The following is a 222,714-nucleotide window of genomic DNA, read 5'->3' on the forward strand; positions in this document are numbered from 1 at the left end:
TCAGTAGGATGCCCCTGAAAATGGGGATTGAAAGGTGAATTTTTTGTTTACTACGTCATAAATTCCTGCCGTTTCAGTAGGATGCCCCTGAAAATGGGGATTGAAAGAAAACGGGCAACTATATGCCGCCAGTTTTGTAGGTGTTTCAGTAGGATGCCCCTGAAAATGGGGATTGAAAGAGCTGGAAAAGAACGGTAAAGTGGTAAGAAGTCAAGTTTCAGTAGGATGCCCCTGAAAATGGGGATTGAAAGCGCTGTTCTTCGTCGGGGAATGGGCCCCGCGCTTCGGTTTCAGTAGGATGCCCCTGAAAATGGGGATTGAAAGCTAGCTTTATTTTCTGCTCCGGCCGTATGAACACACCGTTTCAGTAGGATGCCCCTGAAAATGGGGATTGAAAGTCATTACCGGATCCGGCTCCAGATCCCTCATTTCGTTTCAGTAGGATGCCCCTGAAAATGGGGATTGAAAGTCTGACTCCTTATCACCAATTTTTTCGCTTGTTATGTTTCAGTAGGATGCCCCTGAAAATGGGGATTGAAAGGGACAATAGGGCTAGACAACATTCTGGCAACGGCAAGTTTCAGTAGGATGCCCCTGAAAATGGGGATTGAAAGAGGAGTGGTACCAGTACTCATATGATTTCTCATACCGGTTTCAGTAGGATGCCCCTGAAAATGGGGATTGAAAGTTCACTCTATCGATTGTCCATTCTTTTTCCCTGGCTGTTTCAGTAGGATGCCCCTGAAAATGGGGATTGAAAGCACGCATAACCTTCCCCCAAACCACCCGGGGGCCGTGTTTCAGTAGGATGCCCCTGAAAATGGGGATTGAAAGATACGCCCAATAACGCAGTTCAGCGCAACGTATCCGTTTCAGTAGGATGCCCCTGAAAATGGGGATTGAAAGGTTTTCTCCTTCCCGGGGGGAGATTTCCGGGTCTTGTTTCAGTAGGATGCCCCTGAAAATGGGGATTGAAAGTGCACACCGTTCCCTTGGGGTCGTAGGGCACGGAGGGTTTCAGTAGGATGCCCCTGAAAATGGGGATTGAAAGCCGCCGGCGGGGGCGATAAAAGCCCACGGTTTATGCGTTTCAGTAGGATGCCCCTGAAAATGGGGATTGAAAGTCAGCTCCGAATCGATGTCCAAGTTCGTGTATCAAGGTTTCAGTAGGATGCCCCTGAAAATGGGGATTGAAAGAACCTGGAAGCCTCGATACTATTGTCCCAATTGTCGGTGTTTCAGTAGGATGCCCCTGAAAATGGGGATTGAAAGTTCTTTCCGAAAATCGCTTCACCTTCACTCCCAACGTTTCAGTAGGATGCCCCTGAAAATGGGGATTGAAAGTCATTTCGTGATTTAAGAAGCTTTTCAAATATTTCGTTTCAGTAGGATGCCCCTGAAAATGGGGATTGAAAGACTTCCACCAGCTTTCTTGTTCCATAACGGGTTTCGTTTCAGTAGGATGCCCCTGAAAATGGGGATTGAAAAAAAAGAGGATCACTGGCTCGGAAGTGAAAGCAAGAGTTTCAGCCTCTCCCAAAGTTATATAAATACCTCTTCACGACCCTGCGTACCTCAACACTCACCGTTGCTCCCAATCCTATCCCTCGCTTTCTGAGCCCTAGGTTTCCTCTTTGTGAGCTCCTTTGATGTGATATACTCAGATGCCTTTTAGCTCCTCCGAGGCAGCCTTCAGAAAATGTGAAGATATGTGAATGGAACAATGAGAATACCGGACTTTCAAGCCCACACGGGTGAAAGACCCTACACTTGAATTTCCGCTTAAATTCCCGAAAATCACGTGCCAGGATTCAGCCAATTTATAAAATTGTCTAAGTCCAGCTTCTCTCCAGTGAAAGGATCGGCCAGCTTTGCCCCGTCATCTCCCCGCAAGTCGGCAATCCAAAATTCACCACTCCTCAGCTCCAACTCACCCATCCCCACGCTTTTCCTCGCCCCAAGTGAAAGCCCCACCGACTTAATTAAACTAAGCGTTTCCGCGAGAAGTTTCGCCTCCAAACTACCGGGCTCAAGATTGTCTACTATGAACCATAGTCCCAGCTTGGAAGGCTTGACTGATTCCAAAAAGTATAAGTGGTGCTCGCTCGCCCTCCCACTCTTTCTGTCAATCCCGACTCCCGGTTTGTCCTGGATGCTCGCCTCCAAAGGAATATCCAGAAATCTGAGCTTCGAGGCAATCTTCTGCCCTCCCATCAGCCTGTACAGGGGGTGCCTTACCGTCGCGTACTCCACCGCAATTTTCTTTAATGTTTCCCTGTTTTCCGGTAGCAGCTCTAGCTTTGCCCAGTCCTCCTCACTCTTCACCCCCAGCCGCTCCAACTCGTCCTCCAAGCCAAGCGAGCGAAGCAGGGGGAGGATTCCCCTTTGTTGCAGCACCCACTGGACTGCCTGATCAACCTGCTCCTTCAGGCATTCGAGCTTCCCCTCCCCTATTTCGAACGCGTCCGGAAGACCCGGAACGCTCACGGTCCTCGCAACCTGCTCCACAAGCTTTCGAATGGCACCCTTGACGGAAGATGCTGGAATCAGAACCTTCTCCCCGATTTTAAGGATCTCCCTCCTGACCTCCTCCCCCCCGGCCCCAATGTGCAAAAGCGACCTACCTTCGAATTCTAGCCTTCCAATCACCCTATTCTTCAACGGCAGGAGATGGCTCATGTTCCCTCCACCGGATGCCCAGCCAGCGGGAGGAGCTGGTTCACGCAGCACAATGTCTCGCCTCCCCATTTCTCCACGGTCCCCAGGATTCCCAGGGAGGCAATGGCCTCCCAACTCACATTCCCAACCACTCTTGCCCTCAAGATACTCCCTTGATAACATACACTGTAAAAGGTCGGCCTGCTCCTCCCCCTGAGCATGTCCCATCCCGCCTCATATGGCCCAGCCCTTCCATAAACTTTTTCTATCACAAGGGAGCCCTCAGCAGGTCTACCGATTCTATTCCCTATCGGTTCCAGCTCAATCATGGTCGGGAAGGGAGTAACCCTCTGGCCGCCTCCCAGAAGGGGGGAGAGAGCGTACAACACAAGAATCCCATCGATGGAAGCCTTTCTGCAGTATTCTTCGAGCTTTTTCACGTCCAGCTCCCGCAGACTCAGCCTGGCTTCCCCGAATCCTCTAGTCACCCCTCTTCCGATCCAGATTTCCAGCGGATTAGGAATTTCGTACGGAGTGGCAAGATAGGCCCAGAACATTTGCCCACTTTCAAGCGCGTCGTACTCGTAGAGCATGCCTCCCTCAACCGAGGCCCTGTCCTTGTTTACACCAGCACATACGGAGGAGGTGAAACTGACCTTCACTCTCTCACCGTTTGGAAGAGCTGGTCCCGGATGCAGGCTTTCGAGGCTCACATGACCATACCTGCAGCTTGTCGGAATGGTTGGTTCTTTCCCTTTCTCGATCTCCATGCGAGCCTCCCTTCCCCGATTCTCGCAAGGATTCTTCTCCGGTTTGCATAGTTTACACTTGAAGAAGAAGGGATGAGCAGGCCAGCTCCGCTGCCCGTCGACGAGTGGATAGGCAGGCGTGCAGATGAGGGAGGGATCATCCGCCTCCTTTTCGAGCTCGCTCCGCGAGATTTTGTCATGATAGTAGAGGGAGGATAGAATTGCCCCCCTCAAGGTTGTTCCGGGTATAAACTCGAGAGCTGCCTTGAATCCGCGCTCGGTTCTGCGGGAAGTTATAAGTGCCGGAGATCTCAGTTCAATCCGGACCTCGTAAAACTTCATATTTTCCCCTCCCACAAAAATTTCTCGAGTTCTTCCACGAGTTTAAGCCACCTTCCCTCCACTCTTCCCCGAAGCCCAGCCGTCCCGCCTATCTTCAGGTCGAGGAGGGATTTTCTCCCGGCCCTTCCCGTTCTGAGTTCCGCAAGCGCGAGGAGCAGAAGCCCGAGAAGCCCAGCCCCATCCTCCATGACCCTTATCGTCCCCCTGAAGCTTCCACCATATGAGTGCTCCTGGGTAAAAAGGCCTCCCTCTTCGGCCTTATTGCTTTTGTCGTCAATCCTGACCCTCGTGAACCAGAGGAGTTCATGTTTTCCGACAGCCTCCAGGTTCCCTACGATGAGTTTTCCCTGCGATCTCACGGATCCGAAAAGTTTACAGACGTCACAGGAGCCACAGAGTTCTTCGGGCCTTATCTTGCTGCAAGAGGAAAACCCATACGTTTCAGCTACTCTCGATGCAGCCGACCTCAGAAGGCCCTTGAAGGTCGAACCCGGAATGAAAATCTTTCCCCTCTCCTTTATGAAGGGAACGTCTGGCCCAAAAACCTCGACCGTCCCCCCACCAACCGTGAAGAGCCCGACGGGTCTGGCCTCGACCTCGAATTCTATCATGCAATTCCCCCCAGTGCAAATTTTATCAGCAGTTCAACGTCACCGAACGCCGCCTTTCCCCACCCCTCCGCGCACGCGTCCACGGCCATCCTCCATTCTTCCCTATTTTTCAACCTAATCTGCTGCCTCCTCATGTAGAGTTTTGAGACCTCGTTTAGCAGCTCCTCGTCCGCCCCCCCACCCAGAATTCTCTTCGCAGCCTCGACAGCCTCCTTGATGCAACGCCTAACCCTCTTCGCAAGCTTCTTAACCTTATTATCTTCCCTATCTTCCCTCGAGGTATCCAGCGCCCACCTATACCAGTCCCCGTGCGAGCCCCCACCGGAAAGCTTTTGAAGGATCTCGCCCAGCCTTCCCCCATTTTCAACCACGAAAGGCTGAAGAGTCATCTTCTTCCCTTCCAGCTCTTTTCTCCGGTAACGAACGGCGGTAGAGGAGAGAGGAACCTCGCAAACATCGTAGCAAATGGCCCCCCGACTCACCTTTTCCCTCGTCCTGCTCTTCGCTTCCCTTTCCAGCTCATCCGCAGCATCTATCAGGGACCAAACCGGCGCCTTCGCACCCCCTGCTGCCAACCCAGCCGAAAGTCCCCTCACCTCCCCCATGTAGGTCCTGAACCTGGAGACGAGCGAGTGGGTGAAGATGGGTGCATACCAGGAGCTCATGAGCGCGAGGGAGTCGTCCCCTCCCATATACAGCAGTCCGAGCTCGAGTCTCGCGATGGCCTTTCTCGCCTCCTGCCCATCCTTCCCGCTCAAGGCGGTGTAAAGTTCGCGGGCCGAATCCTCGAAGGCCCTCTTGAGAGAAATATCTATCCTCGCACTCCTTTCACAGGCATCCGTTATGGAGATGGCGGAGGCCATGAAAGCCCCCATGCAGACCCCATCCACCTTCAGAACAGCGTAATTCCTCTGCTCGACACCCCTTCGAATTTCCTCCAGATCGTGACCGGCGATGATTTCCATCAGTTTGACCGAGGCATCCTTCCACTCACTTTTAAAGATCTCCTTGGGCGAACCTAACCCCTCTCCTGGGAGGAAGATCTTCGTTTCCCATCTCTCCTTGAAATGGAATTCGTCCCCGAGTTTTATCAAATCGTTACAAACCTTACAGTAGTCCTCCACCTCCGCAATCCTTGTGAAGCAGCACTTGCACTTTTTCGCATCGCCCCTCTCCACCCGCGCCTCTTCACGCGAGGAGATCTTCTGGAGGCCCATCTCCCTCGCCATACTTTCGAGCAGGTCTGGGAAGAAGGCTAAGAACTGGGCGGTTACCATCCTGAGCTCAAGGGGGATTTTTTCCCTCGCAAGAACGCCGGTATACTTCTTAACTGCCCCCTCGATCTCCCCCTTCAGTACCTCCGGGAAGACGAAGTACAGGTTGCCCCCGCCGGAATAAAGGAACGCCTCCATCGGGAACCAGGCCCTCCGCTGAAGCTCCTGCTGGATGAAGGCCGGAACGTGAACCAGGACCGCCGTCTCGATCACATAGCTGGCGGCCGCGACCGCCTTCAGCTCGGTTGGAGTTCGGATGAATCTCTGGATCCCTCCGAGGTCGACACATCCAAACCAAATCCCCTCCACCGGGGCGTAATAGTAACCGGGCGGGAGCGGGAGGGTTCTGACGAAAAGATTGCCCCCCTCCCCCGTATCCCTCCGAACCTTCTCGACGAATTCCTCGCTAAGCGACCTTATGGAGCCGGGAGAACTTCTTTCTAGCTCCACCCAGAAGTCCCAACCCTCAAGCTCCTGAACCTCCGGTTTTCTCCCGAGCCTTCCCGAGACGATTTCCTGAAGATATCCGCTTATCCGGTCGGTCGCCGAGGACAATCTGTCCGCCTCCCTGATTATCCTTCCCCCCTCCTTCTCGCCCCTGTGGTGATCCCTCACCAACCTCACAATTTCCTCCCTCTCCTCCGGGTCCAGGAAGTCGGTGAACCACTCCGCGATTTCGGCCGAACGCGCGACATGCTCCTTCGGGGCGAAGGGCTTGCCGACATCGTGGAGGAGAGCCGAAAGCCTTACCAGCGCCGCCTCCCTCCTCCCCAAACCCCGCTGGACGGCTAGGGCCCAGGAGAGCGCGGAGGTCGTGAGCAGGTGTGGAATGAGGCCCGCGCAGTTTGCCACGGGGCGGGTGTCCGCAGGCAAGTGGAACCAGCATCTCTCAACCCTTTCCCTTGCCCCCTCGACGATCTTCAGCAATTCCTCAAGCTGCGGCCTGAACTCCCTGTAAATCATGTACAGGTGGCTGGCAAATTCAATGGGGTTGTCTCTGAACTCCTTGAGTCTTGTTTCTGACACGAGCCTCCAAGCGAGGTAGGCTTTAAGCGGGCTCGGCAGGAGCGAGATCGGCTCGCGGAGAAGGGGAACTTTAAGGAAAAGAACCAGCAAATCCGCAACGAGTTCGAGCCTCGCTTCTCCCCTTACCTCCAGCGCGTTGACCGCCCGCGTGATGAAGTCCTTCGCAAGCTTTAGGGTCTTCCCCCATTCCTCGACATCTTTTTCGCTCAATTCCCTGACCGACAGAGTGCCATTTTCCCAGTAGGGGACGATGAAGGACTTGTAAACCGGATACGGCCACTCGGCTTTCCGAAAAACGTTCGCGGTCATCTTTTTGGACTCACCTCCTCTATATCCTTAAGCTCTCCCTCATATGCGCGCCTCGCCAACTCCACGAGCTCCTTCACGAGCCGGTCGTCGGCCTGCACCTCGTCGCCTGCTTTGATCTCAGTCGAATCCAACTTCAGTTGCTCCGAGAACTGGGATAATTTAAGTGCGTCAAGTCTGTATCTTATTTTTCCAATCGGCCCCACATACTTCAGCCTTCCCATGAGGACCTCCCTCCCGATTCTCCCATCCCTGAGACCCATTCCCCACAGAACCAGTCCCAATTCTTCCGGCTTCAGGTTCATGAACCGCACCTTCCCAGTAAAAACGGAACCGACCTTCGCAATCAACAATTTCAACCCGTACTGAAATTGCTGTGGGGAGAGCCTGCCCTCACTAAGGGTAAAGTCGCTGAACTCGAGCAGACCGATCAGACCGGTCGTCCCAAAGAGATCGCAGAGAAGGCATACCTTCTCCTGCTCCCCCCTCACGAAATCGCACTGCGACCCTTTTCCTTTCCTAGGAACGATTCTATTCTGTTTCACCGAGGACTCCCATATCTTGAAATGCCTCCAGGACCCGTCCTTCGAGGGGCCTTTCTGAAACCTTCCCGTCTCCGTGAAACAAGATCTGAACCGGCCATCCTTTTCCTTAAAGGAAAGCTCCAGCCTTGCCCTAACGTTCCCCTTTACGCTTGAGCCCGGTATGACAGCCCTTCCCTCGATCGAGGGGAAGGGCCAGTAGTCAAGTTCTATGGTCTGGGCTAGCTCCCTTGCCGCCGCTAGAAAGTCCGCCTTCTTCGGCAGCTCCTGCAGTTCCTCCTCATCTGCTTTTATTGGAAGTTGACCCGAGCCCACATGAAGACCGCTCACAACTTCGATGGAAACGCGTAGCTCCCCGCAAAGTCCTATAAACCTTCCCCTCGTCCTAGGCTCTTCTTGGATTACGTTGAACTCCCTCATATAGTTTAACCACCTCCCATAATTGAGCCAGCTTCCGTAGGACCCTCCAAGCTGCGTCTCCTCTCGCCACCAACCAATCGTTCTCCACCTCCATTTCCTCGACCTCCACATCTCTATCCAGCGGATCGAGAGCAGTCATTTTCTTCCCGGTTCCCCTAACATCTCGATTTCTGATCTCGATCTCCTCCAACCTCACTTCTCCAAAGCCCCTCGTCTTGAACCCTCCAATCTTCACCTCTCCCTCGTGCAGGCAAAGAAGGACTCTCGAGAGCAAACCGAGCGCGAAGTTAGGTAGGTTGAGGCAACGAATGCTCGACTTAAACTTTGCCCTCGGCTCAACATATTCTATATCGAAAAGGTTCTCCGCTTTCCCGGATTTCCTGCCGATTCGAATTCCCCTCCTAACACCCAGCCTGAATGGATAAAGCTGCTGACCGTCCCAGGGGAAAGCATCCAAAAAACTCACAAGTCCCTTGTACCCCTGTGTTCCAAAAATTTTGCACAAAAGACAAGCCTGCTTCGCAAACTTTTCGATATCTTTCTCCCGCCCAACCTCGCATCTATTTCCGGACAGCTCGCAGACTCTCAGCCCCTTCCACGCAAGGAGTTTTGCGCAAAAACTTCTGAAGACTCCCTTCAGGCTGGATCCCGGAATATATGGCACTTCCCCGAACTCGGAAGGAATTCTAAGAACAGCGAGATCGGATAGTGCTTCGAGTGGAGGTTCTCCGCCGCATCCGATTCTTAAAGGAGCTTCGTTTGTCAGAATAAAGTTGAAGGAAGTTTCCCTAAGAATGTTGGCATGTGAAATCCATTGCATGTTATTGTACTCTACCCTCTTTTTTCAAAACGAACCCTTTTTCGGTCAAGGTATACGTGGCGTAATTCAAGTCCTCCAAAACTGTTAGGCCGGACCCTACTGTGCTCCTCGCCCCGACATGCAGTCCCGTAGTTCTGAACATACGGAAGAGTGTCTCCAAGATTTTTCCTCTCTTGTCCGTATTCTCCTCGAAAACCGGGATGTTTATGATATCGACCCGAAAATCCCACCTGCAACCCGGGACCACCAACTCCTCGAAGAAAGGCCCGTGTGCTACGCTTCCGAAGTTTCTATCAATCGCGACTCCAGGCTTGACGAAGATTGGTGCTTCACCCTGAGGATATGCGTCATAGACCTTTATATGGCTCATTAACTCCTGATTCCCAAAAATCCCGCAAATCTCGCAAAAGTCACCCTCCTTCTCAGCTTTCGGAAGATCCCAGGGAGGATGGGGGGTAATTCCGAAGGAGGGTGCGAGGATTTCCGCCGTGGCTCGTAAAACCCCTTTCAGGCTTGATCCCGGTATACAGGCTACTTCCCCCACTCTGAAAACGGCTATGTCAACCGCTGCCTCGAGAGACGCCTCCCTTCCCGTCCCCACGCGGAGCGGAGTATGGTTTATAAGGATCCCCCTGATTTTGGTAAGACTCTTAAGTTTGTCGAAGTCTCTATAATCTGGCATCTACATCCCTAAAGACAGAGCTGGCGAATTCTTTAAGAGTTGATCTGATCTGCTCCTCTGTCTGCTCCTCTGTAGAAGCCTCCAGAATCCACTTTGCAAACACAAGCATTTTGCGGGCTTCTGTTCTGCTTCCGTTGGCTTTGTAAATTTGGTGAAGAATAGATGCCACCCGCTTCGCGAATTCCTCCGTGAGAAGAGCCTTCCCTCGCTCCTTTCGGTGGGACTGCCTTAAAGCAAACACAGCTGTTACATACAGAGCGAGACGAGGATCCCCTACGCTTTCAAGTGAAGCAATCAGCCTTTCGAGCTGGTTCTTTTCTATCTTCTCAGAGAGAGCTAAAGTTCCTATTTCGGTACCCCAGTTTATCAAATCCTCCTCTGTGGGAGGCATCGTTTATATTTGGTACTGCCTTTAAAAAATCTTACGTTTTAAGTTTCAAATTTTCTCAAAGCTCTGAAACCCAATCCTGATGGTGATTTTTTACTTTCAGGGTCTTTACTAATAACGCTTGGTGAACAGGACGAAGTTATAATCTCGCTTCATCATCGACTCTGCTGATAACCCTCCCTCCTAACTCTTTCGAGACTTAAAAGGTTAGAAACGACTCCCTCCAGAGATGACTACTGTGAGGTCAGAAAGTAGTGTTTGTGATATTACTTGATTTGGCTAAGTTCAAAAAAACCCATTCCAAAAGAGAACTTAGACCCGGCCCCCAGAACCCTTCCAACCGAAAGCAACCAGCGCCCGACCTCATCGATTTTCTCGAAGTGATATTCTGCGGTTCCCATCCACCCCTGCAATTCCCTCTTTCCCGATCTCATCGACCTGCCAGGAAGCCTCACGAGTTTGCTCTCAACAATCCTCCCGCTTCCCTCGCAAGAAAAATCCGGGACCTTCCTTCCATCCCCGTACTCGTTCACGAGAAGGATTAGCCGATGCCTAATCAGCTCCAAGAAATCGAAGGGTGAGGAGGGAAGCCCCTTTGGGAGCTCGATAGGAACCTTAAACTCAACCCTCACCCCATTCCCCTTAAAGGGCTCAAGCTCCCGAACCTCCACAGACTTAAGGTTCTTCACGTATATTATCCCATCCCCGAAAACCTTTTGCCCGCTGAACCAGCATCTTCCCTCCGTTATCCTGAAGCGGTTGAAGCCAAGCCTTCTGAGGTTCCCGAGCCCGTCTACCCCCAGCCACTGGAGGGTGAGAATCAGGTGGGGAAAAAATCTTATGTAATCTCCAAGCAGAACAAGATCGACCTCCATTTTTATCCTCCCTTTCATGGGTCTGCCAAAGGGTGGGATCACGGCAATGGGCCGGGGGGGAGGGGTCCTTCCCCTTTTAGCAAAGGGACGCATGAAAGCAATGTAGAACGGGCATTCGTCCGAAAGGTTGCATTTTTCGCATTCTTTGCTGGGACAATAGCAGACGAGGGGGCGGAGGTGCTGTCCTAGTCCTCCCCTGAAGGTTGACCCAAGCCAACCGGGAAGCCTGACAGGGGAAGAGAAAAGGAGGCTGAGTCTGGCCCTTGCTACATTCAGCATCATATATATTGGTAACAAGTACGTATTTAGCCGACCGCCCTGATAAAGACCTTGAAAATACTCTGATATTGCACGATCGTGGTGAATGCGAGAAAGTTTTTAGTTTAAATTATAAGAACTCAGAGCCATACAGAAGAAACTGATCCTCCCAGCGAATATTGAGGGATATTTTTTCAGAGAATCACTCAAGACCAAATTCGCTGTTGCAAAGGAGTACCCGGACTAGCGCGGAGGAAGGGGGAAAGGTAGTCTATAGAGGAACATCTCTCACACCAAGAGTTCCACCGAAGGAGATCGTCGGGGCTCTGAAGGGAGTGAAAAAGTCTGGCTCAACCGAAGCTCCGCCTTTTTTGTTCAGTGGAGCAATCCTTCCAGATGGTTCGCTATTTCTTTCCGTTGATTTTTTCTGTATCGAAGCTCCAGCTTCCCTGAGTACCGCAGTTCCGTGACATTATACTCCAACCCAGCATGTGCCAAAAAGTTGCGCCGATCGAAAGAAGGAGAGATTCGTTCACCAGAAAAGAGAGTTCTGAGCAACTTCCATTTGTTGAGTTCTTTTTTCCTAGCTTCCGCTTCCTCCTTTATCTTCGCCAGTTCATGAGAGATCAATGCCTCCTTCGAACGCTCATACCCAAATATCTTTCTCATCTTCTCTTCCAGCTCCTCCAGAACTACAGCTCCTTTCCTCTCGATGTTAAAGGACTTGGCAGCGAGCCAAAGCTTAACGCAATTCGTGAAATCAGGAGTGAAGCTTACCTTCCTCTCAACTTCTCCGGATCTTATTTCCACGTTTTTCCTCCACTCTTTCACGGCCAAAGACAACTTTTTCTCCAGCCGTTGAGGGTTGGGACAAAAAGTGTAAAGGCAAAGCGGAAGGCCGTTCACTATTCCACTGAGAAAGGCATTGAGTTCTTTGCTATTAGAAACTTTGGCGGCTTTTGAAACCTTTTTACAAAATTCTGTATCCTTCTTATGTTCCTCTCTGACCGCGAGAAGGCGGGCTTCTCCCTTCCCACCTAACCTATTAGGGCTTAAGCTGGGATACACATCCCCATATTCAATACGGTGTATTGTCAAGGATGATTTTTCCTTGGTTTCGGGGATAAAAGGTTCGGCATTGTAGATGGAAAACTTAATGTTTTTGGTGTACGCCAGAATACCAAGGACATGCTCCAAAGCTTCATGAAGAAGAACTGGGGCGAAATTCAACCCGTGCGTGATGTCAAGATGAACTTCACATTGTTTTTCCAGTCCTATTAACTCTCTCGAGAGCTCAAAGAAGACATAGTGGTAGAAATCTGTCATCTCTCCCTTAAATTTCAGCTCGAAGCTCCCCACACCAGGGGCAACAATTATCTTTACTTCTTCCAAAATTTCGAGCTCCTTTTGTATGAAGTCGCGGTAACGTTCCTCTATCATTCTGCAGAGTTCCTGGTAATCTGAGCATACTTTTTCTGCAACAGTGTCTAAAACCACTATCACTATCCTCTCTGGTTTGATGTGTTCGACGAGGACAGGGAGAGAACTTCTAGAGGTTCTTGAGGTTTCCTTTAGCCTATATTCCACCTTCTTCCAACTGAATTCTCCTCCCGTTCTCCAAGGCTTTCCCCAGCTGGACACTAGAATGGATCGCATCGTTTAAACTCAATCTTTATAACCTCGGTGGATATTAAAAAAAAGTTTGACGATAAACGCCCACATAGTGACTACGGGAACTTCCACGCTGACCAATGCGAGGAAGGAAATGGGGAAGGAGCCCACGGAGGAAGAACTCCTTTCCTTTGTCAAGCGTGATCCCAGGAGGGCCAGTGCGGAATTGAACACACTCCTCCCCCTTCTAGAGGAGAGAAAAGACATGCAGCACTACGTGTATCTGTTACATTCCGACACGGAGGAAGGGAGGCTCTGCGCAAGGGTGCTCCAAAGTTTTTTGTCCCAGCTCAAGCTGAGGATTTGCGCCAAATCTGTGGAAATAGCTGGGCTTGGAGATCCAAAGAAATTTCGGAATGGACTGGCCAATCTTTTGGAAAAGGTTGTGAGATTGATAAAAAGTCACTATCTCCAAAAAGACATGGTTTACGTTCACGCGACCGGAGGATTCAAACCAGAAACCGCTATAGCGCTTCTGGCCTCCAATTTACCAGGAGTCGGGGCTCCCGTCCTGTATATCCATGAGTCCTTTAGAGAGGTGGTGAGGCTTCCGGCCATGCCGGTTTGGCTGAGGGGGAAAGAGAAGTTCAGAAAGCTGATGGATCGTATGTGCAGGAGTAGGAAAGTACACCAGCTACAATTGGAAAGGGAATTCATGAAGGAAACGGTTTCGGAAGCGGAAAGACTTGGGTGGATAGAAAGGAGGGGAGATGAACTCGAGATAACCCCAATGGGTCACTTGCTTTGGGAGAGGTTTGTTCATTTGGGCTTGTATGGACCGAAAAAGAGAACCCGCCATAGAAAAGTTAAGAATGATTCGGCTAAGAATGCCACGGTTTAAACGAGTTCTAAAATATCACCGATCCAGTATCGTTCTCCACGCGCCTTCGGGATTCTGTTACTACAGAAAGTCACGTATCCGATTTTTCCCCTTCGCGGTTATCCCCCTTTCCAAAGTTTCGTGAAACTAACCTTATTTAAGCAAACCTTGAGAATCACGAAATACTGCGGTGGGATGGTAACATTTGAACCAGACTGGGAACTTTCAACCTAGGAACTTCTATTATAACTTCTTCTCGATGGGATCCTTGAGATAGTTTGTGAATAGAACCCGCATTCCATCAGCCGAGGAAAAGCATCGGCTCTTTGGATGATCTTTCCGCATTTTACCTGATGGTGATCGAGTCGTTTTCTGATGTCATGTAGAAGCGAGGCAAGTCCCAGAAGAGGTCATCCCTTTTCTACCCAAGTTTTCCTCTTTTTTAGAGCCCAAGCGAGCGAGGAGATACTTTGATCAACTTTCCATCTTTCATTTCCCACAGGATATTCAACTCAGTTGCCCACCTTTTCCATTTAGAAAAATTCTTAACTTCTTTATGGATTTTGTTCCCCAAATTCGCTATGCTTTCTAAAAAGGGTCCGCGTGAAACCCTGTCCCCTTCTATGGTTATAAGCCTCCCGCGAAGTTTAGCGATGAACTGCTTGGGAAGATCCAATCTCTCGAGCATTTGCTCTAACTCACCCATACCCATATCGCCTTTGGCGAGCCTGCTGTTCAACTCGTTTATAAGCTCTCCAATGGCCAGCTGAAAAAGGGGAAATTCCCGCCACTTTCTCATAGCATTTTCGACATATTCCCTAGGGTCTCGCATGTTGGGCCTCTCAGTTTCCGGATGTAGAAGTAATACATCGTTCTGAAAAATGTAGTAGTACCGTGCGGATATGGCGTGGAAAGTCCCTCCCAGTAGCAAGGCCATATTTATTGGATTAGTTCCTCCAATCATGTTAATCCAAACTTCTTTCTCGCGAAGCGCGTAGAGAGTTGTACCTATTTTTTCAAAACAATCCTCAAAATCTTCGTGATTAACTTCTACGAAGTAGATGTCTTTAATCCATTCGCCGTCGTAAAAAGGACGAAACTTTTCATCCTCAAGTTCTTTCCATAGATTTCGGAGATATTTCCACATAGATTGCGGGAACACTCTTCCGCTTCCAAACCACTTATCTTCGATTTCTATTTTTGCGGTCCCCGTAATAACGGATCGTGAAGTGAATATGATGATACACTCAGGGGCTCCTCTGCTCCCTTGTTTAAGCTCTCCCGAGGTTTCAAAAAACCTTTTGGCATTTTCGTTTCCAAGAACCGCCGATTTCAAAAAGAGGTAGATGTAAGTAAGAGGAACAGTCACAACTCCAGGACGCAACCCCATTCCGCTAAGATGGTAGACTCCCATCAAAGGGGTTTAAGTTTTCGATATAAAATCCCTCTCTGAGTTAGCCTGAAGAGCACCTCAAGAGGAAAGGTTAGTTAGAGGCGCGAATAGAGTTTGAAAGAATGCTCAAACTCGTAAGCCTTTTCCGCTGGTCTCAAATATTCCCTTACTCGATTGAAGTTTGGATCAACTAGAACTTTCAATCCCCATTTTCAGGGGCATCCTACTGAAACCCCTTTCTTTTGTTTTTCGTCCCCCCATCTTTAAAGGTTTCGGGCCCCGGTTTGTGAACTTCGGTTCCTGCGGGGGGGATTTATAAAGAAGTTCACAACCTTTCGCCTTTTACCGAAACTATACCCTCTTGCAAAACTTCGCCACCTCACAGTACCCGCAATACTCTGGACTGGCAGCCCTGGGAACCTGATCGGAAGCTATCATCTCTCGTATCTTCTCCAAATCCCTCTTCAAAGCCTCCTTCTCCTCGGGTAGAATGTTCAACCAAAAGGTCCGGTGGGAGGGCAGGAGGTAAATGAGGCCCCTCCTGATTCTCACCCCCAGCGACCTTTCAAGCAGCACGGCATAAGCCAGCATCTGCTTCCTCCACGCCCTCGAAACGTAGGGCAAATCCGAATACTTCACATCGACCGGCACCATCTCCCCGCTCTTTAGTCTCACCACCGTGTCCGCCTTCCCGAAAAGCCCCATCTCCCGATCCTCCAGGGGGAGGTCGTGCAGGATCCGATCCACCTCTTCTGGGGAAAACCCGTAGATCCTCTTCCTGCGTCCGGTCCTCCCCGGCTCCCTACCGTGCTGCTCACCCCCAAGCTCCACCTTCTTCCTCTCCGGTGGATACAACCCCAGCTTCCTGATGAAGTAGAGCTTCCTCGGGCAGTAAAAGTACTGGTATACTTCCCAGGCACTTATCTCACCAGCGCTGCCAAAACCCTTCATACCTCTCCAGCTCACCCCTCAGGAACCTCGCCAGCTTCCTGGCCTGGTGGAGGAAGAGCCCACCCCAAGTGAGCCTAAGGTCCTCGAACCTCACCTCTTCTTCCAGCCTCCTGAGAAGCTCCTGAAGGTAGAACCTCCTGACCTCCTCCCCCATCTGGCACACCCCATCCACCACCTCAAAACCCTCCTTGGAGACCATCCTCTTGCTCACCATTCCCACCACCATCCTGTCCACCACATGGGGCCTGAACTCCTCCATCAAATCCAAAACCAAGCTCGGCCTGCCCGGTCTATCGGCGTGCAGGAAACCCCCGTAGGGATCCAGCCCTGCGTAATGCACCGCCCTCCATACCTCCCCCAGCAAAATCCCGTAGCCGTAGTTCAGCATGGCGTTCACGGGATCTGTGGCGTATCTCCCGCTCCTCCCTCCAAAGCCCCACCCCTCGAAGATTCCCGCCAAGGCTTCCCAGTAGAGCTGGGCCCCCCTCCCCTCCAGGTTCATTATTCTCTCCCTCACTTCATCCACCTTCTTCCCCTCCACCTCCTCCAGCTCAGGCAGGAGCTTCACCATCTCCTCCGCCGCGGTTCGCAACCTCTCCGCCAGGGAAGGAACCGTTTCCACCCTCTTCTTGGCCAGTGTCTGGAGGACGGCGACCTGGTTCTTCAGCTTCGCCCTTATCACGGCCTTGGCCACCCCCACCCCCCTCTCATCCCCGTAGGCCAGATACTGTTCCCTCCTCGTGCTCACCGTCCTCATCTCGGGGGAGGAGAGCCTGGCCTTAACCTCACCCCGAAAGTCCACGATGAGCACGTCCACCCCGTGTTCCGCTAGCAGCCTCAGGGCGTCCGTGCTCACCACTCCCTTTCCCGAGATGATCACCTGCTCCAGCTCCTGGGGCTGGAGGCGCGCCACGGTCTTCCCGCCCTCCCTCACCACTATGGTCTCCCCCTTCCTTCCCACGAACTTCCCGAAGCCGTCCACCACCAGCCTCACGCGCACACCTCCGAGAAGGGGCATGCCTGCCTGCACTCCGCCGGCCTGCCCGGATCCTTCTTCTGGGCCACCAGCTCCAGCTTCCTGTCCCTCTCCTCCAACCACCAGTTCCTCAGGTCATCGTTGATGAAGAAGAGGTCCCGATTCACCACCACCCTGCCGTTCCTGAAGCCCACGTGGACGGAGCACCCCACGTCCACGGGCACCTCGTAAAGGCTCTCGAAGACCAGGGCATAACCCGTTGGGTAGAGGCGGTAGAAATCCCTGGGGGATCCTCCCACCTTCACGTCGAAGATGAGGTGCCTTAGGTAGTCGTAGCAGTCCACGCTGAGCGTACCGCTCAGGCCCAGCAGCCTCCCGTCCAGCTTGTGCTCCACCAGGAAGGGGAGGGCCACCGCCAGCACGTGGGGCTCGTCCGCGTACGGGTGGGCGGCCCTCGTTTCCAGGTAGGCGGCCCTGGCTTGGCTCAGCACCAGCTCCCAGAGGGGCTCCAGGCAGGAGCGGAGGGCCCTGGCGTTCTCCACCTCTCCCCTCCTCCCCAGCTCCCCCTCCCACCACTCCTCGAAGCTCAGGTCGAACCTCCCCTGCCTGCAGGACCCGAAGAGGTGCTCCAGCAGGTTGTGGGCCATGGCCCCAAGCAGGATCTCCTGCGTGGGCTTCCCCTGCTTTTTCTCCACGTACATCAGGTAGACGTCCCTGCCCGTGGGGCAGAACTTCCCGCAGACGGAGAACATGGAAATGCGCTCCGGGTAGTATGGCTTCAGCGGTTCCCTCCACCAGTTCCATCCCCTCAGCTCGGGGGTCACCCCCACCTCCCTCGCCAGGGGGAGAACGCGGTTGAGGAGGAACTTGTGCTCCTGGGCGGAGAGGAAGAACACCACTGGCCTCCCTTAAAGCTCGCCCTCCGTACCTTTTTCCCTTTCCCTCACACGAGCTTTACCCTGTCCTCCTCCACCAAGGAGGGGACTGGCCTTTCGGAGACTATCCTGCACAGCCTGGCACAGCGCTCGCACAGGGGTATGACGTAGATCGAGTCCCTCTCCCCTCCTATGAACTTCGGAAGCTCCTTCACCAGGACTTCCCTGTCGTGGGCATTCAGCTCCCCCTTGAAGGCGCTGTACTGGATCCTCTGCAGGCCGTAGTCGAAGAGACGGTCGGCCAGCTTGGTGCGGATGTCGTCAGAGCTTATGTCGTAGATGACAAGGGTCAGCATCAATGCATCCTCACCAGCCCGACTTGAAATACCCTCCGTATGATCGGGTCTACGATGGAGTAGACCTCCCCTTTTTTCTCAAGGAAACCGCCTTTACGAGTTCCTGAAGTTCGAGAGGATGTTGTCGGCCACTTTTTCCCTCCTCCATTTCCAAGCTTCTCTTGAGGTTTACCCAGGAAGCCTCCTCCATCCAGGCAGCGGCCCGCATGATCGCGAAGTACCTCCTGCTCCCACGCCTCCTTACCCTGAGGAAGTTGGAGAACTCTAGCCCCAAGTTCGGAAGCTGTTTTAATCGTGGGATCTAGACCTCATCGGACACCCTCCGGTCTCCGCTTTAGCCCCGAAAAGGGTAAGCCAGCCAACGATCCCTCCCAATTCCCGGAACGGCTGAATCGATCACCGCATGATTGGCCTCAAGGCTACCTAAGAACTTCCCGCTGGATCGCGGCATAAGAAGTCTTTTTCTTCGGCTTAAAGGTGTCCGGGCATCCAAAACCAGTCAAGCCCGCCTTGCCCCCTTCCTCCTCCTCGTACGGGCACGCCCCTTCCGGTATCCACCCCAGGGGAGCGCCCTGGGCGGTGGAACCTCTGAGGGAAGGAACCTGGGTCCATCCCGGAGCTCCCTGAGCTTCTCGTCCACGATCCTGGCTATGTCCCCGAAACCCACCAACACGCATGGTACCCCCTTTAGTTTGGCCAACTCCGAAACTCTCTGCTCCTGTGTCACCAGCACCAGTCCCTTCTTCACGGCATGCTCCACCACCCTCTCATCCTCCGCCCCCCTTAACCCTTCCTCCTCCACCGTGTACACTTCCCAGCCTAGGAGCTTGAGGAAGGGTTTGAGTCCGCTGTACATTTCATCCAGAAGGACCCTCATTCCCCTCCCTTTGGTCGCTTGGGTAAAAATTTTCTCTCGGAGACACAAAGTGGAGTAACACATATAAAAGGATGAAGGAAAAAAGGGTAGGGGGTTTGGGGTGCCCTTTGCTGAGGTGGGCGGAATAAAAATCTTCTACGAGAAGGTGGGAAACGGCTTCCCCGTTTACCTTCTCCACGGGGCCGTCCTCACGCACTCCCTCTGGAAACCACAGCTGGAGGTCCTCAAGGAAAGATACACGGCGATCGCCCCAGACCTGCCAGGACACGGAAAATCCAACCCCATATCCTCAGACGAGCCCTCCATCAGGGGTTACTCGGAAGTGGTGGCTGGACTGATGGACTACCTGGGGACGAAGGAAGCGGTGGTGGTGGGCCACTCGATGGGTGGAGCCGTGGCCCTACAGTTCACCCTGGACCATCCGGAAAAGGTCAGGGCTCTCATCCTCGCCAACACCGGTGCCAAGCTGGGAGTTTCACCCCTCCTCCTTCAGGTACTCAGGGAAAACTTCAGGGGGGCCATGGAAGCCGGATGGAAAAGCATGCTGGGTGGAAAGGGGAGGAGGATGGAAAGGGAGCTGGAAGGGCTCAGGAGGGAAATGGAGGACACGGAACCCAAGGTTGGGGTGGCGGACTTCGAGGCCTGCAATGCCTTCGATTGCAGGAGCAGGCTCCACGAGATCAAGAAGCCCACCCTCATCATAGGAGGCTACGACGATACCCTCACCCCTCCCTGGTACCACGAGTACCTCCACAAGAATATCCAGGGTTCTTCCCTCGCCCTCCTAAGGGACGTGGGACATCTCTCCATGGTGGAGGACCCGTCCTCCTTCAACTCCCTCCTCCTAGACTTCCTGGGGAGGACGGTGGGATAGGTCCTTCTCCATTCCCGCGAGGAGGTTGGCGAGACGGGCCAATTCTTCGGGGGGAAGATCCCTCACCCTGGCCTCCGCCAGCTCTGCGGGAAGGAAGGAATCCAGCGCTTCCCTCCTCTCCTTCTTCTCCAGCCTAAGCCTTGGGAAGAGTTCCGTGAAGGAGTGATAGAGGGCATTCCTCACCTTCTGCCTGGGATGGTGGAAGAGCACCCTCAGCACCCTCCGAAAACCCTCTTCGCTCTCCACCTCGAAGGGAGGAGTTTTTCTGGGCCTGAGCCTCACCACCGCCGACCTCACCTTGGGACGGGGGAAGAAGGCGGAGGGGGGAACTTCTTCGAGGATCTCCACCTGTGCCCGATAGAAGACGCTCACGGTCAGACGTCCGTAATCTTCCGATCCCGGTCTGGCCACGAGTCTCTTCGCGAACTCCAGCTGGTACATGAGCACCGCCACCTCGAAATCCTCCTCCAAAAGTCTGAAGGTGAGTTCCGAGGAGAGCGAATACGGCAGGTTCGAAACCACCTTGTTGAAAGGGGGGAGGGGGAGTTTCAGCACGTCCCCCACAAGGATCCTCACGTTCCCAAGGCCCTTCTCCCTGAGCACTTCCCTCAGGATGGAGACCAGGCGGGGATCCCTCTCTACCGCTATCACCTCTCCGGCCCTCTCTGCTAGGAGGAGGGTGAGACCCCCCGTCCCGGCGCCCACCTCCAGCACCGTATCCTCCCTATCAACCTCCGCGTATTCCACCATCCTCCGCAACAGATCCCAGTCCAGCACCAGGTGCTGGCCGTATCTCCTGCTGAGCCTTATCCCTTCCCTCTCCAGCCTTTCCCTCATCTCCATGAAACACCGCCTACTGCTGTCCGAAAATCTCTTTGGCCGCTTCCTCGTAAACCCTCAGATCGCTCTCCGTGAAGAGCACGAACCTTACCTCCTCCAACTTGTCCTCCCTCTCGAGGAACTCCTTCACCGCCTGCAGGGCCACCCTGCTGGCCTTCTCCACCGGATACCCGTAAGCACCCGTGCTTATGGAAGGAAAGGAAATCCTCTTTATACCCTTGGAGACCGCCAGGCTCAGGCTGCTTCTGTAGGCCTTCGCCAGCAACTGGGGCTCCCTCTTGTTCCCTCCCCTCCAGATGGGTCCAACCGTGTGGATGACGTATTTGGCCTTGAGGCGTCCGCCGGAGGTGATCACCGCCTCACCCACGGGCAGGCCATCAGGCCACTCCCTTTCCCTTATCCTGGCGCATTCCTCCCTGATGGTGGGTCCTCCCTTCCTGTGGATGGCCCCGTCCACCCCTCCTCCTCCCATCAGGCTGGGATTGGCCGCATTCACGATTGCCTCCGTTTCCTGCTCCGTGATGTCTCCCTGCACCAGCCTGACGACGGCCTTTCCCACCTTGAACTCCAAGCTCTCTTCCTCTTTACTCCCTCCGCCTCAAAAAACCTGAGGTTAGAGGAGGGGGAGGATGGCGGGGGAGAAGACCAGAGCGCTCACGGCCATCAGTTTGAGAAAGATGTTGATGGAGGGACCCGAAGCATCCTTCATGGGATCCCCCACCGTATCACCCGTCACCGCCGCCGCGTGCGTGGGGCTTCCCTTTCCGCCGAAGTGGCCCTCCTCCACGTACTTCTTGGCGTTGTCCCAGGTGTTTCCCACGTTCCCCTGGAACATGCCCAGCAGGAGTCCGGAACCTATGGCACCAGCAAGGAAACCCACCAGCCCCTCGGGTCCCAGCAGGAAGAGTATCAGTGGGGGAAAGAGGATGGCCAGAAGACCGGGGAGGAGGAGGTTCCTCAGGGCATTCCCCGTTGCCATGGAAACGCACCTCGCATAATCCGGTTTGGCCCTTCCTTCCATCAGCCCGGGAATTTCCCTGAACTGCCTCCTTATCTCATCCACCAGCCTGAAGGCTCCCCCGCTCACCGCCAGCACCACCAGGGCGGTGAAGAGGGCGGGAACGGCCACCCCTATCAGGAGGCCCGCGAACGTGTGGGCGTTGATCAGGCTCAGGACCTTGTCCAACCCCCCTACCCGCGAGGCGTATTCCTGGAACTCCGGAAGCTGGGTGAGGGTGAAGAAGAAGGCGATGGCCGTGAGGGCAGCCGACCCTATGGCGAACCCCTTACAGATGGACTTCATCGTGTTTCCCACCGAATCCAGCCTGTCCGTGATCTTCCTCACCTTCCCAGGCAGACCTGCCTGCTCCGCGATTCCGGCTGCATTGTCGGTGATGGGTCCGTAGGCATCCGCCGCCACGATCACCCCCGCGACCGAAAGCATGCCCACGGCGGAGAGGGCCACTCCGTAGAAGCCTGCCGCCAGGTAGGAGACCAAACCAGCGACCGCTATCGAGAGCACGGGAACGAAGGTGCTGAACCAGCCCATGGAAAAGCCTTCCAGGATGTCCAGTGCCGCCCCCGCCCTGGCCGCCTCCGCCACCCTCCTGGCCGGTGGTCTGTCCTTGGAGGTGAAGTAGTCCGAAGTCTCCCCCACCACTATCCCCACCAGGAGGCCGCTCACCACGGCCGTGAAGGGTCCCCTCCATCCTTCCCCGAGCAACCAGCGGATGGCGAGGAAGGAAGAGAGGATGGTGAGGGAGGTGGCTAGGAGGGAGGAACGGGTGAGGGCCTTAGCGGGATCTCCCCTCACCGAGAAACAGGCCAGGAGGGAAGAGAGGATGCCGAGGGCGGAAACGAGGAGGGGGAGGAGTACCCTTTCCTCCTCGATGTAAAGGAGGGCTCCCAGGGCCATGGCGGAGATCAGGGAACCCACGTAGGACTCGAAGAGGTCGGCGCCCATTCCAGCCACGTCCCCGACGTTGTCCCCGACGTTGTCCGCAATCACCCCTGGATTCCTGGGATCGTCTTCGGGAATCTTCTCCTCGACCTTTCCCACCAGATCGGCACCTATATCCGCCGACTTCGTGTAGATTCCCCCTCCCACCCTAGCGAAGAGGGCCACGGTACTGGCCCCGAAACTGAACCCTATCACATCCTTCATGGCCTCTTCCATCCTGGAAGGATCCGTACCCCCATAGGCCAGGGAGAGGAGGGAAACCCCCAGCAAACCCACCGCCACCACACCCATGCCCAGAACGCTCCCTCCCCTGAAGGCTAAGGAGAGGGCCTTTCCCATTCCCTCCTTCCTGGCGGCGTTGGCGGTCCTGGCATTGCTCCTTATGGCCGTGTGGAGGCCCACGAAGCCCGTGAGGGCCGAGCATCCCGCACCCACCAGGTAAGAAAGGGCCATCCTCCAGCCCAGGAAGAAGAGGAGGACCAGCACGAGGGCCAGGACCACGCCCGCGATGATGGTGTACTGCCTTTTCATGTAGGCCCTTGCACCCTCCCTGATGTACTCGGCAATCTCCACCATCCTCTCCGTTCCTTCTTCCTCCCTCAGAACCTTCCAAACCGCGTAGAGGACGTAGAGGAAGGCGACCAGCACCGAAAGGAAGACCAAGGAGAGGACGGGCTCCACGTCTCCAATTCACATGTGAATAATAAGCCTTTTTCGGAAACCGGAAGAAGCCTTCGTGGGAACATGCGCCTCCTGAGGGTTAGGACGGAATCGGCGGGAGTGGTGGAGGTGGAGCTCACAGGGGAGAATCCCCTCACCGAGGAAGCCCTCTGGAAGGCCCTGCCCTTCGAGGGGAGGGCCAAGAAGTGGGGGGAGGAAATTTACTTCGAAGTGCCCGTGAAGATGGGGGAGGAAAAGGCTAGGAGGGAGGTGGAGGTGGGGGAGGTGGCTTACTGGCCGGAGGGTGGATGTCTTTGCTTTTTCTTCGGGCCCACCCCTGCCAGCGAGGACGAGAAACCCGTGGCATACAGCCCGGTGAACGTGATAGGGAGGGTGAGGGGGGATCCGAAGGTGCTCGGGAAGATCGGGGTGGGTGAAAGGGTGAGGGTGGAGAGGGGAGGAACCGAAGAGGAGTGGAGGGAAAGGAGGGACTCCCTCTTCTCCAGGCTGAGGGAGGAGGGAAGGCTCACCCCCGAGCTGGAGGAGGAAGTGGTAAGGGTGTACGGTAAGAGGGGAAAGCATGCCCTCCAGGCGGTGAAGGAGGGGAGGGTGGTGAGGAGGGGGGGAAGATGGTTCGTGAAGGGGGAAACGGACGAATACGAGGTGGTGCGCTCGATGTGTAGCTGTAAGGACTACGTGCTCAACGTGGTGACGGGAAAGGCGGGGGTGGACATGTGCTACCACGCTCTGGCCAAAAGGATATGCGAACTCTTGAGGTGAGGGGGAGGCTCCTCAAACTGTTGGAGGAGAGGTACGGAAGGGAGATCGGGAAAAGATGGTACTCCGATCCCTTCCACGTGCTGGTCTCCTGCATCCTCTCCCAGCGGACGAGGGAGGAGAACACCGAAAAGGCCTCGCGCTCCCTCCTCTCCGTCGCTTCCACCCCCTCCCAGCTCTCCTCCCTTCCCCTCCGGCAGCTCAAGAGGCTGATCAGGGGGGTGGGACTGGCGGACCAGAAAGCCAGGCGCCTGAAGGAGACCTCCAGGATCCTCCTCGAGAGGTACGGGGGGAAGGTTCCGGAGACGAGGGAGGCCCTGATGGAACTCCCCGGGGTGGGGCCCAAAACAGCCGATGTGGTCCTCTGCTACGGTCTGGGAAAGCCAGCCATACCCGTGGACACGCACGTGAACCGCATAAGCAAGAGGCTGGGGTTGGTCAGGAAGGGGGCCAAGCCTGAAGAGGTGAGGGAGACTCTGGAGAGACTCTTTCCCGTGGAGAAGTGGCACCTGCTCAACAGGGGGATGGTGCTCTTCGGAAGGGAGATCTGCCTGCCTAGGTACCCCAGGTGTGGGAAGTGCCCGCTGGCCGAAGTCTGTCCCTCGGAGGGAAGGGGATGAACTCCTTCCACCTGCTCCTCTTCCTCGGCTCCCCCTTCCTGGGACTGGAAGCGGTGATGATGGGTATGGGGGGAAGGGCGCTCACCTACTACCGATATTCCAGGAACAGGGCTTTGCTCCTCTTCACGATGGCCGGATGGACGGTCTCCTGCGCTTCCCTCGCCACCTCTAGGATGCTGGGGATTTCGGACCTCGGAACGGTTTTCCTCCTCTTCCTCTATCTTCCCCTCACGGGGAAACTCTTCTCCCTCCTCCCCCTCCGTCCCCCCTCCAAGGTTCTTCCCCATCCTCCTTCGGAGGGAATGGAGGAGTTCCTGGAGAAGTATCGGAAACTCTTCGGGACTCCATCCAGGAAAGGAGGTAGGAAAACTCGGGGAGGTCGCGGAGGAGGTTCCTGATCCTCCTCCCCACTTCCTCCCAGAGGTCCCTCAACCCCTCCGGCACCTTCCCCCCTCCATACCTGACGCATTGGAGAAGAACGGAGAGTCCATCCGCCAACTGGACGACCTTCGCCTCCAGGGTCTTCCCTTCCCTGTACTCCCTCCAGAGTTCCCCTATCCTCCTTCCCCACTCCCTGTCCCCCACCATCTCCTCCAGCGCCCTCTCCTCCCTTTCCCTTTTCTCTGGGGAGGAGGGAAGCAGGTCTCCGGTGAGGGCTTCTGGCCAGTCGTGGAGGACGGCCATCGTCAGGACCTTCTCCAAGTTCACCCTTCCCTTCAGCTCAAGGGAGAGGAGGAGGGAAAGGGAACATACCTCGAAGGAATGCTGGGCCACATCTTCCGCCGGGGAGAAACCCCTGAGCACCCATCCCTTTCTCTCCACACCCTTCAGCCTTCCCAGCCTCTCCATCAGCTCGAGGAGCTCCAAGTACCTCCCTCCTCCTGGGAAAGAAGGGTAAAAAGGCGGTAGGATTAAAAGGTATGCGACCGAAGGGGAATGGGAGAAATGGAGAAGAAACTCGTGGGAAGGGTGACCCACTACTTCACAAAAATAGGCGTGGCCGTGGTGGACCTCTCGGATGAACTGAAGGTGGGGGACAGGATCTCGATCGAGGGACCCACCACCAATTTCCAGCAGGTGGTGGAATCCATGCAGATCGAGCACCAGAACGTTCAGTCGGCCAAGGCGGGGCAATCGATAGGGTTGAAGGTGGTCCAGAGGGCTAGGGAAAAGGACCTGGTCTACAAACTCCTCTAGGTACCGGCTTCCCAGGACTGCAGGTATCTTCGCTGCTCTTCCGTCTGCCTCTCTAGTTTGATCCCCATGAGCCTCAGCTTTAGTTCTGCCACCCTCCTGTCTATTTCCCTGGGCACCTCATGCACACCCGGCCTCAGTTCTTTCCCATGCTTCGCCAGGTAAGCCAGGCTCAGGGCCTGGAGAGAAAAGCTTAGGTCCATGATCTCCATCGGATGTCCCAGTGAAAGCTTCCCAGCCAGGTTCACCAGTCTTCCCTCCGCCAGCAAGTAGAGACGCCTTCCATCCTCCAGCTTGAATTCCTCCACATCCTCCACCACTTCCCTCCTGCGCACCGCCAGCCTCTCCAGAGCCTCCAAGTCTATCTCCACATTGAAATGCCCGGCATTGCAAAGGAGGGCTCCATCCTTCATCTCCCTGAAATGCTCTTCCCTGAGCACGTGGAAGCTCCCCGTGGCCGTGATGAAGATGTCCCCTTCCGGACAGGCCTCCTCCAGGTTCTTGACCGAAAAACCATCCATGACGGCCTCCAGCGCTCTTACGGGATCCGTCTCCACCACCGTCACCAGCGCTCCCAACCCCTTGGCCCTCGAGGCTATCCCCCTACCCACATGTCCGTAACCCACCACCACTACCTTCTTCCCTCCCACCTGCATGTTGGTGATGGACATCAGGGCCTGAAGGGTGGATTCCGCCGTGCCGAAGCGATTGTCGAAGAGCCTCTTGGTGGGGGTATCGTTCACGGCGATGACGGGAAACCTCAACTTCCCCTGGGCCTCCATCGCCTTCAACCTCAGGACCCCAGTCGTGGTTTCCTCGCATCCTCCTATCACCCCTTCCACCCCAGCCGAGTGAATCTCGGAAACCAGGTCCCCTCCGTCGTCTATCAGCAGCTGGGGACGGTCGGCGATCACCCTCCTGAGATTCTGGTAGTAATCCCTCCTGCTCTCACCCCTCCAAGCGTAGACACTCACACCCTCTTTGACGAGGGCAGCCGCCACTTCATCCTTCGTGGAGAGGGGATTGCAACCGGCGAGGGAGACCTCGGCCCCGCCTTCCTTCAACGTCTGGACCAGAACGGCGGTTTTGGCCTCCACATGAAGGGCTGCCCCCACCCTCAGTCCCCTAAGGGGTCTGGTGCGGGAGAATTCCTTCCTTATCTCCGCCAGCACGGGCATGTGCTCCCTCGCCCACTCCACCCTCTTCCTCCCGTTGGAGGCCAGCCTGAGGCTTCTCACCTTGTACCTCAACCTCTCCCTCCCGTCATTCTCACGATCTCCTCATGAAGTTTTCTGAGGCGCTCGAGCGCGGGATGGGTGGGTCCCAGTTCCCGCTTGAACCTCTCGAGGATCTCTTCGAACCCCACCTCGTCCTCCCCCTCTATTAGTTTGTCAGCATATGTCACGAGCTTCTCCTCCACCGTGAGGGGTAGGAAATCCCTCTCGGGCAACCCCAGTTCCCCCGCCTCTTCTTTCGGTATTCCAGCTCCCAGATGGTTCTCCGCGAAACGGGAGAGTTCGGGAAAGCCCTTTTCCCTCAGAATTCTCCCACCTTCCACCCCGTGTCTTATCCCGTGCGTCACGGACCTTCCTATGTCGTGGAGAAGGGCACCTATCCCCACCAGCTCCCTATCCACCTTCACCCCGTTCCTGCTCACCAATTCGGCCAGCTCAAGGGCCTTCCTTTCCACCGCCAAACAGTGCCTTATCACCCCCTCCCCGCAACCCACTTCCCTCAAGAGGGAGAGGGCCTCCTCACGAGTTGGTTTGAAGTTTTTCACCCCACTGACGCTTGAGTTCCTCCACTTGGGCTTCCAAACTGGCTATGATCTGCTTGTTATCCATGAACTCCATAGTCTCCCCGCAGTGGGGACACTTGAACTCATGCTCCGAAGCCTCTTCGAAGGTCATGCGGGGGCAGTTGTTTTTGCAGGAGAAGAACATATGCCCCCTCTCGTATTCCAGCCTCTCCTCCAGTTTCCTAAGGAGCTCCTGCCTGATGGACTGGAGGTTCTCCAGTGCTCCTTCCATCTCCACATACCAGCGATAGATGTACCAGCCGTTGTCCTCATTCCTGAAGCGGTGGTAGTTGACCACCCTGTTCTCGTACAGGTCGTACAGGATCTTCCTTACCAAGTTGACCCTGAGGCGGGTGAGCTTCGCCAATTCCTCATCCGTCAGCTGTTTTCCCCAAAGCTTGGAAAGGATGAGCAGTCCATTCTCTCCTGCCACTCTTTTGATAAACTCCCGCAAAACGGGATTCTTACTGAAAGGATTTTCTTTCTTCCCCCCCTTTTTCGTGCCCATCTTTATAAAGTTGCGACCTCTTTCCTTATATCAATTGTTAGAAACACGGCACCTTTTTGGGACCTCGGAAGACTGAAGGATGACTCCGTGATTCACACTGGCTAGAAATCGAATCACTTGAATTCAACTCCGGAACCCATGGTGAAGACCCGTCTCGCGGTCGCGAAAAGACTTTTATGAACCCTCATCGAGGGAGAAGGATACCGGTGTGGTGGTTCCTGGCACCCAAGGTGGCTTTTGGCGAGGATGCCTTGGACGCCTTGGAAACGGTGAAAGGAAACAGGGCCATGTTGGTGACGGATCAAAACATCAAAAAGCTGGGCTTCGTGGAAGAAATTGTCCAACGCCTGAAGAAAAACGGCATGGAGGTTCTGGTCTTCGACGAAGTGGAACCCGAGCCTTCCAAGGAAACCGTGATGAAGGGTGCTGAGCTGGCCAAGGAATTCTCTCCCGACTGGTTCGTGGGGCTGGGGGGAGGTTCCTGCATGGATGCCGCCAAAGCCATCTGGGTCATGTACGAAAGACCGGATCTCAGGATAGAGGACATTACCCCAATGACGGAACTTGGACTCAGGAAGAAGGCCAGACTCGTGTGTATCCCCACGACCAGCGGTACGGGATCGGATGCCACCTGGGCAGCCGTCATCACCAGCAGAGAGGAGGAGTTCAAGGTGGAGCTGGCCTCGAGGGAGATCCTTCCCGATCTCTCCATCGTGGATCCCAAACTGGCCTCCAAGATGCCTCCTTCCCTCACCGCCAGCACGGGGATGGACGTGCTGGCCCACGCCTTCGAAGCCTATCTCTCCCAGTGGAGCAATCCCTTTTCCGATGCCCTGGCCTTCAAGGCCATCCAGCTGGCCTTCACCTACCTCCCCAGGGCCCACGCCAACGGTAACGACATGGAGGCCAGGGACAAAATGCACGTGGCAGCCACGATGGCCGGCATGGCCTTCTCCAACTCCCAGATAGGCCTCATCCACGCCATGGGACATTCCCTTGGAGCGGTGTTCCACATACCCCATGGAAGAACGGTGGGACTCTTCCTTCCCTACGGGCTGGAGTACGCCTTTGGGACCGTGAAGGGGAGGCTGGCGGAGCTGGCTTGGGCGGCGGGAATAAGGGCGGGAACGGAGGAGGAAGCGGCGGAGAAGTTGCTTGAGGAAGTGAGGAACCTGATCAGGAGATTGGGAGAACCCCTCTCGATCAGGGAACTGGGGATAAAGAGGGAAGAATTCGAAAGCAGGCTGGAGGAGCTGGTGAGGAAAGCCATGCAGAGCACGGGGATCTTCACTAGCCCCAGGGTACCGGATGAGGCGGACTGCAGGAAGCTCTTCCTCTACGCCTACGAGGGAAAGAGGGTGGACTTTTAGCCAAGGGATAAGAAGGGAAAAACCCAGTTCGTCTTGGGAAAATGAGGTTGAAGGGAAAGGTGGCCCTCATCGCGGGAGCAGGCTCCAGTGGACCGGGAATAGGGATAGGAAGGGCAACCTCCATCCTCTTCGCACAGGAAGGGGCCAAGGTGGTCTGCGCCGATATCAACGAGAACGCCGCCAAGGAAACCCTGAAGATGCTCGAGGAGAGGGGAGGCGAAGGCATCGTGGTCCAAGGGGACTTCACCAAGAGCGAGGATGCCAAAAGGATCGTGGAAACCGCTGTCTCCACCTACGGGAAGCTCGACATCCTCCACAACGTGGTGGGAATAGCCACACCCTTCGGGCTCCTCGACACCACGGAAGAGGACTGGGACGCGGTAGTCACCACCAATCTGAAGAGCATCTTCCTCATGTCCAAGTACGCCGTTCCCCATATGATCAAGGGTGGAGGAGGGGTGATCATCAACACCTCCTCGGCAGCCGGGTTGACTGGACATCCCAGCCTCACCTACGCCACCACGAAGGCCGCCATCATCAACATGACGAGGAGCATGGCCATAGATCTGGCGGAATATAACATCAGGGTGAACTGCATAGCCCCCGGTTTCCTGGACACACCCATGGTGGCACCCATCATGACGGAGGAACGCAGGAAGGTGCTCGAATGGATGATACCGTTGAAGAGGATAGGAACGGCCTGGGACGCCGCTTACGGTGCCCTCTACCTCGCTTCCGATGAGGCTTCTTACGTGACCGGCATCACACTGGTGATAGACGGTGGCATCCTGGCGGGGAGGGGGATAGGGCCAGCGAAACCTCCGGGTGGGATGGTTTGATCTACGAACTCAGGAGCTACACGGTGAGACAGGGAAAGCTGCGGGACTTCCTCCTCTTCTACAGGGACAAGGCCATGCCGCTGGGGGCGGAAAAACTCAGGGGAAGGGGAGAACCCGTGGGACACTGGATCACGAAGTACAGGGAAGTGGTGGACCTGGATGGGGAGGCCAAGGTGGTGGAGGAGGAAGAGGTCACCTACATGTTGGCCTTCGAGAGCAGGGAAAAGAGGGAGGAATTCTGGGAGGACTTCCTGGGCTCGGAGGAATGGCAGAGACTGATGCCCGAATGGCTCACGCTCGTGCGCAGGATGGACAACCGGCTGCTGGAGCCCACCGAGCTCCCCTGAACCTCAGCAGATCCGCGGTACCGGATCCCCGTACGGGGGAGGCAGGATTCTCTTCCCTCCGGGAGAGGTCTCCATCACCACTTCCCTGAACTCATCCGTGACCTCTCCTATCAGCTCCGCCTCCTTTCCCAGCCTCGTGGATCTGAGGGCCTCCAGTACCTCCTCCGCCTTCTGGGGCACCACCCCTATCACGACCTTCCCTTCGTTGGCCATCTCCAGAGGATCCACCCCCAGCATCTCGCAGGCCGCCCTCACCCCTTCCCTTATCGGTATCCTCTCCTCCCAGAGGAGGATCCCCACCCCGGACTTCTCGCTCCACTCGTTGAGGGCATTCGAAAGACCCCCGCGGGTGGGATCCTTCATGGCCACTATCCCGCCCACCTCCAGGATCTCCCTTATCATGTGGTTGAGGGGTGCGACATCCGACTTCACCTCCGTCTCGAACCCATAGCCCTCCCTGGCGGAGAGAATGGCCACCCCATGATCCCCCACCGTTCCCGACACCAGGATCTTGTCCCCCGGTCTGAGGTTCGAATCCAACAACCACCTGCTCTCCATCTTCCTGTACTTCCTCACCTCCCTGAGGTTGTGCTCCAGTTCTTCCCCCCTTATCCCTATCCCGGAGGTGTTGATCACCAGCTGGTCCAGGGCCCCCTTCTCCATTACCTTCGTGTCACCCGCTATGATGTGGACCCCTGCTTCCTTACAGGTCTCGGAGGCGCTCCTCAGGATCCTGCGCAGATCCTCCAGCGGAAAACCTTCCTCCACGATGAGACCGCAGGTCAGGGCCAAAGGCCTAGCCCCTATCACGGCCAGATCGTTCACCGTTCCCGAGACAGCAAGCCTCCCTATGTCCCCACCCGGAAAGAAGAGGGGCTTGACCGTGGAAGAGTCCGAATGGAGAGCGATGTCGTTCACCACGGAGGAATCGTCCAGCGCCTCCAGCGGAACCTCCACCCCGCTTCCACCCAGCTCCCCTACGATGAGCTGCTTGATGAGCTCCCTCATGGCCGTACCACCCGCCCCGTGAGCCATCGTTATTCTCTCCACCAAGCACCTCCCTCTCACCACCCGGGAAAAAAAGGTTTTAGCCTTCTTCCCTCCCTCCTTAATCAATGCACGAGTGGGCAATAGCGGAGGGAATAGTGGAGGCCCTGCTGGAGAGGGGAAAGAAGGAAGGGGCGAGGAGGATCACGGGCTTTAGGGTCGTCCTGGGGGAAATTCAGGGAGTGGAGGAGGGACTCCTCAGGTTCGCCCTGGAGGAACTCTCAAGGGGAACCATCCTCGAGGGAGCGGAGATAACCTTCGAGAGGGAGAAGGGAAGGGTGGGCTGCAGGTCCTGCGGGTTCGAGTGGTCACCGGAAAGGGGAAGCATGGAGGAGGAGGCCCTACATTTCCTCCCGGATCTCCTTCCCCTCTTCCTCAGATGTCCGAGGTGTGGGGGCTTGGATTTGGAAATCAAAGGAGGAAGGGGAGTATGGGTGAACTCGTTAGAGATAGAAAAATAGATCCGAGGGAGGCCGCCCTGAGGAAAAGGCTTCCCGAACTGGGAGTCGTTCTTCCCGTGGTCAGTTCCAAAGGGGGAGTGGGGAAGAGCCTCCTCTCCACCACCATGGCCCTCCTCCTGTCGAGGAGGGGATATTCGACGGGACTCCTAGATTTGGACTTCCACAATCCCTCCGTGCACCTCATCTTGGGCAAAAGGGGAGAGCCCCTCGAGGAAAGGGGTCTGATACCCCCCGACGTGGAGGGGGTGAAGTTCCTCTCGGTGGTCCACTTCTCAGGCGACCTCCCCCTCCTCCTCAGAAAGGGGGGGATAACCTCCTCCCTCCTCGACCTCCTTTCCCTCACCCGCTGGGGAAGGCTGGATTACCTCCTGATCGACATGCCACCGGGGAGTGGGGACGAGCTCTTGGAAGTCCTCAGACTCCTGAAGGGGGCGGAGTTCCTAGTGGTCACCACGCCTTCCAAGCTCTCCAGGAAGAGCGTGGAGAGGATGATAGAGGGCCTTAAGGGGGCGGGTGGAAGGATTGCCGGAATAGTGGAGAACTTCTCCTCTTCCCCTTCCCAATGGGAAGGCGTGCGACTGCTCGGATGGATAAGGTATGACCCCGAGGTGGAGGAGGCCCTGGGCAACGTGGAAAGACTTCTCGCGACCTCCTTCGCCTCCGATGTCGGAAAGGTGGTGGAGGAGTACCTGAAGGGATGAGGATGGCATCCAGGGCGGAAATAGGGGTCACGGGAGTGGTCCAGGGAGTGGGTTTCAGACCCTTCGTCTACAGGCTGGCGCAGAGATACGGTCTGCTGGGCTTCGTGAGGAACATGGGGGATGCGGGGGTACAGATCGTGGTGGAGGGGGGGAGGGAAGAAATAGAGGAGTTCCTCTCCTCCCTGAGAAGGGAAGCCCCACCCCTCTCCAGGATAGAGGAGGTGAGGGTGAAATGGACCTCCCCCACGGGTGAGTTCCGGAGTTTCAAGGTGGAGGAAAGCAGAATAGAGGGCCTGGGCGGTCCCTCCGTGATCCCTCCCGATCTGGCGGTCTGTAAGGAGTGCACAAGGGAGATGTTGAATCCCATGGACAGAAGATACGCCTATCCCTTCACCACCTGTGTCGACTGCGGTCCACGTTTCACGGTGATCCTCGATCTCCCCTACGACAGGGAAAGGACCTCGATGGTGGACTTCCCCCTCTGTCCCGCCTGCCTCCGAGAATACACGAATCCTTCCGATAGACGCTACCATGCCGAAACCACTTGCTGTCCTTCCTGTGGTCCCAGCCTGGAACTCCATGAACTCCACGAAGGGGGAGGGAGAAGGCTGGAGGTGAGGGACCCGTTAAGGGAAACCGCCAGACTGCTGGACGAGGGCTTCATCGTGGGAATAAAGGGAATAGGGGGAACCCACTTGGCCTGCAGAACGGTGGAGGACGAACCCCTCAGGAGGCTGAGGGCGACCTTTCGTCGTCCCCAGCAACCCTTTGCGGTTATGTCCAGGGACCTGGAAACCGTGCGCACGTTCGCACAGGTGAGCGAGGAGGAGGCGAGGGAACTCACCTCTCATCGCCGCCCCATCGTGATCCTCAAACGCTCCAGGGATTTCCCCCTCTCCGAGCTTGTCTCCCCCGGCCTGGATTCCGTGGGGGTGATGCTCCCCTACTCCGGCATCCATCTCCTCCTCCTCCACCACGGAAGGGAACCGGCCTACGTGATGACGAGTGCCAACCCACCCGGCCTTCCCATGATCGTGGAGAACGAGAAAGCCTTCAGGGAGCTCAGGGGGAAGGTGGATTACCTCCTCCTCCACAACCGAAGGATCGTGAACAGGTGTGACGACTCCGTGCTCAAGGTGGTGGAGGGAGAAGCCATCTTCCTCAGGCGCTCGAGGGGGTACGTTCCCGAACCCATCGTCCTCCCCTTCTCCTCAGAGAAGGCAGTGCTGGGGGTGGGTGCGGAGGAAAATGTAACCGCATCCTTCCTCCTGGGAAACAGGTGCTTCCCAAGCCAGCACATTGGGGATACCGGAAAGCTGGAGACGCTCGCCTACCTCAGGGAAGCCGTGGCTTCCCTCGGGAAGCTCCTTAGAGTGGAAAGGGTGGAGGCGGTGGCACATGACCTCAACCCCCTCTATCCCACGACCAGGCTGGCGGGAGAGTGGGCGGAGGAATGGGGGGCGGAGAGGGTGGGGGTCCAGCATCATCACGCACACCTTTGTTCCCTCATGGCGGAGGGAGGGGTGGAAGAAATGGTGGGAATAGCGTGCGATGGAGCGGGTTACGGAACGGATGGAACGGTCTGGGGAGGGGAGGTGATGGTCGCTGACTTCTCCACCTTCGAGAGGGTGGGAGGACTCCAGCCCCAACCCATGCCCGGAGGAGACGCTGCTACGAAGTTCCCGGCGAGGATGGTGGCGGGCATCCTCTGGAGGAGGTTGGGAAGGGAGGAAACCGAGAGGATTCTGGCCGAACTCTGTCCCGCGGGTTTCCCAAAGGGGGAAAGGGAGAGGGAAGTGGTGCTGAGACAGCTGGAGAGGGGTCACCTCCCCCTCACGAGCAGCTGCGGGAGGGTGCTGGATGCCATTTCCTGTCTCCTGGGCCTCTGCTGGGAGAGGACCTACGAGGGGGAACCTGCTATGAAACTTGAGGCTGCAGCGGGGGAAGGTGATCCCGACACCCTCCGCCTCCCATGCGAACGCTCCGGGAAGGTGGTAGACACTTCTTCCCTGCTCGAAGGGGTGGTAGAAGCCATGAGGAAGAGAGTACCGAGGAAACACGTGGCGGCTTCCGCCCATAAAGCCCTGGCCCTAGCCCTGGCAGAGGTGGCCTGCGAAACGGCGGAAGAGAAGGGAATAGAGGTGGTGGGAGTTTCGGGAGGGGTCTTCTGCAATAGGTACTTCACGGTGGAGGTGAGGAGGGAAGTGGAGAGGAGGGGACTGAGCTTCCTAAGGCATAAACTCCTCCCGCCGGGAGATGGGGGAATTTCCGTAGGTCAAGCCGTCTCCGCTGCCCAGAGACTCAGGACTTCCTGAGGGGGCTGGGACCCAGCTGCTTCAGCTGCTGGGTCATCTCCTCCACCACCTTCGCGAATTTCTCCCCCTCGGAGGCCGAGATCCATTCCAGCCTCAGACGCTCCGGCTCTATGCCCATCTGTTCCAGAACTTTTTTCAGGAGAAGGACCCTGCGCTCGGCCTTGAAGTTCCCTGAGGTGTAATGGCAGTCCGTGGGGGTATGACATCCAGCTACCAGCACCCCGTCGGCCCCGTATTTGAAGGCCTCCAGCACGAAGACGGGATCCAACCTCCCACTACACATGAGCCTCACGATCCTCACCGTGGGTGGATACTGCAGCCTCCTGAGACCCGCCTGATCCGCCCCCGCATAGGAACACCAATTGCAGCAGAAGGCCACTATCTTCGGCTGGAACTCGCTCATACTCCCACCAAGATGCCCCTCACCTGGGCCCTTATCTGCTCATCCGTGAAGTGCTGGGTGGTGATGGCTGCCGTCGGACAGGAAGCTGCACAGAGCCCACAACCCTTGCAAAGCACCTCCTCCACCTTAGCCACGAACTTACCCTCTCCCCTGTCCTCCATCTTGATGGCATCAAAGGGGCATACCGAAACGCAAACCCTACACCCGCTACAAAGGTCCTCGTTCACCTTGGCTACGATGGGTTCCTTCACAATTTCTCCTGCCGCCAGGAAGCCCATGATCTTCGAAGCCGCGGCCATGGCCTCAGAGGTGGCATCGTGGATGTCCATGGGACCCAGACAGCTGCCGGCCACGAAAATGCCCTCGGTGAGGGTCTCCACCGGCCTCAACTTCTCGTGGGCCTCGAGCAGGAAACCGTCATGACCCCTGGAGAGTTTCAGGAGCTTCGCCATCTTTTCTATATCTGGGGTTGGTGTCAGCCCTATGGCCAAGACCACGAGATCGGCGTTGACCTCGTAAAGGGTCTCGGTGGTGGTATCGAAAACGTTGAAGGTAAGGGATCCGTCGGGTTTCTGCTTCACCTCGGAGGGGAGGCCTCTGATGAACTTTACCCCAAGGTCCCTAACCCTCCTGTAAAACTCCTCAAAACCTTTCCCCACCGTGCGCATGTCGTTATAGCAAATGTAGACATCTATGTCCTTGCTCACGTACTCCTTCAAGAGAACGGCATGCTTCAAAGAGGCCGTACATCCTATCCTGCAGCAATAGGGATTATACTTCTCATCCCTACTCCCCACGCACTGTATGAAGGCCACCACCTTTGGGGTTTCCCCGGTAACGGGGTTTATCACCTTCCCACCGGTGGGACCGTCGGAGTTGATCATGCGTTCGAACTCCATGCTGGTGATGACATTTTTGTAGAGACCATATCCGAGCTGTGGAACCTTCTTGGCATCGAAGACCTCGCTACCGATCGTGAGCAGGATGGCCCCCGCCTCCACCTCCACCACTTCGGGCTTCATCTCGAAGTTTATCGCCTTGGCCTTACAGACTTCCACGCACTTCCCACATACCGGCTTTCCGGGTTTGCTGTACTTCAAGTAAAGACAGTTGGCCTCATCCACGGTCGCGATCCTGGGAACGGCCTCGGGGAAGGGTATGTAGATGGCAGTCCTCTTATCCATCCCCATGTTCCACTCGTTGGGCACCTTCACCGGACAAACCGTGGTGCAATCCCTACAGCCCGTACAAAGGGCGGCGTCCACATACCTGGGCTTCCTGAGGATCTTCACCTTGAAGTTACCGGCGGAGCCGCTCACCTCCAGGATCTCGGAATAGGTGAGAAGGGTGATGTTTTTGTGGGACTCCACCTCCGCCATTCTGGGGGTGAGGATGCAAGAAGCACAGTCTAGGGAGGGGAAGACCTTGGAGAACTTGGCCATCCTCCCACCGATGGTGGGAGACTTTTCCACCAGGTACACGCGGTGGCCCCCATAGGCCAGCTCGAGGGAGGCGATGATCCCCGCCACTCCTCCCCCCACCACCACCACGTTCTTGTTCACCTTCTCCACGATGGGGGAGAGCTCCGAGAGGTACCTGGCCCTAGCGATTCCTCCCCTCACGAGGTCGATGACCTTCTGGGTGGCCTCCTTGGGATTGTCCTTGTGAACCCAAGAGCACTGCTCCCTGGCGTTCACCCTCTCCAGGAGATAGGGATTGAGACCAGCCTCCTGCAGCACTTCCATGAAGTGGGGTTGATGCATGTTGAGGGTGCAGGCTACGATGACCACCCTGTCAAGGTTCTTCTCCTTTATCACTTCCTTTATCCTCTTCCCGGCAGGCGAAGAACACCAGTGCTCATCCACTTCTACCGCCACTACTCCATCGATCTTCTCCACGGCCTTCTTCACTTCCTCCAAGTCCACGAAGTCGGAGATGTTTCCCCCGCATTTGCAAAGAAAAACGCCTATCCTACGAGCACTTGCCGGCATAACGAATAAGATACCTGAAGAGCTATTTAAAAATTATGGTAAAGGAGAGAAGAAAGAGGTTTTCATGAAAAGGATTGTCCTGGCTTCTGGAAAAGGGGGTGTTGGCCGCACCACCATCACCGCCAACTTGGGTTTGGCTCTGGCAAAAAAAGGAAGGTCCACCCTCCTCGTGGATGCCTGTCTCTCCTCCCCAAACCTCGGCCTGCTCTTCAAGTTGGAGAGGGCACCCTACACCCTCAACGATGTCCTGAGGGGAGAGATCCCTCCCTCCGACGCCATATATGAGGGTCCGCACGGACTGAAGATCGTCCCCTCGAGCCCTTCGGGGGATCTTAGGGGCGTGGACTGGAACAGGCTCCCCCCCACCCTGGACTCCCTCGGGGAAAGGGTGGAGTTCATGCTCATCGATACTCCCGGAGGCCTGAGGAAGGAAACGGTGGCCACCCTCAGAACGGGACAGGAAATCCTGCTGCTCACCCTCCCCGAAATAACTTCCCTCTCCGACACCCTGAGGACCAAGGTCCTGCTCGAGTTCCTGGGCCTTCGCCCCCAGGGAATTTTGCTCAACAGGGTAAGGGGAAAAGACTATGAATTTCCTGCCGGGGAAATAAAACGCCTGCTGGATCTTCCCATCCTAGGGGAGATACCCGAGGATCTAAACGTGAGAAGGGCCTGGAGGAAGGGGGAACCTTTTCTGGAACTCTATCCGCGCTCTCCTGCTTCCAAATCCCTAACCGAGCTGGCGGAGAAACTGAGCAGAAGGCTCAGCTAGCCTCCTCAAAGTGTTCTAGAAGGGCCTTCCTGTACCTGGAAAGGAGCAATTCCCTACTCCGCTCCAACCTCTTGACCCTTCCCTCCAACCTCCCCACGAAGTAGAGAGTCGCCAGAAGGGGAGCAGCGGCGGCGAGCGCGAGGAGGGGAAGGGCCTCCGGAAGCTCTTGGAGGAGGGAGGGCTCGTAGGCATATACCAACAAGAAGAAGAAAGATACCCCTACAAACCAAGAGAAGAGGCTAAACCTCCAGAGTCTCTTGGTGTAATCCCACTCGAACTTGGAAAGACGACGAAGTTCCTTCTCAGCCACCTCTAGACGGCGACGCAATTCCAGAACTTCCTTTTTCATATCCCCCTTTAAAAAATGGTCAAAACCTCTATAAAGAGGTACATTTTTCAACCGCCCTTCAGGATAACCTCGGCTATCCTTTCCAGGGCCTTGGAGGAGGGTGCTTTTGGGGCCTGAAGGACCACTGGCCTACCGCTGGCTAATGACCTGGCCACCTCCTCATCCTCCGGTATCGTCCCCAGCAGTGGAAGTTCCAACAACCCCTCTATCTCCCTCAAGGGAAGGTCCGTGTCCTTCCCCACCACCCTGTTCACCACCAAACCGAGAGGCCTGACCTTGAACTTTTCCGCCATCCTCTTCACCTTCATGGCCTCCGCTACGGAGAGGGGATCGGGGTTGATCACCAAAACCATCTGGGAGGAAACCGTAAGGGCGGTGATGAAGTCCTGCTCGAAACCAGAGGGACAATCTATCAACACGTAATCCGCTCTTTTCGCGAGCTTCCTCACCACTATTTTCAAACGCTCTAACCTAATCTGTCCTATGTCCTTCAGGGAGAGACCTCCCTGCAGGACTTCCAGCTTGGGGAAGACCTCGTGGAGGGCCTCCTCCGTTTCCGCCTTTCCCGCAAGGACATCGTGAAGGGTGAACCTTTCTTCCAGGCCAAAAAGAAGACCGAGATTGGCCATGGTGAGGTCCGCATCCAGTGCGACCACTTTCCTCCCCCTCTTCGCCAAACATATCCCAAGATTAGCCACCACCATGGTCTTGCCCGTCCCACCTTTACCAGAAGCAAAGGAAATCACGTGCATCATCAATTTTCTTTCCCTCCCAAGCTAAAAACTCGGTGAAAAAGAGCTCTCGGAAACTTTATAATGTCCATTTAAAAAACCTTAAAATGGTGTTAAAATGTGGGGAAGAAAGGGCCAAGGCGCTATTGAGTACCTGTTGATCCTGGCCGCAGTGCTCATCGTGGTGGCTGGAGCTGTTTACTACGTCACAAGAATGGGAGGTTTTCCCGCCATGACTTTTAGAGCCACCCTCTCCGATAACACCATCACGTTAGAAGTAGACGTCGGGAGCGGCACCATTAAACAGGTGGACTGGCAGTATCGTATCGTGCCCCGCACGGGTACGGCAGGGAGTTGGAGAGACGGCGTAGGGGATTTGAGCCCAGGTGAATCGGTCACTCTAACGGACTTTGGAGGTGCAACACCAACCTCCGGGGACGAGCTCCAGATCAAGCACACACCCTCAGGACATATTTATAAGGTAAAAATCTACTGAGCGAAATAAACTTTCTTTTTTTCTTTCCAACTCTTCTTCTGTGAACTTTTTAATCCTCCCGTGGAAGGAGTAAGAAGGTGGCAGGATGTCCCTCTTGGGCAAACGCATAAGGCTGGAGCGTATTATCGACCGCAAGACCAAGCGAACGGTCATCGTGCCCATGGACCATGGACTCAGCATGGGACCCCTTCAGGGACTCGAAAACATGGAGGAGACCATAGACAAGGTGGCTAGGGGAGGAGCCAACGCGGTGGTCTTGCACAAGGGGATAGTGAGGGCGGGACACAGGGGATATGGAAGGGACATAGGACTCATCGTTCATCTTTCGGGAAGCACTTCCCTCGGACCCAATCCCAACTGCAAGGTCCCTGTGGCCACGGTGGAGGAGGCGATAAGGCTGGGAGCGGATGGTGTTTCCGTCCACATCAACGTGGGGGCGGAAAACGAAGGGGAACAGCTCACCCACCTCGGGGAGGTGGCGAAGACCTGCGAACTATGGGGCATGCCCCTTTTCGCCATGATGTACCCGAGGGGACCCAAGGTCAAGAGCGAGCACGATCCCGTCGCCGTGGCCCATGCAGCCAGAGTGGGGGCGGAGCTGGGGGCCGACATCGTGAAAACCGTCTACACGGGGGATATCGATTCCTTCAGGAAGGTGGTCAGGGGATGCCCCGTCCCGGTGGTGATAGCCGGAGGACCCAAACTGGAAACGGAGGCCGATGTGCTCAGACTCGCCAAAGACGCCATCGAAGCCGGTGCCATAGGGGTTTCCATAGGAAGAAACGTGTTCCAGCACCCAGACCCCGAAAAGATGGTGAGGGCCCTCTGCAGGATCGTGCACGAGAACTGGTCCGTGGAAGAGGCGTTGGAAGAACTCAAGCGGTGAAGGGTTTGAAACGTAAGCTCTTTTGGGTCAGGGCGGAGAAGGAGGGAAGCCTAGATGGCTCCATCCTCTCCGCGGCCCTTGAGGCCGGAGCGGAGGCCCTTCTCGTCCCCAGCAGGGAGGCTGAAAGGGCAAGGGAGAAGGGGGTGATCAAAATCATCACGGAAGAACTGGTGCCACAGACGGATATCCTCCTGTGCAGGGTCCCCTCCCCCACGGAGCTGGGAAAGGCGGAGGGCCTGGTGGAAGAGGCCAGGAAAAGGGGGAAGGAAACCGCCCTCCTGGTGGAAATCAGGGACAAGGAAACCGAAGGGATGGCGGTCAAGGCTGCGAGGGGGGTGGACTACTTGGTGGTGTGGGGGAAAGACTGGAAGATCATACCGCTCGAGAACCTCATCGCCGCCCTCCACGGGAGGGGAAGGCTACTGGCCCTCGTGAAGAGCGCCGAGGAAGCCAAGATCGCGCTGGAGACCCTGGAGTTGGGAGCCGACGGAATCCTGCTGGACCCGGAGGTACCCCTGGAGGTGAAGAAGACGGGAGAGGTGATCCGGGGCATGGGGTTGGGGAGGGTGGAACTCATTCCCGCGAAGGTGATCGGGGTAAAGGCCGTGGGCTCGGGTGACAGGGCATGTGTGGATACCTGTTCCATCCTGAGGGAGGGAGAGGGAATGCTCGTGGGAAGCCAGGCGGAAGGAATGTTCCTCGTCCATTCCGAGACCCTCAAAAGCGAATTCGTGGAAACCCGTCCCTTCAGGGTGAACGCCGGTGCGGTGCACGGTTACATCATGGTACCGGGGGGGAAGACCAAATACCTCTCCGAACTCTCCTCGGGGGAGGAGGTGTTGGTGGTGGATACGTCGGGAAGGGCTAGGGCGGAGGTGGTGGGAAGGGTCAAGATAGAGAGGAGACCGCTGGTGCTCGTGGAGGCAGAAGTGGGTGGAAGGAACTTGAAAGTGGTGCTACAGAATGCCGAGACCATAAACCTTGTGGGCAAGGACGGGAAACCCATCTCCGTGACCAAGCTCAGAGAGGGAGACGAGGTCCTCGTTCACCTCTCCGGAAAGGGGAGACACTTCGGCATGGCCGTGGAAGAATTCGTGATCGAGAGGTGAGGGACCTGACCGGAGTCCTGCGGCTGGGTGGAAAGGAACTGAAAACACCCGCCGTTTGTGGCTCCGTGATGGGATCCACGGTAGAAGAAATGGTGAGGGGAAGGAGGAGGGCTGAGAGGATGGGGGCGGATTTGGTGGAGCTCAGGTTGGATGGACTGAAGGAGGAGCCGGACTGGGAGAGGTTGCTGGGGGGAGGTCTTCCCATCATCCTCACCTGCCGTTCTAGGAGGGAAGGGGGTCTCTTCCGTGGGAGGGAAGAGGAGAGGGTGGAAAGGCTGCTGGAGGGGATGGAACGGGACGTCCCCTGCCTCGACTTGGAATTCTCCACCCCCTCCCCGCTGCTCGGTGAGGTCGTCTCCCAAGCCAAGAAGAAGGGAACCTCTATCCTCCTCTCCCATCACGAACTCTCCGGTACCCCTCCCCTCCCATCTCTCTTGAGGATGGCCAGGAGGATGGAAAAGGTGGGGGATCTGGTGAAGGTAGTTACCTTCGCCAGGGAAACGGAGGAGGTCATTAGAGTGCTGGAGTTCCTCCACAGGGCAAGGCTCTCCGTTCCCCTCATCTCCTTCGCCATGGGGGAAGTGGGCACCTTGAGCAGGATTCTCTCCGCCCTCCTCGGCTCACCTCTGGTCTATGCTTCGGTGGGGAGACCCACCGCCCCGGGACAGCTGGATGTGAAGACCACCAAGCGCCTTCTGGAGATGATGGTATGATTTCCTCCAAAACGAAGGTCTTCGCCCTCATAGGAGATCCCGTCGAAGGGAGCCTCTCCCCACCCATGCACAACGCCGCCTTTCGCCATCTCGGGCTCGACTGCGTCTACGTGGCCCTCAGGGTTCCCTCCTCCATGCTGAAGGAGGCCCTTCTGGGGGTGAGGGCGATGGGCATAGGTGGCCTGAACGTGACCTTCCCTCACAAGACCGCCATCCTTCCCCTCCTGGACGAACTGGATCCTTCCGCGGAAGAGGTGGGGGCGGTCAACACCGTGAAGAACGAGGGAGGAAAGCTGAAGGGCTTCAACACGGATGGGGAGGGGGCGGTGAGGTTCCTCAGGGAAAGGCTCGGATCCCTGAAGGGAAGGAGGGTGGTCCTGCTGGGGGCGGGGGGAGCGGCCAGGGCCCTCGCCTTTTCCCTCTTGAAGGAGGGAGTGGAGCTCACCCTCCTCAACAGGACCGTCTCCAAGGCCGAGGGACTAGCCTCCGAACTCCGAAAGAAGGGTGGTGAGGTAAAATGGGGGGGATTGGAGAGGGCCGAGTTGCGTGAAGCCCTCCGCTCGGCGGATGTGCTGATCAACGCCACGCCCGTCGGGATGGACCAAAGGGGCGGAACGCTGGTGACCCATGAGCTGATGCATCCCGAGCTCTTCGTGATGGACCTGGTGTACCATCCGCCCGAGACCGAGCTCATGAAGGAAGCCAAGAGGGCTGGGGCCAAAGCCGAGAACGGTTTGGGAATGCTGCTTTACCAAGCTGCCCTCTCCTTCAGGATCTTCACGGGGAAAAGGGCACCCCTAGAGGTCATGAGGAGGGCCCTGCGGAGGGGGATGGGATCCTGAAGCTGGGCATAGCTGGAGCCGGGGCGATGGGGGGTTGGTTCGCCTCGCTCGCGGGGAGGGAAGGATGGGAGGTATACCTCTTCGACCTCCTCCCCAAGAGGGCGGAGGAACTCGCCAGAAAAATTGGTGGATGCAGGGTGGCCACCCTCAAAGAGCTTGGGGAAAAGGCGGAAATCCTGCTGGTGGCAGTCCCCATCTCCAAGACTCCTCAGGTGGTGGAGGAGCTGGCGGGAATGGTGGGGGAGGAGAAGCTTCTGATGGACATAGCTTCGGTGAAGGGAGAGGTGGTACGCACCATGAAAGGGGTGAAGGGGAGAATGGAACTGGCCTCCCTCCATCCCCTCTTCGGGCCAGGTGCGAAGGATTTGAAAAACAAAACGGTGATTTCCGTTCCCGTAAAGGTTGGGAGGAGATATGAGGAGTTCACCCGTTTCCTTTCCTCGAAGGGTGCCAGGGTGGTGGAGATGGGGGCGGAGGAACACGACAGGTTCATGGCCGTCACCCAGGCCCTCACCCACTTCCTCCTCCTCTCCTGCGCCGAGGCCCTAGGGGAGCTCGGGTTCGAGGAGAAACTATCCACCCCCCTCTTTTCCTCCCTCCTCCAGCTGGTTAGGGCCTCCCTAGCCTCCGATCCCCTCCTCTGCGGGGAAATCCAGCTCCTCAATCCCCATTCGAAGGAGGCAAGGAGGAAGCTCGTCGGGATAATGGAGGAGCTGGACAGGGAACTTTCCTCCGGAAGGATGGAGAAACTCCGCAGGATCCTCGAGCACTGGGGGAGGAAGTGGAGGAGGGAAGTGGAAAGGGCGTACGAGGAACTCTACGAGGAGTGGGAAGGGCGAACACCCTCTGGCTCCAACCCGTAAAGTTCCTTCCTCCTGGCTTCGAGGGGTTCGGGTTCCCTCCCCACCAGCTCCGCCGCCGTGCAAACCCTGTTTCCCCTCTCCTCGGCCTCCTTCCTAAGCCTCTGGAGGTATTCCGGGTAGTCAAGGGAACGTAGAAGGTGATGATCCACCACCAGGAGCGGAACCTTTCTGGCCAACCTCCTAAGGCTCGCGAGGGCCTCCTCCAGCTTCTCCTCCCCCACTATTCCACGGAGGTAAAGGGGAGGACCTCCCACCACCACCAGCTGCGGTTCACCCCTCAGGATGAAGGAGAGGGAGGGAGGGGAGAGAAAACCCTGTATATCGGGGGCATGCACCACCCGGCACCTCCCCACCTTCACGGAGAGCATGAGCACATAACCCATCCTGGAGCTTTCCTTCCCATGGGGAACGGGGTCGGAGAACTCCAACTCCGTTTCCCCGAACCTGAACCTTTTCCCGTCCGCCACCTCCATTTCCCTGACCAAATCGGAGCAGAACTTACGCAGGAGATAACCCCTCTTCCTCTGGGAGGGAGTGACCTTTGAAGAAAAATCCTTCATCAGGAGAACCTTTCCCCTGTAAAGCCTCTCGGCCAGGGAAGGGGAGCTCCAGAGCCAGAGCCAGTTCTCGAAGGGGGGAAGGTAGTGATCGTAATGGAAGTGGCTCACCGTCAGGACTTCCGCCCTCCTGGCCATCCTCTGGATGAGTTCCCTGGAGGAGGAAAGGGCAAGATACTCCCTCCTGTGCGGGGTCAAGCCAAACCTAGGACCCAAACAGGACCCTGGATCCACCACCATCTCCAGATCCTCCGTTTTCAGGTAGAGGGACATTCCCCTCACTCCCAAGCTCTCGAAGGCGAGGGGCATTACCGAAATCTCGCCTCCACCCACGGGAACGGGCCTCACACATACTCCAAGGCCCTTCCCTTCATATCCCTATCCACCACCCTTCCGGTATAAATCCCCACAGACGAAGAAGGTTGATGCTCTTAGTGAAAAGGATAGATCGCCGGAACTTTCGGGCCCCTCTCCTCATAGCGGGCTTCCCCGGCATAGCCAACGTGGGCAGGGTGTCGGCGGAGTTCTTGATCCAGGAGCTGAAGGCCAAACCCTTCATGGAAATCTACTCCTCCTACCTTCCCGAGTGGGTGCTCAGGGAAGGAAGCGGCATAAGTGCCTTCAAGATAAGGCTCTATCGAACGAAGGCCAAGGGAAAAAACTTGATCCTGGCCACTTCGGATGCCCAGGCCATCTCCCCCTTCGGACAGTACAAGCTCTCGGACCAGCTCCTGGATGCGGTAAAGGACTACGGTGTGAACACGGTAATAACCATGGCGGCCTACGTCCTTCCCCCCCACGAGAGGAAGAAGGGTGTCTTCGCCGCCGCCACGAACCCGGCTGCCTTCAAGAAGTTCTGGGAAAAGGGGGCCGTGGCCTTGGATGGGGGAATGATCGTGGGGATGAACGGACTGCTGATAGGCCTGGCAGGACTGAGGGGCTGGGAGGGGATCTGCCTGATGGGGGCCACCCATGGGGGGCTGCTGGATTTGGAAGCTTCCTCCCACATCCTAAGGCTTCTCTCCGAGGTCTATGAACTGAACCTGAAAGTGGAGAACTTGGAAAAGTACGTCACGGGTCTTCCCGATCTCAGGGCGCCCTCGGGCCTAGAACCCACCTCCGAGGAAAGTCCCTACATCTGAGGTCTGGGGATGATAAGGGAGCCCACCCCTAGGGAGCTGTTGAAGCTCAAAGCCGTGGCGAACTATCAGTTCGGAAAAGGGGTGGGGGATCACCTCTTTCCCCCGGGCCTGAAGGTGGTGGTGAGCAAGGGGAGGATCAGGCAGGTCTGGAGGGGGGAGAAACCCATCTGTGCGGTAAGGGCCACGGATGGTTTCATCCTACCCCACAGGGAAGGTGCCAGGATCCTCCACGGGATTCTGCCCCCCGGAAGGTTGAGGGTGACGGTGGTGGAAGAGGCCGTACCGGCGGTGGAGAAAGGGAGAACGGTTTTCGCCAAGCATGTAAAGGATGCCGACCCCCTGATAAGACCCAAACAAGAAGTCCTGGTGGTGAGTCCCTCCAACAAACTGCTCGCGACGGGCACCGCCCTCCTGAGCGGGGAGGAAATGAAAGTGTTTAAGCAGGGAAAGGCGGTGAAGGTGAGGTGGGGGATGGGTGTTCCCTAGAAAGCTGGATCGAAGACAACTGGACAAACTCATGCGACAGATGGGAATGAAGACCACCGAACTGGAGGAGGTGGAGGAGGTCAGGATAAGGACCAAGAAGGAGGAAATCGTCCTCACCCATCCCACCGTCCTCCTCACCGAGATAGGGGGGATGCGCACCTATCAAGTCTCGGGAGAGGAAAGGAGGGAAATGGTCTTTCCGGAGGAGGATGTGAGGCTGGTCATAGAACAGACCGGAGCAAGCGAGCAGGAGGTCAGGGAGGAACTGAAGAGGACGGGGGGAAACTTGGCGGAAGCCATCCTCAGGCTGAAGAAATAATGGAACTCCTGAGACTGGGAGGGGTTCTGGAGTGCCAAGTGTGGAGGAGGGTCAACCGCTTCACGGTAGAAGTCTTTGTGGGGAGGAGGAAGAGCAGGGCCTACCTCAACAACACGGGAAGGTTGGAGGAGTTTTTAATCCGAGGGAGGAAGGGATACTGCCTGCCGGGCTCGGGCAGGCTTCCCTACAGGCTCTTCGCGATGGAGGAGGGAACCCACGGGAGTGTGGTGGACACGGCCCTCCAGGCTAGGGCCTTCGAGGAGGCCCTGAAGCGGGACTCGCTCCCCTCCCTCAAGGGATATCGGGTGAGGAGGAGGAATCTCAGGACGGACGGAGCCCTGTTGGACTACGAGCTGGTCAGGAACGGGAAAGAGTTGGTGGTGGAGCTCAAGAGCGCCGTCCTGCGCTTGGGAGAGTTCGCTTCCTATCCGGACTGTCCCACCCAAAGGGGAAGGAAACACCTTAAGGAACTGATCAGGCTTTCCGGGGAGGGAAGAAAGGTTGCCCTCTTCTTCATGACGAGCCTGGAGGGGATTAGGGGAATCCTTCCCAACGGGAGGGCGGATCCCGCCCTCTATCACCTGATGGTGAAGGCCAGAAAAGCGGGAGTCCTCATGCTTGGGGCGAACATCCTCTTCCAACCTGAAAGCTCCAGCGTGATCCTCCTCCAGCCGGATTTACCCGTTTTCCTCTATCCCAGAACTTCCGTTTTTTCCACGTGGCCCCCACAGTACCTGCGGGCGTAGGTGGCGACAGCTTTCAGGACCTCCTCCACCTTCTGGCGTGGGATCCCGGGGGCATTCCAGGCTACAAAGATCACGCCCGAGGTCTCGAAACCCACCCTGGCCACCGTTCCTTCTCCCCTGCTGTAGGAGGAGAGGATCCTCTCCTGATCCCTGAGGATCACCTCTCCCGCGGGGGGAACCACCTTCGAACCGTCCTGAAGGATGAGGGGCCTATCCCCGGCCGAAAGGGTCACCTCCACCTCCCCCTTCAACTTCAGGAGATCAAACGGGCTGAGGGGGACTAGGTGTTCTAGGGAAGCCAGGACGCAGGAATCGAGCACGTTGTTGTTCCTTCCCGGAAACTCTCCCTTCAGTATCCTCTCCATCCAGAGCCTGAGGGGAAAGGAGGTCTCCTCCACCCCCATACGTTTGAGGAATTCCATGTAAGGTAGAAGACCCTCCAGCGCCCCCTCCCTTCCCCTGTAGTTCTCCACCAACTCCCTGACCTTTCCCTCGAGGGCCTCCACGGAGGTCTCTACGGTCAAACCCGTTACGAGGGCGTAACCGCAGAAGAAGCCGGGATAAAGAGAGGTCACCTTCGGATCGAGCTTCAGCTTCCCACCTCAGACCAAGGTTATTCCTACCACCTGCACGCTCCCCACGCCGGGAAGGGACTGGAGGGCCCTCTCCAAGGGCTCGGTGCCTCCGGCCGCATCGGGAACGACGGCCACGAGGAGGAGGGCCTCCAACCCGAAGGCTATGGGTTCCCTAGAGAGGGAGACTACTTCCGCCAGCTCCCTTATCTTCCTCTCCAACTCTTCCAGGTTCACTTCCGTTCCCTCAGGCATTACCCTCACGGTCACGGCCACTTTCCCCATTCCCTCACCTCAAGGACCGACGAAACCGCATTTCGAACATCTGTAGGGGTTGCTCAGCTTCCTGCACTTCCTGCACCTCCAAATCTCCTCCTCCCCACACTGGGGACAGAGGAAGTGCACCGCCACTTCAGCCACGATGGGCCGAAGGCAGGAACTGCACACCTTCAGCATCCTCCCTCTCCTCCGCTCCAGCCTTTAAAAGTTGCTCCTGGGCCCTATCCTCGCATCCACCACCACATGCACCACTCCGGGAGCGTACCCCTTGACCTTCCTCACCCCCAAGATCTCCACCTCCCTGTCCGGAAAGGCCTCCCTCACCCTCCGCACCGGACGGACCCGATGGAGGGAAACGGGAACGCTCTCGTGGTAGTGTATGGTACCTCCGGATGGTTTCAGGACCTGGCCCGCTAGGGGGAGATACCGATGGGTCACGTGGAGAATGCCCAGGATCACCCTATCCGCCACCCCCCTAGGAGCCACCTGTTCGCAGTCTCCAAGGATGGGCACCACCACTCCCCCCAATCCGTTCAACCTGATGTTCTCACAGAGGTAGCCATAGGCCACGGGATTGAGCTCCACCGCATAAACCCTAGAGGGTCTGGCCAGCTTGGCGATGGGTAAGGAGAACTGTCCCACCCCGGCGAAAAGGTCCACGACTACCTCCCCAGGTTGTACCAGTCTCGGAATCCTTCCCCTCTCGTACAGGTTTCCGGGGGAGAACATCACCTTCAGGGGATCCAGTTTGAAGAAACAGCCATGCTCCCTGTGAAGGGTGACCGTTTCCCGATCCCCAGCGACTACCTCCAGCCTCGGTCTCCTCTCCCTTCCCTCCATTCCACCGACCTTGACGGCGACCGTCCTTATCCCGTTCTTTCCCAGCGGGGCCTCTCCTATCTCCCTCCTCCTCTCCCAGAGCTCGGGGGGAAGGGAGAGAATGGCCACATGCCCTATCCTCTGGAAACCCCTGGGGAGCCTCTCGAGTTCCTCCCCATCCAGTTTCCCTTCCAGGATTTTCCGGAGATATCCCCCACTCACTTCCCCTTTCTCCTTCTGGGGCCTATGCCCAAGCGCTTGAGGAAGGGTTCTGCCACGGCCCTGTCGAGCTGTCTGCGGAAGGTCCTTTCATGAGGGCTGACCTTCACGAGCTGTCCCACGGGGATGGAACCCGCCGCCATGCTGGCATGCCCACCCGCGAATCCGGGAAAGAGTTCCCTGAAGATCTGCCCCAAATGAACACTCTTGTCCCTGGTCCTGGCGGAGATCCTCACCATCCCCTCGTGCAGGCCGTAGACTAGGGAGTGGGAAATCCCCTCTCTCTGGAGCAGGAAATCCGCGATCTGCGGAACTGCCTCCGAATCCTCTATCTCTCCCAGGTTCACGAGGAAGCAGTTTTCCACGATTTTGGCCCTCTTCAGGGCGGAGGCCAGGGAATCGAAGGCGCTCTTGGAAAGGAGGGGAGAATGGAGACTCCTGAGAAGGTCCAAGTCCGCCTTCTCCAGGAGCTGCTGGAAGACCTCAAGGTCCAGGCGGGTCACCCCCCTCGTGAAGTACAGGGTATCCGTGACTATTCCCATCGCGAGTGCCGCCGCCAAGGTAGGGTCCACCTCCACCCCTCCGCACCACAGGTACTTGGCAAGCAAGGTGGAGGTGGCCCCCGTAATCCTTATGTCCTTGAACTTTCCCTGCACCTCGCTGGCCGGGACCGAATGGTGGTCTATCACAACGGTGGGGAAGATCTCCTTGGGAAGGGCCGATCCGGAGTGGGTGGAAACATCCACCAAGGCTATGATGGAATATTTTTCGAAATCCACTGCCCTGAGGTTCAGGAGCTCCAGCTCCAGCAGATTCCTCATCACCCTGTTTTGGTAGTATCCGCCCACCTCTCCAGCGCAGGAAAGGTCAGCCTCCATCCCAAAGGCCCTAGCGTACTTCTTGAGGGCTGCCGCGCTGGCCAGGGCATCGGGATCGGGATTGACCTGCATAACCACCAACATCCTCCCCTTCCTGGAGAGGAGGAGCCTCCTGAGTTCCCTTTCCTTCCTCATACACTCCAAGTCCTCCAGGGCACCGAGCAATCTATCCGCCAGGAGCTGGGAGAGGGGAAGGACCATGTCCGCCCCTTTCTCCTTGAAATCCAGCTCGAAGAGTTCGTCCGGGACGAGCGCCAACACGGGAGGAAGATCCTTCTTCCTTTCTCCTATCACCTTCAGCATCTCCTCCGCCGAGGGGAGATCCTGGGAGGCCACCACCAGTGCCTCGGCTTCCCTGAAGACCTGTGGAAGTTCACCCGCCGGATCCCATCTCTCCACCTTGAAAGCCCTACCCGAAAGGAGGCTGGCCTGCCTGGAATCGGTGACTGCGAAACCCACTTCCCTCCCCTGCCTCCTCAGACGTTCCGCCACCTCCAACCCCACATCGCCCACTCCCAGAATCAAGTACATATCCTCAAGCCCCAAACTTCTTCGATTTTCCCATTAGGTTCACTAGGATGGGCAAAAGCTCTACTCCCCTTATCCTGCCCAGTCCCCCCCTCGCACAGGCCCTTTCCCCGAACCTCTCCACCTCATCCGTCCGCACTCCAGGACCCACTATCACGAGGGGCACGGGATCGGCCGTGTGTTCCCTAACTTCAACGGGGGTGGTGTGATCGGCCGTGAGGATGAGGAAATCCGCCAGTTCCTTCAAGCGGGAAAGGTGCTCATCGAAGCGCTCCGTGAACTCCACCTTCTTCTCCACCTGACCGTCGTGGCTTACCTCGTCGAATCCCTTTACGGAGTAGAGCACGAAATCGTTTTTTTCCAACATTTCTTCCACCTTCTTTTCTTCGGCCTTTAGGTCGGTATCGATTCCCGTGGTGGAGGTGGGGATTTCTACCGTCTGCATACCCAACAGCCTGCAGACCCCCCTCACGAGGGCGGCGGCGGCCACGCATCCTCCCTTCAAAGAGAATTTCTTTTCCAGGGGTTCAAGTGCGGAAAAAGTTCCTCCTCCCCTTATGAGAAGATAGTTGGCGGGTGGAAGGCCCCTTTCCTCCCTCTCCAGGTTCAGGGGAGCCTTCTTCAGGAGCTCGTGGGCCTTCTTTATGAACTCGTTGAGTATCCTCGCCGTCTTCTTCGCCCTCTCATTCAGGGGCTCGATGGCCTTCACCTTGACCCCCGTGAGATGGGGGTCGTTGCTGGAGACCTCATGGGAAAGGCCCTTTCCCCTCAAGACCAAAACGGCCCTGTGGGAGGAGGTACTCTTGAAGATGATCTCCACCCCATCCACCTTGATCTCCCTGAGCAACTTCTCCAGCTCTCCACCGTCACGAAGACGACCCGCCCTCCTGTCCTTCAGTAGAAGGTCTTTGTCCACGGTGGCGAAGTTCACCCTGAAGGCCACATCTCCTTTCTTCAGTGAAATTCCTGCACCGGCGGCCTCGAAGGGTCCCCTTCCCAAATAGGTCTTGAAGGGATCATAGCCCAAGAGGGAGAGGTGGGCCGTGTCGCTTCCGGGGGTAATACCTGGTGCAATGGGGTCCATCATACCGCATATGCCCTTTCTCGCCAATTCATCCATGTTTGGAGTCCTGGCTTTCTCCAAAGGAGTTAATCCCCATCCCTTGATGGGACGGTCCGCCAACCCATCACAGACTATCATAAGAGCCTTCAAAGCCCTCAAAAAAAATGGTCCGGGAGATAAAAAGGTCTGCGGGAAAAAGTCAAAATGAAAAGGAAGAGAAGTTAAAAAGGGCCCGTGGCGCAGCCAGGAAAGCGCGGCAGGCTTCGGATCCCCGAGAAGAAACCTGTAGGTCGCGGGTTCGAATCCCGCCGGGCCCGTCCGTAAATTCCTGCCCCTGAAGTCAAAAGCTGGACCATGGAGCTCTGTTCCGATAGGCGATGAAGCCCTACGTAAACCTTTCCTTTATTTTCTCCTCATTTTCTCTGGGCCGGTGGTCCAGCCAGGATAAGACACAGGCCTCCGGAGCCTGTAACACGGGTTCGAATCCCGTCCGGCCCGCTCTAAAAGGGAATGAACCCGTTTAATGTGAAAGCTGAGAAAATATTTGGAATGAAAGCCAGAAAAACCTCCAATCAGTTAAAGTTTGCCGTGGCTTTCCTCTTGGGGCTGGTATGCGGTGTCCTAGGCTACCACCTTTTCCAACTCCCCCGATCACATGGCGGAGAATTTCAAGTGGATGTGGGGAAGTGGCTGGAAAATTCCGGCTCAACCATTCCCATCGTGGCCGTGAGCTCGGGGGAGAATCCTGTGGGGGTGATGTGTACCCTAGCCGTCAAGATCAAAGCTGGGGAGGGCTACGTGTACGTGAGCGTGGACCCCACGTTGGTGGGTTTCGACTTCCAAGATTCCGAGAGGAAGGCCATAAAGGTGGCCGGAACCTTGGCAGGCTATCCGCTGGATGAAGATGGGATAGGACTGAAGGGATACGACATCTACTTCCTAGTGGCCGGACCAGGGGAGGAAAAGGAGATCAGGGTGGAAGCCATAGACGGGCCTAGTGCGGGGGCGGCTATCACCGTGGCCCTCCTCTCCGTGCTGGAGAATAGAAGGATAAGGGAAGGTTATGTGATCACGGGAACGATAGAGGAAGACGGGAAGATAGGTCAAGTGGGGGGAATCTTTTACAAAGCCCTGGCGGCGGCGAAAAAAGGCGCCACGCATTTCCTCGTACCCAAAGGTCAGAGCAAGGTCACCATCTACGAACAGGTGACCTATGAACCCCTTCCGGGATGGCGATGGATTACTTATCGTCCCAAACTCGTGGACTTGAGCTCCTATCTTCGTGAAAAGGGTTGGAATCTTCAAGTACTGGAGGTTTCCAGGATAGAGGAGGCGGTGGCCCTCATGCTGGAGTGATCCCTTTTTTCTTCGGAAACCTGAAGAAAGAGAGCAGATGTTCTAAAAGGTCTGGTGGAAACACCCCATTTCCCAGTCCCATCTCATCCAGATAGTAGAGCTTTCCACCCTTGATCCCGAAATTGGGCATTTTCACATCCAGCACATAGCCCTTCTCGGCCACCTCCATGATGAAGTTCAGAACCTTCCTGAATTCCTGGATGGAGCGATATTTGAGGGGTTTCACGTATTCGTGGAAGGTGAGGGGGGTCACCTGCTTTTTGCCCCCCCTTTCCACGTATCCCACCACCATTCCGTAGTAACGGGGAAAGAAAGAGAACTTTTCATGGGCTTCCCTTATTCTGGCATCCAATTGTTTGGGCTCCACCAAGGGATTTTTCCCCGCATACCTTCCTTTGTATGCCTTCACCACCATTGGGCCCACCCTAAAAACACTCTTGAAAAGACCCTCCCCGACGAAAACCATCCTTCCCCTTATGCATGGGATTTTGGCTTTCTTGTTGAGGCTAAATTTCATTCTTCCCCCTTTTAGCCACAAGGGTTAAAATCCCATCCACCTTCTTCCGAAAGGGGCGAGGAAGAGGCTTTCGAGGACTGAGCCGAGGCGATGAAGAAAGGCACTGAGCCCCTCACCCCACATAAGTAGGTTTGTCTTCCCTTTCCTCTAGGGGCTTGGAAAGGAGAGGGAGGGGGAGAGGAGGGGGAAGCTGAAGGGAACGAGACAGGATGGTAGCCTCCACCAGCACGGCCCCCATGAGGGGCTGGAGGAGCTCGAGCGGAGGGGCCTTTCTCTTCTCGTAGTTTTCCAAGATCTTGTTTAGCTCCTCCTTTTCTCCCTTCACGAGGACCTTTCCTTTCAAGTTCACCTGAGCCACCGAGGGAGAATAGTGGATGGAGGCGGTATAGGAGATGACCATCCTTTCTCCCTCGTATTTCACTTCCGTCAGGCTCAGGTTGGTGGAAAGATGCATCTCCCTAGGGAAGGGCTTCTCATGGTCCCAAAGCCTTTCGGCAGAAAGGTATTCCAATCTTATCGTAATCTCCATCAATCCTTCTCCTCCCTTTCCCCAATTTAACTAGGGGGTTGGGAATAATCTTTAAGGGAGGGTGGAGGAAAAAGAGAAGGGGCCGTGGTGTAGCTTGGCAGCACGGCAGGCTCCAGTGAAACCGCAGGTCTACTGACGAAAGGATGATGTATCACTGGAGCTGGGGAGACCTGCAAACCCGGGTTCAAATCCTGGCGGCCCCACCATCCAAAAACAAAAGTTTTTTATATAAAGAGAAAGCAAAAGGGCGATGCGTGTAGTAGTTTGCATCAAGCAGGTTTTTGATCCTGCGGAACTCAAAGTGGACCCGAGCACCCGTCTCCTGATCACGGATGGAGTTTCAAAAAAGATCAGCGATTTCGACAAGAACGCCATAGAGGAGGCCGTAAGGCTCAAGGAGAAGTATCAGGCCGAAACCTTTGTAATAACCATGGGGCCAGCGGATGCCATGAGGGCCCTGAGGGAAGCCCTCGCGATGGGAATAGATAACGCCTATCTCCTCAGCGACCCTGCCTTCGAGAATTCCGATACCCTAGCCACCGCCAAGGTGCTGGCGGCGGCAATAAAGAAGATAGGAAACGTTGACCTCGTCCTCTTGGCCGAAGCCAGCATGGATGGCTATTCCGGGATGGTGGGTCCCCGTCTGGCCGCCCTCCTCAACCTCCCCCAGCTCACTTACGTGAGGAGCATCGTCTCGATAGGCGATGGGAAGATAGTGGTGGAAAGGGACCTGGAGGAAGGATATGAAGTGGTGGAAGCCAAGCTTCCCGCACTGGTCACCGTTACGAAGGAAATAAACGAACCCAGGTTTGCCACCCTACCCAAGATCATGGCCGCTTCCAAGAAAAAGGTAGACACGTGGGGTGCCGCGGAGCTGGGACTGGCAAAGGAAGAGGTGGGGCTCGCGGGCTCGGCCATCCAAGTCATGAAAGCGGAAGCGCCGGTGATGGGTAGAAAAAACATCATCTTCCAGGGTGAACTCCAGCAGCAGGTTGAAGAGCTGGTGAAAGCCCTCGTGAAGGAGGGAGTGCTGAAGGTGTGAGGATGACCGTGCTGGTCTTCTCCGAAAATATGGAAGTTGCTGCCGAGCTCCTGGGTAAGGGGAAGGAGCTCGCTGGAGAACTGGGAACCAAGCTTGCCGCCGCCCTCTTGGGAACTGGGGTAAAAGGCAAGGAAGGGGAACTCTTCGCTTATGGAGCGGACGTGGTCTATGTGGTGGATCACCCCGCCCTGACCCCCTTCTTCCCAGAGACCTACGCCGACGCCCTAGCGAAGGTGGTGGAGGAGGCCAAGCCCGAGGTGATCCTGATAGGCGCCACGAAGAGGGGAAAGGAGACTGCACCCAGACTGGCCACCAAACTCAACGCGGGCTGTGCGGCGGGGGCTACCAACCTGAGGATAGACAAGGAAAAGAGGCTCCTCATAGCGGAGCGTCCGGCCATTTCCGCCATGGTGGTGGCTACGGAATATTCAAAGACCAAGCCCCAGATAGCCACGGTGGCTCCGAGGACCTTCGAGAAGCCTCCAAGGGATGACTCCAGAAAGGGAGAAGTGGTGGAAGTGAAAGTGGACCTGACCGTTCCGGAAAAGAAAGTTTTGGAGCTGAAGAAGAAAGAAGTGAAAGGAATAAAGATCGAAGACGCCGAACTCATCACTTCCTGCGGAAGGGGTTTCAGGAAGAAGGAAGATCTGAAGATGCTGGAGGAGCTGGCGAGCCTGATAGGGGCCACGCTGGGATGCTCCAGACCGATAGCCGCCGATCTCAAGTGGCTTCCCGAAGATCACTGGGTGGGTCTGTCCGGGCACAAGGTGAAACCCAAGATGTACATGGCCGTAGGTATTTCGGGGCAGGTACAGCACCTGGCCGGAATGAGGGACTCGAAGATCATCGTGGCCATCAACAAGGACCCCGAGGCCCCCATCTTCAAAGTGGCCGATTATGGAATCGTGGGAGACCTCTACCAGGTCCTACCCGCCCTCATCAATTACTTGAAGAGCAGGAAGGGCTAACTTTCTTGGACCTTTTCTCCCAATAATCCACGAACCTCCTCAGAGCCCTGGCTGCCCTTTCCGTTGAGGGAAAGACGGGTATTCCACCCTCCACCATCTTTTTCCTCATCTCTCCGATGGCCCCCCACCTCCATTTCTTCATTTCCTTGGCATCCAACCCTGCATATGGAACCACTGCGAGCAGGGGTTTTCCCTTCTTTCTAAACTTCAGGAGATCGTTCACCTGCTCTTCCATCCAAAACCTCCAGATATCCTCTGGAAGGGGATCGTCTTCCGTTAGGTTGAAAACGAAAAAGTCGAAGATCCCACTTTCTTCCATCAGCTCCAGCCACTCCTGCGGCATGACAGGACGCTCCTGGAGGATGGAGAAGTCAACGGGATTCCCCACCCAATCCCATTCCCCAGGACACAGTTCTTTTAACCTCTCCCTCAAAGAGGGGGGCAGATCTGGAAGCTCGAAACCTTCCCTTTCCCAAAGGTCGGCGGAAAGAACGCTCTTTCCTCCCCCACCTCCCAAAACCGCTACCCTTCTTCCCACCGAAGGGGGAAGAAAGACAAAAGCCACGAGTTGATCCAGCAATTCTTCGAAGGTGTTTACTTCCACGGCTCCACTCGCCCTCAGGATCGCGCTCCAAACTTCCTCCCTTCCAGCCACCGATGCCGTGTGGGAGCGAATGGCCCTAGCTCCGGTTCTTCCCTTCCCCCCCTTCAGGACCACCACGGGTTTCTTCTCCGCCGTCTCCTTCAAAGCCTCGACGAATTTTCTTCCGTCCCTCACACCTTCCAAATACATCGCTATCACCTTGGTGGAGGGATGCCAACAGAAGTAGCGTAAAAGTTCCGCTTCATCCAAGTCCCTCCCGTTCCCATAGCTCACCACCCTGCTAAACCTCAGTCCCCTCAGGGCCCCATAATGAATGAAATCTGTGGAAAGACCTCCGCTCTGGAAAATTCCTCCCACCGGTCCTGGTTCATCCGGGAAATAATAACCGTAGGTGAGACCCACTTCTGGATTATACAATCCCATGCAGTTGGGTCCCAACAATCTTATTCCCAGTCTCCGGGCCTTCTCCACGATCTCCCTTTCCAGCCTTTCCCCTTCCCCTCTTCCCGTTTCGGACATCCTTGCCGTGAAGAGATGGATTATCTTCACTCCTTTCCTGCCACAGTCCTCTAGGAGGGAGGGAACTTTTTCCGAAGAGATACAACATATCACGTAGTCCACCTCTTCGGGGATGTCCAATAGGCTGGGGTAAGTCCTTACCCCCAGAACCTCTCCCACCTTGGGATTCACGAAAAAGAACTTCCCCTTAAAATCCTGCAGGAGATGAACGGCATAAGCATGGCCTCCCGAGTAAGGATTGGGAGAGGCTCCTACCAAAGCCACACTTTTGGGATTGAAGAGTTCGTCAAGGAGCTGGGGATCCGTGCTCTCCCTCAGATCCTCAGCCAATTTTTTCCAAAAGGTTTTTCACTGGACTGCGGTTCAACTGCAGACCCAACTTCTCGGGCGCCAGTCCCATCGCCAAACCCAAGAGCTGGGTATAGTAGACTACGGGAAGGTTCAGGGCTTTTCCTATCGTGGTGGCTGCGGCATCCTGCCTGCCGTCCAACATGCGGTGCCCACTCGAACAGACCGTAACCAAACCATCGAAGCCCCAGTTCTGAACCGCCTCCACCTTTTCCCCAGCCAAAGTGAGAGAGGCATCCTTCCTCGTGTAGAAGAGATAGGCCCCACAGCAATCGAGGGCCTCGGGATAGTGGGGACTCTGGGCCCCCAGGGCTTCGATCAAGCTCGGGAGTTTCTTTGGATATTCTGGATCATCAATGGACCTGAGCTTCCTAGGACGGATGGCCTGACATCCCGTGTGGGCTGCCAGCTTCAGCCCCTTCAGGGGTTTCTTGATCCTCTTCTTTATCTCTTCCACCCCTATCCTATCGTGGAAAAGTTCCAGCGGGTGGAGGATTTCCACCCCGTCCAAGGGTCCCCTCCCTTCCTCCTTGAGGAGGGAGGAGATCTTTTCCCTTAGCTCGGAATTGGTCGTCAGGAGGAACTTGGCTTCGTAGAACATACGATTGCATACGTTGCAGAGGGTGATGAGGGGCACACCCTTTTCGGCCGCCAATGCCATGTTCCTAGCAGCCAAATAGACCCAGCCCACCGTCCCCACGTTCTGGAGGGGCCAGCCACAACAGGAGAAGCCGGGAACTTCCACCACTTCCACTCCTAGTTCACGCAGGACCTCACGGGTTGACAGCTCACACGCGTATTGTTCCGTTGCCGCAATGCACCCGGGGAAAATCGCGACCTTCATTCTATCTGCTCCTCCATGGCCTTCATGAGAACCGAGCTGAACTTTTCCAGGTTGGGAAGGGTTATCGGTGGGAGGCCTAGTTGTTCCCTGTCCACCGAAGTCTCACCCACCTTCACCTTCTGGATACCCTGGATGAACCCGGTTTCGGTTACGTTCATGATGATTTTGGAGAGGTCCTCGGGAATTTCCGCACCGGAACTAACCGTCATCCTCCTCAAGAGGAAGATCACATCCACAGGGGCCACATCCTGGGGACACCTCTCCTTGCATTTCAAACACTGGCAACAAGCCCAGAGGAGCTCGGATCTCATCATGTCCTCCACGAATCCTAGTCTGACGAAATTCACGAAGGAATGGGGCATGATTTCCGTGAGCCTGAAGGAAGTACAGCCACTCGTACATTTGAAGCACTGATAGCAGTGGAAGGGGTTCTCCAGCTTGAGTTTCTCCACTACCTTGTAGAACCTATCCACCAAATCCGGTTGGGGTTTGGTGGCCCTCAACTGATCCGTTATACCTACCATTTTGGACCGACTTATTACTCCCGACCTATATTTAACTTTATCGTGTTGGCTTTTACTCCAGGCTGAAGACGGGGCTAACCCTCTCTCCTGCCGAGTACTTGTCCGACCAAACGTGTACCCCCGAAAGTCTGACCCTTTTTCCCAGGATCTCCTGTCCTGCTCCTTCCGGAACTTCCAACCTTCCCATCACCCACGGTCCCTCTTCCGTCTTCACCAAACAGACGGCATATGGACCCTCCATTCCCTCTGGTGGTACCCTTATGATGGTGAAAGTCATCAATTCACCCCTCCCACTCAGCTCAGTCTCCTCCAACCTCCTGCTCCCGCATTTGCGACATGTCGCTAGGGGAGGACAGGTAATGGCTCCGCAGTCCAAGCATCTCAGCCCGAGCAATTTTCCCTTCTTCAATCCTTCCTCGTAATCCTTGGAAGAGAGCCTCATCCTTTCCTCCCCAGGATGATATGGCAAAGGGTACCGTAGGCTCCACCCATGGTATCAACCATTCCCCTTTCGGGTATGGGATCCACCTGATTTCCCTTGGGTGCCTCTCCCCTCAACTGCTGCACGATCATGCAGACCTGTGAGGCCCCCGTGGCCCCTATCGGATGTCCCTTCCCTATCAGACCTCCAGACATATTGGTCGGGAGCTTTCCACCGCTTTCCGTTTGTCCCTCCTCCACCGCCTCTCCAGCTTTTCCCTCAGGGAAGAACCCCATCGCCTCGAGGGCAACGATTTCAGCAATGGTGAAGCAGTCATGAAGCTCGAGCACCTGTATGTCCTTGGGTTCCAAACCTGCCTGCTTGAAAGCCATTCTGGCCGAGAAAACCCTGGAAGGTGGTTTCACCAGTTCCTCCTCATAGAGGGCCATGGGACCTCCGGTCCCTTGACCTGTCCCTAGGATGTAAACAGGCGTGTCCGTGTATTCTCTGGCCCTTTCCCCCGCACAGAGGATGAGGGCGGCTGCCCCATCGGTAAAGGGACAACAATCCAAAAGGGTAAGGGGATCGCAGACCATCCTGGAATTGAGTACCTCTTCCACCCTCAGGTTCTCATACTTTCCATAGAACTGTGCCAGGGGATTCCGGGCTCCATGTCTGTGGTTCTGGATCGAAACGCATGCCATCTGCTCCCTCAACCTCTCCAAGGGCACTCCGTAGATCCTGGAGTAGAGTCTTGCCACTAGGGCGAAAACCCCCGGAAAGGTGAGACCGGCTGGGACCTCATAAACCGAGTGCATGGCCATGGCAAAGGTCCTGGTGGCCAGGGGAGTACCCATCGGAAGAACCCTCTCCGTTCCCCCCACCAGCACCAAATCGTAGACCCCGGAAGCCACCCACATCCAGGCATCCCTCACCGCCACGGTGGAAGAAGCACAGGCCCCTTCGAAGCGGGTGGAGGGGATGGGGCCCAGCCCTAGGTTTGCACGGCAGTGGACCGGCACCATGGCCTGACCCTCCTCGAAGTCCCCCAGGGCCGAACCCACGAAGAGGGCCTCTATTTCCTTTCCCTCCACGCCGGCATCCTCCATGGCCTGCTGAGCGGCTTCCGAAAAGAGTTCGACCGCCGTCTTGTTCTCCCATTTGCCGAACTTGGTGTGTCCTATCCCTATTACCGCCACCTCACGCATTTTTTACCCCTCCCATCCCACGGTAAAAACCTTTACTGTAATCCCAGCTTTCTCAAGAGGGACTCACAGGAAACGGCGTGGGCATCCATCCCCAACTCAGAGGGACTCATCCCCATCGCCAAACCCAAGAGCTGGGAATAGTGTACCACCGGGATACCGAAGACCTTCCCGAAGAGATTCTCGATTTCCTTCTGACCCCTATCGAACTGGAGATGGCAGAAGGAACAAACATCCACGATACAGTCCACCCCTATTTCCTTCAACTCCTTCAGTTTCCTCAGGGTGAACTCCAGCGAGTATTTCAAGAAAGCAGACCTCACCCCCCCTCCAGCACCACAGCACATCAGTTTGCTGGGATAGTCCACGCTCTTACATCCCAACACTTCCACCAATTCGTCCACCAGCCTCGGTGCTAGGGGATTATCTATGCCCTTGTGCTCCGAGGGGCGGAGGAGATGACAGCCATAATGAACCGCCACCCTAAGGTCCAGGGTTCTTTTGATCCGTTGTTTCAATCTCTCTAGCCCATAATCGCGAAGTACCTCGGTGAAGTGATGGACCCCTATCGTACCGGAATACTTCCTCCCCACGCTGGCGAGTATCTCGTTGACTTTTTCCCTTATCCCCACATCTTCTCTCAACACCCTGTTCACCTCGAAGAGGGTATCGAAACACCCGTTGCATACGGTGAGGATATCCAGTCCCATCCCCTCGGCGATGGAAAGGTTCCTAGCCCCCAGCAAGAGCCAGGTTAAGGCATCGAAAGATCCCACCACACCAGGAGCCGGACAACAGGAGGCCCCCTCCATATCCCTCAGTTTTATTCCCAAGCGCTCGAAGACCTTCCTAGTGGCTGCTTCTATTCCTGGGTAACGGTTAGGGGTGATGCAACCTAAGTAAAACGCGTATTCTTCTTTAACCATCCTTTCCCTCCCCGAGCAATTTCTTGAAACCAGAGCGTTTCACCAACTCCCCCACCTCCTCAAGGGCCCTCGGGAAGGAATGGGTAGTGGGAGGATCCCCCGGGAGCCCCAGTTTTCTCCTGAGTTCCCTCACGGCATCGTTGACCGGAACCAAGTGTCCGGTCTTTATCAAATAACCCGCTATCTTGCGATGATCCTCTATTGCCCTTCCCTCCTTCACGGCCAGCCTTCTGGCCGCCTTCACCACGTCCACAGGCGCCACGCGCTGTGGACATACTTCCTTGCAGTACGAACAGGTTGTGCAGTTCCATATCACCTCCGAACCCACTATCCTCTCCTTCAATCCCAACCTAGCAAAGCCCACGAGCTGATGGGGCTTGTACCCAGGCTGGAACTTGAAAGCATCGCATCCACTGGTGCACTTCATGCACTGAAAGCAGAGATCGGGCTCCTGGTCCCCAACTTCCCCCTTCAAACCCTTGAGGAACTCTGGATCTTCCCCCTGCATGGAAAAGAGATCGAGGAGTCCCCTCTTGGGTCTCAACCTTCCACCTCCTTTTCATAGGTCTGTACCCACATTCCCTTCTCCTGTTCCCAGAGTCCCCCCCTCTTCCTGAAACCGAGCTGATCCACGCATTTCTTGCTTGGTAGCTGGTCGGGGAGGATGTTCACAACCACTTTCTTGAAACCCTTCTCCCTAGCAAACTCCAGCAAATGACGATACATGGCAATGGCCAATCCCTTCCCCCTCCACTCCGGGTCCACCGTCTGATGCTCCCCCAGCACTTCTTCGCCCAGGGGTACTGCCTTGTACATTCCCACGAGCTTTCCCTCCTTCCGGACACCGAAATAATAAATTCCTTTTTCCATCTCCTCTAAAATCTTTTCCCTAGGCAAGGTCCTCTTCCTTCTCCATGCCTCCGGGTATTCAAGAGCCCAAGGCCACACCTTTTTCAAAAGTTCTTCTATTTCTGGAGCATCTTGGGGAAGGAGGCGTTCAACCTTTATCTCCTCTCCCATCCCGAAAGAATAGAGGATAGATAAAAAAAGGTGGAGGTTTGCTCCTCTTCTACGACATAAAACCGGAAGAAGACAGGCACGGAGCCAGAATACGTCTGGTCAGACTCCTCCGCAAAAAGGGTGGCATCCCCATCCAGCGCTCCACCTGGCTCCTCCCCGCCCTGGACGAAGAACTCATGCACCTCCTCGAAGAAATCAGGGAAAAAGGCGGAGTGATTTTCCTCTCCGAATGGAAACCCATCCCCCTGCGCGAGATAAAAAAGTCAGGACCCATCCGCGTGGGTGTGGTGATCCAAGGGACAAGAACCATAGAGGAGGGAATAGCGGAGAGGATCTTGAGGTTGTTGGAAGGGTGGGGCATCAAAACGGAAATCAAGATCAGTGGCACGATGGGGAGGATGGCCGCCCTGAGTCAGGGATGGGAAGGCGACGGGAAGGAGTTTTCTCTCCCAAGCCAAGCCTTGGAGGAACTGAGCAAAAAGAATCCCGACTTCCTTCTCCTCCTCACGGGATGCAAGTCCTTGGAAAACGGGGTGTACATGGGGAGGAAAATCGTGGAGAACGCCAAACTGGTAAGACTCTTGAGGATTCCCTTAACGCAGGTGGAGACGGCCGAAGGTGGGACGGTCATCCACTGGTCGGGCGATCCCTTTTTGAGCGAAAAGCTTGCCAAATCCCTCTCCCTCGAGCTGAGGTCCCCCCCACCCTTCACCTCCAGAATTGAAAGAAAGGGGGGAAGGGTCTACCGGAAACTGATGGGGGTGAGGCCTGGAGAAAAGATCTTGGTGAACGGATACGTGGTGGGTGAGAGCCTCTCCTCTAACGTTACGCTGATAGCTAAGGATGGAAGACTGGAGGAAATCCTGGGGGGAAAGAAGTATCCCCGCGGTATCCAAAAGGTGGGGAAAATAGATCTCGCCAAAGCAACCGTCAAAACCCTTCGTACCTTGAGGATCCTTGGTCCCAAGGAAGCGAGAGGGGAAGAAAGAAGGGGGAATAGACTGGTTCTGATAGAAAGGGCCGATACCTCCTTGGAAAAGGCTCAGGGGGCGAGGATGGTGATCACGGTGGGTGACGACACTACCTTCATCACCCACGAAATCCTCTCCAAGTTGGGCATACCCGTTCTGGGGCTGATAGATGGTGATGCCGATGGATTGTTGGAGAAATCGGGGGGGAAGGAAGCCGGGTCGAATCTCTACCTCGTGAGGGTGAGTGCGGGAAAGGATGACGAAGCGGGGAGGATCCTAAAGAAGAGGCTTTTCAAAGAGAAACCCTGGATAAGGATGAGGGGAACCCCGGAGGAGGTGAGGAGGAAGGTGGTGAGGATCCTAGGAGAACTGGTCAGGGAGGTAGTGACCCTTTAAACTCGATTTTCCTCAAAGTGAAACAGACAAACCTTTTTAGGCAAAAGGACGAAGGAAGGCGGATGAAATCCGGAGAACTTCTCCGGGAACTCTACCACTGCCTCCACTGTCATTTATGTAACTTCGCCGACTGGCATGCCCTCGACGAGTGGCTACCCCTCTGTCCCTCCTATTCCTACTTCGGCTTCGAATCCTTTTCCGCCTCCGGTAAGATGGAGATCGCCAGGGCCCTTCTCTCTGGAGAGCTGAAGCCCTCCGCCCGCACCCTCCAAATCCTCTTCAGCGATCTGGGGTGCGGTGCCTGCCACAGCCAATGCCATGGCCTCACAGGATTGAAGGTGGATCACGTCGAACTCTTTGAAGAGTTGAAGGCCATGCTAGTGGAGCGGGGTTACGGTCCCATGCCCAAACAAAAATCCTACGCGGAAAGCATCCGAAAGAACCATAACCCCTATGGAGAAAAACACGAAAAGAGGACGGCTTGGTTGGAGAAGGAGCTTCCCTCTCAGGCCAAGACGGTCTATTTCGTGGGTTGCACCTCCTCCTATCGTCAGAAAGAGATAGCGAGAAACACCATCGAGATCTTGCTGCGTTCGGGAGAGGAGTTTGCCTTACTCGGGGGGGAAGAATGGTGCTGTGGCTCTCCCCTCCTGCGCACCGGACAGAGGAAGCTGGCCAAGGAGCTGGCGGAACACAACTTGGAGGCCCTCAGGAAGGCCGGTGCCAAAACCGTGGTCTTTTCCTGTGCCGGCTGCTATAAAACCTTCTCCAAAGACTATCCACGCCTGCTGGGGAGGGAATTGGGGATGGAACTCCTCCACACCAGCCAATATTTCCTGAGGATCCTCTCCGGAAGAAAGCTGAAGGGGAACGGCAGGAAGGTCACCTACCACGATCCATGTCACCTGGGAAGGGGAATGGGGGTCTACGAACCTCCCAGGGAACTCCTGAGGCTCGTCTCCGGAAGTCTAATAGAGATGAAGAGGTCTAGGGAGAATTCCTGGTGCTGTGGGGCAGGAAGCGGGGTGAAATCGGCCTTTCCCGACTTCGCCCTTTGGTCCGCCTCCAAACGCTTGGAAGAAGCCGAGAAAACGGGTGCGGAAGTGCTGGTTTCCTCCTGTCCTTTCTGCAAAAGAAACCTTGAAGATGCTGGGAGGAAAAGGGGAGGGATGGAAGTAAAGGATTTGAGCGAACTACTGGCGGAGGCCCTCGCATGAGTCCCAAAAGTCTTGAGAAGGAGCTGGCCAAACTCGTGGGGGAAGAAAATGTCTCCTCCGATCCCACCGACCTCATCCCCTTCGAGAGGGATGATCAGTTCTTCCTGGTTCCTCCCCATCGACCGGATGTGGTCGTGAGGCCTGGTTCCACCAAGGAGGTGCAGGCCGTTCTTAGACTGGCCCACCGCCTGAAAATTCCCGTGGTACCCCTGGCCTCTGGGATCAACCGCAAGGGGCTCTGCATCCCCTCAAAGGGAGGAATCCTACTGGACCTCAGAAGAATGAACCGCATCCTCGAAATCAACGAGGAGATGATGACGGCCACGATAGAACCAGGAGTGAGCTTCGGACAGCTGGTAAACGAGGTGAAGGGGACTGGACTCAGGGTGATCACCCCTTGGGCTCCCTCCACGGCTTCGGTTCTAGCCAACTACATGCTCAGGGGAATCTACGGACCGGCCACCCGCTACGGAACCGACCACCTCATCTCCATAGAGGTGGTGCTTCCCGATGGAAGGCTCCTCAGGACGGGCTCCCTCAACACTCCCACCTCCCGTCCCCTCCCCTACTGCAACATCGTGAACGGACCCGACCTCTGCAAACTCTTCCAAGCCAACCCCGGAACGATGGGGGTGATCACGAAGGGAACGATAAGACTCTACCCCATGCCGGAGGTGATAAAACCCTTCATGGCTTCCTTCCCCAATTACGAAGCCATGGTGAAACCCGCCATCGAGCTCACCGTCAGGGACGTGGTGGAGGCCTGCTGGACGATGACCTTCACTCCCTCTTCCCTGCGCACCCTCACCAGCGGGGGAAGGCTGGAGGGTCTGGCCGATCTCTTCGAGCAGGATTTCTTCAGCATGTGGCTCTACGTGGCGGGGGATAGGGAGAGGGTGGAAAGGGATGAGGAAAAGATGAGGAAGATCGTGGAGGAAAACGGTGGGACCTTCCTCCCCTTGCCCCCCGAAACGGAAGAGGAGATGATCAAGGATGAAATCTGGGAAAGGACGAGCGTGAGGGGCTGGAAGAAGGGGAACCTCTACGGATGCTCCTTCTACGGCGTGATGAAGCTGGCCCCGGAATATTACAGGGTATGCAGGGAAATCAGCTTCAAGTACGGTTTCGACGAGTTCCATTATGAAGCCGTTCCCGTGGCCCCCTTCCACGGCCAGCTGGCCTACAACGATCCCTGCATCCTCTGGGATGCAGGAGATCCCGAACAGGTGAGGAAGATGAGGAGGCTCCACAGGGAAATCATGAGGGCCCTCCTGAAAGTGGGAATTTATGGCTGGTTCAGGCCTTTCCCAGGCGTGGTGGAGAGTAGAAAGCTAGGAGAATACGGGAGGCTGTGGAGGGCCCTGAAAGACCTCATCGACCCCCATCACATCATGAATCCTGGAAAGCCTCCCCTTTAGCCCTCTTTTCCCTGACCTCCCTCAGGAAAGCTAGGTGGGAAAGGGCCCTTGCCGCCCTGGCCGTGGTGGGAAAAACGCACATCCCACTCTTCACGAGTCTTTCCCTCACTTCCACCTTTTTCTTTTGAACCTCGAAATCCGATTCCACTGCAAGTACGACGGCTAGGGGTTTTTCTGGGAACTCCTCCATATCTTTCTTTATCCTTGCCAAAACCCTGAGCACTTCCTCCTCGGGAGTGGGGAGGGCCTTCATCATCATGTCCAAGTGGCTCACATGTGCTATCAACATGTCAATTCCGGGATCGGCGGCGAGGATCTTCACACACTCCTCCATGAGGGAGAAGTTGAAGAGCACGAAGTAGGAGAGGTCGACCGGATTCTTCACAGAGGTGCCCAGAGGTGGAACTACCCTCTCCAGTTTTCTCATCGTCTCCTCTTGAAGGGGGGCCACCCTCAGACCGTTTTTCTCACACGCGTCGGTAGAAGCCACCCCTGCTCCCCCTCCCGCCCCCACCACTGCCACCCTCCTCCCCTTGGGCAGGGGAAGGAGCCTGAGGGCGGAAATGACATCCGCCATTTCCTCGAAATCCTCCACTTGGATGGCCCCTGCCTGTCTGATGGCCGCCCTCCACACCTGGGCTGAGCCCGCCAGCGAACCGGTATGGGAGGCCACCGCCCTTGCTCCCGCCTCCGTTTCTCCCCCCTTCCAAACCACCACGGGCTTCTTCGCCGCCGTCCTCTTCAGCACTTCGAAGAACTTCCTTCCGTTCTTTGCCCCTTCCACGTACATTCCTATGATCTTGGTATCCGGATCCTCCTCCAAGTATTCGAGGAGTTCTTCGCAGGTAACATCACAAGAATTCCCGAAACTCACGATCTTGCTGAAGCCTATTCCCCAGTTTTCCGCCTTATAGGCGAATTCCTCGGCATGTCCTCCGCTTTGGGAAAGAAAAGCCACATCACCTTCCCAGAGGGGGAGACCGGCGAAGAAGGAGAGCCTGCCCTTGGGACAGTAAACCCCTATGCAATTCGGTCCTATCACCCTCACCCCGCTCCTCCTAGCCGTCTCCGCCAGCTCCCTTTCCCTCCTCCTCCCCTCCTCCGTCCCCTCCTCCCCATAACCGGCCGTGTAAATGCTGACGGCCTTCACACCCTTCCTGCCGCAATCCTCTATCACCTTGGGCACGGAGGCCGCGGGGATGGAAATCACTGCATAGTCCACGGGATGGGGAATGGCATCCACCGTGGGATAGGCCTTGTCCCCCAGCACCTCCTCCTCTTTGGGGTTGACGGGATAGACGGTGGCACCGGAATTCTTCAGACCATAGTAGAAGATGAAACCGAACTTGGAAGGGTTGTTGGAGGCCCCAACCACCGCCACCCCCCTGGGACGGAAAACGAGGTCGAAGTCCCCTCTTTCCATCCTCTCACCCAAAACTCAATGCCTTCTCCAAATCACTTATTATATCTTCCGCATCCTCCACCCCCACCGACATCCTCACCAATCCCTCCCCTATCCCTATCCTCTCCCTCTCCTCTTGGGGAAGGGAGCGGTGGGTCATGGAGGCCGGATGCTCTATGAGGGAAGAAACATCACCCAGACTGACCGCGCACCTCACCAGTTCAAGCTTGCCCATCATCCTGTAAACCTCCTCCATTCCCTCCAGCTCGAAGGCCAGCATTCCACCAAAACCTTTCATCTGCCTCCTGGCCAGCTCATGCTGCGGATGGGAGGGGAGCCCTGGATACTTCACCCCCTTCACCTTCGGATGGGAGCTGAGGAACTCCGCCACCTTGAGGGCGTTCTGACTGTGTTTCTCCATCCGCAGGGGAAGGGTTTTGAGTCCCCTCACGATCAACCAAGCGTTGAAGGGACTTATCGCTCCCCCCGTGAGAACCAACATCTTCCTAGCCTCCTCCACCAATTCCCTTTCCCCCACCACTATTCCTCCAAGGGCATCCCCATGACCGCACAGGTACTTGGTGGCGCTGTACACCACCACCTTCGCTCCCAGCTCCAGCGGTCGCTGGTAATAAGGGGTCATGAAAGTATTGTCCACCACCACCTCAGCCCCCTTTTCCTCCGCCAGGTCACCCACCTCCTTCAGATCCACCAAATCGAGGGTCGGATTGGTGGGGGTCTCCAAGAAGAGGATCTTGGCCCCCTTCCTCAGAACCCCTTCCACCTCCTCCCTTTTCCTGGGATCGAACATCTGCACCTCCATCCCCAGCCTGGGGAGGAGGTTCCTCATCAGATTGTATGTCCCCCCGTAGACCGCCAAAGAGCAAGCCATCTTCTTCCCCTTCTCCGCCAGGGCAAGGAGGGAGACTAGGATGGCCGCCATTCCGGAAGCCGTGGCCAAGGCCGCCTCCCCTCCCTCCAGGAGGGCCATTTTCTTCTCCAGCACCTCTTGGGTGGGGTTTCCGTGTCTGGTGTAAACGTACCTGGGAGGGAGTTCCTTGCCGAGCACAAAGGTGGAGGTCTGGTAGATGGGAACAACGTGTGCTCCCGTCAGGGGACAGGGCTCCTCACCCCCATGGACCGCCTTGGTGGCGAAACCCTTCCTCTCCATTTTCCCCCTCAAACCCTCTTCCTCACCCCGAAGGGGAGGTCATGCCCCGGTATGATCACTTCCGCCACTTCCGCTATCCTCCGCATGCTTTCCCTGGCCTTTTCCGCATTCGTGTGGATCCTGGGGATAATCCCCTCCTCATGATGCTTTCTGGTTGGGATGGCATCACCCGCCACCACCACCCCTTCGAAGAGCACCGAGAGATGTCCTTCCACGTGACCGGGAGTTTCCATCACCCTCACCCTCGCCGAAAGCTTGGAAGGACAGGGGAGATACCCATCCACACCCGTCCTCTCTATTTCGAGGGGATGGGCGTAATGCTCCGCCTCGAACTTATCGTTACATCCCATGTGATCCGGATGGAGATGGGTGTTCACCACCATTTCCACCTCGGAGGGATGGAAGCCGGCTCTCCTTATTCCCTCCAGCAATAGGGGCCAATCCTCGGACAGGGCGGTATCCACCAGGATCAGCTTTCCATCGTCGATGAGAACCACAGAGGAAGAGGCGTACTGGACCGAAACTTCATCGTAAATCACCTTTCCTGGCTTCACCAGGTAAATTCCTTCCCTCACCTTCATGTTCTCAGCGCAAGGGGGAGGGAGGACGGGGAGTTTCAACCTTCACCGCCCTCTCGCTTTTCCCCACCTTTTCCTCCTGCATCCTCAGCACCCTTTCCCCAAGCTCCGTCAGGGCATAAACGGGGATGCTCTTTCCGAAGGAGGCCCTGGCCGAGGGACCTATCTTCTCCCTCACCACCTTCGAAGCACAGGCATGAACCATGTCCGCCTTCAGAAGGTATGGAACTAGCTCCTCCCCTATTCCCGTCGTATGGATCACGATGATCAAAAGGAGAGCCCCCTTCTCCCTCTCCACCCTCCTCATTTCCTCTATGAGGGTGGCCTCCGTACCCATCACCGTCACCCCTATTTTACGATAACCCAACGAAAGGGCCTTCTTCACCCCTTCCACTTGGTCCATCTTTGCCGTGGAGGGATCTAGGACCACTGCCCCCTTTTCCTCCAGTCTCCGTATCACCTCGGGAAGGGGACTCGTCTCGAGCAGGGCGCTCATGGCCATTCCTATGCCCTGAACGAGCTCGGGTTTATTCGTGATCACGGTCCCAGCCCCATCGCAGACCGTCACCGTGGTTTCTATTATCCCCCTCTCCAAAGCCGTGGCCAAACACTCCGAGGCCCCAAAGCCCACACCCAACACCTCCAGCTCCAAGACCCTCCGGGGGGTGGAAAGCCCCAAGAGCTCCATCCTCCTCTCCATGGATTCCCTCACCCCCTCCCTACTCCTTTCCCCCTTTCCGCTGAGGGCCTCGAGCACGGGACAGAAGCGAGTGAGGGGTTCCCCGACGGAAACTATTTTTCCTCCCTCCACCACCACCCTAGCCTTGGCCACTTCCCAAACGTGCCTGTCCATCCTTTAGCCTCTCCATCCAATACTTCACTTTTCCTATGATCTCGTCCAGTTTCTCCTGAGAGCAAGTCTGTCCTCTTATCACTCCCGTCACCACCTCCACCACCATCCCTTTCGTCTCAGGAACTTCTGGCTCATATTCCCTCGTTCTTATCCCAGCCTCTGCGAAATCCTTCATGGTGACGGGTGCCTGTGAAACCACCACGGCAGGAAGGGCAACGTTTCGGAGGAAGACCTTGACCTTGGGTATGAAGTGCCTCGGAACGTTTCCCACATGGATGAGGGCCAGCTTGTGCCTGCGTATCTGTTCCTCCTCCTCTGGAAAGAGGTTGGAATAGGCAGCACCCACCACTTGATCCATGAGTTCTTCTGGAGGACCTATTCCCATCTTGAGCACGAGCACGCTGACGTTGAAGCCTGCCTCCCTCAAACCATAGGTGATCTCACACACGGGCTTGGTGATGTGCCTAGGACTGGGGCCCATCGAGAGAACGATGATGTCCGGTTCAGCGGCCTCCGCGAGCGTCCCCCTTTGGGCCAGACCCCCTCCCAGTCCCAAACCAGCCGTCTCCCTGCAGTCCACCACCCTGCACTTCCTTCCCAGTCTCACTCCTCTCCTCCCTCCAAAAAACAAGTGTCCATTCTGAGCACCAATCTCCTCCCGCTCAGGGGTTCCTTTTCCATGGTGAACCTCCCCACTTTGAGCTCGAATCCGTAGGGGAAGACCCGCTTGCAAAGCTCCCTGATGGCCTCCAGCTCCTCCAAACTCTCCATTTCCACCCAGAACTTCCCCACCTGGATGCGGAGGATGATCTTCTTCCCCCCAACTTCTATGTACCTCCGGTAGTAAACGGAGGGACCATGCATCATCACCCTCAAGACTCCCTTTATTTCCCTCAGTCCGTTGAGGAATTTGGAAACGGTCTCATCGCTGGGCAGTCTGTAGGGGAAAATCTCAACCTCTGGCTTCTGGGCCTCCACCTCTTAAACTTCCATCCCTCCGCTTATAGCCCTGACTCCTTTCGGAGAGAGCTCCAATCTCGAAAGTGGGAGGAGGTCCACCAGGATATAATCTCTCATCAAAGAGCGACGGATTTCGGCTATCTCTCCCAGCCTATAGCCCGCCACCTCCATCTCCCTCAACACTCCCGCGAACCTGGAGTAGGGAAGCTTGACCCTCACCCCCTTTAGCCTCGGGGTGACGGGGAGGGGGGCTCCGCATTTCCTGATCTCCTCCAGCCTGTTCTCTATCTCTCCCTTCAAAACCAGGGGTGAGAGAAGGGGAGGATCCAACGAAATTTTTTTTCTCCTTTCCTCAAGCGCTTTCTCCACCGCCCTTGCCACCTCGTCCAGTTTCCCTATCTCCGTGAAGGTCCTAGTCCTGTACGGAAGCCTTCCCATTCCTGAAATGTAGGAGAAGGCGTAGGGAAGGGAGGGAAGCTCCGGACCACCCGTGACGATCACGGGAACGGAAAGATCCTTGAAGAGCTTCCACTTGTATTCCTTCAAGCAGTGCTCGAAATTCCCCAGCACGAAGACCGCCGCATCGTGTTCCTCTATCAGTTTCTTCTCCTCCACACCCAGCTGACATGTCCTCTGTCCCGGTCCTCTGGCCAGTCCTATCATGTTGGTCTTGGCACCCTCCCTGCGCAGGTACTCCGCCACATCGCAGAGGGGATGGGGAAGGTGGTGGCGGGTGATGGTGGGGGAAACCACCGCGATCTCAGAACCTATCAGGGGAAGCTTTTTCAGCTTCCCCTGCAGGTCCCTCACCAAATCCTCCACCACCCCCACATCCTCGTGGGGAACGAAGAAGGTGATGGTGACCTCCGTTCCTATCGTCCTGGTCTGTAAGACGGAGCCCCCCAAGTCCTCCACCAGCTCCAGGAGCTCCTGATGCCTGTAACCTCCACCCTCAAAAAGAAAGCCGGGCAACTCTACAACCTCCAGGGCATGGCCCCATCCTTGAACTTGGGAAGGATTTCGGCCGCCTCTACCTTTCTCCTTATCCCCTCCATTTTCTCCGGGGGAATGGGGGAGGGTGGCTTTCTCAGGGCCTCCTTCACCTCCTCGACCCATCCATCGGGAATGGGATTTTCAGAAGCCAAGATGAGGAGGGAGTTCCCTTCCCTCTCCGCATAGCGTACTCTGAAGCCCACGGGTATCACCCTCTCCAGGGCATCCATGATCCTCTCCCTCATCCTCTCCTGCGGATGGGAGACCACCAACCTCTCGAGCTCCTTCGCCGGCATCGCTCCAGCCGGTACCACCACTTCCCATCTATCCAGCTGCTCCAGCGATCCCCCAAACTTTTCCCTCAGGAGCTTGGCCAGGAAAGGGGCCTGCCCCTCATCCAGAAGCACCACATGGATTCCGTCCGCGGCTTCCTGCACCCTGGCACAGTCCATTACCCTTATGGGGGGAAGGGGGGGACCTAGAAGGGCCCTGACGGCTACGAGGGGTTTTCTCATGTCCACCAGGATCCTCAGCTCCTCCAGCGCCCCTCCAAGGGAAAGCTCCGAAAGGGCGTGCTCCGCTATCACCTTGAGCATGAGAACCCCGTAACCGTACTGGTAGGAGGGATCCAGGGATTCGACGAAAACCTTCTCGCTCACTCCCTCACCCCAGAAGCCAAGAGGGCTGCACCCACCGCACCCCCGAACTGCGGAAGGGGAGGAACCCTTATGTCCACCCTCAGGATTTCTCTCATCTCCTTCACCAAACCATCCACCAGGGCCGTTCCACCCACCTCTATCACGGGCAACCTGAGGTCTATCTCCTGGAGTTGCGTCTCGAAGACCTGCCTAGCCACGCTCCTGCAGGCCGCTGCGGCTATGTCCTCTCTGCTGTTCCCGCCCGCCAGTCCCGCCACCAGATCTTGGATCCCGAAGATGGCACAGTAGCTGTCCATCCTTACCTTTTCGGGATCACCCTTCAGGGCCAGCTTGCCCAAAGTGGGAACGTCCACTCCCAGTCTCGCAGCGGCTAATTCCAGGAACCTCCCGGAAGAACCCGCACATACCCCTCCCATCGTGAAGCTATCGGGAATGCCGTTGAGGAGGGTCATCACCTTGTTGTCCAACCCTCCTATGTCTATCACCGTGGCTTCCCCCCTCTGGACCCCCGATAGGAAGGCCGTACCCTTCGAAACCACCGTAAGCTCTTCCTGCACCAGATCCGCCTTAAGGACCTCTCCGAGGAGAAACCTCCCATATCCCGTGACCCCAACCGCTTCTATCTCCTCCTCCTTTACCCCGGCCTGCGAAAGCGCCTCCCTTTTCACCCTCTCGGCCGCTTCCACCACCTCCGTGGTGGGCGTCCAACCCGTGCCTATCACTTCGTTGTCCCTCATCACCACGGCCTTAGTGGTGGAGGAACCGGAGTCTATCCCGAGGGTGAGCCCCTCCTGCTTTTCCCTGGCCAGGAGGGTCTTCTTTTCGGCCAAGGTAACAAGGGCCTCCATCCTGATGAGGAGTTCCCCAAGCTTGGGCTTCTCGGTGAAGGAATACATCACCAACGGAAGGTTCGTGCGTTCCTGCAGGTACCTCCTCACCGCGTGCTTGACGAGCACACCCTCCGCACACCTGAAGCAGGTGAGGATGAGGGCAGCATCGGCCGGAACACCGTCGGCCAACGCCTTGGCCCTGGCTATCATGAGTTTGAGGTTGGGGCTCTGTACCTCCAATCCCATTTCCTCCACTGCCCTATCGATGCCCTCGAGGTCGACCTCGGGGAAAAAGAGCTCCGCGCCCACCATCCTTGCCGCCCTTTCCAGCATGGCCTGAACACCGCTCCACTCTGTACCACAGGAGAGCTGTGCTATCCTCGTCATCCCTTCAGCCCCCTCAAGAACTCCGCGATCTTTCTCACCATCTCCCTGGCTTCTTCCTTCGTTGAAGGGTACTCCACTTCCAGCATGGGAATCCCCCTCCTCTTCAGCATGTAAAGGACTTGGAGACTGGCCCTGGCGCAGCCAGAACAGCCAAAGGCATAATCCGGATTCTTCACCACCACTGCTGCCTCCGCCTGCTCCACGAGAGGACCCAGAACCCCCATCCTCCCCCTAACCCCCGAGGGGGCCTCTATGGATACGTACCTCAGTCCCCTCACCAGATCCTCCTCCGTGAGGTTGAGGGGAGGATTATCCAACCCAGGATCCCTCACCCTTTCTCCTATTTCCCTCCCGAGCGAGAGGGGGGTGTGACCGAATCTCTCCACCAAGTCGGAGAGGATGAGACTGTTGGGTGGAAAGATGAAGATTTTCACGGAAATTCCTCCACCATCACTTCCCTGAGTTCCTTCAGGGGGAGCTTTTTCCTCTTTTCCTTCTCCCTTACCTCCAGCTTCCCCTCCTCGAGTTCCCTCAGGGCCTCCTCTATGAGGGGAAGTTTTTCCACCTCGTAATCCAAGAAAGAAAAGCCCATCCTGGGGCTCCCTCCCCTGGAGGCCCTGCATATCCTGGGGTCTCCGGGAGGATAACCCCTTATCTTGGAGAAGATCCCATACCTATCCAGCTCCCTCGCACTCTTCAGGGCCTCTTCCAGCACTTCCTCCTCACCCTCCAACACCAGACCAAAACATGTTTCCTTCATCTTGGCCCTAACCCCCTTCTCCATCAAATACCTGCATAGAACCTCTGGAGTAAGCCCTGAGGTGGGGGAAATCACCAGGATGCGTCCCAACCTCTTCACCTTTCTTCCATCACGTATATCACATCACCCACTTCTCTGTTTTTTAGACCCTCCAGACCCTCAACCACCTCTCCTATCAGGTTGGTGGCTTCTAAAGCCTCACCGGTGGGTCCAAAGGTCTTGCTGGACTTCAGCCTGACCCCCAGCAAACCCGTAAGCCTGCGGAAAGAGTTGGTCACGCCCAGCGCTCCCTCCTTCACCTCTTCCTCTGGCACGTTTTCCGCAGGAAGGGATTTGAAAGTCTTACCCCTCACGCTCGAGAGGAGAAGGATCTCGTCCGTGAGGGCCACTACGCTCAGCTTCCCCACGCTGGATGTCACCATTTCGGCCACGGCCCTGAAATGGGCCACGCTCTTGGGTGCCCTATCCTCCCAAAGCCTCACCTTTATGACGGCGCTGGGATCCACTCCGAGAGTCGCTACCATTCCCTCCTCCCTGACCTCCAGCGTGAGCTCCGGTCTCTGCTCTATGATCACGGCTTCATCCCTCTCGTCACCCACCCTCACATGCCTTATCCCCTCCTCCTGCAGAAAACGGGAGGCCTCCCCTTGCGTCATTCCCACCACCACCATCCTCTTCGGAACCGTTTTGATGAGCAGCCTCTCACCCTTCAGCGTGTAATCCAACATCTCCACCCCCATCTCCACCCTGCCCACCACGCTGTGGTGGAGGGAGGGAGGCGCATCCTTGCGATAAAGATAGATGGATCCCGTCCTCCTCCCTGCGTTCCTCACGGTAACCGTTCCCCTGAACCTCATGGTGGTGTTCTCCCTGGGAAGGTTTTCAACGGGGATTCCGTCCATCGAAAGGAAAGCCGATCCCATCTGACTTATCCTCCAAACCCCTTCCCTGGTGAGACCGAGGAGGTGCTCGGCACAGACCTTCGCTTGGGGGAAGAGGACTACACGCAGGAAGGTGAAGATCTCCATCCCCTCTTCTACCCCTATCCTGGCTGGATTACCCTTGACCTGTTCCCACTTTTCCTTGAGCCTCGGACGGATTCCCAGCAAACGGTCTCCACGTCCCAGCCTTTCGAGCAGATGTCCTCCCCTCACCACCCTACCCAAGAGAGGTGCCTCCTGGGGCACTCCGTAAACCCCTTCATGGACCTCCCTGCTGAATCCCAGGAAAGCTTGGGAGGGATCAAAGCCTCCAAAACCCAGAAAGATCTCCCCTTCTTCGAACCTCCTTTTCATCCTGCTGGGTTTCAGCCCCTTGCCCCTGAGGTCGAAGGGCCCAAAAACCGCCACTTGTCTAGTCTCCCACCACATCCCTCCCTCAGAGAAAGAACGGAAATTTTCCTTCCACCAGGGAAGGATCCCTTCCTCTACTCCAACCGTAATTATCCCCCTCGTGGTCTCGAGCTCATATTCCCTCGTTTCCTCCCTCTCCTCCAGCCTCCTCATGACCAAGATCTTGCAATCCTCTCTGTAAGGTGCACCCAAACTCTCCAAGGCCTTCAGAACCGAAAGATGGGGGGAAACTTCCTTTTCCTCCCCATTCACAAAAATCCTGACCATCATTTTCCTCTACTTTTTTCCCTAAAAACGGTTCCCGAAAATCCCAGGAGCCTTTTGAGATCCCTAGTGTTGGCCCTTACCTCCTCCCCCTGCTTCTTCACTTCTTCCACCAACCTGTGATAGAACCCATCGGTGAGGAGGATGGGTCTCGAACGGGCGCAGGAGGCGGTGAGCATGAGATCCAGGGCCCTAGCCTCCGCCACCGTCAAACCCAACCTCCCCCACTTTCCCTCCTCCTTCTGGAAAACGGGATTTTCCTCCTCCGGAAGCCTGCACACTTCCTCCGCAAGGGGAGTTCCGGGAAGGGGGTCAGCTAAGCTGATGGTATACTCGTCGAGCATGAGTTCTTCCACCATCTCTTTCGTCTCCAAGTAGTCCTCCTCTGTCTCACCGGGATAACCCACGATGAAAGCCCCACCCACCTCCAGCCCCACCTCCCTAGCCTTCTCCACACCTTCCCAGATTTGCTCTACCGTAATTCCCTTCCTCATCTTCCTGAGCATCCTCGTACTCCCCGACTCTATTCCAAAGATCAGAAAACCTATCGTGTACCTCTTCAGGGCTTCCAACACCTCCCGGTCTACCTCATCCACCCTGAGGTCTGGAACGGAAACGTTCTTCGGACCCAAGAGCTTGCTCACCCTTTCCAGGAGATCTATAAAGTCCCCTTCCCCATCTCTGCCGTAATGGGTAGAAGTACCACCGAAAAAGGAAATCCTCCGTACTCCCTTTTCCATGAAGGCTTTCACTTCCTTCTCTATCTCTTCCGGCGGCCTGGACCTTACCCTGCGACCGAAGAAGCAGGGGACTTGGCAAAAACCACATCCCCCCAGACAACCCCTGTGAGTTTCGAGGTAAACTTGGGCTCCACGTATGTCCTGCTTCCAAACATCGGAAGGTATTTCCGGTAGGGGTCTTCCGGAGAGGTCTGGAGGTCGGCGGGGAGGGGTCTTGACCTCTTCACCTTCTCTGAGAAAAGCCACCCCCTCCACCCCTTCCAGCTCTCCCCTTTCCAAGAGGACCCCGAAAACCTCAGGAGCCGTCTCTTCGCCTTCCCCCACCACCACCGCATCCACCTCGGGAAGGGACCTCAAGACCAGCTCTGGTACCTGGGTGATGGGTCCCCCTATCACCACCTTTTTTCCACCCTTCTTCAGGGCAGGGACTAATCGAGCGGCTTCCCTGAGATGGGAGAGGGAGGTGAGACTGAGTCCCACTACCTCTCCCTCCAGTCCCTCCCAACCCCTCACCACCTTGACCCCATAACCCCTTTCCCTGAGGATCCCTCCTATGAGCATGGCACCGTAAGAATAGACTTCTGGAGAAGCCACCGTGACCTTCCTCACATCGAGAGAATGGGGGAGGCTTCCTTTTAGTTTCATCGAGGCTTTAATAGGGAGGATGGAAACTGACGAGATCCTCCTGAACGTCAAAGGGCTCTACAAAACCTACCAGCTCGAAGGGGGAGGGAAGGTAGAAGCGCTGGAAAACGTTTCCTTCGAACTGAAGAGGGGAGAAATCCTGGGTGTCATAGGAAGGAGTGGGGGAGGAAAGAGCACCCTCATCAGGATCCTGAGGGGCTCTCTCCCCTTCGAGCGGGGGGAAATAAGGATAGGTGGAATAACCATCACTCCCTCTTCCCCTCCGGAGATGGTTAGAAAACTGGGCGAGCTCACCGGTCTTCATCTCCAGCGCTCCTTCGGTCTCTGGGAGGGAACCGTGCTGGAAAATGTGATGAGGAGGCTCAACGCCTTGGAAACGGGGGATGAAACCGCACCCCTTCCACCCGAGGATTCTCCGGAGTTTCAAGAGCTTAGGGAAAGGGGAAGGAAGATCCTCGAGAGAATGGGGCTAGCGCACAAAGCCAACCACCCTGCCTTCACCCTGAGCGGTGGGGAGAAGCAAAGGTTGGTGCTCGCCAGGCAGCTGCCCCTAGCAGGGAGATCCCCCCTCCTCTTACTCGACGAACCTGTGACCATGACTTGTCCTGCCACCAAAAGGCAGGCGGTGGATGAGATAAAGAGGGTCAGAGAGGAGTGGGGGGTCTCCGTGCTGGTGGCCTCCCATCTCCCCTCCCTTCTGCTAGCGCTCTCCGACAGGGTGATGTGGTTGGAGAAAAGGGTGGTGGAGATAGGTGCTCCCAAGGAGGTCATTTCGCATTTCCTCTCCGGACTGGAGCCCCCCCTCCCCCTCTCGAAACCCAAGCGCAGGATCCTCCTCCATGTCAGGAACTTGCGTAAGAAGTACTATGCGGAGGTTCTGAGGGAAACCTTCGAGCTCCAGGGTGTGAGTTTCTCGGTCAGGGAAGGGGAAATCCTATCCATCGTTGGACCTTCCGGGGTGGGAAAAACCGTGCTCCTTCGATTGCTTTCGGGTTTGGAACTCCCCGACGAGGGGGAGGTAATCTATAGGATGGAAGGGAAAACGGTAGACATCACAAAACTCAGCTATCGTGCTATGGAGGTCAGGAGAAGGATAGGGAGGATCCACCAAGAACTCGACCTCCCCTACCATGCGACCGTGAAGGAACTTGCTATGGCTAGGGTGGGGGTGAAAGGGGAAAGGGCCCTCGCCCACGCCAAACTGAGGGCCAAGGAATTGGGCCTAAAAGAGGAAGTGGCGGATGCCCTCTACAGGCTCACCGATTATCCGGAAAGGGAAGCGGAAGCCAGGCTGAGGGAGCTGGGACTGGACATGAACCTCGTGAAGGAACTCTTCCCCGTGGCTCCCTGGCAGGCCGTTTCCAAGATAATAAAACCCACGCTAAGGCTCTGTCGCCTGCCCGAAGAGGCGGTGGAAAGGAAAACCTTCGAGCTTTCCTGGGGGGAAAGGATAAGACTGGCCATTGCCCTGGAACTCCTCTTCCGTCCCCGCATCCTCTTCCTGGATGAACCCTTCGGTGACTTGGATCCCCTCACCCTCCGCGGAATAACCAACGTTTTGAAGCTCCTCAACAAGGAGTTGGGCCTCACCATGATCGTGGTGAGTCACCATCTTGATTTCGTCCGCGAGGTTTCCCATAGGGCCCTTCTCCTCCTGAACGGAAGATTGGTGAAGGAGGGAAGCCCGGAAGAGGTGATAAGGGCCTTCAGGGAAATTCCAGGTGCGGAATTCCTCTCCGAGCTCGAAGGGTAGGTTTTTTTAACCCTGAAGTAGGAAAGGGAGGAATGCGCCAGTATCTAAAGGTTGATCTGGACAAGTGTACTGGTTGCAGAACTTGTGAAGTGGTCTGCGCGGAAGTCAAAACGAAGGAATGCAATCCCAAGAAGTCGTTGATAAGGGTAACTTTTGTCCCACCCTATTTCTTTCTTCCCATCAACTGTCAATTCTGCGATCGACCCCCGTGTGTCAGCTCCTGTCCTGAAAGCGCTCTGGAGGTGGACGAAAAACACAGGATAAGGGTGGATCCCAAGAAATGCATAGGATGCAGCTGGTGTCTGAACGTTTGCCCCTTTGGAGCCATCGTACTGGACGAAGAAACGAACGTGGTCAGGATCTGTGATCTCTGCAATGGGGATCCGGAATGCGTTAAGGCCTGTCCAACCAACGCCCTGGAACTGGTGACTTCCGAGCTCGCAAGCATTAAAAACAGGTTCTCAGCCGCACAGAAGCTGCTGGCCGGGCTCATCTCTTCGAGCGGAATACTGAAAGAGGTGAAGGGATGAAGGGAGGATACAAGGGCAAAATATTGAGGGTAAACCTCTCCACCGGTAGAATTGAAAAGGAGAACCTTTCCCCCGAATTGGCCAGGAAGTTTCTGGGTGGAGTAGGATTGGGAAGTTATCTCCTCTTCAAGGAGGTACCAGCCGGAACGGATCCTTTGGGTGAATCGAACAAACTCTTTTTCTGCACCGGTCCACTTACCGGCACCAGGATCCCCACGGGAAGATACGTGGTGGTTTTCAAATCACCCCTCACCTCCATCTTGGGATGGTCCAGCTCAGCCGGACACTGGGGTCCAGAATTGAAGTTCGCAGGATACGATCTCCTCATCGTAGAAGGGGCTTCTTCCTCTCCCGTCTACCTCTGGATCGATGACGACTTCGTCGAACTGAGAAAGGCCCAACATCTTTGGGGGGCCACCACGAGCGAAACACAGCGGAGGATAAGGAAGGAACTGGGAGACGAAGAGGTGAGGATTGCTTGCATAGGGCCTGCAGGTGAAAGGCTCGTAAGGTTTGCCTCCATTATCAACGATGAGGGAAGGGCGGCCGGGAGGTGCGGGGCAGGGGCGGTGATGGGTTCAAAGAAACTCAAAGCGATAGCGGTGAGGGGACATGGGGGGGTGAAGGTAGCGGATCCGGAAAGGGTTTCCGAGCTGGTCAAAAGGATGTACGAGGTGTGGAAATCCGAACCCTTCGTCCGCTCCCTCCACCTCTACGGCACGAACGCCATGACCTCCTTCACGAGCGGTATTGCTGCCTTCCCCACTAGGAACTTCCAAAGCGGATGGTTTGAGGAATGGGAGAAACTTTCTGGACCCACCCTCTCCAAGACTTTGTTGGTGAAAAAAGCGGGATGCTTTGGATGCCCAATAGCCTGTGGTAGGGTTTCGGTCGTGAAATCCGGTCCCTATCAAGGAATGGTGGTTTGGGGTCCTGAGTACGAACACGTGAACACCTTCGGAGCCGGATGCGGGAACTCTGACCTGGAAATCGTTTCCATCTGCCACCAACTCGTCAACGAATACGGAATGGATGGGATAAGCTGTGGAAGAGCCATCTCCTTCGCCATGGAATGCTACGAAAAGGGGCTCCTAAAGAAAGAGGAAGCGGATGGCCTGGACCTCACCTGGGGAAACAAGGAAACGATAGTGGAACTGGTGAAGAGGATAGGGGAGAGGAGGGGGATAGGAGATCTGCTGGCGGAGGGCACAAGGCTGGCCGCCAAAAGGTTGGGAAGGGGAACGGAAAAATACGCTATGCAAACTAAGGGGCTGGAGTATGCCGGCTACGAACCGAGGGGGATGAAGGGAATGGCCCTCACCTATGCCCTAGGCAACAGGGGAGGATGCCATATCACCACCGGCATGCTCTACCTCGACATAGGAACCATGACTTGGATGTATCCGCTGGATTCCCCCCTGGATCCTCAAGTGCTCGACTTGGAAAAGGTGAAGGCCGAGATAGCCCTGGAACGCAGATATACGGTGATAGAAGCGGCCGTGCTTTGCAAGTTCTTCGCCGGAATAGTCTTCACCCCTTCCCTCCTGGCCTCTTCCCTCTCCGCCGTCACGGGTTGGGAAATGGACGAAGGGGAGGTGGATCGAATTGGAGAAAGGATCTGGACCCTCCAGCGAATGTTCAACGTGAGGGAGGGAATAAGCCGAAAGGATGACACCCTGCCCGAGAGGTTCTTTACCGAACCCCTCCCCGACGGTTTTTCCCAAGGACAGGTGCTGGATCGGAAGACCTTCGAGGAGATGCTCGACACCTATTATCGGATGGTGGGATGGGACGAAAACGGGATACCCCGAGAGGAGAAGATAAGGGAGCTGGGATTGGAAGAATTTTTACCCCTTCGCTGAACCCCCCATCCACTTCCCTATTTCCTTCTTGAAAAAGCTCCCCCTTGCCTCCCTTTTCATCGCAATCCTTTTCTTTATGGCCTCCCTCTCTTCGTCCCTTATTTCCACTATCCTCGTGATGAGGGGTTCGTCCGAAGGCTCGAGCATCCAGTGCTTCTCCGTAATCTTTTCCATGATGTAGTAATCCCTCCTCAGAGCGGTGAGGGGGGAAAATTCTCTGATGAACTTGAGCTCCTCCGGAGAGGGAAGGGGAGCCACTTTCACCCCGTCCTCGGCCAGCTTGAGATCCCAGGGCACTTCCCTCTTTATCTCCTCCACCGAAACCCACGGATACCTCGCATCCAAATACATCTCCTTTGTCTCTGGATGGAACCTGAAGATACCCTTCTTGGTTATGAGGGCTGCCGGGCCGCCGGGCAACCCAGCTTTCTCCCTAGAATCCCCTCCATCCAGCCAGCCAGGGGTAGTCACGTAATCCAACTTTTCCACGAACCTTCCCCCCGCCATGGTGATGAGGAGTCTCTTGGAGAAGCTTCCCACCTCATGTCCTCCACCACTTCCAGGCAGCCTCAAGACGGGATTGAAGTAATCCCCCACGACGGTGGTGTTGATGTTGCCATACTTGTCTATTTGCGAGCATCCAATGATTCCCACATCCACAAATCCCCTGCTAAGAATGGAAAGGAAAACCCCTGCGAAGTCCGTGAGCATCAAGCATCCCTTGGTGGCGGTCAGGTCCGCTATATGCCAGGGAGGACGGTAGGGCTCGGAACCGTAGATTCCCCCCTCCATTAGGATCTTCAAGCGGGGAGCGAAGAATTTCTTCGCCAAGCAAGCGGCCACGATGGGATGACCTTGCCCCACAAAAGCTATTTCCCCATCCCTGAGCTCGCGGGCCAGGGAATAAGCGAGCATTTCCAAAGGGGTAATCCTGATCTTCAAACCTATACCTCCCACTCCACCATTTCCGAAATGGGCTGTTCAAAGAAGCTCCAGTCTATACCCCACCTCTCCATATCCCCTTCGAAAGTAGAACCAAGGTTCACGGTGTCTGAGAGATATTTCTTTGCCCTCAGACTGTTGAGTTTTTCTATTCCGAACCTTTCGATGTAATGCTCTATGTACTCCTTTCGATTCTCCACCCCGAAAATCCACTCATCCATGAAGCTCTCCATCATCTTCCTGGTGAGGAGGGCATACCAGATGAGGAGGAAGGGCTCATCCATGTCGTAGTATCCAAGGCACTCCATGGGATGGGCCCCCCACTCTTCATGGACTAGGGCATTAACCCTGAACTCCGGAAGAACGGTAAGGAAGGGAGACCTCCTTATGTTCTCCTCATCCACTATCTCCTCCACGCTGGCGATGATCACCTTGCTCGCCAGGGCCGCATATACCGTGTCACCCAAAGGCCCCCAAAGTTGCACGTTTCCGTTCTTATCAGCACGCTGGGCATGGATCAAAGCCACATCCGGGTTGAGGGGTGGGACCAGGACCACCTTTTCCTTTGGGTTGAAGGGGTTCTCGACCACCTTCATCTTGTTTTCCCCCTCGAAACTCCTAATCCTGGAGATGTCACTTTGGAGGAGGGAATTTGCCTTCACGGGGAAAAAGGGTAGACCCCAAGCCCCTGCCAAAAGCCTAGCAGCAACCGTCCAGTTGGTATAATCTTCCACCTCCACTTTCTTCTCCTTCAGCATCTTGTCGATGGGGGAATAGTAAGAAGTTGGAGACATGCGCAGATGCCAGGAGGTTAAAATCCTCTTCACGCAACCGGCCGCCAAGAGCTGGTCGGAAGCCATGAAACCGGAAGATTTGATGAGGTATAGGTTCCTTTTCTTCTGCCTTATCACCTCATGGACAAGGGCAAAGGGCTCGGAAGTGGCGAAGTTCGCTAGGGTAAGGCTACATCCATCCCTCACGAACTTCTTGACGGCCTCTTTGGCCGTCATGAGCTTATCTGGTTCCATCCTTCCAACACCAACCTACTCGGGGAAAACCTTTCCTGGATTCATGATGTTGTTGGGGTCCAGAAGCTTCTTGATCTTCCACCAAAGTTCACCCATACATCCCTTGAGCCTGGGAATGGTACTCTCGAAGACCCCCGGGTAGGGTCTGAACCAGCAATAGATTCCCAAATCGATGAGTTTCTGATACATTATCTCCGTGAATTTCTTGATCTTCTCCGTGTTCCTCTCATCGGTGGAATCCCAGAAACTGTCGAACTCATAATAGGTCAGCTGGCCCACGTAGGGATAGGCTGGAATTCCCACGATGGAGAGCTCCTCCGTAATCCCCAGACCCTTCCATATCTTGAGGGCCTCGAAGAAGTACTTGTCGAACCTGTCCAGCGGGCCCCACCAGGCCAGGGCATAGTAGTTCCCCAATCTAAACCATCTAAAGATTCTCCTTGCCGCCTTCAATTCGTCCCTGAGCATTTTGGACATGAGAACCACTTCCCTTCCCTCGTCTATGTTGTCCCAGTGTTTCTTGATTTCTTTCTCTACCACCGATCTTGCATATTTCACGAATTCTCTAGAACCTTCAATGGAACCCAACACCACCCAGTCACCTAGGGTCCCCTTGAAAGCCTCTATGTCTTCCCTTCTTTCCACGAGGGTAATCGCTGCCGCTACCCAGTGGAGGATCACGCCAAAGGTTATGACGGGAGGGTCGTGAAGCATGAGGTCGTGCATGAAAGCCATTGCCCTGCGCAGGGGTCCTTCCTCGGGCTCACCTTCCCTCTGGCTAAACCCACACATGAACATCTCCTGACGTTCGGGTAAGGGGTAGAGCTTTACCGCCATTTTGGTCACTACTCCCATAATCCCTGGCTGACCCTGGAAGAGACCCGCCAGATCAGGACCGAAATACCTGAAGTATGGACCGATGTTGGGGAAAGCCATGGCCCCAGTGTAAAGGATCTCACCCGTGGGCAGAACTATCTCCATCCCCAGCACCTGCTCCCCAGTATGACCGTACCTCGGACCTATGTTGGACACTCCCCTCAACAAACAGTTGGAGAGCATGTTAACCGTGGAAGGTGCTCCCGGGATGACTGGTCTCAATCCATACTTCTCCGCTTCATCAGCCAGTTTGGCACAGCTAACACCCGGACCTATGATGGCCGCCCTGTTCTTCGGATCTATTTCCAAATAGTCCATTCTCTTCAAATCCAGGATGATACCACCATGGTGGGGGATGGTGAGACCCCTAACATTGGTGTTGCTGCTTACGGGGATTACGGGTATTCTATACCTGTTGGCGAGGCGAAGGATCTTCTGAACTTCTTCCACGGTCTTCGGTCTGACCACGTAATCGGGCATGTGCATACCCGCGATGGGCCAGTGCTGATCCCTGGAATAAGGAATGAGAAGGGCTGGATCGGCAGAAGCATGCTCGGGTCCCACGATGTCTTGGAGGAGGGCCAAAATCCTGTCCTTCTGGACTCCCGCTTCCATGCTACCTCCCCATCCTCTCTTTTAGTGTGGGAATGAGGGGAAGAAGGTCCTCCCCTCCCAAGATCTCCCTCAACCAGTCCGTGAAATCTGTCCTTCCCATGAGGAGGAAACCCCTCATGGTGGCAGGCATCGGATAGATGGCTGCCCTTTTCCTTATCTCAAGCAGATCGTAGTTGAGGGTACATTTCGCATCCAAGTTTTCGTCCGGTATAGCCATTCCCTCCTCGAAATCCTTCAGGTAGCCTACTCCGGTGAAGAGTTTATAACTTTTGTCTTTCCGGGTGGGATCCACGATCTCACTGGCAAATATTAATCCTGTGGGATTTTTCCAATAAACGCTTTTACCCTTAAACGCGTCCCGCAAAGGAGTACCCGCAACGGGATGGGTGAGGTTGAGATCCAATCTCCTATAATCCGTGACATAACCCTCATCGAATCTTATCAAATAAGAGAAAACGACTTCGTTGGCTTCATTCAATACATGACAGGCCATTTCAGCCTTCATTCCGAAAAGGGTTCTTGCTTCTGCAGCTCCCGTCCTTATGAGACACGGGAGATAGGGTGAAAAGGCAACATAGATTACGGTATCACCTGAAAGCTTCCCTTCACGCACCAGAGAAGCTTTTTCTTTGTTGTCTATGGCCCTCCGCTCTATTTCTTGGATCAGCTCCTGTTCCGTAAGGGGCATCCTCTTTCTTCACCTCGAATGTTTATAAACTTATCGGATATTCTTCCTCTTTGTCATAAAAAAGAAGAAAATTTTTCCTTTTTGTGATTACTTCCAAACACATAAAGCGAAATACTTATAAAGAAAACAAGCCGTAGATTTTTGTGCCTCCGAAAACTGAGACGATAAAGAAGTGGCACAAGTTAAGTTACCTCTGTGCTCACTGTAGGGCATGCGCTGTGGGGGATTACCACAAACTGGGAAGAGTGGTGAACAACTGTCCCAGCGGAACCTACTTCGGTCACGAAGCTTTCTACTCCTATGGAAAGATGGAGCTCGTGAGGGGACTGAACGAGGACATCATCACTGTACCCACTCAAGCTTTCTTGAACGTCGTTTACGGGTGTACTCTGTGTGGTTCTTGCTCGGTCAATTGTAAAGAGCACTCAGGGCTAGGATACAAAGCCGAAGACACCGTGAAGATCATGGAGGATCTCAGGGCCTACTTGGCGGAGATAGGATGGGGTCCCCTCCCGGCTCATGTTAAATACGGGGAAAGCGTGAGGGTCAACCACAATCCTTATCATGAACCCTCCCAAAATCGGGCAGTCTGGGCCAACGGGAGTAAATATCCCAGAAAGGCCGAGACCATCTACTTTGTAGGATGTACCGCCTCGTACCGTCAGCAAATGATTGCCCGATCCACGGTAGAGATTTTCAAGAAACTGGGAATAGAATTCGGTCTCTTGGGAGAGGATGAATGGTGCTGTGGCTCTCCCCTGCTGCGCACAGGACAGAGGAAGTTGGCTGAAGAGGTGGCTAAGCACAACATGGATGTCCTGAAGGATGCAGGGGCGAAAAGGGTCATCACCTCCTGCGGAGGATGTTACAAGACCTTGAAGCTCGATTATCCCAAGATGTTCGGATTACAACCGGATTTTGAAATCCTGACCACGGCAGAATTCTTGGATCTACTCCTGAGAGAAGGGAAGCTTCGTTTCTCCAACCCCATCAACCTCCATGTAACTTACCACGATCCCTGCCACTCCGGTAGGCACGTATCCATCTACCTATCGGAGCTAGAAAAGGAGAAAGTTTTTGAACCCCCGAGAAACGTTCTGAAGTCTTTACCTGGCATAAAATTCACTGAAATGCTCAGAAACCGTGAACTTTCATGGTGTTGCGGGGCGGGGGGAGGCGTTAAGTCAGCATACCCGGAGTGGGCCATCTGGACTGCTACGGAAAGATTGAAGGAGGCCCAAGAAACAGGTGCCCAAGCCATTGTCTCCACTTGTCCCTTCTGTAGAAGAAATCTGAGCGATGCGGTAGAGGCTTCCAACATACCTTTACAAGTCTACGACCTCACAGAATTAGTAGCCAAGGCCCTGTAAGTAGCTTAAGGTTAGGTAACCACAGGTAGTTCTTTCAGGTAGGGATTCCCACACTTCGGACATTCCGGCTCTTTAACGGCTTCTTCCGGAAGTCCTATCCAAGTACATTTGGGACATTGTAACTTTCCATCCCTTCTCTTGAGGATGCGGAAGAGCTTCAAGTGTCCGGTGCCGCAGTCTGGGCACACATACACCATGACCGTCTCCTCTTCACGCCCCTTCCAGCCACAGGCTGTACATTCCAGCAATTTCCCACCTCACTTCTTTCCCACGGGACAAGCCAGCATGCATTCGATACAGCATGGGAAGTCCATTTTCCTCTTCTGCCACTCTTGGTAGACCTTGATGAAGGGATATTTGGCAGTATATTTGGGAACCATGACCATAGAAGTGGGTCTAGCGGTTATCCACTCCTCTGGTGGGATCTCTATCTTGGAGAGCATCAGCCAACCTTGGGTGGCCCAAAGACACCTATTGAGCTCGAAGTTGTAGGGAGGCACCTTTTCTCGGGTAAGGGCTTGGGTGGGACAGGCTTCCACACATTTGAAGCAGGTTTTGCAGGTTTCTTCGTAAATCCTACCAGCCAGCCTCGGACCATCGGGTTTCAAAGGAGCATTCGTGATCACGCTCCCGAGCTCTACCCTCGGCCCCCATTCGGGTGTGATAAGGAGGTTGTTGACCCCTATATCCCCTAGGCCCGAAATTTGGGCTAAGTACCTGTGCGAAAGCAGGCAACTCACCCATCTTCTCTCATCCACAGGCAGGTTGGCTTCCAGGGGTGTGGCCTTGTAACCTTTTTTCTCCAGTTCCCTGGAAAGGGCTAAGGCAATTTCATTGAGTCTCTTAAGCATGCTCTCCCTCACCGAAGCGTAGGAAGAAAGAATGACGAAGAAGTCTTCCTTGGAGAAGTCAAGGGAACCTTCCGGATACTTCAGGCAAAAGGAAACCACTGCCTTTGCATCCTTTATGAAAGAGAAGGGGGACGCGAAGAACATGGGTGTTTTGTCCGCTCTTTCCGCCTCTCCTATTCCTACCTTATCCGCACCAAGCGAAAGCGCCAGACGCTTAATTTCCTCCGTCAGGTTTTCATCGTAAGCCATCCTAACCCTCCTCCAACGCGGCCCTTTCCGTTCTTACCATCAAGTCGATGATCTCGTCGGGATCTCCAATGGCCTGGACCTTTCCGTGCCTCATGTACATCGCCCGGTCACAGGCAAGCTTCATAAAGTCGATGTCGTGGCTTATAATCAGATAGGTCTGGCCCAACGCATCCCTGGCACTCCTTATGCTCTTGGCTATCTCCACCCTCGTGATGGGGTCTGCTGTCCCAGTAGGTTCATCCAGAAGAACCAGCTTTGGCTTCTTCATGAGGGATCTCGCTATGCAAACCCTGTGTCTTTCCCCTTCGCTAAGCTGATCGGGGAGTTTGTAGAGGAGATAATCTATCTCGGGATCGGTGAAATTCACCGCTCTCAGAACTTCATAGGCCCTTTGGGTTTTCACCTCTTCAGGTAAGGGTTCCGTCACCACACCGATGAGGTTCTCTAGGATAATCCTCCCCGCATGCAGAGTATACTCCTGATGCAGGATATCCATGTGGACGGTGGCCCTCCCCCTCTCGTCCGGGCCTGGAATGCCCATGTCTATCCATTCTTCCCCTATACGCACGACTATTTTTCCCTGCGTCACGGGTTTGAGACCTATTATCATGTGAGCTAGGGTAGTCTTCCCGCTCCCACTCAATCCCACTATACCGAAGACCTCTCCTTCGTAAATCTCCAAGTCTACACCATCCACAGCCTTTACCAACCCCCTGTCGAAGGTGTAATACCACTTTCTCACCCCTTCGCACTTCACTATGGGTTTAACACCCTTGAACCTCTGGACCTCGAGTTTCTCCACCTTTTCCATGAAGGCCCTGTAGATGTCCTCGGATTTCCCTTTCATCACGGCCTCTCCATTTTCCAGGAGGATGGCCTCTTCCGTGAGCATCTTCACGGCCTCTGGCCAATGGGAGGTGAGCAGGAGGGATACCTTGCTCTTCTCTACGGCTTCCTTTATCACGTTCGAAACCACCACACTGGTGATGGGGTCTAGGGTGCCCGTAGGCTCATCGGCAAGGAAGAGCAGGGGATTCCTTGCCAGGCACATGGCGAAGATAACCCTTTGCTTTTCCCCACCTGAAAGGTCCCTACCCAAGTGGAGAAGCCTGTGCTGGAGCCTCACGCTCGAGAGGAGCTCTACCGCCCTTAGGTCAACCTCTGCCTCGGGATATCCTATGCTCAGTAAGACCCTTCTGATGTTTTCCACTGCTGGGAACTCACTATAGAGGGAGAACCCTCTCTGGGGCATGATGGCTATTCTGTCGTGGATGGATTTTCCAATCCTGCTTTGCTTATTAAGCTCTTCCCAGTAGTTTACTTCTCTGAATTCCATTCTGGTAGAACATTTGGGGCAGGGCTCCCCAGCTTGGGAGGGATATTCTACCCAATGACAATTTGGACAATATGCTACCCTGAAAATGATTTCACCACTTGTGGGCTCATACTCTGGGACCCCACGGATGGCCTGCATGATCACGGACTTTCCCTGTCCGCTTTTACCCAGAAGTCCGAAGGTCTTGGCCTCTCCAAGGGTGAAGGAGATGTTCCTAACAATGGGAAGACCGGGAGTGAATTCCTTGGTAAGATCCTTTACTATTAGGAAATCCTCAGGCATCTCTTTCTTTTTTAATAAACGGTATAAAAAATTTCCCATTGGAGAAAAAGTTTCCCCAAGGTGAAAAACCCTAATGGGTGAAGTACCTAGAGTCCAGTCCGTTCACTTTCTTCCTTACTTCCAGGAGAAGATGGCGAAGATGATTTTCTATTTCTTCCAAATCCATTCCTGCTGGACAAACGATCGCAATGGGATTAGAGCCCAAAATTTTCACCTCTTCTTGGAAAAGTCTGAGAAGGGTCCTGGGAAGAGCTAGCTTTCCCCCTTCGTCCAACTTTCTTCTGAAGATTCTGAGGTCTCCCATCGTATTTCGGGGAGGAAGCTTCTTCCTTAAACTTTGGTCCCAGAGAGTGAGATGACCCGAAGTTATGAAACTACATCCTCTCCAACACGGGGATTCCCAGCAACCTCATGGTGTTCTCCAAAACGACCTTGGTGGCTCTAACCAATCTCAAACGGGAATGACGAAGCTCCTCTGTGCTCGCTTCCAAAACTGGGGCGACTTCGTAGAATTTGTTAAAAGAGAGGGAAAGATCCGCTGCGTATCTCGTCAGTAAACTGGGCTGATATTTTTCTCCGGCCTGTCGGACCGTACCCGGATATTGGGCCAAAAGCTTCAAGAGTTCTTTCTCCTCCCGAAGCTCAAAAACGCAGACGGGCTTGATCTTTCTTTTACCTGCTTTTCTGAGGATGCTACAGGCCCTGGCATAGGAGTACTGAACGGCGGGACCGCTGTTCCTATCGAAGTTGAGAGCCTCTTCCCACTTGAAGACTATTTCCTTTTCAGGGGAAGTGTTGAGGAGGGAAAATCTCACTGCACCCACTGCCACTCCCTCCGGTATTCTCTTTCGAAGGGGCTCGCTCACAGAGCGGTCCTTTACCAGTTCTTTAGCCCTGGAGATGGCCTCCTCCAGCACTTCATCGACGGTGAAACCTATCCAAGTCCCCTTCCTCCCGGAAAACCTGTTGCCCGGAAGACGCACATGCTCGTATGCCAAATGATGGGAATTTTCTGCCTCCCTATGAAAGCCCATGGCCTTCAGGGCGGAAGAAACCACCCGTTGGGGAAATTTTTGTTCTGCCCCCACCACGTTTATAACCATTTCCGCATGACCGAAACGTCTCATTACCCTTCCACCTTTGCATGTGGTGTAGGTCTTGGTCCCATCCCTCCTCTCAGAATGAAACCTAAACTTCAACGTTCGTTCCGTAAGACCAAATTTCCAAAGTTGATAGGCAATGTCCCTAGCTGTATAAACCGCCGTCCCATCCGATCTTATCAAAACTTTCTCCTCTTCGCCAGGTAAACGCAGGACCCAAGTCCCTGCTTTTTCTCCTTCCCCCCTAACCAGATAGGGAGTGCGCTTGAGCCTCTCCAATACTTCCTGGAGAATACCCGACCTGACCAAATCGCTTTCCCAAACCAACAAATCATAACTCACCCCCAGCCTGTCTGTGGTTAGGAGATTGGCCTTCACGCACCTTTCGGCAATTTTCCTAGCCCTCTCCGAAAGCTTCCCTCCCCTTTCCAGTTCGCGAAGTACCTCCTCCACCTTCTTCTCGAGTTCTGGATGATCCTCCAGCAGGTGATGCAATTCCACATACAACCTTCCCAAAATGTGGTCAAATTTTCCCTTCGGTTTCTCCTTTATCTCCGAAAGTGCCACTAGGGTTTCCGCCATCTGTCTTCCCAAGTCATCTATATAGTTGTGTACCTCTACGGTGTAACCCCTCTCCCTCAGAATCCTAGCCACCGTATCCCCCAAAACGGCGTTTCTACCATGACCGATATGCAGGGGTTTGGTAGGATTCACGCTCGTGTGTTCTATTATCACCTTCTTCCCTTTTCCCTCCTCTCCTCTCCCATACCTCTCACCTGCTTTTTCGATTTCAGTCAGGGTGAGATCGGCGAAGGAAGGGAGGTGAACGAAAAAATTCAGGTAGCCACGCACGGCCTCTATCCTCTCCAACAATCCTCTACATCTCATCCTTCCCACGAGTTCCTGTGCTATTTCTTGAGGGGATCTTCCCATCCCTTTGGCCAACTCAAGGCAGAGGGTCGAACTCAGATCTCCCAAACTTGGATCAGGAGGTTGGGTGAGGGTTTCCTCCACCTTGCGAGGTGGCTCCCAACCCAACGAGTTTACCCCCTCCTGCAAGATACTTGCCACTTCTTCCCTTAGTTTGAGCCATGGATCCATGCTCTCATTTTTCTTTTCCCTTTTCCCCCATAAGGATTGGTTCTTTCATAATTCCCAAGTATTTGGACCTCCTCTAAAAGATGATGGAGCTGCACGTGGGGATAGACGATACCGATTCCAAGCGGGGCATGTGTACCACCTATGTGGGAGCTATGGCCATCAAACACCTACAGGAGGAAGGTATGGAGCTTAAGGGCTTTCCTAAGCTGGTTAGGTTGAATCCCATGTGGCCACACAAGACTAGGGGGAACTGCGCAGTGGCTTTTACCTTGGAACTTCCCCCCTCTAGAGTCCAAAAGGCAAAGGAGAGAGTTTTGGAAACCGTGCGATCGCTGGCGGACCTGGAGGTAGAAACTACCAATCCGGGAGTGGTTTTCTATTCTTCCCCCAAAATTCCCGAGGAACTGAAGAGATACAGCAAAAAAGTGGTACAAGAGGTGGTGGAAATGGAAGAAGCAGAGAGGATAGCGAAGAAAATAGGAGCAGAACTTCACAAGTTTAAGGAGGGAAGGGGAATCATCGGGGCCTTGGCGGCTATTGGACATCCCCTAGAAAAAGACTGGACATACGAACTAATCGCTTACCGCAGTAGGAAGTATTGGGGGAAACCGAGGAAGGTGGATCCGGCCTCCGTCTTCATGATGGATCGTCTGACTTATCCACATACCTTCGATAACGTTGATTATGAAACGGGCGAGATAAGGATAACCCCCCATACCCCCTGTCCCGTGCTTTACGGTATCAGGGGAGAAACTCCGGAAGCCGTCCTCAGGGCACATCAACTCGTGAAAACCCTGGAGCCTGTGGAGTTCACCATCATCTACAAAACCAACCAGGGGACCGACGAACACTTGAAGGAGAGCAAGGCTTCGGAGATAAAACCGTATATCTCGGTGATCTTGGAAGGAAGGGTGGTAGGAAATCCCAGGACCATACCAGGTGGACACGTGATCTTCACCCTCGATGACGGGACTGGGAAAGTGGATTGTGCTGCCTATGAACCCACACGGAGTTTCAGGGAGATAGTTAGGGGCTTGAGGGAGGGAGATTTGGTCAGGGTCTTCGGTGGGGTGAGAAAGGAACCAGGAGTTCCTCCCACCATCAATTTGGAGAAACTTTCCATTCTGGAACTGGTTCCCATCTTCAAGAAGAGAAACCCGCGGTGTCCAAACTGCGGGAAGAGCTTGAAGTCCGAAGGAAAGGGGAAGGGATATTCATGTAAGAAATGCGGAAGACATTTCCCACAAGCCAGGCCAGAAATCGAAGAAGTGGAGAGGGGAGTAAAAAAGGGGACCTTCGAGGTGCCTCCCAGATGTAGAAGGCATTTGGCCAAACCCTTAGTTAGAGAAATCCATAGAGAATATTGATGCGGATCATGGGAGTGGATCTGGCTGGGATACCCGCTAATCCCAGTGGAATAGCCTTGCTCCAGGGGTCTACCCTACGCACACTTTTGGTACACGAAGATGAAGAAATCGAAAAACTTTGTGAACGGGAAGGGGTTAAACTCGTCGCCGTGGATGCTCCCCTTTCCTTTCCAAAGCATGGCTCCCTACGCCCTTCAGATCTTGCCCTCATTAGAATGGGGTTTAGGGTCTTTCCCCCAACCCTTTCCGGAATGCGAAGCCTTACCTCTAGAGGGATTTCCCTGAGCCTGAATCTAAGGAAGAAGAAGATCATGGTGATAGAAGTACACCCTAAGACTTCCGGCAAAATCCTTTTTGGCACCTCCAAAAAGGAGGAATGGGCCAGAAGCCTGGTGAAAAGGGGGTGGGAGATAAAGGGAAAAAGGGGAATTCACGAACTGGACGCCTGTGTCTCAGCCATAACAGGTCATCTACACCTACTGGGAAGAACGATCGAAGTGGGGGGGAGGGGAGGTATCATTATTCCGGCAATTTCCTGGAAATCCTTTGGGAAAACCTACACAGACTGGAGACTCCCACCCCCACCTCCTCGGCCACTCTTTTCAGGGTAAGTCCTATCCCCATCTCCCTGGCAGCATTATACAACAGGGCGGCCGCCACTAGGTTGGCGGGTTTTCCACCCATCTCTCCGAACTCACCACAAAGTTCATGGGCCCTTCTCAAAACTTCGGCTGGCAAGTGGAGCTGGGAAGCAAACCTGTCCAAGTAAAGTCTGGGTGAGGAAGGAGGGAGTTTTAACCCCAACTTGCGTCCCAGGGTTTTGGTCATCCTCCTCAAGGCCATTCTAGCCTTCTCCTCTTTCATCTTCTCCCTCTCCACCAACACCCTCACGATTTCCCTTTCCGTCCTAGGAAGACCGCGGAGTCTGCAAACCATGAAAACCAACGAGGCCAAAATCAGGCAGGATTTTTGCCCCCTCGTCAGACCCTCCTTTCTGCATTTGCGGTAAAGCTGACTCACCTCTTTCCTGATCTCATTGGGCAAAGAAAGATCCCCACATATCTTTTCCACTTGGATGAGTGCCTCCCTCAAACTCTTCTCGTGCCACCTCACAGCTCTAGAGCGTTCATGGAGAAAACGCATCCTTCTGAGCTTCGCCCTCTCGCTTGGCGGAAGATCCCTACTCACCTTAAAAGTGGTACCCAACCCCAAATCATGAAGGGCTTCGTCAAGTTCCGAAAAGCCTGAACTTTCTTCGGAATAAGGTAAACTCTGGTGAAACAAGCGTTCCATCAAAACCAAACCGCATGAGGTGCATATTCTTTCCCCTCTTATGCTGTCCTCGATTACTCTGGTACTCCCACAAGAGGGGCATTTCATTCTTCCGTCCCTCCTCTCAACAAAGTCTTGATGCGCTCAGCGGCCTCTTCTCCCAGAATCCCTTCCACCTCCCTTCTTTCCACCATTCTCAGAAGGGCCTTCCCCACCTCCTTTCCTTCCATCAAACACAGAAGGGAGCGCTGGAGTTCCACCTCTTCCCTAGCCAGCCTGATCAGCTCCTTGAACTTCCTATCCCAAGCCACAGAAAGGGATTTATGCAGGACCCTTTCCGCTCTTAGTTCCCCTAGAAATTTTTCCTTCCATCTCTTCTCGTAGGGAAGAAGACCTTCCTTGCTCGTATCCCCCTCCGTTATACTATCCACCGCTACTTCTCCTGCTATCTCCCCGCACTCCAAAACCAAGGAAAGCCCACTCGAGAAAACTCTAGTCTGAGAAGCTGTGCTACCTACAGCAAGAATCCCCTCCCCACAGGAAGGAAGGGAAGGGTCATCGATAGGCAGCTGACTCCTAAAGGATGCTAAGGGAACAGCCCGCTCTAATCTCTTAGGGTTTTCCACTCCCAAGAATTCGTCGAGAGCGGCATCGGGATGTAAACGCAGGCCACTTATACCGAACTGGGCAAATCCATCCTCCAGTGGATAAATCCAAACCTTTCCACCAGGGGCAAAATAGGAAGTAAACCAAATCTCCACTTCCTTCTTCGGAAGAGCATTTGCCATCATGTACTCGCTCAAAAAAATCATTTCCTCTCTTTTCCATCCCCCCAGACGACGCCTGAAAATACCGGAAAGTTCCCAACCGCTTCCACTCGCATCTATGACCACTTCTCCTCCCACTCCTTCCCTCCATCCACCACTCTCCACCACTACCCCCTTCACCCTCTCTTTTTCCGTCAGGAGCTCCTTCACCGGGCTGCCCAACCAAAGCTCAGCTCCAGCCTCAGCCGCTTTAGCGGCCAAAAGTTTTTCTAGAATCTGGCGGTCTATTATCTTTCCTTCAGCTTGGAGGATCAGGTCTTCCCCTACAGCGTGTATATGGAGGGAAGCTACTTCGGAAACCTCGGCTCTCTTGAACTCATGTCTAAAGAAATCATCGGGTACCCAAACTGGGGACTTGGTGGGTCCTCCAACTTGGGATTGAAGTTCCAAGAGTAAGACCTTGGCCCCCTCTTCCGCTGCCTTTTTGGCTGCAGAACAACCTGCAGGGCCCGCTCCTATCACTATTATATCGTAATGCTCCACCTTCCTCCTTTGGCTGAAGCCCTTTTTATAGTGGAAAACACTTTCATGCCAGAAACGAAACAAACACTAGGATAATGAAGTTCTTAACCGATGGGATGTTGGGAAAACTGACCAGATGGTTACGCCTCGCTGGTCAGGATGTCGTCTACGTTGGAGAGCTGAAAATATCGAGCAAAAAGCAGGATCTATACCTAATAAGAAAGGCCAAAAGAGAGGATCGTATACTCTTAACCAAGGACTTAGAATTGTATCGGAGAGCTTGCAAAGCTGGAGTTAAGACCCTCTTTCTGCGGGCAAACACCATTCCTTCCATGTTACGTGAAATTTCCGTAGAATGTGGGAGGAGGATAGAAATAAATCAGGAAAACTCCAGATGTCCTATGTGCAACGGAAGACTGAGGAAAAAGAAAGTGGAAGAAGTCGAAGGGATTCTACCCAAACCTGTAGTGGAAAGAAAAAAGATTTTTTGGGTCTGTTCGGAGTGTGGTAAGATATACTGGAAAGGAAAACATTGGGAAAACATCTCGAAGGTTGCGGAAGAGATTTGGAGGTGAAATCTTGAAACTCACGTTAGAAGAGGGCACCTTTCTTGTAAGGTTGGCAAGAAAGGCCATAGAAAAATATCTCCTGGATGGAGAACTTTTAGAAGAGGAAGTACCCGAAAAACTGAAGAAACCTAGAGGAGTTTTCGTGACCCTCTTGAAACAAGGAGAATTGAGGGGCTGCATAGGTTTTCCCTTTCCCAGCCTTCCTCTGGCAGAAGCCACAATAAAGGCAGCCATTTCTTCTGCAACTTCCGATCCCAGATTTCCACCCGTGACTATGGAAGAAATGGAAGAAATCACCATTGAAGTAAGTGTGTTGAGTCCTCCTGAACTCATTGTGGTGAAGAATCCCAGAGAATATCCTTCCCACGTAAAAATTGGAAGGGATGGATTGATAGTGGAATGGAGGGGCTTTTCCGGTCTTCTCTTGCCTCAAGTAGCTGTGGAATGGAACTGGGACCCGGAAGAATTCCTTTCACAAACTTGTATGAAGGCAGGTCTAGGGGCTGATTTTTGGCTCAGAAAAGACGTTAAGATAAGCAAATTCACTGCCCAGATTTTTTCTGAAATAGAGCCTAGAGGGGAAGTTGAAGAAAGAAAGTTGGAGAAATGATTAAAGAAAATCCAGTATAAGATCTTCTCTCTTCACCCCAAGTTTTCTGAGAACGGACAATTGCCATTCCACCGCTCCTACTTCTCCCAAGTGATGGGCATCCGTTCCTATGCTCAACTTCACCCCCTTGCGAAGACATTCCTGCAAAAACTCCTTGTCGGGAGTCCGGTACTTGGAATTAAGTTCCACTGCCACCTCCGCTCCAGCCAGCTCCTCCACAAACTCTTCCATGTCTTCTCGGGGAATCCAAGGCAGGAGAGACTTATTGTAGTACAGTGGATGGACTAGAATCCTGAAGCTACGAGAGCGCAAGGCCTCCCTCACCGCTCTTAGATATTCCATGGCCTGAGTTCTACAATCTTTGGAATTGAGGTAGTGTACTCCTGCAGTGACCAAATCTAGTTTCTTTAGAATTTCACCATCCAAATCCAAAACCCCGTTTGGACTTATGTTGCTTTCAACGCCGGCTAAGATCCTAAATCCGCTTTCTTCCCGCATCCTACGCACTTCCTCGGCTAATTGTAGAAACTTTGGAGCTTCTGCTCCTACACTAAGACCCGGACCATGATCGGTGATGGCCACGGCCTCCAGAGCCCTTCCGGCTGCCGCTTCTAATACCAAATCCGAAGAAGCAGAGCCATCTGAGTAAATAGTGTGAATATGAAAGTCAAATTTTGGTATCATCGATTTTATAGGGAAAGGGGGGGTTTATATTTACCTACCAAAAAATCTAAATCTCCTGGTCTTTCTCTTCTTCGAGCGCTTGGGCCTGGGCTTCGATTTTGGCTTGCTCTTCGTCCTTTTTTTGAAACTCCTTCTTCTCTTTCTAGGAATTTTCTCACCCACCAAAGAAGCTGAAATCTTGAAAGCCTCTTTTTCTATGGCAGAATAAACTGCCTCGCTCGCCAGCCGAAGTACTTCTCTCGGAATCCCTCTCGATAACCTGTAAATCTTCCTGATGCTCGAAGGAGTAAAAGGGAAAAGGGGGTCTCCCTTCGGATTATTCTCCCCCCTAGCCCATGCCATTCTGAGGAGGAGAAGTTCCCGCACTTCTTCAAGGGAAAGCGGTTTCATTTCCAGCATGTATCTCTTCCTGCTCAGGAGAGAAGGCACATATTCCTGAAGATAGTTCAGAATCTGTTCTTTCCTTCCATTCAGGACCCAAGTTACATTCCTCAAATCGGCCAGTGCGCGGATCATCTCTGCCACTTTAACGTCGAGCTCGGGGAATTCGTCAACAAAGACCACCAACTTGGATTCTGGATAGGTTTGATGCCATCTATAGAATTTCTCAAATTCCTCGGTGAGATCCCCTCCGGCCTCTATTTCCAGTCTATTCAGAAGAAGACGTAACATTTGTTCTGGAGTTTCTATCGATTGGGCTGGAATGAAAACCGTTAGCAAGTGAGGATCTTGGAGGGGAAGAACCTCACAAAGGTATTTACAAAGAGTGGTCTTTCCCATCCCAAAATCAGAAACCACAAAAGTGACGAGATCACCCTCTCTTATCAAATCCACCAATTTAACAACTTCTTCCCTTTGATGAGGAACCATTAGCTTTGGGTGGGGAAGAGGATCCGTTTGGGCAAAAGGGAAAAACTTCCATCCCCACTTTTTAAAGAGGGAGGCTTTTTTCCGTTCAAAAGTATCCATGTGGAAGGATTCGAGACCAACCCTTTCTCTTACAATCTGCATCTGATCCTCACCCGGTAGGTTCCCCTATCCGTTCTTTCCAAAATCCCATGGTGAAGCAATTTTTCCATGTAATCCTCCAATTCCTTTTTGGGAAGCATTGTTTTTTCCTCTAGCTCTTTCATGTTTAACTCATCGTGCGAAGTTAGAAAGGAAAGAATCCTTGCCAACCTTATCCTCTCCGAGGGATTTTCAATCCCCAGCTTCTCGTAGACTTCGAACCTTGACATTTCTACCCCCTGTAGGGGGGATTTTTTCACGGGTTCTGGTTCTTCCTTCCCTTCTCTTAGAGCGGAAAGAGCCTCTTCGAAATCCCTTTGAAGTTTTTCTACACATTCCCAAAACATGCCGGGATCCTTCTCCCTCAGAACCTGAAGGAGGCGAACCAGGGTCTCATCTCTTGGAACGGCTTCCCCCAAGTTGTATTTGTAAACTGTTTTTGAGTTGACGCCTATGTAGTTCGAAACAGGACGAATACCCATTTTCTTGACCATCTCACGCACTATTTCTACCCGCATGGTGGAGGGGAAGAACTCGGCTATTTTCATTCCGTTGGCCCCCTTCCTACACTGTAGGAAAAAGGTCTACGCCTTGTAGACCTGCTTCCTAAGCTTTTGTAGGCTTTCATCCTACTCACGTAGACCTTTTTCCTACAAAAGTAGACTCGGAGCCTACATTTAAGTTCTTCTCTCCCTCCAATCGGGAAGAGATCCAACAAAACCTTCGAACCACTCCTCCCATTCAGAAGGTTCCCCATCTTTTCCCATGTTTCCATAAAATGGAAACATTCTTAGGGGGAAAGATGCAAAAGTTAATGGGAAAAGAATGTCGACGGAAAAGGGGAAAAATGAAATAAAAGAGATAAAAAATAGCCCTTTGGTAAAAATTCTCCTTAAAAATTCCTTTTTTGATGAAAAAACCCTTCAAACACTCCTCCTATACTATTTGGGAAAGGCCAGAAACTTCGAGGAAATAGGCCTAAAAGTGGGGATGGGGAGATCTGGGGCCTGGAAAAGGTGGAAAAGGGGAAAGGACAACCTCGTACGTGCTTTCTATACCCTGGAGCTGGCTCTCTATTTGGGTCTACTCGAAGAGGAAATCGCCCAACTCATGTTCGACGATTTGGCCGATTACCTCGATCTTCTAAGGGGGAAGAAAACCCTCCAAGAAGTGCAGGAAAACATGCAAAAAAGAATGGTAATGTCTCTTCAAAAGGGGCTGGGAAAAAGTATTTAACAGGTACGAGCAAAAAGACATCAAAAAAGGAGGGCTAGAGCATGGCAGAAAGCACGAAAAAAGGCGCCGCTGACAATGCCGTGTTTGTGGGGACCAAGCCCGTTATGAACTATGTACTGGCTGCCATCACGCAGTTCAACCAGGGAGGCAAGGAAGTAGTGTTGAAAGCCAGGGGCAAAGCCATAAGCAGGGCAGTCGATGTAGCGGAGATCCTCAGGAATAGGTTCATTCAGGGATTGGTCCCCAAGAGCATAACCATCGGCACGGAAGAACTCCAAACGGAAAGCGGCGAAAAAATTAACGTGTCCACCATAGAAATAGTTCTCGGAAAGAGCTGAAAGCTTTTTCCGAGATTTTTTTTCTTTTTTACCTTGCGGTTTTTTACCTGAGAAGAAAAGAATTGGTGCATGGTGACTTCAAAGCTGGGAGACTGGAGGAGGACCCACTTTACTTCCCAGATAGCCCCAGAACTGGAGGGAAAGGAAGTAACGGTGATGGGATATGTAGGCGCCATAAGAGATCTGGGAGGTCTAAAATTCTTCTTACTCCAAGACCGAGAAGGTTTTCTCCAAATAACGGCCCCTAGGGGAAAGGTGAGCGAAGACACTTTGGAGAAGATAGGCCAACTCACCCCTCAATCCTGCGTGGCAGTGAGGGGAAAAGTGGTCAGGGCACCCCAAGCGCCGAAAGGGGTGGAGGTAATCCCACATGAAATAAGGCTCCTCAATCGAGCTCTTTCCCCTTTACCCCTAGAACCCACCGGAAAGATAAAATCGAATCTTGACACCAGGCTGGATTCCAGACTCCTAGACCTACGCCACCCCAGACAGCTAGCCATCTTCAAGATAAAGCATGAGATCGTGAGGATCGTGCGTGAGTTCCTTACCGGAAAAGGTTTCCTGGAAGTGCATACACCCAAGATAGTGGCCACGGCCACGGAAAGTGGGGCTGCCCTCTTTCCGATAACTTATTTCGAGAGAGAGGCCTTCCTCAGCCAAAGCCCCCAACTCTATAAGGAAGTCCTCACCGGCTGTTTCGACAGGGTCTTCGAGATAGGCCCCATCTTCAGGGCTGAAGAACACGATACCACTCGCCACCTCAACGAAACAATTTCCATAGACATAGAAGCGGCCTTCGTCACTCAAGAAGATGTGATGGAGATCCTGGAAGAAATGATCGTCGAAATTTTCGCTGGGGTGAAAGAAAGGTGCGGGCGGGAACTCCAGACGCTGGAGAAAGAATTGGAAATCCCCACCAAACCTTTTCCAAGGCTCACCTACGATGAAGCCCTACGGAAGCTAGAAACCGCTGGCTTAAAGATCAAATGGGGTGAGGATTTTTCCACACCCGCTGAGAGAAAGTTGGGTGAGCTCATGAAAGGACCTTATTTCATAACGGATTGGCCCACCGCCATCAAACCTTTCTACATCATGCCAAAGGAAGGAAGGGAGGAAATCTGCGAGGCTTTCGACCTCATGTATGGAGAACTCGAACTGGCTTCAGGAGGCACGAGAATCCACCAGGAAGAGCTACTCGTCAAGAGGTTAAAGGAGAAGGGTCTAAGACCGGAGAGTTTTGAATCCCATTTGAAGAACTTCAGGTACGGAATGCCTCCCCATGCTGGTTTTGGTCTTGGATTGGACAGGCTCACGATGGTCATAACGGGGATGAACAACATAAGGGAGGTGGTACTTTTCCCCAGGGACAGAAGAAGGCTGACACCATAAACCAATACGTCTTCAGGGGAAAGCGCCTTTCCGTAAAACTGACCTATCTTCCCGTCCCTTCGGGGAAATTCGTGTTCAGGGAAGTGGTGGAACACCCTGGCGCCGTTGCCATCTTACCACTTCTGGAAAGGGATAAAATTCTTTTGTTGAAACAATATCGCCCCGCCATAGGCAAGTGGATCTACGAAATACCTGCAGGAACTTTGGAAAAGGGAGAAGATTACCTTGAATGTGCTAGGAGAGAGCTAGAAGAAGAGACTGGCTACAAGGCAAGAAGGATGGAAAAGCTCTTCGAAATGTATTTGGCTCCAGGATATAGCACGGAAAAGCTCCACTCTTTTCTAGCCTCCGATCTAGAACCTTCCTCCCCACATCGCGATTTGGGGGAGGAAATAAAAGTGGTGAAGGTTCCTTTCGAAAAGGCTCTGAAAATGATAGAATCCAATCGAATAGAGGATGCCAAAACCATCGCCACCCTCCTTTTCTTCACCTTCACTAGGGACCGTTACAGGAAGCTCAGCACGACTACGTAAATGAAGAAGAGTCCCAGCACGAGGAGGGGAAGAAGGTTCTGCATTTTCGTTTCGAATTCTTCCGCTCTTTTCACCTTGCCCGCTTCCACCAGCCTCATCGCCTGTACCGAAACGATGAGATTATAGAAGAAAAGGGTGTAAACCACCAGCATGATCCTGTCGAAAAGGGTGAGGTATCCCAGGGAAGGCAAGCCGCTGAGAGCTGTCAGGTGATAGGCCACGGCAGACATCAGGGTGGTAACGCAGATTCCCACTCGCTGTCCGAAGTTCTTAACGGAAATCGAGAAAGTTAGGAGAGAAATGAGGGTAATGATGAGGATGGGGAAGAAATATTTGAAAAAGGCTGAAATCTTCGACCTGTACACTGTAACCCCAAAGGAGAACTTGGAATAACTTTCATCCGGATACACATGCTCATCGACAGAGAGCCTAAAATCCTTCACCTGCCAGCCTGGAATCGTGAGGTTGGGATCCAAGCCGCTTTCCTCCTCATCCGGCTCGAAAATCAATTCTGAAATTCCGCGGTACTTGTCCTCCAACTCCACCCTTAGAAGATGCTCATCGAAAGGGAAGTTTCGAAAGTTTAAGGAGCTCACATAGACCCCCTTCACCCTGTACTCCAGGTAGTTCTCCCCATTCCTCTCCTCCTGTCGAATGAAACTGATGACCGAAGGGGTCCCCTTTAAAAACTCGATATCCGGCTTTTCTCCTTTGTACTTGAACCATATGTAGAAATCGATGGTAAAGGTCTGAGAGGGCAAGTCTACCTTTTCTATGGCGTTTATCCAAACTCCCACTTTCACCTTGGCGGGGGTTTCCGCAGCAACCGGACTCCCCAGGCCCAGAAGGAGGACCAGCGGAAGGGCCAGCAAGAGGTATTTCATCCTTCCCTCTAGACCTGACCCCGATTTATAAGATTACCAAAGTCCCTAAACTAAATAAGACTCTTTCCCCAAGGAAGGTGATGACACAGAAGGAGAAAAAAGAAGTGGTTGAGAAGGCCAAAGAAGCGGGAGTGAAGTTCATACAGATGCAGTTCATGGACATCCTGGGAACGGTCAAAAACATTACTCTCCCGATCGAAAGGTTGGAGAGAGCTCTCTCGGAAGGGGTCTTTTTCGACGGATCTTCTGTGCTAGGCTATGCAACCGTTGAAGAATCCGATATGCGACTGGTACCGGATCCGAAAACCTTTACCATCTTACCCTGGACGGAGGGAAATTTAAAAACGGCATGCATGGTATGCGATGTCTACGACCACAAAAACAACAGGTTTGAAGGGGACCCAAGATATGCCCTCCAGAGGCTCATGGAAAGGGCCAGAAAAGAGGGATTCGTTTTCAACACAGCCCCGGAATACGAGTTCTTCCTTCTTCAAGTGGATGAAAGGGGGAGACCCGTCCCCCAACCCTCCGATTTTGGTGGGTACTTCGATCTCATGAGGGACAAGGGAGATGAGATAAGGAAGGAAATCGTTCTGCACTTGAACCGAATGGGGTTTGAGGTAGAGGCTTCCCACCACGAAGTGGCGCCCGGACAGCACGAGATAGACTTGAGATATGCCGATGCTCTGACTTCCGCCGATAGGGTGATGATGATGAAATATACCACGAAGGTCATTGCCCACAAGCATGGCCTTTTCGCCTCCTTCATGCCCAAACCTCTCTACGGGGTCAATGGCTCGGGCATGCACACCCACATGTCCCTCATGAGCCCAGACGGTACGAAGAATTTCTTCTACGATCCCAAGGGCAAATATCAGCTCAGCGAACTGGCCCTTTATTTCATAGGGGGCCTTTTGAAATACGCCAGGGAGATGTGTGCCATCTTGGCCTCCTCCGTTAACTCATACAAGAGGTTGGTTCCGGGATATGAGGCCCCCGTATACATCTCTTGGGCCAACAGGAACAGGAGCGCCTACATCAGGGTTCCTTCCGGAAGGGAACTGAGGACCAGAATAGAACTCAGGTGCCCCGATCCTGCCGGCAACCCCTACCTCCAGTTCTCCGTCATGCTCGCGGCTGGGTTGAAGGGGATAGAGGAAAAGGTATATCCACCCGAACCGGTCGAGAGGAACATTTTCAAGATGACCCCTGAGGAGAAGAGGGAGTTCCAAATAGAGCCCCTCCCCTCAAGCCTGGGTGAAGCCCTCGAATGTATGGAAAGGAGTAAGCTGGTGAGGGAAGCCATTGGGGACCATCTCTTCGAGCACTTCCTGTACATCAAGACCCAAGAATGGGAAACCTATCGTTCCCAGGTTACTGATTGGGAAATCCAGAACCTCCTTCCCATTCTGTGAATTACAAACGGACGGGGATCCCTCTTTTGGCTAGAAACTCCTTGACTTCCCTTATTCCATACTTCCCGTAATGGAAGATACTGGCGGCCAAGGCTGCCGAAGCCCCTGTCTCCCGAAAAACCTCATACATGTGCTCTGGCGATCCGCATCCACCCGAAGCTATGACAGGAATGCTTACCCTCTCGCTGACCACCCTGGTGAGGAGGAGGTCGTAGCCAAGCGTGGTTCCATCCCTATCCATGCTCGTGAGGAGAATTTCTCCCGCCCCCCTTTCTTCGGCTTCCATGGCCCATTTCACCGCATCCACTCCCGTGAATTCTTTTCCTCCATAGATGGAGCACTCAAACCATACCGGACCTTCGGGGGTTTCCACCACCACTCTCTCTTCTTCCCCCTTCCTCGCCCTCCTCCTCTTCGCATCTATTGCCACCACGCAGGCCTGGCTTCCGAAGGTTTCAGCCAACTGGGTAATCAAGGAGGGATTTTTGAGGGCTGCCGTGTTCACCGCTATCTTGTCCGCTCCGGCGTTGAAGACCTTGCGGGCATCTTCCACACTCCTTATCCCACCCCCCACGGTTAGAGGGACAAAGACTTCCTCCGAGGTCTTCTCGACCACATGAACCATGGTTTCCCTTCTCTCCCTGCTGGCGGTTATGTCCAAGAAAACTATCTCGTCCGCCCCTTCCCTATAATACTTGGCCGCCAGTTCCCAAGGAATTCCAGCATATTTTATCTGCTCAAACTCCACCCCCTTCACCACCCTACCCATGGGCACGGCTAGGTCGCAATCCAGGCAGGGTATTATCCGCTTACAGAGCATCCAAAACCTCCAAAAAATTCTTGAGGATCCTCAACCCGAAGGGACCGCTTTTCTCTGGGTGGAACTGGGTTCCGAAGAGGTTATCCTTCCAAACGGCAGCGCAGACTTCCGTTCCGTAATCCGCCGTCGCCACCACTTCTTCTTCCTCAGAAGGCACTGGATGATAGGAATGGACGAAATAGGCGTACCCGCCTTCCAGTCCCCGAAGGAGGGGGGAATCCCTTGTCTTTTCGACGTAGTTCCATCCCATATGCGGGAGCCTCTCCTTGGTGGGTATTTTCTCCACCCTTCCCTTGAGGAGGCCCAGTCCCTTCTTCCCCTCCGCCTCCTCCGAACCCTCAAACATCACTTGCATACCCAAGCATATACCCAGGAGGGGAAGACCTTCCCCGGCCATCTCCTTTATCACCCCCTCGAAGGGAGCCAGTTTCTCCATACCTTTCCCGAAGGCACCCACTCCTGGTATGATCAGGCCCTTTCCCCCTTCCAATTGGTCCGGGGAAGTCACCAGGAAAGGTTCCCCTCCCACCTCCTTCACGGCATTAAAAACGCTCCTCAGGTTGCCCATTCCATAGTCCAAAATCATTACTTTTTTCCCCATCCTCTCCAGCAGAACTATTTTTAAGTGAAGGTCTAAAAGTTAGGCTGATGGTTTTTCGTCCGAAATGGGCGAGACGGCCCAAGGTGAGGGTTCCCATCCCTGGTCCTAAAGCTAGGGCTATCATCGAAAGGGATGAGAAGGTGATGTCTCCCTCCTATACCCGTTCCGAGCCCGTGGTGGCGAGCGAGGGATGGGGGTGTTACGTGAAGGATGTGGATGGGAATGTCTTTCTCGACATGAGCTCGGGGATGTTCGTTCTGAACTATGGATACTCCAACCCGAGGCTCATCAGGGCTGCTAAAGAACAGCTCGGGAAGCTAACCCATTTCGCCGGCACGGACTTCTATTACGAGGCCCAGGTGGAGCTGGCAGAACGCCTCACCAAAATCACTCCCGGAAACTTTTCCAAGAGGGTCTACTTGGGGAATTCCGGGGCAGAAGCCGTTGAAGCCGCCTTGAAATGCGTGAGGTGGCACACCCGTAGACCGAGGATCATCTCCTTCTTGGGGGCCTTCCATGGCAGGACCTACGGGGCCATGAGCCTTTCCTCCTCCAACGTCCTCCATCACAGGTACTTCTTCCCACTGGTGCCGGGGGTAAGCTTCATGCCCTATCCCTACTGCTACCGATGTCTCTTCAAGCAGAGCTATCCCGGATGTGATTTCCTATGCATAGAGTTCATAAGGGAGTACCTCAGGAGGGTGATACCTCCCGAGGAAGTGGCAGGGGTGATCATAGAGCCCATTCAGGGAAATTCAGGATACATCATCCCCCCTCCGGAGTATTTGCCCATGCTGAAGGAGCTGTGTGATGAATACGGATGGATACTGATAGCCGACGAGATCCAGACGGGCTTGGGCAGGAGCGGAAAGATGTTCGCCGTGGAGCACTGGAACGTGGTACCCGAAATCATCTGTTTGGCCAAAGCCCTTTCCGGTGGAATAGCTCCCATAGGGGCCACCATAGCCAGCTCCGAAGTGATGGACTGGGAACCCGGCGCCCACGCCTCCACCTTCGGTGGGAACCTAGTGGCCTGTGCGGCTGCGATAGAGGGCCTGAAACTGTTGGAGGAAAAGAAGCTGGTGGAGAGGGCCAGAAAACTGGGGGAGTTTTCCCTCCGTTACCTTCAGGAAATGGAAGAGGAATTCCCCATCATAGGGGAAGTGAGGGGGAAGGGGCTGATGTTGGCGGTGGAGTTCGTGAGGGAGAAGAAGAACAAAATGGACGGGACGAAGGAAAGGGAGATGGTCATCCAGGCAACTCTGAAAAGGGGTGCCATTTTCTTCCGCGGAGGTAGATCCGCCATCAGAATAGCCCCCCCGTTGATCATCTCCAAGGAAGAACTGGAGATGGGTCTCAACATCCTAAGGGAAGCGGTGAAGGAGGTATCGGAGAAGTGCTGATGCTCAAACCCCACTTCCGAGTGAATTCCTCCGGACATCTGGTCTGTGGAGGAATAGACACGGTGGAGCTCTGCGAGGAGTTCGGAACTCCCCTCTATGTCATGGACGAAGAACGTATAAGAGACAACTACCGCAGGTTCCTCAAGGCCTTCTCCAAAAGGAGGAAGGTGCGTCTCTGTTATGCCCTCAAGGCCAACTCCAATTCAGCCGTGGTTAGGGTCCTGGCCACGGAGGGGGCTGGAGCGGATGTCAGTTCGGAGAACGAATTGAGGATAGCCCTCCGGGCAGGTATCCCCGGAGAAAAAATGGTTTTCAACGGCAACCTGAAAACCCAGGAGGAGCTGAGGCTGGCCCTGAAACATGGGGTAACCATCAACATCGACAATTTCCAGGAGCTGGAAGTGGTGGAGAGACTGGCAGGGAAGATGAAAACGGAGGCGAGAATAAGCTTCAGGATAAATCCCAACATCAGGGCCCCCACCCATCCCTATATCGCCACGGGACTGAGGGAGAGCAAGTTCGGTTTCGATGTGGAGAGCGGGGAAGCCTTAGAGGCCTACCGAAGGGCCAGGCAAATGAAAAACCTGAAGATCGTGGGTATCCATGCCCACATAGGCTCCCAGATCCTGGATCCCTCACCCTTCGTGGAGGAGGCGGAAAAGGTGATGGAGGTGGTGGCCAAACTACACGGGATGGGGATAGAGCTCGATTTTGTCGATCTGGGGGGAGGGGTGGGTATCCCCTATCGCCCGGAGGAAAGGGAGGTGAACCTGGAGGAGTTGGCGGAAAGGGTAGTGTCCGTGGTGAAAAGGGTGGAAGAGGAGAAGGGGATGGAAGAACACCTGCTGGTTTTCGAACCGGGAAGGTACATAGTGGGGGACGCCGGCATCCTCCTCGCCAGAGTAGAGTACACGAAGGAAAGGAAGGGGCTCCCCCGCTGGATTTCCCTCGATGCCGGAATGAATGCCCTCATAAGGCCTGCCCTGTACGGTGCCTACCATCATATAGAACTCGCCAACAAAATGGATCAAAAGAACGATACCCTAACCAATGTAGCGGGCCCCCTCTGCGAATCGGGAGATTTTTTGGGGAAGGAGAGACTCCTACCCAAGGCGGAAAGGGGGGATCTGGCGGTGATCTTCGACGTGGGGGCCTACGGGCTCTCCATGTCCAACCAACACACGGCCAAACCCAGACCTGCCATGGTGATGGTAAAGGGGGGGAAGGCCGCCTTGGTAAGGAAGAGGGAAACCTTCAGGGACCTCGTTAGGCTCGACCTCCTCCCACCCTGGCTCAAGTGAAGTCTCCCAACGTCCGCTGTCCCATCTTCTTGGAAAGATGGGGTGGAAGCTCCAACCTGCCATACCTTCCCCCTCCTCCGGGAAAGACCTTCAGTTCCTGCTTGCGGAAGGCAAGAATGAGCTCCGAGAGTTCCCTCCCCACCACCTCCCCTATCTCTTCGGGGGGGGCGTCCACAAGGACTTCTATCTCGGATCCAAATCTCTCCACCAGCTTCCTCCAGCTCTCCCTCACCCTGGGATCCCTGACCTCCGCCCCCATTCCCAAGGCGAGGATTTCCGCCAGCGGTGCCACGCGGAGGTAGGGGGGCCGATGGGGGGGTGAAAGGGGTTCGGGCAAATCGGCGAGCTCGTTCACCCTGTCCCAAACACCCTTTTTTATCCAACCACCACAATCGTTGCATCTCCATCCGAGTTCTTTGGCCCTTTCCAGCCCGAACTGTTTGAAACATCTCGAGCAGGCGGTCCTGTGGTACTTTCCCAACCTGGGATCGAACCCCACGTTCAAAAGCACACACCTCCCTCCCCTCCTCTCCAACGCCCTCCTTACCTCCTCGAAAGTGGGTTCTTCGATACCAAACCTGTTGAACTCCCTTCCCAGTCTCTCGGGCCAGGGACTGTGGGAATCGCTGTTGGAGAGGAAGGTCAAACGTGAGAGCTCGGAGATGCGATCTGCCATGTAAGTATCCGCACTCAATCCCAGCTCCAGAAAAACGATTTTATCCGCCAAATCGGCATAGCATTCCTTCAGACTGTTGAACTCCTTGTACATGCTCGTCCAAGGGGTGAAGGCATGGGAAGGACCGACCAAGCATCCCACGGAAAGGGCGGCCTCCGCCACCTCGGGGGGAGAGAGATCGACGTGCGGCCTTCCCTCCCTTTTCAGATCCTCTGTCTTGGAGGAAAACAGCTCCTCCAGCTCCTCCACGGCCGAGAAGGAGGGGAAGAGGAGGAGATGATGTACCTTCCTGTTGTCCTCCACCTCACCCGTGAGGAGGAACCTCGTACCGTAACGGGGATGCTCCAGCGTCCCCTCCCCCACCTCCCTCAACCTTTCCCTGACCTCCTCCCTCCACCGGGGATGGAGGATGTCCCCCGTCCCCACTATGCTCAAACCCTTTAGGGAAGCCTGTTGTGAAATGAGGTCCACTTCCATCTTGGAGGAAGTGCCTCCGGAATATTTGGAATGGAGATGCAGATCGGCGGAGAAACCCTTCCCCCAATCGGGCATTCAAAAATCTTCTTCACCCCTCCTTATAAGGTCCCAAAGCTGGTGGGCCCGGGGCGATTCGAACGCCCGACCACCCGGTCTCCCAGCCAAGCCTATGAGCCTCGCCCGGTCCAGGACCGTCGGGCGCTCTGACCTGGCTGAGCTACGGGCCCAATTATTCTTGGTCCCCTCCGATTTAATCCTTGAGCAAACGAGCGGTTTGGATTAAATCTCCCGAGGAGAAAAGGAAAGAATGGTCATTAAGATCCTGGCCCACGGAGACACGGATGGGGTCTGCTCCGCCGCCCTAGCCAAGGCAAGGTTCCCCAAGGCAGAGGTTTGGTTCACCAGACCCGTGACCCTCCTCAAGGATCTGGAGGAGGCCCAGGAGGGGGATACCCTCATCATCCTCGATATCGCCATCAACGAGACCCAGAAAGAAGCCATCTTCAAGAGGATGGGGGAACTCTCCTCCAAGGGGGAGGTCCTTTATATCGATCACCATCCCCTCCCCCCACGCACCCTCAAAAAGGATGTTTCCTGTACCCAGTTCGTACACCAGATCGGGGCAAGCACCTCCGAGCTCACCTTCAGGCTCTTCCAGCCCTTCCTCGATCCCTACTTGGATCGGGTGGCCCTCTGGGGTGCTATAGGGGACTACTGTGAAGAAACGGAGTTCGTGCTGGAGACCCTGAACAAGTACAACCGCCACACCATCTACATGGAGGCCGGTCTCCTAAGCCAAGCACTCGGGGAGGTGCCGGGTGACTATCATTACAAGAGGGATGTGGTAGAATTCCTCGCCAAGAACACCCCTCCCATGGAGATCCCGGAGATCGTGGAAAGGGCCATCAAAGCCACCAAGAGGGAATGGGAAACTTGGGAATACGTGAAAAAACATGTGGTGAAGGAAGGAAATCTTGCCATGGTACTCGACCTTCCCTCGGGCTCGCTGAGCAAGGCCGCTTTCCACTGCATCGGGATTACGGGAGCGGACATAGGTCTTGCCACGAGGAGGGGAGAAAAAGAGGTCGACATGAGCCTGAGGAGAAGGGCTGGGGTGAAGATAGACTTGAACGAGCTCCTGCGTGGAATCGTGGAGAGGATAGGGGGATCGGGAGGAGGTCATGAGGGAGCCGCAGGGGCTTCCGTACCAATAGAGCTCTTCGACCTCTTCCTCGAAACCCTCAAGAAAGAGATCTCTCCCATCCTGGCCAGGGATACCAGTTTAAGGAGATAAATCGAGCTCTATTTCCTCCCCCTTCCCCAGTCTCTGGGCCTTTCTGTATACCAACCAAGCAACGGCCACATCCTGGATGGCCAAACCTGTGGAATCGAAAAGGGTAATCTCCTCCGGGGAGGTGCGACCAAGTTTCTTTCCGACCACGATCTCCCCAAGCTCCCCGTATATGTCCTCCTTCCTAAAGAGACCCTTCGAAAAGGGAACGTTCACCTCTCCTGAGTGGAGGGCCTGCTCCAAGTCGTCCACCACCACTTTGGCACGCCTGAGGAGCTCGGGCTCCATTTCCTGCTTACCCGGAGCATCTGCACCTATGGCGTTGAGGTGGGTTCCATCCGATATCCACTCGCTCCTCACCAGGGGAACACGGGAGGGGGTGGTGGTTACCACGATGTCGCTATCCCTCACCGCCTCCTCCACTCCTTTCACCTCCTCCACCTCTATACCGTGCTCTTTTCTCACCTCCTCCGCATACTTCCTCGCCTCCGATGGGTGGGCGGAGACCACCTTTACCTTCTCCACCTCTAACACCTCTTTCAGGGCCCTCAGTTGGGCCCTGGCCTGGACCCCTGCCCCTACCATGCCCACCACCCTGCTGTCTTTCCTAGCCAAGTACCTGGCAGCCACCCCTCCTGCCGCACCCGTTCTGAGGGCAGTGATCAGAGTCCCGCCCATGATGGCCAAAGGAACCCCCGTGGAGGGATCGATCAACAGGATGGTGGCCATTATCGTGGGTAATCCTCTTTTTGGGTTTCCCGGATGAACGTTGACCACCTTGACCCCAGCCTCTTCCCCCACCTCGAGGTAAGCGGGCATCACCCGGAAGTCCCCCTCGTACTTGGGAAAGAAGATGTAGGACTTGGGGGGCATCTGCACCTTTCCCTCCCCCTTCTGTCTGAAGGCCTCTTCCACAGCGGCGATGGTCTCACGCATGGAAAGAAGTTCTTTTATCTCGCTTTCCCGGAGGAGAAGAACTCTCATCAGAATCCTTTGGGTAAAAGCATTAAAAAATGACGACAATAGCGGAGGATCGAACGAATCGTCCATGAAGGGAAGCAACCTATGTTTCCTCTGGAACCCTTCGAGTTCTCCAGTCCAAGAACACCTATCTCAATATTCGCCTTATTAAACGCTGGGAAGAGCTTATCTCGGGGACTTCACATGGGCCCATTTATCCACTTCATAGCAATTCTTTGGTTGTTAGTGTTAATGTAGACCACGACGAACCTGCGATCAACTCGAGCCTCCTTTCGTGACCGTGGATTCTAATTTCACCTCAGAACTTAGTCAGGCGCCGGGGAGAGGACTCGAACCTCTGACCGCTCGGTTGCGGCACCCGGTGCGTCATCCTTTCGATCTTGAGGTTCGTTCTTCATCCACACCGGGTCTAACAGCCGAGCGCTCTACCTGCTGAGCTCTCGGGCTGCGCGAAGCAGTACCCCGGCACTCCCCGGCATTTTTCCTTTAACCAACCTTCCATAAAGGCTTAACCCCAGGGAGGTTTAGGCCTCCTCTACCTCCTCCAGCTTGGCGGGTAGGTACTCCTTCACCACATACTCCAGCCCGTACTTGGCAAAGGCCTGCTGTTCTGCCTTTTTGCCCAGCTCCAGCATCTTTTTAATCTCCTCCTGCCAAAACTTCGAACCATACCTGGGATCCTTTTGCAACTGCTTCAACCTGGCAATATCTATTTCCCTCAGCTTATCCGTTGGAAGATCGTACTCGACGATATCGGTAGCCGTTACCCCTATGAACTTTGCCTTGGGAACGGCGAGCTCATGGTTGACGTAGGCGAGTTTGGCGCTCCCGGAAATAACCACCATCGCTATGTGGAAACCGAAGGGATCCCCATCCGTGAAGAGGAGGACGGGTAAACCAAGTTCTTCGTTCGCCCTTTTCAGGAATCTCCTCGTCGCCCTGGCCGCCTGCCCCTTGAGACCAACGATGAGGGCATCGAACTTCTTCCAGGCCTCCTCCTGTACGAGTCTATGGTACATACCCATCGTCTCCACAGCTATTACCCTCTTCGCCTTGCATTTCACGAATTCCACTTCGTCTATGGTGGGGGGAATGGTGTAACCACCCCTTCCTGCCTTGAGGGCATTGATGGTCACATCCCCCTCTTTAATCGTCAAATCCCCAAAGACAGCCGCTCCATCCTCCTCAGGCATGAGGGCCAAATCTTCCCTCTTCAGTCCGAGCATGGCCTCCAAATCTTCCACCAAAAGGTCGGATTCATCCTGATCCTTGAAGGGACCGGGTTCCCATCCCTCTGCAGTATAATACATTTCCCTGAGGGTGGCGAACTTTCCCGCACTTACCAACTCTTTGCAGAACTCCGCCACGCAAAGGGTTTGGGCGAACTTCTTGACCTGTGCCATGCTCGAAGCCGAGCGGATTTCATACCTTGGCCCCAGCACATAGTATCCGTGTTCCTCATCGTACACGATGTTGGAGGTTCCGCGGGAGGGAATCTTCAGCTTGGGGGGTTTTCCTTCTCTCAGCTCCTGTAGCACTTCCTTTCCCAGCTTCTTCAGCACTTCCAAAACCCTTTGTCTCCTTCCTCCTTCCCTACTCTCCCCCTTCAAGCTCTATCCCCGTAACCTTTTTCAACACGGGCTTTATGTCGGGAGGTTCCTCCTCCGCCAGGGAAGAAGCCTTCTTGGCTATGATGGGAAGGAATTTCTCGAAGATTCCAGCCCTCTGCTCCCTTTCCCTTTGCTTGGTTTTGCGGTAAAGATAGGAGCGCACTTCCCTAGCAACGTCCATCACCGCAAACCTTAGCTCCTCGTAGATCTCGGGTTCCTCAGCAATGGATTGCTTTCCTGCGGAAGTGTATGGAACATAGGCAGAACAGAGGTTCACGAAAATCGTGAGAGGGGAATTCTCCGGGTCCAGACCGTACCTTCCCCAGTCTATGTCCCTCAGGGCAGAGGTGATCACACACCCTCCCTGGTCGAAGATCAGGGGAGCCCTGTTGGCGAACCTCAGGAGTTCCATCCTTTCCCCCTCCCCCTCTTCCCTTCCCGCCTTTCCACCGTATGCCATCCCCACCTCAACCACAAAGGGTATACCCCCCCTGTAGAACTTCGGCTCCCTTGTGACCGCTGCCACGAATTCTGGCTCATACATTTGCTTCAGGCTTTTCTCGATATGCTCCTTCCCGATGGGTCTCAATCCGCTCGCCGAGGGTGCCATGAACTTCATCTGTTTGAAGGCCTTGATGATCCTTTCCGCCTCTTCCCAAGTAAGCTCTTGGGGTTTCTTGTCCATTCTCACTCCCGAAAGGCGTTCTACCTCCTCCACCTTTTGCTTGGTCATCCTGGAGAGTTCTCCTATAAGTACTCCTCCCACCGTCCTGCTCCTCGAATTCCTGCAGAGGACCAGGAGATCATCTGCCATCAACCCCTTGGGATAGAGGGGCATGGGCTCGGGAGGAGGAGGGACCTCCTTCACCACCCTCTCGAAAACCGTCTTCGTCCCGTCCGGCTCCTCAAAGATGATCTTGGCATGGGGATTGGCGATGGAGGTCATCTTCAAGTAATGGAAGGGACTGTACCTCGAGCGCTGGTAGGTTACTTCTTTGAGTTCCAGTTCTATCCTGGTACCCTTCCACTTCCCCTGCATCACCCTCCTGCTGTGCACTTCTCCCTCGTTCTTGTCCACGTTTATCGAAACCTCCATCTCCACTATCTTACCGTCACCCGTGGACGTCCTCACCAACGCTGGCTTTCCGGAAGTAATTTGGGCAAACATCACCGCTCCGGAAATCCCTATTCCCTGTTGTCCCCTCTGCTGGAGGAGTCTATGCAACTTGGTCCCCGCCAGCATCTTCCCAAAAACACTCGGTATGTATTTCTCGGGGATTCCCGGTCCGTTATCCTCCACCGCCACCTTCAGGTGTTCCGGGTCTTCATCCACCCTTTTTATCTCCACCTTGATTTCCGGAAGGATACCTGCCTCCTCACAAGCGTCCAAGGAGTTGGTGACTCCCTCATGCACCACGGTGGTCAGGGAGCGTACCTTTCCAGTATATCCGAGCATGGCAGCATTCTTCCTGAAGAACTCACTCACACTGTGCTCCCTGAACTCCTCGAAGAGCTCATCCGCTAGCGTTTTCATCCCTTACCAGCCTCCCTTCTCTCCCCTTCCGCACGCATCCTTTCCAAGAACCTATAAACGGTGGAGTGCTCCGCTCCTCCCAATAACATCTCCACGGCCCTTCTGGCACGCCTAAGCTCCTCGGGGGTTCCTATGAGTGCCACCGTTTTTCCGTACACGGAGACCAAAGCCCCCGAAAGTTCCTCGATGGTCCTCCTGGCCTTTCCTTCCTCCCCTATCACCCTCCCTCTAAGCCTCGTCATAGCCTTCTCCGATCCCCCGTAATCCTCTAGTTCGATCACCTCTAGGTAATGGTCCTCCTCGAGGAGGGAAAAAGCCTTCTCTGGACTGAAACCCCTTCCTATAGCCCTCAAGACTTCCCTTGCCTTCAGCGCCGAAAGGGGATCTTCCCCCCTGAAAATTTGCACCACTCCTTCCTCACTGTCGAAGAGGAGCTTCACTCCCGTTCTGCGCTCGATCTCCCTCTTCACGCTCCCCTTCTTCCCTATCGCCACTCCTATCCTATCCTTGGGGAGTCTGAGGATTTCGGAGGGACCCTCAGCTTCCTCCACCCTTCACCTCCTCTAGGAGTTCCTCCAAGGGCGGGACGGAAACTCCTTGTCTCCTGAAATAATTGGAAAGGTTGGAAAGATCCCTTTTCAGGAGCTCATCCGCCATAGGACTTGAAATATCCGTGCCCAAAGAAAAATCTATCAGTACGGGGTCGGGAGTCAGGAGCACGTTGTACTCGCTCAAATCCGCATGAACGAGTTTGGCTTCCCGGTAAAGGATCCCCACTTCCCTCAAAATCTTTTCGAAGGTCTTGGCGGGGTTCTTTGGCGGACAATCCTTCATCCTGGGATAGGGGAGACCCCCCTTTCCTATGAATTCCATCACGAGCACGTTTTTCTCATAATCGAGGGCCCTAGGCGCCGAAACCCCTGCTTCACCAGCTCTCTGAAGGTTCTTGTATTCTCGGGAAGCCCAGGCGTACACCACTTGCCTTCTGTCCTTGTATATTCCCTTGAATCTGGGATCCATCACCAGATAGCGGTACATGTTCTTGAAATCTGAAGTGGCAACCCTGTAAATTTTGACCGCCACGTGTTCCCCTTCCGAGTTCAAGGCCCTGAAAACGTGCGCCTCCTTGCCCGTGCTTACCGCCCCTCCAAAACGATCTATGGTCCCGCGGTTGATCATATGATATAGGGTTAGGAGGGTGGAAGCATCGAAAACCCTTTCCACCACCTTGCGCATCTCGGAGTCCTTTTCCAACCTTTCGTACTTCCAGCCCTCGCCTTCGCGCAGGAACTCCTGAAAATCCTCGGACAACTTACTCCCACAATCCCTTCTTCTTAAGCCATTCCACCTCGGTTCCGGTATAGCGGTAAACTAAATCCCCTTTTTTGTCTCCCTCCACTTCCCAGGGAGCCACTATTACAACATCGTCCACCCTCACCCATTCCCTCTTCTTCATTTTTCCAGGAATCCTACAGATCCTGACATGGCCATCCCTACACCTCACCCTCAACCTATCGAAACCTACTATCTGCTCCACTATGCCAAGGACTTCCCCATCCTTCGGGAGACGGAGCCTGCCCTCCTCATTTGTTTTTTCTGGCATACTTCATCCTCCTATCCCAAAGAAACCTGTTGACCCCAGCCAGCATGGCCTGCACGCTGGCCATGATAATATCACTAGATGTACCCCTCGATGTTATAATTTTTCTGCCATCCGTCAACTTCACTACCACACTGACGACGGCATCGGTTCCCCCAGAGATGGCATCCACATGGTATTCCTGCAACTTCACATTGGACATCCCTTCCAATATTTTTCTGATGGCGTTCATGGCTGCATCCACTGGACCCACTCCGATTCCAGAATTCTGAAGTTCCTTTCCGTTCACCAGAAGGCGCACCGAAGCTGTGGGGGTGATCTTGTTTCCACTAACCACCGTTAGCTCTTGTAGCTTGACCATCTCCTCAAAGGATCTTCCCAAAACTGAATCCACGATTGCCCTCCATTCCGCATCCGTCACCATCTTACCTTTATCTCCCAAGGCCTTTACTTGGGAGAAGATTTCCTTGATCTGCTCTTCCGAAGCTTTTATCCCAAGCTTCTTCAATTCGTTGCGGATGAACGCCATTCCCACATGCTTTCCCAATACGAACCTCCTTTTCTGTCCCACCAGCTCCGGTGAGAGGGGTTCGTAGGTCCCTGGAAACCTGAGCACCCCATGGGTGTGGATTCCCGATTCGTGTGAAAAGGCGTTATCACCCACAATGGCCTTGTTCGGCGGGACGGGTACCCCCGTCAATCTCTCCACCAGCTCCGAAGTTTGGTACAACTTCCTGAGCTTGATTCCGGTTTTGAATCCATAGAAGTAGTGAAGAGAGGTCACCACCTCCTCCAACGAAGCATTCCCCGCCCTTTCCCCCAATCCATTCACCGTGACATGAACTTCCTTTGCCCCTCCTCTCACCGCCCCTATGGTGTTGGCGGTGGCTAGGCCGAAATCGTCATGACAATGGACTGAGATGGGAAGGGAGAAGGAGCTGGTGAGATCCAAAAAAAGTCCTTGAATTTTTTCCGGAGTCATGATTCCCACCGTATCGCACACGCACAAACGGTGTACCCCCTCCTCCACACCTATGGAAAAGAATTCCTTGAGGAAAGCTGGGTCGGTTCTACTCCCATCCTCGGCCGAAAGCTCTACCTTCAAACCGTGGTCCAAGGCATATCGACAGGCCTCCCTTGCCATTTCCTTCAACTGGGAGCGGGATTTTCTCAATTTGTACTTCAGGTGGATATCAGAAGTCGGAAGTACCAAATGAACACTATCCACCTCACATTCCAAGGCTGCATCTATGTCTTCCTTAACTCCCCGACTGAAGCTACATATTTCCGCCCTCAGTCCCTGCCTCACCACGGCCTTGAGGGCTTTCCTTTCCCCCTCCGAAACGATGGCCGATCCGGCCTCTATGATGTCCACTCCCAGCTCATCTAGGGCTATGGCTATCTCCAACTTCTGTTCTGGGGTGAGGGCGAGCCCAGGCATCTGCTCGCCGTCCCTCAGGGTGGTATCCAGAACCGCTATTCTCCTGTCTGGCTTCATCCTAAAACTTACAGTCTTATTATATATGAAGTCGAGGGAAAAGGATGCAGCCTATTCTCGTAAGCGGTCTCAATAAGGAAATCGTTAAGGGGCTAAACCTTCCCAAGCGAGTGAGGATTTTCGACACCACCCTTCGGGACGGGGAGCAGACCCCGGGGGTATCGCTGACACCCGATCAAAAGATGCGTATAGCCAGGCAACTGAACAGGCTGGGGGTAGATTGTATAGAGGCGGGCTTTCCGGTCGTTTCGGAGGGAGAATATCAGGCAGTCAAAAAAATTGCCCAAGCAGGTCTGGACTCGGAAATCTGCGCCCTTGCCAGGTGTTCAAAAGAAGATGTAGACTTGGCGGTGGAATGCGGTGTGGAATCGATTCATCTTTTCATAGCCACCTCCGACATCCATCTGAAGTACAAGTTGAGAATGACTAGAAAAGAAGTGTTGAAAAGGGCTGTGGAGCACGTGAAGTATGCCAAACGAAAGGGAGTGACGGTGGAGTTCTCCGCCGAGGACGCCACAAGAACTGAGCTGAGCTTCCTCAAGGAGGTCTACAAACAAGTAGTCAAAGCGGGGGCGGATAGGATAAACGTGCCCGACACGGTGGGGGTCATTACTCCCCGGGCCATGTACCAGCTTATCTCCTCCCTAAAACAGGAGATAAACGTACCCATCTCGGTACACTGTCATGACGATTTTGGCTTGGCCGTTTCCAACTCCTTGGCCGCTGTGGAAGCTGGTGCCGAACAGGTCCATGTCACGGTGAATGGATTGGGGGAAAGGGCGGGGAATGCTTCGTTGGAGGAGGTGGTGATGTCCCTCAGGGCCTTCTACGGAATAAAACCCAGAGTCAAAACCCGTCTGCTGGTGGAGACTTCGGAGCTGGTGGAGAGATTGACGGGGGTACCCGTCCCGCCGAACAAGGCCATTGTGGGTGATAACGCCTTTTCACACGAATCGGGAATCCACACCCATGGGGTGCTCAGGTTTCCAGGGACCTACGAACCCCTCTCACCGGAGCTGGTGGGACACCATCGTAGGTTGGTGTTGGGAAAGCATGCCGGAAGCAAATCCGTGGAAAGGGAACTCAGGGAAATGGGTCTGAAGCCCACCCAAGCCCAACTGAAAGAGATAACCAGGCAACTCAAGGCCCTTGCGGACAAAGGAAAGCGTATCACGGATGCCGACATAAGAGCCGTTGCTGAACATGTGATTGGAAAGCTGCCTGCCGAAAAGAGGGTAGTGGAGATCAAAGAAATCATAGTAAACACTGGAAACACCATCACGCCCACTGCTTCTGTCAGACTGCTGGTTAAAGGTGAGGAAAGGGTGGGCTCGAGTGTGGGAGTGGGGCCCGTCGATGCTGCCATCAATGCTATCCGCAATTCCCTCTCGGAGGCCCAAGAGCTGAAACTAAAGGAATTTCATTTGGATGCCATAACCGGGGGAAGCGATGCCTTGGCAGAGGTTACCATAAAGCTTGAGGATAAGAAGGGAAACCTCTACATCTCCAAGGGGGTCAAGGAAGATGTGGTACTAGCCAGCGTGGAGGCTATGATCAATGGCATAAACAAATACTTCCTTAAAAAAGGATACTAAAGGGGCCTTCCAGAACCCGGTAATTCTTTTCCCGTGTGATCGAAAAAGATGGCACAAAAAGCTGCCCACATGGCCAAAATACCACACACCAGCCCAAAGTAGCCTGCCCACCGCAGGAGGACTTCTGCCCCCCTGATGGCATGGGCGGCAAGCAGGAAAAAGGTGAGCCAGAGGGTGCCAAACACGAAGACGAGGTTCCAGCTGTGCTTGAAAGTCAGGATCCACATGAAAAAGCTGAACATTCCCCAAACGATCATAAAGGAAGCCAACGCCCTAGAAGAGGCGCTGGTAGCTATCCCGATGGTTCTCAAAAGCCAGTAAAAGGCTAAAACCTCCCAAAAAGATCCATAGGCAGAAAAGGCGGTGGCCGCAAACATTTCTCCTCTTTTGAAAGCCATCCCTCCAGCTATTAGTTGAACAATGCCACCAGAAAAAATGGCCATGGGCAAAAGCAAACTTCCTTCCAGCGTAGCATCCACCACGTTGAGGTTCATCAAACTCAACAAAATCGTGGTCATGCCAAAAACCATCAGTCCCAAAGTGGTCGGATTGGCTGGCTGGTCTTGAGGAGGCATCAGAAAGCCTTCTAAACCCTTCCTATAAAAAGCTTCCCACCTTCCAAAGAGAAAAAGAAAAATTATTTCTTTTCCTCGGAGGGCTCCTTTTTCTCTTTGATTTCTATTTTTTCACCACTCACGGGTTTCTCCAGTCTCCTGAGGATTACCTCCAACACACCGTTCTCGAAAGTAGCATCGGCAGATTTTGGATCCACCTTGTAAGGCAGCTCCACTTCCTTGTGGTATTTCCATTCTCCCCTTTCCGCCGAAATCACCAGTCTATCTTCTTCTACCCTCAAATCTATATCGGACCTGCTCACCCCAGGCAGCTCTGCCACCACTCGGATGTGTTTTGGTCCCGGAATACATTCCACCAGTGGTTCCCTCTTCATCTCCAAGGCCGGCACTCCTTCTGGCGGAACGACATTACCGAAAACCTTAATGGAAGGCTTCCCATCCGGTCCCACCGTTATCGAATAGCCCCTTACCACTGGTCCGTATGTCCTTACCGTACTACCATCCGGCAAAGTGTATTCTCTCATCAGCTCCCTAGGTGGTTCCCTCACCAATCTGGTGAGGAACCTTTCGAGTTCTCTGTCCATCTCGCTAAAACGCCTGAAGAATCTCTCGAATTCCCTGTCTATCTCCCTGAAGAAATCGGGCCACTCCCTCCTCCTAAACCAATTTTCCCAGAAATCCCACATCTTCCCCCTAATTTTTTCGAGGAACCTGAGGTAAAAAGAGTTTCGGTAAACCTTTATCGGAAGAGGGAGAAAAAGAAAATGCCGATGATGTCACGGTAAAGGCTGAGCCGAGCGATGATTTGAATGATGGGCGGACTGAGGCAAAAAAAGGGATTCTGGGCTGGTTTCAGCCCAGAATGGTTTCTATAAGTTCATTCTCCGCCTCGTCCACCGTGGGTATACCCGTAACCCTAGAAGCCCTCTCCGTGAGGGCCACTAAGTCTTCCCTCCCTATCAATTCCAGTTTCCACTTACGTACTCCCGCCATCAGTTGTTGCAGGCCCACTCCTATCCTCTCTACCTGATAAGTGTAAAGGCCCAAAGCCCCCGGTGGTATTTGCTGGAATCTCTCCCCGTACTTCCTCCTCAGCTCTGGGGCGCACACGAAGAACTTGGAGGGATCCGATCCGTACTGCTCTGAAAACTTGGTGGGCAGCTTACCCTTTTCGGCGAGCTCGGCGAAATAGGAAGCCTTCATCACCGCCGTGAGGGGGGCACGAGCCATGGTTATTGCCTTCACCAGTGGTCCATCCCCGAAGTTGCTCAGTGCGATGGCCTTGAAGATCTGCGTCTCGTTTATGAATCCCCCTGCCATGCTTATGTCGGGCACATATCTTCCCTTTTTCTTCAGGAGCTGAGCGCACTTCAGAACTTGGGCTTCCAAGTATACCGTTGGTGTGCTCATTTCGTTCATCATGGGCACTGGACTCATCCCTGTACCTCCCCCTGCCCCGTCGAAGGTTATGTAATCCACCTCCGCCTCCGACGCTACTTTCATGGTCCATGCCACGTCAACGGGACGATAGGCCCCGGTCTTCAGGCTGACCTTTTTAGCCCCTTGTTCCCTAAGCCATTCCACATCCTCCACGAATCCCCTCTCGGTGGGCATCCCAACCCTGCTGTGGCGTTCGAAAGTCTTGAAATAGCCCATCCTAAAGGCTTCCTGCACTTCTGGATCTTCGGGATCCGGCACCACCACATAACCCCTCCTCTTCAGGGTGATGGCCCTCTCCAAGCTGTCCAGCCTGACCTCTCCTCCTATGGCCTTAGCACCCTGCCCCCACTTCCTCTCTATTACATCCACTTCCAGCTTGGAAATGGCGTAGACATCCACTCCAAATCTCTGATCCTCCACATTCGTCTGAACGGCTATACCACCATGCTTCCCATCCCAAAATTCCCTGAATTTCTTCACCCTGTACTCTAAGTCTGGAGAAGAAGTCACCTTTCCTTGGGTAAAGGTGGCTTGCGGATCCATGCCGCACACGTTTTCCCCTATCACGAGAATGACTCCAGCCAAGGCTGAACCCACTGCCAAACCGTCCCAGTTGTTCTTCGCCACGGCAGTGGAACCGAAGGCCCCATTGACCAGCGGAACCCGCAGGGGTATTCCTCCCAGTTTCGTGGAAATATCCACGTTGGGGAAGATGGCCTTGTCCGGATCCGCCTCTATTCCCCTCGCGCCACGAAGACTGGCCAGAATATTGAAATGAGACCAATCGAGGCCATAGTCCTTCAAAGAGGCTGCTGTGCTCCTGCCAAAGTATTCTGGCATGGGATAGAGGACTTCTCTTCCCCTGAAAGCGGAAAGACCTATCTCGCACAGCACTGGACACTCCCTGATACAAATGGGACACATCCCGCTCGTTGGACTCACATCCCTTACCCTAGAGGTAGTACCCGTGGTGGACTGGGCGTTGAGGTAAGAGGAGTTCTGCGTTACTCTCTCGGTCATCCTTTCCCTTTTTCGGGAGCCTTTTTTTAAAGTCTGTTAGTAAATTTTCCCACCAACCCATAAAGCTAAAAGAAACCTTTTCCGGCTCCAATGGGAGAATGGTACCCCTTCCCGACCCCAAAGGAACCTGCCAGAACATCCTCTCCTTCATCAGGGAGGAAGTCAAAAAGGCTGGGGCGAAAGGGGTAGTATTGGGACTGAGCGGTGGTCTGGATTCCTCCACTACCGCCTACCTGTGTGTGAAAGCCTTGGGAAACCGGAAGGTTTTGGGGCTCCTCATGCCCGATGAAGTCACCGCCAAGGAAGATCTGGAGGACGCCAAGTTGGTGGCAAAAACCCTGTGCATTCCCCACAAGCTTTTCGATCTCACCCCCCTCTGTCATCAGATTTTCCCTTTTTTCAAGGGAAACCGAAACGCCAAGGGAAATATAAAAGCACGTCTGAGGATGGTTCTCCTCTACTACGCTGCCAACTCCAAAAACCTCTTGGTAGTGGGCACGAGCGATAGGAGCGAACTCCTCATGGGATACTTCACCAAATACGGGGATGGTGGGGCCGATCTGCTTCCCTTGGGAGGATTGTTCAAAACGCAGGTAAGGGAACTGGCCAGGTATTTGGGTGTTCCAGCCCACATAGTGGATAAACCCAGTTCTCCCGGTTTGTGGCCTGGACAAAAGGCGGAGGAAGAACTGGGAATCAGCTACGAGCTTCTGGATTCCATTCTCCACCTGAAGCTTGACTTGGGAAAGGATTTCTCCCATATCCAGAAAGAAACGGGGGCAAAAAAAGAACTGATAGAGCACGTTTTGAAGAAAATAGAAAAAACCGAGCACAAAAGGAAGTTTCCCCCTTCTCCTACTCCTCCACCCTTAGTCTGAGCTTTGCCTTATCCTCCTTTATCTTTACCTTGTAACCCATTCCCTCGAGCGTATGCATGAGCAACTCCTTTACGAACCTCTTACTTGCCTCCACATTCAGAACCAAAGTAAATTCCTTTTCCGAGACTTTTCCCATCCTGAAGAAGTTACAAGCCTCTATCCTTTTCAGGTATTGGGGAAGGGAAAGGGAGGAAAGTTGTTCGGCGTGGGATTTTGAAACCTCCTGGCACTCCTTATAAAAATTTTCCTTGTTTTCACTTTTCTCCAGATATTTGAAAAAGAGTAACCAGTGGTCCACATCCAAAATCACGTGCTCTCCTCCCTGGAGAAGGTCCATCCATATCCTAACCTTTTCCGGATCTTTCAAGAGCTCTCCATAGGAGGAGAAGAACTTCAGTGCGAACCTTATGAGGGCGCTACAGGTCATCCCGCTTTGCTGTACCAACTTCTTCAGGATTTCATCGGTTTCTTTGTCCAACGCCACGCTCAAACGTATGGGTGGGGGCAAATTCTCACCTTATGTACCAGGGTTCCTCCCTCTCTCCTTCCAGAGCTTCCCTCCTTTCGAATTCCATCTTCAGCTTGTTCACCATCTTTTCCACTTCCCTAGCCCTTTCTTCCAAAACGCTCGTGTCTATCCTTATCCCTAGCATCTCCCCCAATACCTCCAACACCGACTGGGTGGAACGTGGGTCTACGAAGGCCCCGTGGGTCTCACCCAACAGACACGTTCCCTTTATACCCTTTGCCCTCCCCAAACCCAGCAAAAGCCCCGTGGGACCCAGAATGGGACCTATCTCTCTTTCTCCAGGAATCACATAGCCCTTTCCTTCTTTCAGGAGCTCTTTGTCCGTGGCTATAACCACCACCTTGGGTTTACCTTCCGTCTGTTTTCCAGTGGGATATCCCCCCAAAGCGAAAATCCTTTTGACCCCAAGCTTTTCCGCCACTTCCAAGATCTTTTCCACCATTTCGTATTGCCCCTCGGGAGAAGTCACCTGACCATCGCCAGAAACGATGATGAGATCCTTACCGTTGACCCTAGCCCAGAAGAAAGAGGTTCTGGGTAACCTTACCGACCCATCCTTCTCTACAAAAACGTGATGCAGGAAGTGTGGGGAGTAAAGATCGGCGAATCTTTCTGCCTTCATTTCATTCGTCAAATGCTCCGATGCCAATTTCCCAACGTGCCCTGCCCCACCCAGCCCTTCTATCAGCACTGGATTCTTAAGTTTGGGCACCTTCAGGAACCTGACTTCCGTCTCCACCTCCTTCCACCTCCTTTTTGAGCTTCCTCCTGTATTTACCATAGGGATCCAAAGGTGAAAATCTGGGCGGATGTGGGGAAGAGGTTTCTTTCCCGCAGGAAGGACATTTTTCCTTTAGAGTATAAATACCACATACTTTGCACTTTCTCAATCTCACCCTCTTCCTCTCACTTACCCCCTTTAGCTGCGTGGAACTCCCCCTTTCCTCCTTGGGCCTTGATCGAATTTATAGCCAACTCCACCACCTTTCTCAAAACCGCCTCCGCCTCCTTGTAAGAAGAGGCTGAAACCTCCACCCTGTACCTCGGAGAACCCACATAATATATCTCCACCTTTACACCATCCGTTGAGGCCGCTTCTTTGGCCTTTATCATGGCTTCCTTGATCTTCTCCACCCCATCTGGAGCCATGGACTGGAGCTCAAGATATCCCACCACCTTGAAGAAGGGAAGCCCCACCAATGAAGAAGAAACCTTTACTAGGGCGTTCACCCATTTCTTGCTCAGCCCCAAATCCTCCAGTACCTTTCCCCCCTCCTTCGCCACCAGCTCTAAACCCGTATACATATCGCCAAACTTCTCTTGTAGCTTGAATCCCACCTCTTCGTAAGCCTCATCCAGGGATTTCTTGAGCTTCTTGGCAGCCAACTCAAGCAATTTCTCCGCCCTTTCCTCTCTTTTCCACTGCTCCCTCTTCCAAGCCTTTTCGCTCTCCTTGACCCTCCTTATTGAAAGGTCCACATGACCCCTTTTTTCATCCACCGCCAAGACCCTACAGACCACGGTCTGACCCTCCCTGATGTGTTCCCTAATGTTCTTGATCCAACCGGAGGCCACTTCGGAGAGGTGTACCAAACCCACCTTCCCTCCATATTCTTCAAGCCTCACAAAAGCCCCTTCCGGAAAAACCTCCACGATGGTTCCTATTACCAGCTCATCGGGAGAAGGGAACTCGTTTTTACGCCTTACCACCTTCCCCCCTCCTTTCCCCTAGAATCTTTGCCTTTCCACCCGTGGGTATGGCCAAGGTCTTACCGCAGACCACACATCTAATGCGCATCGTGGAATGGCTGTATATCGTCTGTTCGTTACCACACCCCCCGCAAACCACCTTGAGGAATTCTCCTGGCAAACCTTACCCCCCCACTATCTCTATTTTCTTGGCCCTGAAACCTGTACGTGGATGGGCCTTTCCACACTCCTCACACCTTAAGAGAAGGGCCACCTTTTTGGTGGTCTTCGCAAACTTCTTTTGTTCGGACCTGGGCTGCCCACCGTATCCCCTCATCACCCTAGCGAACTGTCTCTGACCCCAACTGAGGGAACGAGGGGCCCTTTTCTTTACCTGACTCACGGTGTGCTCCGTATGCTTCCTGCAAAGGGGACAGTAGGTTCTTATCTTTTTGGGTATCTTCATCTTCACCCTTCACCCCTCAATCCAAAAAAATATTTGGGATGGAGCTTTCTGGCAAAGCGATGGGTTACCAGAAGCTCTGCCGTGGCTTTGGGTAGGGAAACTATCTCCCCTTCCTCGAAGGGTCCATAATATCTCAGGTCCTCGCCCACTATCCGGGGGATTTTCCCGAGCACTACCAAAAGCTCTTGGCGAGGTTCGATGAGGGGAGTCTCCTCTTCCACCCTTTCTATGAGTTCCCCCCTGCTCTTTTCCAGCAACCCCACCAACTCGGAGAAAAATTTGGTTTCCCTCTCGTCTTGCGAGGAAGGGACCGAACCCTCCAAACATTGCTTGACCGCCTTTAGGGTCCTAAGGGTGAAAAGTTCGGTAAGGATTTTCCTGACCTCCCTCAGTTCTTCTTCCAAAAGTTCCCTCCTAATCCCCGCACTTCCTTCCAACTCCGTTCTCAGACGAAAGAGATAGCTGGAAACCTCAGAGTAGAATCTGGGGGGAAGGGGGAAAAGAGTCTTGGAGGTCCTTTCCTCCAACCATACCTTTTCCAGCTTTTCCCAATTCATCTCATCCCTCCAGAATGAACTTGGGAATGGCCTGATCGAGAGAAAAATTCTCTATGTCCTTGATGGGAACACACTTCATGCTCACTCCAGAATGGAGGGTGGAAGGAAGCCTCAAAATCCTCTTGACATCGACCGTAACCCTTCCATCCACCCATCCCGCGTTCAACTTGGCCAAAAACTCCAACAGCTTCTCTTCCTTCCCCACCAGCCTCTTTATTTCTTCCCTCCTACCTTGACGCAAGGCTTCCAGCACTTCCCTTTTCTTCTCCTGAATCCTTTGGACCACCTTGGGGAAAACTTCCTTGAGTTTTTCCTCGGAAAGTCTCTCAAAGGTTCTCGCGGCGAACTCCCTGAAGACTTTCGAATATCCCAGCACAAAGGAAAGATCCGTTGGAATCACACTCCCCGTAACATAGGAGACCAGCTGGGCTCTTTCGTTCTGCTCAAGCTTAGAAACCGCTTCATCCAATACCCGGAGATGAAATCCCCTACCCGAATAGGAGAAGCGGAGATCCCTTAATCCCAAATCGGAAGAAAGCACGTCGGAAAGAAGCATGACCACCCTTCTAGCCTCTTCCAAGCAGCACTCACAAACTTCCCCTTGGCCACAACCACATGGCTTGACGGGTAAATCCTTGGCATCCACATCGAAAGCCAACTCTGACTTGATCCATCCCGCCCTCCTAGAAGGCTGCTCGTAAAGGGCCACGCTCACATAAACTGAGAAGGGAAAGTTGCTCTTGAGATAGGAAGAAAGCTGTTCGAGGGTGAAAAACTGCCTGTATCTCTGGTTTGGACCACTTCCGTCGGGATCGAAACCGAACTCCCTGAGTGAGAGGGTTTGCTGGATGAAGTCTGGAATTTCATGCTTGTTCCACTCCTCCTGATAGAACCTTTTCCTCTCCTCCGGTGTCGCCTTTCTGAACTGCATCCCTTCTACCCTCCAGATGCAATCGCTTAAAGTAGTAGGTGAGGGGATTCCTTATTTCCTTGCAGAACTCATCGGGTGTGCAGAGGAGGGGAGCTGAAGAGGAAATCTTTCTGCAATTGGGAGGGCTGTACCATTTGCTCCTTCCAGAATCTTCCAGCTTCGGATCCATGGTCATGCCGAATCCCAAATGGTAATAAACATTCGCCCTTTCCTGTGGTTGGTCCCTGAAAAGCGGGGGATGACATCTCTCAGCCGCTTCGAAAATAAGGGGGACTATCTCCTCCCTTATGACGGAGAAGCCCTCGGGTATATCCCTTATCCTGGTAACTGCCCTTCCAGAGGGGAGGCGTGCGTGGGAAAGAAAAGAGGTGAGCAAGACCGTTATGGCGTAGTTCCTACTTCCAGAACCCACTCCTGCCAAAGCGCGCTTTACACAGGGAGGAAAGAATTCCGGCCTGAGCTTTCCACGGCGATATCTTATCCCAACCTCTACTTCTGGAGGAAAGAGGGAGGAAATCCTTTCACCCACCCTTATCAAGAGTTCCGGTGGTCTCCTATTCTCAGAAAAACGTTCATAAAGGGAAGAAATGTACTCTTCACATTTCAATCCTATCAACCCTGCGAAGAGGCACCAGAGATTGTAAGGTGTTATCACCGCCCTTCCTTCCACAAGGTACAAATCGGTTAGCTGAAGCCTGTTCGCCTTCAGAAAGGGAGAGAGATCCACCCAAGGAACGAGGTACTTGGGCTGATGCTGGGGGGGAACCGGGTCGGATGGTATGGGAATACCTGCCTCCCTCAGACTGGAATTCCTCACCCTCAAAAGGTCCTCTCTAGGTATCCTAGCACTCAACTCATCCAACTCGGAAACCCTTAGGTATCTCCGAATGACTTCCAAGCAGGGACCTTCGTATCCCCTAGTGAAGAGGTAATACAATCTGTACCTGATCACCTCTTCGGTCTTCTCTCCGGCCAATCTCACTTCTCTGGAATAAGGGTAGGAAACGGAAGCCAGACCTTGGCACATAAGAAAAAAGGACTGAACCTCCCTCTTCACCTCTTCCAGGTTGAAACCCACCATCATTTCCTTACCGGTTTTCCAACGCAGCCTTTCCACCGCTCTTTCCACCACCCCTTCGGGAAGGGAGGAGAAGGGGGGCGAGGACCGAAGAACTTCCTTAGCCTCTGAGGAGAAGAAGTCTAGGACCGCAGGATACTCCGGTATTGGAAACATTTCTCCAGACTACTCCAGCTCGATTCTGGGGGCCAAAATGAAGCTCAGACTGCCCTTCCCACCCGCTATCCGAAGATCGAGCCTCACGGGCAAATCTTCTCCCAAGCTAACGGTAATCAAATCCTTGGGGTCGGCTGCCCTCAGCATGTCGGAAAGGTACTTCACGTTGAACATGGAAGAGCAAGGACGTTCGAGCTTGAACTTAGGCATGGCCGAGCTCCCCTTCTCCAGCTTCAGTTCCGTGGATTTTCCGTCACCCTCTGCATACATGAAAAATCCCTCTTCCGTCACTTGGAAACGAACGTTCTCTCCCACCGTTTCTGAGTCCCGCAAACCATCCTGAAGCACCTCTGCCATCACTTCCACCACGGCGGAGAACTGGAGTTTTGGTTCTGGGAGTTCGCTCTCCCTTAAATCCAAAAGGGGAAGGCTGAACTTGCGACTGGAGGTACCCTTGAAGGTAATCAGGAACCTGTTCTTTTCCTCATCATGCTCCATTATGAGCGCGTCCTCACTCTTGGCCCTGGAAAGAACTTTGTTTAATTCGACGAGGGAAAGACCCAGCCCCACTGGTTTGGAAACCCTATATTCCTCAAAAGCGTTCGAAGGCAACTTGAAATCCACCAGAGCCACATGGGAAGGATCCATGGCCCTCATACTCACCCCCTCTGGAGCGAATTTAAAGCGGGCCTCCTCCAGTAGGTTCACAATCGCCCCCATACAGGTTTTCCAAACTTTAGTATCCGACATCCTAGCCATCAACATGTTCTCACCTTATTTCCCCTTCCAGCTTTTTTACCTCTTCCATGACTTTCCAATAGAGCTCGAAATCCAAACCGTCCACCTTCTGTACAATTTCTGCCTTCATTTCCTTTCCGACAGAAAGCATCGGACGGCCGAAAACCCTTATCTTGGATCCCACCTCTATTTCCTCAAACAACTCCTCTTTGTCCGAAAAAACCGTTAAAAGACCTGAACCATCATCTAGGACTATCTCGGAATCTTTCTTCTCCACCACCAAACCCATCACCTTTACCCATTCTTCGTCTTCCCTGAGCTCAGCGATTCTCCGATAGGGTGCGGCTCTTCTGATCTTAGGTTCCTCCATTCCCCCACCCTAGGCGTATTCCCTCCAAGTGTTTCCACATTTGGTACATCTGTAGAATCTGGTGGAGGGCTCATCGGCACTTCTAGTTTGCCTCATCCACCAGTAGGCCCTATCGTTGCCACACTTGGGGCATTTGACCTTGATGGTGGGAAGGGTGGATGGTTCCTCTTCTATCACCACCACATCTGACTTTTCCTCTACCTTCCTCACAACCTTATACTCCGATCCCTCCGCCTTCTCCTCTGCCCCGCAGAGCTGGCATACCAGCCATCCCTCTTCCCCCTGCTTGGGAACCAACAACCCACCACACTTACAAAACTTCAAGCTCTCCCCAAGCCAACCTTTCTGAAAGAGGTTCAAATAAAGCTTTTCTCAGTATCGCCTCCAAACCGACAAAGACAACCATCCTAGGTTGGGTACCACTCCCACCACTTTTCCCCTTACCATTTCAAAGGAAATGGGGGGATCGGGGGACATGTTGGCATCACCTTTAGGAATGAAAATCGTACCATTTTCGAGAATGGCCAAGATCCTATGGACCACGGGTATCGTTTTGGAACTTCGCTGGTAAACCACCACATCACCCACTTTCAGCTCAGAGGGAGAATCAACCCCTTTCACCACCACCAAGTCTCCCTTTTCAAATCCTTTCTGAAGGGGGAAACGACGGGTGTTTTCTCCCCTTTGTTCGTAAACCTCTCTCCAACTTTCGTCGTAATGTTTCATGCTATCGGAGATCACGGGCATGAGAGGGGTTTCAGAATTAAAAACCAGCATCAGAATACCTTGATAGGCGAAGTAAAGGCTTCCGAGTAGCAGAAAAAAGGAGAGGATGGAAAAAAGGGATCCCTTGGAAAGAGAAGTCATCCTTTAGCCTCCTCTCACACTTTCTCCCCTAGCTATGCCCGTGGCTATAAGATGGGCCACCCTTAGGGGTTCGGGAATGAGTCCGTGTGTAACCGTGCGGCTGAGAATCTCCTCTGCGTCCTCCCTCTTGATCCCACAAAACTGCATGTAAATCCTCCCCCCTCCTATTCCCACCTGATAGATCCTTCCCGCTCTCTTCATCTTCCTCCACCTTTCCTTCCATTCCGGAAGATTTTTGAGGGCCTTCTCCACTTTCTTCAAATCCGGTTTCTTCCTCGTCACCACCACCACGGGAAGTCCGGTACGCTCAAAGATTTCCCTTATATCCAGAACGTTGAACCCCGCCACCGTTATTCCTTCGCTCATTATTACCCTAAGCTGATCCTTGTGTCTGCTCTTGTTAACCATCTCCACTAGCTTTTCCGTGGCATCCATCCCGTCCTTTTCCACCATAGTACTCAACACCCCCTCGAGTTGTTCCTTCCCCCTCATCACCACCCCTACCAGCAAAACCTTCCCATCGGTCCTGGGCTTGAAAGGCCCATCGTCTACCCCCAAAACTCTTATCTCCGGCTTGATCTTCCAGAATTTCACGCACTTCAAGAGTGCACCTTGAAGCTGTCGAGCTCAGTTTTGAACTTTTCTTCCAACTTCTCCAATTTTCCTTCCAAACGTTTCAGGGCCTTCAAAAGTGCTTCTTCCGGTTTTCCCTTCTTTACCCTCAGATAGAACTCCGGTTGAGAAAGGAGGGGATGCTCAATCCTGTAAGCCGCTGCCTCCACGTTTTCATCCTCATACATTTCCTTCCTCAGCAGGTTACATAGAGTATGGTCTTCTCCCACCACTTTGAAGCGCAGGGTCCTTCCTTCCTTTTCTACCTCTTCCACCTTCATCCTTCTTCCTCCCTGAGTCCCTTCAACATTTTTCCTATTTCTTCCCTAGCCCTTTTTATTTCCTCCTTTGAGCCCCTTATTCCCAAGGTTACGTGGACTCCCCTCACCTCCGCTTCCATCTCATAATTCAACTCGCTCAGTCTCTGCATGAACTCCACGGCTTCAGAAGGGTCCTTCAGGACCATGGTAAAAACTTTTTTGGTTTTCACTCCCCCCAAGGATCTCCCCTTCCATAATCGTTAGCCAGCTTCCTGAATTCCACCCTTTTGCACACCGGACACCTCAGTTTTCCCATTTTCAGGTTCTCCACCTTTAAGATGGTATTGCAGTTGAAGCACTTGGCCAAAATCACTCCCAAATCATCCTCGGCAGTTGAAAGCTGGATTATCTCCCTTCCTACCTCCCCCACTTTGGCCCTCACGATATCTCCAACCCTAAATTTCTTTTCCAAGTCCCTCACGTATCCCTTACTAACTTTTGAAACATGGAGGATACCAAGCTTAGGCGGGGGCAATTGTCTGTTTTCATTCCTCCTGAGGCTCTCTATGATTATTTCCACCCTCTGCGGGCCCACATCCTCCACCTCCCCAAGCACGATGTCTCCACGCTTCAAAACTGGAGGTGAACTCTTCGGAATCACCGAAATCTTTCTCGTCCTCAAGTCCACGAGCACCAATCCAGCGCAGGAAGCGTACACCTTTCCTCCCTCCTCATAGACTCCCTCCCCCGGCAGAAATTCCTCCACCGTAGAGAGGAAAGTTCCAGGCACCACGAAGGTTCCCGTTTTAATCTCCTCCATGGTCACCACCACTTGAGCTTGAAAGTTAAAAATCACTCGCTTCCACAGAATCTAACCTGTATTCTACCTCCTCTCCCAGGAGCAGGAGGAGTTCGGGAGGGGTAAGCATGGGGAGCTCGAATCTGAGAGCATCGTCCAACGGTATCCTGGGGCATGCCACACAAACAGCTGCCTCTATTCCCAAATCCCGCAAGACTTCCGGCTTTATCTCGTCTGCCACCACCTTCACCACCTCTTTCCCAGCCTTTTTCAGTTTTTCACAAAGGGTTTCCGCCAACCTGAACCTAGCCTGACCGGGTTTAGTGCTCACCACCACACCGAAGAAAGAACTGGTGGCTGCCTTTGCCATCACTCCCTTTCTCTTCCTTAAGAAATCTACGGCTGAATCCATCCTCTCCCATTTTCCGCTGAGTGGATCCACCGCCAAAACGGGCTTTCCGGTGGCGAGATGCACGCCCAAGGGATGAAACCTCCCCGTTCCAAAGTAGAGAAAACTTTCTACCTCCTTTGCCACTGAAAGAGCCGAAGTGAAATCACAACCCAAGATTTGCCCCTCATATCTTGTCCTTTTTCCGGGACCTCCCACCAACGGATGAAAACCGAGGGAGACCAAGGTTTCCAACACCTTGGAAAGGAAATCCACATGCTGCACGGTGGTGACTATTCCCACTCTTTTTCCTTCCTCTTCCCTCATTGCCTCAACAATATGTTCCACGGGATCCACCTTCATCCTCGCCTCTACGAAGAGAACGGGAAGAGAGGAAGAAAGACCCATATCGGAATGACCATAATGCAATAGGGCTTCTGCCCCCGCTTTCAGGGCTTCCTTTTCAGCCAGGTCACAAGCCCCGTAGCAGCTTCCTCCCAGGAAAATTCCCTCCACTCCTTCTTCCTTAAGAAGCTCCCCTATCTTCCATGCATACTTTCGCAACCCCTCGGGGAGTTGTACCGCTACCTTCCTTATCCCTTTAGATCTAAGAAACTTCCTCACCCTTTCCTCTTCCAAGTCGTACTCTTCCTTCAACTCTGCTCCTCCACCATTTTGAAAGCGTTTAGGTTGAGGACTATTTCGGCTATATCGCTCCCATATTCCCCTATCCTACGCAGGCTTTCGATGATCAATCTAAGGGCGAGCAGATCCTCTCCTTTCACCCTCCTCAAAACTTCCCTTATTACCCTCTCCTCCGCACTCAAGATCTCCTCCCTTTTCTCCATGACCTTCTCCGCCTTCAGATAATCCCCTTCAAAAAGGGCGTTCACGGCATCCTCGAAAACGGAGAAGGCAACTTTTTCCATTTCCTTCATGCTCCTCACCACTTCCACGGGTACCTCTTCCTTCAGCTGTAACAAATTCTGGGCTACCAAAGCTAGGTGGTCGGATACCCTTTCCACGATCTTGGTGACAATTCTATAGCCCAGACATTCCCTCCCACTCTCCAGTCCTATTTCCTTGATGAGCCGAGGATCCTCCACCGCCGATTTTAGCTGCCTTATGATATACATCCCAAACCTATCCACTTCATCATCCCTAACCACCACATCTTTCGCCAATTCCTTGTTCCTACTTTCAAATGCTTCCATCACATCTTCCCTCATGCTCATGGCGATGAGGTACATCCTCTTCAGGGCATCCTTCACGGGGAGTTCGGGGTAACTCATGAGCACTTGAAGAACTATTTCTCCTGGCAAATCCGTGATTATTTCCATTCCCACCAGCTTCGTCCTCACGAAGTTCTTCAGCACTTCCCTTTGAGCGGGGGAAATCCTTCCCTCCTTGGCCTTCAGCCTTATCACGTTACATCCCACTAAGTAGAGAGAAATTACCCTTCTAGCCAAAGCATTGGGACTCTCGTCAGGAGAAACTTTCACCACCACCTCACTTTTCTCCCTCTTCTTCGGAGAAAGGAAAACCACAAGCGAACCATCCCTTTTCTCCATCTCCACCTCGTCCCCCTCTTTTATCCCCATCTCCACAACCCATCGCTTGGGGAGGGAAAGGATGTAGGTGGATCCACCTGTGAGTTGAATCTTGCGCTTCTCCATATTCCTTCATATTTCTATTTAGAGGTATATAAAGATGGGCAATAAATCTATATAAGAGGAAGAAAAACAGAAGAAATGCCTGAACTCCTTCTCCTATATGGAGCTAGCTTAGCATTGGCCTTTTACATGGCCTGGGGTCTAGGAGCAAACGATGCCGCCAACCCCTGCAATTGCGTGGTGGGGGCAGGGGTTTATTCCGTGCGCAAGGCCCTTTACACCTTCGTACTCTTTTCCACCCTGGGAGGAATCCTCTTCGGATCCTTCGTCATGAAGACCTTCGATCGAGGATTGATCCACAGAGAACAGTTCGAAACTGGCACACTGGTGTTGGGGAGTTTATGTGCTGCACTGGCCGGATGTTTGTGGGTGACCTTCAGCACCTGGATGGGGATGCCCGTTTCTACCACTCACTCCGTCCTAGGAGGTGTCCTCGGTTTTGCCCTCGCCACGGGTGCTCCCATTCGATGGAGTGTCGCCAAGAAAGCCTTTCTGAGCATTCCCCTCTCCCCCCTGGTGGCAATGGTATTGGCGGCAGCCCTTTTCTTCCTCCTCCGAAGGTATTTTGGAAGACCTAGAAGGAAACTCTCCAACCTCCTCCTGTTTTCCCTTCTCTATCTTCCCCTCTTCCTGACGCTCTTCCTCTCCCTCTTCCTCGGTATCCTCAAATGGGGATGGGAAAGATCCCTTTACTTCACCCTTCTTTGTTCCTCCCTCTGTCTCTTCCCCCTTCTCCTCTGGGTAAGGGAGGCGGAGGGAGTGGAGTTGTCTTCCAAGCTTTTAATCATCGTCCACTTCCTCAGCGCCTTCGCCTTTGGAGCCAACGACATGGCCAACGCCACAGGTGTGTTTATCACCCCCACCGAACGCGTGGTGGGTTTGCCCACCACCTCCACCATGTTCTTCCTATCCTTGATGGGTGCGGTCGGGATTGCCCTAGGAGCTTTCAGCTGGGGATACAAAGTGATAGATACAGCGGGTTACAAGGTTTGCAGGCTCAATCCCCTCACCGGACTGGCTGCCGAATATTCCCAGGCCTTCACCGTTCTGGTTTTCACCACCATCCCCGCCCTCCTCTGGAAGTTCGGCATTCCCATTTCCACCTCCATCTCCAATATAGGAACCGTGATAGGGGTGGGATTGGCCATGGGAGGGATTGGAGCCATCAACCGCAGGACGACGATCAAGATCCTCCTCTTTTGGATCCTCACCATACCATGTGCTGCTTTATTAAGTGCCGGTCTATTTAAGTTGGCCAAAGTGGTGGTGGCATGAGAGGAGGTGGACCTCTTCTTTGGATAGGAAAGGGACGTGAAACGGAAGTGCTGAAGAGATGCGATGATCACATGAAAAGGGTAGTGGAGACCGTGGTGGAAATGGACAAAGCCTTTCAGGCGGCTTGCTCTCTGAAAGGAAGGAAGGAGGTGGAGAAAGCCTTCAACAAAGTTTTCGCAAAGGAGAAAGAGGCGGATGAGGTGAAGAAGGAAATCCTAGAGGATTTGGCCAAGAAGCTCTTTCAGCCCATCAACAGGGACGAAATAATAAGATTGGTGATGACGGCGGACGATGTGGCTTCCAATGCCAAGGCTGCTGCCAGAAAGCTCACCTTCCTAGACCCTGCTGAGCTACCGAAGGACTTGAGGAAGCTCTTCTCCCAGTTTTCTTTAAGAGTGGTGGAAATTTCCAAGACTATGTATAAGAATTTCCTCGCCCTCACCCAAAATCCCTCCTCCGCCATCAAAGTTTCCCATGAGGTGGAAAGGATGGAGGAAGAAATAGACGACTTCAGGGGAGAGAAACTCATACCCAAGATGCTGGAATGGCAAAGGGTCAACAAAAACCTGAGTTCTTCCCTCCTTCTGAAGGAAATTGCCGACAACTTGGAGGAGGTAGCCGACAGATGCGAGGACGTAAGCGATCTCATCAGGTATATTGCCCTAAGCCATCTTTGAGTCCTTGAGACCCGAGGATCTCCGCTGGTTGAAGGAAGTTCTGCCCGCTCCGCTCTTGGAGGGGATAACGGGTGTTCACCTCCGGAGATCGGGCTTCCTCTGCCTCTCCTGCAGGGGGAGGGGTTTTTGTGGCAAACCCAAATGTCCCGTCCTCCTGAGGGCAGAGGCCTTGGCAAAGACCGGGAAAAAACTTTCCTCCAGGATTTGGGGTTCCTCCCCTCCCTCCGTTTTCGTGGGGAGGCTGGGATATCCCAAAGTGTATGTGGGACCCATGCTCCCCCCCTATCTGGGAGACACTTCCCTCCTGGATACCCCTGAGAACTGGACGGACAAAAGCGTGGAGGAAATCGTGGCTTTCCGCTCTTCTCTGGTCAGGGGAAAGAAGAGGGAAAGGGTGGAGACGGCTAAAGTGGGAAGTAGACTCGTGGAGGTGCTCCAAGAGATGGCCATGGGGGAACAGCCCGTGGAAGCGGAAATCCTTTTGAGCAAACGACCCTCCAGCTTCCTCACCGTGGGAGAGGAGATACCCCCCATGGGACCTTCCGCCCCATTGCGTGAACTGAAAATCTCATGCGTGAAAACCAATCGCATGATGGAGAGGGTCTTCTACGATGGTGACCTGAAGGCCCAAGAAGCGGTAATAGAGTTGTATCGAAGTGGAATACCCGTGAGTAAGATACAGCGTGCTTTCAGCATGGGTATCTTCGGTCTCAAGGAAAGGAGGAGACTGGTTCCCACCCGATGGAGTATCACGGCCGTGGATTCCATCCTCTCGGAGGAGTTGGTGGAGGAACTCAAAGACTTCGATACCCTGGATGAATATCGGGTGTATTTCCTCCGCCATCACGACAATCTTTTCCTGGCCATCTTCATGCCGGAAAAATGGAGCTTCGACTGGATTGAGGGCTGGTTCCCCGGGACCACCTGGAATCCGGAGAGTGCCCCTTCCCCAGCCGTGATGGGCGATTGGGAACCATACGGGGGAAGAAAAACCTATCCCGAAATAGGGGGTTGCTACTATGCCTGCAGGCTGGCGGTTGCGGAGAAGTTGGTGGAGGAGAAAAAGCAGGCCTCCGTCCTCGTTTTGAGGGAAATCCATCCCGGCTTCCTCCTTCCCCTGGGAGTTTGGTTCGTTAGGGAAAGTGTGAGGAGGATGCTCCATACAAGACCGGAAATCTTCCAGACATTGGGAGAAGCCCTAGCATACGCCAGTACCAAGCTTACCATTCCCATGAGGGAATGGGTAAAACACAGCGGCCTCCTCAAGAGGTGTCTTTTCCAGAAAAAACTGGACTTCTGGAGGGAAGAGATACGGAAAGACTCGCAGTGAGCGAAATCAGGGTCAAAAATCTACTGAGCAGAACCAACCTTCCCGGCCTTTACTATTCCCTCAATCCCTACAGGGGCTGCCAGCATGCCTGCCTCTATTGTTACTCTCCAGCCGTCCTCAGGGAGAAAAGACCCTGGGGAAGGTTCGTGGAGGTAAAAGTCAACGCACTCGAAGTGTTGGAGAGGGAGGTGAGGGAAAAACCAAAAAAAATGGTGGGAATAGGAACGGTGACCGATCCTTACCAGCCTTTGGAGGCGAGGTTCAAACTCACGAGGGAGTGTCTCCGTATTCTCTCCGAACACGGTTTTCCCGTTTGCGTACAGACAAAATCCGACCTCATCCTCAGGGATGCCGATCTCCTCTCGGTGGGAAACTCAGAGGTGGGAGTAACCATCACCACCATGGATGAGGAAATCGCCAGGATTCTGGAACCAAGGGCCAGCCCACCCAAGAGGAGGGCTAGGATACTGGAGGAATTTTCCTCCAGGGGGGTGACCACCTGGCTCTTCTTGGGTCCCCTCCTGCCCTCCCTCACCGACTCGGAGGAGGGAATAAGGGAAGTGGTGGAAGTGGCCGCTTCCACTCGAAGCCTAGTGATCTACGACAAACTCAACTTGAAAAGGGGGGTGATGGAAAGATTGGGAAACGCCCTAAAGGAGCTTTCCCCGGAAAGCCTCAGGATCCTCCTCTCCCCCTCCCTCCGTTCGAAGAGCTGGAAGGAGGAAAGGGAAAGAGTGGAGAGGATATGCAGGGAAAAAGGGGTGAGATGCGAACCAGCCTTCTCAACCTAGCCTGAAACTTCTTTCTTCCAAGAGTGGAATTCCCTCCCTTCTCGCCTCTTCCTTCACTTTACACGCTATCTTCCCGACCTCTCCGACTTTCCCTATGATCCTCATCCTCGCTTGGAGTCTTCCAAAGAGGGGATATATCCCCACGACAACCCCCTCCTTCTTCTCCAGCTCTTCCGCCCATCCGCTCAATCTTGTCTCTTCCGAACCAAAAGTAAGCTCCACCACTTCCCTTTCTTCCCCTTTTCCCAGGAGGGGTTCCACCTCTTCTGCGAAAATCACCTTTAGCTCCACCGGCACACCGGGGAGGAGGAACAATTCTGCCTCCCCCACGGGAAGTCTGATGCCGGGAGCCATACCCAGCCTGTTCCTGAGGATCTCTCCCCCTTCAGGTACCTGGCTCATCTTCATGATCCAATCCACTCCCTTCAGCTCCACTCCCTTCCGGCGAAGTTTCTCCAGTTTCTCCTCCAGCTCCCTACGGGCTCCCTCGTGCTGAACCAGTCTTTTTCCCAGCTTCTTCGCCACTGCCTCCCTGGTCCTATCGTCCGGAGTACCGCCTAATCCGCCACATACGAAGACGAAATGGGAACCCTCCAACACCCATTCCAGCCCCCTCCCTATTTCTTCTTCGTTGTCCCCCACCACCCCTATTCTCTTCACCCTGAACCCGAGGGCGTTCAGCCTCCCCGCCAACCAAGAAGCGTTCTCCTCTTTAACCGTCCCGTCTAGAATCTCATTCCCCACCACTAGAAGGGCACATTCCATCCTTTTCTCTCTGAATTGCCAATATTAGAGTTGGAACTCCACCCTCCCAAAAGGTCTGCCCTTTCAACCTCATACAGGATACTTGAATGACTCGGACCCATGATCCCTTCGAGGTTTACCCAACACAGACCCCACCCACCCATCTAAGAGTAAAACAACTCCCCGAGGGTTTCAAACCAATGAATTTCCTCTAAAGACGTGGAGCCGCCGGTGGGGATCGAACCCACGACCTACCGCTTACGAGGCGGTCGCTCTACCGGCTGAGCTACGGCGGCCCTTTTCTTTTCTTAAACCTGGAAAGTAAAAGTTTGTTCCTCTTTAGCCCTCTTCAGTCTCTCAAGCTTTCGGAGACCCACTCTTCTCCCCACCTTTGGTCTTCCCTCCCCGTAAACCCATCTAAAGTTTAGCCCTTCGAAGCTTTTCAGCACCTCCTCCAGTTCCTCCCTCCGAAGGGGTCTCACCGGGCTCGGACGAAGGGGGGTGTTCACCTGCACCTCGTCTGGACCTATTTTCTTTAGAATCTCTGCTATTTCCCCACACATCTTCATGTTCTGTGGAATGACCATCACCTCCACGGAGAACTCCCCTCCGAACTCTTCCTTGAACTCTTTCATTCCTTCCACCATTTTCCTCCACCTCACCTCGGGATGTGGTCTATTGATGTCCCTGAAGGAGTCCTCTCCCGGAGCATCCAACTTTCCCTTCACCAAGTCCGCTTTGACCAGATCCCTCCTAACCTCCTCCCCACCCATGAGGGAAGAATTGGTGAGAACGGCCACCGGCAGATCGGATACCTTCCTTGCCACTCCTATCAGCTCACCCAAGTTCTTGGCCAGGGTTGGTTCCCCCAGCCCACAGAAGGTCACCACCTCTGCCTCCACTTCTCGAAGGGCCTCTTTTAGCTCCTTCTCCAGCCTTTCCGGGTAAACCCATGTCCTTCTTTCCACGGTCTTCTCATCCGTTGGACCCGAAGAACAGTACAAGCAGTCGAAAGAACACTTTTTCTCCTCCATGCCCAGCGGATCTATTCCAAGCGATCTTCCCAGTCGCCAAGAGGAAACGGGTCCATAAACTACTTCCATCCCTCTTCCCCTAACCGTCGGACTAAAAAACGTTCCTTCCCTTACTAATTTTGACGGGGCACCATCCCGGTAGCCATGGCCCCTCGAGCGAAGCGATGAAAAGGGCGTCCACACGCCGGGGAACAGCCCCGTCGCCAGTTAAATGAATCTTAGATCGGGAGGAGGTCACAGAAATAGAAGTTCCCCCTCTTCACTATCTCACCCTTTTCGAAAAGCACCGGATGTTTGAAAATCGGGCCATCCCATACAAAGCAGTGATATTCTCCCCTCTCTCCCGCAAGGTCCACTGAAGCGGGGAGTTCTCCCAAAAAGTCTCTGTTCACCTCCCTACCCAAAAAGGAGGGACTCAGCACCCTCCCATCCACACACACTACCACGGCACGGAAGCCGGCACTCAAGAACTCACCCATGAGTCTGTTGCTCCCCTTCCCCCAGAGGGGGAAGTATCCGATCGCCCCTCCCGCGAGCAGTTTTTCTTCCCTGTACTTCCTGACCTCTTCCAGCCAAACGTCTCCAAAAACCCAGCCCCTTATTCCCCTTTCCAGAAAGCACCTCACCATCCCTCCCATCCTTCTCTCGTATTCCTCGTTCGAACATTGTTTGGGAAGGTAGACTACATGGAGGGGAAGACCAAGTGCCTTGGCCTGTTCCTCCACCAGTTCCCTCCTCACTCCGTGCATGCTCACCCTTTCATAACCCTCCGTCAAGACGGTGAGGAGGCCCACCGGATTCATCCTTCCCTCCCTCAACACCAGCCAGAGGGCATGGGCGCTTTCCTTTCCACCACTCCAAGAGACTACAACGGGTTCAGGGGAAAAGACTCACCACCTCCCCGATAGTTTTTTCCTTTCCCGTGAAATAGGTCACCTTCCTCAGATACTTTCTGGCCTCCATCGCAGCTTCTTCCACTTCCCACGGATAGGAGCCTCTCCACTTCCCGCTCACGGGAAGGTAAGCATCCAAGTGGTAGGGGATACCATCATCCAGAAGGGAGATAAACTCGGCGATCTTCCCTATTTCTTCCTTCTCCACAAAACCTGGGAAATGCACGGTCTCGGCGGAGAGGGGAATACCCCTCTCGTAAACACAAACCAAGTTCTCCAACACTTTCTTGTTATCCTTTCCCGTCAGGAATCTGTGGAGGAGGGGAGAATAGGCCTTCAGGCCCACGCAAACCCCATCCACTCTTTCTAACACCTCCTCCCGCAACTCATAACCGTTGGTTAGCAAATAAACCGAAACTCCTCCATTCTCCAGCCCTTCTAAGAGGAAGGGAAGCTGTGGATCGAGGGTAGGTTCTCCACCCACCAAGAAGGCCCTGAGGGGATCGGCCCTTTCCAACAGTTCCAAGACCTCCTCCAGGCTCAGAAAGCGTGGCCTTTCCTTAGGTGGTTCGGAAAGATGCACGTCGTAGAGGTATTTCTTCCTCACACATCCCAAACAGCGGAAGTTACATCCATGGAAATGAAGGTAGACCTCCCTCAGGGCCGGAGACCAAGCAAGATGGTAGACCCTCACCCTAATACGCCTCTTTTCGAAGTATTTAAATATTGGATATACTATCCAGCTTGTGGGACCTTTTCCTTCATGGAGGTTCAAGTTCTTCGTCCTTTTGGGAACCCTGCTGGTAGGAATAAGCAAGCTCCTCTATCTTTCCGGAATAACTTTTCCAAACTTAGAACTCATAATCCCCACGGTTGTGGCCGTTGGCTCTTTTTCTCCACCTTTGGGTGGGAGATGGGGATGGGCAACCCGTTATTTTGGGGTGCTGGCCCTTCTACCGGTTTTCCTCACCGATCTTGCCGTCTGGGGTCTGAGACCCATCTACTTCTTCACATGGACTGGCTTCCTCTTCGCCTGGCTCCTTGGTCTTCATAACAAACTTTCCCCCTTCGAGAGATTGGTGAAGCTCCTCGGCTCCACCCTGATCACCACGGCAATTGCCATCCTCCTCTTTGACTTCTGGACCGGAATCGTGGGATGGTCTCTCCTACATGCACCCCTTTGGGTCTCTTTCATGGGACAGGTCCCCTTTACCCTCTACCACCTCTGCTCCCTTGTCTTCGTCCCCCCACTTGTGACAATGGCCAAAGTCCTCGTCAGAATGAAACTACCCATCCCCGTAACTTTAAGAATCAAAAGGAAAACCCTCCAATATTCCAATGTCTGCCGTTAAACCAAAACTTTTGGTTTTGACCTTTCCAGAACCGTTCTGAAGCGCCGGGGGAGGGATTTGAACCCTCGAGACCTCAAAGGGTCAACAGCTCTCGAGGCTGTCGCCTTACCTGGCTAGGCTACCCCGGCCCATCTAACTTAGTATCGTTGGAAAATAATAGTCTAGGGGGATAAGGGCTTGGCTATGAAGTCGCAGTGTGGATCTCGATTGGAATAACATCTCAGTTCTTCCACCCTGTAGTTCTTTCCCGTGAAATGTTGAGTGGCTCCGGCTATGAAACCTGCCAAGTAATAACAAACCTTCCTTCCAACCTTCCCCATTTCCCTGGCTATGTAACTCCCTCCTTTGAACCTCAAAATTCTTCCCTGTTCACTTTTGAGGAGAACTATCTCACCCATTCCGCTCTCCGAGAAAAAAATGTCCGTATAAATGGTTTTTTCTTTCAAGCTTTTCTTGCCCAGACCGAAGGTGCGGCAAAGCCATTGAGCCACCCTTTTCCCGGATTTAAATCCGGTATCGTAAAGGAAAGTGTTGCAGGTATCTATCCACACATCCTCCCTTACTTCCAAAGCAGGTGCGAATTCCACTATCTCTCCAGCATCTACCAAACACCCCATCCAAAGTTCGAAGGCTTTTTTCCAGTTATGACGCAGATACTCTTCTATTTCCCTTTTAGCCTTCTTGTATTCTTCCATTCTTCCATTTTTCTCTAATGCGGATAAAAATCTTGGAATCACAGAAAGTCTGCCAAACTCATCTGTCTTTCTGCATCGCTTTCGAAGACAGATTTTATGTCGCTTTCCATCAGTTTAAGGCGCTGCTTGGTGTATTCGCTCACTCCAAACTCCTCCGCTATCCTCAAGGCGGTACGCAGGTATTTCTCCACCCCACCCCTAGGTACTGTAAGGACCAAATTCCCTCCACACTCGATGCACATCCCCACCAAAGGAATGCGCCTATATTTGGTGTTGCAGCTCGTACACCTGAACTGCTGGGTGGAAAACTTACGCAGGTTCCCCTTCAAATCGGGAATGAGGTGGTGCTCTATCACCCTCTCAGCCACATCCCTCTCATCCACCGCCCTGATCTTCCTAGCCAAACTCAACTGTGCCATGACCTTTTCTTCCATGGTTTCGAGTTCCGAGTAGGTGGAGGTAAGGGGTCCCTTGGCCAAATCGGAGGTATGAACGTTGAACCCCAATCCCTCATATTGTCCTTCCGTTCCCAGCCTTTTCTCCACCGTTTCCATCCAGACCAAAACTTCGGTGGGATGGGCCTGCTTGAGGGTGGCCTCATAGAATTCCAGCGGGTATTTGAACATGGTATCCATGTTGTGAACCTCTTTGTCAACTTCTTTCGGATCTATTCTGAGGTTGAGGACGAGGGGAGCATCCATGAAGCCTCCCCTGCTCGCGGGTAGGAATCTCCTGCTGAAGTTGAGGAGGGCATCCAGCAAGAGCATCACGGCATCTTCATCCCCGTCACAGTCCCTTCTTTTGGCTGCGTGGAAGTAGGGATGGGCATAACCCACGTTGGCCTTCGTGAATCCGACGATCCTACCCACCATACCCACGGAGGTATGGGGAGAAAGACCCACCACCAAATGGCCCAGGAGATCTTCCTTACGCTGGGCCCTGTAGTAGGGGGGAAGACCGTAGAATTTCTGGAGGAGCTCGTCTATGAATTTGGAAGCTCTGAGGAGATACTTGGCCCCCTCCTCGCAGAGGATGAGATCCTGCACCTTGAGCTCCACCAACTGATCCTCCCTTTCCAGGGGCTCCCCCAGATAATCCCTCGTGTAGCCCAGTTCCCTAAGGCGCTCCACCGGAACACCCACTTCCCTGGGACAGAAATGGGTGAGGGGGAGGTTGGTAGCATCAAAGCGCACGGTTCCATCCTTGAAGACGCGTAAATCGTACTTTGCCCTCAAGATACCCTTTTCGAGGGGTTCGGGTATCTTGTAGGCACTGCTCATCCCCCTCACTCCCTTCAGGTCTTCGGGTGCCTTTTCACCCAACCTCTTTTCCGCCTCCTCGAGCATCTTCTTCAGGTCTATCATCCTCTCGCTGAAGAATTCCTCCCTCACCCCGCATGTCTGGCATCTTCCCTTGGTGGGCCTTCCACATTTTGGACAGAGCTTCACAAACTCCGTTTTTGCTCCACAGGAAGGACACTTCCTGCTTATCCCCAAAGTGCCACAGGAAGGACATTTCAAGTTCGCTATCTCAACCCTCAGCTCTTCACTCTTGGCAGCCTTTAAGATGCTCCTGGTGGGTCCCCCAGCCTGTCCGACTGGAAAGAGGAGATGGGGAGGAGGATCCATTTCCCTGGGTTTCGCCTTTTCCGGTCTTCCCATTTTGCTTCCTATCCATGTAGGAGCCTTCTTCCTCACGGGGAAGCCTGCCACTTTCTCCAAGAAGGGCATCACCTCTTCTTCCTCTTCCTTCTCCAGTTTCTCCGTGGTCAGCTCCTTTCCCCTCAGGATACCAAGTGTTCTGCAGAGGGGGAAGGCATGTTCTTCTATCCTGACCTTCTTTCCCTCAACCCGATGCGGAACACAGAGAAGCTCCAGAATCCTCTTGGGTCCCTCCTCCAAGGGCAGGGTCAGGGTTTTGAGTTCCCCATCCTCAAATTCAGCTTCTCCTCGACACAACCACCTGGCCAGTTCTAGGAGGTCTTCTTTCTCCACTTCGTGGTAGAGGTAGGTATAATGGGGATGGAGGGGAACCCCGAGTTTCTCCGAAATTTCCACGGCCAGCTTGGGGGAAGGAATGGAGTAGGGGGGAAGGATATAAGGTGAGAGGTCTTGCGGAAATTCTTTTCTGACCTTTTCCACCTCTTGGGCCCACCATTCCTCACAATATCCCGCGGGAAGGAGGGGATGGTTGTTTTCCAAGAACTCCCCGAAATCTATCAGTAGATCCCCAAGGCAGAGGATCTCCTCTATCTCTCCCTTCAATCTCTCGGCCTCCTCCACGGAAGAGATCCTCAAGACGGAACCATCCCTGAGCTTGACCGTAGGACCTTCTATCGTATCTACTGGGGCCACGGCTCCTCCCTTTCCCGGTCTCTCCAGCTTGAGTTGTGTCCCCACGGCCAAGAATCCCTCCAAGATCACCATGGTGGCAGGATGCACTCCCACCGCCGCTATACCCGTGTTCCTCGCCCTCCCGTATCTGAGCCTGAAACCTCCTGCTCTTCCAGGATAGGAGATAACAGGCCTTCCTCCTATCACTTCCTCCAAATACCTGGCTTCTTCTACCTCCTCTTCTTCCGAAACTGGATGTTGTACGAGTTCCTCCAGCCAATCCCAACCCTCTATCCCCAACTTCTTCACGTACTTCATGATCTTGGGCGCCTTCTGTAACACTCCCTCAACTAAAGCCAGAACGGCTCCTCCTCTAACAAAATTGTGTCCAATCCTGGGAAGATCGCGATAAGCCGTTACCATCACTTCCCTGTTCGTGGGTTCTCCCGTGATTTCCACCGGAAGATTGCGAACCGCCAACCTGATCTCATCGGGACTGGGAGTATACTGCAGGTGTGAAATCTCAGAAGAGTAGAGGTTCACCTCTTCTACGAATCTCTCCACCTCTCTTTCCGTGGGCTTGTATCTGTCCAAAAAGAGTTTTCTTCGGACGAAATCACCCGTCAGCACCGCCAGTGCTGCAGCCGTTCCACCTGCCGACCTTATGGGGCCGGAAAAGTGAAGGGCCAGGTACCGACTTCCATCCGGATTCTTTTCTATCTTCACTCCCGTCAGTCCTTCCAAGGGTGCAGCTACCGCTATTCCCTCCGTGATGATGGCCAAAGCAGTACGCAGGGCTTGCTCAGCCCTCTTTTCTTCATCCAGTTCTCCCCCCAAGCTCCCATCGACAATCATCTCCGCCACTTTCAAAGCCAGTTCTTCCCTGGGCATTTTCTCTTCCAGTTCCCTTATCACCCGTGCCACTCCCGGGGGACCCACTATTTCCTCCACCCTAGAAGCCATGTCATCCGTCAGGGGTATCTCGGGTTCCAATTCCGGGTCCTTTCCAAGACTCCTGGCCTTGCGGGCTATCTCGTAGGCTTCCTCCACTTTTCGCTCTATCTCGGTGAAGTAGGCTTCCATGGAGGGACTCATCACCACTCTCATTCCACCACCATGTCCGAGATCCTGTTCAAAACTAAGTCGGGTTTCTCTTCCTTTCCCAGTCCTTCCAGATCCTTCCTCTTGGTCACTCCGCTCAAAACCAGAATGGAAAACATCCCCAGTTTCTTGGCTGGCACCACGTCCAAATCCAACCTATCGCCCACCGCCCCCGTTTCCTCCGGTTTCGTTCCCAAAAGGCGGAGGGCCATTTTGTACATTCGGGTAGAGGGTTTTCCTAAAATCAGAGGTTTCTTACCCGAGGAAAAGGAGAGGGCTGAAACAATGGCCCCCGCTCCAGGAAGCAGTCCTCTCTCAGTGGGATAGGTAGGGTCAGCATTGGTAGCCAGAAACTTTGCCCCCCTCTGCAAGGCTCTCAGGGCCCGCTCCAATTTCCGATAATCGAAGTTCCTGTCTATCCCCACCACCACGCAGTCCACATCCTCCCTTTTCAATACCTTCATTCCTGCCTTCCTCAATTCTTCCTCGAGACCCCTTTCCCCCACTACGTAAACCTTGGCATCCGGCATCCTTCGGCGGAGGTATTCGGCGGCGAGGTAACCAGAAGTGAGGATTTCCTGAGGAGAGGCTTCGATCCCCATCCTCCCCAACTTCTTCACATAGTCCTCTCTGGAAAGAGAGGAATTGTTGGTAACGAACATCACCTTCTTCCCCCTTTCCCTCCACCTCCCCAAGAACTCGGCCGTGCCCTCCACGGGGGTATCCCCCACATAGACCACCCCATCCAAGTCCAGAATCAAGGCACGGAGCTCAGGCAAAACGCATCACCGAGGGTTGGTTTTTCTGGAGGTCTATCACCGTCACTATTCCCGGTGTGGGAACGATTCCTCTCTCCCTCATGTAGCTTGTCATTCCTTGGAAAGTACCAGAATTGACTGCCCAGACCCCTCTGTACTTCTTCAATCCAGAGATGTGGATATGGCCACAATGGAGCACGTCGGGAACCTCGTCTATGACCAGAAAATCCCTCTCCTCGGGTACCATGGCCACTTTTCCACCGTACATGGGAGCCAAATGCCTCTTTTTTAGGAGTCTCACCATCATGGAAGAAATATCGTTCCTGCTACTTCCTGGAAGGATGGAGACCAAATCGTCGAAACTCCTTCCATGATAAATCAGGAACTTCACACCGTGCAGGGAAATCCAGGCGGGATTTCCCACCATCACCGAATTCAGTTCGTAGAGTCTGCCTGCCACTTCTTTTGGAATCGCCGGCTGAGGTTCGGAGGGTCTGACGGCATCATGGTTTCCTGGTGAAAGGATAAGCTTAATGTGATCGGGGATCCTCTCCAACAACCTAGCTACTTCCTCGTATTGCCTGAAGATGTCGTGGAGGTATAGCTCCTCCTCCTGTTGGGGATAAATCCCTATTCCATCCACCAAATCACCAGCCACCACCACATACTTTGTCCTACTCGCTAGGTTTCTCTGGGAAGCATTTCCCGCCTTGCCCTCCAACCAGTTGAGGAACCTTTCAAAAACTTCCCTCAAAAACATCTTGCTACCGATATGCAAATCCGAAAGGAGTACTGCACAGACTGGTTCTTCGGCCATCGTGGGATGCTCCCTCATGGGCAGGTCCGGCCAGACTATATCCCTGGCCACGATCCTAGGAAGTTTGTCCCCAGAACGTACCGTTCCCTCTACCCCTATCACTTCATCCGGTATTACTTCTGCAGCCTTTTCCCAGAGCTCCTCGCTTTTACCCCTGAAAATCCAAACAGCCGCCTGTCCCGTTGGATCTTCTAACTTGATTACCAAATGTCCCCCTGGGGTTTCTTTCTTTTCAGCCACCATCCCTACCACCCTAACCAATTCCCCCTCCTCAAGGGTCGCCAGTTCCTTGAGGGGAAGAGGATCCGCGTAATCGCTCCTTTCCCTAAGGAGCTCCTTCAGCCTTCTGTACCTGTCCAAGAAAAGGTTGAGAAAATCCCTCACCTCACCGCGGCTATAGCTCTTTCCTGTAACATCTCTCAGAACCTCTACCCTGTCCTCCACCTCAGCTGCTAGGGGCTTGAAACTGGTGTGGGAGACTTCTCCGATCCCTTCTCGGGAGAATTTGGAAGCTGGTTCTAGGATCTTTTTTACCATCTCCAAAGTGACTATGAATTCCTTCCCCCTGAGGGCTTCTAGTACTCTCTCCACCTCTTCTTCCCTCCTTTCCTCCAGCAACTGAAGGGCCTCGGGAGTGAGGCACATTTGGGCTTCCTGGAACCTTTTTACCAGACTTTCCCCGTCCATTCCATCCCCCTAGAAGAGCTTGGTCTGGTGGGGAAGAGAAAGGGAAGTGGAAAGGAACCTCTCCTCCTCCCCTAGGATCTTTTTGAGCTGAAGAACAGAAAAGTTGAGGGAAATCTCCTTGGTCCTCCCATACCTCCCACTGTTGATGATCCTAGTGCTGATGATCCCCAGCATGTCCAGCTCAGAAAGGAGGTCCCCCACCCTCCGCGGCGTGAGGACGTCCATGCCACCCTGAAGGGCTACCCTCCGATAAGCTTCATACACCTCACCCGTAGTCACTTTTTCCATTCCCCTCTGGGCTAGGAGCAGGAGACTGAGGAGCAACACCTTGGACTGCGTGGGAAGGGTGCGGACTAGCTCCACCACCTTGTCCTCCTCCAGCTTTTCATAGGCCTTCTTAACATGGTCCAACGTAACCGAGTCCATTCCTTCCCTTTCCGCCAGCTCCCCAGCTACCCTTAGGAGATCCAGTGCCCTCCTGGCATCACCGTGCTCTCTAGCCGCATGGGCTGCGCAGAGGGAGATAACCCCTTCTCCCAAAACTCCTGGGTGGAAAGCCTCAGAAGCCCTCTCCTCTAGAATATCCCTCAACTGTAGGGCATCGTACGGTGGAAATACCAGCTCCTCCTCCCCCAAGCTGCTCTTCACGCGAGGATCCAGATAGTGGGTGAACCTCGCATCGTTGGAAATCCCAATCACGCTCACCTTTGCCCTTTCCAGCTCAGAATTTATTCTGGTGAGATCGTAGAGGATTTCGTCTCCTTTTCTCATCACCATACGATCCACCTCATCCATTACTATGATCACGGCACGCTCCTTGGAGTCAAGTGTTTTCAAAAAATTTTCGTAAAGGATATCCAAAGGCCACCCAGTGGTGGGAACGGGATTTCCTTCGGAGAGGGAGTTGGTCAAAGTGGCGAGGATGCGGTACCTGGTATTCACCCTCTCGCAATTAAGATAAATCCCCCTTATCTCACGGTTCAGCTCCCTTCCCACCCTCTCCAGCTCCCCAATCACATACCTCACGGTGGCGGTCTTTCCCGTTCCCGTCTTTCCATAGATGAAGACGTTGGAAGGAGTTTCGCCCCTAAGGGGTGAGGAGAGGATCCTCGCCAGCTCCTCTATTTGTTTTTCCCTGTGGGGAAGTCTTTCCGGGAGATAACTTGGCCGGAGGAGTTCGCGATTCTTGAAGATTGGGCTCCTTTCCACCAAATTTTTGAAGAGTTCACCCCTCACTTCCTCCCACCCCCAGTCTTTTTCCCATCCATCTCCTCCATTCCTCTATCTTTCCAGCCAGCTCCTCGAGCAAAACCTTCTCTTCGGGTAAAGCCCCCTTTGCCTGCGAGGGAAAGAGAGAGAAACGCACCAGCTTCTGCAGGCGTACTTCCAAAAAATCTTCCACCGCCTTCCTGAATTCTTCTCCCTCTTCGCTCCCTCTGAGATACTCCATCTCTTCGGCCAATTGATGGTAGAAACCCTGTTGGAGGGGTTGCAAGCCGGGTTGTTTCTTCTCGGAAAGCAACAGCTTACGCACGGCAGCAAGACCCAGTGGATGAAGGGGTTCGACCAAACCATGTTTCCTCAACACTCTGAACTGCCAGTGCTCCAGCTCTACCCTCTCACCTTCCCTCCAAGAGGAGGGTCCTCCTCCCAAATCCAGTTCAAAATCTCCCTTAATCACACAAGGGACCTTCATCCCTTCACCACCCTCGTCACGTATCCCGTCTTTGGCTCGTAGAGCAAACCCTCCCTCTTCTCCTCTTCTATCACCCTGTGCACGAAGTTCTCCTCTATTCCCTCTTCCTTGGCCCTGCGCAGGATTTCTTCGATGGGGGCCATGCCTCCATGCTTGTTTTCAACTTCCCCTATGATGTCCATCACCCTCTGGATTTTGTCCCTCTGGCTCTTGGGTCTCCCCGTGAGAATGATGTCCACATCTATTTTTCCGGTGGTGGTGTCTATCCCAGCCTCGTGTAAGTATTTGGAGAGGAGGGCTATCGCTCTACTCACATCCTCTTCCGTAACTTCTTCCCTGAAATGCATCCTAGCGCTTGCTTTCGACAACCTGATGAGAGATTCCAACTGTCTTGGTGTGATGGGAACCGGTTCTCCCCTCTCCGCTGCGCTTCTATACTTCACATAGAAATCCTCTATCTTTTTGATCACTCCTTCCCCCTTCAGCTTGGGATGGATGTATTTTCTGGCGTAAATGAGGAGCTTCCGCAGGGTTTCGGAATCGATGGGTGGCTTGGCTATCTCAGGCTTCCTGTGCAGCTCCAACATGTGTCTAGCTATTTTCTTGTCCGTCTCCCCATGTGGTTCGTCCCTCATGATGAAGATGAGATCAAACCTGGAAAGGATCACGGGCTCCAAACCAATTTGCTGTACCAAGTTGCGGTTGCGATCCAACCTTCCCATCTTAGGATTGGAAGCAGCGAGCACGGAAGTCCTCGAGTTAAGGGTTGCCACTATCCCCGCCTTGGCCACGGAAATCGTCTGCTGTTCCAGAGCCTCCAAGATGGCACTCCTATCTTCATCAGACATTTTGTCGAATTCGTCTATGCATGCGACACCGCCGTCCGCTATCACCAGAGCCCCGGCTTCCAGAGTCCACCCCCCACCAAGCTCATCCCTTACCGCTGTAGCCGTCAGTCCTGCCCCCGTTGCCTTCTTCCCGGAAGTATAGAGTCCCCTTGGAGCCACGTTCGCCGTCCAGGATAGTAACATACTCTTGGCCACACCCGGATCGCCCGTTAAGAGGATGTGGATGTCTCCCCTTATCCTGGTCCTGTCCGGAAGTTCGAGAGGATCGCAGCCAAAAAGCATCAGGGCTATTCCTTCTTTTATGGCCTCATGCCCGTGAACGCTGGGAGCTATGGATTTGATGATTTTTTGGTAAAGTTCTGGATCCTTGATCATTTCCTTTATTTTCTTCTCATCCTCCTCGGAGAGTTCCGTTTCTTCCACTCCCTTTTGCAACACTTCCAAATAGGAAACGTAAAGTACTTTCCTGAAAGTCTTCATCTTTTTCTGCTTGAAGCTCTCTTGGAAGACTTCCAAAACTCCACTCATCACCACATGGTTTCCCGGAACGGCCACATCGACCAAGTCATCCCTCACGATACAATCCAGCATCATCGGCATACGTCCACCCCTTAGTTCCTCATGTCTTTCTTGAACCCGGAGACTCTGCCAATCCCTGAATTCCGACTTTTCAACTTCCAGTTTGAAGGGTCCTCTCTTTCTACAGTTTGGATTCTGGCAACTCAAAGGTTCCCTGAAAATCTCTTCGCTTTGGGGAACGGAGTTAAGCTCGCCGCAATGTAAGCACCTGAAAAGGGCTTCCCTTATCTCTGGCTTTATTTCGCTGGCCCTCGTGAGGATGCCCTCGATCTGTATGAACTTACCAACATGCTCTGCCCTCAGGTTGCGGATCCTGATAGTCTGTCCTGCACCTTTTACCCTCAACTGCATCTTCGGATTACCGCTTTCTTCCGCCAACACCTCGTTCGCTATCCTGAAGAAGAAGTGTGGGGATTCCTGAAGGATCTCAGCCAAGGTGCCCTCTCCGTGGGCTATGAGTTCATCGAACTCCACCACTAGGGAATTTTTTCCTACGGCTTGAGCCGCCTCTAGTTCCCTCCTTATCTTCTTGCGGGAAAAGAATTCCCTCAGTTTTTCCTTTAGCTCCCCCACTTCAGCGGTAATTTCTTCCAACACTTTCCCCCCCACTCAGCCTCCGGTCAAAATGAAGGCTTATTTCGACATCGGTTGAAATGGAGAGTCCTCTCCTTTTTGAGGGGAGAAAAAATTTTACCTCCATAAAAATTGGAGGCATTTCCTTTCCATCTCCTCCTTCTTTTTCTTCTGTGTTTCACTTCCAATAACAAAAGTAGAGAGAGATGACCCGAAGTTAAATATTATCTTAGCTTAATGTATTCGTAAGCTTCAGCCATGGAATCGAAAGCGTAATGGATCCTTGTGAAGCCTTTCCTGAATTCCCTAACATCCTGTGCCACCTTTTCCGGACTCTCCCCTTTCACTACCCTCAGGATGAATTCAGCAATCCTTCCCATCTCCTCCTCTTTCATTCCCAACCTGGTAACTTCGGAAACCCCTAACCTTATTCCACCTGGATCCTTGTAATGTCTCCCCTCTCTTATGTCCCAGGGTAAAAGGTTGCGATTCACTAAGATGTTCGCCCTTTCCAATCTCTCCTCCACCTTCCTTCCTCCCCCCTCCTTTACCACCTCCACGAGGACGATGTGTGAAGAAGTGAATCCCAAGTCGGCACCTACCACCCTCAACCCTCCCTCGTAGAGTTCTTCTGCCAGTCTTCTGGCGTTCTTAACGATTTGGGCCGCGTATTCCCTTCCAAACTCTAGCATTTCTGCAAGGGCCACATTGAGGGCTGCTACACAATGCAAGTGATGGTTGCTCACCACGCCCGGAAATACTGCCCTGTTAACGGCTTCTGCCAGTTCCTTTTTGCAGAGAATCATCCCATGCTGGGGACCCGGTAGCGTCTTGTGCGTGCTACACGTCATCACGTCTGCTCCTTCCTTGAGAGGATTCTGGAACTGCCTGCCCGCTATTAAGCCCGCCACATGTGCAGCGTCGTAACCTATGTAAGCTCCTATCTCCTCAGCTACCTCCTTGAATTCCTTCACAGGATGGGGAAAGAGGAGGACACTTCCACCAAAGAGAAGGAGTTTGGGTTTTACTTCTCGGACCTTTTTCAAACCCTCTTCCACATCTATATTCATCTTCTTCTCATCGAAGGGCCAATACTCCACTTCCAATCCGTGAACGGCTCCCGCTGTCCCACCCAACTTTTTCTTACCCATGCTTATGTGCCCCCCAGCAGGTATGGCAAGACTCATCATCCTGTCTCCCGGATCCGTCAAAGCGGTGTACATGGCCAAATTGGCAGCCACACCGGAAGTAGGTTGTACATTCGCATGTTCCGCTTCAAAGAGTTCCTTGGCCAGCTCTATTCCCAACAATTCTACTTGATCTATGTATTTGCATCCTGCATAGACCCTCTCTCCAGGCCACCCTTCAGCATAACGATGTTGGAAATCTGTGAGGAGGGCCTCCCTCACCGCCAAACTCGTTACGTTTTCGCTGGCTATGAGGTTTATCGTCTCTTTCATCCACTGATGATGCAAACGAAGGAGTTCAAAGGTCCGCTCGAAGGCTTCTCTGGGCTTCATCCCATCATCCTCAAGATCTCCTCCTTTTTACCTTCCACCTCTATTAAACCTCCCGAGACTTGCACAGCCTCTTCTGGGTCCTTCATCACACTTCCAGTTGCCACACAAACTACCCTTTCATCCCTATCAACTTCACCTGCCTCCACTAACTTCTTCAATCCCGCCAAAGAAGCAGCACTAGCCGGTTCCACCCCTATTCCTTCAAGCCTTGCTAGCAAAAGCTGGGCCTCCACTATCTCCCGGTCGGTCACGCTCTCAGCAGTACCATTGGAATTTCTTATAGCTTTTATGGCCTTGGGACCGTTCACTGGATTCCCTATCCTGATGGCCGTGGCAATAGTTTCAGGATTTTCCACCGGCACAAACTTTTCCAGTCCCTTTTTGATGGCATCCACGATTGGCTTTGCTCCTTCTGCTTGAATCCCCGTCATCTTGGGTATGCTTTTTACCAATCCCACCCTTCGAAACTCAAGAAAACCTTTGTAAATGGCCCAGATGTTGGCACAGTTGCCCATAGGCACTATCACCCTATCGGGGACCTCCCATCCAAGTTGTTCGGCTATTTCGAAACCTATGGTCTTTTGCCCCTGGGGTCGGAAGGGGTTGAGGGAATTGAGTAAATAGAAGTCTTTTTTCTCTTCACATATCTCACACAAAAGGGAAAGAGCCTTGTCGAAGTTACCTTTTATGGCCACCACCTTGGCTCCGTAAACTAAGGCCTGGGCCAGCTTTCCCATCGCTACCTTACCAGCGGGAAGGACCACTACACATTTGAGTCCTGCCTTTGCTGCGTATGCAGCCAGGGAGGCCGAGGTATTTCCCGTGGAAGCACATACCACCGTCCTCGCTCCCAATTCTAGGGCCCTTGTGACTCCTACCGTCATTCCTCTGTCCTTGAAGGATCCTGTGGGATTGGCCCCCTCATACTTCACATATACTTCCTTTATTCCAAGCTTCTCTTCCAACCTCCTGCAACGATAGAGGGGAGTTCCCCCCTCTCCCAAGGTCACTATTTTGCTCTCGTCCTCCACAGGAAGGAAGGGACGGTACTTCCAAACCCTCAGCGGCTCCCTTTCCCACCTCCTTTTATCAACCTTCTCCGAAACCATCTCCAAGTCAAGCTCGATTTCGAGCAGGCCACCACAGCGGGGACATTGGTAAAGCTTCTCTTGCGGATCCCTTCTTTCCCCGCATTCTATGCATTGATATTCAAACCAGGCTTTCATCTTTCTTCCTCTTCTCCTGAGTTAATATCCTTGTAAGACTCACTTACCCTTTCCCATCAAGGTTTGGTGGATGTCCACCAAATCACCCAGAAGCGAGCTTGAAGTTTCCTGTGGTCCTGCTCCAAAGCCCGTGATAGTTATTTCCCTAGCGAGATCAAGCTCCAAAGAAACAGCGTTGAGCGTCCCGCTTACAGCGAGCGGATGGTGAAGGGGCACGAGTTTCGGCCCGACTTCTAGGACTTTCTCACTTGCCATCCCTACCAACTTGATGGTGAAGCCCGCCTCGTGAGCCAAGCGCATCATCTGGGGCGTAATCCTCGTTATCCCCTCCCTCTTCACGTCCTTTAGTTTCACATTCTTTCCAAGCACTGCATTGGCTAGAATGGTTATTTTACAGGCCGTATCCACACCTTCCAAATCCAGGCTGGGATCCTTTTCGGCTATTCCCAATTCTTGGGCCTCCCTGAGGACTATGTCCAAGGGGACTTCTTCCTGACTCATGCGTGTTAGGATGTAGTTGGTCGTACCATTCAAAATCCCCTTTATGGCCAAGATTTTGTTCCCGGTGAGGATTTTCTTGGCCAGGCTGATTACCGGTATGGCTCCACCAACGGAAGCAGAGTATCTAAACTCTACACCCTTCTTCTTGGAAAGTTCTTCCAGCTCCTTGAAGGCCACCACGAGCGGGCCCTTGTTCGAGGTAATCACGTGTTTTCCGGAGAGCATGGCCTCCCTTATATGGGTCAAACCAGGCTCACCCGTCTCTATGTTCGTGGGGGTAAGCTCGAAAACCACTTCTCCCTCTACCTCCCTTATTACCTCTCTCCCACTCATCCTTTTTCCTCCCACCACTCTTCCTTTCTCCACAAGCTCCAAGAGTTCCTTGAAGGAAAATCCCTCCTCTTTGATAACGGCTCCATATTCATCCACCACTGCGCTGACCTTAGGAGAAAGTCCGTACCTCTTCTCTAGGAATTCCTTCTTCTGAGAAAGGGCCTTAATCAAACCCTTCCCCAAATTCCCAAAACCTACGATGATGAATTTCAAGCCTTTTCCTCCAAAGCCTTCAGGAAAAGGAGTCCCCTTTCCTCCGAAATCCTCTCCAAGAGGGAGAGAGCCTCTTCCAGAACCTTTTCATCTCTGCCGTTGAGGCTCAGGCGAACCGCCATTTCTTTCTCCCCCATAGAGAGCCTCATGTCCGAAACCTTAGCTCCTGTACCCTCCATCCTTTCCGTTATCTCCCTTAAGTCTTCCACGGTCATCTTCCCCCCTATCAACACTATCCTCTTCCTGAGTTCCTCCCTCTCCCCTACATGGGTTATTCTTATTCCCTTCGCTTTCAGTTCTGAAAGCATCCTTCTGAACCTCCCTCTATCGCTTATCTCTAGGATTACGGTAACTGGAACCAAGCCCAGTTTTGTCTTTTTCTCCCTCTTGTGTACTACATTCCTTATGTTGCCACCGAACTTGGAAATGGGTTCTAAGGCCTTCACCAATTGTCCGGGTATATCCTCTAGCTCTAGTTCTAGTCTGACGAGGATTTTTCCCCCTCCAACTTCTAAATCCTCTTCCTCTTCGGTATGATCAAAACCAGAAGACCTCCCTTTATCCTCAAAACACGCTCCTCTGGAACGGCGTTCTTGGGAAGTTCAAAGGTGGAGAAGTAAGCGTTACCATCCCTCCTCCTCGCCACAATTTCGATGGCCTTTCCCCTCCTCCTTATCTCCACCCCTTCTTTCCCCACTCCAGGAATGCGCATACAGAAAATCACTTCCCTTGGCTTCTCCACGCACATGTACTCGGTTTCTAGCGTTCCCTTTATTTCTCCCTCAGGAAAAGTCGTAACTCTCCTCCGAACTTTCACCTGCGAAGCGTTGGACTCCCTAATATCGACTTGAACTTCTGTTTTCCTTTCCATTTCCTCCACCATTTTTTTAATCCTCTCGAAGAAGTCCCCTTCGAACATCGACCTCTTTTCTTTTTTGGTCCTTATCCTATAAATCCCTAAGGGACCCCATCGTTTCCACTGGAACTATTAAATACTCTTTGCCCAAATTTTTGATACAAATGTACCAAAAAGAGAGGGATTGGATCTTGGGATACTTGGAGGCTAAGGGTAGCTTCACCCTTAACATGGTGAGGATGAAGGACAAGCTCTATCAAAATCCAGTTTTTTTTCTCAGCCAAAAAGAAAGGGAGCCCCTTTTGTTGTTGAGAGATCTAACGGGATTAGGGGAAGTAAGAAAAGTTGGGAGGCTCTATCGCTGGGAGATTAGGAAGAAAAAGGAAGTCATAATGCTCGTGGAATTCTTAGAGGGAGGATTCAGAACCCCCGCTAAACAAAGGCAGTACGAAAAGTGGAAGGAGGCAGTCCTCCAGTGGAAACAGAGGGGTAGGTCCTAACCTTTTTTAATCTTTCCAGTTTTTCGAAAGAGGATGGAAAAGAAGAACTTCGAAGTGAAATCCCTCGTCCATCGGGGGGTGATGATTCCCACCTACGAGCCAAAGCAGTTGTACATTTTCTACAAGGGGGAAAGAAGGGATCTGACCCCCACCCAAGAAGAAATGGCGGTAGCCTTTGGAAGACATCTCCTTGCCGGGAGGGGTGAGGACAAGGTTTTTGTGAGGAATTTCCTCTCCGATTTTTGCAAGGCCTTAGGTATTCCCAAGGATACAGATTTCGAACATTTCGATTTCTCCCCCGTTTTGAAGTGGCTCGAAGAGGAAAAAAGAAAAAAGGAGTCGATGACGAAGGAAGAGCGCAAGAAGTTGGCTGAAGAGAGAAAGAAACTGAGGGAGGCTAATAAGGAAAGGTGGGGAGTAGCTTGGGTAAACGGAGAGAAGGTGGAGGTAAAGAACTACACGGTTGAACCTCCTTGTGTGTTTTTGGGTAGGGGGAAACATCCCCTGAGGGGAAGATGGAAACCCAGAGTGGAATACGAGGATATCATCCTGAACCTTTCCCCAGATGCACCCATGCCCGAGGCACCAGAAGGGAGGAAGTGGGGGGGAAGGGAATGGGATCCAGAAGCTCTCTGGATCGCGAAATGGAGGGACAAGCTTACGGGCAAGATGAAATATGTTTGGCTTTCCGATACCTTTCCCCTAAAGCAGGAGAGGGAAAGGGAAAAGTTTGATCGTGCTAGGGAATTGGGAAAGAGGATAGAAAAGGTTAGGGAACACATAAGAAAGAATCTTTCCCATCCCGACCTAAAGCGGAGGATGGTGGCTACCGTTTGCTATCTCATAGATGAATTGAAGTTGAGAGTAGGTGATGAAAGGGACAGGGAGGAAAGGAACACGGTAGGGGCCACCACCTTGGGTCCCCAGCACTTAAAATTCGATGGACCAAAGGTGAAATTCAGCTTTTTGGGGAAGGATCATGTTAGGTGGTCCAAGAGTCTGGTACCCATTCCCGAGGTCCTCAGAAACCTCAGAGAATTTGCTAGGATGGGTGGGGAAAGAATTTTCCCTGGAATAAGTTCTGAGGACGTGAATTCTTTCTTGGAAGAGGTGATGCCGGGTTTAACGGCTAAGGTCTTCCGTACCTACCATGCCTCTAGGGTAGTGGAGGAAGAACTGAAGAAGAGTGGGGTGGGAAAGGAGAGCACGGAGATGGAAAAGAAGTATGCTGCCAAGATAGCCAATTTGAAGGCGGCAGAAGAGCTCAACCACAAGCGCAAGATTCCTGCGGGATGGAGGAAGAAGATAGAAAGGATGAAGGAGAGGATAAAGCAGCTGGAACAGAAAATGAGGGAGTTGAAGTCCCAACGGGGAAAGAGGAAAGAGGAAAGGATGAGGAAGTTGAAGGAAAGGATAAGGGAACTCAAACTCAGACTCGAATTGGAGCGTGAGATAAGGGATTTCAACTTGGGAACTTCCCTCAACTCCTACATCGATCCCAGGATCTACGTCTTCTGGGCTAAGAAGGTAGGATATGGAGTGGAAAAAATTTATTCGAAGTCCCTTCGGAAAAAGTTCTCTTGGGCAATAGGTGACGGTGGGGAATTATCCCCTTGAAACCGTTTTTACCCTTGCGGAAGGAAGGGGATTGATGGACGCCTACGAAAGGGTAAGAAGGGGAGCTTCGGAAGTGGTGACAGAGGAGGAATTAAAGGAGGTTATGAGGGGAAAGCCCACGGTTTACTGTGGATACGAACCCTCTGGAAAGATCCATTGTGGCCATGCCCTCACCGCCTTCAAATTGTTGGACTTCTTAAAGGAAGGAGCAAGGGTTATAGTGCTCTTAGCGGATCTCCACGCTTACCTCAACCACAAGGGCACCTTGGAAGAGATAAGGGAAATCACTGAATACAATAAGAAGTGTTTTGTAGGATTAGGCCTGGATCCGGGAAAGACGGAGTATAGGTTGGGATCGGAGTTTCAGCTCAGTCGCGAGTACATGATGGACGTTTTGAGGATGTCTACAGATATTACCCTACTGAGGGCTAGAAGGGCAATGGCCGAAATAGCCAGAAAGGCCGAGAATCCAGACGTGGCGCAAGTGCTGTATCCTCTCATGCAGGCCGTGGACATAGCCCATTTGGGTGTGGACGTAGCGGTGGGAGGGGAGGATCAGAGGAAGGTCCACATGATGGCAAGGGAGAAACTGGAGAAGTTGGGTTACAAAAAGCCCGTTTGTGTGCACATGCCTTTGCTCCACGGTCTGGATGGGGATGTCAAAATGTCCTCTTCCAAAGGGAATTTCATAGCGGTTGATGATACCCCTGAGGAAATAAGGAAGAAAGTCCAGAAGGCCTTCTGTCCTCCAAAGGTGGTGGAGGGAAATCCCGTGGTTGAGTATGCGGAGCACTTGGTACTTTCCAGGTTGGGAGGGATGGAAGTTCGGAGATCGGAAAAACACGGAGGAACCATTTTTCTAAGGGAAGTCAGGGAATTGAGGGAAAGATATTCCAGCGGTGAACTACACCCCGCAGATCTGAAGCCCGCGGTTGCAGAGGGCCTTATCGAGCTCTTCAGTCCCGTGAGGGAATACCTGAAGGGGTGAAGTTTTGTTTTTATAAATCCCCTTCGTTCAAACTTTCAGGGGATGGGTTGGTGAAGAAGAGTCATCGCTCCATCGCCATAGCCTCTGGGAAAGGAGGCACGGGCAAAACCACCATGACTGCCAATTTGGGGGTGGCGCTGGGAATGTTGGGGAAGAAGGTGACCATCTTGGATGGAGACCTGGCCATGGCGAACCTTTCCATCGTAATGGGACTCACCAAGTTCAGAACGAACTTGTTGGATGTCTTGATGGGAAGGGCTGAGGTGGAAGAAGCCGTTTACCACAATTACGGTATAAAGGTGATACCAACGGGCTTTCGTTTCGAGGAGGCCCACGAGGCCCTCTTCAAGATCAGACCGGAGAGGGTGGAGGAAGTGGTGAGGAAGATTTTGGGGGAAACGGAGTTCCTTCTCATAGATGCCCCTGCGGGTATTCAGGATGCTACCATCCTCTCCATCGCGGCCGCGAGGGAGATGATAGCCGTTTGTAATCCCACCTACACGAGTTTGGTGGATTGCTACAAGACGATCAGGTTGGCGAATGTCCTAGGTTCTTGGACGAGGGGAGTGGTGGTGAATAGAACGGGTAAGAGTGCGGATCTTTCCACGAGGGAAGTGGAGGAGTTCATGGGACATACGCTGGGAGCCGTACCGGTATTGGCCGAGATACCGGAGGATCCCACCGTCCAGGAAGCCGAGAGGGAAGGGGTACCGGTGGTAGTTTACGATCCCGAGTGCAAAGCTTCCTTGGCCATCCAAGGTCTTGCGGAGGTTTTGGTGGGAAAGGCCGGACCACCTTATGGGTTTTCTGGAGAAAGGGGAAAGGATGAAATGGTGAGTAGACTGGTTAGAGCCCTCACTGGGAAATAGAAGAATTCAAGAGAGGTTCTTTAGTTGACGCAAAACTTCCTCCAGTGTTCTCATGATTTGTTCGAGCCTTTCTTGCAGTCTGTTGAGTTTTTCTTGGAGTTCGATTTTTTCCCTTCTTTCCTTCTCGAGTTCGAGTTTCAGTCCCTCCTCCTTGGATTCAGTCCAGAAAAAGAAAGAGAGTTTTTCGCCACGTAAAAGCATCTCGTAAGTTTCCCTCACCAGTTTTCCGGCCTCGGTTTTCCCCGTCAAGTGTAATCTTATGGTCTGTTCTCCTCTTGCCAGTTCGTCGGCTATCTTGGAAAGGGTCATGCCAGCCTTTTCCCTCGCAAGTGCCCCTGCTGCTACGGAGAGGGAATCAATCCAGGTAAGACGGGATTTTGGATCGACACCACGCACTTTTTCCATCACATCTTGTCTGGAGACAGTCCCCAAGAAGAGGATGGCTTCAAGTTTTTGAATATCCTCTCTGCCCAAAGGCTTTAAGGGGATTTCCAGTTCGCTCATGGTCCCGGGCTTCCTCCTTCCAGAAAACCTCGTGGGGTAATCCTCACGGTTTTCTCCGGATAAACGATTATGCCCTTGCTGGTTATTTCAAAGGGATGTCTCTTCATGGAGTGACTGGTACCGCGCATCTTCCAGACGATTATTGAGCGCTTGAGTTCTCCTTGAACCTCATCCAAATCCAACCTTATGATACCATCTGCGGCATGTTCGACGCCCGGACCTCCAAATCCACGGTCCGTAACACTGACTTGGGACACTAAGAAGCCTGTGCAGCCTAGCCCCGCGAGAACCTTTTTTATGAGCATCACGGTTGATCTGGCGAGGGCGGGTTTGCTCATGTAAAGCGTGGAGATGGAGTCTATGACAACCCTTTGGGCATTCAAATCCGTGATGGCTTGCCTGAGAACATCCAGAAAGGTTGAGAGGTCGTCTGGGTCCTTTACAACGTAGCGCTCCCTTTTGGCGGCTTCTCCTATCCCTGAGGTGAAGGCATCAACAATGGCAAACATGCCCTCCTGTTCAAACTTCCTGGGCTCCCATCCAAAGCGGTCCATGTTTACCCTAGTTTGGACGGGATGCTCTTCTAATGTCGCCAGAATTCCGGGTTCCTTGAGTTTGAAGCCAGCGTAGAGGAATTGTTGCCCGAAGATGGATTTACCTGTTCCTGGACCCCCCGAAAGTAGAACGATGTTTCTCCTCGGTATTCCACCGTTCAAGATTTCATTCATTCCGGGAATACCCACATCGGCGCGGTCGCTCATGTTCTTCACCTCTTAAGTTCTCGCTGGAGGCTATAAGTAAAGAGATGGGCCCGCTGGGATTCGAACCCAGGACCTCCACGTTGTAAGCGTGGCGTCCTACCGCTGGACGACGGGCCCCTTTTAACTGGGGAAAAATGGTTTATTACATTTTGAGGATCATTATTACCTCCAGGAGAACGATGGCTGCTATGAGGAGGAGGGAGAGAAATTCCAAGGAACTGGCATGCTGTGCATCCACCCTTTCCATGGCCATGGCGTAAAGTTCTTGGAGTTGATCCAATTTCTTGTCCACCAAAGAAAGCCATTCCGAGATCCTGAAACGTTCGCTGGCGAGCCGGTAGAGCTTGCCCAGGTACCATTCTCCCGTGAACTTCAAGATGTTTCTCAAATCCCCCACGTATTCCATGATCTCAACCCTGAGTTCTGCTAACTCGCTGGAAGTCTTCATGAGTTCCTGGTAGGATTTGCTTCCCCATCTGACACCCATCCTCTTCGGAAAGATGGTCCTCAAAGTGCTGTAGGCTTTTTCCGTTTCCAAGTCTAAAATGAAATCATAGGTCTTCAGCTCGAGGAGTTGGATTTTAGCCAGCTCGATCATCCTGATATAATCGTCCGCATATCCTTCTTGCTCGTAGATGAGGGCAGAATACCAGTCCACGAGCACGAGATCTTTGTCGGAGTAGGTCAGGAAGGATCTGAGAGCATCATCCACTTCTTTTCTGCTCAGGTACCTCCACTCTATCTCTCCCCTGAGCAAGCCAGCGGTTTGTCTTCTGAACTTGGTGAGGAAATCCTGGGCGGAAAGGGGTGGGTCGGAGCGGGAAATCAGGACGATGGTGTAGGTTTCGGGCCTGCCCAGTCCCTCGTAGGGAGAGATTATGGCTTTCCTGATCTTTTTCCTAATTTCCTCGAAATATTTCCTCGCTATCTCTCCCAATTCTGTCTCTTCTTCCTCCACCCTTACCTTTTTTTCATCCAGACCTATGAGCCGGACCAGGAAATCCACACCCGTTTTCTCGAACTTCAGGATGAAAGAAATCTCTATGGTTCCCACAGGAAAAATTTTTGTTTCCACCTCTAACGTGTGACCGTTCACCTGGAGGGTACCCAGTTTTCCCACAAGGGGTATGAGGCCTATATGCTCGTATTTGGGGGCTAGAATCCTCATTCTCCTCTTTGGCCTCTGTTCGACGAGACCCAGCTTCTCTGCTGGGACGAGATCCAGCTTTACCTCCCCGCCGCAATCGTAGAAATACTGGAAGATGATGGAGCCCGTAAGACGCATCAAGCCCTTTTTTCATCCCCAAGTTAAATACCGTTGTGATGGAATGAGGCGCCGGGGCTGGGATTTGAACCCAGGAAGCGCGTAAGCGCCAACGGGTTAGCAACCCTTGGCGGGTCCTGGGGACCTGTCGCCGTACCTGGCTGGGCCACCCCGGCTTACTTTCTTAGATTTTGGAGGCTTTAATCCTTCCCAAAGGGGGATTAGGACTTTTCCTTTTTCTCCAGCAGGGGTTTCAGGAGTTCTTCCACGGGCTTTTCCCCGTACTTAACGATCTTCACGTTTAACTGCCTGATGTCTTCGGCAACTACGCATCCGTGGACCCTCTTTCTCCTCCTTTCCCCCTTCTTCTTGGGTCGATAGCCTGGGCCCCGGGAGAGAAGGACCCTTTGGTGCCCAGGTCCGGGCACATCCGGTCTCATGGGAAAACCGTTGACGTCGGTTCCCCCAGTTATTTGGAGCTCGAATCCCGGCAGACCCACCAAACTTCCATCGAAGGTATCTCCTATCCTCTTCCCTATTAAGGCTCTGGAGGAAGGCTCTTTCAGCTCTATCTGGTAACTCTTTCCCGTTTTGGGATCACCGATTACTACTTTGAACATCCTAGCCTTGTGGGGACTTCTCCTCTATATAGGTTCCTTCCCTTTCGTTTGGTATACCAAAGCTATTTATGGGGGCTTCCGAAAAAAATAATGAAAATGCTCGGGGGTTGGGGATGTTGGATGTCGAAGCCCATTGGTTGAACCTTCCCCAGCTTTCGCCGAGGGGAGGAAGAGGGAGGTGATTTCCCCACCTGCCTGGGAAAGGGTGAAGTGCCCGCTCTGTGACAAAAGAATTTCCATTCCCACTTTGGTGCCCCATCTTTACAAGGAGCACGAGCTAACCCTTTCGGAAGCGAGAGAATTCCTACAAAAGTTTGCTGGGTTGAAGAGGGTCTAGACTACATGATCCCGTAGTTGGGATCCTCCCGGCGTTTAATGGAGATGATTTCATCCAGAACTTCCTGCTCATCCCCGCTCAACAAGTCCCTCAATTCCCTCTGAAGCTTTAGGGCATGGTCTTTGGGAATATCCGTGAAGAGGATGTCCCCTTCCTTGATGTTCCTCCCCACCACCGCCTCGTCTATGGAGACGGCCAGCTCATCCCCCTTCCTGGCTTCCTCCACGCTCTTTTTCTCCTTCTGCATCTCTTTGATCCTTCCCACCGGTTTGCCGTCTTTCCTCATCACCGGATACTTCGGGCGGAGCACACCACCCAAGACGGAAATCCCTACGATGGCAGGATCACTCCTCCTGAACACATAACCTGGTTTGAGGGAGAACTTGGCTGGTCTGATGAGTCCCTCCAACTTCTTCTCCCTCACCTCCCGTTGTTTGGCTTCTCTCCATTTGTCGAAGGCTTCCAAAAGCTCGTAAATGATGTTTCCTGAGAGGACGGTAATCCCGCTTTTCGAGGCCTCTTCTTCCGCATCGGGAAGAATGGAAACGTTGAAAGCCAACACCACTCCTAGGAGGGGATCGCTTTGAGCAACCGTGGAAGCTTCAACCACATCCCTTTTGGAAACCTCTCCTACATCCGCTTTCCTTATGGGTATTCCCTTTCCCCTCAGCTGTCCTTCCAGGGCTTCGAGTGAGCCCAGAGTATCCGCTTTGAGGACCACCCCGTTGATGTCCGAGGTTATCCTGATCCTCTTCATCTCTTCCTCCACTTCCTTCCAGAAATCCTGGACTTCGGAGGGTTCCTTAAGTACCTTGAAGGGAGTGCCAGCCACCACCCCTTCTAACTGGGTAGCAGAAACCCTCACACCGCTTGCGGCCGTCACACTCTTCACCCTCTCGAAACGCTCTTCCGGATCCCTTATCTCGTCCAAAGGCTTGGGCTTGAGGATGGCCTTCACCTTGGAAATCCTTACTCCCTCCTTTCCCACCACCGCTAGGAGGTCACCCACGGAAAGTTTGCCATCGTAGAGGATTACGTCCATCACCGTTCCCAGTCCCATCTCCTCCTTCACCTCCAGCACGGTGCCCTTTCCTGGGCCCGTTACTTCGATGGTGAGGGCTTCCCTGAGGAAGCGCTGTGCCAAACCAGCCAGGACCACCAAGAGCTCTGCCAGACCCTCCCCCGTTTTGGCACTGAGAGGAACGATGGAAACTTGTTTCCTGAAGTCCGAAACCCTGTCGAATCTCTCGGAGTCGAAACCCTGTTTGTGGAGCTCTCCCACCAGCTCGTAAACCTTTCGATCCAAGAGAGCCTGGGTTTCCGGGGTTTGTTTGCGCAAGGATTGGAGGAAGCTGTATTCTTTTGAGGACATCCAACCAGGGAGGAGATCGATCTTGTTTGCGGCTACCATGAAGGGTGTTTTGTAGGTCCTTAAGATTTGGAGGGATTCCACGGTTTGGGGCATGAAGCCTTCCTTTACATCCACCACTAGAACGGCCAGATCGGCCAGGCTTCCCCCCCTCTTCCTCAGGTTGGTGAAAGCTTCATGGCCAGGAGTATCCACGAAGAGCAAGCCCGGTACTGCCAGTTCTATGCCCATCCTTTTCATCAATTCCCCGCTGATTTTTTTGATGGCTTCCAGCGGTACTTCGGAAGCCCCTATCCACTGGGTAATCCTCCCAGGTTCCCTGGACGCCACGGCGGTGCCCCTGATGGTATCTAGAAGGGTGGTCTTTCCATGATCCACGTGACCGAGGATGGCAACGATGGGGCATCTGAGGTTCTTCATCGATGGATACTTCCCTTTCTTCTATAAGGGGCTGCAGGTCCTAAGCAGGATTATTTCTTGCCTCTAGCCTTTTCCTTCCTGTATTTCTCCGTCCATCGGGTCCTGTCCGCTCTCCTCCCCAATTTGAAGTTGCGTTCGCATTTGGAGGAACAGAAATAGAGGATGCTACCATCCTTTTTCACAAACATGGTTCCCGTGCCGGGAGCAACCGAGCCCCCGCAAAAGGAACAGCGGAAGGTGGCGGGCATTTAGGGCACCTTTATTTCTTTGGCTTCTCTCTCCGTTTCCCTGAGCATGAGGATGTCTCCCACTTGTACCGGACCCCTCACGTTTCTGGTGAGGATCCTCCCCTTGTCGGGTCCCTCCAGCACCCTGACCCTCACCTGTTTGACCTCCCCCGTAACACCGGTCCTGCCCTTGATCTGCAGGACTTCGGCGGGATAACCTATTCTCTCTTCCTCAGGCATTTTCTCATCGCTTCAGTTCTTTAAGCTTGGAAAGGATTTCCTTTATCAAAGGAGCTGCTTCCCCTTCCTCCACGATGGCAACGGCTGCCGAAGAGACCTCTATTCCAGAAGCGGCGCCTAACTCGGCTTTCTTGGGGACGTAGATGTAGGGAACACCCCTCTCCTCACACAGGGGGGGAAGATGGGCCACTACCTCGGGAGGATCCACATCCTCTGCTATCACTACCAGCTTGGCCTGCCTGCGTTCCACGGCCTTCACCGTTTCGTTTACCCCCTTCTTTATCTTCCCGGTTTTCCTGGCTTCCTCTACCGCATCGTAGACCTTCTCCGCTAGGTCCTTGGGCACTTCAAAGCGAACATAGGCTGGTTTTGCCATGTTGTCACCCTCCGTTTTCCTTCATCAGGTCATATTATTAAGGGAGGTCGGTTTAAAAGCTATCCGGCTTTGGTTTTCCAAAGTATTTCAGAAAAAGGGGAGCCAGCTCTTCCGGTCCCCTGAGGATTTCCACTCCCTCCATCCTCCTCAGTCTCTCCACATTTTCCACATCCTCCTTCCTTATCCTGAGTCTCAGTTCCTCTCCACTGGGAAGTCTCGTCACCGTAAAACCCTCCTCCAGATCGCAGGGCATCACGCAAACTGGAACGGGGGGATAGACCTTCAAGGCCTGGAGGGCAGAGTTGGACAGGAGGGAGTCTCCTATTCCCACCGCTATTTTGGCCACCGTGTTGGAGGTGGCTGGGGCGATCAACAGGAAGCGGTAGGCTCCCCTCTGGAGGGCTCCAGCCAGAAAGGGTTTGTTGGGGCCCTCCTCCACCAACAGTTTTCCAAAAGTTTCCTCCAGTTCTCCCCAGAGGCCATACATCCTCACCACCTCCTCACCCGCCTTCGAGAGGAACACACGGATTTCCACCCTTCCTCCGTATTCCCTGGCAAGCCTTTTCATCTCCCCCACTATCTCCCTCAACCTGTCCCCGCTTCCCGTGATCCCCCATGCCACCCTCTCAACCATATCTCCTCAAGGCCTCCGCGAACCTCTTCAGGGTTTTTTCCAAGCTCTTCAGCCCTTCCTCCTCTCCTTCCACACCCCCCGGAAGATCCCTACTCCAGAAGGTGGCCCCCAAGTTGGCCCCTAAGGCCCCTCCGCTTATGGGGATCACACCGTTCAGGAGGTAGAAGGTATGGATTTGGAGGAGGGCGAGTTCCTGTCCCCCTATCCTGTCCCCTCCCACGGCTATGCCCATTCCCACCTTTCCCCTCAGGGCATCGGGATGGGAAACCAGAAGGGCCCTAGTTCTATCCATCACCGTCTTCAGCTGTGCACTGCAACCACCGTTGTAAACGGGCGTGGCGAGAATGAGTCCCTTGGCTTCCTGTAGATAGGGATAGAGCCCCTGCATGTCGTCTTCGAGGGCGCACTTCCCATGCTTGAGGCAGAAGTCGCAATGTCTGCAATAACCAAGCTCCTTCCCCCTCACGGTGAAGAAATGGGTGGAAAAACCCTTCTCCTCCAGCCATCCCAAAGCCCTGATCAGAACTTTCTCCGTGAAACCTTGTCTGGGGCTACCGCAGATACCCAGTACCAGCATTTCTCCCTATCGGTGTCCGAAGACCACGGATATTTCCTTTCCGGTTTCTTCCACCCTCACGAAGCCATAACGCTCGAACTGAAGGATCTCTCCCACCTTCACTCCTCTAAGCGCTGGTTCACCCCAACCTTCTTCCACCGTACCATCCGGTTTCAACACCTTCACCTTCACCGGATCTCCCGAGACCCACTGTACCTTGGGTATTCCAGGTAGGAGCTCCAGTCCCCGAAACTCGGCTTCGGGAGGGGAGAGGGAAAGGAGGGCAACGTTCATGAGGTCCTTTAACCTGAAGACCTCCCCTTCCTTCAGGTTCCGAAGGTCTTCGGGGGAGAGGAGGACCAGGAGACATCCTTCCCGGTAGAGGAGGGGAAGACGGCGCTTCCCCCTCTCGGGATGGGAGGGGTGGAGGGGCAGCTCCACCTCCTTGAGCTCTGGGGCATTCCTCACCTTTACCCAGACCCCGGAGGGTACGAAGAAGTACCTCAGGGCTAAATCGTCCACCAGCTTGCGGTTTTGGGCCTCTAAACTTTCCCAGCTGAGGGAAGAATCCACGGGTGTTAGACCCACCTCCAGGATAACCCTCCTCACGCTTTCGGGGAGGAAACCCCTCCTCCTCAGGGCGGAGAGGGTCCCCAGCCTCACATCGTCATATCCCTTCAGTTCCCCCCTCTCCACCGCCCTCACGATTTCGGTTTTGCTGAGCTTGCTTCCCGCGAGTGTGAGTCTGCCATACTGTACCACGGTGGGATATTCCCACCCGAGAAGCCTGAAAAGGAAGCGCTGTCTTTCCTCGTTGACTTCATGCTCCTTTCCCCTTATCACGTGGGTTATTCCCATTTCGTGATCGTCTATGGAAACCGAGAAGTTGTAGAGGGGCCAAACGCGGTACTTCCTTCCCACCCTTGGATGGGGAGCCTCCACCACCCTAAAGGCTGGCCAATCCCTCACGGCGGGATTGGGGTGCTTGAGGTCTGTCTTCAGACGGAGCACCGCCTCTTCCTCCCCGTATCCTCCTTCCTTCATTCCCCTCCACCTCTCCAGCTGTTCTTGGGGAGGGAGCTCCCTGCATGGACAGGGGAGTCCCCTATCCCTCTTCTCCCTGAATTCCTCGGCCTTACAAGAGCATACGTAGGCCTTTCCTTCTTCCAAGAGTCTCTCCGCCATCCGGTAGTAGAGTTCAAGACGGTCGGATTGGTAAAATTCCTCATCCCATCTTATCCCAAGCCACTCCAGGTCCTCCTTTATCATCCCGTACATCTCCTCCTTGGCATTGGCCGGGTTTGTGTCCTCGAACCTAAGGATGAACTTTCCCCCATACATGCGAGCATATTCGTAACTCAGGAGGGCCGCCCGCACGTGGCCGAGATGGAGGGGTCCGTTGGGATTGGGGGCAAACCTCGTCACCACCCTTTCGTACTTTTCCACGTTGGGGAGATCGGGCAGTCCCTTCCTTCTTTCCCTTTTCTCCCTTACCGCCCTTCCCCCCAGTTCCTCCAGTCTCTTCCTCTGTTCTTCCGGAGAGAGGAGGTTGATTTCCGAAAGGATTTCCTCAACCAGGGGTACGAGCTCCCTTAGCCTGTGGCGGAGGTCGGGAAACTCGCCCGCCACCCTCCTCAGGACGGGATCCAGCAGGGCCTTTCCGCCATGTTCGATGGCGTTCTCGAGGGCCAGCCGGAGAATCCTCTCCCTGAGCTCCAAGGTCTCTACACTCTGCGCTCGATTACGAACTCCGTTAGCTCTTCTAAAAAGGTAAGAGCTTCCGATTCCCTGAAGCCACGCAGGAGCTTCCTAGCCTTCTCTGAAAACTCCAGTGCTCTCTTCCTCGTCCTTTCGAGGACTCCCCTTTCCTCCAGGAGGGAGATTACCTCTTTCACTTCTTCCTTCGTGGCGGAGGGATTTCCCAGAGTTCTCAGCAATTTCTTCCTCTCCTTACCCTTGAGTATCTCCAGGGCGAAGGAAATCACGAGGGTGCGCTTGCCCTCCACCAGGTCAGACCCCACGGGTTTACCCAGCTTATCCTCTTCACCCACCAGACCGAGGATGTCGTCCTGTATTTGGAAGGCTATCCCCAAGTTTTCCCCATACTCTCCCAGCCTTTTTACCTGCAAGGGGGTACCTCCTCCCAAAAGGGCACCCGAGGCTGCAGAAGCCCGCATGAGGGCACCCGTTTTCAGGGCAACCATTTCAAGATATTCTTCTTCCCTGAGGGTGGGGCGCTGGGAGAAGAGCATGTCCATTGCCTGTCCCCTACTCAGTTCGAAGCTGGCCCTGCTCACCATTTGAAAGAGGTCGGCGGCCTTCCTTCCTTCCAATCCCATCCTTCTCGCGTTCAGGGAGAGGGCCTCGAAGACTTTGGCGAAGAGGGCATCCCCGGCGAGGATGGCCATGGGCTCCCCCCATATCCTGTGGACGGTCTTCACCCCCCTGCGGAAGTCTGAATGGTCCATGATGTCATCGTGGATGAGGGAGAAGGTATGGAGGAGCTCGAAGGCTGCCGCGGCCTCGAGAACCTCCTCTGCCCTTCCACCCACCACCTCACAGCAGGCTAGGGTGAGGCAGGGACGGAGCCTCTTTCCGCCTGCCCTTATCAGGTGTTTGGAGGCTTGGGTGAGGGGGAGGGGCTTGGTCCCAGCCGGGAGAAGCTTGTTCAGGGTCCTTTCCACCGCTGGAGTCCATTTGTTTATGTATTCCAGTACGTTCATTCTGCCAACCTCAGGGGACGTCCATTTTCTAGGAAGTGCAGACGGTCCTCTCCATACCCGAGTTCCCTTCCCAACTTCATCATGGCCTCGAGTTTCTCTGGGGTACCATGACAGGGGAGGAGGTGTTTGGGGGAAAGGGCACGAACGAATTCTGCCGTGTCCACGCGCGCCGCATGTCCTGAAACATGTACGTCCCTGTGGATTTTGACCCCGTAGACCATGAGTTTGGTCTCCAAGATGCTCCTGTTGTTCTGATTGATGGGATTGGGAATGACACTGGCGGAAAAAATGACGTGGTCCCCTTCCTGCAGGCGGAAAGGCAATCTCCCGTCCGCGATCTTGCTGAGTACGGAAGTGGGTTCTCCCTGATGACCCGTGCAGATCAAAACGTAATCTCCCCTGGAACCATTGGCCTTTTTGAGGAACTTCTTGATGGAGGAAGGAGTACCATAAACCTGGAGATCGGGGGGGAGATGGGCTAGGTTCAGTTCCATGGCAACGGAGAAGTAGTTCCTCATGGATCTTCCCACCAGGACGGGTATCCTTCCCAATCCCTCGGAAATCTCCACGATGGATTTTATCCTTGCCAGATGGGAGGAAAAGGTGGTGACCAGAAGGGCCCTCCCTTCCCTGTTGGCCCTTTCCATGGTTTCTTCCAGCATTTCCCTCGCCTTCGCCTCACTCCCCGTGGGTCCCGGTTCATCCACCCTCACCGTTCCCACTAGGGCGGCCTCCAATTCCCCCACCCTCTTCTTGAGGCCCTCCAAGTCGGTCGGTGGGCCCAGCAAGGGGTTTTCATCGAGCTTGAAGTCAGTGGCGAAGAGAAGGGAGTGTTCCCCCTCCCTGAGGAGCACGAAGAGGGTTTGGGGAATGCTGTGGTTGGCGTGGAGGAACTCCACTTCCAGATCCCCCATCTCCACCCTTTCCCCCGGTTTTACGGGTACCATTTCCGGTCTCTTCTTTCCCTCCTCCAGCACCAAGCGCCTCACCAGCTCCAACGTGAAGGGACTTCCGTAGATGGGGCAGCGGTAGAAGGGGGCCAGCTTACCTACTGCCCCTATGTGGTCTAGGTGGCCGTGAGTGAGAAGGATGGCCTTCACCTCCTTCTTCCTCAGGGGACGGTCGTCGGGAATGGCGCTGATCTTCACCAGCTCCTCCAAACTCATCTTGGCCAGGTTGGCTTCTTCGAAGGCTTGGATGGCGTCCAACCTTACCCCCATGTCCACCACCACGTATCCGTTCCCGAAGCTCACCGCCGTCATGTTTTTCCCCACTTCACCCAATCCTCCCAGGGGTAGTACCTCAAGCACTCTTCTCCCTCCTCTCGGGCTTCAGTCCCCTGGAGAGAAACCATTCCCTCGTCCTCCCCGTCACCACGAAGGGAACCTTCTTGAGTTCCTTCACCGTCCGGCAACCGGTGAGGAACATGGCGATCCTCAGCTCTTTCAGGAAGTGCTCTATCCATCCCTCAGCCGCCTTCTTCCCCTTGGAGGCTGCCCTCAGGAGGGGCAAGGCCACCCCCACTAGGTCGGCCCCCAAGGCCAGGGCCTTGGCGGCATCGATGCCCGAACGTATCCCTCCACTGGCTATCACCGGTACCTTCACGGTTTTCGCCACCTCCGCCGTACAGACGGAGGTGGGTATCCCCCAATCCCAGAAGCTCTGCCCCAGGGGAGCGGAGGTGGGGTCCCTGAGGGCCTCCACTCCCGCCCAAGAGGTCCCCCCGGCCCCGCTTACATCGATGGCCGCTGCCCCCGCCCTTTCCAGCATCCTTGCCACTTCTCCACTGATTCCCGCCCCCGTTTCCTTGACGATCACGGGCACCCCCACTCCAGCACATATCCTCCGGAGTTTGGCCAGTGCCCCCCTGTAGTCCGGTCTTCCTTCCCTTTGCACCACTTCCTGCAATGGGTTCAGGTGAATGGAGAGGGCATCGGCTCCTATCATCTCCACGGCCCTTCTCGCCTCCTCCACCTCCCGCTCGGAGAATTGCGAAATTCCCAAGTTGGCCACCAGGAAGACCTTTGGAGCCACCTCCCTTACCCTGTAGGTATCGGCCAGTGACTCCTCCTCCAGGGCTGCCCTCTGACTTCCCACCCCGAAGACGAGTCCCTTCTCCTCGGCAATGGAGGCCAGCAGGCGGTTGAGCTTTCCCCCTTCCTCATGTCCCCCGCTCATGGGAAGGATCATGAGGGGGGCCTCCAACCTCCTTCCCAGAAAGACGGTGTTCAACTGTACCTCTTCCGGTGAGAGTTCGGGAAGGGCCCGGTGAATCAGGAAGATGTCTTCGAATCCCGTGGTGTTCCAGATCATCTCCACCTCCTTCCTCAAGCAGATCTCCATGTGGGACTTCTTGCGTTCACTGGTGCTTCCCACGGTCATTCCCCCCTTATCAGGGTTCCAAGGCTGCGGTCCCCTTCCAGGGCCCTTTCCAGCACCCCCCTTTTGGAGGCGTTCACGATTTGAGCTTCTATTCCCCTTTCCGCCAGCTTCAGCAATTCCATGACCTTTCCCAGCATCCCCCCCGTGACATCCCATCCGCTTGGGGTGAAGGAGGCCTTCATCTTCTCCCACTCCCTCGGTGTGATGAGTTTTATGAGTTCGGCTTTGGGGTTCCTTTTGGGGTCGTCGGTGAAGACCCCATCCACATCCACCCCGAAGAGCACCCGTGAAGCCCCCAGTTGGAGGGCCAGCTGAACGGCCAGTCTGTCCCCCGAGAGGATGTTCACTCCCTGCTTCAGGTCTATGACGGCATCACCGTAGAGTACGGGCATGAGGCCCAGTTCCAACATCCTCTTTACGGGTCTCAGCTCCATCACCCTTACCTCTCCCCCCTCCAGCAGACAGCAGGAGGAGGGTGGGATGGGTACCGCGGGGATTCCCTCCTTCACCAACTCCTCCAGCACGCAGAGGTTCAAGCGTTCCATTGCCCTTCTCACTTCCACAAAACCCCTGAGTTGCCCGGGACTTTTCAGTCCACCCGTGAGGTCATAGCGTTTGGCCAGCGGATGGCCGAAGGATCCACCCCCATGGATCAAGATGATCTTTTCCTTCCCCTTCAGTTCCCTAGCCAATCTCCTGATAGCGGATCTCCTGATCGAGAACTCCTTTTCCTTATCGGTGATCACGCTTCCTCCTAGTTTCACCACCACCGGACGGAGATTCAGCCTGTCACGGCGAGAGAGCCGTATCCGACCACCTCCAGCATTGGACCAGCCGTGTCCCCACTTGTGGCGTACTTGAGCAGTTTTCCTTCCTTGGCCCCGAGCTCCAGACAGGCACGGAGCATGGCGGCCACGGGACCGTACCCACACATGGAGATGTCCTCCTCCTCCACCGTGCGCAGGAGTCCCTTCCAATCGAGGGCCACTATCCTCTTCAGAGCCTTTTCATCCTTCTTCCTGGCCCTCTCTTGGGGTTCGTAGTGGGTGAAATCGGTGGAAGCGATGATGACGGCTTTTTTGTTTTTAAGAACCTTTGCCAGGGCCCCTCCCACCTCCTCACTCGTTTTCTCGTCTTGGAACATCATGCAGATGGCGACGAGCTTGAAACTCGAACCGAAAAGGTGCTGGAGGAAGGGGAGCTGGACTTCGATGGAGTGCTCATATCTGTGGGCCAGTTCATCCAAGTCAGCCATCCCGCATTCTTCGGCAAGGGAGCGGGAAAGGGTCCTGTCCACCTCCACTTCTCCCAAGGGAGTCCTCCAGGCCCTGTGGGGGGAGAGGGAGACCCCCGAACCCATTCCCGTATGGTTGGGACCGAGAATCACTACGGTCTCGGGCTGGAAGGAAGCCAAAAAATAATATCCGTGCGCCGCCACCGGTCCCGAATACATGTATCCTGCATGGGGTGAGACCAGTCCTAGGATCTTCCCCTCCTTCTTTTGTGGGGAGGGGAGTTTTCCCGGTCCGTGGGGATGGGTGTAACACCATTCTATTTGGGAGAGAAGGGAATCCCTTTCCCCCTCGTAGAAGGTCCCTGCCACTGCAGGGGAACGTATCACTGGGAGACCTCCTTCACCCTGCTTTCGAAGGCCTCGAGTGGAACGGGGAAGGGGGCATCGGGGGCCAGTTCTCCTCTCTCCCGGAGCACTTGACGGGCCAGGAGCCAGTAGATGAGGGCTAACGCCTTTTTCCCCCTGTTGTTTGTGGGGATAACCAGATCTATGTCAGCTGTTTCGTTGTCGGTGTCGCATAGACCTATTACGGGAATGCCCATCTTGGAAGCTTCGTTGAGGGGTTGGGAATCGGCTATGGGATCGGTGACGAGGAGGAGGGAGAACTCCGAATAACCGGGATAGGAGGGATTGGTGAGCGTGCCCGGGATGAACCTTCCCACCATGGGTTTGGCCCCCACCACCTCGCAGAACTTCAGGACGGGCTGCTGTCCGTATTGTCTGGCGGAAACCACTAGGATTCGCTCGGGTTTTTCCCTGGCCAGCATCTTTGCTGCCACCCTGATTTTGGCATCGGTTTTTCTCACATCCAGGATGTAGATTCGGTCGGGACGGACCTTGTAGATATAGGGCTTCATGGAACCCGTTTTCTGTCTGGTTCCTATGTGGACTCCACAGGCTAGGTAAGTGTCCTGATCCACTAGGAGTTCGCCTCCGGTTTGTTCGATGAACTCGCTCATCTTTCCCCTTTGTGGATTTTGGGTTAAAAGCTATCTTCCGGTGAGCCCTATCTTGGCCAGTTTTCCCCCTATCTCCTCCTGCAAGCGGATGAGCTCGTTGAGCTTGGAAATTCTCTCCCCTCCCACGGCTCCAGTCTTGATGAGAGGACAACCCTTTCCCACCGCCAAGTGGGCGATGGTTTCATCGGTGGTTTCTCCCGACCGGTGGGAGACCACGGGAACCAGCTTCTTTTCCTGCACCAGCTCTATGGCTTCCAAGGTCTCGCTGAGGGTACCTACCTGGTTGGGTTTGATGAGGACGGCATTCATCGCTTTCTTTTCTATACCCTTCTCTATCCTCTCTACGTTGGTGGCGAAGAGGTCGTCCCCGCATACCAGGCACTTCTTTCCCACCTTCCGCAGGAGGGTGGAGAAACCTTGGAAGTCTTCTTCACAGAGGGGATCTTCCAGATAGAGGAGGTCGTAGTTTTCCACCAGTTCGATGGCAAATTCCATCTGTTCTTCCTTCGTCAGCTTTCTCCCCTCCTTGGGATAAACATACCTTTCTTCCTTGGGATCGTAAAGATAGCCCGCTGCCATGTCTACACCCATCCTCATCTTCACCCCCGTCTCCCCTTCCACCTCCTCACAGGCTTCCCTCACCACGTTTAGGGATTCCTCGCTTCCCCAGGGAGAAATCCAAGCCCCCTCGTCGCCTTTTCCACCCACGAACCTTCCCTTTTTCTTCAGGAGCTCCCCTACCTTCCTATGGACCCTTGCGTTGGTGAAGGCGGCTTCCTGAAAACTTCTCGCCCCAACGGGGATCACCAGGAGTTCCTGCAGGTCCAGTCTTCCACCCTCCGCGTGCGCCCCCCCTCCCAACACGTTTCCCAAGGGGAGGGGAAGGGTGGTTTTCTTTCCCAGGAGGAGATGGAGGGAAAGACCCTTGGCCGATGCCTCGGCCTTCGCCACGGCGAAGGAAAGGGCAACCGCCAGGTTCCCCCCTATCCTCGAAAAGTTGTTGGTACCGTCCACCTCTCTGAGGAAGGCGTCAACCTTCCTGAAGTCAAGTTCCATGCCCACTAGCTTGGGAGAGAGCTCCTTCTTCAAGAGGGAAAGGGAGGCATCCACCCCTCCCGATGGGAAAGCCACGGCCTCGTATTTTCCCCTGCTCTTTCCACTTGGGGCGGAACCCCTCCCAACTCCTCCTCCCCCCTTAACCTCCACCTCCACTGTCAGGTCCCCCCTGCTGTCGAGGATTTTTCTTCCCTTTACCTCCTCTATCCTCATGGTTCCTTCCTCCCCGTTTGGATGGGCTGGGGAAGGCAGCGTTCCACTTCCCTTATGAAGTCCTCCACCCTATCCTTCGGAATATAGGCTGCACCGGAAACATCGTGTCCACCGCCCACCCCTCCCACCGCCTTCGCCGCCTCGTTCATCACCCTCCCTATGTTGATCCCCAGGGAGGTTAGATGGAAGGTGGCTCTCCCGGAAACCTTCACCTCCCCCTCATCCGTTTCTGCCAATCCTATGAGGGGTCGATCCCCTTCCACCAGTCTGGATTCCAAGGCGAGGGAGAGCATCTCCCCCATTTCGGAGGAGGGAATTTCCCTCCCCACCTTTACGTATCTAGCTTTTGGCGAAATCGAGAAGTTGGGGAGGTTCCTGGAGAACCAATTCATGTTCTCCAGCATCCTTCGCTGGTATCCCTGGAGCAGGAGCAGGCATTCCTTCTTGGCCTCCTCGTCCCCAAGGTTGGCGGCAAAACCTATTTCCGGTCTCTTGTAGGTGTCGCTCGCATCCAGGGCCACTGCCCATTTCCTGAGGTTGGGAAGGGATCGGTCCTTGAGGTAGTAAACGGCTCCCCAGAGCAACCCCCTCATTTCCTCTCCCAATCTTTCCACCAAGGCCTCACACAACCTCCTCTCCCCTTCCTCCCCCAATTCTTCCAGAGTGGAGGAGAGGGGAAGTCCCAGCTTCTCCGGTATTTCCACCGAAACCCTGGAATTTCCGGAGATCCCTGGAAGGTAGGGACGGATGGAAATCCTCAGACATTCCGGAGTGGGCACGTCCTCCCTGTCCAAGAGTTTCATCCCTTCCTTCCTCTCCACCACTCCCTCCTCCAAAGCCCTGCGGAGGAGGAGGGCGTTGATTCCCGTGAAACCCTCTTGGAGTTCCTGTCTGTCTCCGAGTGCACCCACCAAAGCCAACCAAACCCCCTTTCTCAGTCTCCTCTCCATCTTCTCCACCACACTGTAAACCACGGAGGAGGCGCAGGCTTCCTTAGCCCCGTTCAATCCCATCAGATGGGGATTGAGGCAGATCAGGCGGGAATCCTGTGGGGGTTGTCCTGGATGGTGGTCCAAGATGAGGACCTCGTGTCCCCTGCTCGTTACCGCCCTTTCCAGGGTAGGGATTTCCCTACTCCCCTGATCGAGGAAGACGAAAAACCTCTTCTCTTCACTTTTTCCCAGTTCCACCATTTCTTTGGAGCCATAGGGGCGGGTGAACTTTATCCTGAAGGGAAGGTCGTGCAGGTAGAGGTACATGGCGAAAAGGCTGGAGGCGGAAATTCCGTCAGCATCCGCATGCGTGAAGATATCGATGGGTTTACCCTCCAGTTTTTCCCTGAGAAGGGAAGCAACTTCGCCGGCTTTTTTCTCGAAGGCAGCAATCTCCTCCTTCAAGGGCTCACCTCATCTGACGAGTAAAGCGGCCTTTTCCCTTTCGTATTTCCAATCCTTCGGAAGCTTTCCTATCCTCACGTAGTAACGGGATAGTTTCCTTATCCTCTGTTCCGTGATTTCCAACGAACGACGCGTAACCTTATCCTTTCGGTTTTTCTCCAAGTGTTTCTGCATGCGGAGGGCCCTTCTTATGAGGTTGGCGAGGTCCTCCGGTAGGGGGAACTTTATTCCCCTCTCCTCCAGGATTTGGGTGATGCTCTTACCCGTGGCTTTCTTGACGGAACCTATCCCGTGCAAGTCCCTCAGGATGAGCCCTATCCTGCTGGGGGGATGCCCTTCCTTGGCCAGCTTCACCACGAGTTCCTCTATTTCTCTCCCTTCCATCATCCCACCAGTTATTCCTCCTTATGAAGAAGATACCACCTAAAGAACCCTTCTATGGCCTTTCCCCTATGGGAAAGACGGTTCTTCTCCTCCACGGACATCTCGGCGAAGGTTCTCCCATCCCCCTCGTCGGGAATGAAGATGGGATCGAAGCCGAAACCACCCGTTCCTCTCTCCTCGGTCGAGATCCTCCCCTCTGCCCTTCCCTCGAAGGTGAGGGGCTTCCCATCCCTTCCACAGTATCCCACGCACGAGCGGAAAACCGCTTTTCTGTCCTCCACCCCCTGCATGAGCTTCAACACCCCCCTGTTCCCGATGGTGAGGAAGACGTATTTGGAGTAGGGACCGGGGAAACCCCTAAGGGAAGAGATGAAGAGTCCCGAGTCCTCCACGAAGCAAGGGGCCTTCAGGATCCCGAAGGCCTGTTGTACTCCCACCTTGGCTATATCGGAGAGGTCGTCGGCCTGGATTTCCAGATAGGGAATTCTGCTGTGCTTGATCTCTATTCCGAACTTGGAGGCCAGAGCACTCACTTCCCTAAACTTTCCCTCATTTCCCGTCACGAAGAAGAGTACCACGTTCTTCCCTCCCCACGTATCTTCCCCTTTTGGCTATTTCTTCCGCCCTCTCGAGTATTTCCTTCCCCCCTTTCCCGAACTCCTTGAGATAGGCTGAGCAGATTTCCCTGTAGGCCTCCTCGGCCAGGCCGAAGTGCACGCTCTGGAGGGCCCTCCTGAGCAGGTGGAGGTCAACCCCCCTGGCCTCCAGGGAGGAGGTGTATTCTCCCAGTCCAAAATCCACCAGGTAGAGCTCCCCCTTTTCGGTGAGCAGGAGGTTGGAGGTGGTGAGGTCACCGTGGACCATCCCCCCCTTGTGGAGACGGGCGAGGTATCTCCCTATCTTCCTGTAAATCTCCTTCCTCTTCCCCTCCTCCAGTCCCTCCAGAACCTCCTTCAGCGGCCTTCCCTCCACGTATTCCATCACCACCTTCATGTTTTTCCTGTCGACTTCGTAGACGGGTGGGGTGGGAACGCCTACCCTCTTGGAATCGAAAAGGAGTTTGGCCTCCAACGAAGTCCTGGTTTCGCGGAGGGAAAGGTCCAGTTCCTTCACCCTATAGGGCTTGGGTATCCTGTGCTTCACCACCACCTTTCCCTCCCCGAAGGGATGGAGGATCCGGAAGTCCTCCAAGTGCAGTTCGGCTTCCGCCCCCCTCTTCAGCAGCATGTGAATCTTAAGGAGTGAGTGGTTGCAGTTTTAATCCTACCGTCTCCAGGGAATGTCCACTTCATCCGTCCTCCACCTCTGCCTTATCACGGCTTCTTCCACTCTCTGTTTCACCCCATGCCGGTAGGCGAGAAGGCCCGTCCACCCTATCATCGCTCCGTTGTCGGCGCAAAACTCGGGAGGGGGGACGAAGAGGGAGGCCCCCCTCGCTTCACACATCTTTCCCAGCATTTCCCTGAGTCTGAGGTTCGAGGCCACCCCTCCCGTCAGCAGGACTTCCCTTTTCTCCGTGTGGGCGACTGCTCTTTCCGTCACCTCCACCAGGGCGGCGAAAACGGTTTCCTGGAGGCTAAAGCAGAGGTCCCTCAGGTCCTCCCCTTCCCTGTACTTTCGTAGGGCTTCCGTCAGGGGACCGGAAAAGGAAAGGTCCATTCCCTTGACCACGTAGGGGAGGGGAAGATACCTTTTCCCTTCCCTTGCGAGCCTTTCGACCCCCGCCCCCCCGGCAGGGGAGATCCCCGTCTCCCTCGCGAAGACATCGAGACAGTTGCCGACCGGTATGTCTAGGGTTTCCCCGAATACCCTGTATCTTCCCTCCTCGAAGGCTATCACCTGCGTGTTGCCACCGCTCACGTAGAGGGTAACTGGATCCTCCGCACCCGTGAGCAGCCTCCCTATCTCCACGTGGGCGATGCAGTGGTTCACCCCTACGAGGGGCTTGCCCGTGAGGACGGAAAGGGCCCTGGCGGCCGTGGCCACTACCCTGAGGCAGGGTCCCAGGCCCGGGCCGGCGGAAAAGGCGAAGAGGTCGAGGTCCCTGAGGGTCACACCCGCCCCTTCCAAGGCTTCCCCTATGGCGGCCTTGATTTGGGAGGCATGGGAACGGGCAGCCTCCCTGGGATGGATCCCACCCTTCTCCGGTCTGTAAACCCTAGCCACATGGGAGAGGATCTTCCCCTCGGAACTCACTATCCCTACCCCAAGTGTATGGGCAGTCCCCTCCAGACCAAGGCAGAGCATCCCTTTTCCTCGGAAGGATGAGGGATTAATATCGTCCCTTCCGATTCAATCGATGGTGATTTTCGACAGAAAGGCAGAACCCCACACCCCCTCCCTCCTCCGCGAATTGGCCGAGAAGGCCAGGATCATCCGGAGGGATTCCCTGATCATGACCACGGAGGCCGGTTCCGGTCATCCGGGTGGTTCCCTTTCCTGTGCCGACATCCTTTCCGTCCTCTACTTCCACCATCTCCGCTACGATCCTTCGAATCCAAGGTGGGAGGGAAGGGACAGGTTCATCCTCTCCAAGGGCCATGCCTGTCCTGCCCTTTATTCAGCCCTTTCCTTGGCGGGTTTTTTTCCCAGGGAATGGTTGCGCACCCTCCGGAAGTTCGGAAGTCCCTTACAGGGTCATCCGGACTCCACCTCTACCCCCGGTGTGGAAGCCTCGACGGGTTCGCTGGGTCAGGGTCTTTCGATAGGATGTGGCATGGCCCTGGCCGCAAGACTGGACGGGAGGGATTACAGGGTTTACGTTTTGATGGGAGATGGGGAGATGGACGAGGGACAGGTCTGGGAAGCAGCCATGTTCGCCGCCCACCAGCGTCTGGACAACCTGGTGGGGATAGTGGACAGGAACAGGATTCAGCTGGACGGTTTCACGGAGGAAATAGTGGGGCTGGAACCCTTAGCGGAGAAGTGGAGGTCCTTCGGGTGGAACGTGCTCGAGGTCGACGGACACGACCTCCTCCAAGTGGCGGAGGCTTTGGATGAGGCTGAGAGGATAAAGGGAAAACCCACGCTGATCCTCGCGAGGACGGTGAAGGGGAAGGGGGTTTCCTTCATGGAGAATCAGGTGAAGTACCACGGTACTCCCCTCACGAGGGAAGAACTGGAAAGGGCTCTCAAGGAGCTGGAAGGATGAGGCCTTCAGCCTCCATGAGGGAGACCTACGGAAGGACGCTGGCGGAACTCGGTGAGGAACATCCTGAAATCGTGGTGCTGGACGCCGACCTTTCCACCTCCACCCACACCTCCCTCTTCGCCAGGAAGTTCCCCGAGAGGTTCTTCAACGTGGGTGTGGCCGAGGCAAACCTCATGGGCGTGGCAGCGGGCCTGGCCTCCTGCGGGAAGCTTCCCTTCGTGAGTACCTTCTCGGTTTTCGCCACGGAGAAGGGCCTGAGCCAGTTCAAGCAGTCCATTGCCTATCCCAACCTCAACGTGAAGGTGGTGGTTACCCACGGGGGGCTCTCGGTGGGGGAGGACGGGGCCTCCCACTTCTGCCTGTGGGATTTAGCGGTCATGCGCTCCCTCCCCCGCACCACGGTGATCGTGCCAGCCGATGCGGTGGAGACGGAGGAAGCGGTGAGGGCCCTCGTGGACCACAGGGGTCCCGCCTTCCTCAGGCTACCGAGGGCCAAGACGGGACTGGTATATGGGGAAGGATACACTTACAGGGGGGAGAAGCTGGAGTTCAGGATAGGGGAAAGCGTGGTTTTGGAAGAGGGGGAGGATGCAACCGTTTTGGCCATAGGTCCTCTGGTGGTGGAGGCGCTGGAGGCCTCCGAAGCCCTCAGGAAGGAGGGGTTGAGGGTGGGTGTGATAGATGTCCATACCCTCAAACCCCTGGATGAAAGGACCATCCTGAGGGAGGCTTCGAGGACGGGTTGCCTCGTGACGGCCGAGGACCACAGCATCATAGGGGGATTGGGTGGGGCGGTGGCGGAGTTGCTGGCAGAGAGAAGGCCCACCCCCATGAAGAGGGTGGGTGTGAGGGATGAGTTCGGAAAATCCGGTCCCTGGAGGGAGCTCTACGAGGCCTATGGTCTCACCTCCCGTCACATCCAGCAGGCGGTGAGGGAGGTGAGGGAGATGGTGAGATGAAGGTCAAGATCGCCCCCTCCCTCCTCTCAGCCGATTTCAGCAGGTTGGAGGAGGAGATAAGGGAGGTGGAGAAGGGTGGGGCGGACCTCCTCCACTGGGACGTGATGGATGGACATTTCGTCCCAAACCTGACGATAGGTCCCTCGGTGATCCGTTGTCTGAGGGACAAGACCTCCCTCCCCTTCAACGTCCATCTGATGATAGAAACCCCGGAGAAGTACCTGAAGAGGTTCGTGGAAGCGGGGGGGGATATCATAACGGTGCACGTTGAGACCTGTTCCGACCTCCCCCGCCTGCTTTCCTCCCTGAGGAGGATGGGGGTGAAGGTGGGGGTGGCCCTGAACCCGGAGACTCCCCTCTCCTCGGTCGAGGGCGTGGTGGAGGAGCTGGACCTCCTCCTGGTGATGACCGTCCATCCTGGTTTCGGGAACCAGAGGTTCCTGAAGGGCACCCTCCCAAAGCTGAGGAGGGCGGGGAAGATGGTGAGGGAGAAGGGCCTGGCCCTGGACCTGGGTGTGGATGGTGGGATTTCGGTGGAGACGGTTCCTTGGGTGGTGGGGGCGGGGGCCAACCTCCTGGTGGCTGGAACGGCCATCTACGGGCAGAGGGACAGGGTCCTCGCCATCCGGAGGCTCAGGGAAGCCGCTTGTAGCATTCTAGGAAGCGCCTGAGGGAGCGGTCATAGGTCCTCTCCACTTCGGGGGGAAAGAAACATCCCGGAAGTTCCTTCCTCTTCCAGTGATATCTCAAACATTCGCAGCAGATTCCCTTCCTCGAACAAGGTTCATAGGTACAGGTGCAGTTCTTCAGGTTCTCGGCCACTGAGCAGATCCTTTCCTTTTTTCCTGCCATCTTTTCCCTACCGAGGGAGGGGAATAAAGGTTATAGGGGAAGGATACCGTATCCTATAAGCCTCCACCTTCCCCCCACCCTCCTGCTCAGGGCTACCCTGGCACCGGGCGAGGCACAGACCAAACGGGTGAGCTTCAGTTCCACCCTTTCCCCTTTCATCCTCATCACCGTGCCCACGGTGGTGGCCGTCCCTACGTTTACGACCAGTTGCTCTCCTTGGGTAAGGGGTTTCACTTCCAGCTCCTCGGGAAGACCCACCACCCTCTCCATCAGGTGGACTTCGAGCTCCAGGGAGGAGAGGACGGGGGGCATCGATCCTTCCACCCCCACCACACATCCCACCAGCCTGTCGGCCTTCGTGAGGGAGGGATCCAACAGGGTGGAGATGCCTATCAGTCCTCCGGGCACGGCTTCCTCCAGCTTTTCCTTCCCAGCCTGGATGGAAGCCACTTTACTCCTCAGCGGAAGGCAGCTTCCCCCCTCTTGGATGCCCGGCCTGATCTCTATCTCATCCCCCACCTTCAGTCTCCCCTGTGAGAGCATCCCGCCTACCACCCCACCCACGAGCTCCTCCGGCCTCGTTCCGGGCTTGTTGGTGTCGAAGGATCTGGCCACGTACATCAAAGGAGGCTTGGAAAGGTCCCTCGTGGGGGTCGGAATGTTTTTCTCTATTTCCTCTATCAACACGTCCAGGTTTACCTTGTGGATGGCGGAAATGGGAACGACGGGTGCCTCCGAGGCAAAGGTCCCGGAGAGGAAGCGCCTGATCTGCTGGTAATGCTCCAGTATCTTCTCCTTGGGCACGAGCTCGATCTTGTTCTGGGCCACCACTACCCTGTGCACGCCCGCTATGTCCAGGGCGGCCAGATGTTCCTTGGTCTGGGGCTGGGGGCAGGGTTCGTTGGCCGCTATCACGAGCACGGCTCCATCCATGATGGCGGCCCCGCACAGGGTGGTGGCCATGAGGGCTTCGTGTCCGGGGGCGTCCACGAAGGAGACCTTTCGGGAGAGTTCCGTCTCCCCACCGCAGTACGGGCACTTCTCCTTGGTACCGTATCTCCCGCAGGAGAGACATTTCCTGAAGGAAGTATCGGCGTATCCCAAACGGATGGTGATCCCCCTCTTGATTTCTTCGCTGTGCGTGTCCGTCCAGATTCCGGAGAGGGCCTCCACGAGGGTGGTCTTCCCATGATCCACGTGCCCTACCATCCCTATGTTCACAACCGCTTGGGGCATCTCCTTCCTTCTCCTTTCCCTCTCTTAACTCCATCGAAGCCTAGGGGGACAGGAGGGAGAGGAGGAGGTAGGAAGAGGTGAAGACGAGGGTTGAGAGGAAGACCGTGCGTCTGGCCGTGAGGAGAAACTCCACTTCTTCCCCTCCCGTCTTCAGGAGGGAGAGGTACCAGGCCAGCAGGAGGGAGAGGAAAAAAGAGGTAAAGCTGAGGAGCATTTTCAAGAGCATCAGCTCCCCCGTCCCCACCGCTCCGGGTAAGAAGGGGAAGGAGGTGAAACCGGCTTCCGTAGCCCTTTCCCTAACGAGCGCGGAAACCCCTGAGAGGAGACCCAGGGACCAGACGGACATCGCACACACGAGGGGAATGAGGAGGGTCGCCATCAGATTGAGGTTCCCCAGGCTTTCCTCCATCTCCTCCCTGAACTTCCTTTCCACCCTTCTGAGCATTCCCAGGAATTCCCCGGCGAGCATACAGGCCCTTCCAGCCGCCTGCTCGGAAGTTTTCCTCACTTCCACGATGATCTTCAGGAAGGAACGGACGAGGGGATTCCTGATTTTTTCCCCCTGCTTTCCCTTCCCGAAGAGGGTCTCTCCTATTCCCATCCCCAGCCTTTCCTGAGTCCTCACCACCTCCTTGAGTTGTTCCGAGAGCCCTGAGCCCTCCATGAGCGAGGCGGTTTCCCTTAGGGCCTCACCCATGGGTTTGCCATCGAGCATGCGGGAGCCCATCGTGACCAGGGCCACTTCCCACTCTTCCAGCTTTTTCCTCTCCTCCTCCCTCTCTTCCACCCTTCCCCCGAGCGAGAGGGTGGTGTGGAGGCAAAGGGCACCCGTGGCTCCCCAGAGCACCCAGAGGGGATCTCCCCTCCCCAGGAGGAAGGGGGAAGAGAGGAGGAAGAAGGGGAGGAGGGGGAGGAGGAAGGTGGTGGGTTTCTTCGGGGAGGGAGGGAGCTCTGGGGGAGGGAGGGTGGGAGGTCTCTTTCCTCCCGTGTAAAGGCAGAAGAGGAGAAAGGAAAGGAGGATCAGGAGGCAGAGGAGGAGGAAGAAGGGAAAGCCCGTTCCCAGTCCCGTCATGCCGAGGAGGGGGGAGAGCCCTATTCCCACCACGAGGAGGAGGGAACCAAGGACCACGAAGGAGGCGGTAAGGGGCACCAGTTTCTCCAGCTCCTTCCTGAGGGTGGCTTCCCTGCTCTCCAGCAGCCTCTCCGGGGCCTTTGAGAGATCCCTGAGTCTCATGGCTTCCTCCCTTTCCCCCGTCGAGCGCAGGATGTCGAAGAGGGCCGTCCTTATCCCCTCGTCTATCCTGCCCCACTTTTCCGCGAGATGGGTGAGGAGCTCCCTCGTGCTTCCGTACTTCCTCCTTTCCACTTCCCTCATTCCCCTCCTGAGGTCCTCCGCCAGTTTCCCCTTACCCTGGGAGGCCTGTAGGACGGCTCCTCTGAGGTCAGGGCGGGAATGGAGGGCGAAGGAGAGGATCAGTAGGGTATGGACCGCTTCTTCCCTCGCCCTGCTCAGTCTCAGCCCCCTCGCATGGAAGGGATGGAAGTAGAAGAGGCAACCGAGGAGGAGGGAACAGGAGAGGGAGAGGAGGGGGAAATACCAGCGGAAGGAGGGGAGGAGAAAAGGAAGGGGGAGGAAGGGGAGGAGAAGGGAGGCTAGGAAGCCCGCCAGGAAATCCCCTGGCTCTACCCCCACCTCCTCCAGGGCCTCGAGCGTGGAGGGACTCAGCCCCTTTCCCTCCATCCTGAACATCCTTCCCCAAAACCTGCAGTAAAGGCGATAGAATCCGGAGCTCATCCCCCTTCCCTCAGCCACCCGAGCCACATCCTGAAGGTTTTCTCCCCCACCCCTTCCCTCCTCACCAGCGAGAAGTACTTCCCATAACACCTGGTAACTCCCTCGAGTTCTAAGAGGGAGGGATCCTCCGAGGAAAGCTCCACCAGCTTGGTCTTCATCAGCGCCTCCCACAGGATCTCCTCCAAGGCCTCTCCCTCCTCCTTTCCCTCCCTCCTGCAAACGGAAGGTACGAGCTCGCTTCCCCCTTCTTCGGGTGGGAGGAAGCGAAGGTGCTTGGTGGCATCTCTCACCTCCTCCAGTCTTGGACGGAAGGAGAGCCTCTTCAGGAGCCTTTCGTTTCCCTCCAGCAGGGAGAGGGGGAAGAGGAAATCCTTCCTCCGATCGTAGGAGAAGAGATCCGAGTACTCGGGCTCCTCCTTCCATTCCCTCCCCACTTCTGAAACCTCCACCACCCTCCTCACGGTTCCCTCCTTTCCCCTGAAGCGTGCGGTTCCCACCACCAAGTCCACGTGCTTGTAAACGGCTGGGGGAAGACCGAGGATGTGGCAAATGAGTTCGTACATTTCCCTCCTGCTCCTCGCGTGGAAGCTGCTCACGACGGGTTGGCTCCCCCTCCTGGCGGCAGCTCCAAGGGCTGCCTTCACGGCCTCTTGAGACCTTACCTCGGCGATGAACCAGTAAGCTGGCCCTCCCCTGAGGAAGGCCTCTATTTGTTTTTCCAGTCCCTCCGGTCTCCCTATCCTCACGTTCTCCACGGAATAGCCGCACCTCGCCAGCTCCTCCACGTGGAGTTCGGGTGTGTCCTGGAAGCAGATCAAATGATGCTCCCTTCCCACCTCGGGCAGGAGGCTTTCCAAGAGACTGGTTTTGGCACTACCTACCTCCCCTATGATGAAGGCCGAGGCGCCACTCCTCACCGCCCAAGAGAGGAAGGAAGAGGCTAGGGGTGTGAGGCTCCTCCTCTGGAGGAAAAGGGGTTGGGTCCAGGTTTTCTCCCTCCTCTTCCTCACTGCCATGCTCACTCCCTTCCAGAGGGCGGGATCCCTCGCCAAAAAAATCCTGAGACCGAGTTCCTCCACTTCCACGTCGAGCTGGGGTCTCACCTCATCGAAGGAGGTGCCCACCCTGGAGGCCAGTCTTTCCGCCAGTGAGAAGAGGAAGGAAGTGGAGCAATGGATGCCCGTCTCACAGAGGTCCCAGCGCTCGTGGATTACCCTCACGGGCTGGAGCTCTGGGGGGGAAGGGAAGAGGAAGTCGGTGAGATGTTCGTCCTTGCTCAGGGCTTCGAGTATCCCGTAGGAGGTCCAGGAGGAGAGGAGGGAGGAAAGCCTCTCGAGTTCCTCCCCTCTGTACTTCCCCCCTCCCTTTTTCAGGAGGACCCTCCTCCATCCCTCCTCCGCGTCCTCCATTTCCGTTTCCTCCAGGAAGGCCTCCTCCAGGAGTTCCATGGTCTCCTCTGGAAGGTGGAATTCGGGAAGGTCGAGCTCGTAAAAGGGGAGGGGGGAATCCTCCCTCTCGTGGATCCTCACCTTTCCCCTTCCCCCCTTGAGGGAGTATTCCTCGAGTACTCTCCCCTTTTCCCTGAAGGGGAGGATGAAGCAGTCGGAGAAGAAGGGACGTGGGATTTCGTAGAAATCCTTCTTCCAGAGGGAGAGGAGGGAGCGGTATTTCCCCTCCAGCTGCTTCAGGAAGAGGGTGAAGCGGGAGGTGCACTCCAGGCATCCTTTGCCCCTTCCCTTGGCTTGGGGGCGGGGGACTTCCAGAGTTCTAAGGAAGAAGGTGAGGGTATCCTCCACCATTTTCCTCCTTTCCCTCAGGCAATCCATGCACCCCTTTCCCCTCCCCAACCCGAGCATCTCGCGTTCCGAGAGGAGGGGACGGAGTGACCTCCATTCTTCGAGGAAAGAAGAAAGGGAGTAAAGGCGATGATAGGAGCGCTTGAGCACCACTCCATCCGCCTTCCTTTCGAGGAGGGGAAGGAACACGCACTCTCTGCAGGAGGGATCGGAGAGGGTGGCCCTTCCCGAACAGGAATGGCATTCCACTTCCGCCAAAAGGAGGGGACCAAAGGGTTCGACCTTCATCCCTTCGGGTCCGGCCTTCCCCATAACTTCTCCCCTTTCTCCAACTCCCTTTTTGTGGGTTTTGAGGAGGTTTTTTAACTGGGAGGTTTTGGGGAGGGGATGGATCTCCCCTTCTATTTCCTCTTTGGGGCCTTGACCGCCCTTTTTCTCTCCGCAGCCTTCCTCTTCCAGTTGACCGCCCAAGCGAGGGAGGCCGTGGATGAACGGGCCTGGGGTCTTTTGGAAGGTTTGGCCCGCACGGCCTTCTCCCTTCTCCCAAACGAGGAGACGGAGGTGGAGCTCCCTCCTTCGCTGGCGGGATGCTCCTACGAGTTCTGGGTGGAGGGGAATTCCCTTCACGTGAGGGTTCTGGATGGGATCAGGAGGGGAAAGGAGTACTCCCTCCAACTGGCGGAGGGGGTGCGGGTGGAAAACTCTTCCTTTGGGGAAAGGATTTACCTGAGGAGGGAGGGGAGGGGTTTGGTCTTCTCCTCCTCACCCCTTTCTCCCCTCTTCCCCTCCCTTCCTTCCCCTCTTCCCCCCTCTTCCCCTCCACCTTTCTATTCCCTCGCCAAGGAGCATCCCAGGGTGGCGGCAGCCCTCCTCCTCTCCTTCTCCCTCTTCGGGGAACCGAGGGGATACGCGCTCGAAGGGGAAAGGGTGTTCGTGAAGTTGGAGGGAGGATGGAGGATGATCTGGGGAGGGGAGAGGGAAGAAGAGGTGGGGGAGGTGAAGAGGGCATGGGTGATCGAGGGGGAGGGAGAGGGGAGCTGGGAAGGGAGCTGGCTGGAAAGTCCCTCCGTGGGCGAGGCGGTGGTGGATGGATGGGTTCTCGACCTTTCCGGGGCCCTTTCTGAGTTCACGGGTAGGACGTGGAAGTGGGAAGGAGGAATCGTCAGGCCCGAGAACCTCCGATGGAAGGCGGCCGTGGTTTCAACGAAGACGGGTTCCTTTCCAGCCTGGCGCTTCGAGTTCAGCTCGGGGGGTGAATCCTTCCTGGTTTATTACAGGATGTTGAGGTGGTGGTTTCAGGAAAACTCATCGGGCTTTTTCATGCAGAGCAGACCCAACCTCGAGCCCATCTAGAAGTCCCAGAGCTCCACTTCCACCCTTTCCCCCCTTTCCACCACCTCTACGTCTTCCGGGATGAGGAAGAAACCATCCGAGCCTGTAAGGGAGCTGAGGATCCCGGCCCCCGTCACCCTGAGGGGCTCGGCCCATAGACCCCTCTCCTCCTTCAGCTTCACCCTTACCACATCCACTCTCCCCAGAGAGGAGGCCACCCTCCTGCTCACCCTCGCCTCCACCTTTCTGAGCCCCCTTTCCGGAGGAAGCCCCTGGAGGAAACGGAGGAAGGGTCTTACCAAGAAGGTGTAGGAGAGGAGGCAGGCGGCTGGAAAACCTGGGAGGCAAAAGATGGGCTTTCCACCTATCCTCCCGAAGGCCGTGGGTCCTCCCGGCCTCAGGTTTATTCCGTGAAAGAGGAGTTCTCCCTTTTCCCTTACCAGCTCGGGCACCAGATCTTCCTTGCCCACCGAGGTTCCACCTGAAACGAGCATCACCTCCGCCCTTTTCGTTCCTTCCTCGAGCTTCCTACCGAGTTCTTTTTTCTCGTCCGGACATCTCCCGAGGAGGATGGGAAGGGCCCCGCATGAGCGCACGGCGCAGGCCAGCGAGTAGGAGTTGATGTCGGGGATTTCTCCCCTCCCCAGCTTTTGCCCCGGTTCCCTGAGCTCCGAACCCGTGGAAAGGATGGAGACCCTAGGCCTCCTGAAAACCCTCACCCTCCTGAAACCCAGGCAGGCGAGCATTCCCACCTCCTGGGGTCCCAGCCTTCTCCCCTTCTCCAGCACCCTTTCCCCCTTCCTCACGTCCTCCCCCCTGGTCGAAACGTTCTTTCCCGGGGTGACGGGGAGGAGGATCTCCACCTCCTTTCCCCTCCTCCTCGTGTGCTCCACCATCACCACGGCGTTCGCACCGGGAGGAAGGGGCCTACCCGTCATGATCTCCACGGCTTTTCCAGGCCCCACCCTTCCCTTCACCACTTCGAGCGTGCGCGGAGAGGTTTCGCTGGCGTTGAAGGTATCCTCTGCCCTCACGGCATATCCGTCCACCGCACTCCTATCGAAGGGGGGGAAGTCGAGGGGAGAGAAAAGATCCTCGAAGAGAACCCTTCCACAGGCTTCCTCTAGGGGGACTTCCTCCGATCCCAAGGTCTTGGAGAGGGAGAGGACGAGCCCTAAGGCTTCCTCCACCCTCACGTATTCCCTAAAGCCCTTCCACCTACTCCCTCGCATGTTTCACGAGGTGACCGAGTTCGGGAAGGAGGAGTTTCATCCCTACCTCCACGGAAGAGGGGGCTCCCGGCAGGCATCCCATGAACTTCCCTTTGGTCACCCCGAAGATGGCCCTGGTGAGGAGGGCAGGAGTGCCCACCATCTCGTATCCCATCGCCCTCAGTCTTTCGGCGAAACCTGGTAGTTCCTTCTCGAGCAGGGGACGTATGGTCTCCACGGTCACATCCCTCTGCGTGATGCCCGTTCCCCCGCACGTGAGGATGACGTCCACGGAGGGATCCTCCAGATGTTTCTTCACGACTCTGAGAATTAGCTCCGGTTCGTCGGGAACGAGGTCCCTCACCACTTCGTGTCCTTCTCTTCTCAGCCTCTCCTCCATGATTTTTCCCGAGAGGTCCTCGTCCCTCCCCTCCAGCCAAGCCCTGTATCTCGAGTCGCTGATGGTGATCACGGCCACCCGGAGTTTCTTCGGTGCCTCCTTCCGGTGCTTCTCAAAACCCATCTTTTTCCTTAATATTCCCTCCTTAAAGCAGGTACCTTCTCTTAAGGGGACGGGGGGCTGTCCTCAGAAGATATCGGGCATGCGGACCTGCTCTTAGTTCAAGGGCTGGAGTAACACCTTTGTAGAAGGACTTTGCTGGATTAGTTTCAGAAGCCAAGGGGCGGGGTGAAGGGCCTTCTGTGTAATGGATGTATGTTTCCATTGACACCATCCTTGTAGCCGTTGGAATGCGCGAACGAAAAGTGATGGAGCTCCCCTGCTGGATGAGCTTGTATGTTCACGCTCTTGCTTGTGTTTAGCGGTCATAACTGGATCGGAAAACTTGGGCCACTGGGGAAATCTTCTGAAGGGTAGAAAAGCGAAGAAACCGATGAGCTTCATTGTACTTCCAGTGCCGATGGAGAAGGAATAAGATAGGTTGGTGAGAGAATGGGTTAAGACTGGCAAGACGAGGCTGGCGGAGGTTGAGGCTCAGGAATCCTTGACCTTCTCCGTCACCCTTATCTCCGTGATGCGGGTGGTGGGGTACTGACCTTTCTCATCCTTCTCCAGTCCCTTTACCATGTCCCAGACAGTGAGGAGGGCGGCTGTCACTCCCACCAGGGCCTCCATCTCCACCCCCGTTCTCGCTACCGCCCTCACCTCCACGCTGGCCTTCACCCCTTTCTCGAAGGGCACCACCCTTGCTTCTATGTGGGTGAGGGGGAGAGGATGGCAGTGCGGAAGGAGCTCGGAGGTTTTTTTGACGGCGAGGAGGGCGGCGAACTCCGCCGCGGCCAGCGGATCCCCTTTCTCCACCCTCCTCTCTACGATGGCCTTCACGGTTTCAGGCTTGAGAAGGATCTCTCCTTCGGCCTTGGCGGTCCTCATTACCTCCCTTTTTCCACTCACGTCCACCGTTTTGGTCATCCTTTCTCCTTATCCTAGTCTTCTTTGCTTTAATCTTTGGGAGGATTTGTATTACTATTCTAAATTTTAGTATTATCACTTCTCTTTTTCGTCTTCCGACGAGGGCTCTTTCGTCTTTCAACGTTCTCGAAACCCTTAAATAGCCTCTCTTGAGACCTTAAACCGAAAAAAAGGAGGAATGAAAATGAAAGAGAAAGCGGCGCTAGCGATCGCAGCATTGATGCTAGCTTCTCTAGCGATGGGAATCACGATAGGCTCGACCACCACGGTCACCGGGGCGCACACGCCCTTGGTCTCCGTGGACAAGATCAAAGTTAAAGGTGAATACAGTGGGGTTTTCATCTTCACCGTGACGAACGCCTCCGGCTCAGCGCACGCCATCAAGGAGGTGCAGCTCACCCTGCCCTCCGGATGGGGTGGAGGCAACCCGCTGAAGAAAATTCCAAAAGACAATACTGTCAGGTTGGCCGACGATAATGTAGTAATTCTCCCAGCCGGAACTATCGTGGAAGTGGAATTCGACAACACAGAGAACACTTACTTCATCATTCCAGAAAATACTGATGTGATTATCCCAGCAGGTTGTGCCTTTTACCACGCCGGTACGCGATATACTTTGGTTGAAAACGCCATCATGGAGCCAACTAGCAATCTGCTTACGGAAAATATCGAGAACATGATTGAGTCTGAGGACTACATGAATGATAACTTGGAAAATCTCAAAGTGGCAAAGCCCATGTTAGTTTCATTAAACACCGACAACCGGCTTAAACTCTTACAGGACACCGTTGTCATACTGGTTGGTGGTAACAAAGTAATGTTGCCGGAGAATACCTTGCTTCAGGTGGTCGCTACGAATGAAAACGTGCGCGTTGGTGAGAATTTCGTAACCGCTGGAGAAATAAAAGTGAAAGTGAAGGAGAACTCCTCCTTCAGATGTGTTTCCTCTAGCCTTTCCACCAGTCCCTCTCTCTACGGAACTAACATGAGCGGGCAGACGGTAATAGTGGAAAACAATATCGTAGTGATACCAGCTAACACTCTCGTGAAAGTAGAAAATAGGCTAATCGTGAGAATAAAAGAGAACACGCAGGTGCTTTTGACAGCTGGAGAAAACTTGGATATAACAAGTGCCAGCTGGGAAAATGTTCCTGCCAATTGGATGCAGGACGCAGAAAATCACAGGTGGACGGCGATAGGGGACAACACCTTGGCGCCCGGCAGCAGCTTGCAGTTCCCGGTAAGGTTAACCGCGCCTTCGGCAGCTGGCATCTACACTCTCTACGTGACCACCACCGATACCGCGGGCATCGTCATCGACACCCCCGTGCAGATCACCGTGGACAACGCCGCTCCTTCCCTGACTATCTCGGTCTCCCCGACCTGGGTGAAGGGAGGGGTGGAGGTTACGGTGACCGTGAAGGGTAATGAACCCTTCACCTTCGACAACGTATTCGTGGCAGAAAATAATGTAGAGAACGTGCCCCTCACCATGACGCCAAACGCGGACAACACGGAGTGGACTGGTACTTACACCACTGGCGAGAACGAGAGCAGGGATGGCTGGGCGACGATTACGGTGGTGAATGCCAAGGATGAGCTTGGCAACTCCACCACCGTCTCCGACAGCACCAAGCTCTTCATCGACAGGAGGAAGCCCGGCAAGCCCGACTTGACCGCAATGGGCTTCCCCAGCGCTTGGGATTATAGGTCTAGCTTTGCCATCAACAAGATCTTCGATAACACAGATGACAACTTGGCTGTGGTTCCCTCTGGTTACAGCCCCGAGAACATGAAGCTCGTAATCCTAGTGGACAACGCCGAGGTGGCAACCCTCACCGCGGGTCCCACGGGAAGGGTTAGCTACGCGCTGACGCTCTCCGACGGGAAGCACGTGGTGGGTGCCTACTTCGTGGACAAGGCGGGTAACAAGGGAGAGGAGAACCTGGAGAACGTGGTAATTGATAACAACAAGCCCACCATCACCTTCGTCTTCCCGGCGGAGAACGGGCAGTACATTAGGGACAACAAGCCCACCATTCGGGTGATCATAGCGGACACTGTGGGAGTGGAGAACAAGAGGGTCATCGATGGCATCGATGACAACGACGGGTACAGGGTGGACCTCTGCTACGAGAACGGCGCAGTCTGGCTGGAGAACCTTGTGCCGAGTGCTGACCCAACCCAAACTGACAACGTGGCAGGCAGAATAGTCTTCACCACCTTTACCTTCGAGAACACCTTGCCAATTGAGCTCCCCGACAACACTTACATCCTCCGCGTCATAGTAGGAGACAACTTCAGGCTCGAGAACGTCTCGATCAGGTTCACGGTGGACACCAAAGCTCCCAACCCACCAGCCAATCTGGTGGGGAGCATCACGGCTGGGACGCTGGACAATCCCACCGGGACGAAGACCAGAACTTTCACCCTGAGGGGCACCGCGGAACCTGATGCCACTATTAAGGTCTATATAACCACCGACGGAGGGGTCACTTGGACTGAGGTCACCGCCTCCAGGACCACCGCAGGCGCGGATGGCAGCTGGCTTATCCAAATCGACCTGAGTGCCTACGCGGGAAGGAATATTGGAATAGCAGTGACTGCTACAGACCGGGCTGGTAACGAGAGTGACAGGACCCTTTACGGATACCTCATTTACGATGCCAGCGCTCCAAGAGTTACCATCACTTCACCTCAGACCGGGGCAAAGACGAGCAAGACCAGCATACAGGTCACAGGAACCGTCACTAAAGACAGCTGGGAGGAATGGAGTGACATCATTCTCACGATACAGGTGGGAACGGGGAGTGTAACATTGCCTGTCTTTGGTACTGGCGACACAGCCAATTTCTCCTACAGTGTAGCTCTTGCGGAGGGAACAAACACCATCATGGTGATAGTCAGTGATGGCATGAACTCCAGTTATGACTCCGTGACTGTGACCAGGACGGTCACGCCGTGGGGTACCTATGCTGTGGTGCTGGTGATTATAGCGTTAATCTTGGCTGCGATCGCGATACTGAGGGTAAAGAAGTAATCAAATCTTTATTTTTCTTTTCTATTTTCCTTTTTTTATCAGTCAGGATTCTATTTCTTCGTGAGCTAGGATTTCCAGCATTCCTGTTAAGGGATGGATCCTCGCCACCAGTTCTCCTCCTTCGAAGATCCTTACTATCCCGTCCTCCCCAGAGACCGTTATCCCTACGGCTTCCGTGAGGGAGGTTATGCCCGCTACTGCCCTGTGTCTTGTCCCCAGTCCCTGAGGCACCTTCACCTCTCCTTCCACCACCAAGTATCTCATGGCGGCTAAAACCCTCCCGTTCCTTCCCACCACGAAGGCACCATCAAAGGCCTTCGCATATCTCTTCAGGAGTTCCCAGTAGTGTCTGTTGATGATGTTGATATCGTGCCCTTCGAAGGGATTGGGCATGAGTTGCCTGGACCTTTCCAAGACCTTTTCCTCATCCCCTACGACGAAAGCCGCCCCTATGGGATTTTGTCCACCGGGATGGGCTAGCTCCCTGCAAAGGTCCACCGTGGCCTTGAGCACGGGATCGGTTTCCAACCTAGCCAGGATGGTCTCCCCACCCTTCACCCGATAGAGAAAGAGGGAATCAAGGAAGCCCTTCTCCCCTTCCACCAGGCAGACCAGGAGATCCCCCTCCGAAAGTTTTCCTTGGGAGAGGGCACAGGAGACGGCATGGACGATCTTTTTCTCCCTCTCCTTGGGCAAAAAAGTTAGACGGAGGAAGGAAGGATTCGAGTTTTCTTCCATCGTTACCACCAGGGTTCTGAAATCCTCTCCTTCCAGAAGGGGGAAATCGTGTTGGGAAGTGATGACCATGAGATTTTTGGCACCTACTCTAGAAACTAGCTGTTTCGCGCTTTCCAACAGCTCCACGGTGGGGTTCATCCTTTTTTCTCCTCCTCCCCCCCACCGTTGCAGCCAATTTATACTCTAATGAAGTCCTTTATTAGCTTTTTCCAGGAGGAGTTCTCCCTCAATGAACTGGCGAGGCGCTCCGGGCCCGTCCTCCACTGCCCTGAAGGGGGCTCGGGGAGCTGGTTGAGCTGGTGGAGTACGACCCCTTCAGAAAGAAGTACAGGGCGAAGGAGACACCCCTCTCCAAGCCCCTCCCGGAGTTCTTCGACCTGAAGAGGGTGAACATCGAAAGTCCTCCCTCTCACCCTTCTTCCCCGGCTGGGCTTCTATTATCTCTCGGGGACGTCCTCCCTCCTCCGGGGATGGGCGGGGATTTCACAGCCTCCCCGTAAAGGTTGATGATCCTCTGCGACAGGAGGATTTCGAAGGTGTGAAGGTTGGGAGGGGGAGAACCTGGCGCAGGATCTGTACTGTCAGCTGGACAGCCTCCACTGAAGAAAGCGAGGGCATATGTCAATCCTCCGGAGCGCTGCCTTCTGGAGAAACTCTCCAGGCTCTCTTCCGGGATAGATCATTCAGCAAGAGGAGGGAGTTCACCTGGTGTAGGTATGATTGGAAGGAGCACTCCTTCCACCGTGGAGAGGCTACGGAAGCTCCTCCGTTTCCTCGCGGCCTAACTTTATTTTGGCAGTCCTCAGTTAGAAGGGTGGTCATGCTCTACAGGGTGCTGGCGGAGGCCCTACAGAGGCTGGAGCAGACTCCAGGCTACTTGGAGAAGAACGCCATCATCGTGGAACTCCTGAAGCAGACCCCGAAGGAGGAAATGGAGCGCGTGGTCTACCTCCTCTTGGGAAGGCCCTGGCCGGCCTACGTCTCCAAGGAAACGGGGGTGGGACCCCAGCAGCTCAAGAAGGCTCTCTCCCAGGCCTCAGGATATCCCCTTTCGGAAATAGAGAAGAGGATGGCCAAGCTTGGGGATTTGGGGGAAGTGGCGGCCGAACTCATGAAGGCCAAAAAACAGGTCACCCTTTTCTCCCAGCCCCTCACCGTGGAGAGGGTTTTTGAAAGAATCAAGTCCCTTCCCGATCTCACAGGCGAGGGTTCGATGGAAAGGAAGATAGGGGTGGTGGCGGAGCTCTTGAGCGATGCCTCCCCCGTGGAGGCCAAGTTCGTCGTGAGGACGGTGCTGGGGGACCTGAGGGTGGGGATAGCGGAGGGGAGGATGAGGGATGCCATAGCCTCGGCCTTCAACCTGCCCCCCGAGGAGGTGGAAAAGGCCTACATGCTCACGACGGATTACGCCGCAGTGGCCAAAGCCGCCGCCGAGGGGGAGAGGACCCTGAAGGCCCTGGGAATACAGGTGGGCCATCCGGTGAACCCCATGCTGGCGCAGAGGGCGGAGAGCATAGAGGAGATTTTGGAAAGGATGGGGGGAAAGGCGGCCTTCGAGCTCAAACTCGATGGGATAAGGATTCAGGCCCACAAGGATGGGGAAAGGATCACCCTCTTCACCCGCAGGATGGAAGACTACACCCACATGTTTCCGGATCTGATAGAACCCCTGAAAAAGGCGCTGAAGAGCGAGAAGGTGGTGGTGGACGGTGAGCTGGTGGCCATAGATCCGAAGAGCGGTAAGCCCATGCCCTTCCAGGAGGTGCTCAGGAGGAGGAGGAAATACGGAATAGAGAAGATGGCGAAGGAATTGCCCATCCAAATCCACCTCTTCGATATCCTGGTCTTCGATGGAAAAACGGTGGTGGATAAGTCCTACACCGAGAGGAGGAAGTTGCTGGAGGAGGTGGTGGAACCCGTTCCCGGGAAGGTCATGGTGGTGGAGAGGAGGGTGACGGGAAAGAGGGAGGAGGTGGAGGAGTTCCTCAAATACGCCCTTTCCTTGGGACACGAGGGTTTACTGGCCAAGGAGCTCAATTCCCCCTACAGGGCGGGAAGGAGGGAATTCCTCTGGCTGAAACTGAAACCGGAGGTGGATACGGTGGATCTGGTGGTGGTGGGGGCCCATTACGGAAAGGGCAAGAGGGCGGGGACCTTCGGAAGCTATGTGCTGGCTGCGAGGGACGAGGAGACAGGTGAGTACAAGACGGTGACGAGATGCGGGAGCGGTTACACGGATGAGGACTTGGAGGAGCTCACGAAGATGTTCGAGGGATTGAGGGTGGAGAAGCCCCCGCCTGAGGTGAAGATAGAGATAGAGTGTGATGCCTACTTCAGACCCGAGGTGGTTTTTGAGGTGGCCTTCGAGGAGATCCAGCTGAGTCCACCCGAGAAGCACACGGGAGGGGTGGGGCTGAGGTTCCCGAGGTTCATAAGGGTGCGGGAGGACAGGAGACCGGAAGAGGCGACCACGCTGAGCGAGATCATGGAAATGTATAGGGCCCAGCAGCGCAGGAAGGGGGAGAAGTAACCTACTTCAACATTTCTTCCTCTAGGAGCCTCAAGAACTCTTCCACCCTTTCTTCTGGAACTTGGGCTCCCCCCGCAACTGGATGGCCCCCTCCTTCCCCTCCCACACCCTCGGCCGCCCTTTTGAGGCAGGAAGAGAGGTCCAGTCCCTTCAGGAAGAGGAGTTTGGAGCAGCGGGCGGAGACCTTCACCTTTCCCCCCTCCCTCACCATCACCACTACAGGCTTGAGGGGATCGACCCTCCCGGAACTGAGGGAGAGGCCGGCAAGGGTACCCGTGAAGGTCTCCTTCACCACTCCCGTGGCGTCCAGATACTGGAGGTATCCCTTTTCCCCCAACTTTACCCCTTCGGTCTCGATCAGTTCCATTCCCCTCGCCAGACTACTCCTGTGGTATCTGAGGAGGTTGAGCATGGCGGAAAGGTAGGGTCCCCTGTCTCCCCTGGCCACTTCCAACCCTATCAAGGGTTGTTCGTGTCTGGCGGTGGAGTTGAGGCAGGTGGCGAACTCCCCCGCATCCCTCAGTTCGGGTCTCTCCCCCACCAGCGTGTAGGCTTCCCCCAGGATGAGACCAGGAACGTACTTGGAGAATTCCGGAGGAACGCTGTTCAGGGCCAGCGAGAGGAGGGCCCCCGCCAGCCTTTTCTTCTCTTCCTGGGTGAGGTCAGCCGGTCTCCTCCAGCCATTTTCCCCCTTGAGGGGAATTCCCAGAGACCTCACCAATTCCAAACACCCCTCGCTCGAATGCGTGATGCCCGGGATGGGGGGATCGGTGAAGCCTTCGAGGGCCTGGAGGAGGGTCCGGCTGTACCTTCCGTAAAGCTGTAGGTCCATTTCCCTCACCACCCTGCCCGTTCTCACTGCCTCTTCCAGGATTTCGCGGTTCTTTCCCACCAACCTTCCCCAAGCGTTCTGCACATCTCCCACCGCCCCCACCACCGCCAGCACGGAAAGATCGGAGTTGGAGGGATGGAGTTCCTTGGCCAGGAGGAAGGCCATGCCCGTCCCGCTTATCTCCTTCGTCCCGTCCATTCCCAGCAAGTGAGCGTTGAGGTGGAAGAGCCCCTCCCACCCCTCACCGCTGGGGGGATGGTGATCGCAGATGATGACTTTCTCCGAACCATACTTTCTCCTGAGGTGGGAAAGCTGGGAGCTTCCCATGTCCGTGAAGATCGTGAGGGGAGAAGGATCCAGCTCCTCCACCACCTCCGAATAGAGCATGCGGACGAACTTTATCCTGTGCTCTATTCCCTTCCTCGCCAAGGCTTTGGAGAGGAGGGCGGCGGCACAGATCCCATCCACATCCATGTGGGAGACGATCTGTACGGGCTCCCTTCCCCTGTAGTTCTTCAGGAGTTCGGCCGCCCTTTTTATTTCATCCGGCACAGAAAACCTGGAAGTGTGAGGGGATAAGGGTGACGGGATGAGGGCGGTGGAACTCAGGGGGGATAGGGTGCTGATCCTGGACCAGACCCTCCTCCCCCACTCCGTGAGGGTGCTGGAATGCAGGACTCCGGAGGAAGTGGTGGAGGCCATAAGGGAAATGAGGGTGAGGGGGGCACCGGCCGTGGGAATGGCGGGGGCAATGGCCCTGGCCCTCGCGGCCCTGAGGTCCAGGGGAAGCCCGGAAGAGAGGATCAAGCGAATGGAGGAGGTGGCGGAGAGGCTGAGGAAGACCAGACCCACGGGTGCGGACCTCTTCCGCAGGCTGGAGGAGGTGATGGAGGCCGTGAGGAAGGCGGCTAGGGAAAATCGTGAGATAGGGGCGGCAGCGGTGGAGGAGATCAGGAAGAGGATGGGGGAGTACGACGAGGTGGAGAGGAGGATGGGAGAACACGGGGCCAGGCTCATCCCCAACGGGGCAACCGTCCTCACCCACTGCAACGCGGGCTGGCTGGCCACGCCAGGAAGGTACGGCACGGCCCTTTCCGCCCTCAGGTTCGCGAAGAGGTGGGGGAAGAGGATAAGGGTGCTGGCCACGGAGACCAGACCCCTCCTGCAGGGAGCGAGGCTCACGGCTTGGGAACTGGCGAGGGAGGGAATAGAGGTAAGGGTGATCACGGATGGAGCGGTGGGATACTTCATGTCGAAGGGGATGGTGGACTTGGTAGTGGTGGGGGCGGACCGTGTCTTCAGGGATGGTCATGTGATCAACAAGATAGGGACCTATCCCATCGCCTGCGTGGCCCAACGCCATCGCATACCCTTCTACGTTTTCGCCCCCCTCTCCACCTTCGATCCCACCGGAAGGGTGGAGGAGGTGGAAATCGAACAGAGGGAGGGGAGAGAAGTGGAGGAAGTCGCCGGGAAAAGGGTAGTACCGGAGGGAGTGGAGGCGCTCAATCCAGCCTTCGATGTTACCCCTCCCGAACTGATCACGGCCATCGTAACGGAGAAAGGGATCTTGCGTCCCCCCTTCTCGAGGAGCATCCCGGGAATACTGGGGAAAAGGGATTAACTTTTATGGTTTGTGGTGGAAAGAAAAAGTGCCGGCGGAACTGGAAGAAATTTTCTACCCAAAGTCCGTGGCCGTGGTAGGGGCCTCAGCGGAGACATTGGGATACATCTCCACCATCCTCGAAGGAAAGCTGGGAGACAGACTCTTCCTGGTCAATCCCAAGTACCAAGAGTTCATGGGAAAAAAGTGCTACCCCAGTCTGCTGGATATCCCGCATCCTGTGGATTATGTGATCGTGGGAACGCCGGCCAGGGTGGTACCGGAGGTAATAAGGGATTGTGTGAAGAAAGGGGTGAAGGCAGTTCACATTTACTCTTCGGGTTTCAGTGAGGCGGGAGAAGAGGGTGCCAGGCTCGAGAGGGAAATCCTCGAGCTGGCGAGGAGAGGAAGAGTGAGGATAATAGGACCCAACGGGATGGGTATCTACTGTCCCGAAGCCGGACTCTTTTTCGCAAACGGTCAGCCGCACGAGAGTGGACCGGTGGGTTTCGTTTCGCAGAGCGGGACTTTTGCCATTTACTCCACCGCAGCCGGAGAACTGGCGGAGGCCAGGTTCAGCAAGGTGGTGAGTTATGGCAATGCTGTCGATTTGGATGCCCCCGACTTCGTGCGCTATCTGGCCGAGGATCAAAAGACCAGGCTCCTCCTGGTTTATGTGGAGGGAACGAGGAGGGGAAGGGAACTCTTCGAGGCCCTCAGGAAGGCAGCTTCGAGGAAACCCGTTTTGGTGCTGAAGGGTGGTATGACTCCAGACGGGGCCAGGGCCGCTTCTTCCCATACGGGTTCTCTGGCCGGATCCCAGCAAATCTGGGAAGCCATGTTCAGGCAAGCCGGAGTGATCCCCGTGAGGAGTTTTGAAGAAATGATGGATGCAGTTCGTGCCTTTCTCCTCTGCCCCCCTCCGAGGGGGAAGAGGGTTTCCATGGCTTCGGTCTCCGGAGGGGTGAGCGTGGTGGAAACGGATGCATGTGTGGAGATGGGATTGCAGGTTCCCACCTTCGGAGAGGAGACCATAAGGAGGCTCAAGGAGATCCTGCCGGCCGCGGGCACGAGCCTGAAGAATCCGCTGGATGTTTGGCCAGCCTTCGTTTCCGGTATCCTCCCGGAGGTGCTGAGAATTGCCCTTTCGGACGACAACGTGGATTGCATGATCTTGGAGGTCCAGATGGGAGCCTATTACCGGGAGCTGGTGATGACGGATGAGTATCTCAGGGGATTGGCGGAGAAGTGTAGGGAAATGCAGCTGGAGTTCAGGAAGCCGGTGGTGATTTCGAACCCTCCGGAGCTGGATTGGGAATTTGCCCATAGGGTCAGGAGGATCTTCAAGGAATATGGGCTTCCCGTTTATGAGTCGGTGAGGAGGGCGGCGAAGGCCCTCCATCATCTCCACAGGATTTTCCTGAAGTACGGGGAGGAGATTTTTCCCTTTGGGAGGTTTTGAGTCCACAACGCTATCTTTATAAACTATCCCCTCTCTAAAAAACTTCAGCGAGAAAATGGAGTTTTGTCCAAAATGTGGTAATATCCTCTATCCGGAAAGGGTCAAAGGGCTCACCAGGTTAGTGTGCAAGAAGTGCGGGTACAAGGAGAAAGCTAGGAGCAGGGAGAGTTACAAGATAAGGGAGAAAGGGGTAGAGCCCAAGGAAATTCCCGTCATCACGGAGTCGAAGAAGAAAAAGAGAAGGCTTGAACAGGAGTACGAGCTGGAACCCGTGGAGTTTTACGAAGAGATGTTCGAGGAGTGATCAGACCTTTACCACTGCTCCTTCTAGGGCTTTGGAGCAAGGACAAGACCTCTCCTTGGGGATCTTGGGTAGGGAAGAGCGGAAGAGTCTTCCTATGGTGTTCAGTCCCCCTTTCATCCTCTCCAACACTTCCGTGTGAGTGAGTTTGGTTCCGGCTAGACCTGCGGCGAAGTTGGTCACCAATCCCACGGCGGCATAGCACATTTCCAATTCCCTAGCGAGCACGCACTCAGGCACGTTGGTCATACCCACCAAATCTGCCCCCAGTTTGCGATAGGCCCTTATCTCCGCGGCCGTTTCGAATCTCGGTCCCTCCGTGCATACATAGGTTCCCCTTGGATGGAGCTTTATTTCCTCCTCCTTTGCCGCTTCCCTCAGCACCCTTCTGAGTTCTGGACAGTAGGGCTCGGTGAGGTCCACATGCACCACTCCTCCCTTCCCACCCTCGTAGAAGGTGGAGATCCTTCCCTTGGTGAAGTCCAGGAACTGATCCAGGAGTACTAGCTCACCAGGTTTCATCTTGGGATTGAGGGAACCGCAGGCGGAAACGGCTAGGATCCTCTTCACCCCGAGGGAGTGAAGGGACCAGAGGTTGGCCCGATAGTTGACCCTGTGGGGAGGAGCCCCGTGCTTCCTTCCGTGTCTGGGTAGGAAGGCTACACGCTTTGGACCCATTAGGCCCAGGAGCACCTCCACCCTTCCGTAGGGAGTTCTCACCTCCCTCCACTTCCCCTCCGAGACTCCCAATTCGTAGAAGCCCGTTCCGCCTATCACTCCCACTTCCACTCCCTGTTTCATCCTATCCCCTCACGGAGGAGGAAGGATAAAATGAATCTCCACCCCTCAGAGGTTTTGTCCACGACCAAATACTTTCCCCCCCGATTTCTGCGAGATGGTCCATCTTTTCCTTCCTCGAGGGGAGAAAAAAAGATTAGATTTGGGACTTGAGCTCCCAGAGTTTGTCAGCAAGCTCTTCCAATCTTTCCCTTCTCTCCACTTTCTCCCTCCACTCCTGCGGTATTCCCTCCTCCCCATGATAGGCGCCGCTTATGGCTCCCGTCATGGCACCTATCGTATCCCTATCGCCTCCAAGTTCCGTGGCGTAAAGGAGGGAAGCTTTGAAGGAATGGAAATTCAGGAGGAAGGAACAGATGGAGGTGGGAACCGAGCGGTGGGCCTCTACTCCGTTGCCCAGTTCCCTTATCACCTCCTTCGGACTCCCTCCCTTGAGCAACCTCCCAATCTTCTCCAACTTTTCCTTATAGACGGGATGGGAAGTGAAATTGCGGAGTTCCTCTAGAAAATCGTAAGGATCGAAGAGGTAGGGGGGTTTGGAAGTGAGGGCAAGGGAAACGGCCCTGGCTTGGAGGACCGCTCCTTCCTTTCCTAGCTCGTGGTAGTGGGTGAGGAGCGCCTGCTGTTCGGCTACCTCTCTGAGTTTTTCGGGATCGTTGTAGTAAAGGAGGCCCACAGGTGCCACCCTCATGGCAGCCCCGTTCCCGAAGGACCCCTTTCCTCCAAAGAGCCTCTTGGAAGCCTCGCTCCAAGGAACTCCCTTCTTGACCATGGAGAAAATAGTGGGAGGACCGGAAGCATAACCCCTCCAAGGCTCCTCCTCGTAGTTTTTGATGAAGGTCTGCATTAGGTGTTCCCCGTCGAAACCTTTCTTTTCCAGCAGGGATTCTGCCAGAGCTATCGTCATGTGAGTGTCATCCGTCCACCGTCCTGAGAACCCACCCCAGGAACTTCCCAAGGCATCTCCCACCGCACATCCCAGCAGGCAGCCCCTGAACTTAGACCTCATTCAAACATTCTTGGATATGAGGGAAAAAGGGTGCTGACATTTGAGCCGATAAGCCCAACAAGGTGCAGGGGGTGGGATTTGAACCCACGAAGGCCTTCGCCACGGGGTCCTAAGCCCCGCTCCTTAGACCAGGCTTGGATACCCCTGCTCAAAAAATCTTGGGATTGAGCTTATTATTTATCTGCCCGGTATCCCCCACTGGCGCATCCTTTCGTATCTGGCCTGTTTCTTTCCCTCCTTGTAGCATCCCCTACAGTAAAATCTGCCAAGGATTTTCTTGGCACACTCCCTGTGGAGGGAAATCCCACAACCACTGCACTTTACGCCCCCTTCAACGGGTTTTCCGCAAACTCCACAGTTTGTCATTTCACACTCCTGCTTGTACGCTCTTGTAAGAGGCGAAGAGAGAAACCAAAGAACCTATCGTGCTGAGGTAGAGTCCCCAGGAGTAGTGAGATCCGTTGTCGAATCCCACTAAGCAGGCCACCAAGGCGAGGAAGCCGCAGACTGCTGAGGTGGAGAAAAGGGGAAAGAGGCGGTTGAGGAGGGGATGGCTTATGTATCCCAAATGGAGGGCAGCCGAAGTGAAGAAAATGAGGGAGATGAAGAAAAGGATTTTTCCCAGTCCGGTATCCCAACCGTTGATTTTCAGAGAAAAGGGACCGGCAGGAAGGGAGTACCAAGTGCCCAACGAACCCACCAACAGCAACAGTGCAGAAATGGCAAGAAGTATTCCGGGATTGCGGGAGACTTCTTCCAGCGTTATGGGTCTTTTCACGTTTTTAAATTCCTTGGGGGATTTTTAACCCTTTCCGAGGAAAAGGAAATGGATTCCTCCCAGATGGTATATCAAACCCACCTTCTCAGGATCGAACTTCTCCCCGTCGAAAAACCTCTCATCGGCGTAGGCCTCCACCACTTCCCCCACGAAAAGGGTGTGGTCACCTACCTCTACCTCCTTTACCACCTTACATTCCAAATGCGCTATTCCTTCCTTTACTACCGGGACCCTCAGACAGCGGGAAGGTTGGGGAGTGAGCCCCACTTCCTTGAACTTTTCGCATTTTCTACCAGACAACCTTCCACAAGCCTTCACCTTCTCCAGCAAGGAAGAAGGAGGAATGCTTATGGCGAATTCCTTTGTGCGGGAGAGTAGGTCGTGCGAATATCTGTTTTTTCCTACCGAAATTCCCACCAGGGGAGGATCGAAGGAAAGTGGAGTGCTCCAGGCAACGGTTAGAAGATTGGGTTTTCCCTTTTCGTCCACACAAGTTACCAATACCACTTGCCTAGGATGGAGGAGTCTATAGACCAACTCTTTGGGAACCTCCTTCATCTGGAAAGTTGGGTGAAAGGAGCTTTTAACCTCTCCTCAAGAACTCAGAGAATCGCCATCGTTTGGGGATATGGGCTCGGCCCTTCAGAAGTTTGCAAGGCCCATCTTGAGGTTTTCTAAGAGGAAAAGGTGCAAAATGGAGAAGAAAAGGGCACCGGGACCAGTCATAGCGGCCTGTCTGCTGTCTGTGATCCTCCTCCTGGCGGCCCTGGTGGCAATTTATCAGGCCGAAGCCTCGGGTTGGCCTCTCGCTTATGGAGGGGGGTTGCTGATAGCGGGACTGGTGCTGATGGTGGTGGCTGGTCGCTTAGCTAAAAAATACAAGACCGGATAATGGAGTCCCTCCTTCGATCTCAACGGTGGTCGAAGGAGGGTTTTCTTTTTTCGATGAAGGCCCTTACCCCTTCCACGAAATCATGGGTGCCTAGGATCTTTTCTCCGATCTCCTTTTCCAGCTTGAGCCCCTCTTCCAGCGGTCTTCCCAGGCCCAGCATCACGGCTTTTTTATCCGCTCTTATGGATCCTTGGGGATACTCACAGAGTTGTTTCGCTATCTCCAGGGCCCTTTCCATCAGCTTCTCCCTGGGCACTACCTCGTTTACCAACCCAATCCTATAGGCCTCCCAAGCGTCAATCCTCTTACCGGTGAGAATGAGTTCCATCGCCCTTCCCAGCCCCACGATTCTGGGAAGTCTCTGGGTGAGCCCATCTATGAGGGGAACATTCCATCTCCTTTCTAAACATCCGAACTCCGCATTCTCTGAGGCGATCCTGAGGTCCGCCAGGCAGGCGATTTCCAGACCTCCCGCAAAACAATAACCGTTGATGGCAGCTATGATGGGCTTGAAGATGTCCGTTCCCCTAGTGTAACCCAAGAAACCCATCTCCTTTCCTTCGAACTCCAGTAGACTTTGGAAGTTCTTCAAATCCGCCCCGCTGCAGAAGCTCTTCTCCCCCGCACCGGTGATGATGGCCACGAAGAGCTCATCATCGTCTCTGAACCTCTGCCAGGCCTCGAAGAGCAATTTGGCAGTTTCCCCATCTATGCAGTTCATCACTTCAGGACGGTTAATGGTGATGATGAAGATGCGGTCCCTCACTTCGGTCAGTACCTTTGGCATCCCTCTTCTTTTTCCTCCAGACCTTTAAGCTATCCTATTCCTTCTGGGCCCACCACGGCCATCAGCAGGGTCCAATCCTCCTCACTCTTGGCGAAGACATGACAGTTGCCCAGTTTTACCCTCTTCAGGCCCGCTTCTTTTATTACCAAGTAAGCCCTGAGCATTTCCGTTAAGGAGGGACTCCTCGTTTGGGAAAGTTTGTATTCCGGGAAAAAAGCTAGGAGGGTAAAGGGGAGGTTGGGATCCACTTCTTTGATCAGCTCGGCAATTTTCCTGAGTTGCTCCTCTTCCACCCAGCCCGGAATGTAGAGGGAAAGGAGCTCCAGCACAAAACCCCTATCCCTTATCTCGGCAGGGGTCTTCAGAATCCACTCGTTGGTGGTTCCGCACAGCTTCCTGTACGTACCCTCGTCATAGGCTTTGAGGTCCAACCAGAAAGAATCCACCCCAGCGCTCGCCAGGAGATCGAGATTGGAGGGGGTTAAACCATAACCGTTGGTCTCCAGCAGGATCCACATTTCTTCCGTGCAGGCCCCCTTTATTTTCTTCGCCGCCTCAGCATAGAATTCGGCCCTGCATAGAAGGTCCCCCCCCCGTAAAGGATACGATGTTCCTGGCAGGTCCGTAACCCTGTGAGCTGAGGATGATTTGGTCAGGCTTCAGTTTTTTGGGACAGAGGGGACCCCTTACTCCGAACCTGACGCAAGAACCGCAGTGATGGCAGAGGTCGGTGGCGTGCCACATGGTCGCCCTTTCCCTGGGCTCCCTAACCGTAACGGTGAGTTCATAGGTGGCAGCCCACTCCGCCATCTCTTCGGTGGAGGCCCAAAAACCCTCCGGGCGCTGGGTGAAATACCAGGAATGACATTTTAGACAGGAGTGATTGCATCCACTCTGGTAGATGCTATAGTAGTCTTCTGGTCTGGAGAGTTGGGCGGAGGCTATGAGCCTGTGCCAAAGGCCCCCTTCCCTTTTCAGGGTGAGTTCACAGGCCCTCCTAGGTCCTGAGGGTGTGGGGAGAAGACAGGAGCCAGGTTTATAGCCCTGGGTGACCATTGCGCATTCCATCGAGAAAGAGGGGGTTGCGGAATAGATATGGGGAGTGCCCCGGGCGGGATTTGAACCCGCGTCGCAGCCTCGAAAGGGCTGCATGATTGGCCGGTCTACACCACCGGGGCACCATATCCTTTTCCCTGGGCCTAAATTAAGTTTGGGAAGGAGTTTAAGAAAAAAAGGAAATAGTCGATGATGCCCCTTTACGAGTTCGGTGGGAAAAGGCCCTCCATCCATCCCGGAGCCTTGGTGGCCAAGACCGCCTGCCTGGTGGGTGAGGTGGTGGTGGGGGAGGGTACGAGCATCTGGCCGGGCGCCGTCCTCAGGGGGGATCTGAACGCGGTGAGGGTGGGAAGGTTCACCAGTATTCAGGACAACTGCGTGCTCCACACCGACATGAGCGTGGAAGTCTACGTGGGTGACTACGTGACGGTGGGACATGGGGCAGTAATCCATGGGGCCTTGGTGGAAGACCATGTGTTGATAGGGATAGGCTCCATCATCCTCAACGGGGCCAAAATAGGTAGGAACTCCATCATCGCGGCGGGTTCGGTGGTGAGGGAGGGGACGGAGGTTCCCCCAGGGACGATGTTCGCCGGCGTTCCCGCCAAATTGGTAAAGGAACTGGATCAGGAGGAGCAGAGGATCAGGGCAGAGGCCGGTGCTTTGGGATATTATGAACTGGCTAAGCAGCATCCCGAGCTCTTCAGGTGAGAGGACGCTCGAGGGAGTAAGGATAGTGGATCTCACCAGATATCTTCCCTTCACCACCCTGCTGGCCGATATGGGGGCGGAGGTAATCAAGGTGGAAGAACCTCGCAGAGGAGATTACGCCCGCACCCTTCCACCTTACTTTTCCGCTGTTCATAGGAACAAGCGAAGTCTCACCCTCAACCTCAACTCTCCAAAGGGAAGGGAAGTACTCCTGAAGTTGGTGGAGAGGGGGGACGTCCTCGTGGAGAACTTTAGACCTGGGGTGATGGAGAAATGGGGATTGGACTATGATACCCTGAGCGGGAGGAACTCCAGGCTGGTCTATTGCTCTATTTCCGGCTACGGGAAGAAGGGACCTTACCGTCTTCTGTCTGGTCATGATATCAACTACCTTTCCCTCGGAGGTGTTTTGGGCCTCACTAGGGACGAGAACGGAAAACCGGTCATACCCGGAGTACAAATAGCCGATATGGGGACCTGTCTTCTGACCACGGTGGCCATCCTTTCCGCCCTCTTCCACAGGGAGAGAACTGGAAAGGGGCAATACTTGGAAATCTCTTTCTTGGGTGCCTCCCTTTTCTTCCTCACCCTTCCTTCCTCCTTACACTTGGAGGGGTGGGAGGTGGGTGAGGAGACCCTTCCCCTCCTAGGCCACTTCCCCTGTTATGCCGTCTACAGGACCTCGGACGGAAAATACCTGAGTATCGGGTGCTTGGAGGAGGTCTTCTGGGAGAGGCTGTGTGAGGTACTTGGGAAGAGGGAATACCTTGGTCATCAGTGGGACTTGGAAAAGAGAGAGGAGATCTTCGAGGCCTTCCAGCGGATTTTCCTGACGAGGAAAAGGGAGGAGTGGTTCAGGCTTCTGTCGGAGGCCGATGTCCCCGTTGCCCCCGTCTATTCCTTGGAAGAAGTTTTCTCGGATCCTCAGGTGAAGGAAACGGGGATGTTGGTGGAGGAAGGCGGAAGGAGGGAACTTGGTTTCCCTTTCCAATCCTCCCTCTTTTCCTACAAGCCCAGGAGGAAAGCCCCCTCCCTTGGTGAACACACGGAGGAAATCCTGAAAGAGCTTGGGTACACGGAGGAGGAGGTGGAGGAGATGAGAGCGGAGGGTGTGGTTTGAACCTCGAAGAGCAGTTTCTTAGACCAGTCAGTGTGTCGGGTACTTTCCCGGAGGAGGATAATTTTATTTTTTTTTTGGCGAAAGCTAAAAGAGATTCTGTGGTAGGAATAACCTCCTGCGGAGTTTATCTTCCAAGGTACAGGATGGATAGGGCCGTTCTCTATGAAGCCATAGCTTCCTGGCTCAATCCCGCCGCCCTCCTTCCGGGGGAGAGAACGGTGGCTAACTGGGATGAGGACAGTCTCACGATGGGAGTGGAGGCGGCGAGGGACTGTTTGGGTGAAGAAAGGAAAAGTATTTCCTCGGTTTACTTCGCCACCACCACTCCCCCTTTCGCCGAAAGGATGAACGCGAGCATCCTGGCCACTGCTCTGGACTTGGAAGAGGGGGTGAGAACGGTGGATGTTACCGGATCTCCCTCCTCCGGTATGAGGGCCTTGCTCATGGCTTTCGAGGAGGCCGAAAAGGGAAAGAGGGTTTTGGTGGTGGCTTCCGACTGCAGGATGGGAAGACCGGGGAGCGTGCAGGAGGCGATGTATGGCGATGCGGCTGTTGCCCTCTTGGTGGGGGAAGAAAGAGTGGCGAAGCTGGAAGGTTCCTATTCCCTCTCCCACGATTTCCCCGATTATTGGAGGGTGGAAGGGGAGGAATTCACCCGCTCCTGGGAGGACAGGTGGATAAGGGAGGAAGGATATCTCAAGTTCATCCGTTCCTCCATCGAGGGTTTGCTGAGGGAGAAAGGTCTCACCCCCGAGGATATTTCCAAGGTGGCTTTTCCGGCCCTTTTTCCAAGGGATCATCCACGTCTTGCCAGGGAGATGGGTTTTTCCGAGCAACAACTCCAACCGAGTCTTTTCGAGCAGGTGGGAAACACGGGGGCCTCCTATCCCCTCCTTCTCCTGGTGGCGGCCCTGGAGGGAAGGGAGAGGGGAGAGAAGGTGGTGGTGGCAGGTTATGGGGCCGGGAGTGATTCTCTTCTCTTGACCGTCACGGGCGGAATGGGTGAGAGGAAGGTGGAAAGGGCTCTGGGCAGGAGGAAGGAACTGAGAAGCTATGAGAAGTACCTGGCTTGGAGGGAAAGCATGCCTGTGGAGAAGGGGATGAGGGGGGAAGAAATAGCCCCCACCTCTTTGTCGCTCGCTTGGAGGGAGAGGAGGGCTATCCTAGCGTTGGTGGGATCTAGGTGTAGAGCCTGCGGCACTCCCCAATACCCTCCGCAGAGGATCTGTGTGGCCTGCGGTGGAATGGACATGGAGCCATACAGGTTCTCGGAGAGGAGGGGGAGGGTCTTCAGCTACACCGAGGACATGCTGGCTTTCTCCGTGGATAGACCCGCCATTTACGGAATCGTGGATTTTGAGGGTGGTGGGAGATTTTGGTTCGACTTCACGGATTGTGAGGCCGGGGAGTTGAAGGTGGGAGCTCCCGTTAGGATGAGTTTCAGGAGGAAGTACCGGGATCCCGTGAGGGGAGTGATAGGATATTTCTGGAAGGCCGTACCGGAGGTGGAGGATGGGGGGAATAAAGGATAAGGTGGCCATCATAGGGATGGGATGCACTCGCTTTGGGGAGAGGTGGGACGCTGGCTATGAGGATCTCATCGTAGAAGCCTTCCAAGAGGCTTTGGAGGATGCGGGGATAGAAAAGGAAGAAATAGAGATGGCGTGGTTGGGGACCTGCTTCGATGAGGTCTCCACGGGGAAAAGTGCCTTACCCCTTTCCGTCTCCCTGAAGCTTCCCTTCATTCCCGTGACGAGGGTGGAGAACTTCTGTGCCACAGGTTCAGAGGCCCTGAGGGCAGCATGCTACGCCGTGGCTTCCGGGGCCTGTGAGGTGGCGCTGGCGCTGGGGGTTGAAAAGCTCAAGGACATAGGATATGGAGGACTTCCCGAATTCGGTTCCGGAATGGGAAGCAGGAACAGGCTCATCTTTCCGAACGTTACGGCTCCAGGGGCCTTCGCCATGATGGCGGTGAGGTACTTCGATCGTTATGGGCTGACTCCCGAAAGGGGGAAGGAAATTTTGGCCAAGATCTCGGTGAAAAGCCACAGGAACGGGGCGAGGAATCCCAAGGCCCACCTGAGGAGGGAAATAAGGGTGGAGGATGTTCTGTCCGCCCCCATCATCGCCTGGCCCCTCGGTCTCTACGACTGCTGCGGAGTGAGTGACGGGGCGGCAGCCGCTATCGTGGTGAGGGCGGAGAAGGCCAGGGAATACAGGGAGGATCCCATTTATGTGAAGGCGATGCAAGTGGCTACCACCTCCGGGGAGGAGCTGCTCTACCGATGGGACGGAACCCATGTGGAAACTACGGTGAGGGCGGCGAGGAGGGCCTATCAGGAGGCGGGAGTGGAGGATCCGAGAAGGGAGCTGGATCTGCTGGAAGTCCACGACTGTTTCTCCATCACGGAGCTGGTGACCTATGAGGATCTTGGGATTTCCCCCAGGGGAAAGGCGGCGGAGGATGTGGAGGCGGGTTTCTTTGAGCTAGAGGGTGAACTCCCTTGCCAGCCCGACGGAGGCTTGAAATGCTTTGGACATCCGATAGGAGCCTCGGGTCTCAGAATGGTATACGAAATCTACAAACAACTCCAGGGGAAGGCCGGACCCAGGCAATTGAGGGATCCCAGATTGGGACTCACCCATAACTTGGGAGGTTTCCCGGCCATGAGCGTGGTCAGTGTTAGCATTTTCGGCTTGGACAGGGGCTAGGCAGGTCAAAGTATTTATAAGGGTAGGAGGGGAGAAAAAAACGGGTAAGGGCTGGAACAGCCCAAATTTAGCCTGGAGATGGAAGTTGCCCGCAATCTGGTCTACCGGATCGGGCACTCCGTCTTACAGGAAGCTCAGAAAAGGGCAGTTCCAACCAAAACCCTTCTGGTGAGCACTTGGAAGAGAAATCGCTCAAGGACCTGGTAAAGGAAAGTGCGATCGAAAAGGGAGGTGAGAGTATGAAGGAAGAGTTTGGTGGATCGGTAAAATATCTCATCCACGCTAGGATAGAGGCCAACGGAGTGGTGGAGCGTCCAGACGTAGTGGGGGCCATCTTCGGGCAGGTAGAAGGCCTCTTGGGAGAGGACCTAGACCTCAGAGAACTACTGAAGTCCGGGAGGATAGGGAGGATCAAGGTGGAACTCACCACCAATCAGGGTAAGTCCACGGGTACCATCCTCATTCCCTCCAGTCTCGATAAGGTGGAAACGGCCATCATAGCGGCGGCACTGGAAACGGTGGACAGGGTGGGTCCCTGCGAGGCCAAGATAAGAACGGAAAAGATCGAGGATGTCAGGGAAGCCAAGCGCAAATACATCGTGAGCCGGGCAAAGGAAATCCTTTCGAAGATGGAGTTGGAAAGTCCTGAGAGTCAGGAGCTTTCGGAGCAGGTCAAGGAGAACATGAGGGCAGAGGAAATTATAGAATATCAGGGACTTCCAGCCGGCCCAGGAGTGCTGGATTCGGATGCGATCATCCTCGTGGAAGGGAGAGCGGATGTTCTCAACCTCTTGAGGGCTGGTATACGTAATGCCATCGCGGTGGAGGGAACAAACGTGCCCAAGCAGATCGTGGAGCTGTGCAAGAACAAGACGGTTACGGCCTTCCTCGACAGTGATAGAGGAGGGGATCTCATCCTGAAGGAGCTCATGCAGTTGGTGAAGATAGACTACGTGGCCAGACCTCCCAACGGAAAGAGCGTGGAGGAACTGACGAGGAAGGAAGTTTTGAAAGCCCTCAGGAACAAGGTACCGGTGGAGGAGCTCAAGGGATTCAAAAAGGAAAAGACGGAGGAAAGGAGGGCCGAGCTTTCCAGACTGAAGGAACTCCTCACGGAAATGGCGGGCTCGCTGAAGGCTAGGCTCCTCAACCAGGATCTGGAGAAAATCGAGGAGGTACCCGTGAGGGAGCTCAAGGAAAAGTTGATGCAGGCGAACGGAGTACACACGGTGGTTCTGGATGGCATCATCACCCAGGAGATAGCGGAGTTGGCCTCTGAGCGTGGAATAAAGAACTTGGTGGGAGTTCAATCGAGGGTGGAGAGGGTTCCCCCAGGCCTGCGCGTTTTCACGCTCAGGGACTTCGAGGGCGGGCGCTAGCTCAGGTGGGGTAGGTATACCACATGAGCACAGCGGTTTCCCCGTCCTCGTAATAATGGGGGAGCTCTCTTTCTTCTTTGAAACCCAGCACCGAATAGAAGGCCCTTGCTCCAAGGTTACTCTTCCTGGCTTCCAGTCTTACGGCGGTGGCCCCCTCCTTCCTAAGCCTTTCGAGGGCCTTTTGGATGAGGGCCCTTCCCACCCCCCTCCTTCTGTATTCCGGATCCACGGCTATGGAAAGGATGTGTCCTATTCCTCCCCATCTCATGGTGCAGATGAGATATCCCACCAATTTTCCGTCCATCTTTACCCCAAAGAAACCCTGGGGGTCGCTCTTGTAGAGATGCTCCAGTAGGCTGAGGGGATAGGGATCGGGGAAGCACTTGTATCCCAGCTCCATTACTTCCTGCAGGTCTTCCTCCTTTAGGTTGATTACTTTGATTTCTTTCACCACTACCATTAAGTGTAACTCTTCCCTTTATCTTACTTAAGGTTTGATTTGGAAGGTCTGAGGGGGAGGAGGTGAAAGCCCCACGGTCTCTTTATCCTCTCCACTTTCACCCCGTAGACCCTCTCCAAGTTTGAAGGGGTAAGCACTTCCTCCGGTCCTCCGATGGCGAAAATCCTTCCCTTTTTCAGGAGCACGATCCTGTCCGAGAAGGTCGAAGCCAGGTTGAGATCGTGCAAGGCCATGAGGGCGGAGAGTCCTTTCCGCTTCACTTCCTTCCTTATCAGGTTCAGGAGTTCCAGTTGATGCCTCAGGTCCAGGTTACTCGTGGGTTCGTCCAGCAGCAGGATTTCTGGTTCTTGGGCCAGGACCCTTGCCAAGAGGACCTTTTGTTTTTCTCCCCCGCTCAACTCGTTGAAGGGTCTGAGCGCCAGCTTTTCCAGACCCACCCTTTCCAAGATCTCCGAAACCACTTTCAAGTCCTTCTCTCCCACCCTCCAGCCCAAGTAAGGTTTTCTTCCGAGCAAGACGGTGTCGAAGACGGTGAGGGGGAAAGAGGGGGAAGGACCTTGGGGAAGATAGCCGATTTTCCTCGAAAGTTCCCTGGGAGTGAATTCCCCCATCTCTTTACCATCCAAGAAGATGGAACCTCGCTGGGGCTTTAGGATCCCGGCCACGCACCTGAGGAGAGTAGTCTTGCCCGAGCCGTTGGGTCCCACCAAGCTGGTGATTTCACCCTTTTCGGCTTCCAGCTCCACTCCCTCAAGGATGGAGAGAGACCCATATCCAAAGAAAAGTCCTTTTATCACGATCTTCATGACCAGAACTCCTTCCTTTTCTTCATGAGGAGGTGCAGGAAGAAGGGTATGCCCAGAAGGGAAGTCACCGCACCCACCGGGATTTCGGTGGGGGCGATGAGGCTTCTGGCCAAGGTATCGGAGGCTAGGAGGAGGAGGGCGCCCATCAGGCAGGAACAGGGAAGGACGAACCTGTGATCGCCCCCCACGAGCATGCGGGCCAGGTGGGGCGAAACTAGACCTATGAATCCTATCGTACCCGTGAAGGATACGATACCCGCCGTGAGGAGGGAGAAGAGGACCAATCCCACTCCCCTCACCCTTCCCACGTTTACCCCCAACCCTTTCGCCGTTTCGTCTCCCATGGCAAGGGCATTCAAATCCCAAGAATACCTCAGAAGGGGTGGAAAACAGAAAAGGGTGATGAAGAAAACGGGGAAGAACCTTTCCCAGGTGGCATGGTACAGACCGCCCATCAGCCAGAAAACCACTCCTTGTAGGGCCCTGGGTTCAGCCATGTACTGCAGGATCGAGGTAAGGGAGGAGAAGAGGTACATCACGGCGATTCCGGCGAGGATGATGCTTTCCGAGCTCATTCCCTTTTTGATGCTCAGACCCCATACCAAGAAGGTGGAGAGGAGGGCGAAGAGGAAGGCGTTGATCACCACCAGATATTCTCCACCCCAAACACCAAGGCCCAACACCAGACCGAGAGAGGCCCCGAAACCAGCAGCCGAGGAAACACCGAGGGTGTAGGGACTTGCGAGTGGGTTGCGCAGCAAACCTTGACAAACGGCTCCGGCTAGGGCCAAGCCAGCTCCAGCGGAAAGGGCTAGGAGGATCCTGGGAAGCCTTAACTCCCAGACGATGACTTCGGAGAGGTGATCGGAGGAGAGGGGGAAGATCCTGGAGAAGAAGGCACGCCAAACCCTTCCCGGACTCAGGTTCACCGCTCCAACGGAGAGTGCTAGGAGGAAAAGGAAGAAGAGGAGGAGGGAAAGGATGAAGATTACCAGAAGTTTGCTACGGGTATAGCGGAGGTAGACTTTTTCTATTCCCATCCGATCATCCGCTCAAGCTTTGCCCAGCCTTTTGGGTTGGGACATCAGGGGTAGGTGTATATCCCTCCACTCTCCAGCCCCCAGAAGTTCACGAGTTCCCTATGGATGGAAGACGGATCGAGATCGCCGAAGAGCTGGGGATAGAAGAATTTGGCGGCATAGCAAATGGTCACTATCTGGGAGCCTCCTCCCCAGAGATCCCAGGCTATCACGTAGACCCTGTTTTCTTTCACGGCTTTTAGTTCTCCCCATCCGGGTCTGCTAACGAGTGTCTCCCAGACTCTTTTCAGGGGTTCCGGGTTGGTCAGGGCCCTTCCCCCTCCCGGTAAAGCGCTCTTCCCGGCGTTTTTGAGGATCACGTCAGGGTTTTTCTGCAGTACCCATTCCGGGGATACTATCGGGTAGGAAACGGGTTCCCCTGCTGCCAGGTTAAGACCACCCGCGGCCGTCACGATGCCATGGGCCATGGTACCGTAGGAAGCCGTTTGGTAGTCCTTGTGTCCTTCGACGTACACACGTACTTTGTTTTCCAGACCAGAAACCCTATTTTCTATGAGCTTCAGGAGATTTTCGAAGAAGCCAGCATACTTCTCCGCCTCGTTCTCCTTCCGCAGCACGAGTCCCAAAAGTCTTATGTCCCTGGGGATGAGTTCCAGCTTGTAGGCATCCACACAGAGGATCTTGATACCTAGGGGTTCCAGCCTCTTCTTGAGTTCCTCCTCCGAACCCACCTTTCCACTGTAAGTGATCACCACTTCTGGTTGGAGTCCCAAGATCGCTTCGTAGTTGGGGGAGGAACTGCTCCCCACTTCTGGAAGGTTGTCGAACTTGGGCGCCATCTTTTGTTTGGTGGTGGGGCTTACTCCGACCACCAGGTTTTCAGCACCCAAGGCACAGAGGATTTCCCCCGCATCGCTCTGCAGGACGACTATCCTCCGTACGGGCTGGGGAAGCCTAACGAGTTTTCCCGAGTCATCTATTACGGTCAGAACGTTTTCTGGACTTACGAGGGTTCTGGTTTCCCTCGAATAGCCTAAGTAGCCGAGGAGGAGAAGGAGGACCGCGAGGACGGCTACCAAACCAACGGTGCTAGTTTTCATCTCGGTTTTTCTCACGGATTTCACCTTTTATTCTTTGTTGTTTCATATGAAACAAGAAAGGTAAATCCCGTCGATTTTTTAGCCTGTAAGAGAGAAAGAAAAAGGCCCCGGTAGCTCAGTAGGTAAGAGCGCGCGCTTGGTATTCCTCGTGAACGAAGAGCGCGAGGTCGCGGGTTCAATTCCCGCCCGGGGCTTAGTCTTACACGTATTTCTCTTTAAGCTTTCAGGATTGCCAAGATTTTAGTATGGCTTCCTTAGGTAAGCGGTGTGTGGCTTTACTTGAGGTTTGTCTAGTCTCTCTAATCCTAACCTTTGTTTGGTGGTTTTGCGAGCTTTACTTAGAGCATGGCATGTTCGGGTATTTTGGCCTCCAAAAATTTATTATGATACTTGTAGCCCTACTCGCCATCATCTTACCTGGGAGGAGTTTTAGGATTTACGGCTTCCTGCCCAGAAACCAGCGCATCACATTGAAGTGGAGCTCAGGATTTATAGCCGTCTTCATTCTTCCCGCGACGTTCTCAATTGTGGTATCGACCGCTCTGGGCGTGGCCAAGCCTGCCGGGCTTTCGCCGCTCGGCATAATTTTAAACTTGATCTTCAACATGGTCCTCATCGGGCTTGTTGAGGAGGCTTATTTTAGGGGTTATGTGCAGTCCAGGCTCAATGAGGCCTTTGAGAGACGCTGGCGGAGGCTCATCTTTAGGGCTTGGAAAGTCGATTATGGAATGGGTTTACTTTTAACCTCCACAATCTTCGCCTCGATGCACTTGGTCAATTACTGGAACCCGATTGCATCGAGGTGGGAGCCCACCTGGTGGATGCCCATACACATCCTAGGGTGCTTCGCCTTCGGATGCCTGGCCGGGGCTCTGAGGGAGGCATCAGACATTTATGTTTCGGCTTCACTGCACGGAGGCATAATGACCTCCTACACGTTTCTATCCATTTATACAAGCGAATGGATCCTGAACATCACCCTATTCATCAGCTGGTTCATCTTCTTCTACCTTCTGGCTATCTTCCTCCAAGAATCCGAGGAATCCAAAAATCCAAGTGGCCTGGATTTGAGAAGAAAGAAAAAAGGAAAAAGAAATGGGGATTAGGCGGCTTTGGCCAGCTGGTAGATGGCCTTTAAGGCGATGATGACCACTCCAGCCCCTATCAGAACGGTGATGTTGGTTGCCAGGTTTACGATTTCGTCCGCCAGGTGCACACCCGTAGCCTCTATCATGGAATACATTCCGAAGGCGGCTATGATGAAGGCCACGGAGCCCATGATGAACTTCTCGCTCTCTTCCGCCGTGATGTTGCACAGGGCCACGATGATTCCCAGAATCGCCAGTACTCCGTAGAGCTTGCCGGAAGGATCCACCGCTACCGCCGCCACCAGGGCTATCAGCAGTCCTATGTAGAAGGCTATCGGTCCGAGCAGTTTCTTCAAATCCTTCATTTTTCTCCCATTTTCCTTCTTAGCCACCCTTTTTAAACCATCCGTTTTCGGGGGAAGCCTAACCCTTTAAGGGAAGGTACCGAGGAAATTCTGGTGAGGAAATGGAAAAGACCACGAAAACCCTTTTGTTTCAGATCCTTTCGGTGCTCACCTTTTGCGCCGTGGCCGATTTCAGCGCCGGTTCGGTCTTGGAGGGAATGAAGGAAAAGTTCTATGTTATTCCTGGCCTCCTAACGATAGTTCCCCCTTTGGTAGGCCTGAGGGGAAACATAGGCTGTGCACTCGGGTCCAGACTGGGAACGGCCTTACATCTGGGAACCCTCAGGCCCAAGTTTTCTAGGGATTGGGAGCTGGTGGGCAATGCCTTTGCAGCCATTTTCTTGAGCATCGTGGGTTCCCTGACCGTGGTGACGGTGTCCCTGGTGGTAAGGGGTCTCGTGGGGCTTCCCTCCCTTTTTGGGGATTTGGTGGTCATAGCCCTCCTTTCCGGGATCCTGGCCGGTATCCCTATCACCTTCCTGACCATCCTCGTCGCCTTTCTTTCCTTCAGGAGGAGGTGGGATCCAGACAACGTCACGGGGCCCGTGATGACCACGCTGGGCGATATCGTTACCATGCTCAGCATCTACCTGGTGGTCCTCTGGTGGGGGTGAGCGGGTGCGCTTCTGGAGGACGGTGGCTGAAACCTACCTCGCCGTAGTCATATGTGCCTTCATCTCCCTTTTTTCCGGTCTGCTGGCAGAGCATTCCCTGAGCCTCTTCTACACCTTCCCCTTCCTCTTGGTCATGGTTCCCCCCATCAACGATATCGCGGGTAATGTGGGAACCATTTTGGGGGCCAGGCTTAGCTCAGCCCTCCATCTGGGTACCATAGCCCCTAGACAGAAGGGGGAGCTCTACTTCAACATGAAAATAGTTTCGGTTTCCAGTTTGCTGATGTATGCCGTGGTCTCCCTTGTTTTCTTCCTCTACTTGATGGTGGCAGGCGGATCCGGAAGACTTGCGCTGGTCATGCTCCTCAGCGGTCTCATCCTCACTCCCATGGTGGTCCTTTCTTCCACCCTTCTCTCCCTGCTTTCCTTCGCCAAGGGTCTGGATCCGGACAACATCACCGGTCCCCTCATCACCTCCCTCTGCGATGTGTTGGGGATGTGTAGTTTACTCCTTTCCGCCAGGCTCCTTCTTTGAACATCCGCGGGAAGGGATTCTTAAGTTCCCAAGCTTAGAACGACGATGGACAAAACCGCAGGCATCCTTTACCGTGGGGTGGGGGAAGAGATTCTGAGGACTTTTTACCGTGGAAGGGAATTCCTCGTTCTTCCCGGAGTCTACGAGCCGGCTGAGGACACCTTCCTCCTCGCCGAAAACTTGAGGGTCGAAAGGGGGGAAAGGGTGCTGGAGCTGGGAACGGGTTGCGGGATTCTAGCCGTATTGGCGGCGGAGAGAGGGGGAAAGGTAGTGGCCACGGATGTCAGCGAGGAGGCCATTAGGTGTGCTTGGCTCAATGCTTGGAAGCACGGGGTGGGAAGGAGGGTGGAACTGAGGAAGGGGTGGCTTTTCGAACCGGTGAAAAAAATGAAGTTTGATCTCATCCTCTTCAATCCACCCTATCTTCCTGTCGAAGAGGAAGATCCAAGATGGGGTGGGGGGAAAGATGGAAGGAAGGTGCTGGATCCCTTCCTCTCTTCCCTTTCCTCCCATCTTTCCGAAAGGGGAAGGGCCCTTTTCGTTCAATCCTCCCTTTCTGGGATGGGGGAAACACTCGAGAAGGCGAGGGAGCGGGGATTGGGGGTTCGTCTCCTTTCCAGTCTCAGGAGGTTCTTCGAGGAATTGTGGGTGGTGGAGGTTAGACCTTTTTAGTCTCCTCT

The 222,714-nt window shown here is 54.4% G+C and carries 240 protein-coding genes, 12 tRNA genes, 1 pseudogene and 1 CRISPR repeat array (1 of these 254 running past the window's edge); of the genes and pseudogenes, 79 read left to right on the plus strand and 174 right to left on the minus strand.

Annotation, left to right across the window (positions count from 1 at the left end; genetic code table 11):
- Positions 1-1,488: a CRISPR direct-repeat array (repeat unit 37 nt; unit sequence GTTTCAGTAGGATGCCCCTGAAAATGGGGATTGAAAG) (it extends 151 nt beyond the left edge of the window).
- Positions 1,489-1,797: 309 nt separating this feature from the next.
- From QXG22_03175 to csx1, 10 genes are all read right to left on the minus strand, one after another.
- A complete protein-coding gene (locus QXG22_03175) occupies positions 1,798-2,679 on the minus strand; it encodes an RAMP superfamily CRISPR-associated protein (protein MEM0358998.1) in 882 nt (293 codons plus the stop codon).
- Positions 2,676-3,641 (minus strand): hypothetical protein, encoded by a 966-nt coding sequence (locus tag QXG22_03180; protein ID MEM0358999.1) that lies wholly within the window; start codon positions 3,639-3,641, stop codon positions 2,676-2,678. Before QXG22_03180 ends, QXG22_03175 begins: the two co-directional genes overlap by 4 nt.
- A gap of 104 nt (positions 3,642-3,745) precedes the next feature.
- Entirely contained in the window at positions 3,746-4,360 is a 615-nt protein-coding gene (locus tag QXG22_03185; GenBank protein MEM0359000.1) for an RAMP superfamily CRISPR-associated protein, read from the minus strand.
- Positions 4,357-6,969, minus strand: coding sequence for an HD domain-containing protein (locus QXG22_03190; GenBank protein MEM0359001.1), 2,613 nt, complete (start codon positions 6,967-6,969; stop codon positions 4,357-4,359). Before QXG22_03190 ends, QXG22_03185 begins: the two co-directional genes overlap by 4 nt.
- Positions 6,966-7,928 (minus strand): RAMP superfamily CRISPR-associated protein, encoded by a 963-nt coding sequence (locus tag QXG22_03195; protein ID MEM0359002.1) that lies wholly within the window; start codon positions 7,926-7,928, stop codon positions 6,966-6,968. The genes QXG22_03190 and QXG22_03195 overlap by 4 nt, the downstream gene beginning before the upstream one ends.
- Positions 7,894-8,748 (minus strand): RAMP superfamily CRISPR-associated protein, encoded by an 855-nt coding sequence (locus QXG22_03200; GenBank protein MEM0359003.1) that lies wholly within the window; start codon positions 8,746-8,748, stop codon positions 7,894-7,896. Before QXG22_03200 ends, QXG22_03195 begins: the two co-directional genes overlap by 35 nt.
- 1 nt (position 8,749) lies before the next feature.
- Complete coding sequence (locus tag QXG22_03205; GenBank protein ID MEM0359004.1) at positions 8,750-9,430, minus strand: RAMP superfamily CRISPR-associated protein; 681 nt, start codon at positions 9,428-9,430, stop codon at positions 8,750-8,752.
- On the minus strand, positions 9,417-9,821 hold the full coding sequence (locus QXG22_03210) for a hypothetical protein (protein ID MEM0359005.1): 405 nt from the start codon (positions 9,819-9,821) through the stop codon (positions 9,417-9,419). The genes QXG22_03205 and QXG22_03210 overlap by 14 nt, the downstream gene beginning before the upstream one ends.
- A gap of 263 nt (positions 9,822-10,084) precedes the next feature.
- The gene (locus QXG22_03215) at positions 10,085-10,972 is read right to left on the minus strand and encodes a hypothetical protein (protein ID MEM0359006.1); all 888 of its coding nucleotides are present in this window, start codon (positions 10,970-10,972) and stop codon (positions 10,085-10,087) included.
- Between the two features lie 354 nt (positions 10,973-11,326).
- On the minus strand, positions 11,327-12,592 hold the full coding sequence (gene csx1, locus QXG22_03220; protein ID MEM0359007.1) for a CRISPR-associated CARF protein Csx1: 1,266 nt from the start codon (positions 12,590-12,592) through the stop codon (positions 11,327-11,329).
- 61 nt (positions 12,593-12,653) lie between these two features.
- Here csx1 and QXG22_03225 point away from each other — a divergent pair, with 61 nt between their 5' ends.
- Entirely contained in the window at positions 12,654-13,463 is an 810-nt protein-coding gene (locus tag QXG22_03225; protein ID MEM0359008.1) for a putative CRISPR-associated protein, read from the plus strand.
- A gap of 421 nt (positions 13,464-13,884) precedes the next feature.
- On the opposite strand, the gene QXG22_03230 is transcribed toward QXG22_03225, so the two are convergent.
- From QXG22_03230 to QXG22_03260, 7 genes are all read right to left on the minus strand, one after another.
- A complete protein-coding gene (locus QXG22_03230; GenBank protein MEM0359009.1) occupies positions 13,885-14,856 on the minus strand; it encodes a hypothetical protein in 972 nt (323 codons plus the stop codon).
- Between the two features lie 330 nt (positions 14,857-15,186).
- A complete protein-coding gene (cas4, locus tag QXG22_03235) occupies positions 15,187-15,801 on the minus strand; it encodes a CRISPR-associated protein Cas4 (GenBank protein MEM0359010.1) in 615 nt (204 codons plus the stop codon).
- Positions 15,761-16,885, minus strand: a complete 1,125-nt coding sequence (gene cas1 / locus QXG22_03240; protein MEM0359011.1) for a CRISPR-associated endonuclease Cas1 — start codon at positions 16,883-16,885, stop codon at positions 15,761-15,763. Before cas1 ends, cas4 begins: the two co-directional genes overlap by 41 nt.
- Positions 16,777-17,658, minus strand: a complete 882-nt coding sequence (cas4a, locus tag QXG22_03245) for a type I-A CRISPR-associated protein Cas4/Csa1 (protein ID MEM0359012.1) — start codon at positions 17,656-17,658, stop codon at positions 16,777-16,779. Before cas4a ends, cas1 begins: the two co-directional genes overlap by 109 nt.
- A gap of 47 nt (positions 17,659-17,705) precedes the next feature.
- Positions 17,706-17,993, minus strand: coding sequence for a CRISPR-associated endonuclease Cas2 (cas2, locus tag QXG22_03250; protein ID MEM0359013.1), 288 nt, complete (start codon positions 17,991-17,993; stop codon positions 17,706-17,708).
- 49 nt (positions 17,994-18,042) lie between these two features.
- Complete coding sequence (locus QXG22_03255) at positions 18,043-18,267, minus strand: hypothetical protein (protein ID MEM0359014.1); 225 nt, start codon at positions 18,265-18,267, stop codon at positions 18,043-18,045.
- Positions 18,268-18,492: 225 nt separating this feature from the next.
- A complete protein-coding gene (locus QXG22_03260; GenBank protein MEM0359015.1) occupies positions 18,493-18,870 on the minus strand; it encodes a DUF5615 family PIN-like protein in 378 nt (125 codons plus the stop codon).
- Positions 18,871-18,970: 100 nt separating this feature from the next.
- Between QXG22_03260 and QXG22_03265 the strand changes: the two genes are divergently transcribed.
- Positions 18,971-19,744 (plus strand): alpha/beta hydrolase, encoded by a 774-nt coding sequence (locus QXG22_03265; GenBank protein ID MEM0359016.1) that lies wholly within the window; start codon positions 18,971-18,973, stop codon positions 19,742-19,744.
- Here QXG22_03265 and rsmA read toward each other — a convergent pair.
- From rsmA to QXG22_03280, 3 genes are read right to left on the minus strand one after another with little or no spacing between them, the layout of a single operon-like run.
- The gene (rsmA, locus tag QXG22_03270) at positions 19,715-20,587 is read right to left on the minus strand and encodes a 16S rRNA (adenine(1518)-N(6)/adenine(1519)-N(6))-dimethyltransferase RsmA (protein ID MEM0359017.1); all 873 of its coding nucleotides are present in this window, start codon (positions 20,585-20,587) and stop codon (positions 19,715-19,717) included. The two genes, QXG22_03265 and rsmA, sit on opposite strands and share 30 nt — an antisense overlap.
- A 10-nt stretch (positions 20,588-20,597) precedes the next feature.
- The gene (locus QXG22_03275) at positions 20,598-21,155 is read right to left on the minus strand and encodes an O-acetyl-ADP-ribose deacetylase (GenBank protein MEM0359018.1); all 558 of its coding nucleotides are present in this window, start codon (positions 21,153-21,155) and stop codon (positions 20,598-20,600) included.
- Between the two features lie 42 nt (positions 21,156-21,197).
- Complete coding sequence (locus QXG22_03280) at positions 21,198-23,225, minus strand: sodium-translocating pyrophosphatase (protein ID MEM0359019.1); 2,028 nt, start codon at positions 23,223-23,225, stop codon at positions 21,198-21,200.
- A 63-nt stretch (positions 23,226-23,288) separates the two neighbouring features.
- On the opposite strand from QXG22_03280, the gene QXG22_03285 reads away from it, so the two are divergent.
- Complete coding sequence (locus QXG22_03285; protein MEM0359020.1) at positions 23,289-23,984, plus strand: cyclophilin-like fold protein; 696 nt, start codon at positions 23,289-23,291, stop codon at positions 23,982-23,984.
- Positions 23,966-24,601: an endonuclease III gene (nth, locus tag QXG22_03290; GenBank protein MEM0359021.1), complete on the plus strand. Its 636-nt coding sequence runs from the start codon at positions 23,966-23,968 to the stop codon at positions 24,599-24,601. Before QXG22_03285 ends, nth begins: the two co-directional genes overlap by 19 nt.
- A gap of 228 nt (positions 24,602-24,829) precedes the next feature.
- Here the strand turns inward: nth and QXG22_03295 are convergent, their stop codons facing one another.
- Positions 24,830-25,468: an HD domain-containing protein gene (locus QXG22_03295; protein ID MEM0359022.1), complete on the minus strand. Its 639-nt coding sequence runs from the start codon at positions 25,466-25,468 to the stop codon at positions 24,830-24,832.
- A 78-nt stretch (positions 25,469-25,546) separates the two neighbouring features.
- Between QXG22_03295 and QXG22_03300 the strand changes: the two genes are divergently transcribed.
- Positions 25,547-25,798 (plus strand): hypothetical protein, encoded by a 252-nt coding sequence (locus QXG22_03300; GenBank protein MEM0359023.1) that lies wholly within the window; start codon positions 25,547-25,549, stop codon positions 25,796-25,798.
- Here QXG22_03300 and QXG22_03305 read toward each other — a convergent pair.
- The 3 genes from QXG22_03305 to tfe are packed head-to-tail and all read right to left on the minus strand — an operon-like array spanning position 25,795 to position 28,101.
- Positions 25,795-27,045: an adenosylhomocysteinase gene (locus QXG22_03305; GenBank protein MEM0359024.1), complete on the minus strand. Its 1,251-nt coding sequence runs from the start codon at positions 27,043-27,045 to the stop codon at positions 25,795-25,797. The two genes, QXG22_03300 and QXG22_03305, sit on opposite strands and share 4 nt — an antisense overlap.
- Positions 27,042-27,575 carry a TIGR00295 family protein gene (locus tag QXG22_03310; GenBank protein ID MEM0359025.1) on the minus strand — a complete coding sequence of 178 codons (534 nt, stop codon included), beginning with the start codon at positions 27,573-27,575 and terminating at the stop codon, positions 27,042-27,044. The genes QXG22_03305 and QXG22_03310 overlap by 4 nt, the downstream gene beginning before the upstream one ends.
- Positions 27,550-28,101 (minus strand): transcription factor E, encoded by a 552-nt coding sequence (tfe, locus tag QXG22_03315; protein ID MEM0359026.1) that lies wholly within the window; start codon positions 28,099-28,101, stop codon positions 27,550-27,552. The genes QXG22_03310 and tfe overlap by 26 nt, the downstream gene beginning before the upstream one ends.
- Positions 28,102-28,307: 206 nt before the next feature.
- Here tfe and QXG22_03320 point away from each other — a divergent pair, with 206 nt between their 5' ends.
- The 3 genes from QXG22_03320 to QXG22_03330 are packed head-to-tail and all read left to right on the plus strand — an operon-like array spanning position 28,308 to position 30,657.
- On the plus strand, positions 28,308-29,471 hold the full coding sequence (locus QXG22_03320) for an iron-containing alcohol dehydrogenase (GenBank protein ID MEM0359027.1): 1,164 nt from the start codon (positions 28,308-28,310) through the stop codon (positions 29,469-29,471).
- Positions 29,472-29,512: 41 nt separating this feature from the next.
- Positions 29,513-30,310: a glucose 1-dehydrogenase gene (locus QXG22_03325; protein MEM0359028.1), complete on the plus strand. Its 798-nt coding sequence runs from the start codon at positions 29,513-29,515 to the stop codon at positions 30,308-30,310.
- Positions 30,307-30,657, plus strand: coding sequence for an NIPSNAP family protein (locus QXG22_03330; protein MEM0359029.1), 351 nt, complete (start codon positions 30,307-30,309; stop codon positions 30,655-30,657). The genes QXG22_03325 and QXG22_03330 overlap by 4 nt, the downstream gene beginning before the upstream one ends.
- Positions 30,658-30,660: 3 nt before the next feature.
- Here the strand turns inward: QXG22_03330 and hypE are convergent, their stop codons facing one another.
- A complete protein-coding gene (hypE, locus tag QXG22_03335) occupies positions 30,661-31,707 on the minus strand; it encodes a hydrogenase expression/formation protein HypE (GenBank protein MEM0359030.1) in 1,047 nt (348 codons plus the stop codon).
- A 65-nt stretch (positions 31,708-31,772) separates the two neighbouring features.
- On the opposite strand from hypE, the gene hypA reads away from it, so the two are divergent.
- From hypA to hypF, 3 genes are read left to right on the plus strand one after another with little or no spacing between them, the layout of a single operon-like run.
- Entirely contained in the window at positions 31,773-32,165 is a 393-nt protein-coding gene (gene hypA / locus QXG22_03340) for a hydrogenase nickel incorporation protein HypA (GenBank protein ID MEM0359031.1), read from the plus strand.
- Positions 32,135-32,866, plus strand: coding sequence for a P-loop NTPase (locus QXG22_03345; protein ID MEM0359032.1), 732 nt, complete (start codon positions 32,135-32,137; stop codon positions 32,864-32,866). The genes hypA and QXG22_03345 overlap by 31 nt, the downstream gene beginning before the upstream one ends.
- Positions 32,863-35,181, plus strand: a complete 2,319-nt coding sequence (hypF, locus tag QXG22_03350) for a carbamoyltransferase HypF (GenBank protein ID MEM0359033.1) — start codon at positions 32,863-32,865, stop codon at positions 35,179-35,181. The genes QXG22_03345 and hypF overlap by 4 nt, the downstream gene beginning before the upstream one ends.
- Here the strand turns inward: hypF and QXG22_03355 are convergent.
- Both QXG22_03355 and QXG22_03360 read right to left on the minus strand, forming a co-directional pair.
- Complete coding sequence (locus tag QXG22_03355) at positions 35,168-35,584, minus strand: hydrogenase iron-sulfur subunit (GenBank protein MEM0359034.1); 417 nt, start codon at positions 35,582-35,584, stop codon at positions 35,168-35,170. The genes hypF and QXG22_03355 overlap by 14 nt on opposite strands.
- Positions 35,581-37,575, minus strand: a complete 1,995-nt coding sequence (locus QXG22_03360) for a CoB--CoM heterodisulfide reductase iron-sulfur subunit A family protein (GenBank protein ID MEM0359035.1) — start codon at positions 37,573-37,575, stop codon at positions 35,581-35,583. The genes QXG22_03355 and QXG22_03360 overlap by 4 nt, the downstream gene beginning before the upstream one ends.
- Positions 37,576-37,639: 64 nt before the next feature.
- On the opposite strand from QXG22_03360, the gene minD (QXG22_03365) reads away from it, so the two are divergent.
- Positions 37,640-38,347, plus strand: coding sequence for a cell division ATPase MinD (gene minD, locus QXG22_03365; protein MEM0359036.1), 708 nt, complete (start codon positions 37,640-37,642; stop codon positions 38,345-38,347).
- Here the strand turns inward: minD (QXG22_03365) and QXG22_03370 are convergent.
- Entirely contained in the window at positions 38,340-38,696 is a 357-nt protein-coding gene (locus tag QXG22_03370) for a hypothetical protein (protein MEM0359037.1), read from the minus strand. The two genes, minD (QXG22_03365) and QXG22_03370, sit on opposite strands and share 8 nt — an antisense overlap.
- 47 nt (positions 38,697-38,743) lie before the next feature.
- Complete coding sequence (minD, locus tag QXG22_03375) at positions 38,744-39,451, minus strand: cell division ATPase MinD (protein MEM0359038.1); 708 nt, start codon at positions 39,449-39,451, stop codon at positions 38,744-38,746.
- A gap of 94 nt (positions 39,452-39,545) precedes the next feature.
- On the opposite strand from minD (QXG22_03375), the gene QXG22_03380 reads away from it, so the two are divergent.
- The 6 genes from QXG22_03380 to QXG22_03405 all read left to right on the plus strand — a co-directional run bounded on the left by QXG22_03380 (position 39,546) and on the right by QXG22_03405 (position 44,336).
- Positions 39,546-39,923 (plus strand): class III signal peptide-containing protein, encoded by a 378-nt coding sequence (locus tag QXG22_03380; protein MEM0359039.1) that lies wholly within the window; start codon positions 39,546-39,548, stop codon positions 39,921-39,923.
- An 85-nt stretch (positions 39,924-40,008) separates the two neighbouring features.
- Positions 40,009-40,809: a 2-amino-3,7-dideoxy-D-threo-hept-6-ulosonate synthase gene (locus QXG22_03385; GenBank protein ID MEM0359040.1), complete on the plus strand. Its 801-nt coding sequence runs from the start codon at positions 40,009-40,011 to the stop codon at positions 40,807-40,809.
- Positions 40,806-41,918: a 3-dehydroquinate synthase II gene (locus tag QXG22_03390; protein MEM0359041.1), complete on the plus strand. Its 1,113-nt coding sequence runs from the start codon at positions 40,806-40,808 to the stop codon at positions 41,916-41,918. Before QXG22_03385 ends, QXG22_03390 begins: the two co-directional genes overlap by 4 nt.
- The gene (gene aroD, locus QXG22_03395; GenBank protein ID MEM0359042.1) at positions 41,915-42,631 is read left to right on the plus strand and encodes a type I 3-dehydroquinate dehydratase; all 717 of its coding nucleotides are present in this window, start codon (positions 41,915-41,917) and stop codon (positions 42,629-42,631) included. Before QXG22_03390 ends, aroD begins: the two co-directional genes overlap by 4 nt.
- Entirely contained in the window at positions 42,628-43,473 is an 846-nt protein-coding gene (locus QXG22_03400) for a shikimate dehydrogenase (protein ID MEM0359043.1), read from the plus strand. The genes aroD and QXG22_03400 overlap by 4 nt, the downstream gene beginning before the upstream one ends.
- An 8-nt stretch (positions 43,474-43,481) precedes the next feature.
- Positions 43,482-44,336, plus strand: coding sequence for a prephenate dehydrogenase/arogenate dehydrogenase family protein (locus QXG22_03405; protein ID MEM0359044.1), 855 nt, complete (start codon positions 43,482-43,484; stop codon positions 44,334-44,336).
- Here the strand turns inward: QXG22_03405 and QXG22_03410 are convergent.
- The gene (locus QXG22_03410; protein MEM0359045.1) at positions 44,291-45,241 is read right to left on the minus strand and encodes a hypothetical protein; all 951 of its coding nucleotides are present in this window, start codon (positions 45,239-45,241) and stop codon (positions 44,291-44,293) included. The two genes, QXG22_03405 and QXG22_03410, sit on opposite strands and share 46 nt — an antisense overlap.
- Before the next feature lie 77 nt (positions 45,242-45,318).
- Here QXG22_03410 and QXG22_03415 point away from each other — a divergent pair, with 77 nt between their 5' ends.
- Genes QXG22_03415 through sfsA form a run of 4 tightly spaced genes read left to right on the plus strand, consistent with a single transcriptional unit; the run spans position 45,319 to position 47,586 of the window.
- Entirely contained in the window at positions 45,319-46,035 is a 717-nt protein-coding gene (locus tag QXG22_03415; protein MEM0359046.1) for a PAC2 family protein, read from the plus strand.
- A gap of 9 nt (positions 46,036-46,044) precedes the next feature.
- The gene (locus QXG22_03420) at positions 46,045-46,521 is read left to right on the plus strand and encodes a PUA domain-containing protein (protein MEM0359047.1); all 477 of its coding nucleotides are present in this window, start codon (positions 46,045-46,047) and stop codon (positions 46,519-46,521) included.
- Entirely contained in the window at positions 46,511-46,840 is a 330-nt protein-coding gene (locus QXG22_03425) for a nascent polypeptide-associated complex protein (protein MEM0359048.1), read from the plus strand. Before QXG22_03420 ends, QXG22_03425 begins: the two co-directional genes overlap by 11 nt.
- Positions 46,840-47,586 (plus strand): DNA/RNA nuclease SfsA, encoded by a 747-nt coding sequence (gene sfsA / locus QXG22_03430; protein MEM0359049.1) that lies wholly within the window; start codon positions 46,840-46,842, stop codon positions 47,584-47,586. The genes QXG22_03425 and sfsA overlap by 1 nt, the downstream gene beginning before the upstream one ends.
- On the opposite strand, the gene QXG22_03435 is transcribed toward sfsA, so the two are convergent.
- The 6 genes from QXG22_03435 to QXG22_03460 are packed head-to-tail and all read right to left on the minus strand — an operon-like array spanning position 47,532 to position 52,094.
- Positions 47,532-48,161, minus strand: coding sequence for a phenylalanine--tRNA ligase beta subunit-related protein (locus QXG22_03435; protein ID MEM0359050.1), 630 nt, complete (start codon positions 48,159-48,161; stop codon positions 47,532-47,534). The two genes, sfsA and QXG22_03435, sit on opposite strands and share 55 nt — an antisense overlap.
- 27 nt (positions 48,162-48,188) lie before the next feature.
- Positions 48,189-48,443, minus strand: a complete 255-nt coding sequence (locus tag QXG22_03440) for an elongation factor 1-beta (protein MEM0359051.1) — start codon at positions 48,441-48,443, stop codon at positions 48,189-48,191.
- Between the two features lie 9 nt (positions 48,444-48,452).
- Complete coding sequence (locus tag QXG22_03445) at positions 48,453-48,614, minus strand: zinc finger domain-containing protein (protein ID MEM0359052.1); 162 nt, start codon at positions 48,612-48,614, stop codon at positions 48,453-48,455.
- Between the two features lie 24 nt (positions 48,615-48,638).
- Positions 48,639-49,478 (minus strand): class I SAM-dependent methyltransferase family protein, encoded by an 840-nt coding sequence (locus QXG22_03450; protein MEM0359053.1) that lies wholly within the window; start codon positions 49,476-49,478, stop codon positions 48,639-48,641.
- Entirely contained in the window at positions 49,475-50,884 is a 1,410-nt protein-coding gene (locus QXG22_03455; protein ID MEM0359054.1) for a DHHA1 domain-containing protein, read from the minus strand. The genes QXG22_03450 and QXG22_03455 overlap by 4 nt, the downstream gene beginning before the upstream one ends.
- A 4-nt stretch (positions 50,885-50,888) precedes the next feature.
- Positions 50,889-52,094: a 2,3-bisphosphoglycerate-independent phosphoglycerate mutase gene (locus QXG22_03460; protein ID MEM0359055.1), complete on the minus strand. Its 1,206-nt coding sequence runs from the start codon at positions 52,092-52,094 to the stop codon at positions 50,889-50,891.
- Positions 52,095-52,172: 78 nt separating this feature from the next.
- Between QXG22_03460 and QXG22_03465 the strand changes: the two genes are divergently transcribed.
- The 3 genes from QXG22_03465 (at position 52,173) to QXG22_03475 (ending at position 53,300) form a co-directional block, all read left to right on the plus strand.
- Positions 52,173-52,261, plus strand: a tRNA-Arg gene (locus tag QXG22_03465).
- A gap of 107 nt (positions 52,262-52,368) precedes the next feature.
- Positions 52,369-52,442: transfer RNA gene (locus QXG22_03470), tRNA-Arg, on the plus strand.
- 51 nt (positions 52,443-52,493) lie between these two features.
- On the plus strand, positions 52,494-53,300 hold the full coding sequence (locus tag QXG22_03475) for a S16 family serine protease (GenBank protein MEM0359056.1): 807 nt from the start codon (positions 52,494-52,496) through the stop codon (positions 53,298-53,300).
- Here QXG22_03475 and QXG22_03480 read toward each other — a convergent pair.
- A complete protein-coding gene (locus tag QXG22_03480; protein ID MEM0359057.1) occupies positions 53,287-53,817 on the minus strand; it encodes a hypothetical protein in 531 nt (176 codons plus the stop codon). The genes QXG22_03475 and QXG22_03480 overlap by 14 nt on opposite strands.
- A 112-nt stretch (positions 53,818-53,929) precedes the next feature.
- Positions 53,930-54,346 (minus strand): hypothetical protein, encoded by a 417-nt coding sequence (locus tag QXG22_03485; protein ID MEM0359058.1) that lies wholly within the window; start codon positions 54,344-54,346, stop codon positions 53,930-53,932.
- A gap of 78 nt (positions 54,347-54,424) precedes the next feature.
- Here QXG22_03485 and QXG22_03490 point away from each other — a divergent pair.
- The 3 genes from QXG22_03490 (at position 54,425) to QXG22_03500 (ending at position 56,356) form a co-directional block, all read left to right on the plus strand.
- Positions 54,425-54,552, plus strand: a tRNA-Trp gene (locus QXG22_03490).
- 44 nt (positions 54,553-54,596) lie between these two features.
- Complete coding sequence (locus QXG22_03495; GenBank protein ID MEM0359059.1) at positions 54,597-55,388, plus strand: electron transfer flavoprotein subunit beta/FixA family protein; 792 nt, start codon at positions 54,597-54,599, stop codon at positions 55,386-55,388.
- Positions 55,389-55,390: 2 nt separating this feature from the next.
- A complete protein-coding gene (locus QXG22_03500) occupies positions 55,391-56,356 on the plus strand; it encodes an electron transfer flavoprotein subunit alpha/FixB family protein (GenBank protein MEM0359060.1) in 966 nt (321 codons plus the stop codon).
- On the opposite strand, the gene QXG22_03505 is transcribed toward QXG22_03500, so the two are convergent.
- Genes QXG22_03505 through QXG22_03540 form a run of 8 tightly spaced genes read right to left on the minus strand, consistent with a single transcriptional unit; the run spans position 56,328 to position 62,767 of the window.
- On the minus strand, positions 56,328-57,809 hold the full coding sequence (locus QXG22_03505) for a CoA-binding protein (GenBank protein MEM0359061.1): 1,482 nt from the start codon (positions 57,807-57,809) through the stop codon (positions 56,328-56,330). The two genes, QXG22_03500 and QXG22_03505, sit on opposite strands and share 29 nt — an antisense overlap.
- A complete protein-coding gene (locus QXG22_03510) occupies positions 57,802-58,671 on the minus strand; it encodes a CoB--CoM heterodisulfide reductase iron-sulfur subunit B family protein (protein MEM0359062.1) in 870 nt (289 codons plus the stop codon). The genes QXG22_03505 and QXG22_03510 overlap by 8 nt, the downstream gene beginning before the upstream one ends.
- The gene (locus QXG22_03515; GenBank protein ID MEM0359063.1) at positions 58,668-59,195 is read right to left on the minus strand and encodes a 4Fe-4S dicluster domain-containing protein; all 528 of its coding nucleotides are present in this window, start codon (positions 59,193-59,195) and stop codon (positions 58,668-58,670) included. Before QXG22_03515 ends, QXG22_03510 begins: the two co-directional genes overlap by 4 nt.
- A 52-nt stretch (positions 59,196-59,247) precedes the next feature.
- On the minus strand, positions 59,248-59,637 hold the full coding sequence (locus QXG22_03520; GenBank protein MEM0359064.1) for an OB-fold domain-containing protein: 390 nt from the start codon (positions 59,635-59,637) through the stop codon (positions 59,248-59,250).
- The gene (locus QXG22_03525) at positions 59,634-60,824 is read right to left on the minus strand and encodes a beta-ketoacyl synthase N-terminal-like domain-containing protein (protein ID MEM0359065.1); all 1,191 of its coding nucleotides are present in this window, start codon (positions 60,822-60,824) and stop codon (positions 59,634-59,636) included. Before QXG22_03525 ends, QXG22_03520 begins: the two co-directional genes overlap by 4 nt.
- A 32-nt stretch (positions 60,825-60,856) precedes the next feature.
- Positions 60,857-61,747 (minus strand): CoB--CoM heterodisulfide reductase subunit B, encoded by an 891-nt coding sequence (gene hdrB / locus QXG22_03530; GenBank protein ID MEM0359066.1) that lies wholly within the window; start codon positions 61,745-61,747, stop codon positions 60,857-60,859.
- Entirely contained in the window at positions 61,740-62,291 is a 552-nt protein-coding gene (locus QXG22_03535) for a 4Fe-4S dicluster domain-containing protein (protein ID MEM0359067.1), read from the minus strand. Before QXG22_03535 ends, hdrB begins: the two co-directional genes overlap by 8 nt.
- Positions 62,288-62,767: a GNAT family N-acetyltransferase gene (locus QXG22_03540; protein MEM0359068.1), complete on the minus strand. Its 480-nt coding sequence runs from the start codon at positions 62,765-62,767 to the stop codon at positions 62,288-62,290. Before QXG22_03540 ends, QXG22_03535 begins: the two co-directional genes overlap by 4 nt.
- A 38-nt stretch (positions 62,768-62,805) precedes the next feature.
- Here QXG22_03540 and QXG22_03545 point away from each other — a divergent pair, with 38 nt between their 5' ends.
- The 3 genes from QXG22_03545 (at position 62,806) to QXG22_03555 (ending at position 66,769) form a co-directional block, all read left to right on the plus strand.
- Complete coding sequence (locus tag QXG22_03545) at positions 62,806-64,134, plus strand: DUF2117 domain-containing protein (GenBank protein MEM0359069.1); 1,329 nt, start codon at positions 62,806-62,808, stop codon at positions 64,132-64,134.
- 62 nt (positions 64,135-64,196) lie between these two features.
- Positions 64,197-65,351, plus strand: a complete 1,155-nt coding sequence (locus tag QXG22_03550) for a (Fe-S)-binding protein (protein MEM0359070.1) — start codon at positions 64,197-64,199, stop codon at positions 65,349-65,351.
- Positions 65,348-66,769, plus strand: a complete 1,422-nt coding sequence (locus QXG22_03555) for an FAD-binding oxidoreductase (protein ID MEM0359071.1) — start codon at positions 65,348-65,350, stop codon at positions 66,767-66,769. Before QXG22_03550 ends, QXG22_03555 begins: the two co-directional genes overlap by 4 nt.
- On the opposite strand, the gene QXG22_03560 is transcribed toward QXG22_03555, so the two are convergent.
- From QXG22_03560 to QXG22_03620, 13 genes are read right to left on the minus strand one after another with little or no spacing between them, the layout of a single operon-like run.
- On the minus strand, positions 66,741-68,192 hold the full coding sequence (locus QXG22_03560) for a CoA-binding protein (GenBank protein MEM0359072.1): 1,452 nt from the start codon (positions 68,190-68,192) through the stop codon (positions 66,741-66,743). The two genes, QXG22_03555 and QXG22_03560, sit on opposite strands and share 29 nt — an antisense overlap.
- 4 nt (positions 68,193-68,196) lie before the next feature.
- Positions 68,197-69,342 (minus strand): PLP-dependent aspartate aminotransferase family protein, encoded by a 1,146-nt coding sequence (locus QXG22_03565; GenBank protein ID MEM0359073.1) that lies wholly within the window; start codon positions 69,340-69,342, stop codon positions 68,197-68,199.
- Between the two features lie 8 nt (positions 69,343-69,350).
- Positions 69,351-69,923, minus strand: a complete 573-nt coding sequence (locus QXG22_03570) for an MBL fold metallo-hydrolase (GenBank protein ID MEM0359074.1) — start codon at positions 69,921-69,923, stop codon at positions 69,351-69,353.
- Between the two features lie 4 nt (positions 69,924-69,927).
- Complete coding sequence (locus QXG22_03575; GenBank protein MEM0359075.1) at positions 69,928-70,773, minus strand: DUF2099 family protein; 846 nt, start codon at positions 70,771-70,773, stop codon at positions 69,928-69,930.
- Positions 70,739-71,380 carry a methyl-coenzyme M reductase I operon protein C gene (gene mcrC, locus QXG22_03580; protein MEM0359076.1) on the minus strand — a complete coding sequence of 214 codons (642 nt, stop codon included), beginning with the start codon at positions 71,378-71,380 and terminating at the stop codon, positions 70,739-70,741. The genes QXG22_03575 and mcrC overlap by 35 nt, the downstream gene beginning before the upstream one ends.
- Positions 71,377-71,751 carry a methyl-coenzyme M reductase operon protein D gene (locus QXG22_03585; protein ID MEM0359077.1) on the minus strand — a complete coding sequence of 125 codons (375 nt, stop codon included), beginning with the start codon at positions 71,749-71,751 and terminating at the stop codon, positions 71,377-71,379. Before QXG22_03585 ends, mcrC begins: the two co-directional genes overlap by 4 nt.
- Before the next feature lie 3 nt (positions 71,752-71,754).
- Positions 71,755-72,705 (minus strand): methanogenesis marker 7 protein, encoded by a 951-nt coding sequence (locus tag QXG22_03590; protein MEM0359078.1) that lies wholly within the window; start codon positions 72,703-72,705, stop codon positions 71,755-71,757.
- Positions 72,706-72,707: 2 nt separating this feature from the next.
- Positions 72,708-73,385 carry a methanogenesis marker 17 protein gene (locus tag QXG22_03595; GenBank protein ID MEM0359079.1) on the minus strand — a complete coding sequence of 226 codons (678 nt, stop codon included), beginning with the start codon at positions 73,383-73,385 and terminating at the stop codon, positions 72,708-72,710.
- Complete coding sequence (locus tag QXG22_03600; protein ID MEM0359080.1) at positions 73,382-74,602, minus strand: methanogenesis marker 15 protein; 1,221 nt, start codon at positions 74,600-74,602, stop codon at positions 73,382-73,384. The genes QXG22_03595 and QXG22_03600 overlap by 4 nt, the downstream gene beginning before the upstream one ends.
- The gene (locus QXG22_03605; GenBank protein MEM0359081.1) at positions 74,599-75,036 is read right to left on the minus strand and encodes a methanogenesis marker 5 protein; all 438 of its coding nucleotides are present in this window, start codon (positions 75,034-75,036) and stop codon (positions 74,599-74,601) included. Before QXG22_03605 ends, QXG22_03600 begins: the two co-directional genes overlap by 4 nt.
- Positions 75,033-75,461 (minus strand): methanogenesis marker 6 protein, encoded by a 429-nt coding sequence (locus QXG22_03610; protein ID MEM0359082.1) that lies wholly within the window; start codon positions 75,459-75,461, stop codon positions 75,033-75,035. The genes QXG22_03605 and QXG22_03610 overlap by 4 nt, the downstream gene beginning before the upstream one ends.
- Positions 75,458-76,981, minus strand: coding sequence for a methanogenesis marker 3 protein (locus QXG22_03615; GenBank protein MEM0359083.1), 1,524 nt, complete (start codon positions 76,979-76,981; stop codon positions 75,458-75,460). Before QXG22_03615 ends, QXG22_03610 begins: the two co-directional genes overlap by 4 nt.
- Positions 76,981-78,363 carry a methyl-coenzyme M reductase glutamine C-methyltransferase gene (locus QXG22_03620; GenBank protein ID MEM0359084.1) on the minus strand — a complete coding sequence of 461 codons (1,383 nt, stop codon included), beginning with the start codon at positions 78,361-78,363 and terminating at the stop codon, positions 76,981-76,983. Before QXG22_03620 ends, QXG22_03615 begins: the two co-directional genes overlap by 1 nt.
- A 19-nt stretch (positions 78,364-78,382) precedes the next feature.
- On the opposite strand from QXG22_03620, the gene QXG22_03625 reads away from it, so the two are divergent.
- Genes QXG22_03625 through QXG22_03635 form a run of 3 tightly spaced genes read left to right on the plus strand, consistent with a single transcriptional unit; the run spans position 78,383 to position 82,508 of the window.
- Positions 78,383-80,116, plus strand: a complete 1,734-nt coding sequence (locus QXG22_03625; protein ID MEM0359085.1) for an ATP-binding cassette domain-containing protein — start codon at positions 78,383-78,385, stop codon at positions 80,114-80,116.
- A 32-nt stretch (positions 80,117-80,148) separates the two neighbouring features.
- Positions 80,149-80,646, plus strand: a complete 498-nt coding sequence (locus QXG22_03630) for a 4Fe-4S dicluster domain-containing protein (protein ID MEM0359086.1) — start codon at positions 80,149-80,151, stop codon at positions 80,644-80,646.
- A complete protein-coding gene (locus QXG22_03635) occupies positions 80,643-82,508 on the plus strand; it encodes an aldehyde ferredoxin oxidoreductase family protein (GenBank protein ID MEM0359087.1) in 1,866 nt (621 codons plus the stop codon). Before QXG22_03630 ends, QXG22_03635 begins: the two co-directional genes overlap by 4 nt.
- Here the strand turns inward: QXG22_03635 and QXG22_03640 are convergent.
- The 4 genes from QXG22_03640 to QXG22_03655 are packed head-to-tail and all read right to left on the minus strand — an operon-like array spanning position 82,494 to position 86,657.
- Positions 82,494-83,465, minus strand: a complete 972-nt coding sequence (locus QXG22_03640) for a CoA-transferase (protein ID MEM0359088.1) — start codon at positions 83,463-83,465, stop codon at positions 82,494-82,496. The genes QXG22_03635 and QXG22_03640 overlap by 15 nt on opposite strands.
- Positions 83,453-84,478, minus strand: coding sequence for a CoA-transferase (locus tag QXG22_03645; protein ID MEM0359089.1), 1,026 nt, complete (start codon positions 84,476-84,478; stop codon positions 83,453-83,455). The genes QXG22_03640 and QXG22_03645 overlap by 13 nt, the downstream gene beginning before the upstream one ends.
- Positions 84,479-84,493: 15 nt before the next feature.
- On the minus strand, positions 84,494-85,969 hold the full coding sequence (locus QXG22_03650; protein ID MEM0359090.1) for an FAD-binding oxidoreductase: 1,476 nt from the start codon (positions 85,967-85,969) through the stop codon (positions 84,494-84,496).
- Position 85,970: 1 nt separating this feature from the next.
- Positions 85,971-86,657: a hypothetical protein gene (locus QXG22_03655; GenBank protein MEM0359091.1), complete on the minus strand. Its 687-nt coding sequence runs from the start codon at positions 86,655-86,657 to the stop codon at positions 85,971-85,973.
- A 143-nt stretch (positions 86,658-86,800) separates the two neighbouring features.
- Here QXG22_03655 and QXG22_03660 point away from each other — a divergent pair, with 143 nt between their 5' ends.
- Positions 86,801-88,027: a heterodisulfide reductase-related iron-sulfur binding cluster gene (locus tag QXG22_03660; protein ID MEM0359092.1), complete on the plus strand. Its 1,227-nt coding sequence runs from the start codon at positions 86,801-86,803 to the stop codon at positions 88,025-88,027.
- 11 nt (positions 88,028-88,038) lie between these two features.
- Here QXG22_03660 and QXG22_03665 read toward each other — a convergent pair whose 3' ends face one another.
- The 5 genes from QXG22_03665 to QXG22_03685 form a co-directional block, all read right to left on the minus strand.
- Entirely contained in the window at positions 88,039-88,275 is a 237-nt protein-coding gene (locus tag QXG22_03665) for a hypothetical protein (protein ID MEM0359093.1), read from the minus strand.
- Between the two features lie 9 nt (positions 88,276-88,284).
- The gene (locus QXG22_03670; GenBank protein ID MEM0359094.1) at positions 88,285-89,127 is read right to left on the minus strand and encodes a hypothetical protein; all 843 of its coding nucleotides are present in this window, start codon (positions 89,125-89,127) and stop codon (positions 88,285-88,287) included.
- Position 89,128: 1 nt separating this feature from the next.
- A complete protein-coding gene (gene atwA / locus QXG22_03675) occupies positions 89,129-90,745 on the minus strand; it encodes a methyl coenzyme M reductase system, component A2 (GenBank protein MEM0359095.1) in 1,617 nt (538 codons plus the stop codon).
- Positions 90,746-90,815: 70 nt separating this feature from the next.
- Positions 90,816-91,049 (minus strand): hypothetical protein, encoded by a 234-nt coding sequence (locus tag QXG22_03680; GenBank protein MEM0359096.1) that lies wholly within the window; start codon positions 91,047-91,049, stop codon positions 90,816-90,818.
- A gap of 70 nt (positions 91,050-91,119) precedes the next feature.
- Positions 91,120-92,946 carry an arginine--tRNA ligase gene (locus QXG22_03685; GenBank protein ID MEM0359097.1) on the minus strand — a complete coding sequence of 609 codons (1,827 nt, stop codon included), beginning with the start codon at positions 92,944-92,946 and terminating at the stop codon, positions 91,120-91,122.
- Between the two features lie 80 nt (positions 92,947-93,026).
- Between QXG22_03685 and QXG22_03690 the strand changes: the two genes are divergently transcribed.
- Positions 93,027-94,313: a tRNA(Ile)(2)-agmatinylcytidine synthase gene (locus tag QXG22_03690; GenBank protein ID MEM0359098.1), complete on the plus strand. Its 1,287-nt coding sequence runs from the start codon at positions 93,027-93,029 to the stop codon at positions 94,311-94,313.
- A gap of 519 nt (positions 94,314-94,832) precedes the next feature.
- On the opposite strand, the gene QXG22_03695 is transcribed toward QXG22_03690, so the two are convergent.
- Together QXG22_03695 and QXG22_03700 are read right to left on the minus strand one after the other, a co-directional pair.
- Entirely contained in the window at positions 94,833-95,606 is a 774-nt protein-coding gene (locus tag QXG22_03695; protein ID MEM0359099.1) for a transcription initiation factor IIB family protein, read from the minus strand.
- Positions 95,607-95,689: 83 nt separating this feature from the next.
- Complete coding sequence (locus tag QXG22_03700; protein MEM0359100.1) at positions 95,690-96,958, minus strand: NAD(P)/FAD-dependent oxidoreductase; 1,269 nt, start codon at positions 96,956-96,958, stop codon at positions 95,690-95,692.
- An 11-nt stretch (positions 96,959-96,969) separates the two neighbouring features.
- On the opposite strand from QXG22_03700, the gene QXG22_03705 reads away from it, so the two are divergent.
- Both QXG22_03705 and QXG22_03710 read left to right on the plus strand, forming a co-directional pair.
- Complete coding sequence (locus tag QXG22_03705) at positions 96,970-97,449, plus strand: DUF5615 family PIN-like protein (GenBank protein MEM0359101.1); 480 nt, start codon at positions 96,970-96,972, stop codon at positions 97,447-97,449.
- A complete protein-coding gene (locus QXG22_03710; GenBank protein MEM0359102.1) occupies positions 97,379-98,053 on the plus strand; it encodes a TIGR00296 family protein in 675 nt (224 codons plus the stop codon). The genes QXG22_03705 and QXG22_03710 overlap by 71 nt, the downstream gene beginning before the upstream one ends.
- Here QXG22_03710 and QXG22_03715 read toward each other — a convergent pair whose 3' ends face one another.
- The 3 genes from QXG22_03715 to QXG22_03725 all read right to left on the minus strand — a co-directional run bounded on the left by QXG22_03715 (position 98,054) and on the right by QXG22_03725 (position 100,293).
- Positions 98,054-98,737, minus strand: coding sequence for a PHP domain-containing protein (locus tag QXG22_03715; protein MEM0359103.1), 684 nt, complete (start codon positions 98,735-98,737; stop codon positions 98,054-98,056).
- Positions 98,738-98,767: 30 nt separating this feature from the next.
- Complete coding sequence (locus QXG22_03720) at positions 98,768-99,607, minus strand: ATP-binding protein (protein MEM0359104.1); 840 nt, start codon at positions 99,605-99,607, stop codon at positions 98,768-98,770.
- 128 nt (positions 99,608-99,735) lie between these two features.
- Positions 99,736-100,293: a hypothetical protein gene (locus QXG22_03725; protein ID MEM0359105.1), complete on the minus strand. Its 558-nt coding sequence runs from the start codon at positions 100,291-100,293 to the stop codon at positions 99,736-99,738.
- A 397-nt stretch (positions 100,294-100,690) separates the two neighbouring features.
- Here QXG22_03725 and QXG22_03730 point away from each other — a divergent pair, with 397 nt between their 5' ends.
- From QXG22_03730 to QXG22_03745, 4 genes are all read left to right on the plus strand, one after another.
- On the plus strand, positions 100,691-100,981 hold the full coding sequence (locus QXG22_03730) for a hypothetical protein (GenBank protein ID MEM0359106.1): 291 nt from the start codon (positions 100,691-100,693) through the stop codon (positions 100,979-100,981).
- Between the two features lie 41 nt (positions 100,982-101,022).
- Positions 101,023-101,319 carry a DNA-binding protein Alba gene (albA, locus tag QXG22_03735; GenBank protein ID MEM0359107.1) on the plus strand — a complete coding sequence of 99 codons (297 nt, stop codon included), beginning with the start codon at positions 101,023-101,025 and terminating at the stop codon, positions 101,317-101,319.
- 69 nt (positions 101,320-101,388) lie between these two features.
- Positions 101,389-102,708 carry an aspartate--tRNA(Asn) ligase gene (aspS, locus tag QXG22_03740; protein MEM0359108.1) on the plus strand — a complete coding sequence of 440 codons (1,320 nt, stop codon included), beginning with the start codon at positions 101,389-101,391 and terminating at the stop codon, positions 102,706-102,708.
- An 86-nt stretch (positions 102,709-102,794) separates the two neighbouring features.
- On the plus strand, positions 102,795-103,241 hold the full coding sequence (locus QXG22_03745) for an NUDIX hydrolase (protein ID MEM0359109.1): 447 nt from the start codon (positions 102,795-102,797) through the stop codon (positions 103,239-103,241).
- On the opposite strand, the gene QXG22_03750 is transcribed toward QXG22_03745, so the two are convergent.
- Positions 103,214-104,125 carry a hypothetical protein gene (locus QXG22_03750; GenBank protein MEM0359110.1) on the minus strand — a complete coding sequence of 304 codons (912 nt, stop codon included), beginning with the start codon at positions 104,123-104,125 and terminating at the stop codon, positions 103,214-103,216. The genes QXG22_03745 and QXG22_03750 overlap by 28 nt on opposite strands.
- 80 nt (positions 104,126-104,205) lie before the next feature.
- Here QXG22_03750 and glnA point away from each other — a divergent pair, with 80 nt between their 5' ends.
- Positions 104,206-105,540 (plus strand): type I glutamate--ammonia ligase, encoded by a 1,335-nt coding sequence (gene glnA, locus QXG22_03755; protein ID MEM0359111.1) that lies wholly within the window; start codon positions 104,206-104,208, stop codon positions 105,538-105,540.
- 1 nt (position 105,541) lies between these two features.
- Here glnA and hisF read toward each other — a convergent pair whose 3' ends face one another.
- Both hisF and hisH read right to left on the minus strand, forming a co-directional pair.
- Positions 105,542-106,360 (minus strand): imidazole glycerol phosphate synthase subunit HisF, encoded by an 819-nt coding sequence (hisF, locus tag QXG22_03760; protein MEM0359112.1) that lies wholly within the window; start codon positions 106,358-106,360, stop codon positions 105,542-105,544.
- Positions 106,350-106,961, minus strand: coding sequence for an imidazole glycerol phosphate synthase subunit HisH (gene hisH, locus QXG22_03765; protein ID MEM0359113.1), 612 nt, complete (start codon positions 106,959-106,961; stop codon positions 106,350-106,352). The genes hisF and hisH overlap by 11 nt, the downstream gene beginning before the upstream one ends.
- Positions 106,962-107,008: 47 nt before the next feature.
- Here hisH and QXG22_03770 point away from each other — a divergent pair, with 47 nt between their 5' ends.
- Together QXG22_03770 and lysA are read left to right on the plus strand one after the other, a co-directional pair.
- Positions 107,009-108,364, plus strand: coding sequence for an acetyl ornithine aminotransferase family protein (locus QXG22_03770; protein MEM0359114.1), 1,356 nt, complete (start codon positions 107,009-107,011; stop codon positions 108,362-108,364).
- Positions 108,364-109,665 (plus strand): diaminopimelate decarboxylase, encoded by a 1,302-nt coding sequence (gene lysA, locus QXG22_03775; protein MEM0359115.1) that lies wholly within the window; start codon positions 108,364-108,366, stop codon positions 109,663-109,665. Before QXG22_03770 ends, lysA begins: the two co-directional genes overlap by 1 nt.
- Here lysA and QXG22_03780 read toward each other — a convergent pair.
- On the minus strand, positions 109,658-110,893 hold the full coding sequence (locus QXG22_03780; protein MEM0359116.1) for a TIGR00375 family protein: 1,236 nt from the start codon (positions 110,891-110,893) through the stop codon (positions 109,658-109,660). The genes lysA and QXG22_03780 overlap by 8 nt on opposite strands.
- Before the next feature lie 40 nt (positions 110,894-110,933).
- Positions 110,934-111,045: transfer RNA gene (locus QXG22_03785), tRNA-Ile, on the minus strand.
- Between the two features lie 80 nt (positions 111,046-111,125).
- Between QXG22_03785 and QXG22_03790 the strand changes: the two genes are divergently transcribed.
- A complete protein-coding gene (locus QXG22_03790) occupies positions 111,126-112,112 on the plus strand; it encodes a DHHA1 domain-containing protein (protein ID MEM0359117.1) in 987 nt (328 codons plus the stop codon).
- Here QXG22_03790 and ala read toward each other — a convergent pair.
- From ala to QXG22_03830, 8 genes are all read right to left on the minus strand, one after another.
- The gene (gene ala / locus QXG22_03795; GenBank protein MEM0359118.1) at positions 112,101-113,093 is read right to left on the minus strand and encodes an alanine dehydrogenase; all 993 of its coding nucleotides are present in this window, start codon (positions 113,091-113,093) and stop codon (positions 112,101-112,103) included. The genes QXG22_03790 and ala overlap by 12 nt on opposite strands.
- A 311-nt stretch (positions 113,094-113,404) precedes the next feature.
- A tRNA-Asn gene (locus QXG22_03800) sits at positions 113,405-113,557 on the minus strand.
- Between the two features lie 57 nt (positions 113,558-113,614).
- Positions 113,615-114,700 carry a DNA topoisomerase IV subunit A gene (locus tag QXG22_03805; protein ID MEM0359119.1) on the minus strand — a complete coding sequence of 362 codons (1,086 nt, stop codon included), beginning with the start codon at positions 114,698-114,700 and terminating at the stop codon, positions 113,615-113,617.
- Positions 114,684-116,234, minus strand: coding sequence for a DNA topoisomerase VI subunit B (gene top6B / locus QXG22_03810; protein ID MEM0359120.1), 1,551 nt, complete (start codon positions 116,232-116,234; stop codon positions 114,684-114,686). Before top6B ends, QXG22_03805 begins: the two co-directional genes overlap by 17 nt.
- Positions 116,231-116,785 carry a KH domain-containing protein gene (locus tag QXG22_03815; protein ID MEM0359121.1) on the minus strand — a complete coding sequence of 185 codons (555 nt, stop codon included), beginning with the start codon at positions 116,783-116,785 and terminating at the stop codon, positions 116,231-116,233. The genes top6B and QXG22_03815 overlap by 4 nt, the downstream gene beginning before the upstream one ends.
- Positions 116,772-117,545, minus strand: a complete 774-nt coding sequence (locus QXG22_03820) for a serine protein kinase RIO (protein MEM0359122.1) — start codon at positions 117,543-117,545, stop codon at positions 116,772-116,774. The genes QXG22_03815 and QXG22_03820 overlap by 14 nt, the downstream gene beginning before the upstream one ends.
- A 1-nt stretch (position 117,546) precedes the next feature.
- A complete protein-coding gene (gene eif1A, locus QXG22_03825; protein MEM0359123.1) occupies positions 117,547-117,837 on the minus strand; it encodes a translation initiation factor eIF-1A in 291 nt (96 codons plus the stop codon).
- Positions 117,818-119,332: a 2-isopropylmalate synthase gene (locus tag QXG22_03830; GenBank protein ID MEM0359124.1), complete on the minus strand. Its 1,515-nt coding sequence runs from the start codon at positions 119,330-119,332 to the stop codon at positions 117,818-117,820. Before QXG22_03830 ends, eif1A begins: the two co-directional genes overlap by 20 nt.
- 44 nt (positions 119,333-119,376) lie before the next feature.
- On the opposite strand from QXG22_03830, the gene QXG22_03835 reads away from it, so the two are divergent.
- Entirely contained in the window at positions 119,377-120,927 is a 1,551-nt protein-coding gene (locus QXG22_03835; protein MEM0359125.1) for a 2-isopropylmalate synthase, read from the plus strand.
- Here the strand turns inward: QXG22_03835 and QXG22_03840 are convergent.
- From QXG22_03840 to QXG22_03850, 3 genes are all read right to left on the minus strand, one after another.
- Positions 120,924-121,502, minus strand: a complete 579-nt coding sequence (locus tag QXG22_03840; GenBank protein ID MEM0359126.1) for an acetate uptake transporter — start codon at positions 121,500-121,502, stop codon at positions 120,924-120,926. The two genes, QXG22_03835 and QXG22_03840, sit on opposite strands and share 4 nt — an antisense overlap.
- A gap of 62 nt (positions 121,503-121,564) precedes the next feature.
- Positions 121,565-122,188 carry an archaeal heat shock protein Hsp20 gene (gene hsp20 / locus QXG22_03845; protein ID MEM0359127.1) on the minus strand — a complete coding sequence of 208 codons (624 nt, stop codon included), beginning with the start codon at positions 122,186-122,188 and terminating at the stop codon, positions 121,565-121,567.
- 166 nt (positions 122,189-122,354) lie between these two features.
- Positions 122,355-123,962 (minus strand): glutamate synthase-related protein, encoded by a 1,608-nt coding sequence (locus QXG22_03850; GenBank protein ID MEM0359128.1) that lies wholly within the window; start codon positions 123,960-123,962, stop codon positions 122,355-122,357.
- 98 nt (positions 123,963-124,060) lie between these two features.
- Here QXG22_03850 and QXG22_03855 point away from each other — a divergent pair, with 98 nt between their 5' ends.
- Positions 124,061-124,840, plus strand: coding sequence for an NAD+ synthase (locus tag QXG22_03855; GenBank protein ID MEM0359129.1), 780 nt, complete (start codon positions 124,061-124,063; stop codon positions 124,838-124,840).
- Here the strand turns inward: QXG22_03855 and QXG22_03860 are convergent.
- From QXG22_03860 to QXG22_03945, 18 genes are all read right to left on the minus strand, one after another.
- Positions 124,818-125,348 (minus strand): ribbon-helix-helix protein, CopG family, encoded by a 531-nt coding sequence (locus QXG22_03860; GenBank protein MEM0359130.1) that lies wholly within the window; start codon positions 125,346-125,348, stop codon positions 124,818-124,820. The two genes, QXG22_03855 and QXG22_03860, sit on opposite strands and share 23 nt — an antisense overlap.
- Positions 125,349-125,352: 4 nt before the next feature.
- Entirely contained in the window at positions 125,353-126,108 is a 756-nt protein-coding gene (locus QXG22_03865) for a proteasome assembly chaperone family protein (GenBank protein MEM0359131.1), read from the minus strand.
- A 167-nt stretch (positions 126,109-126,275) separates the two neighbouring features.
- Positions 126,276-127,079 (minus strand): translation initiation factor IF-2 subunit alpha, encoded by an 804-nt coding sequence (locus QXG22_03870; GenBank protein MEM0359132.1) that lies wholly within the window; start codon positions 127,077-127,079, stop codon positions 126,276-126,278.
- Positions 127,066-127,239 carry a 30S ribosomal protein S27e gene (locus QXG22_03875; GenBank protein MEM0359133.1) on the minus strand — a complete coding sequence of 58 codons (174 nt, stop codon included), beginning with the start codon at positions 127,237-127,239 and terminating at the stop codon, positions 127,066-127,068. The genes QXG22_03870 and QXG22_03875 overlap by 14 nt, the downstream gene beginning before the upstream one ends.
- A 3-nt stretch (positions 127,240-127,242) precedes the next feature.
- The gene (locus tag QXG22_03880) at positions 127,243-127,524 is read right to left on the minus strand and encodes a 50S ribosomal protein L44e (GenBank protein ID MEM0359134.1); all 282 of its coding nucleotides are present in this window, start codon (positions 127,522-127,524) and stop codon (positions 127,243-127,245) included.
- Positions 127,525-127,526: 2 nt separating this feature from the next.
- Positions 127,527-128,081, minus strand: coding sequence for a hypothetical protein (locus tag QXG22_03885; GenBank protein MEM0359135.1), 555 nt, complete (start codon positions 128,079-128,081; stop codon positions 127,527-127,529).
- Between the two features lies 1 nt (position 128,082).
- Positions 128,083-129,012: a DNA primase catalytic subunit PriS gene (priS, locus tag QXG22_03890; GenBank protein MEM0359136.1), complete on the minus strand. Its 930-nt coding sequence runs from the start codon at positions 129,010-129,012 to the stop codon at positions 128,083-128,085.
- Positions 128,945-130,246, minus strand: a complete 1,302-nt coding sequence (locus tag QXG22_03895) for a hypothetical protein (GenBank protein MEM0359137.1) — start codon at positions 130,244-130,246, stop codon at positions 128,945-128,947. Before QXG22_03895 ends, priS begins: the two co-directional genes overlap by 68 nt.
- 9 nt (positions 130,247-130,255) lie before the next feature.
- Complete coding sequence (gene pcn, locus QXG22_03900; GenBank protein MEM0359138.1) at positions 130,256-131,011, minus strand: proliferating cell nuclear antigen (pcna); 756 nt, start codon at positions 131,009-131,011, stop codon at positions 130,256-130,258.
- 4 nt (positions 131,012-131,015) lie between these two features.
- Positions 131,016-131,354 (minus strand): hypothetical protein, encoded by a 339-nt coding sequence (locus QXG22_03905; GenBank protein MEM0359139.1) that lies wholly within the window; start codon positions 131,352-131,354, stop codon positions 131,016-131,018.
- 9 nt (positions 131,355-131,363) lie between these two features.
- Complete coding sequence (locus tag QXG22_03910) at positions 131,364-131,678, minus strand: transcription factor S (GenBank protein MEM0359140.1); 315 nt, start codon at positions 131,676-131,678, stop codon at positions 131,364-131,366.
- Between the two features lie 48 nt (positions 131,679-131,726).
- Positions 131,727-132,131 carry a signal peptidase I gene (locus tag QXG22_03915; protein ID MEM0359141.1) on the minus strand — a complete coding sequence of 135 codons (405 nt, stop codon included), beginning with the start codon at positions 132,129-132,131 and terminating at the stop codon, positions 131,727-131,729.
- A 93-nt stretch (positions 132,132-132,224) separates the two neighbouring features.
- A complete protein-coding gene (locus QXG22_03920; protein ID MEM0359142.1) occupies positions 132,225-132,815 on the minus strand; it encodes a DUF99 family protein in 591 nt (196 codons plus the stop codon).
- A 5-nt stretch (positions 132,816-132,820) separates the two neighbouring features.
- Positions 132,821-133,114 (minus strand): DNA-directed RNA polymerase subunit L, encoded by a 294-nt coding sequence (locus QXG22_03925; protein ID MEM0359143.1) that lies wholly within the window; start codon positions 133,112-133,114, stop codon positions 132,821-132,823.
- Positions 133,111-133,299 (minus strand): hypothetical protein, encoded by a 189-nt coding sequence (locus QXG22_03930; protein MEM0359144.1) that lies wholly within the window; start codon positions 133,297-133,299, stop codon positions 133,111-133,113. The genes QXG22_03925 and QXG22_03930 overlap by 4 nt, the downstream gene beginning before the upstream one ends.
- Positions 133,300-133,319: 20 nt before the next feature.
- Positions 133,320-133,913, minus strand: coding sequence for an exosome complex RNA-binding protein Csl4 (locus QXG22_03935; GenBank protein MEM0359145.1), 594 nt, complete (start codon positions 133,911-133,913; stop codon positions 133,320-133,322).
- A gap of 25 nt (positions 133,914-133,938) precedes the next feature.
- Positions 133,939-134,937 (minus strand): diphthamide biosynthesis enzyme Dph2, encoded by a 999-nt coding sequence (dph2, locus tag QXG22_03940; GenBank protein ID MEM0359146.1) that lies wholly within the window; start codon positions 134,935-134,937, stop codon positions 133,939-133,941.
- The gene (locus QXG22_03945) at positions 134,934-135,956 is read right to left on the minus strand and encodes a PhoU domain-containing protein (GenBank protein MEM0359147.1); all 1,023 of its coding nucleotides are present in this window, start codon (positions 135,954-135,956) and stop codon (positions 134,934-134,936) included. Before QXG22_03945 ends, dph2 begins: the two co-directional genes overlap by 4 nt.
- Before the next feature lie 75 nt (positions 135,957-136,031).
- Here QXG22_03945 and QXG22_03950 point away from each other — a divergent pair, with 75 nt between their 5' ends.
- The 4 genes from QXG22_03950 to QXG22_03965 are packed head-to-tail and all read left to right on the plus strand — an operon-like array spanning position 136,032 to position 140,026.
- Entirely contained in the window at positions 136,032-137,228 is a 1,197-nt protein-coding gene (locus QXG22_03950) for an inorganic phosphate transporter (protein MEM0359148.1), read from the plus strand.
- A complete protein-coding gene (locus tag QXG22_03955) occupies positions 137,225-137,905 on the plus strand; it encodes a DUF47 family protein (GenBank protein MEM0359149.1) in 681 nt (226 codons plus the stop codon). The genes QXG22_03950 and QXG22_03955 overlap by 4 nt, the downstream gene beginning before the upstream one ends.
- Before the next feature lie 4 nt (positions 137,906-137,909).
- On the plus strand, positions 137,910-139,235 hold the full coding sequence (locus QXG22_03960; protein MEM0359150.1) for an Nre family DNA repair protein: 1,326 nt from the start codon (positions 137,910-137,912) through the stop codon (positions 139,233-139,235).
- A complete protein-coding gene (locus QXG22_03965; GenBank protein ID MEM0359151.1) occupies positions 139,232-140,026 on the plus strand; it encodes a radical SAM protein in 795 nt (264 codons plus the stop codon). Before QXG22_03960 ends, QXG22_03965 begins: the two co-directional genes overlap by 4 nt.
- Here the strand turns inward: QXG22_03965 and QXG22_03970 are convergent.
- The 5 genes and pseudogenes from QXG22_03970 to QXG22_03990 all read right to left on the minus strand — a co-directional run bounded on the left by QXG22_03970 (position 140,018) and on the right by QXG22_03990 (position 143,391).
- Complete coding sequence (locus QXG22_03970; GenBank protein MEM0359152.1) at positions 140,018-140,791, minus strand: competence/damage-inducible protein A; 774 nt, start codon at positions 140,789-140,791, stop codon at positions 140,018-140,020. The genes QXG22_03965 and QXG22_03970 overlap by 9 nt on opposite strands.
- A 199-nt stretch (positions 140,792-140,990) precedes the next feature.
- Positions 140,991-141,066 (minus strand) — tRNA-Thr (locus tag QXG22_03975).
- Between the two features lie 12 nt (positions 141,067-141,078).
- On the minus strand, positions 141,079-141,873 hold the full coding sequence (locus QXG22_03980) for a radical SAM protein (protein ID MEM0359153.1): 795 nt from the start codon (positions 141,871-141,873) through the stop codon (positions 141,079-141,081).
- Between the two features lie 149 nt (positions 141,874-142,022).
- Positions 142,023-142,664 (minus strand): annotated as a pseudogene (locus QXG22_03985) (hypothetical protein).
- Positions 142,665-142,680: 16 nt separating this feature from the next.
- Positions 142,681-143,391: a radical SAM protein gene (locus QXG22_03990; GenBank protein MEM0359154.1), complete on the minus strand. Its 711-nt coding sequence runs from the start codon at positions 143,389-143,391 to the stop codon at positions 142,681-142,683.
- A gap of 52 nt (positions 143,392-143,443) precedes the next feature.
- On the opposite strand from QXG22_03990, the gene QXG22_03995 reads away from it, so the two are divergent.
- Entirely contained in the window at positions 143,444-144,049 is a 606-nt protein-coding gene (locus QXG22_03995) for a hypothetical protein (protein ID MEM0359155.1), read from the plus strand.
- Positions 144,050-144,091: 42 nt separating this feature from the next.
- On the opposite strand, the gene QXG22_04000 is transcribed toward QXG22_03995, so the two are convergent.
- From QXG22_04000 to QXG22_04060, 13 genes are all read right to left on the minus strand, one after another.
- Positions 144,092-144,177: transfer RNA gene (locus tag QXG22_04000), tRNA-Ser, on the minus strand.
- Between the two features lie 33 nt (positions 144,178-144,210).
- Positions 144,211-144,744 (minus strand): 4-vinyl reductase, encoded by a 534-nt coding sequence (locus QXG22_04005; protein MEM0359156.1) that lies wholly within the window; start codon positions 144,742-144,744, stop codon positions 144,211-144,213.
- Between the two features lie 38 nt (positions 144,745-144,782).
- Positions 144,783-148,184, minus strand: coding sequence for a DNA polymerase II large subunit (locus QXG22_04010; GenBank protein MEM0359157.1), 3,402 nt, complete (start codon positions 148,182-148,184; stop codon positions 144,783-144,785).
- Positions 148,181-148,957: an HAD-IIA family hydrolase gene (locus QXG22_04015; protein ID MEM0359158.1), complete on the minus strand. Its 777-nt coding sequence runs from the start codon at positions 148,955-148,957 to the stop codon at positions 148,181-148,183. Before QXG22_04015 ends, QXG22_04010 begins: the two co-directional genes overlap by 4 nt.
- Positions 148,950-150,398, minus strand: coding sequence for a DNA-directed DNA polymerase II small subunit (locus tag QXG22_04020; protein ID MEM0359159.1), 1,449 nt, complete (start codon positions 150,396-150,398; stop codon positions 148,950-148,952). Before QXG22_04020 ends, QXG22_04015 begins: the two co-directional genes overlap by 8 nt.
- 51 nt (positions 150,399-150,449) lie before the next feature.
- On the minus strand, positions 150,450-151,649 hold the full coding sequence (locus tag QXG22_04025; protein MEM0359160.1) for an ORC1-type DNA replication protein: 1,200 nt from the start codon (positions 151,647-151,649) through the stop codon (positions 150,450-150,452).
- Positions 151,650-151,665: 16 nt separating this feature from the next.
- Complete coding sequence (locus QXG22_04030; protein ID MEM0359161.1) at positions 151,666-152,136, minus strand: hypothetical protein; 471 nt, start codon at positions 152,134-152,136, stop codon at positions 151,666-151,668.
- Positions 152,133-154,157 (minus strand): minichromosome maintenance protein MCM, encoded by a 2,025-nt coding sequence (locus QXG22_04035; protein MEM0359162.1) that lies wholly within the window; start codon positions 154,155-154,157, stop codon positions 152,133-152,135. The genes QXG22_04030 and QXG22_04035 overlap by 4 nt, the downstream gene beginning before the upstream one ends.
- Positions 154,158-154,360: 203 nt before the next feature.
- A complete protein-coding gene (gene glyA / locus QXG22_04040) occupies positions 154,361-155,656 on the minus strand; it encodes a serine hydroxymethyltransferase (GenBank protein ID MEM0359163.1) in 1,296 nt (431 codons plus the stop codon).
- Positions 155,653-156,882, minus strand: a complete 1,230-nt coding sequence (gene thrC / locus QXG22_04045; GenBank protein ID MEM0359164.1) for a threonine synthase — start codon at positions 156,880-156,882, stop codon at positions 155,653-155,655. The genes glyA and thrC overlap by 4 nt, the downstream gene beginning before the upstream one ends.
- A 39-nt stretch (positions 156,883-156,921) precedes the next feature.
- Complete coding sequence (locus QXG22_04050) at positions 156,922-157,929, minus strand: homoserine dehydrogenase (protein MEM0359165.1); 1,008 nt, start codon at positions 157,927-157,929, stop codon at positions 156,922-156,924.
- A complete protein-coding gene (locus QXG22_04055; GenBank protein ID MEM0359166.1) occupies positions 157,926-158,375 on the minus strand; it encodes a hypothetical protein in 450 nt (149 codons plus the stop codon). Before QXG22_04055 ends, QXG22_04050 begins: the two co-directional genes overlap by 4 nt.
- A gap of 65 nt (positions 158,376-158,440) precedes the next feature.
- Positions 158,441-158,848 (minus strand): Hsp20/alpha crystallin family protein, encoded by a 408-nt coding sequence (locus QXG22_04060; protein ID MEM0359167.1) that lies wholly within the window; start codon positions 158,846-158,848, stop codon positions 158,441-158,443.
- A gap of 101 nt (positions 158,849-158,949) precedes the next feature.
- Between QXG22_04060 and QXG22_04065 the strand changes: the two genes are divergently transcribed.
- Genes QXG22_04065 through minD (QXG22_04080) form a run of 4 tightly spaced genes read left to right on the plus strand, consistent with a single transcriptional unit; the run spans position 158,950 to position 162,759 of the window.
- Complete coding sequence (locus QXG22_04065) at positions 158,950-159,285, plus strand: LAGLIDADG family homing endonuclease (protein MEM0359168.1); 336 nt, start codon at positions 158,950-158,952, stop codon at positions 159,283-159,285.
- A 33-nt stretch (positions 159,286-159,318) separates the two neighbouring features.
- The gene (locus QXG22_04070) at positions 159,319-160,902 is read left to right on the plus strand and encodes a hypothetical protein (protein MEM0359169.1); all 1,584 of its coding nucleotides are present in this window, start codon (positions 159,319-159,321) and stop codon (positions 160,900-160,902) included.
- A 34-nt stretch (positions 160,903-160,936) separates the two neighbouring features.
- Positions 160,937-161,890, plus strand: coding sequence for a tyrosine--tRNA ligase (locus QXG22_04075; GenBank protein MEM0359170.1), 954 nt, complete (start codon positions 160,937-160,939; stop codon positions 161,888-161,890).
- 50 nt (positions 161,891-161,940) lie between these two features.
- Positions 161,941-162,759 carry a cell division ATPase MinD gene (minD, locus tag QXG22_04080; protein ID MEM0359171.1) on the plus strand — a complete coding sequence of 273 codons (819 nt, stop codon included), beginning with the start codon at positions 161,941-161,943 and terminating at the stop codon, positions 162,757-162,759.
- Positions 162,760-162,765: 6 nt separating this feature from the next.
- On the opposite strand, the gene QXG22_04085 is transcribed toward minD (QXG22_04080), so the two are convergent.
- The 6 genes from QXG22_04085 to QXG22_04110 all read right to left on the minus strand — a co-directional run bounded on the left by QXG22_04085 (position 162,766) and on the right by QXG22_04110 (position 165,908).
- Complete coding sequence (locus QXG22_04085) at positions 162,766-163,164, minus strand: hypothetical protein (protein MEM0359172.1); 399 nt, start codon at positions 163,162-163,164, stop codon at positions 162,766-162,768.
- Between the two features lie 95 nt (positions 163,165-163,259).
- Positions 163,260-164,024 carry a KaiC domain-containing protein gene (locus tag QXG22_04090; GenBank protein MEM0359173.1) on the minus strand — a complete coding sequence of 255 codons (765 nt, stop codon included), beginning with the start codon at positions 164,022-164,024 and terminating at the stop codon, positions 163,260-163,262.
- A gap of 45 nt (positions 164,025-164,069) precedes the next feature.
- Positions 164,070-164,141: transfer RNA gene (locus tag QXG22_04095), tRNA-Val, on the minus strand.
- Between the two features lie 25 nt (positions 164,142-164,166).
- On the minus strand, positions 164,167-165,309 hold the full coding sequence (locus QXG22_04100) for a hypothetical protein (GenBank protein MEM0359174.1): 1,143 nt from the start codon (positions 165,307-165,309) through the stop codon (positions 164,167-164,169).
- Between the two features lie 49 nt (positions 165,310-165,358).
- Positions 165,359-165,464, minus strand: a tRNA-Ser gene (locus tag QXG22_04105).
- A 45-nt stretch (positions 165,465-165,509) separates the two neighbouring features.
- On the minus strand, positions 165,510-165,908 hold the full coding sequence (locus tag QXG22_04110; GenBank protein MEM0359175.1) for a 30S ribosomal protein S6e: 399 nt from the start codon (positions 165,906-165,908) through the stop codon (positions 165,510-165,512).
- 133 nt (positions 165,909-166,041) lie between these two features.
- Here QXG22_04110 and QXG22_04115 point away from each other — a divergent pair, with 133 nt between their 5' ends.
- Positions 166,042-166,245, plus strand: a complete 204-nt coding sequence (locus QXG22_04115) for a hypothetical protein (protein ID MEM0359176.1) — start codon at positions 166,042-166,044, stop codon at positions 166,243-166,245.
- A 1-nt stretch (position 166,246) separates the two neighbouring features.
- On the opposite strand, the gene infB is transcribed toward QXG22_04115, so the two are convergent.
- From infB to QXG22_04210, 19 genes are read right to left on the minus strand one after another with little or no spacing between them, the layout of a single operon-like run.
- Positions 166,247-168,034, minus strand: a complete 1,788-nt coding sequence (gene infB, locus QXG22_04120; protein MEM0359177.1) for a translation initiation factor IF-2 — start codon at positions 168,032-168,034, stop codon at positions 166,247-166,249.
- A 50-nt stretch (positions 168,035-168,084) separates the two neighbouring features.
- Positions 168,085-168,282, minus strand: a complete 198-nt coding sequence (locus tag QXG22_04125) for a 50S ribosomal protein L24e (GenBank protein ID MEM0359178.1) — start codon at positions 168,280-168,282, stop codon at positions 168,085-168,087.
- Positions 168,283-168,501 carry a 30S ribosomal protein S28e gene (locus QXG22_04130; protein MEM0359179.1) on the minus strand — a complete coding sequence of 73 codons (219 nt, stop codon included), beginning with the start codon at positions 168,499-168,501 and terminating at the stop codon, positions 168,283-168,285. It abuts the gene before it with no gap.
- A gap of 4 nt (positions 168,502-168,505) precedes the next feature.
- Complete coding sequence (rpl7ae, locus tag QXG22_04135) at positions 168,506-168,877, minus strand: 50S ribosomal protein L7Ae (GenBank protein MEM0359180.1); 372 nt, start codon at positions 168,875-168,877, stop codon at positions 168,506-168,508.
- Positions 168,878-168,929: 52 nt separating this feature from the next.
- Positions 168,930-169,511 carry an archaeoflavoprotein AfpA gene (afpA, locus tag QXG22_04140; protein MEM0359181.1) on the minus strand — a complete coding sequence of 194 codons (582 nt, stop codon included), beginning with the start codon at positions 169,509-169,511 and terminating at the stop codon, positions 168,930-168,932.
- Positions 169,504-170,088, minus strand: coding sequence for a flavodoxin family protein (locus tag QXG22_04145; GenBank protein ID MEM0359182.1), 585 nt, complete (start codon positions 170,086-170,088; stop codon positions 169,504-169,506). The genes afpA and QXG22_04145 overlap by 8 nt, the downstream gene beginning before the upstream one ends.
- A 6-nt stretch (positions 170,089-170,094) precedes the next feature.
- Positions 170,095-171,786, minus strand: a complete 1,692-nt coding sequence (locus QXG22_04150) for a glutamate--tRNA ligase (protein ID MEM0359183.1) — start codon at positions 171,784-171,786, stop codon at positions 170,095-170,097.
- Between the two features lie 5 nt (positions 171,787-171,791).
- Positions 171,792-172,790, minus strand: a complete 999-nt coding sequence (locus tag QXG22_04155) for a polyprenyl synthetase family protein (protein ID MEM0359184.1) — start codon at positions 172,788-172,790, stop codon at positions 171,792-171,794.
- Positions 172,787-174,100, minus strand: coding sequence for an MBL fold metallo-hydrolase (locus tag QXG22_04160; GenBank protein ID MEM0359185.1), 1,314 nt, complete (start codon positions 174,098-174,100; stop codon positions 172,787-172,789). Before QXG22_04160 ends, QXG22_04155 begins: the two co-directional genes overlap by 4 nt.
- A complete protein-coding gene (gene fni / locus QXG22_04165; protein MEM0359186.1) occupies positions 174,093-175,172 on the minus strand; it encodes a type 2 isopentenyl-diphosphate Delta-isomerase in 1,080 nt (359 codons plus the stop codon). Before fni ends, QXG22_04160 begins: the two co-directional genes overlap by 8 nt.
- The gene (locus QXG22_04170; protein ID MEM0359187.1) at positions 175,169-175,936 is read right to left on the minus strand and encodes an isopentenyl phosphate kinase; all 768 of its coding nucleotides are present in this window, start codon (positions 175,934-175,936) and stop codon (positions 175,169-175,171) included. Before QXG22_04170 ends, fni begins: the two co-directional genes overlap by 4 nt.
- Before the next feature lie 17 nt (positions 175,937-175,953).
- Positions 175,954-176,793 (minus strand): AmmeMemoRadiSam system protein B, encoded by an 840-nt coding sequence (amrB, locus tag QXG22_04175; protein MEM0359188.1) that lies wholly within the window; start codon positions 176,791-176,793, stop codon positions 175,954-175,956.
- Positions 176,790-177,425 (minus strand): 30S ribosomal protein S2, encoded by a 636-nt coding sequence (gene rpsB, locus QXG22_04180; GenBank protein MEM0359189.1) that lies wholly within the window; start codon positions 177,423-177,425, stop codon positions 176,790-176,792. Before rpsB ends, amrB begins: the two co-directional genes overlap by 4 nt.
- A 30-nt stretch (positions 177,426-177,455) precedes the next feature.
- The gene (locus tag QXG22_04185; protein ID MEM0359190.1) at positions 177,456-178,694 is read right to left on the minus strand and encodes an enolase C-terminal domain-like protein; all 1,239 of its coding nucleotides are present in this window, start codon (positions 178,692-178,694) and stop codon (positions 177,456-177,458) included.
- Complete coding sequence (locus QXG22_04190) at positions 178,691-180,091, minus strand: DHH family phosphoesterase (GenBank protein ID MEM0359191.1); 1,401 nt, start codon at positions 180,089-180,091, stop codon at positions 178,691-178,693. The genes QXG22_04185 and QXG22_04190 overlap by 4 nt, the downstream gene beginning before the upstream one ends.
- 9 nt (positions 180,092-180,100) lie before the next feature.
- Complete coding sequence (locus QXG22_04195) at positions 180,101-180,475, minus strand: 30S ribosomal protein S15 (GenBank protein ID MEM0359192.1); 375 nt, start codon at positions 180,473-180,475, stop codon at positions 180,101-180,103.
- An 11-nt stretch (positions 180,476-180,486) separates the two neighbouring features.
- Complete coding sequence (locus QXG22_04200; GenBank protein MEM0359193.1) at positions 180,487-181,053, minus strand: XTP/dITP diphosphatase; 567 nt, start codon at positions 181,051-181,053, stop codon at positions 180,487-180,489.
- Positions 181,025-181,702 (minus strand): KEOPS complex kinase/ATPase Bud32, encoded by a 678-nt coding sequence (locus tag QXG22_04205; protein ID MEM0359194.1) that lies wholly within the window; start codon positions 181,700-181,702, stop codon positions 181,025-181,027. The genes QXG22_04200 and QXG22_04205 overlap by 29 nt, the downstream gene beginning before the upstream one ends.
- 36 nt (positions 181,703-181,738) lie before the next feature.
- Positions 181,739-182,722: a bifunctional N(6)-L-threonylcarbamoyladenine synthase/serine/threonine protein kinase gene (locus tag QXG22_04210; protein ID MEM0359195.1), complete on the minus strand. Its 984-nt coding sequence runs from the start codon at positions 182,720-182,722 to the stop codon at positions 181,739-181,741.
- Between the two features lie 52 nt (positions 182,723-182,774).
- On the opposite strand from QXG22_04210, the gene QXG22_04215 reads away from it, so the two are divergent.
- The 3 genes from QXG22_04215 to rpe are packed head-to-tail and all read left to right on the plus strand — an operon-like array spanning position 182,775 to position 185,256.
- Complete coding sequence (locus tag QXG22_04215; GenBank protein MEM0359196.1) at positions 182,775-183,626, plus strand: transketolase; 852 nt, start codon at positions 182,775-182,777, stop codon at positions 183,624-183,626.
- Positions 183,623-184,585, plus strand: coding sequence for a transketolase family protein (locus QXG22_04220; protein MEM0359197.1), 963 nt, complete (start codon positions 183,623-183,625; stop codon positions 184,583-184,585). Before QXG22_04215 ends, QXG22_04220 begins: the two co-directional genes overlap by 4 nt.
- Positions 184,582-185,256 (plus strand): ribulose-phosphate 3-epimerase, encoded by a 675-nt coding sequence (gene rpe / locus QXG22_04225; protein MEM0359198.1) that lies wholly within the window; start codon positions 184,582-184,584, stop codon positions 185,254-185,256. The genes QXG22_04220 and rpe overlap by 4 nt, the downstream gene beginning before the upstream one ends.
- Here rpe and QXG22_04230 read toward each other — a convergent pair.
- Genes QXG22_04230 through QXG22_04245 form a run of 4 tightly spaced genes read right to left on the minus strand, consistent with a single transcriptional unit; the run spans position 185,219 to position 190,576 of the window.
- On the minus strand, positions 185,219-185,437 hold the full coding sequence (locus QXG22_04230) for a DUF6485 family protein (GenBank protein ID MEM0359199.1): 219 nt from the start codon (positions 185,435-185,437) through the stop codon (positions 185,219-185,221). The two genes, rpe and QXG22_04230, sit on opposite strands and share 38 nt — an antisense overlap.
- Positions 185,438-185,467: 30 nt before the next feature.
- Positions 185,468-186,673: a translation initiation factor IF-2 subunit gamma gene (locus QXG22_04235; protein ID MEM0359200.1), complete on the minus strand. Its 1,206-nt coding sequence runs from the start codon at positions 186,671-186,673 to the stop codon at positions 185,468-185,470.
- Between the two features lie 40 nt (positions 186,674-186,713).
- Positions 186,714-188,486 carry a hypothetical protein gene (locus QXG22_04240; protein ID MEM0359201.1) on the minus strand — a complete coding sequence of 591 codons (1,773 nt, stop codon included), beginning with the start codon at positions 188,484-188,486 and terminating at the stop codon, positions 186,714-186,716.
- Entirely contained in the window at positions 188,465-190,576 is a 2,112-nt protein-coding gene (locus QXG22_04245; protein ID MEM0359202.1) for an ATPase, T2SS/T4P/T4SS family, read from the minus strand. The genes QXG22_04240 and QXG22_04245 overlap by 22 nt, the downstream gene beginning before the upstream one ends.
- 75 nt (positions 190,577-190,651) lie before the next feature.
- On the opposite strand from QXG22_04245, the gene QXG22_04250 reads away from it, so the two are divergent.
- Positions 190,652-191,617, plus strand: coding sequence for a hypothetical protein (locus QXG22_04250; GenBank protein ID MEM0359203.1), 966 nt, complete (start codon positions 190,652-190,654; stop codon positions 191,615-191,617).
- Here QXG22_04250 and QXG22_04255 read toward each other — a convergent pair.
- From QXG22_04255 to moaC, 3 genes are all read right to left on the minus strand, one after another.
- On the minus strand, positions 191,614-192,828 hold the full coding sequence (locus tag QXG22_04255; protein MEM0359204.1) for a molybdopterin molybdotransferase MoeA: 1,215 nt from the start codon (positions 192,826-192,828) through the stop codon (positions 191,614-191,616). The two genes, QXG22_04250 and QXG22_04255, sit on opposite strands and share 4 nt — an antisense overlap.
- Positions 192,815-193,330 carry a MogA/MoaB family molybdenum cofactor biosynthesis protein gene (locus QXG22_04260; protein ID MEM0359205.1) on the minus strand — a complete coding sequence of 172 codons (516 nt, stop codon included), beginning with the start codon at positions 193,328-193,330 and terminating at the stop codon, positions 192,815-192,817. The genes QXG22_04255 and QXG22_04260 overlap by 14 nt, the downstream gene beginning before the upstream one ends.
- A 471-nt stretch (positions 193,331-193,801) precedes the next feature.
- Positions 193,802-194,239 (minus strand): cyclic pyranopterin monophosphate synthase MoaC, encoded by a 438-nt coding sequence (moaC, locus tag QXG22_04265; GenBank protein MEM0359206.1) that lies wholly within the window; start codon positions 194,237-194,239, stop codon positions 193,802-193,804.
- 844 nt (positions 194,240-195,083) lie between these two features.
- On the opposite strand from moaC, the gene QXG22_04270 reads away from it, so the two are divergent.
- Positions 195,084-197,279, plus strand: coding sequence for an Ig-like domain-containing protein (locus tag QXG22_04270; protein ID MEM0359207.1), 2,196 nt, complete (start codon positions 195,084-195,086; stop codon positions 197,277-197,279).
- Between the two features lie 42 nt (positions 197,280-197,321).
- Here QXG22_04270 and QXG22_04275 read toward each other — a convergent pair whose 3' ends face one another.
- Positions 197,322-198,155, minus strand: a complete 834-nt coding sequence (locus QXG22_04275; protein MEM0359208.1) for a DNA integrity scanning protein DisA nucleotide-binding domain protein — start codon at positions 198,153-198,155, stop codon at positions 197,322-197,324.
- Positions 198,156-198,316: 161 nt separating this feature from the next.
- Here QXG22_04275 and QXG22_04280 point away from each other — a divergent pair, with 161 nt between their 5' ends.
- Both QXG22_04280 and QXG22_04285 read left to right on the plus strand, forming a co-directional pair.
- The gene (locus tag QXG22_04280; protein MEM0359209.1) at positions 198,317-198,517 is read left to right on the plus strand and encodes a hypothetical protein; all 201 of its coding nucleotides are present in this window, start codon (positions 198,317-198,319) and stop codon (positions 198,515-198,517) included.
- A gap of 320 nt (positions 198,518-198,837) precedes the next feature.
- Positions 198,838-200,547 (plus strand): ATP-dependent DNA ligase, encoded by a 1,710-nt coding sequence (locus QXG22_04285; protein ID MEM0359210.1) that lies wholly within the window; start codon positions 198,838-198,840, stop codon positions 200,545-200,547.
- Position 200,548: 1 nt separating this feature from the next.
- Here QXG22_04285 and QXG22_04290 read toward each other — a convergent pair whose 3' ends face one another.
- Positions 200,549-201,931 (minus strand): DHH family phosphoesterase, encoded by a 1,383-nt coding sequence (locus QXG22_04290; GenBank protein MEM0359211.1) that lies wholly within the window; start codon positions 201,929-201,931, stop codon positions 200,549-200,551.
- Positions 201,932-201,968: 37 nt separating this feature from the next.
- Between QXG22_04290 and mtnA the strand changes: the two genes are divergently transcribed.
- The 3 genes from mtnA to QXG22_04305 are packed head-to-tail and all read left to right on the plus strand — an operon-like array spanning position 201,969 to position 204,748.
- Positions 201,969-203,003, plus strand: a complete 1,035-nt coding sequence (mtnA, locus tag QXG22_04295; protein MEM0359212.1) for an S-methyl-5-thioribose-1-phosphate isomerase — start codon at positions 201,969-201,971, stop codon at positions 203,001-203,003.
- A gap of 28 nt (positions 203,004-203,031) precedes the next feature.
- Positions 203,032-204,444 (plus strand): CoA-binding protein, encoded by a 1,413-nt coding sequence (locus QXG22_04300; GenBank protein MEM0359213.1) that lies wholly within the window; start codon positions 203,032-203,034, stop codon positions 204,442-204,444.
- A gap of 55 nt (positions 204,445-204,499) precedes the next feature.
- The gene (locus QXG22_04305) at positions 204,500-204,748 is read left to right on the plus strand and encodes a hypothetical protein (GenBank protein MEM0359214.1); all 249 of its coding nucleotides are present in this window, start codon (positions 204,500-204,502) and stop codon (positions 204,746-204,748) included.
- Here the strand turns inward: QXG22_04305 and mtnP are convergent, their stop codons facing one another.
- The 6 genes from mtnP to QXG22_04335 all read right to left on the minus strand — a co-directional run bounded on the left by mtnP (position 204,749) and on the right by QXG22_04335 (position 207,888).
- Positions 204,749-205,546, minus strand: coding sequence for an S-methyl-5'-thioadenosine phosphorylase (gene mtnP / locus QXG22_04310; GenBank protein MEM0359215.1), 798 nt, complete (start codon positions 205,544-205,546; stop codon positions 204,749-204,751).
- Between the two features lie 133 nt (positions 205,547-205,679).
- Positions 205,680-206,552, minus strand: coding sequence for an ADP-ribosylglycohydrolase family protein (locus tag QXG22_04315; GenBank protein MEM0359216.1), 873 nt, complete (start codon positions 206,550-206,552; stop codon positions 205,680-205,682).
- Between the two features lie 63 nt (positions 206,553-206,615).
- Positions 206,616-206,700 (minus strand) — tRNA-Leu (locus QXG22_04320).
- 29 nt (positions 206,701-206,729) lie between these two features.
- Positions 206,730-206,918, minus strand: a complete 189-nt coding sequence (locus tag QXG22_04325) for a hypothetical protein (GenBank protein MEM0359217.1) — start codon at positions 206,916-206,918, stop codon at positions 206,730-206,732.
- Between the two features lies 1 nt (position 206,919).
- Positions 206,920-207,330 carry a hypothetical protein gene (locus tag QXG22_04330; GenBank protein MEM0359218.1) on the minus strand — a complete coding sequence of 137 codons (411 nt, stop codon included), beginning with the start codon at positions 207,328-207,330 and terminating at the stop codon, positions 206,920-206,922.
- A 24-nt stretch (positions 207,331-207,354) separates the two neighbouring features.
- A complete protein-coding gene (locus tag QXG22_04335; protein MEM0359219.1) occupies positions 207,355-207,888 on the minus strand; it encodes a flavin reductase family protein in 534 nt (177 codons plus the stop codon).
- Between the two features lie 136 nt (positions 207,889-208,024).
- On the opposite strand from QXG22_04335, the gene QXG22_04340 reads away from it, so the two are divergent.
- Positions 208,025-208,222, plus strand: coding sequence for a hypothetical protein (locus QXG22_04340; GenBank protein MEM0359220.1), 198 nt, complete (start codon positions 208,025-208,027; stop codon positions 208,220-208,222).
- 19 nt (positions 208,223-208,241) lie between these two features.
- On the opposite strand, the gene QXG22_04345 is transcribed toward QXG22_04340, so the two are convergent.
- From QXG22_04345 to QXG22_04360, 4 genes are all read right to left on the minus strand, one after another.
- Entirely contained in the window at positions 208,242-209,009 is a 768-nt protein-coding gene (locus QXG22_04345) for an enoyl-CoA hydratase-related protein (GenBank protein MEM0359221.1), read from the minus strand.
- 29 nt (positions 209,010-209,038) lie between these two features.
- The gene (locus QXG22_04350) at positions 209,039-209,665 is read right to left on the minus strand and encodes a radical SAM protein (protein MEM0359222.1); all 627 of its coding nucleotides are present in this window, start codon (positions 209,663-209,665) and stop codon (positions 209,039-209,041) included.
- On the minus strand, positions 209,565-210,077 hold the full coding sequence (locus QXG22_04355; protein ID MEM0359223.1) for a hypothetical protein: 513 nt from the start codon (positions 210,075-210,077) through the stop codon (positions 209,565-209,567). Before QXG22_04355 ends, QXG22_04350 begins: the two co-directional genes overlap by 101 nt.
- A 35-nt stretch (positions 210,078-210,112) precedes the next feature.
- Positions 210,113-210,187 (minus strand) — tRNA-Glu (locus QXG22_04360).
- Positions 210,188-210,254: 67 nt separating this feature from the next.
- Here QXG22_04360 and QXG22_04365 point away from each other — a divergent pair.
- From QXG22_04365 to dnaG, 5 genes are all read left to right on the plus strand, one after another.
- Positions 210,255-210,776, plus strand: coding sequence for a gamma carbonic anhydrase family protein (locus QXG22_04365; GenBank protein MEM0359224.1), 522 nt, complete (start codon positions 210,255-210,257; stop codon positions 210,774-210,776).
- Positions 210,739-211,896, plus strand: a complete 1,158-nt coding sequence (locus QXG22_04370) for a CaiB/BaiF CoA-transferase family protein (GenBank protein MEM0359225.1) — start codon at positions 210,739-210,741, stop codon at positions 211,894-211,896. Before QXG22_04365 ends, QXG22_04370 begins: the two co-directional genes overlap by 38 nt.
- Before the next feature lie 98 nt (positions 211,897-211,994).
- Positions 211,995-213,428 (plus strand): OB-fold domain-containing protein, encoded by a 1,434-nt coding sequence (locus tag QXG22_04375; GenBank protein ID MEM0359226.1) that lies wholly within the window; start codon positions 211,995-211,997, stop codon positions 213,426-213,428.
- A complete protein-coding gene (locus QXG22_04380) occupies positions 213,409-214,608 on the plus strand; it encodes an acetyl-CoA acetyltransferase (protein ID MEM0359227.1) in 1,200 nt (399 codons plus the stop codon). The genes QXG22_04375 and QXG22_04380 overlap by 20 nt, the downstream gene beginning before the upstream one ends.
- Before the next feature lie 176 nt (positions 214,609-214,784).
- The gene (gene dnaG / locus QXG22_04385) at positions 214,785-215,987 is read left to right on the plus strand and encodes a DNA primase DnaG (protein MEM0359228.1); all 1,203 of its coding nucleotides are present in this window, start codon (positions 214,785-214,787) and stop codon (positions 215,985-215,987) included.
- A 1-nt stretch (position 215,988) separates the two neighbouring features.
- On the opposite strand, the gene rimI is transcribed toward dnaG, so the two are convergent.
- The 4 genes from rimI to QXG22_04405 are packed head-to-tail and all read right to left on the minus strand — an operon-like array spanning position 215,989 to position 219,393.
- Positions 215,989-216,447, minus strand: a complete 459-nt coding sequence (gene rimI, locus QXG22_04390; GenBank protein ID MEM0359229.1) for a ribosomal protein S18-alanine N-acetyltransferase — start codon at positions 216,445-216,447, stop codon at positions 215,989-215,991.
- A gap of 23 nt (positions 216,448-216,470) precedes the next feature.
- Positions 216,471-217,253, minus strand: a complete 783-nt coding sequence (locus QXG22_04395) for an ABC transporter ATP-binding protein (GenBank protein MEM0359230.1) — start codon at positions 217,251-217,253, stop codon at positions 216,471-216,473.
- Positions 217,250-218,293, minus strand: coding sequence for an iron ABC transporter permease (locus tag QXG22_04400; GenBank protein ID MEM0359231.1), 1,044 nt, complete (start codon positions 218,291-218,293; stop codon positions 217,250-217,252). The genes QXG22_04395 and QXG22_04400 overlap by 4 nt, the downstream gene beginning before the upstream one ends.
- Positions 218,294-218,337: 44 nt before the next feature.
- On the minus strand, positions 218,338-219,393 hold the full coding sequence (locus QXG22_04405; GenBank protein MEM0359232.1) for an ABC transporter substrate-binding protein: 1,056 nt from the start codon (positions 219,391-219,393) through the stop codon (positions 218,338-218,340).
- 104 nt (positions 219,394-219,497) lie between these two features.
- Here QXG22_04405 and QXG22_04410 point away from each other — a divergent pair.
- Positions 219,498-219,587 (plus strand) — tRNA-Thr (locus QXG22_04410).
- A gap of 189 nt (positions 219,588-219,776) precedes the next feature.
- Complete coding sequence (locus QXG22_04415; protein MEM0359233.1) at positions 219,777-220,499, plus strand: CPBP family intramembrane glutamic endopeptidase; 723 nt, start codon at positions 219,777-219,779, stop codon at positions 220,497-220,499.
- Here the strand turns inward: QXG22_04415 and QXG22_04420 are convergent.
- Positions 220,496-220,846, minus strand: a complete 351-nt coding sequence (locus QXG22_04420) for a hypothetical protein (protein MEM0359234.1) — start codon at positions 220,844-220,846, stop codon at positions 220,496-220,498. The two genes, QXG22_04415 and QXG22_04420, sit on opposite strands and share 4 nt — an antisense overlap.
- Before the next feature lie 101 nt (positions 220,847-220,947).
- On the opposite strand from QXG22_04420, the gene QXG22_04425 reads away from it, so the two are divergent.
- The 3 genes from QXG22_04425 to QXG22_04435 are packed head-to-tail and all read left to right on the plus strand — an operon-like array spanning position 220,948 to position 222,706.
- Positions 220,948-221,499, plus strand: a complete 552-nt coding sequence (locus QXG22_04425; GenBank protein ID MEM0359235.1) for a magnesium transporter — start codon at positions 220,948-220,950, stop codon at positions 221,497-221,499.
- 4 nt (positions 221,500-221,503) lie between these two features.
- On the plus strand, positions 221,504-222,034 hold the full coding sequence (locus tag QXG22_04430) for a magnesium transporter (GenBank protein MEM0359236.1): 531 nt from the start codon (positions 221,504-221,506) through the stop codon (positions 222,032-222,034).
- 45 nt (positions 222,035-222,079) lie between these two features.
- Positions 222,080-222,706, plus strand: coding sequence for a methyltransferase (locus QXG22_04435; protein MEM0359237.1), 627 nt, complete (start codon positions 222,080-222,082; stop codon positions 222,704-222,706).
- The last annotated feature ends 8 nt before the right edge of the window (positions 222,707-222,714 follow it).

Source organism: Candidatus Hadarchaeales archaeon (assembly GCA_038736355.1).
Lineage (GTDB): Archaea > Hadarchaeota > Hadarchaeia > Hadarchaeales > WYZ-LMO6 > WYZ-LMO6.

What these genes read in the sequence shown, in the direction of transcription:
- QXG22_03850 (MEM0359128.1), bottom strand. Translation starts at nt 123,962, where the DNA reads ATGACCGAGAGAGTAACGCAGAACTCCTCTTACCTCAACGCCCAGTCC.
- QXG22_04340 (MEM0359220.1), top strand. Translation starts at nt 208,025, where the DNA reads ATGGAGAAGAAAAGGGCACCGGGACCAGTCATAGCGGCCTGTCTGCTG.
- QXG22_03885 (MEM0359135.1), bottom strand. Translation starts at nt 128,081, where the DNA reads ATGAATTGGGAAAAGCTGGAAAAGGTATGGTTGGAGGAAAGGACCTCC.
- QXG22_03650 (MEM0359090.1), bottom strand. Translation starts at nt 85,969, where the DNA reads ATGGAAGCGGGAGTCCAGAAGGACAGGATTTTGGCCCTCCTCCAAGAC.
- QXG22_03970 (MEM0359152.1), bottom strand. Translation starts at nt 140,791, where the DNA reads ATGGAATGTGCCCTTCTAGTGGTGGGGAATGAGATTCTAGACGGGACG.
- QXG22_04065 (MEM0359168.1), top strand. Translation starts at nt 158,950, where the DNA reads ATGTACCAAAAAGAGAGGGATTGGATCTTGGGATACTTGGAGGCTAAG.
- QXG22_03625 (MEM0359085.1), top strand. Translation starts at nt 78,383, where the DNA reads ATGGAAACTGACGAGATCCTCCTGAACGTCAAAGGGCTCTACAAAACC.
- QXG22_03510 (MEM0359062.1), bottom strand. Translation starts at nt 58,671, where the DNA reads ATGAAGGTCGCGATTTTCCCCGGGTGCATTGCGGCAACGGAACAATAC.
- QXG22_03475 (MEM0359056.1), top strand. Translation starts at nt 52,494, where the DNA reads ATGAAAGCCAGAAAAACCTCCAATCAGTTAAAGTTTGCCGTGGCTTTC.
- QXG22_03840 (MEM0359126.1), bottom strand. Translation starts at nt 121,502, where the DNA reads ATGCCTCCTCAAGACCAGCCAGCCAATCCGACCACTTTGGGACTGATG.
- QXG22_03980 (MEM0359153.1), bottom strand. Translation starts at nt 141,873, where the DNA reads ATGGAAGTAGTTTATGGACCCGTTTCCTCTTGGCGACTGGGAAGATCG.
- QXG22_03720 (MEM0359104.1), bottom strand. Translation starts at nt 99,607, where the DNA reads ATGGTTCCTCATCAAAGGGAAGAAGTTGTTAAATTGGTGGATTTGATA.
- priS (MEM0359136.1), bottom strand. Translation starts at nt 129,012, where the DNA reads ATGCAGTTCAGAAAGGCGACACCGGAGGAGAGGAAAAGGTTCTATCAG.
- rpl7ae (MEM0359180.1), bottom strand. Translation starts at nt 168,877, where the DNA reads ATGGCAAAACCAGCCTATGTTCGCTTTGAAGTGCCCAAGGACCTAGCG.
- QXG22_04085 (MEM0359172.1), bottom strand. Translation starts at nt 163,164, where the DNA reads ATGGAAAAAGTGCGTGGTGTCGATCCAAAATCCCGTCTTACCTGGATT.
- QXG22_03790 (MEM0359117.1), top strand. Translation starts at nt 111,126, where the DNA reads ATGGTCATTAAGATCCTGGCCCACGGAGACACGGATGGGGTCTGCTCC.
- QXG22_04100 (MEM0359174.1), bottom strand. Translation starts at nt 165,309, where the DNA reads ATGCGTCTTACGGGCTCCATCATCTTCCAGTATTTCTACGATTGCGGC.
- QXG22_03600 (MEM0359080.1), bottom strand. Translation starts at nt 74,602, where the DNA reads ATGACGAGGATAGCACAGCTCTCCTGTGGTACAGAGTGGAGCGGTGTT.
- QXG22_03500 (MEM0359060.1), top strand. Translation starts at nt 55,391, where the DNA reads ATGACCGTGCTGGTCTTCTCCGAAAATATGGAAGTTGCTGCCGAGCTC.
- QXG22_04215 (MEM0359196.1), top strand. Translation starts at nt 182,775, where the DNA reads ATGGTGATTTTCGACAGAAAGGCAGAACCCCACACCCCCTCCCTCCTC.
- QXG22_03655 (MEM0359091.1), bottom strand. Translation starts at nt 86,657, where the DNA reads ATGCCCCTTACGGAACAGGAGCTGATCCAAGAAATAGAGCGGAGGGCC.
- rpsB (MEM0359189.1), bottom strand. Translation starts at nt 177,425, where the DNA reads ATGAGCGAGTTCATCGAACAAACCGGAGGCGAACTCCTAGTGGATCAG.
- hdrB (MEM0359066.1), bottom strand. Translation starts at nt 61,747, where the DNA reads ATGGTTAAAGAAGAATACGCGTTTTACTTAGGTTGCATCACCCCTAAC.
- QXG22_03345 (MEM0359032.1), top strand. Translation starts at nt 32,135, where the DNA reads ATGGGTGAACTCGTTAGAGATAGAAAAATAGATCCGAGGGAGGCCGCC.
- QXG22_03715 (MEM0359103.1), bottom strand. Translation starts at nt 98,737, where the DNA reads ATGATACCAAAATTTGACTTTCATATTCACACTATTTACTCAGATGGC.
- QXG22_04405 (MEM0359232.1), bottom strand. Translation starts at nt 219,393, where the DNA reads ATGAAAACTAGCACCGTTGGTTTGGTAGCCGTCCTCGCGGTCCTCCTT.
- QXG22_03550 (MEM0359070.1), top strand. Translation starts at nt 64,197, where the DNA reads ATGAAATCCGGAGAACTTCTCCGGGAACTCTACCACTGCCTCCACTGT.
- QXG22_04370 (MEM0359225.1), top strand. Translation starts at nt 210,739, where the DNA reads ATGAACTGGCTAAGCAGCATCCCGAGCTCTTCAGGTGAGAGGACGCTC.
- aspS (MEM0359108.1), top strand. Translation starts at nt 101,389, where the DNA reads ATGGTGACTTCAAAGCTGGGAGACTGGAGGAGGACCCACTTTACTTCC.
- QXG22_03420 (MEM0359047.1), top strand. Translation starts at nt 46,045, where the DNA reads ATGATAAGGGAGCCCACCCCTAGGGAGCTGTTGAAGCTCAAAGCCGTG.
- QXG22_03895 (MEM0359137.1), bottom strand. Translation starts at nt 130,246, where the DNA reads ATGTTTCCAATACCGGAGTATCCTGCGGTCCTAGACTTCTTCTCCTCA.
- QXG22_03925 (MEM0359143.1), bottom strand. Translation starts at nt 133,114, where the DNA reads ATGAAGGTGGAAGAGGTAGAAAAGGAAGGAAGGACCCTGCGCTTCAAA.
- QXG22_04245 (MEM0359202.1), bottom strand. Translation starts at nt 190,576, where the DNA reads ATGGGGAAGGCCGGACCCGAAGGGATGAAGGTCGAACCCTTTGGTCCC.
- QXG22_03205 (MEM0359004.1), bottom strand. Translation starts at nt 9,430, where the DNA reads ATGCCAGATTATAGAGACTTCGACAAACTTAAGAGTCTTACCAAAATC.
- QXG22_04230 (MEM0359199.1), bottom strand. Translation starts at nt 185,437, where the DNA reads ATGGCAGGAAAAAAGGAAAGGATCTGCTCAGTGGCCGAGAACCTGAAG.
- infB (MEM0359177.1), bottom strand. Translation starts at nt 168,034, where the DNA reads ATGAAGAACCTCAGATGCCCCATCGTTGCCATCCTCGGTCACGTGGAT.
- QXG22_03385 (MEM0359040.1), top strand. Translation starts at nt 40,009, where the DNA reads ATGTCCCTCTTGGGCAAACGCATAAGGCTGGAGCGTATTATCGACCGC.
- mtnA (MEM0359212.1), top strand. Translation starts at nt 201,969, where the DNA reads ATGAGGGCGGTGGAACTCAGGGGGGATAGGGTGCTGATCCTGGACCAG.
- QXG22_03570 (MEM0359074.1), bottom strand. Translation starts at nt 69,923, where the DNA reads ATGAAGGTGAGGGAAGGAATTTACCTGGTGAAGCCAGGAAAGGTGATT.
- QXG22_03300 (MEM0359023.1), top strand. Translation starts at nt 25,547, where the DNA reads ATGGAGAAGAAACTCGTGGGAAGGGTGACCCACTACTTCACAAAAATA.
- QXG22_03630 (MEM0359086.1), top strand. Translation starts at nt 80,149, where the DNA reads ATGCGCCAGTATCTAAAGGTTGATCTGGACAAGTGTACTGGTTGCAGA.
- QXG22_03935 (MEM0359145.1), bottom strand. Translation starts at nt 133,913, where the DNA reads ATGGAGGAGATTAAAACGGGAACCTTCGTGGTGCCTGGAACTTTCCTC.
- QXG22_03260 (MEM0359015.1), bottom strand. Translation starts at nt 18,870, where the DNA reads ATGAGGGTCCTTCTGGATGAAATGTACAGCGGACTCAAACCCTTCCTC.
- QXG22_04235 (MEM0359200.1), bottom strand. Translation starts at nt 186,673, where the DNA reads ATGCCCCAAGCGGTTGTGAACATAGGGATGGTAGGGCACGTGGATCAT.
- QXG22_04090 (MEM0359173.1), bottom strand. Translation starts at nt 164,024, where the DNA reads ATGAGCGACCGCGCCGATGTGGGTATTCCCGGAATGAATGAAATCTTG.
- QXG22_03780 (MEM0359116.1), bottom strand. Translation starts at nt 110,893, where the DNA reads ATGCCCGATTGGGGGAAGGGTTTCTCCGCCGATCTGCATCTCCATTCC.
- QXG22_04425 (MEM0359235.1), top strand. Translation starts at nt 220,948, where the DNA reads ATGGAAAAGACCACGAAAACCCTTTTGTTTCAGATCCTTTCGGTGCTC.
- QXG22_03575 (MEM0359075.1), bottom strand. Translation starts at nt 70,773, where the DNA reads ATGGACAGGCACGTTTGGGAAGTGGCCAAGGCTAGGGTGGTGGTGGAG.
- QXG22_04010 (MEM0359157.1), bottom strand. Translation starts at nt 148,184, where the DNA reads ATGAGAGTGGTGATGAGTCCCTCCATGGAAGCCTACTTCACCGAGATA.
- QXG22_03455 (MEM0359054.1), bottom strand. Translation starts at nt 50,884, where the DNA reads ATGTACTTGATTCTGGGAGTGGGCGATGTGGGGTTGGAGGTGGCGGAA.
- QXG22_03560 (MEM0359072.1), bottom strand. Translation starts at nt 68,192, where the DNA reads ATGGAAAGAGGGGACTTCGACCTCGTTTTCCGTCCCAGGGGGGTGGCG.
- QXG22_03325 (MEM0359028.1), top strand. Translation starts at nt 29,513, where the DNA reads ATGAGGTTGAAGGGAAAGGTGGCCCTCATCGCGGGAGCAGGCTCCAGT.
- QXG22_03690 (MEM0359098.1), top strand. Translation starts at nt 93,027, where the DNA reads ATGATGGAGCTGCACGTGGGGATAGACGATACCGATTCCAAGCGGGGC.
- QXG22_03915 (MEM0359141.1), bottom strand. Translation starts at nt 132,131, where the DNA reads ATGCTGGTTTTTAATTCTGAAACCCCTCTCATGCCCGTGATCTCCGAT.
- QXG22_03680 (MEM0359096.1), bottom strand. Translation starts at nt 91,049, where the DNA reads ATGGGAGACCTCAGAATCTTCAGAAGAAAGTTGGACGAAGGGGGAAAG.
- mtnP (MEM0359215.1), bottom strand. Translation starts at nt 205,546, where the DNA reads ATGAAACAGGGAGTGGAAGTGGGAGTGATAGGCGGAACGGGCTTCTAC.
- QXG22_04285 (MEM0359210.1), top strand. Translation starts at nt 198,838, where the DNA reads ATGCTCTACAGGGTGCTGGCGGAGGCCCTACAGAGGCTGGAGCAGACT.
- QXG22_04005 (MEM0359156.1), bottom strand. Translation starts at nt 144,744, where the DNA reads ATGGAAGAATACAAGAAGGCTAAAAGGGAAATAGAAGAGTATCTGCGT.
- hsp20 (MEM0359127.1), bottom strand. Translation starts at nt 122,188, where the DNA reads ATGTGGGATTTCTGGGAAAATTGGTTTAGGAGGAGGGAGTGGCCCGAT.
- QXG22_03440 (MEM0359051.1), bottom strand. Translation starts at nt 48,443, where the DNA reads ATGGGGAAAGTGGCCGTGACCGTGAGGGTAATGCCTGAGGGAACGGAA.
- QXG22_04435 (MEM0359237.1), top strand. Translation starts at nt 222,080, where the DNA reads ATGGACAAAACCGCAGGCATCCTTTACCGTGGGGTGGGGGAAGAGATT.
- QXG22_04075 (MEM0359170.1), top strand. Translation starts at nt 160,937, where the DNA reads ATGGACGCCTACGAAAGGGTAAGAAGGGGAGCTTCGGAAGTGGTGACA.
- QXG22_04030 (MEM0359161.1), bottom strand. Translation starts at nt 152,136, where the DNA reads ATGAAGGTCCCTTGTGTGATTAAGGGAGATTTTGAACTGGATTTGGGA.
- QXG22_03565 (MEM0359073.1), bottom strand. Translation starts at nt 69,342, where the DNA reads ATGGAGAGGAAGGGTTTCGCCACCAAGGCGGTCCATGGGGGTGAGGAG.
- QXG22_03210 (MEM0359005.1), bottom strand. Translation starts at nt 9,821, where the DNA reads ATGCCTCCCACAGAGGAGGATTTGATAAACTGGGGTACCGAAATAGGA.
- QXG22_03905 (MEM0359139.1), bottom strand. Translation starts at nt 131,354, where the DNA reads ATGGAGGAACCTAAGATCAGAAGAGCCGCACCCTATCGGAGAATCGCT.
- QXG22_04415 (MEM0359233.1), top strand. Translation starts at nt 219,777, where the DNA reads ATGATACTTGTAGCCCTACTCGCCATCATCTTACCTGGGAGGAGTTTT.
- QXG22_04205 (MEM0359194.1), bottom strand. Translation starts at nt 181,702, where the DNA reads ATGCTGCTGAAGAGGGGGGCGGAAGCCGAACTGCACTTGGAGGACTTC.
- QXG22_03195 (MEM0359002.1), bottom strand. Translation starts at nt 7,928, where the DNA reads ATGAGGGAGTTCAACGTAATCCAAGAAGAGCCTAGGACGAGGGGAAGG.
- nth (MEM0359021.1), top strand. Translation starts at nt 23,966, where the DNA reads ATGCGAACTCTTGAGGTGAGGGGGAGGCTCCTCAAACTGTTGGAGGAG.
- QXG22_04325 (MEM0359217.1), bottom strand. Translation starts at nt 206,918, where the DNA reads ATGACAAACTGTGGAGTTTGCGGAAAACCCGTTGAAGGGGGCGTAAAG.
- rpe (MEM0359198.1), top strand. Translation starts at nt 184,582, where the DNA reads ATGAAGGTCAAGATCGCCCCCTCCCTCCTCTCAGCCGATTTCAGCAGG.
- QXG22_03285 (MEM0359020.1), top strand. Translation starts at nt 23,289, where the DNA reads ATGCGCCTCCTGAGGGTTAGGACGGAATCGGCGGGAGTGGTGGAGGTG.
- QXG22_03360 (MEM0359035.1), bottom strand. Translation starts at nt 37,575, where the DNA reads ATGCCGGCAAGTGCTCGTAGGATAGGCGTTTTTCTTTGCAAATGCGGG.
- QXG22_03615 (MEM0359083.1), bottom strand. Translation starts at nt 76,981, where the DNA reads ATGGTCAGGATTTTTGTGAATGGGGAGGAAAAGGAAGTTTCCCCCCAT.
- glnA (MEM0359111.1), top strand. Translation starts at nt 104,206, where the DNA reads ATGACACAGAAGGAGAAAAAAGAAGTGGTTGAGAAGGCCAAAGAAGCG.
- QXG22_04250 (MEM0359203.1), top strand. Translation starts at nt 190,652, where the DNA reads ATGGATCTCCCCTTCTATTTCCTCTTTGGGGCCTTGACCGCCCTTTTT.
- QXG22_03945 (MEM0359147.1), bottom strand. Translation starts at nt 135,956, where the DNA reads ATGGAGAAGCGCAAGATTCAACTCACAGGTGGATCCACCTACATCCTT.
- QXG22_04420 (MEM0359234.1), bottom strand. Translation starts at nt 220,846, where the DNA reads ATGAAGGATTTGAAGAAACTGCTCGGACCGATAGCCTTCTACATAGGA.
- QXG22_03880 (MEM0359134.1), bottom strand. Translation starts at nt 127,524, where the DNA reads ATGAAGATACCCAAAAAGATAAGAACCTACTGTCCCCTTTGCAGGAAG.
- QXG22_04305 (MEM0359214.1), top strand. Translation starts at nt 204,500, where the DNA reads ATGGAGTTTTGTCCAAAATGTGGTAATATCCTCTATCCGGAAAGGGTC.
- QXG22_03400 (MEM0359043.1), top strand. Translation starts at nt 42,628, where the DNA reads ATGATTTCCTCCAAAACGAAGGTCTTCGCCCTCATAGGAGATCCCGTC.
- QXG22_03415 (MEM0359046.1), top strand. Translation starts at nt 45,319, where the DNA reads ATGCTCTTAGTGAAAAGGATAGATCGCCGGAACTTTCGGGCCCCTCTC.
- QXG22_03215 (MEM0359006.1), bottom strand. Translation starts at nt 10,972, where the DNA reads ATGCTGAATGTAGCAAGGGCCAGACTCAGCCTCCTTTTCTCTTCCCCT.
- QXG22_03230 (MEM0359009.1), bottom strand. Translation starts at nt 14,856, where the DNA reads ATGGGAGTCTACCATCTTAGCGGAATGGGGTTGCGTCCTGGAGTTGTG.
- minD (MEM0359036.1), top strand. Translation starts at nt 37,640, where the DNA reads ATGAAAAGGATTGTCCTGGCTTCTGGAAAAGGGGGTGTTGGCCGCACC.
- QXG22_03750 (MEM0359110.1), bottom strand. Translation starts at nt 104,125, where the DNA reads ATGAAATACCTCTTGCTGGCCCTTCCGCTGGTCCTCCTTCTGGGCCTG.
- QXG22_03485 (MEM0359058.1), bottom strand. Translation starts at nt 54,346, where the DNA reads ATGGAGATTACGATAAGATTGGAATACCTTTCTGCCGAAAGGCTTTGG.
- QXG22_03835 (MEM0359125.1), top strand. Translation starts at nt 119,377, where the DNA reads ATGCAGCCTATTCTCGTAAGCGGTCTCAATAAGGAAATCGTTAAGGGG.
- QXG22_03515 (MEM0359063.1), bottom strand. Translation starts at nt 59,195, where the DNA reads ATGGTAGGTATAACGGATCAGTTGAGGGCCACCAAACCCCAACCGGAT.
- lysA (MEM0359115.1), top strand. Translation starts at nt 108,364, where the DNA reads ATGCTCAAACCCCACTTCCGAGTGAATTCCTCCGGACATCTGGTCTGT.
- tfe (MEM0359026.1), bottom strand. Translation starts at nt 28,101, where the DNA reads ATGGGCACGAAAAAGGGGGGGAAGAAAGAAAATCCTTTCAGTAAGAAT.
- QXG22_04070 (MEM0359169.1), top strand. Translation starts at nt 159,319, where the DNA reads ATGGAAAAGAAGAACTTCGAAGTGAAATCCCTCGTCCATCGGGGGGTG.
- QXG22_04345 (MEM0359221.1), bottom strand. Translation starts at nt 209,009, where the DNA reads ATGCCAAAGGTACTGACCGAAGTGAGGGACCGCATCTTCATCATCACC.
- glyA (MEM0359163.1), bottom strand. Translation starts at nt 155,656, where the DNA reads ATGAAGCCCAGAGAAGCCTTCGAGCGGACCTTTGAACTCCTTCGTTTG.
- minD (MEM0359038.1), bottom strand. Translation starts at nt 39,451, where the DNA reads ATGATGCACGTGATTTCCTTTGCTTCTGGTAAAGGTGGGACGGGCAAG.
- QXG22_04020 (MEM0359159.1), bottom strand. Translation starts at nt 150,398, where the DNA reads ATGTGCCTCACTCCCGAGGCCCTTCAGTTGCTGGAGGAAAGGAGGGAA.
- QXG22_03645 (MEM0359089.1), bottom strand. Translation starts at nt 84,478, where the DNA reads ATGGAACCAGATAAGCTCATGACGGCCAAAGAGGCCGTCAAGAAGTTC.
- QXG22_04355 (MEM0359223.1), bottom strand. Translation starts at nt 210,077, where the DNA reads ATGGAATGCGCAATGGTCACCCAGGGCTATAAACCTGGCTCCTGTCTT.
- QXG22_03520 (MEM0359064.1), bottom strand. Translation starts at nt 59,637, where the DNA reads ATGAGGCTCTCTTCCAAGGATTACGAGGAAGGATTGAAGAAGGGAAAA.
- QXG22_04145 (MEM0359182.1), bottom strand. Translation starts at nt 170,088, where the DNA reads ATGCTGGTACTGGGTATCTGCGGTAGCCCCAGACAAGGTTTCACGGAG.
- eif1A (MEM0359123.1), bottom strand. Translation starts at nt 117,837, where the DNA reads ATGCCAGAAAAAACAAATGAGGAGGGCAGGCTCCGTCTCCCGAAGGAT.
- QXG22_04260 (MEM0359205.1), bottom strand. Translation starts at nt 193,330, where the DNA reads ATGGGTTTTGAGAAGCACCGGAAGGAGGCACCGAAGAAACTCCGGGTG.
- rsmA (MEM0359017.1), bottom strand. Translation starts at nt 20,587, where the DNA reads ATGGAGATGAGGGAAAGGCTGGAGAGGGAAGGGATAAGGCTCAGCAGG.
- pcn (MEM0359138.1), bottom strand. Translation starts at nt 131,011, where the DNA reads ATGTTGATGGCTAGGATGTCGGATACTAAAGTTTGGAAAACCTGTATG.
- QXG22_03620 (MEM0359084.1), bottom strand. Translation starts at nt 78,363, where the DNA reads ATGAAACTAAAAGGAAGCCTCCCCCATTCTCTCGATGTGAGGAAGGTC.
- QXG22_04395 (MEM0359230.1), bottom strand. Translation starts at nt 217,253, where the DNA reads ATGAAGATCGTGATAAAAGGACTTTTCTTTGGATATGGGTCTCTCTCC.
- QXG22_03855 (MEM0359129.1), top strand. Translation starts at nt 124,061, where the DNA reads ATGGTACCCCTTCCCGACCCCAAAGGAACCTGCCAGAACATCCTCTCC.
- QXG22_04110 (MEM0359175.1), bottom strand. Translation starts at nt 165,908, where the DNA reads ATGTTCAAAGTAGTAATCGGTGATCCCAAAACGGGAAAGAGTTACCAG.
- QXG22_03185 (MEM0359000.1), bottom strand. Translation starts at nt 4,360, where the DNA reads ATGATAGAATTCGAGGTCGAGGCCAGACCCGTCGGGCTCTTCACGGTT.
- QXG22_03770 (MEM0359114.1), top strand. Translation starts at nt 107,009, where the DNA reads ATGGTTTTTCGTCCGAAATGGGCGAGACGGCCCAAGGTGAGGGTTCCC.
- afpA (MEM0359181.1), bottom strand. Translation starts at nt 169,511, where the DNA reads ATGGTTGAGAGGGTGGCATGGGGGATCACGGGAAGCGGGGACAGGTTG.
- QXG22_03955 (MEM0359149.1), top strand. Translation starts at nt 137,225, where the DNA reads ATGAGAGGAGGTGGACCTCTTCTTTGGATAGGAAAGGGACGTGAAACG.
- QXG22_04185 (MEM0359190.1), bottom strand. Translation starts at nt 178,694, where the DNA reads ATGAGGATAGAGGAGGTAAAGGGAAGAAAAATCCTCGACAGCAGGGGG.
- QXG22_03380 (MEM0359039.1), top strand. Translation starts at nt 39,546, where the DNA reads ATGTGGGGAAGAAAGGGCCAAGGCGCTATTGAGTACCTGTTGATCCTG.
- QXG22_03190 (MEM0359001.1), bottom strand. Translation starts at nt 6,969, where the DNA reads ATGACCGCGAACGTTTTTCGGAAAGCCGAGTGGCCGTATCCGGTTTAC.
- QXG22_03555 (MEM0359071.1), top strand. Translation starts at nt 65,348, where the DNA reads ATGAGTCCCAAAAGTCTTGAGAAGGAGCTGGCCAAACTCGTGGGGGAA.
- QXG22_04210 (MEM0359195.1), bottom strand. Translation starts at nt 182,722, where the DNA reads ATGCTCTGCCTTGGTCTGGAGGGGACTGCCCATACACTTGGGGTAGGG.
- sfsA (MEM0359049.1), top strand. Translation starts at nt 46,840, where the DNA reads ATGGAACTCCTGAGACTGGGAGGGGTTCTGGAGTGCCAAGTGTGGAGG.
- atwA (MEM0359095.1), bottom strand. Translation starts at nt 90,745, where the DNA reads ATGCCTGAGGATTTCCTAATAGTAAAGGATCTTACCAAGGAATTCACT.
- QXG22_03670 (MEM0359094.1), bottom strand. Translation starts at nt 89,127, where the DNA reads ATGGCTTACGATGAAAACCTGACGGAGGAAATTAAGCGTCTGGCGCTT.
- QXG22_04275 (MEM0359208.1), bottom strand. Translation starts at nt 198,155, where the DNA reads ATGAACCCCACCGTGGAGCTGTTGGAAAGCGCGAAACAGCTAGTTTCT.
- hypF (MEM0359033.1), top strand. Translation starts at nt 32,863, where the DNA reads ATGAGGATGGCATCCAGGGCGGAAATAGGGGTCACGGGAGTGGTCCAG.
- ala (MEM0359118.1), bottom strand. Translation starts at nt 113,093, where the DNA reads ATGAGAGTTCTTCTCCTCCGGGAAAGCGAGATAAAAGAACTTCTTTCC.
- QXG22_04255 (MEM0359204.1), bottom strand. Translation starts at nt 192,828, where the DNA reads ATGCGAGGGAGTAGGTGGAAGGGCTTTAGGGAATACGTGAGGGTGGAG.
- moaC (MEM0359206.1), bottom strand. Translation starts at nt 194,239, where the DNA reads ATGACCAAAACGGTGGACGTGAGTGGAAAAAGGGAGGTAATGAGGACC.
- QXG22_03200 (MEM0359003.1), bottom strand. Translation starts at nt 8,748, where the DNA reads ATGCAATGGATTTCACATGCCAACATTCTTAGGGAAACTTCCTTCAAC.
- QXG22_04335 (MEM0359219.1), bottom strand. Translation starts at nt 207,888, where the DNA reads ATGAAGGAGGTTCCCAAAGAGTTGGTCTATAGACTCCTCCATCCTAGG.
- QXG22_03540 (MEM0359068.1), bottom strand. Translation starts at nt 62,767, where the DNA reads ATGGGAGAGGAGATAAAGGTTGAACGCCTCCTTCCCCAAGATGCTCCA.
- top6B (MEM0359120.1), bottom strand. Translation starts at nt 116,234, where the DNA reads ATGAAAACGCTAGCGGATGAGCTCTTCGAGGAGTTCAGGGAGCACAGT.
- QXG22_04400 (MEM0359231.1), bottom strand. Translation starts at nt 218,293, where the DNA reads ATGGGAATAGAAAAAGTCTACCTCCGCTATACCCGTAGCAAACTTCTG.
- QXG22_03685 (MEM0359097.1), bottom strand. Translation starts at nt 92,946, where the DNA reads ATGGATCCATGGCTCAAACTAAGGGAAGAAGTGGCAAGTATCTTGCAG.
- albA (MEM0359107.1), top strand. Translation starts at nt 101,023, where the DNA reads ATGGCAGAAAGCACGAAAAAAGGCGCCGCTGACAATGCCGTGTTTGTG.
- QXG22_03480 (MEM0359057.1), bottom strand. Translation starts at nt 53,817, where the DNA reads ATGAAATTTAGCCTCAACAAGAAAGCCAAAATCCCATGCATAAGGGGA.
- QXG22_03355 (MEM0359034.1), bottom strand. Translation starts at nt 35,584, where the DNA reads ATGAGCGAGTTCCAGCCGAAGATAGTGGCCTTCTGCTGCAATTGGTGT.
- QXG22_04365 (MEM0359224.1), top strand. Translation starts at nt 210,255, where the DNA reads ATGATGCCCCTTTACGAGTTCGGTGGGAAAAGGCCCTCCATCCATCCC.
- thrC (MEM0359164.1), bottom strand. Translation starts at nt 156,882, where the DNA reads ATGAAAGCCTGGTTTGAATATCAATGCATAGAATGCGGGGAAAGAAGG.
- fni (MEM0359186.1), bottom strand. Translation starts at nt 175,172, where the DNA reads ATGACCGTGGGAAGCACCAGTGAACGCAAGAAGTCCCACATGGAGATC.
- QXG22_03370 (MEM0359037.1), bottom strand. Translation starts at nt 38,696, where the DNA reads ATGAAAAAGGAAGTTCTGGAATTGCGTCGCCGTCTAGAGGTGGCTGAG.
- QXG22_03495 (MEM0359059.1), top strand. Translation starts at nt 54,597, where the DNA reads ATGCGTGTAGTAGTTTGCATCAAGCAGGTTTTTGATCCTGCGGAACTC.
- QXG22_04155 (MEM0359184.1), bottom strand. Translation starts at nt 172,790, where the DNA reads ATGAACGTACTGGAATACATAAACAAATGGACTCCAGCGGTGGAAAGG.
- QXG22_03445 (MEM0359052.1), bottom strand. Translation starts at nt 48,614, where the DNA reads ATGCTGAAGGTGTGCAGTTCCTGCCTTCGGCCCATCGTGGCTGAAGTG.
- hisH (MEM0359113.1), bottom strand. Translation starts at nt 106,961, where the DNA reads ATGGGGAAAAAAGTAATGATTTTGGACTATGGAATGGGCAACCTGAGG.
- cas2 (MEM0359013.1), bottom strand. Translation starts at nt 17,993, where the DNA reads ATGCTGACCCTTGTCATCTACGACATAAGCTCTGACGACATCCGCACC.
- QXG22_04060 (MEM0359167.1), bottom strand. Translation starts at nt 158,848, where the DNA reads ATGTTCGAAGGGGACTTCTTCGAGAGGATTAAAAAAATGGTGGAGGAA.
- QXG22_03725 (MEM0359105.1), bottom strand. Translation starts at nt 100,293, where the DNA reads ATGAAAATAGCCGAGTTCTTCCCCTCCACCATGCGGGTAGAAATAGTG.
- QXG22_03175 (MEM0358998.1), bottom strand. Translation starts at nt 2,679, where the DNA reads ATGAGCCATCTCCTGCCGTTGAAGAATAGGGTGATTGGAAGGCTAGAA.
- QXG22_03525 (MEM0359065.1), bottom strand. Translation starts at nt 60,824, where the DNA reads ATGCGTGAGGTGGCGGTAATAGGGATAGGACACACCAAGTTCGGCAAA.
- QXG22_04125 (MEM0359178.1), bottom strand. Translation starts at nt 168,282, where the DNA reads ATGCCCGCCACCTTCCGCTGTTCCTTTTGCGGGGGCTCGGTTGCTCCC.
- QXG22_03705 (MEM0359101.1), top strand. Translation starts at nt 96,970, where the DNA reads ATGAAGTTCTTAACCGATGGGATGTTGGGAAAACTGACCAGATGGTTA.
- QXG22_03930 (MEM0359144.1), bottom strand. Translation starts at nt 133,299, where the DNA reads ATGGTCCTGAAGGACCCTTCTGAAGCCGTGGAGTTCATGCAGAGACTG.
- QXG22_03950 (MEM0359148.1), top strand. Translation starts at nt 136,032, where the DNA reads ATGCCTGAACTCCTTCTCCTATATGGAGCTAGCTTAGCATTGGCCTTT.
- QXG22_03635 (MEM0359087.1), top strand. Translation starts at nt 80,643, where the DNA reads ATGAAGGGAGGATACAAGGGCAAAATATTGAGGGTAAACCTCTCCACC.
- QXG22_04220 (MEM0359197.1), top strand. Translation starts at nt 183,623, where the DNA reads ATGAGGCCTTCAGCCTCCATGAGGGAGACCTACGGAAGGACGCTGGCG.
- QXG22_04130 (MEM0359179.1), bottom strand. Translation starts at nt 168,501, where the DNA reads ATGCCTGAGGAAGAGAGAATAGGTTATCCCGCCGAAGTCCTGCAGATC.
- QXG22_04315 (MEM0359216.1), bottom strand. Translation starts at nt 206,552, where the DNA reads ATGAGGTCTAAGTTCAGGGGCTGCCTGCTGGGATGTGCGGTGGGAGAT.
- QXG22_03695 (MEM0359099.1), bottom strand. Translation starts at nt 95,606, where the DNA reads ATGGAACGCTTGTTTCACCAGAGTTTACCTTATTCCGAAGAAAGTTCA.
- hypA (MEM0359031.1), top strand. Translation starts at nt 31,773, where the DNA reads ATGCACGAGTGGGCAATAGCGGAGGGAATAGTGGAGGCCCTGCTGGAG.
- hisF (MEM0359112.1), bottom strand. Translation starts at nt 106,360, where the DNA reads ATGCTCTGTAAGCGGATAATACCCTGCCTGGATTGCGACCTAGCCGTG.
- QXG22_04380 (MEM0359227.1), top strand. Translation starts at nt 213,409, where the DNA reads ATGGGGGGAATAAAGGATAAGGTGGCCATCATAGGGATGGGATGCACT.
- QXG22_03830 (MEM0359124.1), bottom strand. Translation starts at nt 119,332, where the DNA reads ATGAAGCCAGACAGGAGAATAGCGGTTCTGGATACCACCCTGAGGGAC.
- QXG22_04195 (MEM0359192.1), bottom strand. Translation starts at nt 180,475, where the DNA reads ATGGAAGGGAGAGAAATAGAGGAACTCGTGGTGAAGCTGGCCAAGGAA.
- rimI (MEM0359229.1), bottom strand. Translation starts at nt 216,447, where the DNA reads ATGGTAGTGGTGAAAGAAATCAAAGTAATCAACCTAAAGGAGGAAGAC.